This is a genomic window from Peribacillus simplex NBRC 15720 = DSM 1321, assembly GCF_002243645.1.
Classification (GTDB): Bacteria; Bacillota; Bacilli; order Bacillales; family DSM-1321; genus Peribacillus; species Peribacillus simplex.
Genome location: NZ_CP017704.1, coordinates 57,672 through 288,357, shown reverse-complemented (window position 1 = coordinate 288,357; position 230,686 = coordinate 57,672). Strand labels below are relative to the sequence as shown.

The following is a 230,686-nucleotide window of genomic DNA, read 5'->3' as shown; positions in this document are numbered from 1 at the left end:
TGATGATAATCCCCAAAATCGTTACGATTGATGTGATGAACTGCGTTAAGCTTTGCTGAAGGGTGCTCCCGATTGTATCAATATCATTTGTCATTCGGCTAAGTGTTTCTCCGTTTGGACGTCCTTCAAAATATTTGAGTGGAAGTTTCTCGAGCTTTTCGTTCACATCTTCTCGAAGATCATATACCGTGTCTTGTGCAACACTTGACATAATGTATTGTTGTACATAGTTGAAAAGGCTACTTAAGGCATACAGTCCGGCAAGGAGTAAAAGGATCTGGCCAATTTTATCAAAGTTAATAGCTGCTCCTGGTATTCCCTGGAATTTACCGTAAGCTCCTTCGAATAATTCTGTAATTGCATTTCCCATGATCTTTGGTCCAACAATCATAAAAATCGTACTCATGATTGCAGCGAAGAACACGGAAATCAATTTGTTGCGCCTCGGTTTTAAATAGGCCAATAGACGTTTTAGTGTTCCTTTAAAATCTTTTGCTTTTTGACCCATCATCATCATGTTACCGCCACCAGGACCATGCCCAACCTGACCGCCGCCTTGAGGTTTTTTTTGATTACTCATGCAATTTCCTCCTCTGTGAGCTGTGATAAGGCGATTTCACGGTAAATGTCGTTTGTACTAAGCAACTCTTGGTGTGTTCCCATACCTACAATTTTGCCTTCGTCTAACACAATGATTCGGTCAGCGTCCACGACCGTACTGACACGCTGTGCAACGAGTAATACCGTCGAATTTTTCGTTTCAGCTTTCAGGGCTGCGCGAAGGTTGGCATCCGTCTTGTAGTCAAGTGCAGAAAAACTATCATCGAATATATATATATCCGGTTTTCGAATTAGTGCCCGTGCAATCGAAAGCCGTTGTTTTTGCCCTCCTGATAGGTTTGAACCGCCTTGATCGATTTCTGCCTCATAGCCGCCTTTCATGTTGCTGATAAAATCCTCCGCTTGCGCAATCCGAGCCGCATGCTCAACTTCAACTTGTGTGGCTATTTGTTTTCCAAAGCGAATGTTTTCAGCGATAGTACCTGTAAAGAGGAAGGCCTTTTGTGGTACAAAGCCAATTTTTGAACGAACTTCATCTTGTGATGACTTACGAATATCAACACCATTGACGCGAATCATTCCACTTGAAATATCATAGAAGCGAGGGATCAAATTGACAAGCGTCGTTTTCCCTGAACCTGTTCCACCGATTATTGCGGTGATTTCACCAGGACTTGCAGTAAAACTAATATCCGATAATGCAGGTTCTTCTGCTCCTGGGTAACTGAACGTCACATGTTCAAATTCAAGAGTACCGTGTACACGATCTGCCTTTTCTGTCCCCTCATCCAGGAATGAAGGTTTCATGTCAAGGACTTCGTTTATCCTTGTTGCCGATACGGCCGCTCGTGGAACCATAACGAACATCATGGATGCCATAACGAGAGCGAACATAATTTGCATAACATATTGGATAAATGCCATTAAGTCCCCGATCTGCATACCGCCGTTATCAATACGAACTCCACCAAACCAAATGATACCAACAACCGTCAAGTTCATTACAAGCATCATTACAGGCATCATGAAGGCCATAATTTTATTGACTTTGATCGAGACATCCGTCAATTCTTTATTCGCTTTCTTAAGACGTTCTTTCTCTTGTGTTTCACGATTGAAGGCACGAATGACGCGAATACCAGTTAAATTTTCTCGTAATACAAGGTTCAACCGGTCTAATCGTTTTTGCACCGTTTGAAAGAGAGGCACACCTTTATATAGAATAAGCAAGATCGAGCCAATCAACAAAGGCATTGTGACAACAATGACAAGGGATAATTTTGCATCCATGGATACAGCCATGATCACTCCGCCAATTAACATGATAGGTGCACTGATAACCAAACGAAGCATCATGATAACCACTTGCTGGACTTGTGTTATATCATTGGTCGTTCGTGTAATCAATGACGCCGTACCGACTTCATCAAATTCTTGTAACGAAAATTTTTCAACATGATTAAAGACCCTCAGGCGGAGATCGCGTCCCATTCCCATTGCCGCTTTGGACGAATAGTAACTTGCGATTATGGATGCACAAGCGCCAAGTGCGGAAACCAACAGCATAAAACCACCGATTTTCCAAATGTAAGGAGTGTCTCCGCGAACAACGCCTTTGTCAATAATATCAGCCATTAGTGTAGGCAAAAAGAGGTCCGACATGGACTGAATAAAAACCAGACCGATAACTGCTAAAATAATCCACTTATAAACGGATAAATTTTTCAGTATTTTTATCATTTTGTACACTCTCCCTGTTCGGTTGCTTGTGCTTCTAGAAAGTTTGTAATTTGAAGATGCGTTTCTAGCAACTCTTCAAACTGTTCTTCGGAAAGCATTTCAATGGCCGTTTGAAAGACTTGGTGAATGCTTCCTTCGTGAAAATGAATCGTTTTTAATAAATTTTTCCCCTGATCGGTGATTGACAACTGAATCTCACGCCGGTTGCCCTCCACATGCTCACGACGGAGCATGCCTGCGCGAACTAGACCATCGACCGCTTGGCTCAAGGTGCTTTTTGGAAGAAATGTTTTCTCCCCGACATTTTTTTGAGTGGTCTCTTTGTAAAGGGTAATGGTCATCAAAATGGAATATTGAGGAACTGTTAATCCATTTTCTGCGGCTGTCTTTTGAACGAACCGCATTATATTTTTCTGCACGTTCCAAAATGAACGCAATAGTTGTACGGAACGCATTAATTGTTTTTCATTCTCCACTCAACATCACCATTCTTTCTGTTTTGAACTGTTCCATTTAGAACATTTAATTTTATGAATTACTTTAATTTACAGCTATTCTTCCTCTTAGTCAACAAATAAATAACTTCAATACCCCGGTGTTTATCTAGTCTTTGGTGAGTATATGGAATTGAGTTTTAAAGTCAGGTCAGGCCAAAACTGTTAAACCCATTGGTTTTTTTGTTAAAGAAAGGTTTTCGCGTGAAAACAACCATACAAAGTGAAATTAACTTGAAAATGTGAGATGAAAAGTGGTAGGATAATATTGCATTGAGTTAGTACCAGGTAATAATACTAGATGATAACGCATTTGAGGATGTACGGGTGTTAAATGACAAGCGTGTATTACATAAAAGAGCTTTTTCTTCCTTAGATACATAACAATATTTAAGTCTGCTAGACAAACAGCTAAAAAGAAAGATTAGTAAATAAGTGATACTGATACCCATTTTTAAATTGGGTGCCAGCATGAGGAAAATATCCTGGTTCAACAGGGAAAAGTTTTAATTATTAGGAGGGATGATGACATATGGTTGAAAACCGTCATCTACAGGCAGGTCTTAGTGATGAACAGGTGCTTGAGATGTATAGAATTATGTTGTTGGCAAGACGAGTGGATGAACGGATGTGGCTGTTGAACAGATCTGGAAAAATTCCATTTGTCGTTTCTTGTCAAGGGCAAGAAGCAGCTCAAGTGGGTGCAGCGTTTGCGTTGAATCGTGAAAAGGATTATGTCCTTCCCTATTATCGGGATCTCGGAGTGGTGCTCGCGTTTGGGATGACCGCCAGAGATTTAATGTTATCCAGTTTTGCCAAGGCAGAAGATCCAAATTCAGGCGGGCGTCAAATGCCTGGGCATTTTGGGCAAAAAAAGAATCGCATCGTGACGGGATCTTCGCCAGTAACCACTCAAGTGCCACATGCAGTGGGGATTGCACTCGCTGCAAAAATGGAAGGAAAAGATATTGTTTCATTCGTTACATTCGGTGAGGGTTCATCAAACCAAGGTGATTTCCATGAAGGAGCAAATTTCGCAGGTGTACATAAACTTCCGGTTATCTTGATGTGCGAGAATAATCAGTATGCCATTTCCGTACCGATTGAAAAGCAATTGGCTTGCGAGAAAGTTTCGGACCGGGCTATTGGTTACGGCATGCCAGGGGTGACGGTTGATGGAAATGATCCGATTGAAGTATATCGGGTGGTGAAAGAAGCTGCTGAGAGAGGAAGGCGCGGTGAAGGCCCAAGCTTAATCGAAACGGTTTCATACAGGCTTACACCACACTCAAGCGATGATGATGATAGTCAATACAGGTCGCCTGATGAAGTATCGGAGGCAAAAAAAATAGATTCGATCATTACTTTTGGTGCCTATTTAAAAGCAACAGGAATCATGGATGATCAAATGGAAAAACAATTGAACGAGGAAATAATGGAAGTTGTGAACGAAGCGACGGATTATGCGGAAAATGCTCCATTTGCGAATGAAGACACGCTCTCAAAATACGTTTACGCAGAAAGGTAAGGAGGAAAGAAGATGGCAGTGATATCTTATATAGATGCCGTGATAATGGCGATGCGGGAAGAAATGGAACGTGATTCCCGAGTATTTGTCTTAGGTGAGGACGTAGGGGTAAAAGGCGGCGTTTTTAAAGCGACTTCAGGCTTATACGAACAATTCGGGGAACAGCGTGTCATTGATACTCCACTTGCTGAATCCGCAATCGCAGGAGTTGGCATCGGCGCGGCCATGTATGGAATGAGGCCGATTGCGGAAATGCAATTCGCTGATTTTATCATGCCTGCAATCAACCAAATCATTTCAGAAGCTGCAAAAATTCGTTATCGCTCCAATAATGACTGGCATTGCCCGATCGTCATCAGAGCTCCATACGGTGGGGGTGTACATGGGGCGTTATACCATTCACAATCAGTTGAAGCCATTTTTGCCAATCAACCGGGACTTAAAATTGTCATGCCCTCTACACCTTATGACGTGAAAGGGTTATTGAAAGCAGCCATTCGTGATGAAGACCCGGTCCTTTTCTTTGAACATAAACGTGCCTATCGCCTTATTAAAGAAGAAGTGCCGAATGACGATTATGTTTTACCCATTGGTAAAGCGGATGTAAAACGTGAAGGCGAGGACGTTACAGTGATTACTTACGGCCTTTGTGTTCATTTTGCGCTTCAGGCAGCTGAAAGGCTGGCCAGTGATGGCATATCTGTTCATATACTTGATTTACGAACCGTTTATCCATTAGATCAAGAAGCCATTATGGAAGCTGCATCTAAAACAGGAAAAGTCCTATTGATTACTGAAGATAATAAGGAAGGGAGCATCATAAGTGAAGTATCGGCGATCATTGCAGAAAACTGCCTCTTTGATCTCGATGCCCCAATCATGAGACTTGCGGGTCCGGATGTTCCAGCAATGCCATATTCACCATCATTAGAGAAATCCTTCATGGTGAATCCTGAAAAAGTGGAAAAGGCACTGCGGGACCTGGCTGCCTATTAGATGATTGGCATGGAGGAACGAACCTTGCGCATCCGTTTAAATTGTTGTTTATAATGGGATTGATCTTAAAAATGAACTTAAGTCTAGCAACTATAAAAAAGGTTGCCAGGCTTTTTTTTTGCGCTGAATAAATCACTATAGTGAAAAAATAATTCGTTGGATTACGCTAGAGAGGAAATATAAAACTCAGTGATTTTTGGGGAATTTTCACTTCGTAAATATATATTGAATAAAATGCGTGGTATTATATGGTAAAGCATTCTAGGTAAAGGAGAACTAATGATGAATACTGGACAATTATCCAATAATAAACTATTAGATATGGTGTTTGAAAGTACATATTATGGAATTGTAATTGTCGATAGTCACGCAAAAATTCAATATATTAGCAATAAATATTGTGAATTTTTAAATGTTGAACGCAGTACAGTGATTGGTGAACATGTGACGAATATAATTGAAAATACAAGGCTACACCTAGTCGTGCAAATAGGTAAATCGGAAATCGCTGATATACATTTTCTTCGTGGTGATTTTGTTATCGCTAATCGCATTCCTATTATCGAAAATAAGGAAATAATTGGTGCGATTGGGACAATAATGTTTCGTGATCTTGATGACTGGAACAAAATGAATAGTCACATTAAGGAGATACTGACAAAACATAATTTTCACAAAAATGAAAGAGATGTTACAAATGGAGTAAAGTATTCCTTACACAATTTAATTGGAAATTCACAAGAAATACAACAGTTAAAAGAACGTGTGAAAAGGGTTGCTAGAGGTGATATCTCTGTACTAATTAGAGGAGAAAGCGGTACAGGCAAGGAAATAATAGCACATAGCATTCATCAGTTAAGTGGGAGAAGTGACAAACCACTTGTGAAAATAAATTGTACTTCAATTCCGGAACACTTGTTAGAATCTGAACTTTTCGGTTATGAAGAAGGTGCCTTTACAGGGGCAAACAAGGGAGGTAAAATAGGAAAGTTTCAATTTGCTGATGGTGGGACTGTTTTCCTTGACGAAATTGGTGATATGCCTCAGCAAATGCAAGTCAAGTTATTAAGGGTTCTTCAGGAGAAGGAATTTGAGCCTGTAGGTTCGCTTTATCCAAAAAAACTAAATGTTCGAGTGATTGCTGCAACAAATCGCCCTTTAGAAAAATTGGTTGAAGAAAAGCTATTTCGTGAAGACCTATTTTATAGAATTAATGCTGTCCAATTATTTGTACCTCCTTTAAGAGATAGAATTGAAGATATCCCTTTACTTGTAGATTATTTTTTAAATAAAGTCACATCTCGAATAGGAAAACGAGTAACCTCTGTACATCCTGAGGTGCTTTCATTAATAGAGCAATATAACTGGCCAGGGAATATCAGAGAACTAGAGAATGTGATTGATGCAGGTGTTCACCTATCAAATGACGAAGTAATCGGAAAAGATGCTTTACCTGATTATCTAAAAGGTCATAAGGTTAAAATGAAAGAAGAAAGTTTAAAGGATATTGTGGAGGAAACAGAAAAGAAGGCAATCGAAAAAGCGTTAAGGAGGTTTAAGTTTGATAAAAAACGGGTTGCGGAAACTCTTGGAATAGGGAATTCTACCCTTTACGATAAAATAAAAAAATATCGGATTTCTGACTAATAAAAATAAATCCGGGATTTCAGAATTCATTCCGAAATCCCGGATTTATATTTTAATTTCCGAATTAGTGTAGATAAAGTTCACATTAAAGGAGAAAAAAGGCTATAGAGCAGATTTAATTTTTATTTAAATTATGAAAATGAATGAATAAAAAATCAACTGATCTAACTTAAGTTGATTTTTTTTTGATTATTTTTCTGAAAAATCAGAAAATAAATAATTGAATATTTCTCGATAATTAGAAAAAGTAAGACAGAATAGGGGGTTTAGGTGTTGGAATGAATCTTGCATTCAAATTAGAAGAAAGGAGGAAAGGAATCGATAAAGACGAGTGGTCAATTTAATGGAATTTAAGAGGCAATAGTAAGAATTACTTTGAACATTATTGAATTTAGCGCTTCGATATCTGTAATTTGAATCTGCTTACATTGAAAAGGAGGAATTTCATTGGATGTCGGTTTTATAACAAGAAAAATGGCAAATGATTTAAATAATATAAATCCAAGAAAAATTGCAATAAAAGAAGAAGTAGGAAAGTCAATGACGTACATGGATCTCCACCATATATCAAATGCGTATGCAAACAAGCTTTACGAATTAGGAGTTCGAAAAGGGGATCGTGTCGGTATTTTACTTTACAACTGTCTCGAATATTTTAGTCTATATTTTGCCATTGCGAAAATCGGCGCAATTGCCGTTCGACTTAATTTTAGGCTATCAAGTGCCGAACTTGAGTATGCATTAAATGATTCACAGACAAAAATATTGTGCTTCCATTCGAACTTAGCCAGTCAGCTGGAATCAGTTTGTAATCATGTTTCTGTTGAGCGTTATTTTTGTCTTCCTCATAGAAATGGCTCAATCCCAGGTTGGTCTGAGTCTTGGAGTGTTTTAGAAAGTGGTTCGGTAGATGAGGTCAAAGTCGATAACATTAAATTAAACGATCCGGTCATGCTGATGTACACATCAGGCACAACGGGAAGACCTAAAGGTGCGATTTGGACTCATGATACAACTTTCTGGTTTTCTACGATACAAGCGCTGAAATGGAAATTTACAGGGGGAGAAGTTGCGATGACGACAGGACCACTATACCATGTTGGAGCGATGGAAGATATCGCACTTCCTATTCTTATGATGGGTGGAAGCGTAATAATTACAAAAAGCCAAGAATTCGGGATTGGAAGAATTCTTTCCGTTATTGAACAGGAAAATGTGACCGATGCTTTTTTATTCCCTTTTATGATTTATGAAATGCTAAATTTGCCTGAAATTGAAGAGTATCAGCTAAAATCTTTAAAAACTATTTATACAGGTGGTGACCCGCTAATGCCATGGGCATTAGAACAATTAAAAAAGAGGTTTCCTCAAATTGGAGTTGTTCAAGTTTACGGGTTAACTGAAGGACAACCAATTGCGGCTTCGCTTGAACCACAGGATGCTTTTACAAAAGGCCATACCGTTGGAAAGCCGATGCCACTTACAGAAATTAATATTATCGATGAGGATGGAACGCCCTTGCCTGTTGGTGAAATTGGTGAAATCGCTATTAAAAGTCCCGCGGTTTCTGAGGGTTATTGGAGGAAACCTGATGCCACAATGGAAACATTTGTGAATGGGTGGTGTAAAACAGGAGACATGGGAAAATTCGATCATGATGGGTATCTATCAATTGCAGGCAGAAAAAAGGATATGATTCGAAGTGGTGGTGAAAACATTTACTCAGCGGAAATTGAAGATGTCTTATACCGCCATGAGGAAGTGAAGGAAGTTTCTATAATTGGTATTCCTGATCCGAAATACATTGAGGCTGTATGTGCTGTTATTGTTAAAAAAGAAGGAGCCAAACTTACGGAAGAAGATGTTGTTAATTACTGTAAGGAACATCTTGCTAGCTACAAAAAACCTAGAAAGGTCACATTTGTTGATGAAATTCCACGTACCCCATCCGGTAAGGTTCAAAAGTTTATTCTTCGAAAACAGTTTAGTGGTATGGAATAAATAAGGAATTTTCCAAAGGTTAAAAAGGTACAGTTTTTTTAAATACATTATTTCAATTTGTTTTAAAAGTGCACATAACCACAAAGGATTCTATCAAGATATCTGGGTTTACCCACTGATGGACTTTTCAACAATGCAAGAACATCTGGAGCCCACAAGTACACTAAAGGTTGAGGAGGAAAGCAGATGAAGAATAAAAATCAAGTTGTTTCATGGTCAAAACAGGGTAATATTGCAACGATTATTATTGATAATCCACCTGTTAATGTATTAAGCGCAGATGTTATAGAACAATTGAATCTTGTAGTGGATGAAATTGAAAGCGATTACAATGTTAAGGTCATTATCCTTACAGGTGAAGGCGAAAGAGCTTTTGTTGCTGGTGGAGATATTAAAGAATTTCCAGGATGGGTAGGAAAAGGAGTCGAAGAAGGAAAGGGGAAATCACTTTGGCTTCAGGAACCACTTAATAAAATTGAACGTCTATCTCGACCAACCATTGCTGCAATCAACGGATTAGCATTAGGTGGAGGATGTGAACTTGCCTTAAGTTGTGATATTCGAATTGCAGAGGAACAAATTAGGATTGGGCTTCCTGAAATTAAATTGGGGTTGTTTCCAGGTGCAGGGGGAACTCAAAGACTTCCTAGACTGATAGGTAAAGCAAAAGCAAAAGAAATGATCTTTACTGGTGAGCCACTGAATGCAGAAGAGGCCAAACAAATAGGGCTTGTTAATCATGTTGTCCCAAAGGGGGGATCTTTAGAAAAAGCAATGGAAATTGCAAAATGTATTTGCAATTATTCTTTACAATCTTTAACTTTTGCAAAGCATTCTATTGATTATGGTTATGAACAAGCACTTGAAGATGGACTCGTGATTGAAGCTGAAAATTTTGGTCATGTTTTTCAGACTAAGGACGTTAAGGAAGGCGTTGAAGCATTTATTAATAAAAGAGCTCCGAACTTCGTTGATCAGTAATCCCTCATGACAAAACAAGAGTCAAGTCCAATTTTTGAAAAAAAGAAGATTCTGTTGTAACTAATTTTTGTTAATAAACTAAATAGATAAAGTTATTTTTAAAAAAACAATGGATCTATTCGGGAAATTAATTAGAGTTCTTTTCTATATGTTCACTAGAAAAGTGAACTATGATGCCCAAGAAGTCTTGGGGCAATGCATTCAAACCAGCAACAAATGATAACATATTATATTTTGAGAAAAAGGGGGAAATCAATATGGATGTAATGATTATTATTATTTCACTAGGATTACTTATGTTTCTAGCATATCGAGGATTTTCTGTTATACTTTTTGCACCATTGTGCGCTTTGTTTGCTGTATTTTTAACGGATCCTGGACATGTTTTACCTTTCTTCTCTAATATATTTATGGTTAAGTTGGTTGAATTTGTTAAATTATATTTCCCGGTTTTTCTACTAGGTGCTATTTTTGGGAAATTGGTTGAAATAAGCGGTGTTGCAAAGAGCATAGCTAAAATTATTGTCCGTTTTATCGGGGCTAAACAAGCCATTCTAGCCATTGTGATAATGGGCGCAATCCTGACTTATAGTGGAGTTAGTTTGTTTGTTGCAGTATTTGCTATCTATCCATTTGCTGCTCAGCTGTTTCGCGAAGCTAATATTCCTAAGCGTTTAATTCCTGCGACAATTGCAGTTAGTGCTTTTACCTTTTCCATGGATTCACTACCAGGGTCTCCGCAAATTCAGAATGTCATTCCAACGGGATTCTTTAAAACTGACATCTATGCTGCACCGACATTAGGAATTATTGGGGCAATATTTATCATTACCTTGAGCCTTTTATACTTAAATCATTGTCGACATAAGGCAGCTAGAAAAGGTGAAGGGTATTTTGGAATTGGGGATAAAGCTATTGATAAGGAAGCTGCTGAAGCAGAAATGGCAGCTAGTTCTGCAATATCGGTGGAAACGACTAATAAGTTGGGAATGGATTCTGAAAAAGCTATAAGTAGAAAAGACTGGCTTGCTTTTATTCCGTTGGTGTTAGTTGGAGTGATGAATAAGTTTTTTACTGAGTCTTTTCCTCTTTGGTATTCCAAAGGATTTGATTTTGCTACAATTGGGTTAAAAGATTATGGAAATGTTGATATGTCTAAAGTTATTGGTGTTTGGTCTGTAGAGATGGCTCTTATTCTCGGAATAATAGCAACCGTCTTATTAAACTTAAAAGCTATCAAATTAAATTTCAATTCGAGTATTAATATAGGGATTAGTGGGGCATTGCTTGCAACCATGAATACGGCAACCGAATATGGTTTTGGGGGTGTGATAGCTGCTTTACCAGGCTTTACTGTGATACAAGATTATCTTACTGGAATGTTTTCGAATCCTTTAATTAATGGGGCGATCATGACAAATGTTTTGTGCGGCATTACTGGTTCAGGATCTGGTGGGATGAGCATTACGTTGAGCCTATTGGCGGATACGTATATACAAACAGCTGCTCATTTTGACATTCCGTTGGAAGTTTTACATCGTGTCATTGCTATGTCAGCAGGTGGATTTGATACTTTGCCACATAACGGAGCAATAATTACTCTTCTAGCTGTTACTGGACTCACACATCGCCAGGCATATAAAGACATTTTTGTTATTACCATTATAAAGACACTTGCTGTATTCTTTGTAATTGGTATATTCAGCTTGTTTGCCATCGTTTAAATATTTGCCGGTGAGCATTGGTAATACATTTCGATTTCTAGCTTTAAACGCTATTTACATCGAATAGTACGTCTTCGAAAAACATTTTTTATAGTGTTGATTTTAAAAACTATCACTAAATTATATAGTATTTAATGTCTGAATTTTCCGCCCACTAATTTAAGCCCAAATAAAAGGAGAATGGAATAATGTTTAATAAATATTTCCATCAATATGAAATCGGAGAAACATGGGTGTCTAAAGGACGTACTATAACCGAAGCAGATCTAGTAATGTTTTCTGCATTTAGCGGTGACTGGTTTCCCCTCCATACTGATAAGGAGTATGCAGAAAATACACAATTTAAGCAAAGGATAGCCCACGGAATGCTTATACTTTCGGCTGCAACTGGCTTATTTCAATTTGAACCAGGAATCGTCGTTGCATTTTATGGTTTGGAGAAAGTTCGATTTACAAACCCTACCTTTATTGGGGACACGATACATGTAGAATTAAAGGTGATTGACTTTTTTGAAAAGGGCTATCAAGGTGTTGTAACGGTCATCCAAGAAATAAAAAAACAAAACGGAGAAACTGTAGCCATCGCCAATATGAAAATAATGGTCAATTCTGATGCCGATGTAAAAAATAAAGTAATAACCTGATTTATTAGGCGACAAACCTAAATATTTGAGCAGATAAAACGTACTTATTACTAATATCAAAATCAAATTAGCTTATGGGTATAAGAGGAAATTCGAAGGAAAAGGTATTAGGCGGTAGGCTGAAGAAACGAAATAACAAGCTGCGTTTTTTTACTTCATTTTTCAGAAGAAGGCGAGCCTGCACACTGGCTTGCCTTCTTTAATGAACTCAAGCCTCTTTAGTTTTTTAAGACATCTTTATCTTGCCTTTATAGGGTGTTGTTTTGATTTTGGCAGAAAAAAATTTCAAGTTCATCTTATATAGCACTATTTTATATGAAATCCCTAACAATTTTTGTCATAATAAGAAAGTAGGAAGGGGGAACATCATGCTTCGATTATACGGGGCTTTAATCGGCCTTAGTTTGATATGGGGTTTATCATTTGTTTTTATGAAGTGGATGCTCCCGCCAGCGGGAATTTGGGGCATTGTGTTTCTCCGCTGTTTTGCGGGTGCTGTTGTTCTGCTTCCCATTTTATGGTGGAAGCGCAGGGAAATCAACTGGAAATTACCGTGGAAAGCACTGGTCGTCGTCGGAATCTTCAATTGCGGATTAGCATGGGGATTAATACCTTTAAGTGAAACAGAGATTAACAGCAGCACGGCATCGATTCTAAATGCAACCACTCCCATCTGGACGGGGATCATCGGATTTATCATTTTTTCATATGTTCTAACCGCCCGACAATGGATGGGCATTCTAATTGGTTTTTTCGGAATTCTAGTATTGATGGATTTTCAAATCGGTCAGCTTTTCGGAAAGGAATTCATCGGGATTGGGACAATGCTGCTAGCGTCCATCTGTTATGGTTTTGCAGGTCATTTTACGAAAAGATTTCTTTCCAGTACCAGCATATTGGTCATTACGACGTTTACGCTGCTCACGGGTGCCGTTATCGGTTTGATCGGGATGCTAATAACAGAGCCGATTAAGCCAGAGATGTTGATGGAACCGCTGACGATTTTCGCCATAGTCGGTCTTGGGTGCTTTGGCTCTGGGGTCGGCCAGCTGATCTATTTCTACATCAATAAAAATGGCAGCCCTGAGTTAGCCGCATCGGTTACATACCTTATTCCTGCAACCGCTATGGTTTGGGGCTATGTCCTGCTTGGAGAAGCGATTAATCCTAATGTAATTATTGGCCTGCTGATTATTTTCGCAGGAGTTTATCTTTCTTCTAAGAAGTCAAAAGAAAATGATGGCACAAACTCTTCATCCGGAAAACAAGCGGAATTGCATCACGTAAAATAAGAAACGAAATAGCCCTCACGTAAAGATTTTGTTTTATCCTGGGGGCTTTCGTATTGAAACACAATAATAGTTTTACTTAATTCTGATTCATTTTTGCCAAAGAAGTGATTGATTGTCTTTGCCGCTATTTATAGCTATAGACTTAACCCATATACAGAATGGCATTTGCTTTAGAATGGATTTTCTTTCGAAGAATATTTAGAATCAATTTCTCCTATTATAGAAAGGAAAATTGACACTGGTGTTTTTTTGTCTGAAATTATTTTGATTTTGAGATATATTAATTTGAGATAATGTTGTTGACAGTGAATGGCATTCATGATAAATTATCCTTAAGTAAAGATAATTTAATTCGAGATAATAAAATATATGTAAAACATTAAACGCCTTTAATGAATAGCCTACTTCTTCTTGAAGGAAAATTATAGGGGATTAATGAAAAGCTGAACATCCAAAATTTGAATCGTTTTAATGGGAGGAATAATTTATGAATGGATTAAAAGGTATACACCACGTAACGGCCATAACAAGTAGTGCAGAAAAGAATTATGAATTTTTCACATATATATTAGGCATGCGTTTAGTCAAGAAAACAGTTAACCAAGATGATATCCAAACCTATCACCTGTTTTTTGCCGACGATGTTGGCGGTCCAGGTACTGACATGACATTCTTCGATTTTCCTGGTATTCCTAAAGGAGTGCATGGGACTAATGAGATTTCAAAAACATCTTTCCGTGTACCGAATGATGCGGCATTGGAGTATTGGGTTAAGCGCTTCGACCGTTTAGAAGTAAGGAATACAGGAATCCAAGAACAATTTGGTAAAAAAATCATTTCATTTGTGGATTTTGATGATCAGCAATATCAATTGATCTCAGATGAAAATAATGAAGGAGTTGCAGCTGGGATTCCTTGGCAAAAAGGACCGATTCCTCTGGAATACGCTATTACAGGATTAGGACCAATTTTCATTCGGATCGCCAACTTCGATTACTTTAAAGAAATGATGGAAAAAGTCCTATTATTTAAAGAAATAGACAAGGAAGGATCATTTCACTTATTTGAAGTAGGGGAAGGTGGGAATGGTGCACAAGTGATTGTCGAGCATAATTCGACCCTTCCTCAGGCACGGCAGGGTTTTGGGACTGTTCACCATACAGCCTTCCGTGTTGAAGACCGTTCCGTTCTTGAAGAATGGATCAAACGAATGGAAAGCTTTCAATTTCATACGTCTGGTTATGTTGATCGTCACTTTTTTGAGTCGCTTTACGTGCGAGTGGCGCCGCAAATTTTATTCGAGTTTGCCACAGATGGTCCTGGATTTATGGGGGATGAGCCGTATGAAACGCTTGGGGAAAAGTTATCTTTACCACCGTTCTTAGAACCGAAAAGGGATCAAATCGAAAAGTTGGTACGGCCCATTGATACAGAAAGAAGCACCAAGGAAATCATTAAAGAATAATTGACAATCTTTAGCGAATGATATGTTGGTTTATGCCCATACTAAAACAGGTAGAAATAAAAAATGGAATAATCATTTTAAATAGAAAAATGCTCTGGAGGAATGACTCATGACAAAAGATTTTTACACGGCCATTAAAGAGAGACGTTCATATTATGGAATCAATAAAGAAGTCCAAGTATCGGATGAGAAAATTAAAGAAATTGTTGAATTTGCGGTAAAACACACGCCATCGGCTTTTAATTCCCAATCTTCCCGCCTGGTTGTTTTGACAGGCTCGGCACATGATAAATTATGGGATATTACGACGCAGGCTTTAAGGAAAGCGGTTGGTGAGGGAGATTTCTCTGGAACTCAACAAAAAATGGATTCGTTTAAAGCTGGATATGGTTCAGTATTATTCTTTGAAGATGAATCTGTTGTGAAATCACTTCAAGAACAATTTGCAACTTATGCCGATAACTTCCCAATCTGGTCACATCAAACATCAGGCATGCACCAATTAGTTGTTTGGACTGCACTTGAAGCAGAAGGATTGGGAGCAACTTTACAGCATTATAACCCTCTAATTGATAATGATGTGAAAAAAGAATGGGATGTTCCAAGTAATTGGAAATTGATTGCGCAAATGCCATTTGGAAATCCAACAGCTCAACCGGGTGATAAAGAATTCAAACCACTTGAAGATCGTATAAAATTTTATAAATAAAGAGGACTGATAAGAGCAACTTTGTTGAGAGCCAATTCTAATTGGCTCTTTTTTGTTTGTGCTCATTTGCCTATGTTTTTTCAGTATTACAATAAGAAAAGGTGACTATACCTTATGTAAAAGTTTTATAAGTAATAATTTTCCTTTTTATTCAATTCTTTAAAAATAAGAGCTATTCCTTGGTCAAGTTTTTGTATATTTGTATTGGACACGTTTAGTTTTAATATTTTTTCCTGGTGAAAGCCATCTATATAATTTTGACCTATAGTCTCTACCAGTACTTGTTGATTTTGTAAGTTTTTGATGAGGTGAGCACTATTTAAACGATGAGGCAGTACGATATGTGCGTTCATACATATGGATGCTGGGCGATAAAAGCCTGGAGTAGAGTGCTTTTCTAGAGCATCATATAGCAAATTTGCACGCCCTAAATAGGAGAGCCGTACCTTGTTTCTATGGCGTTCAAACATACCGCTTTTTATGTAGATTTCCAAGGCTGCTTGTGAAATCATGGAACTATCAATATCAGCTGTTCTTTTATATAGTTGGAAGCTGACCGCTAATGGTTTAGGCAATACGGCAACACCTATGCGTAGTCCTGGAAACATTATTTTAGAGAAGCTTTTTAAATAAATGACCATTTGATGAGTATCCCCGGAAAAAATGGGGTCTACCTTCATATTCTCTTCGAAATCTGCTAAATAATCATCTTCTACAATATAGACACCATACTTTACAGCAAGTTTTAGTATCTCTTCTTTGTCCTTTTTAGAGTAAGAAGTCCCTAACGGATTATGGAAACGAGGCATCGTATAAAAGAATTTAATTTCCTGACTGCTAAAAATCCGCTCTAATTCCTCTAAATCAATACCTTCTGCAGTTCGTTGGATTCCTAGCACGGAAATCTTGTACGCTTTTAATTGCTCCACAAATAGATGATAACTAGGCTGTTCAACTAGTATATGGGTACGTTCATTTGGAAAAGGGATGAACGTTAATAAGGAAAGTGCTTGTTGCACGCCTGAAGTAATGAAAATCTGTTCTTCTTTGGCGAAAACCTGATACTGCTCTAATTGTTTTTGTATCACTTTTATTAAAGAGGGTAGTCCTTTTGGAGTGCCATAGATAAACAATTCTTGCTGATAGGTATCGATGGCTTTGTTGATGCAATGTTGAAAGTCATGATACGGAAATTGATGCCAAGCGGGAGCGGAAGTAACAAAGTCGATTTCCGCTGTTGGTTTTCTTTTACCATCAAATTCTTTTTGAACGACATAATATCCACTTTTAGGAACCGCGTAGATTAAATGCTTCTTTTCCAATTCTTGCAGAGCTTTCAAAACTGTACTTTTACTACATTGATGTTGTTCGCTTAATTGACGAATCGATGGGAGTTTAAAGCCCGCTTTGAGCTGTCCATTCTGGATGAGAGATTCAAATTCATTACACAAAGCTACGTATTTTAACATGAATACCTCCTAAAAACTGTACCGTTACAGATGCTTCTAATTTGTATTGTATCGTAGTGGAACTTTTAATACGATACTAACAACCGGCCGGGTGTTGAAAAGGAGGATTTACTCAATATGCCAGAACATAAAAAAGCCTATATTGCGGCGATACTATATGCCTTTATTATTGGATTTTCATTTATTTTTACAAAAATATCATTAATGGAAGCGAGTCCGCTAGATACATTGGCACATCGATTTACGATGGCTTTTTTGATCGCGATAATTTTTAAGCTGTATCGGAGGACATCAGTGAAAATGAGCGCAACCGATACTTTGAAGATTCTTCCGTTAGTGTTGCTTTATCCAATTTTTTTCTTTACATTTCAAGTGTTTGGTCTCGTATATACCTCATCTTCAGAAGCGGGTATTATCCAAGCGACCATACCAATTTTCACGTTATTATCAGCTTCATTATTTTTGAAAGAATACGCAGGTAAAGGTCAAAAAATTTCCCTTTATTTTTCTGTGATGGGGGTTATCTTTATCTTTGTCATGAATGACTTGCAACTTGCGGCTCACAGTTTGAAAGGAACGATCCTAATCTTATTATCCTCGATTGCTGCCGCTCTCTATAATGTGGTAGCGAGGAAGGTAACAAAGAAATATTCACTATTTACGTTAACTTATGTGATGACATTCTTTGGTTTTGTGACTTTTAATAGTATGGCCATCATCAACCATATAATTAACCAATCTATTAGTAGCTTTTTATTACCCTTCACAAGTAGTGCATTCCTCATTTCAATCGTATATCTTGGGGTATTATCGTCACTGCTTACCGCTTTTTTATCAAACTATGCATTATCTATATTACCAGCATCTAAAATGAGCGTTTTTAGTAATTTAGCGACATTGATTACGATTATAGCAGGGGTGCTTTTCTTACATGAATCGATTCATTATTATCATATTATAGGTGCAATGATTATTCTTGTTGGGGTAATTGGCACGAATTATTTTGGTGGAATTCAATCAAAGCATATAAGTAAGACTATTGCCGATCCATTGCTGAAAAGGGAGGTAAAGTGAATGAATAAATATGTGTTGTTACTCTTGATTAGTGGTATATGGGGATCTCAATTCTTCTTTATTGAATTAGTTATAGAAAATGTTGGGGTTATTACATTGTCAGCCATCAAAGCATGTATCGGCGGTATCTGTTTACTCTTAATTGGTTTTTTTTTATCAAAAGAAGAGCGAAGAGTACCTAGGAGTTATTATAAATGGTATATAATCATTGCTTTTTTCGAGGTTGTACTACCATTCGTGTTTATTGCACAAGGTCAGAAATCGGTGCCTAGCAGTATCGCAGCGGTGCTGATTGGGATGGTTCCTATCTTTACCATCCTCTTATTACTAGCATTTTTCAAAAGAAAAAGCACAAGGCCGGAGATTACAAGTATCCTATTCGGATTTGCAGGTATTGTCTTCCTTTCCTGGCCAACACAAGGATTCCAAGACCTTTCTAACAGTATTCAGGGTAACATCCTATTGATATTGGCTGCCATGAGTTTTGGATTATCATTGATTTTCATGGAGAAATTAAACGAGGGATCTTCCGTTATTCATATGAGAAATGTATTACTGATTGCCAGTGCATTGCTCATTCCCATGTCCCTTTTTTTTGAGCAATCTTTCAAATTGGATTTAGCACGATCTCAATCTATCTACTTAGCGATTTTAGGCATTTTCCATGCAGGTGTTGTTTATGCATTATTTAATAGGCTGATTCGGCAAGAAGGCGCATTATTTACCTCATATAGTAATTATATAGTGCCGGTCATCGGAATGATTTTAGGCTTTTTCTTTTTACATGAAGCGTTGTCTATTCATCAGTTGATTGGAATGGGTATAATTATGATGTCATTAGTTTTTTTAGACGGAAAATAATAACCAAGTTGATAAGAACGTAGTATTTTATTATATGTGCTCTGGTCCGTTATCTTTAATTGTACTAATAAACGCAGTAAGTTTAGAATTCGTATATTTAACGAAACCAAATTGAGAAAAGGGGAGCGGGTTTAATATATCTTTGTAAGATCATTTTTTGTTTTTTGATCCGCAAATGATTTATATAGTAGAAGAAGCATCTGCTGAGGTTAATGCAGATGCTTCTTCTACTAAAGGTAACTGATTTATTAGCGCTAACCAGTAATAAATGCTTATATTTATTTATTCTGCATTAGATAGTGAAGCATTTTTATCCATCTTCATTATAATAAATCCACTCCAGGCAAACATTAAGGATGCAAGGTAAAAGATGCTGCCAATCGTTAAAAAGTCGACTAAATATCCGGTTGCAATCACCGCAGCTGCAGCACCGATGGATGTCCAAACATGGTAGTTTCCAATTTCCTCACCCGCTGTTTTCTTCGTAACATATCTTGCAAGTACCGTTTTTTCAGTGTTTTTTTGTACAGCCCCAAGTACCCCCATAATGATTTGCAGGAGATATACATGCCAAATTTCATATGCGAGAGGAAAGGCAAGAAGGATAAGTGCCATCCCCCATGAATAGATAAGGAGAAATGCTTTGTCACCGGATTTGTCAGTGAATTTTCCGATTAAAGGATAGCAAAGTGCTGCAGTCAGTGAGAATATTCCATATGCCCACCCGAATTGCGAATAACTGGTGCCTACATTTTTGATTAGCAAAATATAAAAAGGGAAAATCATGCTGGCAGCCATTCCTACAGTGCCTTGGTAAAAAACAAAACGTTTATAATTCATGAATGATACTCCTCATAGAAAAGATTCATGAAGCGATTATCAGGATCATATTTCTTCTTTAATCGAAAGAATTCCTCAGTACGCGGATACGCTTCAAATAATTGTGTCTTGGTTGGATACCCATAATAGGGCAAATAGTAGCTGCCGTTATGGTCAAGCGTCACATTAATCATGTTACGGATGACCCTTCCCGTATTTTCCTTACTTTCGTTATCTGTCCCTTGATTGATGAGCATCACTAGAGCGAACATATCATCCTTGGCATAGGACATGAGTGATTCATCATTATGTTCCACATAACGAATTGTAATGTTTAATAAATTAAAATCTTTCTCATCAGATAAGGTTCTTCTTAAATCATCGATATAATCAGCAAATTGATCAATCGGAACAAAGTATTCTTGCAGCACTTCGGTTTTGGATGGGTTGCTGTAATCCATAAAGGCAGAGTCCGACCGCATCACATTATTTCTCGAAACCAAGTTACCATCAATATTGGCAGTGTAGGATTTTTGAGTTTCCCAAAACCTTTTTTTACCCCAGTCATTATAACGTGAGAGGCCAAGAAAGAATTTAGGCACGGCAATGATCGTTTCCCGTTTGAGAGAATTGTAGCTAGATAGCCTTGTTTGGTCATTTGCCCTATAATAATCCGTTACATACATTTCATCCAAATAGGAGTCAGGAGCAACAGATATTCTTGCCAGATGCATTTTAACATCATCGTTTTGAAGAACATCCCTTTTAAAGTACGACGTATATTCATCATAATGGAGTGATTTAGTTTTAATTTTATAAAGTTCGTCATCGGTAAGGTGGAGTGTTACATCGAGAATTACTCCAAACAAACCATACCCGCCAATAACCGAATGGAAGAGCTCCGAATTTTCTTCGCGGCTCACTGTTAGGATTTGTCCTTTTGCGTTAAGCAATCTAAAAGATTCCACGGTTTCTATCAAGGCATGATGACGGATATCGCGTCCATGGACATTAACGCTCAAAGAACCGCCAATGGTAAAAATGTTTTGAGATTGACTGACCTTCAGGGCAAGTCCATATGGATTGATATATTCCTGGAGAACAGCCCAGGTTGCTCCGCTTTGGACCGTGATGCGTTTTTCTTTTACATCCAAATCAAGTATTTCATCATAGTGCTTCATATCGAGCAGGATCCCGTTTGGATATAACGTTTGACCTCCTTGGCTATGCTGCATTCCGGCAATGGAAATGGGATCGTCGTTTTTTTCGGCATCCAAAACAACCTTTTTGATTGCTTCTTCACTATCTTCTGCCTTTATCGCTTTCATTTTAACTGGCATCAGCCGGCTAATATCTTCTGCAATAGGGTGGTCAAGCTTGAAATTAAAAGACTGCAGTGATAATCCAAATAATAGTGCATATAGGATGATAAAGAAAAATCGTTTCATGATATCTGGCTTTCGACTCCTTGTTTAATATGTTTGACACTCAATTGAAATAATGAAAGTATGAACTTTATAGACTAATGGAGTTACCCTTACCATTCAGTGAGATTGGGGTTAATATTGAATTAAATGTCAGTTTTTTGAAAATGAATCTTTTGATTTATGTATTAGTTCTTAGTTTTCAGCCCATTAATGATTGTTTTGGTTAGCGGTATGGAAAGTGATTCCAAGCTTTGTTCTGAGTTATTTAATCCCCAATGATAGATAATTCCCATCAGGCTTTGGGTGATAAGTTGTGAAATTTCGTTAACTGATTGGTCAGTGCCAATGTCGTTTTGTTCTTTCGCCTCTTCAATTAATGAACGGATAATTTGGAAGAGTGAGCGATTTGAATTTAAAAAGTAAGTATGTTCTTTTGAATCTAAAGCGGAACTGTAAATCACTTTCATTAAATCTTTGCCCATTTCTTCTTCCAAAAAACGCATCAATTTTCGTATGAAAATAAACAATTTCTCGGTAGCGTCCATATCGACTGGGAACGAGCGGAAGACTTCTCGATAGTAATCATCGACTTCTATGAATCTCACTAAAAAAATGTCCGATTTCGCTGAAAAGTGTTGGTAAAATGACCCTTTTGATGTGCCGCTTTTTTTCACGATTTCGTCAACGGTAACTTTATCATAACCTTTTTCGCTAAATAGCTTTAAAGATATTTTTAAAATTTTTTCACGAGTCTTTTCTCCCCTAAGCTGTTTCTTTCTGGGTTCAACCATAAAAACCTCCAAATGATAATTGACAGAATATTCCTGTATAGTTTAATATCAGACTACAGTCTAGTTAAATGAATGATGGTCTATTTAATCTAACGTAGATCATGAATAATCACAACGCTTTCTTAATTGCATTTTGTAAATTTAGAAAGCGCTTACGAGATTTTAAGACAAGTATGGGGAAGGTTAATTCAGTTTAAATAGGAGGTTTTTCAAGTAGAAGAATAAGGTGAATAGGTTGGTTAGATTTTTCTTAAGATTCCTATACAATTGGTTACTGTCTTGTAGAAAGGCTTATTCCTCTTTAGCCCTGAGTATATGGATTGTATTTAAAATATTGTTGGATTCAGTATATGTAAATGGAGGGTGGTGGTATCAGGATAAATTGAGAGTCCTAGGAATGAACCAGAGTGTCGGGAAGCAGGAAAAGAGATGTGCGGTAAACGGATTATTTTTGGGGAAATAGTAGCATGAAAAGGGAGGAAATAATCATGAATCATTCCAGTGGTGAAATAGAGAAAAGAACGATCAGTAAAACGATGAAACGGATTCTTCCATTTATCTTGATCCTGTATATCATCGCTTACTTGGACAGGGTCAATTTAGGCTATGCTGCTTTACAAATGAATGCTGAATTAGCCTTATCCGCTGAAGTTTTTGGATTGCTTTCTGGTATTTTCTTCATAGGCTATTTCTTTTTTGAAGTTCCAAGCAACATGATCATGCATAAAGTGGGAGCTCGGATATGGATTGCCCGTATAATGATTTCGTGGGGGCTCGTGGTAATATTAACAGGTTTTGCGCAAACAACGATGCATTTATATATTCTCCGTTTTTTATTAGGTGTCGCCGAAGCTGGGTTTTTCCCAGGTATAATTTTGTATTTAACTTATTGGTTCAGGGCCCGCGAAAGAGGAAGGGCAACAGCGGTTTTGCTTTTAGCCCTACCGATTGGCGGATTGATTGGTGCGCCTATGTCGACATGGATTCTTGACAATATTTCCTGGTTGGGTATGGCAGGGTGGAGATGGATGTTCATCCTTGAAGGCATTCCGGCCATTATTATTGGTGTTGTTGTTGTTTTCTATTTAACTAATAGACCGACGAACGCTAAATGGTTATCTAAGGAAGAAAGTGATTGGTTAGAAGGGGAATTGAGTGCAGAAAGGAAAGTTAGCTCGAAAATAAATAAAGTCACTAAGCTTGATATGCTGAAAGATTTGAAAATCTGGAAGTTGGCCATTTTTTATTTCGCAGGGTACACATCTATCTATGGATTGTCATTCTGGATGCCAACAATCATAAAATCTTTATCGGAAAATGCAACAACCAATTTAGAAATAGGCTGGTTAGCGATGATTCCATCGTTAGTCGGTATACCTGCCATTATGTTTGTAGGCTGGAATTCAGATCGGACCAATGAACATAAATCACACTTGCTCGTTTGTCTCATGATAGCAGTTGTCGGATTTATTGGGTGCGGATTTTCGGATAGTGTCTTTATGATGGTGCTTATGTTAACGATTACATCTTTCGGTTTATACGGATTCAGTGGATGTTTCTTTGCCTATATGACATTTTTCTTCACTGAGTCCACTGCACCAGTGGGAATAGCCATAGTCAATTCATTTGCGTCTTTAGGCGGTTTTGTAGGACCGATGATTCTCGGAACTGTTGCATTTACTCAAGGGATGTTTATTTTATCTGGATTACTTGTTATAGGAGTCATCACCCTATTATCATTAAAATTGACAAGTGCTTCAGATGAAAACATCGTAAAAGAAGTTGAAGTCAATATTAATCAATTATAACGCTTCTAAATGTACTGAAGATTAAAAGTGACTAAAAAAGAAACATCATTGGAAATCACAAGGTTTCCATGATGTTTCTTTTTATATTTTCATATAGGAAGTACATATATATGGGATGAAAATTCCAGTTAAGCATGTCAATATTTAATCTATATCGCAGGTTCTGCCCAATAAGACTTGTTTGTAGTTTTCGGCGGGATTAGAATGGAGATGAGATACAAGTGCATTCGAAAAGACCAGGGATTCCTTTCCTTTTCTTTTCAAGTGCTGACTTCATATTTATTCATTACAGGAATAACAGCAGAAATGAGGTGATGATGTGGAAATTCATTTGGTGGCAAAAGATGAGATTGAGGCTCAAGGAATTCGGTGGATAGTGGAGTCCCACCTAACGGGAGTTAAACTGATCTTATGGAAAACGATTGAAGAATTTGAAAAGGGCATGCGCAATCAGCAACCGGAATTCGTTATTTTGGATATGGATATTTGGACGGATGAAAGTGAGGCGATTGGTGTTTCTTTAAAGCGGAGGGGAATTCGATGGTTAGGCATTTCATCTGAGCGAATCTTTCAAACGGCTTACCGAGCCTTACGTTTTCGTGCTGAAGATGTTTTATTCCGTCCTTTTTCTTCGGCGGATTTGGTAAAACATATCCAACAATTGCGTTTTCAATTGAGAAATGGTCCAGGTCTACTTTCGACAAACACCATGGATGATGAGAATGCTCTGGATATTGGGTATCCTGATTTCTTCTTGACGGACCGGAGGCATGAAAGTCGAATAACCATGGTCGCTTTTTTGACACCTGATAACAAGACCCTTCCTTTAGTTTACGATGAACTGCAACGATATTCTTTTACTGGGAAGAATCAAATCTTTGCTTTATCGGATTTTATTTTATGTGTTCAGGAAACAAAGGAAATGGAGGTATATAAGGAAGAGTACCAAGCGTTCCTTGCTCACTGGAAAGAAAGAATGGATGAGCCCCTTGCCATCATAATAAAAGCGGCAACTTCAGATGAGTCTTTAAAAAGGATGTATCAGCAAACACGTGAATTTACGAGACAAATCTTTTTCGATGGATATGATATCATTTTAGCCGAAAGTCAACAGACTTCGCCTCAAGAAATGGATCCATTCCTCACTCCTCTTGAACAAAGACTTTGGATAGAAATGCTCGAAAGGCGGGATGCGAAAGCCATCAGGAACTGGATTGAACGTGAATTCCTTACTTATGAACGACCATACCCCGACCCGGAAATCGTTCGTATCCGCCTTACAAGCGTACTCGCGCAGATTCGTAGGCATATGAAATCCTACAACTTGCAAACTGCCTCTTTAGAAGCAATATACTATGATGTATTTCAGCAAATTGTACATAAACCTGTCATTCATCAAATAGTAAAAGAGCTGCATGCATTCACCACCCATATGCTTCTGCAGGATCATGGACAATTACAGGAAGGGGCACGCACACTTAGCGAAAAAGCAAGAGAGCTGATCGAGTCCAACTATTGGGACGCCCAGTGGAATCTAGCGAGTTGTGCAGATACTCTGCGTATCAATAAAAGCACACTCAGCCGTCGTTTTGCAGCTGAATCCGGCGAGTCTTTTCGAAATACGCTGCATCAAGTTCGAATTAGGGAAGCTAAACGTTTATTAAAGGAAACGGATTTATCATTGGAGGAAATCTCACAATTAGCCGGCTATTCACATCAAACTTATTTCAATGCCAAATTCAAACTGCTTGAAGCTTGTACACCATCAGCATATCGGTCTGGATTATAAAAAAGGACGATTCAATAAATGAATCGTCCTTTTTTATTTATTTCATAACAATGTAATTTGTGAAATTAATCATAAAAAAATAAAGTTAACTACAAAACATTGAAATAAATTATAAAATAATCATTAAATTATAATTAATTATTCTGAATTTTTCTTATAGAATGAAAATATAACAAAAACAAGGGGGAAATGAAAATGAACACGATTACAAACAAGGTTATCCGATATACAGGAACAGAATTGCATACAAAAGGATGGCAACAAGAAGCAGTGCTTAGAATGTTGATGAATAATTTGGATCCTGAAGTCGCTGAACGTCCAGAAGATTTGGTGGTATACGGAGGGATTGGGAAAGCAGCTCGTAACTGGGAATGCTTTGATGCAATCGTCAAATCACTAAAAGAGCTTGAAGAAGATGAAACTTTATTGGTCCAATCAGGGAAACCGGTGGCTATTTTTAAAACGCATTCGGATGCACCACGTGTCCTGCTTGCAAATTCAAATATCGTCCCTGCTTACGCGAACTGGGAAACATTCCATGAACTTGATAAAAAGGGATTGATGATGTATGGGCAGATGACAGCTGGTAGCTGGATATATATTGGTTCTCAAGGAATCGTCCAGGGTACATACGAGACCTTTGCCGAGCTTGCAAAACAACATTTCAATAACTCGTTAAAAGGCACCATTACTCTAACGGCAGGTTTAGGCGGAATGGGAGGAGCACAGCCGCTAGCAGTTACGATGAACGGTGGTGTCTGTATCGGAATCGATGTTGATGAAACAAGAATTGACAGGAGGATAGAGACTCGTTATACCGATGTGAAAACGGATTCTTTGGATGAAGCCATTCGTTTAGCCAAAGAAGCAAAACTTGCAGGAAAAGCATTATCGATTGGTTTGATTGGTAATGCTTCAGATATTCTTCCGGAAATGATCGCCAGGAACTTTATTCCGGATGTCTTGACGGATCAGACTTCCGCCCATGATCCATTAAATGGATATACTCCTTCAGGCCTGTCAATGGTGGAGGCTGCAGAATTACGGAATGCAAATCCAGAAGAGTATATTAAACTCTCTAAAGCTTCAATGGCCAAACATGTAAGAGCGATGCTTGAAATGATGGAAAAAGGAGCCGTGACGTTTGATTATGGCAACAATATCCGTCAAGTTGCGAAAGATGAAGGGGTAGAGAATGCTTTTGACTTCCCTGGCTTCGTTCCAGCTTATATCCGTCCACAATTTTGTGAAGGTAAAGGTCCATTCCGCTGGGTCGCTTTATCTGGTGATCCAGAAGACATTTATAAAACAGACCAAGCAATTTTACGCGAATTCGCTGATAATGAACATTTATGTAACTGGATCAGAATGGCTCAAGAAAAAATTCAGTTCCAAGGTCTGCCTTCCCGCATATGCTGGCTTGGTTATGGGGAGCGCGCCCGTTTTGGTAAAATCCTCAATGATATGGTTGCAAGTGGTGAATTGAAGGCACCGATAGTGATTGGGCGTGACCATTTGGATTCAGGCTCTGTCGCCTCGCCGAATCGTGAAACGGAAGCCATGAAGGATGGTTCGGATGTAGTGGCTGACTGGCCGATCTTAAATGCAATGGTGAATGCAGTGGGCGGTGCAACCTGGGTTTCCGTACATCATGGCGGCGGCGTAGGAATGGGTTACTCCATGCATGCAGGCGTTGTAATTGTGGCAGACGGCACAAAAGAAGCAGGAGCAAGGATTGAGCGAGTGCTGACAACGGACCCTGGGATGGGGGTAGTGCGTCATGTTGATGCAGGGTATGAACTGGCAGAGGAAACAGCTCGTGAAAGAGGAATTAATATCCCGATGCTTGATAAAGGAATTGATAAACAATGACAAAACCAATTTGGATAAAACATGCCACTCAACTTGCTACCCTCACCGCTGATAGGAAAGGTCCTCGTTCCAAAGAGGCAATGTCGGAGCTTGGGTTGATTGAAGATGGAAGTATATGGATGGAATCTGGTTTGATCCAAGCGATCGGTACGACCAAAGAATTGGAAGAACTCTATGCAGATAGAATGCATGAAGCTGAAGTCTTTGATGCAACTGGCCATTTGGTGACACCTGGGCTAGTTGATCCACATACGCATGTTGTATATGGCGGGAGCCGTGAGCGTGAATTTGAAATGCGTCTTGAAGGTGCAACATATATGGACATCATGAACGGAGGTGGGGGCATTCATGCAACCACCCGCATGACAAGGGAAGCAAGTGAAGAAGAGTTGATGGAACAAACCATACGACGCCTTGATTCGTTTCTCGCTCATGGCGTGACTACAGTAGAAGGTAAAAGCGGTTATGGAATGAATTTGGAAACCGAATTGAAGCAGTTGCGGGTGATGAAGAAGTTACAGGAAGAGCATCCGATTGATTTAGTTCCTACCTTTATGGGAGCCCATGCGGTCCCAAAAGATTATAAAGGCCGTGAGGATGAATTTGTTGATCATCTGATTAATGATATGCTTCCAATCGTCTCTGAAGAAAAGCTTGCTGAATTCAATGATGTATTTTGTGAAAAGGGGGTTTTTACCCCTGAACAATCAGAGCGGATTTTAAAGGCGGGGAAAAAGTACGGCTTGATCCCTAAAATTCATGCCGATGAAATTGAGCCATACGGGGGAGCAGAACTAGCTGCCAAAATAGGGGCTATTTCAGCTGAGCATTTATTAAAGGCTTCCGAAGAGGGAATTCAAGCCATGGCTAAGTCAGGAACCATTGCCTGCTTGCTTCCAGCCACAGCTTTGTATTTAAGAGAAGATGCGGCCCCAGGACGCCGAATGGTTGATGAAGGTGTAGCTGTTGCCATTTCGACCGATTGCAATCCTGGATCCTCACCGACGACTTCTATGCCACTTGTCATGAATCTGGCATGCATCTCGATGCGGCTTACTCCTGCTGAAGCGCTTACGGCGGCAACATACAATGCTGCTTGTGCAATCAACAGACAAGAGAAGATAGGTTCGCTTGAAGTAGGAAAACAAGCGGATGTCGTTTTATGGAATGTTGAAAACTACCAGGAATTGCAATATTTATTTGGGGTTAATCATGTTAAGACTGTATGGAAAAACGGTGTTCAAGTTGTGAATGACAGAGTGAAGACTGATGCCAAAAGCCTGACTGGCCTTTAAAAATCACTAAAAAAAGATACGGCCTCGATTCTCAATCAATATCTACCCATTCCATCCGCTGAAAAAATCAGGGGATGGAATGGGCTTTTAGAAGTATTTATCAAATGTAATGGTGCTGAATGGTAGGATGGTGGTTTATCATCCTACCCATTGCCAGCGTTAAATGCTTTACTGCTTTACAGTGGAATTAAATGAAAGTGTTTTAAGGAAATCGTGGAAATGAATCTTCCATGTGGAGGGAATTTTATGTGGATAATCACTATCCATTCGAAAAATGGCATAAAAATGTTTGAGTTTACCACAGAAAAGGAAGCTAGGGAAAAATTCGAGGTAATAGAAGGCTGTAAAATCCTTAGTGAAGTCATTTATTTCAATGATTTATGGTTAGTTGAATCTTAAAATTAAGAAGAGAAACTATATATTTCATAGCTTAAAAGACAAAAAAGGTAGAAAAATATGAAATAAATTATAAAAAGATTATTATTTCATAATTCATTGCTGGATTTTCTTTTTAGTATTAAGCTTAATCATAAAATGAAAAGCTAGCTGTAAATTAATTTCTAACATGCATGCAGGTGTACATTCCTTGTTTGGTAAAGTCAGTAAAATATCATTATTTAGTGGAACTGAAATCTGTTCATTTAATTTCAGGGACACTGCCAGAGTATTACAGTAATAGTTTTTTGATACATAAATCTGATAAATCAAAAAATGGAGGGGATTCTTTGAACGAACAAAAATTCACTATAGACGATGCCCCATTTAATAAGTTTCATTTTCGAATTGCTGGACTTACATTCGGTTCAAGCTTCTGTGATGGCTATTCCCTTGGGATCATTGCGATGGCATTGACAGTATTCGGGCCTCAAATGAACATGAATGCAATGTGGACAGGACTGATCGGCAGTTCCGCTTTAATCGGTCTTTTTGCCGGATCTTTAATACTTGGAAGACTTTCTGATCGTGTAGGCAGACAGAAAATCTTTCTCGTAAACTTTTTACTTATCACGGTAGCTACTATTTTACAATTTTTTGTTAGTGGTCCAGAAGAACTTTTCATTTTACGGTTACTAATTGGTTTTGGACTTGGAGGAGATTATGCCGTCGGTACGACTCTACTCGCCGAGTTTTCACCAAAAAAGTATCGTTCCTCGCTCCTCGCATCTATAAACGTAGTATGGACGCTTGGATATGTAGCATCAAACTTTGTTGGTCATTACCTGGGACAGGTTGGTTCAGACTCATGGCGTTGGATGCTTGTTAGTGCTGCGATTCCGGCTATTGTGGTTTTAATCTTAAGAATAGGAACGCCTGAATCACCAAGATGGCTTGTCAGCATGGGGCGTGTCGAAGAAGCTCGCCAGATTGTAAAAAAACACCTTGGATCAAACGTTGAAATGGGAGAAACGATTACTGGTACTGAAAATCAAAAGACTCTAGGATTTCGTGGACTTTTCAGTAAAAAGCTTCGTAAGCGTACGGCTTTTGGTGGAATATTCAAATTAACTCTTGTTATTCCGTACTTCGCAATCTACACTTTCCTTCCGTCTATACTAAGTACAATGGGTTTTGAACAAAACTTTTTTGCCGATACCATGTTAAATCTATTCTTGCTTGTTGGGGCAATTTTTGGTCTTTGGTTGCTTGCAAAATTTTCTCGTAGAGGATTTACCATCGGGGCTTTCACGATCCTTACCGTTTCATTGTTTTCACTCAGCTTCTTACACAATGGTTCTCAATTCTTAATGTTGATAGCCTTCTTGATCTTTACTTTTTTCATGTCAGCAGCATCAAACCTTACATTAGTATACCCAGCAGAGCTTTTTCCAACTGAGATCCGTGGATCTGGAATAGGTATGGTTACGGCAATTAGTCGAATTGGTTCTGCGATTGGAACATTTCTGCTGCCTGTTTCTTTAAGTTCATTTGGATTAAGTGCTTCAATGGCAGGAATGGCAGCAATTCTGCTGATTGGCTTGATCGTATCGATAGCCTGGGCACCTGAAACGAAGAATCTTTCTTTGCATGAAGCAAGTGACCCTTTGCTAGAAGCGGGAAACTTATCGAAGGGAACCGATATTCCCTTTACAGAAAATAAGAAAATAACATAAGATTAATTTCCAGTTAATAAATGAGAAGGACCAAATTTTTTTCTCCTTCTTGATGAGTCATAGGTGAGGAGATGTGTAAGGATGATAACGCCCGATTTTTTACACCCTAAAGATATTAAAGAGGTTGCACTAGGTGATGGTGCAGTCTCAATCGAAGAGATAATAGCGGTTGCAAGATATGGTGCAAAAGTTACTTTCACCGAGGCATATTGTGAAAGGGTGGATAAATCACGAAGCTTAATAGAAAAGTTTTTAGAAGATAATAGATTGATTTACGGTGTAACGACGGGTTTTGGCAGTAATATGACAGAAGTGATTTCTCCACAAGACGCAGAAACCCTTCAACGGAATATAGTTCGTTCACATGCTGTTTCAGTAGGGGAACCTCTTGAAAAAGAAGTCGTAAGAGCCATTCAATTGATGATACTCGTGAATTTAGGCCAGGGTTATTCAGGGGTCCGGTTACAAGTTTTAAAGCTTATCGCTTCACTGTTAAATCACGATATACTTCCCTATGTTCCAGGTGAGGGGTCAGTGGGGTATCTGTCTCCTGAAGCCCACATGTCCTTATTGGTGATCGGGGAGGGACGGGCGTGGTACAATGATGAGCTTCTTCCGGGAAAGGATGCGTTAGCACAATCTGGATTGAAGCCAGTTACGCTTGGGTGTAAGGAAGGACTTGCTCTTATAAGCGGAACTGCTTCCGTCACTGCGATGGCTGTCCTGGCTTTATACAATAGCATGCAAGCAGCAAAAACCGCGGACATTACGGGAGCTATGTCATTAGAAGTGCTAAAAGGTACAATAAAAGCATTTGATCCCCGTCCACATGCATTGAAAAAACATGAGGAACAGGCTAAGACAGCCAGAAATGTAACAAGGATCCTTGAAGGCAGCCAAATCATTGATACTTACAAGGAACATAGATTACAAGATGCACTTAGCTTACGATGCATTCCACAAGTCCATGGAGCCATAAAAAGAGTATTGAAAGACGCTGCTGTTTCAATCGAGAATGAAATGAACTCTGTAAGTGACAATCCTCTGATTTTTCCGGAAGAGGAAGATGGAATTGCACTAATGGCTGGGAATTTTGATGGGTCATTTGTTGGGATATACGCGGATACGATTTCCATTGCGTTAGCAAACTTAGCAAAAATAACAGAACGCAGAATAGATCGGCTTGTAAACCATCACCTTAGTGAATTACCTAATTTCTTAGTGGTTAATCCAGGTTTAAATAGTGGCTACATGATTCCACAATATACAGCTGCCGGGCTATTAAATGAAATCAGGGTGCTCTCGCACCCAGCCACAATAGATAATATCCCTACATGCGCAAACCAAGAAGACGTGATAAGTTTTGCCTATTTCGCTGCGAAGAAAGCTTATCGGATTTCGAAGAAACTTGAATATATTTTAGCCATTGAACTGATGACGGCAACGCAAGCGATGGATTTTCATCTACCATTGAAACCGTCGCCGGTTACGGAGAGGGTATATCATTTAGTTCGGACCGAAGTCCCGAAGGTTGAAGAAGATCGCTTTTTCCATCCTGACATTGAAGCGATTTATAGGCAAATTCATGAAGGTGAAATAGTGAAGCTCGTTGAAATGTCGATCGGGGAAATAGAGTTCTAAAACCATGTGGAAGTTGTTTTACTTTATTTAATAAGGTAAAATGGCTTCCTTTTTTTAAAATGAAGGATCATATTTAAAGGAGGAGGGATGTAAGATGCACTATGATGTAATTGTAATTGGAGCTGGATCTATGGGAATGTCCTCAGGTTACTATCTGGCGAAAAATGGACAAAAAGTATTGTTATTGGATTCCTTTGCTCCTCCTCATAATAAGGGCAGCCATCACGGGGAAACAAGAATTATTAGACATGCTTATGGTGAAGGTAGGGAGTATATTTCTTTGGCACTTAAATCCCAAAAGCTATGGGGTGAATTGGAAAGAAATTCGGGAAAACAATTATTTCTTCCAACGGGGGTACTGAATGCTGGAAGCGAAAATTCCACTTTCATTAAACAAGTGAAAGCGGGCTCAAAGGAGTATGGTTTACCAATGAAAATCTTGGATTCACATGAAATTCATGATAGATGGCCAGGCATAACACTGCCAGAAGACTACATTGGGTGCTATGAATCGACTTCGGGCGTGTTGAAAAGTGAGGAGTGCTTAAGAGCGTATCAACAACTTGTGAAATCCCATGGTGCTGACATCATTGTAAACAGTGAAGTAAGGAAGATAGTTGTTCATGGCAATGGGGTCACGATTAAAACGGATGAACAGACATTCCACTCAGAATCTTTAGTGGTTGCAGTTGGAGCGTGGGCCCCGAAAATATTGGCGATGTTAGATTTGAATCTGCCGCTGGAACCCATTAGAAAAACATTTGCCTGGTTTCATGCAAATGAAAAATTATATAATCATAATGATTTTCCAGCTTTTACTTTTGATACTTCAATTGGTACATACTATGGCTTTCCTAGTATAAATGGTTCTGGATTGAAAATAGGGAGACATGATGGAGGAAATCGTATAAATCCTGATGGCTGTATTGAGGGGTTTGGTGAATTGGATGAAGATGAGGGAGATTTGGTGAAATTTTTGCAGAAATATATGCCTGCTGATCAAAAAATGAAATATGGGAAAACTTGCATCTACACCATGACCCCTGATGAGCATTTTATAGTGGATAAACATCCTTATTATCCACATATTGCAATAGCAGCAGGTTTCTCTGGACACGGGTTTAAATTCAGCAGTGTCATGGGGGAAATTTTGAGTGACTTGATTATCTCCGGTACGAGCAAGGAAGATATATCATTGTTTTCTATTAATCGATTTAATTAATAATGAGAAGACTTGAAAAAAATATTTCGCCATCGAGATGAAAATACAAAATCACAAGTTTAACTTGAACCTGCATATAGAATGAAAATCAAAGTCGTTGATTCCTTGTCATAGGAATCAACGACTTTTTTAATCAGCAAAAAAAGGTTTAGTACTTGTTTTTGCCGGTCTATTTATATTACATCTATGTATTATTTTTTTACATTAATCTATGTAAATAATCTTCTGTTTAATCAAAGATAATAGTGGAAGAAAACATAAATGATATTCAAGATTAATGAAAAAATACAAAAACATATGTTAGGTTAGCTAACAATTGTATTGTCGAAATAAAAAAAACATGCTAGAATAAGAATATTCCGAAATATGAAACGTCAATTCCGAATTTCGGAATTTTATGAAATTATGAAAGTGAAATATTTTTATCTACATATTTATAGGTTTTATTGTTCGAAATTTCTGTAAATAGGAGGAGTGTACAATGAATACAGTTGATTTGAATTGTGATTTAGGAGAGAGCTTTGGCACATATCGAATTGGAAATGATGCAGAGATTTTGGATTATGTAACATCTGTCAATGTTGCTTGTGGATTTCATGCTGGCGATCCGACCGTTATGAGAAAAACGGTTCAGCTTGCTTTAGAGAAAGAAGTAAAAATCGGAGCCCACCCAGGTTTCCAGGATTTAATAGGTTTTGGCAGACGCAATATGAATATTTCACCACAGGAAGCTTGTGATATTGTTGTCTATCAAATTGGTGCATTAAATGGCTTTTTGCAATCTGAAGGCGGGAATATGCAACATGTTAAACCACATGGTGCTTTGTACAATATGGCGGCAAAGAATAAAGAGTTGTCTTTTGCCATAGCTGAAGCTGTATACAAAATTAATCCTGAGCTCATTTTATTTGGCTTGTCGGGCAGTGAATTAATACGTGCTGGACAGACCATTGGATTACAAACGGCTAGTGAAGTGTTTGCGGATCGGACATATCAACAAGATGGTTCATTGACTTCTCGTATGAAAGCGCATGCAATGATAGAAAATGATGATGATGCTGTTGCACAAGTAATTCGAATGGTTAAAGAAGGAAAGGTTTTATCACAGCAAGGAACTGATGTGGCTTTAAAGGCAGATACAATTTGTATTCATGGAGACGGAGCACATGCTTTAACCTTTGCTCGTCATGTAAAAAAATCCTTAGAAATATCTGAAATTACAGTTAAGTCTATTTCTACATAAAATCACAAACATCTAGGAGGTAGATTTCATTGGAGCCAATCAAAAATACGACAGATCAGAAAAAAAATCATTCTAAGCCAAAAAATAACCGGACATTATTGCTAGGTGCAGCATTTCTTATGGCAACATCAGCCATAGGACCAGGTTTTTTAATGCAGACAACTGTTTATACCCAAAGTCTTGCAGCAAGTTTTGGGTTTGTTATCCTTATTTCAGTTATTCTTGATATTTTTGCACAAACAAATGTATGGCGCATTATTGCTGTATCTGAAAAACGAGGACAAGAGATTGCAAACATGGTTCTTCCAGGACTAGGTTATGTTCTAGCGGCACTCATAGTTATGGGGGGGCTAGCATTTAATATAGGGAACATCGCAGGAGCTGGACTTGGTCTAAATGCGATGATTGGAATTTCCCCAACAACTGGAGCAGCAATTAGTGCAGTTATTGCAGTATTAATATTTGTAGTAAAAGAAGCGGGAAAAGCTATGGACCGCTTTACACAAATCGCAGGCTTTTTTATGATCTGTTTGATGATATATGTTGCATGGACAACTTCTCCTCCAGTTGGAGAAGCAGTAGTGAAGACATTTGCACCTGATAAGATTGATATTATCGCAATCGTTACATTAGTTGGGGGATCTGTGGGTGGCTATATTACATTTGCTGGCGGTCATCGTCTATTGGATGCAGGAGTGAAAGGTGTCGGAGCACTGCCACAAGTAACAAAGAGTTCAGTAATGGGTATTTTAATAACCACAGTTATGCGAGTTGCATTATTTTTAGCAGTTCTAGGTGTTGTATCTAAAGGCTTGCAAATTGATTCAGAAAACCCTGCGGCATCCGTTTTTCAACTTGCTGCTGGAAATGTAGGTTATAAAATGTTTGGTATTGTTATGTGGGCTGCAGCAATCACATCAGTAGTTGGTGCTGCATATACTTCTGTTTCGTTTATCAGAACATTCAGCGAAAAAATAAATAAAAAGGCTAACTGGATTATCATTGGCTTTATAGTCGTATCGACCATTTGCTTTCTATTAATTGGTCAACCGGTTAAAGTACTACTTGTAGTAGGGGCAATTAATGGTCTGATTTTACCAATTGCACTTGGTACACTTTTAATTGCGGCATATAAGAAGAATATTGTGGGTGATTATAAACATCCTTTATGGTTGACGATTTCCGGCGTATTTGTGGTAATCATCATGGCGTTAATGGGCGTATATACATTAATGAAACAACTGCCCGCTCTTTTTTAATGATACATCAATAAAACGGGGTGGAAGTGGCGTGCTAGTTTGTCACTGACTCCCAGTTCTTAATAGGAGATGAATATTAATGATCGATCTTTCTCAAGCTACCCCGGCTGAATTGCGCGCAATGATCCGCAACAATGAATTGATTAAGCCAACTGCTGGAATGGCAAACGGATATGCACAAGCAAACTTGGCCATCTTAAAAAAAGAGCATGCTTTTGATTTTTTATTGTTTTGTCAGCGTAATCCTAAGTCTTGTCCACTTCTAGACGTAACAGAAATTGGTTCTCCTATTCCTAAATTTGCTGCTCAGTCTGGTGATATACGTACAGATATTCCAAAATACCGGATATATAAATACGGTGAATTAATGGAAGAAGTAACGGATATTTCAGATTATTGGGAAGATGATATGGTTGGGTTTTTAATCGGTTGCAGCTTTACATTTGAACATGCCCTTTTAAACAACGATATTTCCATTCGTCATATTGAAGAGAACAGTAATGTACCGATGTATAAAACGAATATTTCATGTGTTGAAGCAGGGATATTTCACGGGAAAATGGTAGCGAGCATGCGTCCGATTCCTCAGAAAGATGTGGTGCGAGCGGCTCAAGTTACATCGCGTTTTCCTGCTGTTCATGGTGGTCCAATCCATATTGGAGATCCGGAGGCGATTGGTGTTTCTAACATACAGCAACCTGATTTTGGTGATGCAGTAACGATTCGTGAAGGAGAAGTGCCGGTCTTCTGGGCTTGTGGAGTAACGCCTCAATCTATCGCAATGGAAACAAAACCGGCGATTATGATTACGCATGCACCAGGACATATGTTTATAACGGATATCCGTGATGAAAAATTAGGCGTTTTATAATATTACTAACAGAAAGAGTTGAGTTCTATGCCGGAAAAGCTTTTGAATAAAACTACATGCATACTGTCTCCCTTAGGCGATTCCGCAATCGTGATTACATTTGGGAATGAAATTAAATACGACATTCACAAAAAAATTAAAATGTTTATGGATTTGCTTGAAGATGAACCTTTTGTTGGATTTATAGAATGTGTGCCGGCTTTTACAAATTTGACAGTTTTTTATGATCCTCTAGTTATCTATAAGAAACAAAAACAAAGCAATAATGATGAATTTATTTCTCCATATGAAGTGGTTCGTTCTATCATGGAAAGGAAACTACAGTGGTTAAAAGAAGATAAAAAGCTGACACACCGAACTGTTTCTATTCCTGTATGTTATGGGGGGGAATATGGCCCGGATTTGGAATATGTAGCTCGTTATAATAATTTAACTACTGATGAAGTCATCCATATTCATTCAAATGGTGAGTACTTAGCCTATATGATTGGATTTGCTCCAGGTTTTCCGTTTCTCGGTGGACTATCAGAAAAAATTGCAACACCTAGACGATCTTCTCCTAGAATGACCATACCAACAGGAGCAGTTGGAATTGCAGGTATGCAAACGGGTGTATATCCAATATCTACGCCTGGAGGGTGGCAATTAATTGGACAAACGCCAACCAAACTATTCTTACCAGATGTAAATCCTCCAAGCCTATTACAAGCAGGAGACATTGTGAAATTCCATCCAATTTCTAATCAAGAGTATAATGAAATTATTCTTAAGGAGGGGTTACAGTGAGCCTGCGTGTAATCAAACCGGGATTATTAACTAGTATTCAGGATCTTGGAAGAAAAGGGTTTCAGCAACATGGAGTGATTGTAAGCGGCGCAATGGATGCATATTCCCTACGAATTGCCAATATGTTAGTTGGCAATAAAGAAGGTGAAGCTGCCATGGAAATTACGTTAATGGGTCCGACTCTTAAAATAGAAAAAAATTGCTTGATAGCGATAACAGGTGGAAATTTATCACCTACTATTGACAGTCAAGCTGTTCCAATGTGGAAGCCTGTTTATGTAAAAAAAGGCTCTATTCTTCGATTCGCGGGATGTAAATCAGGTTGTAGGACTTATTTGTCTGTAGCGGGAGGATACGCTATTTCTACAGTTATGAATAGTAAAAGTACATATCTAAGAGGGGAAATTGGGGGATATAAGGGAAGAGCATTAAAAGTAGATGATGTTGTGGATTTTAATGAAACTTCTACGATTCTAGATAACCGGGAGTTTAAAGAAGCGTTTATCGCTCCAAAGTGGTTTGTCAATGAAAAGGAGTTTATGCCAAGTCGCATGCCAGTTATTCGTTTCATAGATGGAAGCCAGTACGATTATTTTACGGACTCTAGTAAAGTTAGTTTTGCAGAGAATTTGTTTAAAGTTTCAAACCAATCTGATCGTATGGGCTATAGAATATCAGGTCCTTTGTTAGAGTTACAGGATAAAAGGGAGCTATTGTCTGAAGCAGTAACTAACGGGTCTGTTCAAGTTCCTCCTGATGGAAACCCTATTATTCTTCTTGCGGATAGCCAAACAACGGGAGGGTATCCTAAGATAGCTCAAGTGATTACTGCAGATTTACCATTAATTGCTCAGGTCAAACCAGGGGAAGCTATTCAATTTTTACGAGTAACCTTAAAAGAAGCCGAGCAGCATTTCCTTCAAAAAGAACAACAATTAAAAGATTTAAAGGTTTCGATTTCATTAGCTCTAAAAAACAGCATGTAATATAGTAACTTCATCAAGAAGTAACAAAAGGAAGAGAGTACTCTTATTAAAAGGGTACTTTCTTTTTTTGTTAATACATAATAAGTGAAAGATGGAGCCTCTATTTATTTTCTTTATTCAAGGCAGTTTTTTAAATAAATTGTTGCTTTATTTTACCTTAATACTTGATGGCTGATGTGACTCCAACAAGTATTTTCTTTAATGACTGTATCAAGAATTACTTTATCTTGCATTTAAGCTTAGTATTAACCGTTGAATTTCTATGTGGATTTTTATCGCTCCTATCTGATTAAATGTTTCGATCTATCAGAATTCTCTATCCCATTTTACTATGTATGTGCAGTTCTTCTTTCAGTCAATAAAAATCTTGAATACTAATATCTTTTTGTGAGATTATGTCTCTATAATTTCACCTCTATATACTTATTTTCATTAAAAAACATTTGTTTTCGGTAATCGATTTTATCATATGCAAAGACTGCAAAAACAACAAACATCCCTTAAGCATACTAACATCTAGAAAAACTTCCATCAGCATTTCCTCCATTGCAAAATAAAATATAAAAACTGGAAAAGAGAAAACTTGAAAATTGAAATATAGTACAGGCAGTTCTGCACATCAGAACTGTTTTTTTATTTTAAAAGATAGGGGAATTTTCCCCTTAGGATAGGGAAGTCCCCCGATATGGAAAAAACGGGGCAGCTCTTACAATAAGGGTATGGTAATTGTTTGTAATGAGGAGGAATAGTAATGCAGGCAAAAGTCGCAGCAAATCAAAAAACAGGAAAATCGATTGATAATGCTTTTGCATCACATTTTGCTAAGTCTATGTTTCTAGCAGTTTGCGGACTTGTATTCTTATCGTTTATTGGTACGAGAATGTTTACACACGTAGATTTAAACCTTTATGGCTATATGGTGGGGACGATTATTTTTATTGGGGGGTTCTTTTACAGGTTTATCGCATGGGGAGAAAGGCCGCCAACAAAGATTTTTATAAAAAAAGGCATCAAACTTCTATTTAGAAAATCAACGCCTAAAACATCAGTTGAACATTTAGCTACATACAATTTCATCTGGAATAGGGGAATTTACCGATGGACTCAGCACGTTCTAATCGGATGGGGATGTATTCTTTCCTGCTTCGTGACATTCCCTCTAGTATTTGGATGGATGTACTTCACCATGGACGACAATGGCTACTACAACATCATCGCAATGGGGATCCAGGTAATAACAGTACCAGCTGATGGGATCATTGCGAACTTATCATATAACGCTCTGAACATTACAGCTGTGATGGTTATTACTGGAGTATGCATGGCTCTATACCGCCGCTTGAAAAATATGCAGGCAAGAGCAGAACAAAAATTCATGTATGACTTTCTTCCTTTATATATGCTGTTATTAGTCAGCATTACAGGATTGGCACTAACGTTTATGAACATCTTTTTGCACGGTGCAGGACAGCCAGCCATGTCCCTGATTCACCAGTGGTCAGTCATTATTACATTGATTTATCTTCCATTCGGAAAACTTGCTCACATACCTTTTCGCCCAATGAGTGTATTTGCAAGAAACTACAGAGAGCATTACGCGGAACAATCCATGAAAGGATGCAAAGTATGTGGTGATGAGTTTGTTTCAACAGAACAATCAAAAGATGTCGTAGAGGTTCTAAGCGTGAATAATATCGAATTTCAAACGAAGGAAGGCCACCATCTCGCTGAAATGTGCCTACCTTGCCGTAGAAAATACCGGATCGCTCAATTTTCCGGTTCCCCTATTCATGAGATAAAAGTTAAGGAGGCAAACCAGAATGCAAAGGGATAAGTTTTTTAAAGAAGTAGAGAATGTAATACACCCGAATGAATCATTGGTCAAAACGCATTGTGCATATTGTGGAATGCAGTGTGGGATGAATTTAAGGGTAAATAGAGCGACAAATAAAATCATTGGGGTTGAACCACGTTATGATTGGCCTGTAACGGTAGGGAAAATGTGTCCCAAAGGGGTTACAGCTTACCAGCAGACGAACCATGATGATCGCATTTTAAAACCGCTTATTCGTGATGATGCATCATTAAAAGGAACAAAGGAAGGCTTCCGTGAAGCAAGCTGGAATGAAGCGTATGATTTAATCGTGAAAAAGTTCAGTGAGCTTCAAAATAAATATGGAAAAGATACATTATCCGTTTTCAGCGGCGTATCAATGACAAATGAAAAATGCTATTTAACAGGGAAATTTGCACGTGTGGCACTTGGAACACGCTACATTGACTATAATGGCCGTTTCTGTATGTCAAGTGCGGCCGGGGGATTCTTTCGTTCTTTCGGTGTAGATAGAGGTTCAACATTACCCTGGACAGATATTCATGAAACAGATTGCTTATTTATTGCAGGAAGCAACACAGCAGAATGTCATCCGACTTCTATGTTCCGAGTCTGGAACGTTCAAGAAAGAGGAGGTTACATTATCGTGGTGGATCCCCGCGAAACGCCAGTTGCGAGAAGAGCAGATGTGCACCTTGACCTGAAACCGGGAACGGATCTTGCCCTTGCTAATGGAATCTTAAATTTATTAATTCAAAATGGTTATGCTGACGAAGAGTTTATTAATAATCATACAAACGGATTTGAAGAAACAAAAGAGCTTGTACAAAAATTCACACTGGAATATACGAGTGAGCTTACAGGTGTGGCACCTGAAAAAATTATTCGCGCAGCAGAGATTTATGGAAAAGCACCGAATGCAGTTGTCATGTTTGCCCGTGGAATTGAACAGCAGCATAAGGGTGTTGACAATGTATCTGGATATACAAACATGGCGCTTGTAACAGGTAAGATTGGCCGTCCGAAGTCTGGTGTAGCAACATTCACTGGTCAAGGCAACGGACAGGGTGGACGGGAACATGGCCAGAAAGCGGATTTATTGCCAGGATACCGTAAAATTACAAATCCTAAACATGTTGAAGAAGTTTGTAAAGTATGGAAAATTACTCCGGAAGAAATGCCTCAGCCGGGTGTTTCTGCTTATGAAATGTTTGAACTGATGGAACAAAAAACGATCCGCGGATTGTATCTGCTATGTTCTAATCCTGCAGTATCTGCGCCGAATCTAAATTTCGTCAGAAGTGCGATGAAAAACCTGGATTTTATGTTGTGTTCGGATTTCTATCTTTCTGAATCAGCAGAGTTTGCGGATGTGATCCTGCCGTCTGTAACGTGGTCAGAAGATGAAGGAACAGTTACAAACCTTGAAGGAAGAATTATTAAGATAAATAAGGCACAAGAACCAATCGGTGAATCTAAGCCTGATTGGCAAATACAAGTAGAACTTGCAGAACGTCTTGGAAGAGGAAAATATTTTTCCTATTTGAAAACAGCAAAAGATATAGCTGATGAATTCAGACTGGCTAGTAAAGGGGGATATGCCGATTATTACGGTGCTACATGGGATAAAATCGACAAACAGGACGGAGTATTTTGGCCTTGTAAGGATGAAAATGATAAGGGAACGCCGCATATGTTCCTGGATAAAAAATTCTATCACGCAGACGGCAAAGCGAAAATTTGTGCGCTTCCTTACCGTCCCCCTGCTGAAGAGCCAGATGAAAAATATCCGCTTCGTTTAACAACTGGACGTGTCGTTTACCACTACTTATCTGGGAACCAGACGAGAAGAATCCAGTTCTTGCGTGATATGTGTCCGGAGCCATACGTCGAAGTACATCCGGAAACAGCAAAAAAATACAATATGGAACATGAAGAAAGAGTCCGCCTACATACCCGAAGAGGCGAGGCAATCTATAAAGTGAAAATTACAGAAGCAATTCGTAAAGATACTGTATTTGTTCCGTACCACTTTGGTCACGAGCAATCTATCAATCTATTAACCATTGCAGCACTTGATCCGATCTCCCGTATGCCGGAATATAAGGCATGTGCTGCTCAATTGGAAAAAGTTGAAATAAAGAAGGTGCAATAAATGAAAAAGAGGCTGTACTTAGAACTTGAAAACTGTATAGGATGCCGTTCATGCCTTGCAGCATGTACACAATGCGGAGGGCATGAAGAACGGAATAGAAACTATGTTTATGATGTAAACCCTATGGTTAATCGGCAAACCATGCCTCTAATGTGCCTTCATTGTGTGAATCCGGCCTGTGCAAGAAGCTGTCCAGCCCAGGCAATCCAAATCCATGAAACAGGGGCCGTATTATCCGCTCTCGTTGAAAAATGTATTGGCTGCCAAAACTGTACGATTGCTTGTCCATACGGAATACCAAAATTTGACACTGAACAAAACTTAATGTACAAATGCGATTTATGTATCGACCGGACAAAAGACAGTATCCCGCCAATGTGTGCAAGTGTTTGCCCGTCTAATACACTCCAGTGGCTGACCGATAAAGAAATTGAAATTAAGAAAAAACAATTTCATCTAGATAATGGAAAATGGGTGACTAGCATGCCGTATCTTGAAGGTGAAACGAACGTTAAAGTAAATTTGCCTGGTATTTTACAGGGGATAACGAAGCTATTTTAGGAGGGATTAAGATGCCGTCAGATAAAAATAATAAAATTCCCTTTAATGAAGATAATTACACCCACAATATTGAACGGAATAATGAAAGAAAGCTCGACAGACGTGGGTTCATGAAAACATTAGTGGGAGCTGCTGGTGTATTCGCAATTTCCTCCCTTCCTTGGGGAGCGGTAGCGGCTAAAGAATTGATGGGTCTTGGGGAAAAGGAGTATCCCCACAAAAAAATCACAGATGTAAGCAAAATTGCAATTGGTGACGCAGTAGAGTTTAAATTTCCAGGTGATCATGATGATGCTATTTTGATCAGATTGTCTGAAAAGAAATACGTAGCTTACCAAAATGCATGCACACATCTTCGTTGCCCGGTTTTCTGGGTGAAGGAAGAAGGAGAGATGGTTTGTCCTTGTCATCATGGAAAATTTGATGTTGAAACAGGTGCTCCAACTGCCGGTCCGCCAAGAAGGCCGCTGCCTGAGATTCAGGTGAAAGTTGAAAATGGCGGGGTATACGCAGTAAGGGTGAAGCGTTATGAGGCTTAAGTTTATTGGTGTCGCGTTGCTTTGTGCCTTCTTTATGATGAATATTGTATTTACCCAATTTATGGTTCATCAATATTATTATGAAAATTATGTAAATGTTTTAATATTTGGGGGATTAAACATAGTGGTGTTTCCCTTAGCGTTATTTACTTATAAAAAAACGAAAAACGAAAAGGCGTGAATCAAATGAACAGTGAAACATACTTTGATTTTTGTTTTGTAAAAGAAGCATCTGGAAATTTTGCTGCTGAAATCGATAAGCTCCTTTCAGACCTTTTTAAAGATGTCCGTCTTAACTGGTATTTAGATGAAAAGTCAATAGATGGGGCCGATATTGTAGTTGCCGAAGTAAAGGGAATGAGCAATTGGGAGTCTGTAGTGGAAACAATTGAATTTATCGAGAATCATGCAGAAGATACATTCTGGGAATATTTGCAGGGTTTTCAAATGAATGTTTACACGGCAAAGAGAGGATGCAATACCTGTGGAACACATTAAAATAGAAGATATACAACCATTAATATCGGAAAAAGCAAGTGTAGCCATCTTAGATGATGATGTCCAGGGTAAAGCTCCTTTCGTTTCTAAAACGATTGTTAAGGTGGAGCTTTGTCCTGATATAACACATCTGCGTATTTACTTTGACGACATTAATTTTTTCGCTGTCCCGTTGATATCCAATGTGACTAAAAATGAAAATGAGTGGTCAGCTTTTGACGAAAATGCGAGATTACAATATGTAATTAGAAGAGAGAGTGGTCAGGATGTTTAGAAAAATTCAGCTTCCATTACAAACCTTAAACCTCGTTGTCGGATTTATGGTGTGGGTATTAATTTCGTCCCTGCTGCCTTTTATTAAAGAAGATATCGCAATACCGGATGGTCAGCTTGCACTGGTAACAGCTGTTCCAGTTATTTTAGGATCTATTCTTCGCATTCCCCTTGGCTTTTACGCCAATCAGTTCGGGGCCAGGAAAATTTTCCTGATTAGCTTTATATCGCTGTTATTCCCTGTTTATTATATCAGTATTGCGGATTCTCTTGCTGATTTGTTGATTGGAGGGCTATTTCTTGGTATTGGGGGAGCCGTATTCTCTGTTGGAGTAACCTCTTTACCGAAGTACTATCCTAAGGAACGCCATGGCTTTATAAACGGAATTTACGGTGCAGGAAACCTCGGAACGGCTATATCAGCATTTGCAGCACCTGTTGTAGCTACGAAGTTTGGCTGGTCAACAACCGTACAGCTTTATCTTGTGATTTTGGCAGTATTTATCGCAGGTAACTTCCTATTAGGGGATAAAAAGGAACTGAGAGTAAAGACACCGCTTTTAGAACAAATTAAGGGTGTCTACAAAAATGAAAAACTATGGCTTCTAAGCTTATTTTACTTTATAACATTCGGTTCTTTTGTTGCATTTACTATTTATCTGCCAAACTTTCTTGTAGCGAACTTTGGATTAGATAAAGTTGATGCAGGTGTAAGGACAGCAGGCTTTATTGTTCTTGCTACTCTTATGAGACCTATTGGCGGGTGGCTTGCCGACCGCTTCCATTCTCTTATTCTGCTCATGTTTGTTTTTGGAATTTATACGATTTCAGCAATGGTCCTATCCTTTGCTCCAACAATTGGCTGGTACACATTTGGCTGTTTAAGTATTGCTCTCTGCGCTGGAATAGGAAATGGTGTTATTTTTAAGCTTGTGCCCATGTATTTCCAAAAGCAGGCCGGTATTGTGAATGGAATTGTGTCCGCAATGGGAGGTATGGGAGGATTTTTCCCGCCGTTAATTCTATCCTTGTTATTCAATATCACAGGCCATTATGCAATCGGGTTCATGGCATTGTCAGAAGTTGCCCTTGCAAGTTTGATTTTAGTAGTCTGGATGTATTTCCAAGGTAAAATGGGGCTTGCCAACGAAGTGATTTACAATACAATAGAAGGCATTTTGATCACCGATACCAGTGGTAAAATCATTTCAGTAAACCCTTCGTTTACAAGGATTACTGGCTATCAGGAAAATGAAGTAATTGGAAAGAATCCTAGTATACTTAAGTCAGGTAAACAGCCTCAGACTTTTTATGAGGATATGTGGAAATCTATTGAAGAAAATGGTTTCTGGCAAGGTGAAATCTTGAATAGCCGAAAGGATGGACAACAATATCTACAATGGCTGACAATTAGTGCAATAAAAAATGATGCTGGGGATGTTGTTCAATATGCCGGAATGTTTAGTGACATTTCAAGTCATAAAGTGAAAAAAGCATAAAAAACTATGGGCAGTAAATCATTGAATTCCCAGTCTTGAAGCGGAGTTTTCTACGTACAAGAAGTACTAGTGCTTACTTTCCCACTGGACAAAAAAATCTACGTCAGCTTTTACATCGCTCGACCGAAAGCGTAACTTTTGGGAGGGCGTGGCGTATTTAGTCGGGCTGACCGATAATTTGCGAAAAACGAGTAAGGAGGGTGGGAATGAATACTCAGCCACTCAAAAAAAACATTAGTTCTTATATTATTCAAACTCATGAAGAAGAGATTAAACGAATTGCAATGGAGCTTCATGAAGGCGTGGGACAGTCCCTCTACAGTCTTTTTACAGGTATGCAGCTCATTGAAAAGGCAATCGAACAGCCTGCCATGAAAAGCTATGCAGGTGATATGAACCAGCTATTGGAAAAGACAATTCAAGAAATCAGGCTCTTGGCTTTAGAATTGCATCCTCCTAGCCTTACAACTTTGGGGCTGGTTTCTGCAATGAAAAGTTATATAAATTTATACACTTCAACATATGGCATTGAAGTTGGGGTAGAGAATCTAGGTGTTGAATCGCAAATTTCAGATAGAGATAGCATTACACTTTTCAGAGTCTGCCAAGAAGCATTGGTGAATATAGCAAGGTATGCTGATACAACGAAGGCAAGTATAATATTCAAATGGAAAAAAAGCAGGTTATTGATTATGATTAAAGATTCAGGGAAAGGTTTTGAGGTTGAAACCGCTATGAATAAGTTGAGCGGACTTGCTGCCATGAGTGAAAGAATGCATTTGATTGGCGGAAAATGTATCATATATTCAAAAATCGATGAGGGGACCTCTATAGAGATTTCTCTTCCATTATATTAAAATGGACTAAACAAGGGGTTTGCTAATTGAGCAATCCCCGTTGTTGTTTCATATTTATTTATAATAATACATATACAAACAAAGCTAAGGGGGAGCAGCTTTGATAAAAATTTTGCTTTGCGATGATCACGCCGTTGTAAGAATGGGCTTAAAGATGCTATTAAATAATCATGCTGATATGGAAGTGATAGGGGAGGCTTCCGAGGGGAACGAAGGAATACAGCAAGCACTAGAACTTCAGCCTAATGTGGTAGTCATGGATTTAAGCATGCCTCATGGGAAAGATGGTTTATCAGCAACTTCAGAACTGAAAAAACTAATGCCAGAAGTAGCCATATTAATACTTACTATGCATGATGATGAAGAATATTTGTTCAGAGCTATTCAAGCTGGGGCTTCAGGTTGTATTTTAAAAAGTGCACCGCATGAAGAGTTATTGGTAGCTATTCGCTCTGTATCGACCGGAAATGCTTACCTTCATCCATCTGCAACAAAAAGGTTAATGGAAGTATACATAGGTAGTGTGAAGCAGGGGATCCCTGATACTTTTAATCTTCTTTCGGACCGTGAAAAAGAGGTACTGACATTGATTGCGAAAGGATTTTCCAATAAAGAAATTGCCGGACAGCTTGTCATAAGCGTGAAAACGGTTGAAACCCATAAAGGAAACCTAATGGAGAAGCTTCAGATGAAAACAAGACCTGAACTTGTTGCATTTGCTTTAAAAAAGGGGTTATTAGGGTATGGAATTTAACGGGTGCAATAAATCGAGAAAAGATCATCCATATAAACAAGCGTGTGAACAAGTACTAGAAGAATTGAACTGTGATTTTGTTGGCCTTGCTTTACAAAACAGCAACGGACCAGACGTAAGCTGGCATTATGCCGCTGGGAACAGAAATGATAAATACAAAAGAATAACTGTTCGATATGGAAAAGGGATTGCAGGTAAGGTCATATCAACAGGCAGGTCGATGAAAATTGAAGATTTTCCTAATAATATCCTTGGCAAAGCACTAGAATATCCTATCATGCTCGCGGAAAATCTCAGCTACGCTTTCGCAGTTCCAATTCAATTAAAAGGTGTTCTCAAAGGAGTATTATTAGTAGGTAATAGAACAAATCAGCCTATTTCTGAAAGTGACCAACATACGATCCTTGATGCAGCGAAAAAATTGGAAAAGGAATTAAATAACTCAATTTAAGGGCAACAGGAGGACTATGTATGGACTGGAATAATCATTTAAAAATGGAAAAAGAGATTTCTTCTGGGTCCAGCGATGCGACAATTCTCGTCAATGAATCTGGCGTCATCTCTTTTGCGAATCAACAGGTATGTGAAAGTTTTGGTTATTTAAATCATGAATTAATAGGAGAAAAGCTTTTGAATCTTATGCCAGGAGCAAATCTTCAGGCCAGTGGTGAAGGGGAAATTATCCACCAGTTCGGAATCCACAGGGATGGTCATGCTTTTTCACTTTTTTTCAGGGTGAATGCTTTTTCGCTTGAAAAAGAGGTCTATTACTTAGTTGTGTTCCATAAAGTGAAAGACCAATCAAGGCTTAATCAACAGCTATCCTATCCCATAAATGAGCTGGTTGATTTAATGTACGCACTCGATGAATCTACGATTGTCGCTTTTACAGATGAAAAAGGCAAGATAAAATCTGTTAATAAGAAATTTTGTGAGGTATCACAATATTCAGAAGCAGAGCTTATTGGGAAGGACCACCGAATTATCAATTCAGGTTATCATTCAAAGGGATTTATGCAAGAACTTTGGCGAACAATTTCATCAGGAAGTGTATGGCGGGGTGAAATTAAGAACAAAGCGAAGGATGGAACCTATTATTGGGTGGATACCACAATTGTCCCATTCTTAAATGAAAAAGGGAACCCCTATAAATACCTGGCAGTTCGGAAGGAAATTACCGAATATAAACGAGTTGTAGAGGAATTAGGAAAATCCGTAAATAAAATGACCGATTTTCAATTTGCTTTGGATGCTTCCTCAATTATAGCAATAACCGATCATAGAGGGACCATCAAATATGTCAATGATCAATTTTGCCGGATTTCAAAGTTTTCAAAAGAAGAGTTGATTGGACAGGATCATCGAATTATTAACTCGGGATTTCATTCAAGAGAGTTTTTCAGCAGTCTTTGGAAAACAATTTCAGCAGGGGAAGTATGGAAAGGAGAGATTAAAAATAAGACCAAGGATAGTACTTATTATTGGGTGGATACGACAATAGTCCCTTTTCTTGATGAGTACAATAAACCTTACCAATATTTAGCGATTCGTTATGAAGTGACCCAGCGCAAGCTTGCGGAAGAAAAGATTCAGAAAATGACGGGGAAAATCATTGATGTGCAGGAAGAAGAAAGAAAACGCATTTCCCGAGAGCTTCATGATGATATCGGACAAAACTTATACAGCCACCTTATAACGATTAACAGGCTGCAGACAGAAATGGATCATCCCCTGTTAAATCAGATGCAGGATGAAGCGACCGAAATTATCGAAGCACTCCGGCAACTATCATGGGAATTAAGGCCATCGGTACTTGATGATCTTGGTCTGTTCCCTGCCATTCGCTCTTTATTGGTGCAATTTTCAGAACATCACCATATCAAGGTCCATTTTAAATGCTATTTGAATTGCCGTCTAAATACAAACAAAGAAATTACTATTTACCGTATTATCCAAGAAGCATTAACAAATATTCGGAAATATGCTCAAACCGAAGAAGCTACAGTGACGATCTGGGAAATAGAGAAAGAAGTTCGAGTGGAAATAGAAGATAAAGGAAAGGGCTTTGATATAGAAAAAGTTACCCGTGGAGTAGGCTTATTCAGTATGGAGGAAAGAGCCAGAGCTTCCGGTGGAAACCTTATCCTTCAATCTAGTGAAGGGAAAGGTACAAAAGTAATTTTGAAAATGCCTATGGTGAATGGATTTTTGTAATTCTCATGCAACTTAATTCGCTAACGCTTCAGCATTTCCCAATTCAGGCTCTTACTATGAGCTTGATTAGCCAATAACCCATTGGTAATTCCAATTTGCAATACAGGGAAAAAGCAAAATCTAATGATTCGATCAGAATGAAAGTCAAGTCGGAAAATCAAATGAGAATACAGGGTCAGAGCATATTCAAAAAACAACATATGGAAACAGTTATATTACATCCTTTCTTTCATGTTTTATAATAGAATGATAGTTAAGGAAAACATGTATCATGAAAGGAGACAATGTATGCAGGGACATAACAAAACGGTCGTGAAATCCATGCAAATCCTAACCCTTTTCTTAAATCATCCGAAACTGACTTTTAATGAAATGATGGAACTTTCCAATTTGCCGAAAACGTCGTTACACCGTATGGTGGGATCATTGGAGGAAATGGGGTTTTTAACAAGGGACGATGATGGCCATTATTCACTTGGACTGATATTCCTTCAGTTTGGCCAACTGGTAGGGGAGCGTTTGGATATCAGGTCAATCGCCTATCCCATCATGAAAGACCTTCGGGATGATGTTGAAGAAGCAGTGAATTTAATTGTGAGGGATAAGGATGAAGCGATGTATATTGAAAAGGTGGACACCCTGCATCCTGTTCGCCTTTATACATCCATTGGTAGACGTTCGCCATTGTACGCTGGAGATTCTCGAATCATCCTAGCGTATTTGCCGGAAGAAGAGCGGGAAAATTATTTAGGAAGCGTTCAATTAAAACCAATCGCCATTGGAACGATAACGGATAAAACTAAACTCCGTCATGCTTTGGATGAAGCGAGAGGGGATGGTTACACGATAACTTCATCAGAACTTGAGGATTATACAAAAGCGGTGAGTGCACCGATACTTAATGGTAAAGGTCAAATAGTAGCTGGTATTAGTGTAGCTGGGATTGAAGCAAGATTTCAGGAAGAGCGCTTGCCTGAATTGATTGACAAAGTAACGAAAGCCGCCAAGGCCATTTCCGTGAAACTGGGTTCTCAAACATATTAATGAAAATGGAAAAATCACGTCATTTTCGGAATATATTTTCCTGAAATAAGATAACTTACATAAGATAGTGGATTCTATATGTAAGAAACAGAGCCACCGCTTATGGTGGTTTTTTGTCATGTTGGCATGCAATACTATCTGGCCAGGACGAAAAGGTGAACCATTCGCGGTTCACCCTTTCTAATACAGTAAGACTTATACGCAAGATTGTTGGTTAGCCATTAAATATGCACAAAGTCAGATTGATTTATATTTCTCGGCACCCCGATGTCAGCCATTGTAAGTAAACCTGGTTTACGGAGGGCATCAATTTGCTTAGCGGTATTGATAATCATCGCAGCGGTTGCGGTATCTCCAAAAATTCCGTTGGGAACAATCAACCTTTGGGTTTCGTTCCCATCAATAACGATTTCATCTTCTTGTTTAATTCCTGCAGACATCGTTAAATCCAAGGAAATTTCTTTTCCGTCCACGGTCATGCCCGTGGAGATTTGATGTAGCCCATTAACATCCCCTGGTTTTATAGTAGTTAGCGGAACGGTCATATTTTCGCTTGCAATCGTTGGTTCAATGGTATTGATAACACTTGAAAGTTCCCAATTCAGCCCATAAGCGATTAACCTAACAGACTCCTCAAGACCTACATGCCCAATTTTATTCCGTTCAGCTAAAAATTCAAACTCTTCTCTGGTCATCCCGATTCCGACCTTTTTTTGTAAGGGGAGGCGCCTTTTCGAAACATCAACTTTACGATTGACCTTGATTTGGTTAACCGTGGTCAATACTGTTGTAAAAGAAATGGCCATAGTATCCATGATGTAACCTGGATTGATTCCGGTCCCAATGACACTAAGCCCTTTTGCTTTAGCATAATCATCTATTTCCTTTGCAAGTACAGGGTAGCGATGCCAAGGGAAGGAAAGCTGTTCACAGGTGGAAACCACTGAAAAGCCGTGATCTAGAAGCTCTTTGATCTGGGGCCAAACTTGTTGTGCGTTGGAACCGGTTGCATGTAATGCGATAGGGTGGTCAGCTTCAGTATTTACTTCCTGTATATGGGAGACTACACACTTGTTCGTTTCCTTTTCATTGATTAAAGAGCCAATATCCTTTCCTACCTTATCGGGATCAATATCGACAACACCGATAATCGATTGTGGATTGGTTTGGTAAGCACTGCGTAGAATTTCAATTCCGATGGGACCCAATCCGAATACTGTGAACTGAGAATATTGTATAGTCATTCATCTCTCATCCTTTCAAATGTCGTATAACAAAAGGCTAACATTGAGTGATAAATAATAAAAATAGTTAATTTTTATATATTTATAAAGAATAGTTATAAAAGAAAGACAATGAATGAGCGGATATAGTGAAGAATCATTCTTCGATTTTGGGGTTACCTATCGCAGGGATTGTGGAATTGCGGTTCAAGCCGCAACATAAGTTGGGATGTTGGACCGGGATACATGGTTATCTCCTATGGAGAAACCGCCATCCTGTCCCCGGTTAAAACCTTTTACTTGAACGGACTCTGGACCTCGTAAATCTCAGTCCGTAGCATCTCCAGTTTTTTTGCATGATGGACATTTTCTCGCTTCGGTTAATGAAGTTTCAAAAATAATTATTGAGTTGCATTACCTAAGGCTCGAGAATTTGCAGAAACGTTATCCGGTTTTATGTGATACAGGGAAAGTCAATGAAGAGAAGGTATAGTTTCGTTTTTTTATCGAAACTATACCTTGTTTTGTTTTTTATATAAAACTACTTTTTCCTGTTGGAAAAATATTAATCTAAATATTATTGACTATTATGAAAATTCAATATAACATTAAATATCGGTAACATTGTTTTTTATATAAAACAAGAGTTACTGTCATCTTTTGAAAGGAGGAGCTGGTGAAGTTTGATAGTATGATAGACATTTTCTTTATCGAAAATCATGAAAGCGCATTCAAAGAGCCTATTATAAGGGGGAAATAACATGTTACAAGGTCAAAAAAGATGGTTGTACATTGCGATTCCTATTTTTTTCTTCTGGTTTTTCGGTCAGATTGATAAAGTAGGTATCTCTGTTATCCAAACCGATCCGGGATTTTTAAGTGATCTTGGTTTAACTGGCCCGGATAAAAATGCGAAAATTGGCTTGATCTCCTTTATATTCATGATTTCATACTCCTGTTCCAACATTTTTTGGGGAGTTATTATCGACAAGTTAGGGGCACGGAAAACAGCAGTTTTAGGTTTACTGGTATGGACAGCGACAATGGTCATGGGAGGGCTGTCCACTTCATACGAAATGTTTTTAATTAGTAGAGTCATCCTCGGAATTGGGGAAGGTATGATGATCCCGATATCGGGTAAATTCATTTCGAATTGGTTTAATAAACGAGAGCTTGGCAGGGCACAGTCATTCTGGATTACTGGAAACTACCTTGGCCCGGCAGTGGGTACCGTTATGCTCATTCTAATCATTTCAACATTTCATTGGCAGGCCGCGTTCTTTGCTCTCGCCGCCTTTAACTTGTTTATAAATATTCCAATGTTCCTGTTTTTGACTCGTAATACGCCAGAAGAACATCCACGCATGAGTAAAGAAGAAGTCTCCTATATTCGCCAAAAAGAAGCGGATGATGTGCAGTCTAAGCAATTCTTCGCAAAGGATTATCGTTATTGGGTTGTCTGGTTTGGCAATTTGATGTCGTCCTTTCTTTTCTTTGGAATCAGTATTTGGCTTCCTACATATCTCGTTGAGGCCAAAGGCTTTGAAAGGGAAGCGATGACTGGTATTACTTCATTATCGTGGCTATTCGCGCTTGGATTTGTCCTGGCTGGCGGATTTCTGGCGGACAAAACGAAGCGCCCGAGTTTGCTTGCGACGATTCTTTTCATACTAACAGCTGTATTTTTGACAATCGCTGTCATTGCACCAAATCCTATTTTTGCAGGCGTTTCCATGGGGCTTGCTATGGGAACTCAGGGAGGAATGTTTCATCTAACCAATTTCTTCATCATCAAATTTTCAACACCTGAAACAGCGGGCCGCGCAGCCGGTTTAATGGGATTCACAAATATTATGGGTGGATTTTCAAGCTATATTATGGGGTGGAGCCGCGATTTATCTGGCGGTGATTTTGGTCCCTCCATTGCCATGCTGATTGTAGCAGCCACTCTTGGATTTGTTGCGTACTTGTTTATGATAAAACAAGAAGTTGCCGAATATCACCTAAGTAATATGACAGGAAACAAAGTAACTTTATAGAGCGCTAAAAAGTTAATATAATACGTTTTTTAGAAGGGTTTCTCAGTAAGAAGGGGTGCTACCTTACTGAGAAGCCACAATAAAATTTTGAATACTTATTGACGAGTACAAAGGAGTAAGGATAACCACAGATTGATATAGAACAAGTAACGTATTCCCGAACGATAGTTTCAGTTTTTTTTACAGCTAACATTGACAATAAAGCGATTACATTTTAGAATTGTTTATATAAAAAACATTGTTTTGTATAAAAAACAACATGTAGTCATTTTGAAAAAATATATGCTAGCATACAAGACCGTATACTTGATTGGAACCTAGATCTTTGTATAACCGTTCATCACGTTTGAAAGATAACAGAAGGGGTGGAGACAATGGGCATGGCCTTAAAAGATAAAGTCGTATTGATTACAGGGGGAGCTTCTGGAATTGGAGAAGCTGTCACACGCCGTTTTATACAAGAAGGGGCAAAAGTAAGCATTATCGCCCGCTCTAAAGACACGTTAGCGAAAATGAAAGAAGAATTTGGTGAAAATATCCTTACATATCAGGGAGATGTAAGCAAATACGAAGACAATGAGCAAGCGGTCCAAGCTACTGTTGAGCAATTCGGAAAGTTAGATGTTTTCGTTGCGAATGCCGGCGTGTTCGATGGATTTGCCAAATTTGCCGATGTGACTCCTGAGGCGCTTTCCGAAGCGTATGATTTTCTTCTCAATATTAACGTAAAAGGCTCTTTTTTCGGAGCGAAAGCCGCTCTTGAAGAACTGAAAAAAACAAATGGCAATATTATTTTTACCGTGTCCGGTGCAAGTTTTTATCCAGATGGCGGCGGTGTTTGGTACACAGCCAGCAAACACGCCCAAATTGGATTGATGCGCCAGCTTGCGTTCGAACTATCTCCTTCTATCCGGGTAAATGCGGTAGCACCAGGGGGTACATTGACAGCACTCACGGTGATTCCACCACTGAGTCCATTTGTGAAAATCGTCGATAATGATACTAAAGCAAGCAGCATTAAAAAACGGAATATTCTTCAACTCGCCCAGATGCCGGAAGATCACGTTGCGGCGTATGTACTGTTAGCTTCTGACGAATCACGCGCGATCACAGGTGAAGTCATTTCCAGCGACGGCGGATTGTCAGTTCGAGGACTTGGCTAGGCTGACAAAGTTTTTAAAATACTGTTTTTAGCTAAATTGTAAGACAGAAGCGGAAGTGGATTTTCCTGCTTATCTTCAGGAAAGGAAGCACTTTCTTTATCAGATCAAAACGAAAGCTATTTCCAAGCGAAATATAAATGTAGTAAATCATTCGCTATTTTAAGAAAGATATTTCAAGAATAGGTGTTTTAAGAGTTAGAGATTTGCCTTGAAAAGTTCAGCAGTCTTAAACTCTATTGTTCAAAGAATTGCCAAAATAAATAAGGAGGGACTGATATTATGCCATACGTAAAAGTAGAAGATTTAAGTATTCATTATGAAATAGAAGGTAATGGAGAACCTTTAGTATTATTACATGGTATGAGTAATAATTCACAGTCATGGAATGAGCAAATCCAGGAATTAAAGGAGCATTATACAGTAATTGCATGGGATGCTCCGGGTTATGGGAAAAGTTCAGATCCAGCAGAAGAATTTAGAAATTTTAAAGATTTTGCACGTATTCTGAACGGCATGCTAGATCAGCTAAAGTTGGAAAAAATCTATCTACTTGGCCATTCAATGGGAGCGGCAATTGCGATAGAGTACTGTAGCCTGTACCCTAATAAGGTTAATAAACTTATATTAGCCGACTCGACAAGAGGGGCTGCTGCTCTTACCCCAGAAGAGAACGAGACGAAATTGAAAAATCGATTATTTTCAATTGAAAACCTTTCTACTGAGGAGATAGCGGATAAGAGGATAAAAGCATTGCTATCTCCCCATGCTTCAGAAAAAGTCTATAAGCGAGTAAAAGAGATCATGACACAGATAAGACCGGCAGGATATCGGTCGGTAGCCAACTCACTTTATCATCTAAATCAAATGAGATTGTTATCTCATATAGAAGTTCCTGTTCTTGTAATTTGTGGTGAGTTGGATACTGTAACTCCCATAAAGGAATCGGAAGCAATTCATGAAGAACTAATAAACTCCCGGCTAGTGATAATTCCAGAAGGCGGTCATTTGTGTTACCAGGAAAATCCTGAAAAGTTTAATTCGAGCATTTTGGAATTTTTGAACGATATTGAGTAAGAAAAAAACAAATTGGAATTGCTTAAGGCTTCTACACCATATTTAGAAATGCCTTGTATAAAACAGAAGCTTAGATTATTGAAGGGAATGGATAGTAAAAATGCCTAACTATACAATCGTGGATAAAGAAACATGTATTGCTTGCGGAGCTTGTGGTGCTTCAGCTCCGGATATTTATGATTACGATGAAGAAGGTATTGCGTTTGTTATATTGGATGATAATGTTGGGGCAGCGATCATACCTGATGAACTAGAGGAAGATATGCTGGATGCTTCAGAAGGATGTCCAACCGAATCCATTAAAGTAGCTCAAGCGTCATTTGATGGCAATCCTAATAAATTTGAATAATATTTCTAGATACATGCATTAAGGCCTTATTACTATTGATAATAGATATATAGTTTTATTAATTAGGAAATTGGAAGTCTGTTTTAGAAATGGTGGATTTTCAACAGTCTTTATCCATCATTTGTTGGAACGAGAAAAAGGAAGGATTACTCGAATAATCATTAATTCTATCCCTTTATCTATGTTCAGTAGGAACAACCAACCTAGAAGTACAAGGAGTGATTACATTGACAGAAGAAAAGAAGGTCTATGACATAACAATTATTGGCGGAGGCCCAGTTGGCTTGTTTACGGCGTTTTATGGGGGAATGAGGCAGGCGAAGGTGAAAATCCTTGAAAGTCTTCCTCAATTGGGAGGACAGCTTTCGGCTCTTTATCCCGAAAAATTCATTTATGATATAGCTGGATTTCCAAAAGTAAGGGCACAGGAATTGATAGAGAATTTAAAAGAACAAATGAAAGTATTCGAACCAACAATTTGTCTTGAAGAAGCAGTTGAACAGATGGAAAAGCAAGCAGACGGAACATTTAAGATCACCACAAACCTCGATACTCATTTCTCTAAATCAGTGATCATTACTGCTGGAAATGGAGCTTTTCAGCCTCGTAAATTGGAATTGGAAGATTCAACACAGTTCGAAAATAAGAATTTGCATTATTTCGTGAATGATATGAACCGCTTTAAAGGAAGAAAAGTGGCGATTCTAGGTGGTGGAGATTCTGCTGTTGATTGGGCCCTTATGTTAGAGCCAATTGCTGAAAAGGTAACATTGATCCACCGAAGAGATAAATTCCGTGCGCATGAACATAGTGTAGAAAAATTATTGAATTCCTCTGTTGAAGTCAAAACACCTTATATTCCCTCCGAACTGGTTGGAGCAGATCAGATTAATCAAATTGTTTTAGAACACACTAAGACTCAACAAAAAGAAGTGGTTGACGTAGATGATTTAATTATTAACTACGGCTTTGTCTCTTCTCTTGGTGCGATTAAAGAATGGGGTCTAAACATCAATAAAAATGCAATTATCGTTAATTCCAAACAAGAAACAAATATTTCAGGCATTTACGCAGCCGGGGATATTTGTACATATGATGGAAAGGTTAAATTAATTGCTTCTGGATTTGGTGAAGGTCCTACGGCAGTTAATAATGCTAAAGCCTATATTGATCCTATGGCGAAAGTTCAGCCGATGCATAGTACTTCCTTATTTGGTTGAGCTATATATCTAGCAACAAGGTCTTCTGAAGAAATGAATTAAAAAGCACATAGGAGAGACCCCTAATGTAAATTGTGAGAGATAGGGGGGTCTCGATTATCCTGATTTTAATGGAAATGAAAAGTAAAGTAGATTATAATCCCTTAAAAATAAAGTGTTTCGAGGCGTAACAGGTTTTGTTCCCTAATGAAGCAATAGGTTGATAGTTCAACAAAGGGGACAGGCTAATGTGACTGCAAAAAAATAAAAGTCGAAATCCTTTACAGCTAGGAATTCGACTTTTTAGTTTGTTTAAAGTAACGCCTCTATAGCAATTCTTCACAATATTTATTCCAGGTGATCCCTAATACGGAATCTTAAACAACCCGAGACGTGAAAATTATTCGATAACGGCTATTCTGTCTAACTCATTCAAATGTTCCTTTTATCAACGGAATGCCCTTTTCTACCATAACTTGTCCTCTTGCCACTACAGTGGCGATTGCCAAAGTTTCCTTTTGCAATAATACGATATCAGCATCCTTCCCGGTTTGGATACTGCCCTTGTTTGAAAGTTTCAGCACTTGTGCGGGATTCGTGGTGATGACCTTCAGTGCCGTTTCAAGGGGGATTCCTTCTTCTAAAACAGAATCACGCACTTCCTGATATAGTGAAGATACTTTTCCTACTTGCAGGCCTGCATACTCCCCATGGGTGTTGAAAAACGGAAGGCTTGCTTGCCCGTCTGAAGAGAAGGTGATGTGTCCGACTGGAATCCCTTCTTCAAGCATAATGCGCAAGGCCATGCTGCACTTCACTTCGCCATCATCCAGAAACTGAGGTATGGTGCTTGTAGTAAAGTCTACGTACCCGCCCCGCTTAGCGTAATCAATTCCCGCCTTGAATAATTTTTCATTTCGGTTGATATGTGTCGGATGGAGCTGCCGAATCGGGATGTTGGTTTTATCAGCAATTGCATGTAACAACGAGAGCTCGCCATCTCCGTCTCCTACATGAACTTCTAATATACCTGCTTTTCCTGACAGAATACCGCCGTTGCGTGCCGCTGCGGCGATTTTTGTCAATTCCTCAAAAGTGGGTTCTGATGATCTATGGTCGGAGATGGCAATCTCCCCGACACCGATAATTTTGTCGATAAAAATAAGGTCATCTTCGATTTTTCCTGTCAATGTTTTTACTGGCACTTGGTAGGAACCTGTATGTATGAAACAGGAAATACCCTCTTCTTCAAGCGCACGGGCCTTGGCAAGCAGGCTTTCCATTCTACGCGTAGTCCCGTCCGTTCCAAGCAAGCCGACAAGCGTTGTAATACCTGAAGTCGTAATGTCCGTAAGCATCAGCTCGGGGGTGCGGGTTTTGAATCCGCCCTCGCCGCCTCCGCCAATAATATGAACATGTGAATCTATGAAACCTGGAACAACCAAAAGATTGGTCGCATCAATGATTTGAATAGGGGCAAAGTTTTCAGGAACCTCGATTCTGTCATCTATGAATGCGATTTTATCGCCTGTAATCAAAACGTCTTTCCGTCCTAAGTAATTAGGTGAGTATATCTCGCCATTTTTTATTAAAGTAAGCAATGCGTTTCTCCTCCTGTTATTAATTCGTGTTTTATATCAGAATGGACCATAACCGATGAAGTGAGCCGAGATGACAGCTATCAATCCGATGAGATATTGAATGAGTACCAGCGGCAGAATCCACTTCGCCCATTTCGTCCATGGTATGCCCGCGATTGCCAAGCCTGCCATCAAGGTGGTTGCGGTCGGGAAAATCATATTTCCAATTCCGTCCGCAAAAGAGAAAGACAACACTGCAGTTTGGCGTGTAATATCCAATAAGTCTGCGAGCGGAACCATAATTGGCATGGTCAACATCGCATGACCGGTGCCGGAAGCTAGAATAAAATGAATGAGAGTTTGGAAGCTGTACATGCCGGCAACACTTAAATAGGAGGGAATATGCTGAATAGCTTCAGATATTTGATGCAGCATAGGGTCGACGATATGTCCCTCATTCAATACGACAAGAATGGCACGTGATACGCCGATTATCAAAGCGCCGCCGAGCAAGGCTGCAGATCCATTGGTAAAGGAGCTGACGATGTGATCTGCAGACAATTTTCCGATGATTCCAATGACAATTGTCAATATAATGAATAATGCAGCGATTTCTGTCATGTACCATTGGAACTTGATGACTCCAAACGCCAAGACGATATAGTTAATTAAGAAACTGCCTAAGATGAACTTATGTCTTGCTGTTAACTTCACACTTGATTGCAGCAGTTTTTTCGATTCTTCTTTTGTATATTTTCCATAGATTCCGATGGAAGGATTTTTCTTTACCTTCATTGCGTAACGATGGATATAAAGAACGGAAACAAGGTAGACGATAATAAATAAAATCAGACGCAACCCTATTCCTGAGAACATCGGCAATTCAGCAATCCCTTGCGCAAGTCCTACTGTGAATGGATTCATGATGGCAGTCGTGAACCCTGACAATGCCCCAACAATGACGATGGCGGTTCCTGTAATTGTATCGAATCCGAGAGCCAACGCCAGCGGAATGATAAGAGGAAGATAAGCTAGTGTTTCCTCCGCCATTCCCATTAAGGAGCCGCCTACAGCAAAAAACAGCATCACGACAGGAATCAATAGCTTTTCACGTGTCGCCAACTTCCGAGCCATTGTGGCGATAAGCACATCAACCGTCCCTGTTGCTCGTAAAACACCGAAAAACCCTCCGATTATCAATAAGAAAAAGATAATATTTCCGGCTTCTACCATTCCGGTGTGAATCGCTTTTATCATATCGAAAAATTCGACCGGTGCAGATTCTATCCATTTAAAAGAACTGGCGTCAACAGTTGTCCGTCCATCTGCTTCAATCCGTGCATATTCCCCGGCCGGCAAAATGTAAGTGAATAGAGTTGCTATTGCGAGAATGCAGAGCAGCAATACAAAAACATTGATTTTTCTCTCCTTTTTTCCCGTTGTTTCAAGCGAAACAGCCTTCTCTTCTATTTGGCTCATAAGTGTCTCTCCTTTGTTTTTAAAATAAGTGCATGGAAGTAATACGCTTACAAAATATTGCCGGCCTATCGACTATCATCTGTTTATTTCCTATTCTGCTGTTTCCCTCCTTTTCAAGTACATAGGTACTTCAATGCTTTTATACATGCAAATTCTGTGCCAATATTGGGTAATTGATTTTTATGGGAACTTTAAGGTTGGATTAAAGTTTAAGGTCTTTATTGGTTCTTTTTGGTGATATAATAGTACCAATTAAAAGACAGGTAGGTGTTTTTATGTCAAAATCATCACTTACACTTATAGCGGGAAGCTCAAAAACAAAGGAAGCCTTGCAGGAGCAACTGGAACAACTGCTGGGAGACTATGTTCATGTCAAAAGCCATGCTGCCGATGAGGGAATACCACGATCTCTGGGAGATGGGCTTATCTTGTATTCATCAGATGCCGCTTATGATAAGAAAAAGGGATTGTATAGCGTAAATGCCGAGAAAATAATTGTGGGAAAGAGAACTGTTAATCATGAATACATTGACAAGCTATTAAGAATACCAGTGGGTTCGGCAGTTCTTTTGGTGAATGATGATGATGATGCAACTATAAACCTTATTGAATCCTTATATCAGCTTGGTATCGATCATGTTCAATTTATCCCTTTCAGGAAGGGGATTTTATTTTATGAGAATGTCCAAATAGCCGTTTCACCAGGAGAAACACATCTGTGCCCCTCTTACATAAAAGAAGTAATCGATATAGGCGTGCGTCTTTTTGATATAACAACAATTCTGGAAGTTGTAGAATGCTGCGGTTTACAAAAGGATATATCTTCGAAGATTTCAGAAAGGTATATTAGCAATATCATTGAATTACAACGTAAGCTGTTATATGCAGAGCGTGATGCCAAGCAGATGAGCGATCATATCCAAAATGTGTTGGGGACTGTCGATGACGGAATATTAGTAGTTAACGAGGAAGGGCTGATAACGGTATTCAATAATCAGCTTGCGGCTTTGTTCCATGTTGATGCACAAGATGTGGTTAATAAGTATCTAGAGCATGTAATGAATCGCCGGGATATTATCGATTTCATCATGGAAAGTAATGATGACAGCAAGTTCTTCAATATAGACGGCGTGGATGTCGTAATTTTCCGGTTACAAATGATTAAAGAAAATACAATCGTCGCAACCTTCAAAAGCGTTCATCAAGCCTTTGAAATAGAAAAGACCGCTCAAAGGGAAATGCGAAATAAAGGATTTTATACAAAATACTGCTTTGATGATATTATCGCCGAGGATGAAGTAATGAAAGAGCGTAAACAGATTGCCAAGAAGCTTGCCCTGTCGGAGCATCCGATTTTGATTCAGGGAGAGACAGGAACTGGGAAAGAATTGTTTGCTCATGCTATTCATGACCATTCATTGCGAAAGAACGGGCCGTTTCTGGCTGTCAACTGTAGCGCTTTAACAGAAACGTTACTTGAAAGTGAATTGTTTGGCTACGAAGAAGGGGCATTTACAGGGGCACAAAGGGGAGGCAAGAAAGGACTGTTTGAAATGGCGGATAACGGGACTATCTTTTTGGATGAAATTGGTGACATAAGTCTCACCGTTCAATCCCATCTACTTCGAGTTCTTCAGGAGGGGGAAATCCGTAGAATTGGGGGCAAAAGAATCATTCCTATTAATGTTAGGGTGATTACCGCGACGAATAAAAATCTTCATGATAAGATGCGGGACGGTTCATTCAGAACAGACTTGTTTTACCGGCTGAATGTACTCAATCTTTACATACCGTCACTCAAAGAGAGAAAAGCGGATATTCCACTTTTGATAAAGCATCTCATCACAAAAAGCGGGAAGTGGGTAAAAGTAGAGCACGACGTTTTGGAGTATTTCATGCAATATGAATGGCCCGGCAACATACGGGAACTTAAAAGCACAATCGATTACATGCTGACGGTTTGTGAGGGGAATGTCGTGACGAAAAGTGATCTTCCGTTCATGCACGGGCATGCGGAAGACAGTGTGACGGCAGATTATCCCGTCTGTAAAAGTATGCTGGAAATTCAGGAGCGCGCTTTCATCTTGGAAGTAATCAAGCAATGTAACGATAAAGGAAAAGCGGCAAGCAGAGAGCTGATTTCGAGTCAAAGTCAAGATTCGGACTTTGTCTTGTCCCCTCAGCAGATCCGACGCCGCTTGGATTTTTTAGAAATCGAAGGATTTGTCGTCAAAGGAAGAGGAAGGGCAGGAACTAAGATCACCGCTGAGGGAATAGAGTATTTATATTTTCTTAAGTCAAAGCATGCCATGCACTGATATAATTAGTCACTACCAATATGGGTGGTTCGCACATTTGAACGTTTTAATTCGTTAAGTGAAACCTAAAACTCAATACCGGGGTCCCGCCCCAGCGCCAACAAGCTATCATTTAAGGATAGTACTTAGCGAAGTTTAGGAGGCAAAATAATATAGCCCAATTTCTCAGTGTCATAAACGAGAAATTGGGCTTTTTTTTAACCTCACCCAACGTAAATAACTTTTTATTCTTTTTTGAATTATTCAGAAGGTCGATGAGCTTACCATTATTATTGAATTTACGAAAATTGGTCCTTTCTCACTAAGAGTCGTTTCGTAGCTTTTTCCAACCAAGAATCTCATATATCGCTAAAAGCATGATCATTTTTTAACGTTTTCAAAATATGCGTAGTCAGCATTGATGCATCCGTTTTTTTCCAAACTGCAGATATGGAACTTGATAATTCCGAGTTATCGATGTTCAAGGCTTTGACTTTGCTTTTTCCCAACAAACTTACCATATCTTCCGGCATGAGTGCTACGCCTAGGTTATTGGATATTAGATTGGCGATAGTCAGTAATTCAGAGCCTTTACATAATTCTTTAGGTGAAAATCCAGCAGTTAGACAAGCCTTTTCCAAAAGGAATTGAAGGGAGTGTGCTTGCACGGCATCATAATGGATAAAAGGTTCGTCTTTTGCTTCGTATAAATGTATAGCATCCTTTTGGGCTAGCGGATGGTCAATGGAAACGACCAATTGTAAAGGAAACCTCATGAATTCAATCATGCTTAATCCTTCATTGGCGATGATGTTACTGTGAATGGGCGTTCGGATGAAACCGATGTGATAATTTTGTTGGTTTACGAGTTTTACAGCCCTTGAGGATGTTGTTTCATGAACGTAAAATTCTGTTTCCGGGTATTCTCCCACAATCTTTTTCAATAGCTTCGGGATAAATATGCTAGCTGCAGAGGGGACAGTAGCAATCTTCAGTTTAGGCTTGGGGATGGTTTTATTTTCAACTATGTAATTCACTGTTTTCTCAATATCTTCAAAGGAAGGAGCTAGTTTTTTATAGATGTACTCCCCTTCTTCTGTCAATGTAATTTTTCTTGTCGTACGATTCAATAATTTAAAGCCTAATTGTTTTTCGAGGGATAAAATCTGTTGGCTAAGTCCGGGCTGGGATATATGCAGGGTTTTGGAAGCCTCACTGAAACTAAGATGGTTAGAAACCTCTATGAAATAGCGGAGGGATAGGAAATTCAAACAATCACCCATTTCAGTTGGATTTGAAAATAAAAGGAAAAAATGGCTGGTAATAGAAAGGGTGGACTTCTAATGTTCCCTCTCAAGAAAAAGCTGGAAACAACGATTAAAAGCTAGAAATATGCTAGGGAGGTCATTTTATAATATAGACTAATAAGTTTATAACAATAATATATTTCTAAAATGGAAGAGTCAATATTATCCTTAAAGAAAGGGGAAATAGGTAATAAAAGGTAAAATATTACTATTTAATAGCGTGTTTTCCTTGTTTTTAATAGGTGTTTTTACACATTTATGCTTGTTATTTCGATTTATATAAAAGTTTTTAATCAAATACTAGTTCCTTTGGTTTATATGTCTGTTTTTGTAAAAAAAGGTAAAGTGAGGTGGTCGGTAGAATAATAAAACTATCATCTTTTGCGGATGAAGAAAATAAATGAGGGGGGAGTTTTATGAAAAAATTTCATAAGTGCTTTTTATTGGTTTTGATTTTGACGGTAACCGGTATTATCGCGGCTTGCGGAGACAGTAAAGCAGGTGTCTCGGGCGGCGGAAACCAAAACCTGAGTCTGTTGACTGGTGGAACGGGAGGTACATACTATCCACTTGGAGGACAAATTGGAAAAATCATTTCCGATAAAACAAAAGCGAATATAACACCTCAGACATCTGGTGCCTCCGCTGAAAACATGGAAACTTTAAGAGCTGGAGAAGCTGAAATCGCTTTTTCGCAAACGGATATCGCGGCATATGCACTTGAAGGAAAAGAAATGTTCGATGGGAAACCCATAGATAATATACAAGCGATCAGCTCATTATATCCTGAAACGGTACAAATTGTAGCGACTGCAAAGAGTGGAATTAAATCAATTGAGGATTTGAAAGGTAAAAAGGTATCAGTTGGCGCACCAGGTTCTGGTGCTTACATCAATGCCATGCAAATCCTGGAGATACATGGGTTGTCTGAAAAAGATATTAAAGGACAAAATCTATCATTCGATGAGTCGGCTGAAGGAATCCAAGCAGGCAATATTGACGCAGCTTTCATTACGGCAGGCACGCCGACTGGTGCAGTTGAGGCGCTATCCGTCCAAAATGATATTTTTATCCTGCCTATTGCAGAGGACAAGATTCAAGCATTGGTTAAAAAGTACCCATACTATGCTGCAGAAACAATTCCAAGTGGTACGTACAAAATCAAATCCGAGGTGAAAACAGTTGCTGTTAAAGCGATGTTAGTGGTTACAAAGGATCTTGATGAAGATTTAGTTTATGAAATGACTAAAGCTGTTTATGACAACACAGATAAAATCACACATGCTAAAGGCAAGTTCATTACAGCAAAGACTGCACTTGAAGGGTTAGGGGATATGGAAGTTCATCCTGGAGCAGCAAGATACTTTAAAGAAAAAGGTGTTTCCAAGTAATGTGATTGGGTCGGTAGCTCGCTTAATGTGACCTATCGGCTTCGTTTTTTTCTGAATCGGATATCTGGTTTTGAAAGGGGTACCTATGAAATTCCCGAGATTCATGGCTTTTGGTATACCTCTGTTCATCGCTTTTTTATTATTTATTCCTTATAAGCATGTAATTATCTTTTCCTTCGAGGACCAAGGGAAATTAGTCGCATACTTTCCATTGAAAAAAGAAAAAGAATTCAAGATTAAGTATACACACTCCATCCACCTCACGGATGTTTTGGAATCATATCGGTTATCGGATAAGCAAATCGAACAAACCGAACTTGCTTATAATGATTTTGCAGTCGGTATGCCTTCTAATGCAGAGGGGGAGGAAGTATTCGTAGAGAAAGACGGTACCTATTTCATAAAAAATATGAATCGCAATTTCGCCTATATAGATTTACGAGTAGGACAAGTCAGAGCTAACCATCGTTTAATATACGATGAAAAAACTTATACATTGGCAGACTATATTAAACCAGGGACATGGGTCAGGATTTCATCGGAAAGAATTTCTTTATGGGAACAGTTGAAGGGAGTGAAGATTAGTGGCTGATCAAGAAAAAACGAAGTATTTAACCGAAGCAGAACAACAGGAGTTATTGGCAAAATATGATCCTGAAGCCGGGACAAGGAAATTAACTGGTGTCTTGGGACACATTGCGTTTTTTGGACTCTTGGCTTTTTCGTTATTCCAATTATATACTGCTATTTTTGGCGTTTTTACAGCACAAATCCAACGGACGATACATTTAGGGTTTGCGCTCTCCTTGATTTTTTTACTATTTCCTGCAAACAGGAAGAAGCGTCAAAAAGGAAAGTTTCAAATTGCCTGGTACGATATCATTTTAGCGATCGTTAGTATCGGGATAGGTGCATATTGGCCCTTATTTTTCGAAGATATCGTCATGAATGTAGGACGTTTGGGCGCATTGGATTTTGCGGTTGGCCTAATGGCCATTCTGCTGGTTTTGGAGGCAACCAGGCGTGCAGTGGGTCTTCCTATTATGGTCATTGCTTCATTATTCATTTTCTATGGAATTTTTGGACAGTATATGCCTGGGTTCCTTGCTCATCGCGGTTTAACTCTGGAACGTTTGGTGCAAACGATGTTCTTCTCGACAGAGGGCATTTTAGGTACTCCGTTAGCGGTGTCATCGACATTCATCTTCCTATTTTTACTGTTTGGATCCTTTCTAGTCCGGACAGGTGTCGGTCAATACTTCAATGATCTTTCAACCGCCATTGCAGGCAGAAGGATAGGGGGACCTGCAAAGGTTGCGATTTTTTCCAGTGCTCTTCAAGGAACGATTAGCGGAAGCTCTGTAGCTAATGTTGTCACTTCAGGAGCATTTACGATACCGATGATGAAAAATCTTGGTTATAAGAAGGAATTCGCAGGGGCAGTGGAGGCGGCCGCTTCGACAGGCGGTCAATTGATGCCTCCGGTAATGGGGGCAGCGGCATTCTTAATGGTTGAGTTCATTGGGAATGGAATAACGTATTGGGATATAGCAAAGGCGGCTGCGATTCCAGCTATCCTTTACTTTTCAGGAATTTGGATCATGACCCATTTTGAAGCGAAACGACTTGGGCTTCGTGGATTAACGAAAGAAGAGATGCCAAGTAAGAAGGAAGTGTTCGGCAAATTTTATTTACTAATACCGATCCTTGCCATTATCTTCTTACTCATGCTGAATATCACGGTTACACATGCAGCACTGTATTCCATTGCAATCTCTGTTCTTGTAGGATTCATAAACAAGGATGTCCGCATGAAATTCATCGATATCATTTATGCATTGGTGGATGGAGCTCGAACGGCACTTGCGGTTGCAGCCGCAACCGCAGCAGCCGGCATTATTGTAGGAATCGTTACGAAAACTGGATTAGGGCTGAAGCTGGCTAATGGTTTGATCGATTTGTCTGGCGGATATTTGATTCCAACATTGATGCTGACAATGGTAGCGGCACTTATTTTAGGAATGGGTTCACCTACGACCGCCAATTATGTAATCACATCGACGATTGCAGCACCTGCGATCATATTGCTTGGTGTTCCTGATTTATCTGCACATTTATTTGTCTTCTATTTTGGCATTATAGCTGATATAACTCCTCCAGTTGCTTTAGCGGCATTTGCAGCGGCAGGGGTGGCAGGCGGTGAACCGATAAAAACGGGGATTGAGTCATCAAAACTTGCCATCGCTGCATTTATCATTCCATATATATTTGTTCTTTCCCCACAAATGTTGATGATCGATACAACTTGGATGGAGGTTGTCTGGGTCGTACTTACAGCAATGTCAGGCATGATCGCAATTGGTGCGGGTGTTATAGGCTACTGGATGAGGGGGATGCACTGGTTGGAAAGAGTACTCGCTATAATCGTTGGTTTACTATTAATCTATCCTGAAACGATATCGGACATCATTGGGGTATCTGCATTTATTGTATTGTTGGCTTTGCAATATCTTTGGAAGGGTGACAATCACGATAGCCCCAATATCTTGAAACATAAGCAAAGTATAGAGAAAAATTGAGTCTTCGAATATCAAACCAGAAGTAAAGGGTAGAGCTGAACCATTTGGGGGGTGATTTTTTGAAGTGAAACATCATTGAGAATGTGCAGACTGCTTTTATATCGAGCTCAACCAGCATATTCCTACTAAAGTCATCTGTTCGTACTTCCTGTTGCCTTATGGTAAAACCCTAATTTGTTTTATTTTGAAAGGAGACTAAGTCATGAAATTTTTAAAAAGTTTTATTTTAGTTACTTTCAGTTTCTTTTGTATGATCACACCAGCTTTTGCAAGTGTCCCTGGAATAGACGAGTCAATGGGAAAGGGGGCTACAAAAGGAATCGTATCAGTTTCCCACCCTTTAGCAGCTGAAGCGGGTATAAAGATATTAAAACAAGGTGGAAACGCAGTCGATGCAGCAGCAGCCATTCAATTATCGTTAAATGTAGTTGAACCGATGATGTCTGGAATTGGCGGCGGTGGTTTTATCATGATTTATAATAAGAAAGAAAATAAAATAACGATGATCGATAGCCGCGAAATGGCACCGCAAAATGTTACGCCTGAACTATTTTTAGATGAAAAGGGAAAACCTGTTCCTTTTAGTAAACGGCACACAACTGGTAAAGCTGTTGCAGTCCCTGGAACCCTTAAGGGGATGGAAGCTGCACTTGAGAAATATGGAACATTGAAATTATCACAAGTTATGGACCCGGCCATTAAACAAGCTGAAAAAGGGGTTAAAGTCAATTGGATAACAGCACAATATATCGATGAAAATGTAAAAAAACTAGAAAATAACCAAGCGGCTGCAAAAGTTTTTGTGCCAAACGGAAAACAATTGGAAGAGGGAGACACCCTCGTTCAGCCAGATCTGGCAAAGACTCTTAAGTTAATAAAAAAACAAGGTTCTAATGTTTTTTATAAAGGTGAAATCGGGGAAGCACTTACCAAAGAAGTTCAAAAACGAGAAGGAACGATGACAACCGAGGATTTGGAAAACTATGTAGTGAAAGAGAGGAAGCCAATTAAATCGGAATATAGGGGCTTTGAAGTGGTGGGGGCAGCTTCACCAAGTTCAGGCAGCTTGACTGTCCAACAAATCCTGGAGCTAATGGAAGGATTCGATGTACAAAAGATGGGGGCGAACTCCCCTGAGTATCTACATTATCTAACCGAAGCCATGCATCTCGCTTTTGCCGATCGCGCTGCCTATATGGCAGATGAAGATTTTTATGATGTACCAACAAAAGGACTATTGGATGAAGATTATATAAAAGAAAGAAGAAAACTCATTAATCCAAATAGATCAACAGCTGATGTCAAAGCAGGCGATCCATGGAAGTATGAGGGCAAAGAACCCATTTCAATGGAGAAGGTAAAAGAAGAGAAAACCCCGATCGGACAAACGACTCACTTTTCTGTAATGGATAAGTGGGGAAATATGGTTGCTTATACGACTACAATCGAGCAAGTATTCGGATCAGGTATCATGGTACCTGATTATGGATTCATGCTTAATAATGAAATGACGGATTTTGATGCCACACCGGGTGGAGTTAACCAGGTGGAACCAGGAAAAAGACCAAGAAGCAGTATGTCCCCGACCTTCGTATTAAAAGATGGCAACCCCTTCATGGCCATTGGTTCACCAGGCGGGGCGACGATAATCGCATCGGTATCTGAAACGATTATGAATGTACTTGATCATCAAATGCTAATTCAAGATGCGATACTTGCGCCACGCATTTATTCTGCTGGTTATCCGACAGTTAGATGGGAACCGGGAATTGAACAAAATACAAGGTTGGAGTTAATGGCAAAAGGCCATGTTTATGAAGAAAAACCCCAACATATCGGAAATGTGCAAGCTGTTATTTTTGATTATGAAAAGGGGAAAATGTATGGAGGAGCCGATAATACGAGAGAAGGAACTGTTCAAGGAGTTTATAATGTTTCTTATAAATCGAAAAAGCCAAAAGAAATAAAAGAAGAAAAAAAGGGACCGTTTACCTTAAAAGTGAATGGAGCCGTTTATCCTTATACAGCTGAACAAATGAAACTGATAGATGAAAAACCCTATATTCAATCAGACAAATTGCTACTTGGTTTGGGTGTAATCCAATCAGGGGACTTAGAAACATTTAAACCAGATAAAAAATCGTATCTACCGGTGTTAAGAGTAGCGAAATCATTAGGATATAAAGCAAAATGGAACGAAAAAGACAAAGAGGCACTATTGGAAAAAGATCCGGCTGATATTGAAGATCCAGACGAAGATGGTAGTGTCACGAATTAATTTTATCCTGATGAATATAGACTGAAATTCCTTTAGCAAGATGTAAATAAGGAAATCAAGGAAAATGGCCAGAGCAATGGAATGAAACATTCCCCTTGTGCAATGTGCATAAGGGGATGTTTTTCGTTGGGTTCTTTTTTAGTCATCGAACCTAACATCACTCTTAAAAAAGCTATGTATGTCCTCTATTAACCTATATACCGCAGGAGATAGATAACGATCTTTCAAATAAGCAATGTAAACAGTCCTTTCCAAAAAGTTCGAATCGATTGCGCGAATTGCAGTATTTGGTATAGCAGCGGATTTAATATAGCTTTCCGGTAAAATTGTAACCCCAAGCCCTTCTTCTACCAAACTGCAAGCTGTTTCAAGCCTTTCTATTTCGTATAGGATATTGGGAATTGCATTTTCACCTTTAAATGCTCTTAAGATATCATCTCTTGTTTGAAATCCAGTTGTACTGATGATCAATTCTTTCTTTGCAATGTCTTGGAAAGTGATGGATTCTTTTTCGTTTAACTCGTCATCTTTATGGATCAAAAGCATGAATTTTTCATTATAAAGGGGAGTGGACAGAATTTCATCGTTGTTGATGGGCTGGTTCGTGATGGTGAAATGAACATTATACCGGTTTAACGAATCGAAAACCTTCTCTTCCCCTAATATTTCCCTGACTTTTATATGAATATTAGGATAATTGATTTTAAAATTCCTGATTATCTTCGGGAACCAAAATTTGAATGACTCTATGGAACCTATAGATACTGTTCCGCTTCCAACATCCTTCATTTCCTTAAGCTCCACTTGCATATTATCGAATCTTCTTAACAGATCAACAGATCTAGTATAAAAAATCCCCCCTGCTTCCGTAAGCTCAAGCCCCCTTGTATTACGTTCCAAAAGCTGAAAACTAACTTCATTTTCTATTTTCATTATGGCATTACTTAGGGAAGGTTGAGATATATGCAGTATTTTTGACGCTTTTGAGAAATTCTTTTCCTGGACAATGGTAGTGAAATACCGAAGTTGACGAAGGTCCATATATTCTCCTTTCTATAGCTTTAAACTATAGATTTATTGAATTTTTGTATTGGTAATTATATATTATCTCATTTATAATTTTAAAAAAAGATATTTCGGAATTTTTTAAATAAAGGAGAAATTATGTATACTAATCCGACTTTAAAATATTGGAATGGAAGAATTGATTCCCAATCTGACATGGACAGCTTCAGATACCACCAAAGAGTACGTTTGGCACCGATTTCGGAATTAGCCATCTCTTCCAATGCATCAAGGACCTTTGGATTGATTGGCTTCAAATGTGATGAAGGCGTAAAAAGGAATAAGGGCAGGATTGGTGCTGCAGAGGGTCCCGATCATATTAGGCAGTCATTGGCAAAATTACCCTGTCATTTACCTTCCCAAATCGAGCTGGTGGATGCTGGAAATGTAATATGTGAAAGTACAGAGATGGAGGCCGCCCAATCCCAATTGGGATCAGCTGTTGCCGGGATATTGGAGACTAAAGCGATTCCTATCATACTTGGGGGAGGACACGAGACCCTGTATGGCCATTATCTTGGGATTAGGAAATCCATTGGACCAAAAGCTAGATTAGGGATTATTAATATTGACGCTCACTTTGATATGAGGCCATATGAAAAAGAAAGTTCATCAGGAACGATGTTTAAGCAGATTTTGGACGAAGATCAAAGTTGTGGATATTTATGTGTCGGAATTCAGAAGCAGGGGAATACGAAGGCACTGTTTGAAACTGCTGAGAGAAGTAAGGTCGACTACATATTGGAAGAAGATTTGTCATTGAACGAAATGGATGAAACTAAGCGGCGGATAAATGAATTCGTTAAGGAAAATGACTACATTATTCTTACATTATGTACGGACGTTATTGATTCAGCCTACGCACCTGGGGTAAGTGCTCCATCGCCGTTTGGACTGAATCCGAAATTGGTCCGTGCCATTATTAGGCATATCGTATCGAATGAAAAGATCCTCTCCTTTGATATCTCGGAAGTGAATCCTTCGTTGGACGAAAATAATAAAACCGTTACATTGGCAGCACATTTAATAAATGAGGTTTTGCTGCATTTTAAATAATGAATGGACTTGGAATAGGGGCAACTCCAATTTGGTTCTTCTAGAAGAGCGTGCCTTTTCGTACCGACTGTTGGGGCTTGCCTCAATGCTATCTCCATAATCAAATTATCAGTATTGAATCGAATAACCTTTGACAGTGCCCAGATTGTCCATGAATCATTCATGGACAGTCTTTTTTACGCCTCCTTTACAAGGAGTTATGGTCTCAGGCATTGCCTCGTTCGACTAACCCTTAGAAGTATAAAGGAACCTCCATGCGGCCTCTCCATTAGAAGATTGACCATGACTCTTCCAAAGTTCAATACTGATACTTGGGGGTTTTTGGTTTATAATAACAACCATCTAGCCTTTTGAGGGGGGATTACATGAATGAATATAAAGTAACGGTCAGGAATGGCAGTACCTTAATTTTGTCGGAAATCATTAAAGCTGAAGATGAAAGAGAAGTCCTTGGCACTCTTTTGATTTCCAGCGAATTATTTAATCAACCATTTACCGACATCAGGATTTTAGAACGCTGATTTGTGCCTGCCTGTTCCATTTGTTACACTGTAATAAATCTTAATACGGTAGGCGATATTATGTGTGGACGTTACACCCTTTTTACTGACATTGAAGAAATAAAAGAACGGTTTGATATTCAAGGATCATTTGATGGGGAATACCAATTCAGCTACAATATTGCTCCCTCCCAATCCGTGCTCTCCGTCATTAATGACGGGGCAAGGAATCGACTTGGATATCTTAGGTGGGGACTCATTCCTTTCTGGGCAAAAGACGAAAAAGTGGGCTATAAAATGATCAATGCCAGAGCGGAAACCATTGCAGAGAAAGCAAGCTACAAGAATGCGTATAAGAAGAAGAGATGCTTGATAATTGCTGACTCTTTTTATGAATGGAAGAAGACACCAGAGAGAAAAATACCGATGCGAATAAAACTGAAGAACCATGCTCCATTTGGAATGGCCGGTCTCTGGGAATCCTGGAAATCTCCTGAAGGCATCAGCATCTATTCGTGCTCCGTTATAACAACCGTTCCTAATGAGATAATGACCAGCATTCATGATCGTATGCCTGTTATCCTTAAACCAGAAGATGAAAAAGATTGGTTGAATCCATCCATTAATGATCCTGCATATCTGCAACAGTATTTAAAGTCATTCGATTCGGAACAGATGGAAGCATTTGAAGTATCGACTGATGTGAACTCGACTAAAAATAACTCACCTAACCTAATACAACAAATTTGCTGAGAGGTCATTAGACCTCTTTTTTATATTAGTTCCGTCCCAAAATGGCTATATTTAGGTTTTATTCAAATATTACAAGAGTTTCATTATTGAAATAAACTGATTAACTGCACATGTCAAGATCTCTTTATAATCATTAAGGAGTGTATGTGAAATACTATAAAACTAAACCTTGCGAAAATAGACAAAATGCTGTACTCTTATATTTGCTTTTCAATACGACTTTCGATGTCACTTTCACAAACTCAGATGGTTTCGGCAAGTTTCCAGCCTGGTACTTTTTTGGTAGACATCGTAATATTTGATAAATTATATAATTTAGATCTTCTTATCAAGAGAGACGGAGGGACTGGCCCGAAGATGTCTCGGCAGCAGACTTAATAGGAGTGCTGTGCCAAATCCAGCAGGCAGATTTTCGCCTGAAAGATAAGGAGGGTGTTTTTTATAAATTAAAAGACCTCTTCTTGTTGTTTAATAGAAGGGGTCTTTTTTATGCCGACAGTTTTTTAGCTATAGCTCCATGACTGGATAATCAAGTTCAAATTGGTGTTATTTGCGAAAACCATTAACAGAATAATAGCTGTGACACAAGTCATGGGAAAAATAAAAAGAGGTGTTCATCATGAGTGCAAACAATAAAGGGAATCCATGGGCATTGATCCCATTTGTCGTTTTTTTAATTTTATTTATAGGGTCCGGAATCATCACTAAAGATTTTTATTCATTTCCGGTGATTGTAGCGATTTCAATTGCATCAGCAGCTGCATTGGCAATGAATCGGAAAGAGACATTCAATCATAAGGTTGATATCTTCTGTAAAGGTGCCGGGGACGCCAATATTATGTTAATGGTTATCATTTTCCTTTTAGCAGGCGCTTTTGCCGAAGTTGCAAATGGCATGGGGGCAGTTGAGTCAACGGTTAATCTTGCCTTAGCTGTTTTTCCGCAAAATCTATTAATGGTAGGGATTTTCATTATTGCTTGTTTTATTTCTTTATCTATGGGGACAAGCATGGGAACGATTGTTGCCCTAGCACCTATTGGGGTTGGAATTAGTGAGCAAACCGATATTTCGCTTGCCCTTTCAATGGCGGCCGTTATTGGTGGTGCGATGTTTGGGGATAACCTTTCCTTCATTTCGGATACGACAATCGCTGCAGTTCGAACTCAGGGAACGAAAATGAAGGATAAGTTTAAAGTGAATTTTTTCATCGTTTTACCTGCGGCCATCATCACATGTGCCATCCTTGGAATTTTAACGATGGGTGAACAAGCCGACATCTCCCAGCATTCTTATAATTGGGTGAAGATTCTTCCATATCTTTGCGTATTGATCACTGCATTGGCAGGAGTCAATGTGTTCCTGGTCCTTTCCATCGGAATCGTATTTGCCGGAATTATCGGCTTGGCGGATGGAAGTTATCAACCGTTGGGTGTTATTCAAAAAATCGGAGAAGGGATGGCGGGAATGTATGAAATCTCTTTCCTAGCCATTTTAATTGCAGGCATGGTAGCTGTAATCAAGCATAATGGCGGAATCGATTATCTTCTCCACCTCGTGACCCGAAACAGCAAAACAAAAAAAGGGGCGGAATTCAGCATTGCCGGGCTTGTTGGTTTGACGAACCTTTCCACGGCAAATAACACAATTTCCATTATCATTGCCGGGCCACTTGCCAAAAATATTGCTGAAAAGTATGGGATTGATCCACGTAAATCGGCGAGCTTGCTTGACGTTTTTGCCTGTTGCATCCAGGGGTTGATTCCATATGGGGCACAACTGCTTGTTGCAGCAGGGGTAGCAAAGATTTCTCCGATAAGCATCTTGCCGTATTCATATTACCCAATACTAATTGGACTTTGTGGAGTCGTTGCCATCTTGATTGGCTATCCGCGATTTCAGCCGGTAGATGATGAAATGAAGAAACGTACTTCTTAAAATGAGAATAATAATGAAAAAACACCCTGAATCATTGGATGCAGGGTGTTTTCTGTATGGGTGACAAAACATAAGCAAAAAAATTATTCAAAAGTCATCCTCGCTCTTATGTCAGTATAAGGGTTCCTCAGTGTTCAGAAACTAATCAAGGCCGTCTTCATCTAAACTGGAAATTCCAATTCATCTGCTTGGTATTTCTTTAATTTATGGTAAACAATTTTTTTCATTACCAAAATAACTGCTTAATTCCGGTCCATATTGATAATGGTTGTGTGTGCGACATTTGTCATGAATAGAGGACTACACCAACTAAACCAGAAAGAATAATTACATAGGCTGGGTGCCAGCGTAATTTCATTAGGGCAAATAACGATAATCCAAAAACGAGTAATAAGCTTATCGTATGCCATGAAAAGTACGGTGCTATCATATGATTGGAAAGTGCTAAACTGATCGCTGCAAAGAGGATTAAACTAGTGACAATGGGTCTTAATCCATAAAACATGGATTGAATAACTGGATAATGATTCAATTTGCTGAAGAAGGTGGCTATAACGGTTACGAATATAATAGCAGGTAGCAAGATTCCGAGAGCAGATGATATGGCTCCTGCTAATCCAGCAGTCGAATAGCCAACGAGAATGGCACTATTGGCGGTGACAGGTCCTGGGGACATACCGGAAATGGCGATTATATCGGTAAATTGTTGTGTCGTCATCCATCCATGCTGTGAGACTTCCGATTCTATTATGGGAATCATGGCGTATCCGCCTCCAAACGATACAAAGCCGATAATAAAGAAGGTGCTAAACAACTCCCACAATTCCATCATTCCATCACACGCTTTCTTTAAAATTAGTTAGACCCTGTTTTGATTTACCTATATGCCAGCACCCATAAAAGTTTCGAAATCATTTTCTTCTTTTCTCATATCTTTTCTGTCAATCTTGACATCGTAACCTAATTTTTTCTTAATGGAGATTGTCACAATACCCGCTACAGCTCCTGCTAATATAACCATCACAGGGTGAAGAAAGAAAAGGGCTGGAATTCCTACTATTAAAATACAGAAAGTTGATTTGTCTACAATAGACGTTTTTCCTATCTTGATAGCCGCATAGGCGATGATAGCTACTATGGAAGCTCTGATCGATATGAATGCGGATTCTATCTTCGGATTATCCTGAATGAAAAAATACAAAATGCCTAGGAGCAGAACAATTAAAAAGGTAGGTAATGAAACACCGATCATGGCTGCGCATGCACCCTTCATTCCGGCAATTCGATGGCCGATAAAGGTGGCGGAGTTAATAGCTACAGCTCCTGGTACGGACTGAGATAACGCAAAAACATCCGTAACTTCTTCGCTTTTCATCCATTTTCTCTTTTCGACCACTTCCTTTTCGATTAAAGGGATCATCGCAAACCCGCCTCCGAATGTGACAGGTGCTATTTTAAAAAATGTCCAAAATAATTGGAATTGAGTTTTCCATTGTCCTTTCATTGACATCATTCACTTCCTTTGCAGCTATGTTTAAAACTTATTATTAACATATCAAAGAAAATGGAATGGGTAAATTGCAACAAAATCATCGGGTATAACAAAACGTTATACCCAGAAGATTTATCCGTTTTATAAAGAATGTCGCCCATAATTGAATAGGCTCACTTATTCAGGGAATGTTACACTCTATTTTCATTTCACCATTTACCAATATGATGCTATCATTTTAATAAACTATCTAGAAACATGGAGGTCGTTTTCTTGAAATTAGAAAATCTAAAAATGTTTTGTTTAGTGGTTGATGAAGGAAGTATAAGCCAGGCAGCGAGGTTAAGTTTCCTATCTCAGCCCGCTGTAACAAGACAAATCCATCAACTGGAAAATTTTTATAACACTTTGTTATTCGACCGTGAGGAAGGAAGGCTGAGAGTTACAGAAGCAGGTAAGTTGTTATACCCTTTCGCAAAAGCTATTGTAAATGACTTCAACCATTCAAAAGTAGTGATTCAGCAATCAACGGGCGAGTACAATGCAAACCTCATAGTAGGGGCATCCTTGACTATCGGTGAGTATTTGTTGCCGAGCTTGCTTGGGAGATTTAAAAAACAACAGCCTGAAATAAAAGTGACATTAACGATAAAAAATACCCCCCGGGTTCTGGAGGATTTATCAAATGATGTCATTGATTTGGCCTTGGTGGAAGGACTTGTGGAAAATACCGATTTTATTGTAGACAAGTTCGCCGAAGACGAATTGATATTGGTATGTCCATCCGACCACCCATGGAAAGACAGAAAAGTAATTCAGCTAGAGGAATTGGGAAATGAAAGGATGATTTGGCGTGAATCCATTTCAGGAACACGGCTTATCGTAGAAAACATGTTAAGGGAGCATGGGGTTTTAGAAAAAATAGAAAGCTACATGGAGATCGGTAGTACACAAGCGATAAAAAGTGCGGTTGAAGCTGGACTTGGAATCAGCATTTTGCCAAGGTTGACAGTGGCCAGGGAATTGGAGCAAGGCTTTTTGCGGGAAGTGGGTATTTCCAGAATAGATATAAAAAGAAATTTATGGCTAGTCAGGAAAAACAAGCGTTTTAATAAAATTGGGGTGTCTAAATTTGTTAATTTTCTTCAATAAGTAATGAAAGCTACCTTGGTTTACTATTACAATATTGGCAAAGTTTTCAGTTTTGTGGTTAAGGGTGTGGCCCCGGCCACCTTACTTTGCAAAAGTAATAGCAAATTGAATATACCGCATGCATAAAAGCTCTTCTCTATCGAGAGGGGCATTTTGTATTTGGTTGTTCAGCCTACGGTTAGCCTAACAAACGAATTACCATTATGGAAACAAGTAGTTTTTTATATAAATAAAATTGAAGTTACTATTAGAAATAGGAAATATACTTAATGGTAAATTAATTATAAAATAAATTCATATTATTCTAAAAATTTCTAAAAAAAGAGAAAGTTTACTGCTTCAACATTCGGAATATAGACATGATATCGACTTAGGAAGGGGTATGAAATGTCCAAAGTATCTTTTATAAAAGGAATGGTTTCCGTTCCCATTGTTTTTGTTTTACTAGCAGGGTCTTCTGTTACAAATGCTGCATCAGATGAGCCAATGCCGGCAACAGATGCAACAATTTCAGCAAATAAAGCTTTTTATGAAAAGCTGAATTTTACAGATAAGGAAGATTTCAAGAATGCACATAAAGGATTTATTGCGCCTTTGAATATGAATCCAATTAAAAATTCAAAAGGTGACGTAGTATGGGATAGTAATCGATATTCATTCATAAAAGAAGATCGGTCGGCAAGTTTTACTGTAAACCCTAGCTTGTGGAGACAGGCACAATTACAAAATATAACAGGCTTATTTAAAGTGGTAGATGGCGTTTATCAAGTTCGGGGCCAGGATTTATCAGTGCTTACCATTGTGGAAGGAAAAACAGGATTAATAGTTTTGGATACACTTTCTACAATTGAAACGGCCAAAGCAGCGATGGAGCTGTATTTTGAACATCGACCCCAAAAACCGGTAAGTGCCATTGTTATCAGTCATAGTCATGCGGATCACTTTGGTGGTATAAAAGGCATTGCTCAGTACGCTGAAAATCCAGCTAATGTGCCCATTATTGTTCCCGCAGGTTTTAACGATGAAGCGCTAAGTGAAAACATTCTTTTAGGTAATATAATGTCTCGCCGTGCAGGTTATATGTTTGGAAATCTTTTACCCGCAAATGAAAGAGGGTTTGTTACTTCTGGTATTGGCCCGGGATTAAGTAACGGAACTTTTAGCTATTTACCTCCAACAATGGAAGTAAAGGATGATATTCAAACGGTGGAAATAGACGGAATAACATTTAAGTTTTTATTGACGCCGGATTCAGAAGCTCCATCTGAGATGCATTATTATATCAATGATTACAAAACTTTAGTGGTAGCCGAAAACACCGGACACACGTTACATAACATTTATACATTAAGGGGAGCTAAAACCAGAGATACCTTAAAATGGGTGAAAGCACTTGATGAAACAGTGGATCTGTTTGGAAATGAAGATATAGATGCTATGGTTACCGCCCATACATGGCCCATATGGGGAAAAGACCATGTTCTAGAGCAGTTGGAAAGTCAGCGTGATTTGTATAAATATATTCATGATCAAACCATACGATTAGCTAATTTAGGTCTCACACCTGATGAAATCGCGGAAAAGTTAAAGCTTCCTGAAAAGTTGGATAAAGTTTGGGCCAATCGGGGGTATTACGGAACATTGAAACACAACGTAAAAGCGGTGTACAACTTTTACTTAGGATATTTTAACGGTAATCCATCCGACTTGGATCCATTACCACAAGAGGAATCGGGAGCTAAATATATAGAATATATGGGTGGGGAAAAGAAGGTCATTAAACGGGCAAAACTTGATTATAGAAAAGGGGAATATCGCTGGGTGGCTCAAGTCTTAAAGCATGTAGTCATGGCTAACCCCCAAAATACAGAAGCAAAAAACATACTAGCTAAAGCTTATGAGCAATTAGGATACACAGCTGAATCTTCTGTGTGGCGTAATTTCTATCTTACCGGCGCAGATGAGTTAAGGAATGGTGTGGCAGACTCGAAGGGAACAGGCGGAATGATGAATCTCGATACGCTGCTCAATATGCCAATGGATGATTTCCTGAAATTCTTGTCCATTAAATTAAACGGAACAAAAGCGGAAAATAAAAAAATGGCATTCAATGTGACATTTACAGATTCGAAAACCAATTACATGATTAATGTGGATAATTCTGTACTGAATTTCAAAAAGGGGAAAATGGCCTCCAACCCTGATGCAACGTTAACATTAGATAGAATAACCTTCTATCAGATTGCTCTAGGACGTGAAGATTTAACCAAAATGGAGGCGGCCGGTAAAGTTTCCATTTCCGGTGATAAAGAGCAGTTTGAAGATTTCCTGTCTTTGCTGGATCAATTTCAACCAAAGGTTAATATCGTTACTCCGTGATAATCAACTACTTTATATTCGGAAAGCAGGATCGATTGGTGACCAATATCCGTACCCACGAGTCTAATTTTTAGTCTCGTGGGTTTGAATGTATCAATTAATCTTGTATGCATCCAGTTTCGTTTTAATAAATTCATTCATTGTTTTTTAAGATTGAAACGCTCCTAAAAGTCACAGAACAAAAATCAATAAGAGAAAAGTGAAATTTCAATCTTTGGCATTTTAAAAGGAATTGTAAGCGCTTCCCTAAGAAAATTAGTTTTGTGAAAATATAAAAAAATGGAGTGATCAGGAATGCAGCTGTATGCAAGTAAGAAACGAAAATTAATGATCAGCGGCCTTTTATTTGTTGGAATGATATTAAGCTTTTTTGATCGCGTTGCCATAAATGTCGGGATTATTCCAATTGCAGATGAGTTTCATCTCAATACGTCCCAGACAGGTTTTTTAATTAGTATATTTTTTGTTAGTTACTCACTCATGCAACCGCTTGGTGGATGGATGACCGATAAGTATGGAGCCAGAGTCATGGTTACTGTTTCTTTGTTTAGTTGGTCTTTGTTCACTGTAATGTCTGGGTTTGCATGGTCATTTATGTCTTTATTATTCATTCGTTTTCTGTTCGGGTTAGGTGAAGGGCCTTTCTATCCTGCCAGTATGTCCACTATAAGAGATAACTTCCCGGAAGAAGAACGGGGCCGGGCAAATTCGTTTTTCTTGTCTGCCCAAAATATTGGGGGGATATTAGGTACTGCACTAGCCGCTTCCATGGTGGTAGCTTTCGGTTGGCGGGGCATGTTTACCATTGCCGGGATTCTAGGGATATTAATTTCTTTCGGAATTTGGTTCATTCTAAAGCCTCAAGAAACTCAAGAGGTTAAAAAAGACAAACCGAAACAAAAAAAGGTTGCTCTGAAACTATTATTTAAAATCGAAAACATTTGGAAACTCATAACTTTCAAGTTTATATCAAATATTATCAACTATGGTCTGATCACTTGGATGCCTATATATTTAGTTAAGGAAAAAGGGGTTGATTTAATAGCCGCCGGGGGTTTATTGGCAATCCCCTATATTTTTGGTTTCTTGATGTTTAATGTAAGCGGATGGCTTCTGGATAAGCATATGGCTAACCGGGAGAAGTATCTTGCCGCTGCAGGCGCTTTATTATCGGCAATTTTTCTCTTTTTAATGTCTAACGCCACATCTCTAACACTTATCATCACTTATCTCACTCTCAACTCCGTAGCGCTGTCTTTCTTTGGAACCGTTCTATATACGATCATCATAAAATACTCACCAAAGGAACTTACGGGATCTGCCTCCGGACTCGTAACTTTTGCTGGTCAAATTGCAGGTGCGGTTTCTCCTTTAGCCCTCGGTTTGATTATCAGTATTTTTAATGACTCCTATAATGCAGCTTTTCTGTTTTTGGTAATAATAGCGCTATTGGGAACGGTTGTTGCCGTATCTATTAAAAATAATCAGGCACAACCCGCTAAAGAATACGAAAAAACAACTACCATTGTATAAAACTGGCATTCTGCTTTTGAGGAGACAGGTTTAGATGTACCGCTTCCACTTCTCTAAAATTGAAAGGGCTTTCTGTTCGAGGTATGATATTAGTAATAGGCTAGAAGGAGAATCAACCATGAATATTGAACAATTGGAATATATCATAAAGGTAGCCGAGGTTAACTCGATTTCCACGGCTTCAGAAAGCCTCCATATCTCTCAATCTGGAATCAGCATGGCCATTACGAGTTTGGAGAAGGAATTAGGTATAAAAATCTTCAAGCGGTCAAGGTTAGGAACCATACCTACAGAAGACGGAAAGGAAATCATCCAGAAAGCTCTTGAAGTATTAAGTAAATTGGAAGAAATAAGAGACAGTGCCCAAATACATTCAGATACGATGGAAAAAGAGTTACGCCTATCATCTACACAAGGTTTATTTCTTACGGTTTTACCTAAATCGTTGGCCTTATTTAAGAAGAAGTATCCCGAGGTGAAAATCGTGATTGAAGAGAAAGGGGGACAGGAGATAACCGATGAAGTACTGAATGATAAGATTGACATCGGGCTATTAAATATTCCAAAGGTTAAACCAAAAGAAAATGAGTTGGAGTTTCAACCCTTGATGGAAGCAAAAGTGATTGTGTCGGTCAGTAAGAACTCACCTTTAGCCAACCGTAAAAGCATAACCCCACAAGAGCTAATGGACCAAAATTTGGTCGTTTACAATGGACCAAGAATGAAGGCGTTCATTAAAGGTTTTTTTGATCAGTACGGTGAGATGAAAATTTTGTTTTTCACTAATAATACAGAGATCATCAAAAAAACCGTCGCTGAGGGATTAGCGATTGCCTTTTCTTATGATATTGGGGTTAACAGCGACCCTTATTTCCTAAGCGGGGAACTTGTGGGCATTCCTTTGGTGGAGCTAGAAAATAATTCAATGGAATTCGGTTATGTTCGCTCTAAGAAGCAGCATTTTTCAAAAGCTGCCAGGGAGTTTATTAAATGTCTTGAATTCTACACCACTCTTAAATATTAGTTTCCTATGATGAAAGGGAACTAATATTTTTTTGTGTTTACATCAATTTTTTTTATATTTACATCATATATACTTATTTTACTTAAATATTATTTACATTTAAAATTAATTTTATAAGATTTTAAATATTTAAATAGTTTAACAAAAAATTAAATCCGAAAGGGGAAACATATGGTAACGACGCAGGAAGAGAAATTAGAGGTACTTCAAATAAAGTTGCAGGATTTCATCCAAAATGAATTGCTTCCATATGAAAGGGAGCATGGATTGAACGCTGAAGAGGATATACCGAGGGAAGCCATACAATGGGCAAGGAAACGATCCAGGGAATTGGGCTTTTACGGAATTAACCTCCCTGAAAAATATGGTGGACAGGATGTCAGCTTAAAAGGATTATGTATGTTCAAGGAAGAATTGGCCCGTTCCGGAGCGGTGTTATGGGGGCAGGTTATAGGCGAGATTGGCGGGCCGCTAAGAATTGGTCAGATGTTGGAAAGTTTTACACAGGGGCAAATAGAAAAATATGTGATGCCCGTTGTGACTGGAGAAGCGAGCTGCTGCTTTGCACTTACAGAACCAAATGCTGGATCGGATGCCTTTGCTATCGAAACAACAGCCGTCAAAGACGGAAATGATTATATATTGAATGGAAAAAAACACTTTATCAGTGCTGCACCCTATGCTGATTTCGCCATTGTCATAGCGAAAGAATCTCAGGAAGGAGAAAAAGGAAGAATCACTGCTTTCCTAGTAGATAAAAAAACACCCGAACATTCGGGGTTTGAACTGGGAGACATTCAAGTTCCCCTATCTGGAGAGCGCATACATGCTGAATTGAATTTCAATCAATGTCGAGTGCCTGCCGCCAATATAATCGGAGAACCAGGAAAAGGGTTGCTGCTCGGATTGAAGAGAATAAACACAAATCGCGCTTCCCATGCGGCCGGATTTATCGGAATGGCTCAACACCTTCTCACTTTATCTATTGAGCATGCTAAAACGCGAGTCCAACATGGCCGGCCCATTGGTGACTTCCAGGCAATTCAGCATATGCTCGCAGAAATGGCGACGGAAATCTATGCAGCAAGGTGCATGGTCTATGATGTGGTTGAAAAAATTGATCATGGAAAAGAGGATCGAGCCGGCACGTCTATGGCTAAGCTGTTTGCTTCGGAAGTAAATAGCCGTGTGGCTGATAAAGCTATCCAAATCTTTGGCTCCAAAGGCTTGGTAAAAGGGCATCCAGTAGAAAAAATGTACAGGAGTGCACGGATGTATCGGATTCTGAGCGGTACCTCAGAAATTCAAAAAAATACAATTGCCAAAGCATTATTAAAAGGGTAAAACCTTTTTCAAGGGAGGAAAAAATACATGCTGCATAATTTGACATTTCAGTCATTGTTGAATAAAGGAATGAAACGATTCGGCGAACTGCCCGCTATAACCTTGTTGCCAACCGGAGAAACGATAACCTACGACGAGTTATGGAAAAAAACAGAACTTATCTCTTCTTATTTACTTCGTTTAGGTGCAGGCAGGGGTGTCCGCATAGCGTCCATCATTCCAAACAGTTTGGAGAGTGTGATGTTTGGTTTGGCCATCCAGCAATGTGGAGCTACCTTAGTGCCATTAAGTGAAAAACTGGGAAAAAGAGAATTAAAATTCATTTTAAAGGAAGCAAAACCAGAAGTGGTCATAATAGCTACACAGACACACTTTGACACTATTTTTGAGTATTTAGAAGAAATGAAGAAGGAAGATGTGCATGTTATTGGGCTCCCAGGCTTTAATATTAATTATCCGGAGGAGTTTGAACAGTTTCAATGGCGGGGTGAAATAAAAAATTTAGACTTGCCATTAGCTGAAGCGGAAGACATTGCCCTTCTGTCATATACAGGCGGGACAACTGGTACACCCAAAGGGGTCATGCATTCCCAGAAAGGACTCGGCGCCGCCATGCTTTCTGCGGCTATCGAAGACCCGCTAGACGACCGAGACCGGGTGTTGCTAAGTACGCCTATTGTGCATTCTGCCGGCTCATTACTTTGGAGATCCCTTGTTTCGGGCGTCCATGTCTATGTGATGGGCTCATTCGACGCTGCAGCATTCATACAGGCGATAAAAGAACATAAAATTACGACGACATTCATGGTACCGACCATGTTATACAGACTCCTTGATCAGACAAAGAAGATGGAATACGATATGAGCTCCATGCGCAATATCTTTTACGGAGCGTCACCAATTTCACAAAAGCGCCTTAAAGAAGCTTTTGAAGTATTCGGGCCAATTATGCGCCAGCAATACGGCATGACAGAATGTAATATTGTCATTACCAGACTATCGAAAAGCGCTCATTTATGGGCTTATCATAATAATTCGGAAATTTTGAAAAGTTGTGGAAAACCGTGCATTTTTACCGAAGTTCGACTGATTGATGAAGATGGAAATGATGTAAAACCATCCGAGCTTGGAGAAATTATCGTAAAATCACCAGCAATGATGGTAGGTTATTATCAAAGACCTGATCTTACCCAAGAATACATCCGTGATGGCTGGTTCTACACTGGTGATATTGGTAAATGGGATGAAAGCGGTTACCTCTATATAGTAGATAGGAAGAAAGACATGATCATCACAGGCGGGATGAACGTATATTCTTCAGAAGTGGAGCGAGTGGTGAACCAGCACCCTTCTGTTGCATTAAGTGCTTGCATAGGCGTTCCCCATCCAGATTGGGGAGAAGTTGTGTGTGTCGTGATAACTCTGCGAGAAGGATTGAACTGTACTAGTGAGGAATTAATTGATTTCTGCAAACAAAGAACCTCCAAGTATATGGTTCCTAAAGTAGCTTATTTTCTTGATAGGTTTCCATTAACGCCGATTGGAAAAATTGATAAGAAAGAATTAAGAAAGATGTTTGCACAAGGTATTCTAACCATATAGGAGAGGCAGAACAAGGATATCATTAAAGAGCTAATTTCAACCTTGAGACCTACAGCAATCCAGAATATAAGATAGAGCAGATGAATGCAAAATAAGCCTCGCACGTTAATCTGGAATCAGGACGTGTGAGGCTTTTATGTACTATATCTAAGTTGTTTTTGAATAGAAATTTAATTAACGTTGTAGTGAATGTTAAATGAAGTGAGGAAGAAAGATTATTATCTAAGGAAATGATACTGAAATATTATATTTATCGATTAATTCCACCAATTCATGAAGAAAAAAATTGTGTATTAGGATATAATATATTTTTGTATTGGAGATTCATTCTGGGATTTCCTTTTTTTTATGGGCTTCATTTGTTTATTTCCCCAATGGATTGGGAAATAAATTATAGTTGTATATGTTTTTATAATAATAATAATAGTTAAGTAGAGGGGTTTGTTTTAATGGAGATGTTAGAAAAATTTATTAGTGAGACAAATGATGTCTTATGGTCTTCCGTATTGATCATCATGTTGATTGGATTGGGTCTTTATTTTTCCGTCCGCACGAAGTTTGTTCAATTCAGAATGGTAGGGGAAATGTTCAGGCTTTTGGGAGAAGGGGCCACTGCGGATAAAAAAGGTGTAACATCGTTTCAGGCATTTTGCATAAGCACGGCATCGCGGGTAGGAACTGGTAACCTTGCAGGTGTTGCCATCGCGATCACGATGGGCGGACCTGGAGCCGTTTTCTGGATGTGGTTAATAGCACTGATCGGGTCTGCTTCCGCATTCATTGAAAGTACACTTGCTCAAATTTATAAGGTCAAGGATGGGGATACATTCCGCGGCGGTCCTGCGTATTATATGGAAAAAGCATTGAATGCCCGCTGGATGGGCATCACTTTCGCAGTGTTGATTTCGCTTACATTTGGACTAGCTTTCAACTCGGTACAAGCCAATACGATTACAAGCGCATTTAACGAATCGTTTGGGATTGAAAAGTGGGTTACGGCAATCATCTTGGCTATCGTCACGGCTGTCATCATTTTTGGCGGGATCAAAATGGTTGCAAAGGTATCTGAAGTAATCGTCCCAATCATGGCAGGAGCCTATGTGATAGTGGCTTTGATTATAATCATCATGAACATTACCGAGTTACCGAGTGTCTTTGTTCTGATTTTTGAAAGTGCATTCGATGGAATAAAAGAAGTGGCTGGCGGAGTACTGGGAGCAGCCATGATGCAGGGAATTAAGCGCGGCTTGTTTTCAAATGAAGCCGGTATGGGTAGTGCACCTAATGCTGGTGCGACTGCTGATGTCAGTCATCCTGTCAAGCAAGGGCTCATTCAGTCCCTAGGTGTTTTTGTCGATACGCTCATCATTTGCAGTTCGACTGCCTTCATCATTTTGTTCTCAGGTCTTTATACATCGAAGGAAACGGATGGAATCGTCCTTACCCAAAATGCCCTTGGAACGGCATTGGGATCTTGGGCGGGTATTTTCCTTGCCATTATTGTACTGTTATTCGCTTTTAGTTCCATTGTGGGCAACTATTATTATGGAGAGTCGAACATTGGATTCATCAATGAAAATAAGGTTTGGTTAAACATCTATCGTGTTGCTGTCGTAGGGATGGTGATATTCGGTTCGCTTGCCTCACTTGATTTTGTTTGGGGAATGGCTGACTTGCTGATGGCCCTTATGGCCATTATCAACCTGATCGCGATAGCATTACTAGGGAAGATTGCATTTGCTGCACTGGCGGATTATCAAAAGCAAAAGAAAAGTGGGAAAAATCCTGTCTTCCATGTGAACAATATTAAAGGTTTGAAGAATGTGGAATGTTGGGGTGACCCAAACGATAATGTGGATATGAAGAAGGAGGCCTAGGCTCTCATTAAGCTTACATGTAAAGTCCTTGAAAGGGGATTTTACTTGTAAGCTTTTTTTGCTTTTCCCTCCTTTTTTTATCATTATTGAATATTGCTTCGTTTTTTACACAAAATACCTTTGTCTATAATACTGCTGTCAATCGATGATTTGATAATTTAAAAACTAGGAGTGAAAAAAATGGATAGCAAGCAATCAAAAAATGAATCTTCAGAAATTGCCGGAAGAATATATGATGTTAGTGATTATAAACGGGAAGATACTTTATCTTCTGGATTGGCTAGAACCCACGAACAAGTCTCGGATACTTATGCGGAAGGCGAAATAAAAGCAGTTGTAGATGATGTAAAGGGAAGAGATATTGAGCTTGCAAAAGAAAGATCTGAGGAAGAAAAGTAATAATAGGATTTTTGTTTTTTAAGGAACAAGAATTATCGCCTGCTATTCGGTTTGAACCCCTAGCTTTTGGAAAGATGAAACAAGAGCTAGGGGATAAATAATTAATAAATTCGTTCTGTCACCAACTTTTGAAGCAATTCTTCCTTCGTTCTTGGGAAAAGGTCCTTTTCTGTAGGTTTCCTTGATTGATGGAGGGCTTGAAACATTTCAAAAACCCACGGCTTCTCCAGATGTGCCTGCAGCAAAACGTCTTCATCATGGAAAACGGATATAGGATCCCCTTGGTATATGACCTTACCATCGTTCATGACAACGACTTCATCAGCCCATTGATAAGCTAAATTAACATCATGAGTTGATAGGATTATCGTTTTGTCAGGGTGGTGGATACTGTCCAGCAGAGCCATGATCTGTCTTGAGAAATAAGGATCCAATCCAGCGGTAGGCTCGTCCAAGAGCCAGACATCGGGTTCCATGGCGAGTACCCCTGCAATGGCGACACGTTTTTTTTGCCCAAGGCTCAAAAAATGGGTAGGTTTGTCTTTCAGTTCCGTTACTTCTGTTTCAGCCATTGCCCAATTTACTTTCTCCTGGACTGCATTTCTATCCCATCCTAAATTCATTGGTCCAAACGATATATCCTGTTGTACATTAGCGGAAAAGAGCTGCGAGTCAGGATCTTGAAAAACGATCCCGACTTGCTTTCGTAGTGATAATAATGCTTTACGGTCATATTTAATTTTTTTGCCATTGAATCTGACAGTTCCTGCTGTAGGTTGTAAAAGACCATTTAAATGGAGGAATAAAGTCGATTTGCCAGCACCATTATTGCCTAATAATGCAATTTTTTTACCTTGTTGGACCGTTAGCGAAAGATCGTTTAAAGCGAACGTTCCATCTGCGAATTGATGGGTGAGGCCTTCTATATGAAAAATATGCTCGTCCATTCTTGGGTTGCCTCCAATTTACAAAAATCCATTAATAAAGATTAAGCTTCCTAGTATTACAATCGCGACCAGGCAATTGCGTGAGGAATAGGTGTAAGTATCCTCGATATAGGAAAGGTTCTCCTGATAGCCTCTTGCGTTCATGGCCATCGTCAAATGTCCAGAGCGCTGCAATACTCCTAAAAATAATGATGAGATTAGTAATCCGAGAGATCGAATGCCTTTCCTTAACGAACCATACCCCAGCCGTGAAGCTTGTGATTGGTGAATGGCCAAAGCTGTTTCTAAAAAAATAAAGATGAAGCGATAGGTCAATTCTATTAAATCGACCAATAAGGAAGGCACTTTAAGTTTTCGCATCACGGATAGGATGACGGTAATGGGTGTAGTTAAGGTAAGGAAATATAAACAGCTGATGCTGCCTAATACGACAGTGATCAAATTGATCACTGTACCTACGCTATCATCGCTGATGAATATTTGCCAGTTCCCGACCTCCCAGGACCACCATATATTCGAAATCGAAGTAAATTTGCTTGTAAAAGAAAAAAGGATAGTAATTGTACCTGATATTATAAAAAATCCTGGTAATAGAAGTAATTTAAGATAATAGGAAAGCGGGATTTTTGCCGCAAAAATGATTAAAGCGCTCATCACCGTAAAAGTGATGAGCGAAACGGTCATATCCCTTACCGTTAACGAAAATAGCAAAAGGGAGAGTGCAAAAACCATTTTTTCCAACGGATGTACATCCTTTAGCCCATTGAAATAGGCATATTTATCAATGAGTAACATGCTTCGATTTTTCGGGAATTTCTTGTTTGGTTAGCTTATTCCTTTGCTTCGTTACACCTATGAAATAACCAATGAAACCAGCTCCGATTGCAGCTTGCAACGCAAATAATAAGCTTTCGGTTTCTGCACCTGGCGGTTCCCAAATATTGTTGAACCATGGCTTGTATTCCGGCTGGATTTTAGTGATGGCTTCTTCAGCTTCGCCGTCGGCACCGCCAAATTCCGTACCTTGTTGGGTGATTAATGGTATGGTAGCAAGAATGACGACCAGGAAAAGCAGCAGTAAACTTTTTTTCATGTTAACGGGCCTCCTTAGATAAAACTCGCAGCAATTTCAACTCGCCTAGATTGTATTTTTTCAAGAAATTCATCACGACGACTGTCAATAACCCCTCACTAATTGCCAAGGGAATTTGGGTCAGGGCAAAAATCCCTGCAAATTTACTGAAAGAGGCCATGAATCCTCCTACCTCGGATGGAAAAGCAAGAGCAAGTTGAACGGAAGTTACCACATAGGTTCCTAAATCTCCAAAAGCAGCTGCCAAGAAAACGGCAAGAGAGAAAGACCACCCCAATTTAGTAGCGCCCTTGAAGACAAAGTAAGCAATGAAAGGGCCGCAAACCGCCATGGAAAATGCATTGGCCCCTAATGTCGTCAATCCTCCGTGAGCCAGTAAAACAGCTTGAAATAACAGAACGATGGAGCCAACGACACTCATGGCCAATGGTCCGAATAAAATGGAACCCAATCCAACTCCGGTAGGGTGTGAAGAACTTCCCGTAACGGAAGGAATCTTAAGGGCAGATAAGATAAATACAAATGCGCCCGATAGGCCAAGTATCATTTTTGTTTCTGGGTTTTCCCTTACTTTGGACCTAATGGACCGGTAACCCAAGATTAAAAATGGAAGCGTCACGGCCCACCAGAATATAGCCCATTCAATGGGTAAAAAGCCCTCCATGATATGCATGGCCATTGCCCGTTTTGGGACAAAAAGCAGTAAAATGACAAAATAAAGAATTTTCCAATTGGTTCTTTTCATTCTTTCTCCTTTCAACACTTTTAATTTTTCTGATCAATCTTTAGAAGAAAAGCGGCGCCCAACATAAAAAGCACTTCTCTCAAGGGAAAGAAGTGCGTAATGAACAGGAATTTTGCAGCATAAACCAACAATGGGCCTTTCTGCCTGATCCGCACACCCATCCTCGTAGGCTGAAACAGTTTCACACTTCATGGCAGGTCTCCTGGCTTAGGTTCATCATCCCGTTACATCCTTCCCATCTCATTTGACAGTGGATTAAAGTTAAAGTAATAGGACTTCCCTTTACAGTGGCGGGACCGCTCCGGATTTTCACCGGCTTCCCTTTTAAGCTGAATTCCGAGGAATTCAACACCATAAAACTTATGTAATTATTTGAAAATTCTCGTATAGTGTACCATAAAGAAATAATTCCAGCTACACTATCTTTTTTTTCGGGACGAAGTTTGTTGCGAGGAAAGGATTGTAACTGGTTTTACACTATTAAACTTTTCTAAACAGTCGGAATAAACTATTGAATTTTGATAAAGTTGTTATATGATAGATAAAGTTAGTTAGAATGTATAATAAAACCAAATATTTCATTTTTAAAAGTGCTCTTGTCTGAATAAGCAAGGGATAATAGGGAAAACGGTGAAAATCCGATGCAGCCCCCGCTACTGTAAACGCTGATGAAATTGTCGATAGCCACTGGCATGATGCCGGGAAGGGACAAAGTAAAATGAAGCGTAAGCCAGGAAACCTGCTTTTAAAATTGCATGATACTTTTCGGAGGGAAAGGTAGAAGGACTATGACGATTTTAGGAGATTGGGCATGCTTGCCTGGGGCTCCTCATTCATATAGTTTTTTTAAACCTTGACTCTAATGTTAAGGTTTTTTATTTTGCCTTTTCCCTGAATTCAGGAGGAAAAAGATGACTACTTGGAACTTGACGGGTACAAATACGCATCTGTTGATTTGTAATGGGAGCAGCTGCATGAAAAAGGGCGGGGAAGAAGTAACCCAAGCGATTCGCGATGAAATTACTTCCAAAGGACTGGATTTGAAAATCCATACAACCAGGACACGCTGTAACGGAAGATGTAAGGATGCCTGTGTTGTGATTGCCTATCCCCAAGGAAACTGGTATCGAGTGGAAACGCCTGATTTCGGTCGGCAGATTGTCAGCCATATTGATGATGGGGAGTTTGTTCCACAAATGATCTACCAATTCAATGATGGGGAAATGACACCAAATCCAGATTTTCCTGCTCATACGGGTATTTCAAAGAACAAAGCGTAAAAGGAGATGTCTTAATGAGTACAAACGGTAAATTATTCGTCGTGGGCTTTGGGCCAGGGAATTTTGAACACATTACCAAACGTGCTGTCGAAGCCCTTCAAGAAAGTGACTACATCATTGGTTATAAAACTTATGTTGAGCTCATTCAGGGACTGCTTACAGATCAAACGATTATTAGTACGGGGATGACTGAAGAAGTATCACGTGCACAGGAAGCAGTGAAACAAGCGGAGCTGGGAAAGAAAGTGGCGGTAATTTCCAGCGGAGATGCCGGAGTTTACGGGATGGCAGGGTTGGTTTATGAAGTATTGATTGAAAAAGGCTGGAAAGAAGAAACTGGAGTGGGCATTGAAGTCATTCCTGGCATTTCTGCAATCAACTCTTGTGCATCTTTACTTGGGGCACCAGTCATGCACGACTCGTGTACGATTAGCCTCAGTGATCATTTAACTCCTTGGGAACTGATCGCTAAAAGGGTTGAGGCAGCTGCAATGGCAGACTTTGTCATTGCACTTTATAATCCGCGCAGCGGCAGGCGGACCAGGCAAATTGTTGAAACACAGAAAATTCTCCTCCGCTACCGTTCGCCAGATACACCTGTTGGGTTGGTGAAAAGTGCTTATCGCGATAGGCAGGATATTGTCATAACCAATTTGAAAGATATGTTGAATCACGATATTGGAATGTTGACCACCGTCATTATTGGTAATTCATCCACCTTTTTATATGATGACAAAATCATCACACCAAGAGGCTATCAGAGGAAATATACTTTGAATTCGGAAAAGCAAACATTGAAGCCGCATCAGCGTCTGCAAAAAGAAGCGGAACCGTGGGCGTTAGATCAAGAAGCCTTTACCGAGTCTGCTGGAGGAGTTGGATTACTTACAAAAGCACCAGAAAAGAAGCCAGCTTCCTTTGAAATGGCAATGGAAGCCCTGTCGAGAGTCAAAGGCCAAACCATTCAGCAATCCATTAAGCCGATTGTTCAGCAAAAAATAGAGTCGGTATTCGAGCTTGCCGTTAGTCCAGGTGTGGCGAATAAACAATTCACTCCCAAACAAATGATGACACTTGCGGAGGTTGTCGGGGAAAAGGGAACGATGGAATACACGCCAAATCATAAAATTGTATTAAAGATTCCGACAACTGATCCGGAAGTCATTACGGGGAAGTTGCAATCAGCAAACTTTCTATTATCGCCGATTGGAGATGTACTGACATTAAAAGCCTGTGATTTCTGTGATGGTGAAAAAGCGGAATCCATTCCTTATGCAGATGAAATACACCGGGTGCTTGGCGGAATGAAAATGCCCAAGGAATTGAACATCGGATTTAATGGGTGTGGGATGGCTTGTTATAGTGCTGTGATGGATGATATTGGGATTGTCTTCCGAAAAGGGAAGTTCGACTTATTTCTTGGAGCTAAACCGGTTGGAAGAACAGCCCATCCAGGTCAGCCGGTTGCGGAAGGCATTGAACCGGAACAGCTAGTTGAGCTGATTACGGACATTGTCGGGGAGTATAAGCAAAATGCCCATCCAAATGAGCGGCTTTTTAAATACTTCAAACGTTCGAAAAAGATACAGAATTTTTCTTATCAGGACATCGCTCCCAAAATAAACATTGAGCCTGCGCCTTGTGAAGACTAATCAAGAGGGGGAAAGTAAATGAAAGCAGTTTTGTTCGTAGGACACGGAAGCCGCTTGGCTTCGGGAAATGAGGAAGTCCTTCATTTTATTGAAAATATGATTCCGGCAATGGACGAGCGCTTCCTAGTAGAAACGTGCTTCTTAGAATTTGCGGTACCGAATATATCTAAAGGCATTGATAATTGTGTAAAACGAGGAGCTACTGAAGTTATCGTCATACCGATCATTTTGTTGCATGCAGGACATTCGAAATTACATATCCCAGCTGAAATAGAGGATGGGAAAACCAAGTATCCAGAAGTGAAATTCACATATGGCCAAACGATCGGGGTTCACCATGATGTATTGACAATCCTGACAGACCGTCTTGAGGAAGCGGGATTCGATACAACCGCTGAACATGCTGAGACAGCAATATTGCTAATTGGCCGAGGTGGCAGTGATGCTGATGCAAATAGTGATATATATAAAATTTCACGATTATTATGGGAAAAATTAAACGTTAAATGGGTCGAAACAGCTTTCATGGGTGTAACGGACCCGCACGTTGATGAAGGTATTGAACGATGCATCCGGTTAGGGGCAAAAAAAGTAGTGATGCTGCCATATTTCCTCTTCACAGGCGTGTTGATGGAAAGAATGGAGGATATGCTTATAGGCTATCAAGAGCATTATCATGATCGAGAATTCATTTTGGCGAAGTATTTTGGGTATCATCCAACATTACAGAACATTCTCCAAGAGCGAGTAATTGAAGCTAGTGAAGGCAGGTCAAGTGGGGCACGTGATTTGGAAAACTATCGTAAACATGTCGAGGAACATGGACATGCCCACCATCATCACCATCACGACCACGACCACCACCATGATCACGATCACGATCATGACCATCATCACGATCACGATCATGACCACGATCATGATGGGCAAGTGGTGGGGACGTCAAAATGATTTTGTTCTTGGCGGGTACAAGTGATGCAAGGGAATTAGCGATTGAGATGCAGCAGGTGGGATTCAAGGTTTTGGCAACTGTTGTAACTGGGTCGGCGGCTAAGAGTTTGCAAGATGCAGGGATATCTACCCGGATTGGCCGATTAACTGCAGAGGATATGACATCTTTAATCTCTGAAAAAGGTTTTCATGCTGTAGTTGATGCAAGTCATCCATTTGCGGAAGAAGCATCCAAAAACGCCCTTAACGGAGCAAAGGCAGCCAATGTTCCTTATATTCGTTATGAGCGTGAAAGCCAACGGTTTCAGAATGATAAATTGATAGTTGTCCGTGATTATGAGGAAGCTGCCAAACTTGCCGCTTCAAAACGGGGAGTCATTATGCTCACGACCGGAAGTAAAACCCTAGCCGTGTTCGCAAAAGAATTGGTTGGGCTCGAGAATACCAGAGTCATAGCGAGAATGCTGCCACGCATGGACAATATGGAAAAATGTGCGCAGCTGGGCATTGAACAAAAAAATATCGTTGCGATTCAAGGTCCATTTTCCAAAGAATTAAATAAAGCTCTATATGAACAGTATGGCGTCACATTGATGATAACCAAAGAAAGTGGCAAGGTCGGTGCGGTTGACGAGAAATTGGAAGCCGCGTTGGAATGTGGAATAGAGACGATTATGATATCGCGACCGGATGTGGACTATCAAAATGTACATTCCAGTTTTGATCATGTCATTGCCGAGTTGAATAAACAGCTAAATGAAAATTAGGAGGAATGCAAGATGGATTTTAAAACGGATTTTAAACCACTAACTGTAGACCCGGACAAAATATATGATTATAGCTTTTCAATCATTGCTGAAGAAATGGGCAATCATGATTTTTCTGAGGATGAATGGAAGATCGTCCGCCGGGTCATTCATGCTTCAGCGGATTTTGAATTGGGAAGAAGTGTCATCATTCATCCAAATGCCATTCAAGCTGGTGTGGAAGCCATTCGCAAAGGTAGACATGTCATTGCTGATGTGCAAATGATCGAGAGCGGTACAGGCAAAAAAAGATTTCAAAAACACGGCGGGGACGTTCATTGCTATATTTCAGATCCAGATGTGATGGTCGAAGCAAAACGTTTGAATACGACAAGGGCGATCATTTCGATGCAAAAAGCCGTTAATGAAAATGAAGGGGGCATTTATGCCATTGGCAATGCACCTACCGCTTTACTTGAGCTCATTCGCCTTATTAAAGAAGGGATTGCAAAACCGGACTTAATCATTGGAATGCCTGTTGGGTTTGTTTCTGCAGCGGAATCTAAAGAGGAACTGGCTAAGATCACAGAAGTGCCATTCATTACGAATATTGGCCGAAAAGGTGGAAGTACTGTCACTGTTGCAGCATTGAACGCGATTTCCCTTTTAGCTGATAGTTAAAAAACATGGAAAAGAAAGTGAAAAAAGACCCCTCACAAATGCGTCATGGGTATACGACGGGAGCATGTTCGACAGCCGTGACCAAAGCGGCATTGACCGCTTTGATCACGGGGGATGCACTTGAGGAAGCAACGATTTCCTTGCCCATCGGCCGAGATGCCACTTTCACTATTGAGAAATATGATATATCGGAAAATGCAGTTAGTGCGGAAACCATTAAAGATGCCGGAGATGATCCCGATGCCACCCATCTGGCACATATTATCTCTACTGTCAGCTGGTCGGATGCACCTGGGATTATCCTGGATGGAGGGACCGGTGTGGGCCGTGTGACCAAACCCGGTCTTCCCGTTCCAGTAGGAGAAGCTGCCATTAATCCTGTACCGCGCAAAATGATTTTAACCACTGTGCAACAAACATTGGAAGAATTTAAGATCAATAGAGGAGTGAAAGTCGTCATCTCCGTGCCCGCAGGTGAAGAAATAGCGAAAAAAACATTAAATGGCCGCTTGGGGATTGTGGGAGGCATTTCCATTTTGGGAACAAGGGGCACTGTCGTCCCTTTTTCCAGTTCCGCCTATATGGCAAGTATCGTCCAGGCTATCAGTGTCGCCAAAGCGAGTGGGTGTGAGCACCTTGTCCTAACCACTGGCGGGCGCAGTGAAAAGTATGCAATGGGCCTTCTCCAGGATTTACCTGAGGAAGCCTTTATTGAAATGGGTGACTTTGTAGGCTTCTCACTTAAGCAATGTAAGAGGCAGGGAATTAAAAAGGTCTCACTGGTCGGTATGATGGGTAAATTCTCCAAAGTGGCCCAAGGTGTGATGATGGTTCATTCAAAAAGTGCCCCGGTCGACTTCGGTTTTCTATCGGAAATAGCTCAAAGTGTCGGAGCTGAAGATGATCTTGTACTTGAAATCAAGAATGCAAACACAGCATCACAAGTCGGGGATATGATGTCAGCGATCAATAATTTTGATTTTTTTAATAAACTATGTGAATCTTGCTGTCACTCTGCCATAAACCAAGTGAAGGGCGGCATTGAAATGGAAACGGCGATTTATTCGTTGAAAGGACAATTACTGGGAAGGGCTGTTGGAATTGAGTCAATCGATTAAATTAATCGGGATAGGGGATAACGGTCAGGAAAGCTTACTGCCCCAATATGCCCAATGGATAGAAGAAAGTGAAGTGCTGGTCGGAGGTGAACGGGTCTTATCCTTCTTTCCGAACTATTCTGGCAAGAAGATTGTCATAAAGGGCGGTTTGAAAAAGGTCGTGGAACAACTTCAGGATGAAACTCGTCCAACAGTTGTCTTAGCTTCCGGTGACCCATTGTTTTATGGAATGGGAGGCTATCTTTCCAGCAAAATCAACATGGAGGTTTACCCATATTTCAGTTCAATTCAGCTTGCTTTTGCAAAAATGGGGGAAAGCTGGCAAGACGCCTTCCTAGTTAGTATTCATGGCCGCAGTATGAAAGGGCTGGCCCAGAGGATTGATGGGAAAGCGAAAGTTGCCTTGCTTACAGACATCGAAAATAGTCCAAATCAACTGGCTAAATATCTCCTTTCATTCGGAATGACTGAATACCGGGCATTTGTGGCTGAAAATCTTCAAGGAGAAACCGAAGACTCTGGCTGGTATGAACTTGATGAAATGATGGAGCGGGAATTCTCCCCGTTGAATGTCGTCATTTTGAAAAGAAAATCAGATGGTCCAAGCTGGTCCTTAGGGATAGAAGATGAGGAATTTTCCCAGCGTAAGCCGGATAAGGGACTCATAACCAAAAAGGAAATTCGGGTATTAAGCCTGCATGCGTTGAAGCTCAGGAAAAACAGCATAGTTTGGGATGTTGGAACGTGTACGGGATCAATGGCAATTGAAGCGGCTAAGCTTGCTTCAGAAGGCCAAATCTTCGCAATTGAAAAAAATGAGCCTGATTTAGAAAACTGTTATCAAAACCAACGTAAATTCCGTACCGATATAACGGCTATTCATGGAAAAGCTCCGCAGGGATTAGAAACTTTTCCGGATCCTGATGCGATTTTCATTGGCGGGACTGGCGGCGAAATGGTAGATCTAATCAGTACATGCTGCAAACGGCTTAACGAAGGCGGCAGGATCGTTCTAAATGCTGCGACGATTGAGAATCTTTACCGGGCTAATGAGGCATTTGCGGACGCTGGTTTTCACACTTCCATCATGCATGCGCAAATCTCCAGAAGTAAGCCAATATTGGGAATGAACAGATTTGTACCGCTTAATCCGGTTTATATCATTACGGCACAACGAAAGGAAGACATGAATGAGTAATCTTGGTACATTATATGGCCTAGGCGTGGGCCCAGGCGATCCAGAGCTTATTACAGTAAAGGCATTTCGCGTGATTCAGGAATCTCCGGTCATTGCGTATCCCAAAAAAAGAAAAGGAAGTAAAAGCTACGCCCATCGCATCGTTGAAGTTTACATTCGTCCTGAAGAGAAGGAGATGCTGGGCCTTGTTTTTCCGATGACGAAAGATCAATCGATTTTGGATCGGGAATGGAACGGAACGGTTGAAAAAGTTTGGCAAAAATTATATGAAGGAAAAGATGTTGCTTTCGTTACGGAAGGCGATCCGCTTTTATATAGTACGTTCATACATATGATGAAATTGATGCAGGAGTTGCATCCCGAAGTCGAAATCAAGACAGTCCCGGGCATTTCTTCTTTTAATGGATCAGCGTCAAGGCTGGGCATCGCTTTGGCTGATGGTGATGATCATGTTGCTATAGTTCCTGCAAGGGATGATTATGAAGCGATGAAGAAGGCGATCGAAGATCATGATGCCGTGGTGTTCATCAAAGTGGCAAAGGTCATCGATTTAATGATTACCGTTTTAAAAGATTTGGACTTGCTTGAAAAGGCCTCGGTCGTAACCAAAGTCACTTCCGATGAAGAAGTGATTTGGAAAGTGAGTGAATTGGAAGGACTTGAACTGGAATACTTAACATTGATGGTGGTGAGAAAATGAAGATATATATTGTAGGTGCTGGCCCAGGTGACCCGGATTTGATTACTGTAAAAGGATTGAACATTCTTCAAACGGCTGATGTTATTTTATATACGGATTCATTAGTGAATGAAGAATTGATTGCTAAGGCAAAACCCGATGCCGAGGTGCTAAAAACAGCTGGAATGCATTTGGAAGAAATTGTTGGCATCATGGTTGAGCGTGTTAAAGAAGGAAAGATGGTTGCAAGAATCCATACAGGGGATCCTGCCATGTACGGCGCAATCATGGAACAAATTGTCTTATTGAAGAAAGAGGGTATTGGTTATGAGGTGATACCTGGCGTAAGTTCGGTATTTGCCTCAGCAGCGGCAATAGGAGCAGAGTTGACCATCCCTGATTTAACTCAGACACTCATATTAACGAGGGCTGAAGGACGTACGCCTGTTCCGGAATTTGAGAAGTTACGTGATTTGGCAAGTCATCACTGTACGATTGCCCTATTCTTGAGTGCGACCTTGACCAAAAAAATCGTTAAAGAACTCCAGGAAGCCGGTTGGAAGGATGATACTCCGGTAGCAGTCATTCAACGGGCAACATGGCCGGACCAAAAAATTGTCCGAACCACGTTAGTGAACTTAGATGATGATATGCGTCAAAATGGTATCCGCAAGCATGCGATGATTTTGGCTGGATGGGCGTTAGACCCTACCATTCATGATAAAGATGAATACCGTTCCAAACTTTATGATGCGAGTTTTACCCACGGTTTCAGAAAAGGTGTTAAGCCATGATCATTGAATTGAAAGAAGCGGAACTTGCTCCCATTAAACGGTCTCATACTTATGCAATCGTGGCGATTACAAAGCATGGTGTCGAGCTGGCACGAAAATTACATACCGTTTTTTCGAATTCCGATCTATATTACATGAGCAAGTTTGAAAAAGGGGACGAAGAGCATAAACAGATCCAGCTTTTTTCGGGCAGTGTCCGTATGCTATTACCAGCTTTATTCAAGGAATATAAAGGAATCATTTTAATTATTTCACTCGGGGCAGTAGTCAGGATGATTGCACCAATTTTGAAGGATAAGAAAACGGATCCAGGTGTGGTTGTCATTGATGATAAAGGGGAAAATGTCATCAGTGTACTGTCAGGACATCTGGGAGGAGCAAATGAACTGACTAAGGAAGTGGCTGCAGCACTTGATGCAAAAGCTATAATCACCACGGCTTCGGATGTACAAAAAACGATTCCTGTCGACTTATTCGGCCAGCGCTTCGGTTGGATTTGGGATTCCGCAGAAAAATTGACGCCAGTAAGTGCGTCCGTTGTAAATGAAGAGCATGTTGCCGTTGTACAGGAGTCAGGTGAACGGAACTGGTGGCATTATGAAACGGCATTACCTGAACGAATAATCGTATACCCATCCATTGAAGAAGCGCTTCAAGCAAAGCCGCAAGCAGCTCTGGTCGTGACTCACCGCATGCTTAGCCAATCAGAAAAGAGGATCCTGGAAAATGGGATCGTATATCGTCCAAAAGTCATTGCTCTCGGTATCGGGTGCAATAGGGGAACAGCGGCTGCTGAAATTGAGCAGGTGATTGCAGAAACACTAGCCGAATTATCGTTTTCCTTAAAAAGCGTTAAAGCGCTCTGTACAATTTCCATAAAGAAAGACGAAATCGGCTTGATTGAAGTAGTTGAAAAATATGGCTGGGAATTCGTGCATTATGAACCGGAAGAGCTTAATCAAGCCAAAATCGAAGCGCCATCCGATACTGTATTTAAATACACAGGTGCATATGGTGTGAGTGAACCGGCTGTGAGGATTTATACTAAAGCTGATCAATTGGAGCTAGTTAAGAAAAAATCGGGGAACGTAACCATATCAGTTGGGATCATTCCTTTTTAAGGAGGGAGAAACAAATATGAACGATAGAAGATTGGTAATTGCGGGTACCGGAAGCGGTGTCGGTAAAACGACATTGACCATCGGCATCATGGCAGCCCTCCAGAAGAAAGGCTATACTGTTCAGGGGTTCAAATGTGGTCCTGACTATATTGATCCTACTTATCATACCGCAGTTACAGGACGGATTTCACGCAATCTTGACAGTTGGATGTTCGAACATGACACTGTCCTGGAAATCCTTAACAAAGCAGGTACCGGAGCTGATATATCGATCATCGAAGGAGTCATGGGCTTCTTCGACGGCAAAAGTCCTTTATCCAATACAGGATCGACGGCTGAAATCAGCATCATCACGCAAAGCCCTGTCCTATTGGTAGTCAATTGTGCCAGCATGGCACGGAGTGCAGCTGCCATTGTAAAAGGCTTTCAGGATTTTTCGACCGGTCCGAACATCATAGGGGTCATTGCCAATCAAGTGGGAAGTGCAGGCCATTACAAAATTGTCAAAGAAGCCATTGAGCAAGAATGCAATGTACCGGTGCTGGGTTATATGAAGCGGGAAATGGATATTGATATTCCTAGCCGTCATTTGGGTTTAATTCCTGCTATTGAACGCGGGGAACTAAACCCGTTTTTCGATAAGCTGGCACAATTAGTCATGGAAACGATCGATATCGATCAGTTGTACCGGTTGTCCAAGACAAGCGCCGTTTCCAGTGGAAACTCAAATATATTTCAACCCCAAAATGAAAAGGACGTGTGCATTGCCGTCGCAAAAGATGCAGCCTTCAATTTTTATTATCAGGAAAACCTTGAGTTGCTTGAAGCAAATGGGGCGAACATCAAATATTTTTCACCATTAAAAGGAGAAGAAGTTCCATCGGATGCAGATGGTTTATACCTTGGAGGCGGTTTTCCTGAGGAATTTGCAGATGAACTTTCCCGTAACGTGGGTGCTATCAGATCCATAAGAAGCTCCATTGAAATGGGGATGCCGACTCTAGCGGAATGTGGCGGTTTCATGTTTTTGAGCAAATCGATTGAAACAACTTCAGGAGAAACACATCAGATGGCAGGAATGATACCAGGCAGGATTAAAATGCAGAAAAAGCTTGCGGCACTTGGGTATCGTGAAATTACAGGAACTTCAAGCAATTTTTTGATCAATGAAATTGAACAGGCAAAAGGTCATGAGTTCCACTACTCGACATTTGAAGCGGATGATGATCTTACACATGCTTATGAAGCCAAAGGCAGATTTGGTTCGAAACAAGAGGGGTGTGTTTTAGGTAACCTTGTTGCTGGGTATACTCACTTTCATTTTGCTTCTAATCCAACACTTGCAAAGAACTGGATCGATGCTTGCTTAAAACAAAAAAACAGATCAACCCATGAAACTATCAACAAGGAAAAGGTATTTTTTGAAGATTAAGAGGAGGAGCTAGCATGAAACCGGGAAAAGTTCATCTGGTCGGTGCGGGTCCCGGAGATCCGAAACTGATTACGGTATATGGACTGGAATGTATCCAAAAGGCGGATGTCATTGCATATGACAGGCTTGTCAATCCAGAACTATTAACCTATGCAAAAGAAGATGCAGAACTGGTGTATTGCGGGAAATCACCAGGGAAACATCATCTCATTCAAAATGAAATACATGAACTTTTAGTGGAAAAAGCCTTACAGGGTAAAAACGTCACCCGTCTTAAGGGGGGAGATCCATTTGTCTTTGGGCGGGGCGGTGAGGAAGCAGAGATACTGGCTGCTAATGGGATTGAATATGATATCGTCCCAGGAATCACAGCTGGAATCGCAGCACCGGCTTATGCAGGCATCCCGGTAACACACCGTGAACATGCCTCAAGTTATGCCATTGTGACAGGCCATGGCCGTGATTACAAGGGGCAGGATAACCTGAATTGGCAGGCATTGGCTCAAGGCATTGATACTATCGCCTTTTATATGGGGATAGGTAATATGCCGTTTATCTGTGAAAAGTTGATGGAGCATGGCAGGGATGGTAAAACGCCAGTGGCCGTCATTGAATGGGGCACGACAGATAAACAAAGGACAATCACCGGTACTTTGAGTTCGATTTCTTTGAAGGCTGTAAAAGAAGAAATTCAAAATCCGTCAATCTTTCTAGTAGGGGATGTCGTCCAATTAAGAGAAAAAATCCAATGGTTTGAAAGAGTGATTGAATCAGAGTCCATTATTGAAGGGAATGAATCGGAATGTCCATCATTCAAGAATTGAAGGAACGCCGGGCAATAAGGAATTACGAAGAAAAAGAAGTGGAAGACCAAAAAATCAGGCAGTTATTGGAAGCGGCTACCTATGCTCCTAACGACCGATTGCGTGAACCTTGGAGTTTTTATGTAATCAAAGGAGAAGCGAAGCACCGTTATGAAAGATTGGCAGAAAGGTATTTACTTGAACGCTTCCCGACCAAACCAAAATTGATGGAAAGTTCACTTGAAGTTGTAAAGACGACACCACTTATCATTGTCGTGACTTCTGATATTTTGCCTGAGGATCCAGATTCATCCGAAGACAATGTATTCGCTTCTTGTTGTGCCGTCCATTCGATGTGGCTTGCGGCAAAAGAACTTGGTCTTGGATTCGTTTGGCGCACTAGAGGAGTGGGTCTTGTCAGGGATGAACGCCTGCACGAATTTATCGGTTCACCGGAAAATAAAAAAGTGATCGGCACCATTTTTGTCGGATACCCTAAAGGAGATCAACCGGTTCCTGCTACTAAAAGGACTTCATACATAGAAAAAACAGTTTGGCTATGAAGGTAGGTGAGTGAGTGGCACGCAGAGGATTAATGCTTATTTATACAGGGAACGGGAAAGGGAAAACGACTGCCTCATTAGGGGTGACTTTAAGGGCCATCGGCAGAGGAATGAATGTCAAATACCTTCAGTTCATAAAATCTCCTGAGCGTACATATGGGGAAGCATTGGCTTTGAGAAAATTAGGAGTTGAAATGGAACAGCTAGGTATTGGTTTTACGTGGACCAAAACTCCAGAAGAGCATCGCAGAGCATTAGCGTTAGCATGGGAAAAGGCGAAACTGGCCCTTAGTGATCCAGGCATTGATTTACTTGTTTTGGATGAGTTGAACAATGCGTTAGCGATCTCCAAATTTCCGATTGAAGATGTCTTGCCATTGGCTGAAGTCATCGATGCCATTCGAAATCGTCCCGCCCATATGCATATAGTCATTACCGGTAGGGATGCCAAACCAGGGCTGATGGAAATGGCGGATTTGGTTTCATCGATTGAGGCGACCAAACATTATTATGACGAGGGTATCGGCGCTGTCAAAGGATTAGAGTTTTAGGGGGTGAGCGTAATGAAGGCACGATCCATTATGATACAAGGGACGTCATCTGATGTAGGGAAAAGCTTGATTTGTACGGCATTTTGCCGGGTCTTTTCCAATAAAGGATTACGTGTTGTCCCATTCAAATCACAAAACATGGCTTTGAATTCTTATGTAACCTTGGATGGCGGTGAAATCGGACGGGCTCAGGGAGTACAGGCGGAAGCAGCACGGATCACAGCAACGACCGATATGAATCCGATATTACTGAAACCGAAGCAGGATATGGTTTCGGAAGTCATCGTGCACGGAAAGCATTTTCTTGATATGAATGCAAAAAGCTATCGGTCTCAATTTGTCCAGGAGGCCATGCCCATTATCCGTAAATCGGTGGAAAAACTTCAAGATGAATATGACATCATCGTACTCGAAGGGGCAGGAAGTCCGGCTGAAATTAACCTTAAGGACCGGGATATTGCGAATATGCGAATGGCTAAACTTACGGATGCGGCTGTCATTTTAGTGGCTGATATTGATCGTGGTGGAGTATTTGCGTCCATCATCGGGACACTTGCCTTATTGGATCAAGATGAACGAGATCGTGTAAAGGGGATCATCATCAATAAATTTCGTGGCATGCGTGAATTGTTGGACGATGGCATTGAATGGGTGGAAAAGGAAACCGGGATTCCGGTTCTCGGGGTGCTGCCCTATCTAGACGTGAATATTGAAGCTGAAGATTCACTAGCACTCTCTTCCTTACGTTTTAAAAAACCTAAAAAGGCTGAGTTTCCGATCGATGTAGCCGTCTTGAGATTTCCGCGGATCTCCAATTTTACAGATGTGGATCCTTTTTTCGATGAACCCGGAGTAGGTGTCCGCCTAGTAAGCAGTGTCCATGAGTTAGGTAATCCCGATCTTCTTATTTTGCCGGGTACAAAAAACACGATGGAAGATTTAGAGTGGTTGAATCGTATGGGGTTGGGTAGGGCCATCAATGAACTGCGGAAACAAGGAACGTTGATATTCGGTATATGCGGCGGTTTTCAAATGCTAGGGACCAAACTTTTCGATCCTGACGCGGTCGAAGGTGACGGTGAGAACGCAGAAGGGCTCTCGCTTCTTCCGGTGGAAACCGTATTTCAAGCAGAAAAGAAAACGGTACAAATGGAAGGTGTTCTTTCTGCTGGGATAATGGAAGGTCAAATGAATCTTAACGGTTTCGAAATACATTTAGGCAGAACGACATTGAAGTCACAAGTAAGGCCCTTTCTTTTATTGAAGGATGGAAGAGAGGATGGAGCCATTTCCAATGACAACAAAGTAATGGGAACATATCTTCATGGGATATTCCATAATCGCTTGTTCACTAGATTACTAGTTAACCAAATTCGACGGAACAAGGGGTTGGATGAAGTGAAGGAAAACGTTCAAAGCGACTCGGAGCGTAGGGAGGAAGCGTATAATCTCTTGGCTTCCCATTTAGAAGAAAACATTGATATGGATACCATCTATCAATGGCTGCAGCTGGAAACTACAGAAAGTTGAACAAGAGTCAGACAGTGCTTAGGTTAATGCTAATCAAAGCCCTTTTATCTTCAAAAAAGATCAATTTAGAGCTACAATTCCTTTTATTTGGCCATATTAAGTGACAGAGGCATACAAGATATGTTATGTTGTCTTCTCTACATACTTTATACAAAATAAAAGGATGAGGTGTTCATATGAATAAAACAGAATTAGTGAGCAGTGTTGCAGCACAAGCTGAACTGACAAAAGACGACGCAAAAAAAGTAGTGGACGCATTGTTTGAAACAATCACGGCTACACTTGCTAAAGAAGAAAAAATCCAATTAGTTGGTTTTGGTACATTTGAAGTGCGTGACCGAGCTGCTCGTACAGGAAGAAACCCGCAAACTGGCGAAGAAATACAAATTGCAGCTAGTAAAGTACCCGCTTTTAAAGCAGGTAAGGAATTAAAAGAAGCTGTAAAATAAAAATGAACGAAGAAAAACCTGGCGATGAAATATTCGCCAGGTTTTTTTGTTTACTGCCTGATTTTCATTTTTGAGCAGGGGGATTCGTAAAACGGCAGATTATTTTCAATTAACCCGGATTATGCTATTCTATAATTACAATTATTAACTGAAATGGTAAATATCGATAAGTAATTTGCTGTTTTGGTGAGGCGGGATATATTTATGAAAAGGCCATTAGGAGTTTCTTTAATTGGTTATTTTTATATATTTGGTGCGGTCATTTTACTGTTTACATCAATTTTCTATGATTCTAATGCCAATCAAATAGGGTTGGTGACAAGGTTTGGATTAGCTGATATACCAGAGCGCTTATTTAGAGTATTAGTGGCCCTTATATCCATCGTGATGGTCTATGGATATATGAGGTTAGAAATGTGGGGATTAAGGCTGATTCCTGTTCGGAGTGATTAGTTTGACTTTGTTTTTTTTACACAATCAACAGCCTTTTATTGGAAATGTGATTTGGTCAATAATTGTTTTGATATATTCCATTTATGTAGAACCTTCCTTCAAAATGAAACAGCAAGGCATACCTAATGACTCCACCAAGTAGAAGAGGACCACTGTTCAATTTAACGGTGGTTCTTCTCTTTAATATAGTCATTTTCAATGGAAGGAATCATTTGACCAACAATGAAATAAACCCACTCCATGAAAAAAGTAAGCAGTAATGGAATGTAACATAAATGAAAAAAAATTATAGTACTTATTAATAAGGTTTATACTGTGACTATGTTAGGCTAAATGAATAACAAGCTTTAAAACCAAAATAAAAGAGGTGAAAGATATGCTGAAAAAAATTATGAAAAAAATCAAACAGCTTTCCCAAGGCAGCAGTGAGCGAAGACATGGTCATTATCGCCGAGGCAGCAGTAGCAGCAGCCGCGGGTATAAAAGATATCCCATGAGTGGAAGTGATCGCTACAAGAGAAAGGGGCGTGGCAGTAGCAGCTAATTCCGTTTCATTGACTTCAATGCAGCCTGCAGGTCCATTGAAATTTCTTTGATATCTGAATAGGGTTCTTGGATGGTTAATAACCTTTTCAGTATATGCACGGTTTCTTTTTCTAACGAAAGCTCTTCTGTCCAAGGAAGAGCCTTTTTATTTTTGGAAGCGTACGTCGTATAAAGTACATATAAGAGCATTTCACCCAAGTCGTAAAAATCCTGCCTTTTCATCTGCATAATGGAATCTTTTGCGAGATCGGCTGAATCGATCATTTTAGACAAACCAAAGTCTATCAAAATGGGCTGATGGTTCTTAAGTAAAATATTTGGTATACGTAAATCTTGATGGAAAATGTCATGGTCATGTAGATAAGATACTAATCCGACCAACTCATCAAGAAATAATAGAGACTCTTTCTCATTGAACGTTATATGATTCAAGAAAATATGGTCTTCTAAATTATCTCCTTCAATGAAATCCATCACAAAATAAACATTTCCGTCTTGTGAAAATTTCTCGTGAAATTTGGGGATGTTTTTGTGGTTTAACTTTTGCAATATGGAGATTTCATTTTCAAACTGTTTCAGCTCTTTTTTGCTGCGGCGTTTACTTTTCCGTAGCTGCTTGATCACTATATTTTCATTCATTTTCAAATCATTGCAAAGATAAATGATACCGTAGCTTCCTGTTCCGATTACAGCTTTTACCTCGTAGCGGTAATTCAAAACCACTCCTTTTTTTAAAGGAATATCCGCAAAAAATTGGTAGATCTTTCTAAATGAACGCAAAATTGAAACTTCCCTCACCACTTTCATATATTCGAGTCAACCCAAAAGATCATTATTAATTAAGCTGGAAATATGAATGATCATGGATAGTTTAACACTGATTTTTGATAATGCGGTAATGAAAGTCTTTTCTTGGGGGCGTTCTTTTATACGATAGTTCACAATTAATAAGAGCTATTAAAAATTTTTCTTAAATTTCATATTATGAAATTATATGGATTTTTAAGTTTATTAAGTTTACTATAATGAATTCATAATAAAAGAGTAGGAGGTGATAAGATGAATGGGCGCGAGTTGAGAAATTGCTTTGGTAAATTCCCAACCGGAGTTACGATTGTGAGCTGGTTTGATGGGAAAGTTCAAAAGGGCATTACTGTGAATTCATTTACCTCGGTTTCCTTGGATCCCCCGCTTGCTTTAGTATCAATTCATAAAGAAGCAAAAGCCTGCACTAGCATGAAAGATAAATCTTTTACCATTAATATTTTGTCGGATGAACAAGAATCCATTGCATGGAAATTTGCTGGAAGTAAACAGGAAACACTTGAGATTGACTGGGATAACAAGGGGATTTCGCCAAAAATAAATGGAAGTGTTGCCTGGATGGAATGCAAACCATGGAAAGAGTATGATGCTGGTGATCATGTATTGTTCATCGGTGAGATCCAGGAGTTACATTTTGAAGATTTGGAAGCGCTTACTTTTTATCAAGGGAAAATGGGGTCTGCTAAACAACTTGTAAATTAAGGGGGATTCTTATTCTTATGGGCATTAAAACCGGCGAAGAATATATTAATAGAATTAAATCCAGAAAGCCAGAAGTCTGGCTTGGTGGAAGAGTGGTTGAGGATATTTATAATGAGCCAACTTTTAAACAGCCGATACAAGAAATTGCGAAGTTGTATGACATTCAACATGACCCGGAATATCAAGATGAAATCACCCACATTTGCAAAGAAACAGGTGAACGTGTTAACAATGCTTTCTTATTCCCGAAGACATCGGAGGATCTGCAAAAAAGAAGTAAATTATTTGAAGTGTATGCAAGGATGACATATGGACTAATGGGGAGAACGCCGGACTTTTTAAATGTCGTGGTCACTTCCATGGCACATAATTCCTGGTTTCTTGATAAATACAACACAGACTGGTCTAAGAACATCCAGGATTATTATACCTATATTCGTGACAATGATTTATTCTTAACGCATGCGATCATTAATCCTCAAAATGATCGAAGCAAGCAATCTCATGAACAAAAAGAAACATATACCCACTTAGGGACCGTTGAGGAAAAAGAAGAAGGAATACTGGTACGCGGTGCAAAAATGTTAGCAACCCTTGCACCCATTACAGATGAGGTGATTATCTATTCTTTCCCAGGATTCACACCAGGGGATGAACGTCACGCGGTAGCATTTGCACTGCCGATCGATACGCCTGGACTGCGAATAATCTGCCGGGAACCAATGCAGGACGGAACACGCTCGATGTTTGACCATCCACTGGCTTCCCGCTATGAGGAAATGGATGCCCTGCTTGTATTTAATGATGTACTGGTTCCTTGGAATCGCGTCTTCCTATACAACAATGTTGAGGCGGCAAACCGTTTGTATCCAATGACGGGGATCGCTGAACAGCCTGCTCACCAATCAGGAGTGCGTGGATATATTAAACTGGCATTTGCCGTTGAAGTTGCTTGTAAAGTGGCAGACTCGATCGGAGTTGATGGATTCCTGCATGTACAGCGTGATTTGGGTGAACTTGTTCAATCCGTCGAAGTAATCCGTTCACTGCTTCGGGTAGCAGAATATGAGTATACGATTAATGACTACGGTGAGGCCCGGCCAAATCCGGATGCATTGGAAACGATTCGCGGTTTCCTTCCAGAGATGTATCCCCGTGCCATAGAGGTTATACAGACCATTGGAGCTGGCGGGCTGTTGATGTCTCCGACAGGGGCCGACTTTGATAATCCGGAATTACGCAGTGATATCGATAAATATTATGGAGGCCGAAGCGGAGTTTCAGCGGAAGAGCGGGTAAGGGTGTTTAAACTTGCTTGGGATTTATGCGGGGAAGCATTTGGGCAGCGCCTCCTTCAATACGAGCGTTATTACACGGGTGATCCAGTTCGGAAAAGAGCTATTTTTTATAATAAATATAAGAAAAACAAGAACTTTAGTATGGTCGATGAAGTGCTTAACAAACCGATGAAAGTAGCCATCGATGCGGTTAACCAGTAATTTTAATAGTTGAATAGGCAGGGGGGCCGTCATGATTTCTTCCGTTGAGAAGCTAATAAAGATACTTGATTTATTCACTAATGAAGAACCCTCACTTGGAAATAAGGAAATAGCTGAAAAATTGAATATGAGTCCAAGCTCATCTCATCATCTAGTGAAAACGATGTGCAAGGAAGGGATGCTGATCCAAGGAAAAGATCGAAAATACCGGCTTGGGTGGAAGTTACTTGAGTGGAGCAGTAAAGTCATGTATCAGCAGGATATTCATTATGAGGCAGGTCCAATTATCAGTAATCTTGTCCTGCAATTTAGGGGAAATTCTCACATCGGTATGTTTCACGAAGGCGAAGTCAGGTTTGTGATGAAAATGTCGTCCCCTCATGCCGAGCATATGACCACATATATAGGCGCAAGAAAACCAGCTCATTGTACGAGCAGCGGGAAAGTATTACTTGCCTTTAACCCATCCTTTATTCAGCCTACGCTTGCAAAAGGGCTATTGAAGCACTCAACTAACACGATTACTTGCATTAACCAATTGAATGAAGAATTAAAGGACATCCGCAAACAAGGATTTGCGATTAGTGATGACGAAAATGATTTTGGGTTATATGGCGTTGCAGCACCCATTAAATCCTATAATGGCCAAGTTATTGCAGCACTTAACCTTGTCGGGGATCGACATTATATGATTGGGAAAGAAAAAACGAGAATTATTCAGTCTGTGATACGATCGGCACAAATGATTTCAAAACAGGTTGGTTATATGTCGTTAATGTAAATTTTCGGACTATTAAGAAAACTGGAGGTAGTTTATTTATGAAAGGATATGCTCAATCTTCAAAATTACAGGCTAGATCATTAAATCTAATAAAAGTTATTGAAGACAATAAAAATTTATTGAAACCGCCGGTTAATAACAAAGTGCTTTGGGAAGATTCCGAATTCATTGTCATGCTTCTGGGTGGTCCAAATTATCGGCGGGATTTTCATGTAGACCCTTCTGACGAGTTGTTTTATCAGATAAAAGGCTCCTGCTATGTAGAATGCATCAATCAAAACGGTGAGCGTGAAGTAGTGGAGGTAAAGGAGGGGGAAATGTTTATGCTGCCAGCTGGTGTACCTCATTCTCCTCATCGTGTATCTGATACTTACGGCATTGTCATAGAGCGCAAGCGTGCTAAAGATGAACTTGAAGATTTTGTTTGGTTCTGTGGGAATTGTAATCATGAGATGCACAAAGTTACGATCCAATTGACGAATATTGAGGTCCAGGTGAAAGAAGCCATTGAAGCCTTCAATGGAAGTAAGGAACTTCGCACTTGCCATGTATGCGGTCATGTCATGTCAGAAAACGTTGAGGCCTGGAAATGCGAATAGATTTTCATACACATATTCTTCCGTTGGACCTGCCAGACTTAACCGGTAAATTTGGTCAGGGACGCTGGCCAGTCCTAGAGCAGAAATGTTCTTGCGGGGCGGATATCATGGTAAGCGGAAAGCTGTTCAGGAAAGTGACTGACCAGGTATGGGACCCTGAAAAACGCATTCAGGATATGGATGCGGAAGGAGTCGATATGCAGGTGCTCTCACCGGTGCCAGTGACATTTTCATACTGGGCGCCAATTGACCAGGCGCTATACATGTCCCAGTTCCAGAATGATTTCATTGCTGAGACTGTGAACAGGCATCCTGACAGGTTCATCGGTCTCGGTACTGTACCGCTTCAGGATTTGAAAGTGGCAATTGGGGAAATGGAACGCTGTAAATTTGAGCTGGGCCTGGCGGGGATCGAAATTGGTACTAACGTAAATGGAGAAAATCTGGATTCACCCGTATTATTGGAGTTCTTCCAGATGGCCGAAAAATGGAAAGTCCCTCTGTTTATTCATCCATGGGAAACAATGGCAAAAGACCGAACGGAAAGGCATAACCTCATGTATACAGTGGCGATGCCGAGTGAAACGGCATTGGCGGCAGCAAGCATTGCATGGAGTGGCGTCATGGAAAAGTTCCCGGATCTGAAAATCTGTTTTGCACATGGCGGGGGCTCACTTCCATATATTTTACCTCGGATCGATCAGGGATGGGAAGTATGGCCTGATTTAAGAAAAACATCAATGCCACCAAGCCATTATGCACAAAAGTTTTATTTTGATTCCCTGAACTATGATACCCGGAATATTCAGTATCTGATTGACCGTTTTGGATATAAGAAAGTGCTGATGGGTTCCGACTATCCATTTTTATTGAGAGAAAAGCCTCCAGGTCAAGTAATTAATGACACTCTGAATCTATCAGATGAAGTGAAAGCGAATCTTTTAGGGGGAAATGCATTGAGGTTTTTAAATTTGGAATCACGAGGGGAGAAGCATGGAAAAACAGATTAAAGCGCCAGAACAAGTCCTTGAAGAGCTTGGAATCATGCTTGAGCCGCCAAGGGAAGCGGTCGGCAACTACGTTAGCCACGTTCGGGTGGGGAATTTGATCTTCACATCCGGACAAGGTGTTGATGAATATCACGGCAAGGTTGGCAAAGAGCTGACGGAAGAGGAAGGGTATCAGGCAGCGAGGCAGTCAATGATTAATCTTCTGAGGGTGCTGAAGGATGAGCTTGGAGAGCTATCCAGAGTGAAGAAGGTAATCAAAATTCTCGGAATGGTTAATTCAGCCGAAAATTTCACAGGTCAGCCCAAAGTATTGAATGGCGCATCAGACCTGCTTGTGGCCGTATTTGGAGAGAGGGGTAGACATGCTCGGTCAGCAGTGGGAATGGCCCAGCTTCCAAATAACACTGCAATTGAAATTGAAATGATTGTGGAAATACAAGATTGAGGCATTTGACTAAGCCAGTGTCTCAATAAAGGGAGAGGGATGTTTCATGCAAGCAGCAAAAGATAGTATAAATACAACTAAATCAATAGATTGCCGGCACTTTATTAACGGGGAATTCCTGAATCCAAATCAATCCAAGACTTTTGATAATATCAATCCCGCAACGGAAGAAATACTTGGATGGGTTGCGGAAGGAGGAAAAGAGGAGGTGAATCAGGCTGTTTCTGCAGCAAGACATGCCCTTAAAGGTCCTTGGAAATCTTTTACCGATAATGAACGCTCTGCGGTTCTAAGACGAATCGGAGATCTCATTTTGGAAAAGAAAGAAGAACTGACAATTTTGGAAACCCTTGATACAGGGAAACCATATAGCCTTGCACTGGAAATGGACATCAAGCGTTCAGCTCACAATTTCCACTTTTTTGCGGACTATATCACTACACTCGGTAATGAATCATTCAACCAGAACAACATTGCACTTCATTATTCGATTAGGCGGCCCGTAGGGGTGGTAGGGATGATTAATCCTTGGAATTTACCTCTGCTATTGTTGACATGGAAATTGGCACCATGCCTGGCAGCTGGCAATACAGCGGTTATGAAACCAGCTGAACTGACACCGATGACAGCGACAAAGTTAATGGAGATTTGTAAGGAAGCGGGAGTTCCTGATGGAGTCGTCAACCTTGTGCATGGATATGGTGGAAATTCAGCTGGAGCTGCTCTAAGTGAACATCCTGACGTCGATGCGATAACATTCACTGGGGAAACAAGAACGGGAACAGCGATTATGAAAGCTGCCGCCCCCACGTTGAAAAAAATCTCTTTTGAACTGGGCGGGAAAAATCCGAATATTGTGTTTGCAGACTCGAATCTTGATGAAGTAATCGAAACGACATTGAAATCAAGCTTCATGAACCAAGGTGAAGTTTGTTTATGTGGATCACGAATCTATGTTCAGCAAGAATTGTATGACGAATTCCTTGAAAAGATGGTCGCGCGAACAAAAAAATTAAAAGTCGGGGATCCGTTTGATTCCGAAACGGAAGTAGGAGCTGTAATAGGAAAAGAACATTATAAAAAAGTGATGAGTTACATTGACCTGGCGAAAGAAGAAGGAGCGAAAATATTAACTGGAGGAAGAAGAGCCGGACAGTTTGACAAAGGTTTTTTCATTGAGCCGACAATTATTGCCGGAGTTACGCGTGAATCCCGTTGTGTACGGGAAGAAATTTTTGGTCCTGTGGTAACGGTCATGCCTTTCGAAACGGAAGAAGAAGTACTGGAGCACGCTAATGATACTCATTACGGACTGGGGGCAACGATTTGGACCAATGATTTAAGGAGAGCGCATCGTGTCGCTTCTAAAATAGAGGCGGGCATTATCTGGGTGAATACTTGGTATTTGCGTGATTTGCGCACACCTTTTGGTGGTATGAAGCACAGTGGCATCGGCCGTGAAGGCGGGTCTCATAGTTTCGAATTTTACAGTGAACTGTCTAACGTCACGATTAAATTATAAAGGAGGGGGGAAGCAACATGAACGTTAGTTTAACAGAATGGTCTGCCAGGTTTTTGATAGCGGAAAAAACAGGAATTGGGATTACGGCCCCCACCAGTGAAATTCCGGATTTGGACGTGGAGGATGCCTACCAAATTCAGCTTGAAACCATTCGAAGGAAAACCCAGTCCGGTCTGGAAGTATCAGGTAAGAAAATAGGCTTGACTTCAAAGGCTATGCAGGAAGTTCTGGGAGTGAATGAACCAGATTACGGACATTTACTTGATGGGATGAAAATAGAAAATAATGGCAGTGTTTCGAGTCTGCGGTTGATCCAACCGAAAGTGGAGGCAGAAGTAGCTTTTATTTTAAAGAAAGATCTACATGGTCCCGATATTACGGTTGCTGATGTAATCGAAGCCACTGATTATGTGGTTGCTTCGATCGAAGTGGTTGATAGCCGGGTGATGGATTGGAAGATTAAACTTCCGGACACTGTGGCGGATAATGCATCATCGGGTCTATATATTCTGGGAGATCGCAAAATTCACTTGAGTGATATCGACCTCCCTTCCATTCGAATGAGCCTATATAAAAATGGCGAATTCATGAACCAAGGAACAGGTGAAGCAGTACTTGGAAATCCAGCAAATTGCGTGGCCTGGCTAGCAAATAAACTGTATGGGTTTAAAGGTTCATTGGATGCGGGCGAAGTAATTTTGTCCGGTGCGTTATCCGCAGCAATCGAAGCGAAACCAGGTGACCGTTTTTCTGCTGACTTTGGAGAAAAGCTTGGAAAGGTCTCGGTTAATTTTGAGTGAAAGGAGCCCAGCTACCTTGAAAAAACTAAAAGTAGGCATTATTGGATCAGGGAATATCGGCACGGACTTAATGATGAAAATTCATCGGTCGGATGTTCTCGAAATGTCGGTAATGATTGGTATCGACACGGAATCAGAGGGTTTGAAGAAGGCTAGGATGCACGGACATCATGTCATAGCAAATGGCATGGATGGATTTTTGGAAAGGCCGGCGCTTGCAGACATTTTATTCGATGCAACATCTGCGAAGGCACATGTTTTTCACTGCGAAGCCTTGAAAAAGATGAACAAGAAGTTGATAGACTTGACTCCTGCCGCGATCGGACCGTTTATCGTTCCTTCCGTGAATTTAAAAGAAAATTTGAATGAAGCGGTTGTTAACATGATTACATGCGGCGGTCAGGCGACAATCCCCATCGTTCATGCGATCAGTCAAGTGGCCCAGGTCGAATATGCCGAAATAATAGCCACAATTTCCAGCAGGAGTGCCGGTCCCGGAACCCGGGCTAATATTGATGAGTTCACCCAAACGACGGCAAGGGCCCTGGAACAGGTAGGTGGAGCGAAAAAGGGGAAGGCTATCATTCTGCTGAATCCTGCCGAACCGCCACTCATCATGAGGGATACCATTCATTGTCTGCTTCAATCGGATTCTTTTGATGTGAAAGCAATAACAACGTCCATAAATAAGATGGCGGAAAAAGTTTCTGAATATGTTCCAGGGTACCGCCTGAAGACAGAGCCGATATTTGATGGGAAACAAATAACAGTCCTTCTGGAAGTGAAAGGGTTAGGGGATTTTCTTCCCGTATATGCAGGTAATTTGGATATAATGACGGCTTCAGCTGTAAAAGTAGGGGAAGAGATCGCTAAAAGCCAATTCGAACATTATGTTTGAAAAAGGTAATCGGAACTGTAAAGGTGGGGTTCATTTGCGTAAAGATGTATTGGTGACTGAAGTTGCATTGCGGGATGGGAGCCATGTAGTGGCGCATCAATTCACCGTCGATCAAGTAAAGAACATGACTGGGAAACTTAGTGCTGCTGGTGTCCCTTATATTGAAGTGTCGCATGGAGATGGTCTGGGCGGATCATCCTTACAATATGGTTTTTCAAAAGTGAATGATATTGAATTGGTGGAAGCCGCTGTTGAAGCTGCAGGCCAATCGGTTATATCAGTACTTTTAATCCCTGGTATAGGGACAATCGACCAATTAAGAGAAGCCGCTCTCGTTGGGGCGAAAATGGCGCGGATTGCAACCCACGTAACGGAAGCGGATGTCTCAAAGCAACATCTGGAAGCTGCGAAACATCTCGGTATGGAAGCAATCGGGTTTTTAATGATGTCTCACATGGCATCACCGGAAAAACTTCTTGAACAAGCCATTTTAATGGAATCCTATGGAGCGGATGCTGTGTATGTTGTTGATTCAGCAGGATCATTTTTGCCCCAAGATGTGAAGACGCGGATCCGGTTATTAAGATCAAATCTGAATATCGATATTGGTTTTCATGCTCACAATAACCTATCGCTCGCTGTGGCAAATTCACTTATGGCAATTGAAGAAGGGGCGAATAGAATCGATGGCAGCATCCGCTGTCTCGGTGCAGGTGCTGGTAATACCCAGACGGAAGTGCTTGTTGCCGTTCTGGATAGGATGGGTATCCGTACCGAAATTGACTTATATAAAATGCTAGATCTTTCGGAGGAAGTTGGAAATACAATCATGCCCAAGCCCCAGGAAATAACAGACTCGAGTTTAATCATGGGTTATAGTGGCGTGTACTCCAGCTTCTTATTACATGCAAATAAAGCGGCGAAAAAGTATGGAGTTAACGCCCGGGATATTTTGATGGAGCTGGGTCGACAAAAAGTGGTTGGTGGTCAGGAAGATACCATAATTGAAGTAGCTGAGCAAATGGCGTTTCAGAAAGAAGGGACTTTAAGATGAAACTAGATCAACTAGCAAAACGGGTAGCCGAATCACAAAAAAATGGTCGTGAAATGGATAAGCTTACATTATCCAATCCTGAACTAACAGTAAATCAAGCATATGAAATTCAGAAGTTGAGCATAAATGAGACGATCACTGGTGATAACAGATTCATCGGGTGGAAGATGGGCTTGACCAGCAAAGCCAAACAACAGCAAGTAGGGGTAGAAGAAGCGATCTATGGCAGGTTGACATCTGCAATGGAACTAACAAAACCAGTATTAAAAGTTGGGGAATTCATTCATCCGAGAGTGGAACCCGAATTTGCTTTTTTGTTCAAGGACGAACTGAAAGGTGCAAATATAACGGCAAAAGATGTCTGGCCGGCTGTAGAATGTGTATTTCTAGCATTAGAAGTTATTGACAGCCGTTATAAAAATTTTTCTTTTACACTTACCGATGTAGTAGCGGATAACGCATCCTCAGCCAAAATCCTGCTTAGCAATCAAGCTTATTCTCCATATCACACGGACTGGGCTCAAGCAGAAGTTAAGCTTTATCAAAATGGTGAAATGCAAAAGAGGGGTCTTGGTGAAGCTGTACTCGATCATCCGATTCATTCGATAGTGGAACTTGTAAAAATGATTAGCCGTGAAGGACTTTCCATTCAGGCAGGAATGATTGTTTTAGTAGGCGGAATTACTGATGCCGTTTCCATACAGGCAAACGATGAAATAATAGCAGATTACGGTGAACTAGGGAAACTGACATTACATGTTATATCGTGAAATATTGCAAAGAGGAGGGAATTAATTGCGTGAAGTTAATGCTTCGGAAGTGGTAGGTAATAGTAAATTTGGCCGTTTTCATATAATGGTCTTTATGTGGTGTTTGTTTGCAATTACCTTCGATGGATTTGATATAGCCATGTACGGAGTAGGTTTGCCTCTGATGATGGAGGAATGGAACTTGACGCCAGTCGAAGCTGGCGGAATAGCAAGTTATTCATTGTTCGGAATGATGGTAGGAGCCCTCATTTTTGCACCTCTGGCGGATAAAATAGGGCGAAAAAAAGTGCTTGCCATTTGTATATGTATATTCAGTGTTTTTACATTACTTTCAAGTTTTGCCCCGAATCCTGCCTTTTTCTCGGTTATGCGATTTATAGCAGCCTTGGGAATGGGAGGATTAATGCCAAACGTTATCTCCTTAATGGCGGAATACTCACCCAAAAAGAATAAGGTTCTCATTGTGACCACGATGTACTGTGGTTATTCTATCGGAAGCATACTTGCTTCATTAATTGGAATGTATGTGATGGAACAAATGAGTTGGAGGGTTTTGTATTGGATAGGGGCGCTTCCCTTACTGGCACTGCCATTCTTCATGAAGCAATTTCCTGAATCGCTTTCCTATTATGTTATTCGAAAACAAGGAGCAAAGCTTGCTGGAATTCTGAATCGCATTGATCCAGACGGCGACTATAAAGAGTCGGACGATTATGAGTTTGCCAAAGTCCAAGAAAGGGCAAAGGGCTTTCCAGTCAAGAAACTCTTTGAAAATAAGCGTACTCTTAGCACATTTGCGTTTTGGGTAGCTGCCTTTAATTGCTTACTTATGGTATATGGACTCAATACATGGTTACCCAAAATCATGCAGCAGTCCGGATACGGCCTTTCATCCAGTTTATCTTTCAATCTTATATCGGGAATAGGACAAATTGGCGGATCGATAATTGGAGGATACTTAGTTGGGAAAATAGGCCATAGAAGAGTACTTGTATCCCTCTGTGCCATAGGTACGGTCTGTTTTGTAATATTAGGATTGACCTCAAATGTCGTAGCATTATATATTCTGATCGCTTTTGGAGGTGCCTGTACAGTTGGCACGATGAATTTGGCCAATACGTATATATCCGAGTATTATCCGCGGGAGATAAGGTCCACCGGGATAGGTTGGGCCTTGGCTTTTGGTAGAATTGGAGCGATTGTTGCCCCAACATTAATAGGATTATTGCTGGCTGCAAACTATTCACCACAAAATGCATTCATGGCCTTCACAGTTCCGAGCATAATGGCTGCCTTGGCGTTACTCGTTGTGAAAGAGAGGTATGGCAGCTATGATAAACCACAGATTGAGGAAAAAATAAAACTAAAAGCAACATCGAATGTATAATATTGTTCTTTAGTAGATTGCCTATATGTCAGCGGACGGTCATGCAGACTATTCCCTGACATATAGGCAATTTTTTAGTAAATAAAAGAATTCACGAGTAAACATGCTGAATTCACGAGTAAAACGGCTAAACTCACGAGTAAAGCAGCTGAATTCACTAGTAAACTGGCGAAACTCGAGAGTAAACTGGCCGATCTCACGAGTAAAGCAGCTAAATTCACTAGTAAAACAATTAATGAACTCCCATTTTATAGTATTTGATTGGAAAGTTATGTATAGTTAGTAATATATTAAAATTGAATATTCTAAAAAAACAAGGAGCGGTGTTATGAGTTTAACAATCAATGATTTGTTCATCGGACAGGTTGCTAGTATGCAAAGGACATTTAATGAATCTGACGTAAAATTATGTAATGAATTAACAAAAGATTACAGTCCGATTTATCAAGTGAATAAAGAAGCATGGAAAAGTAATTTCAGCAAGCCGATTGTACCTGGTTTGTTAACGGAAGGCCTTATCACTCAAGTGATCAGTGAAAAACTCCCTGGTAGTGCGTTGTATACTTTTACAAAACATCAATTGTATTGCGCCAGGTCCTGCTGATACGCCCCTATTTCAAGAAATAGGCTCTTATAATGAAGGTATAGCAGGCGCCTTGGAAAAAGCGATTCCATTCCGCCGGCTAGCACAACCAGAGGATATTGCCAGTGCTGTTGCCTATTTCGTTTCGGAAGATGCAGGGTATATTACGGGGCAAACTCTTTCCGTAAATGGTGGATTAACAATGGTTTAAGCGATCATGGTAAGGTGGTAATGCAAGATTGAAAGGCTAGTAAACCTAAAGCATTAGGTCGAAAACTTTTTCTAATACGTTTGACAATTGGATTTATCGTGTTAATATAAAGGCAAATGAAATTTAATATACAATTTGTACCACTAGGGGTGCTTTATAGGTAAAAGTTGATTTTGCCGCAGAAGCTGAGATTAGAGTAAGACTTTAAGACCCTTAGAACCTGATCTGGTTTATACCAGCGTAGGGAAGTGGGGTCTGGAACAATACGTTTCTGTATTATTTCAAGTACAACCACTTTCTTTACGTTTAAGAAAGTGGTTTTTTGTTTGCAAAAAAAGGGGTGATAAAAGTTTTTTTCCGTAACATTCATTGAAAAATAGAATTTGGAGGTAATGGGCATGAAGTTTTCAGAGGAAATTCGTCAGGAAGTTGATCACATTTGGGAAGCTAGTTTTAATCACCCGTTTGTTGCAGGTATAGGAGATGGCACATTGCCATTGGAGTGTTTTCGTTTTTATGTCATGCAAGATGCCTATTATTTATCTCATTTTGCTAGAGTTCAAGCCTTAGGGGCAGTCAAAGCTACAGATTTACATACAACAAGCAGGCTTGCCGGCCATGCACAAGGAACATATGAAGCGGAGTTGAAGCTTCATGAGAATTTTTCTGAGAGATTAGGCATCACAAAAGAAGAAAGGGAAAATTTCAAACCTGCCCCGACCGCTTATGCCTATACTTCCCATATGTATCGTGCGGCTTATTCGGGACATTTAGGAGATGTTATTGCAGCTATCTTGCCGTGTTACTGGCTCTATTATGAAATAGGTGAAAAGCTGCAAGGGTGCTTACCCGATGAGCCGATTTATCAAGAATGGATAGCGGCTTACGGAGGAGAGTGGTTCCGCACTTTGGTGGAAGAACAAATTGCGAGGCTTGATGAGATTGCTGAAAAAGTAACAGACGAAGATAAGGAGAGAATGAAAGAGCATTTTATCCTTAGCAGCCAATATGAATACTCATTTTGGGAAATGGCTTATCGTTTAGAGACATGGCCTGTGCATAAGGAAACACTAGAAGTATAAAGGAGAATGAAACAATGAAAAAAGGATTGAAATTAACGGATATATTAGTCACGATCGTGATTGCGGTAGCATTTGGAATCGTTTATATCCTTTGGGGTTCGATTTATTATTCCGTTAAACCATTAGGATTACATCTGGATCAACTTATTTATGGAATGTGGTTTATAGCTGGCCCCGTCGCCTTTTTAATTTTACGGAAACCAGGTGTGGCACTTTTGGCAGAGATAGCTGCAGCTTCCGGAGAATTCTTTCTAGGTTCACCATGGGGGCTGACCGTATTGTTATATGGGGTGGTCCAAGGTTTGTTCGCGGAACTGGTGTTCATGGCGTTCAAATATAAAAAATTCAATTTGTCGGTGGCCGTTTTAGCTGCGATAGCTTCCTGCCTGGCATCAGTCATCATGGATTTTGCTTATGGGGAAATAGGTGCTCTCTCTCTTTGGAATTTATCGTTATTCATGATAGCGAGGTTTGTGGGTTCCATATTCTTTGCAGGTGTGACTGCCTATTATTTAGTTAAAGTACTGGAAGCAACAGGAGTAACTAATCTTGTTCGTCCGGTTTCAAGTAAAGATTATGCAGAACTGGATCAAAAGTAGAGGTTGAAGGCCATGGAGCGAATCGTTTCTGTTGAGAAGTTAAGAATGAAATTTCCCGGTGATGAATCTTTGATATTCAAGGACCTATCCATATCGTTTGATAAAGGAGAAAAAGTGCTATTGTTGGGACCATCAGGATGTGGTAAGTCCACTCTTTTGCAAGTGTTAAGCGGATTGATTCCGAATTCCTTCGAAGTCCCGATGAAAGCGGAGGAATTGAAATGCCCTTCTTCATGGGGATATGTTTTTCAAGACCCTGATAGTCAGTTTTGCATGCCATTTGCCGATGAGGAAATTGCCTTCGTCCTTGAGAATCTTTCCGTCCCTAAAGAAGAAATGAAAGAGAAGATCCAAAATCATATCCGTAATGTAGGATTGAACCTAGGTCATACAAGTATAGAAACATTATCAGGCGGGATGAAACAGCGTCTAGCAATCGCTTCAGTATTAGCCCTTGAACCAGAAGTACTATTTTTAGATGAACCAACTGCCATGCTTGATCCGGAAGGGACAAAAGCAATCTGGGACTTGTTGAAGGAAGTCGGACGAGACAAAACGGTTATTATCGTCGAGCATAAAATTGACCATGTTTTAGAATTCATTGAACGAATCGTGCTTTTTAACGGTGAAGGTCAAATCATAGCTGATGGTGCAAGAGACACCATTCTTTCACTATATAAAAATGAAATGAAAGAACATGGAATTTGGTTCCCTGGTGTTTGGGATGAATATATACATGAGAATGCACCCATTCGGGAACACCAATTTACAGATGGTTTACCCCTTATGCATGTGCAAGGATTTAGCGGTTTTCGGAATAAAGAGGAAAAAATCAAGGTTGAAGAGCTGAAGGTCCATTCAGGGGAATGGATTGTAATAAGGGGAGAAAATGGCGCGGGGAAGAGTACACTTTTGCATGCACTGATGCAGTTCATAAAAACGAATGGTAAGTATGAATTAATGGGGACCCCCATTAAAAGGGTGAAAAATCCAACGGATCATATGACGTTTGTCTTTCAAAATCCTGAGTTTCAGTTCGTTGCAAATACTGTATATGAAGAGATTGCTTATTCATTGCGAATTGACAAAAGGCCGCAACAAGAAATAGATGAAAGAGTCCGCTCATTGCTTAAAGTGTTCCGCCTGGAGGCACATCGGGATAAACATCCATTTCAATTATCAATGGGTCAAAAGCGTCGCTTAAGCGTAGCCGCCTCAATCGTAATAGAAAAAAAAATCATTCTCCTGGATGAGCCAACCTTTGGCCAAGATTCGAAAAATACCTTTGCATTACTGGAATGGTTTGAGGAATATCGAAGGCGCGGAATAACAGTGATCATGGTAACTCATGACGATCATATTTCAAAAAACTTTGCAACCAGGATCTGGACGGTTAAGGACGGAAACGTAATAAGTGATGAAAACATCGAGCAAGCCGGATTTTTGGAGACCAAAGTTTTATCACTATAAAAGGAGTGTCATGTAGATGAATGTTTCAAATGCAGAAACATGGCTCCATAGAATTAATCCAAGCCTTAAACTTGGTGTACTGATTGTATTATGCATCGTGGCGTTATTCATTCATGACCTGAATTATATGATGAATATCACTATTGGCGTATTACTTTTATTTTTGTTTTTTACCGGGCATTCGATAAAACGCATCTTACTTTTGTCGATTCCCTTTTGCTTCATTTTTATATCGACCTCTTCCGCAATGATTTTATTCGGGCAAGGTGAGACGCTTTGGTTTGAGTGGGGCCTAATATCGATTACGGAGGAAAGTTTCATGAGGGGATTACTGGTAGGCTTTCGAGCTTTGTTCTTTGCGGCCCTTGGTTTAACTTTTTCCTTAACGACTAGACCAGTGAACTTGTTTTATTCCTTAATGCAGCAAGTAAAGCTTAAACCGAAATATGCCTATAGTTTCATGGCGGCATTAAGGCTGATTCCCATCATGATGGAGGAGTTCCAAACGATACGAAACGCGATGAAGGTACGCGGTTTCGAAAGGGGAAAAGGGATAAGATCGGTATATTTTAAAATGAAAGCCTATTCCATCCCATTGTTATCCGGAAGCATCAGACGTGCTCACCGAATCGCGGTTGCGATGGAGGCAAAGCGATTTACAGACACTCGGGATCGAACATACTATTATGAATTTGGTTTTTCTAAAATGGACCATGGTTTCATTCTGTATTTTATCATCCTGCTGTTGGCCGGCTTTTATCTATCGATTCAATTCCCGTTAGTATCTATTTGATTTTATGAGATTGTAACTTTACTAGTTAGGGGTTCTTAGTATGAATGCACATGAATTGCATATTATTTCTACTGGGAAACAGCCAATTGAAAAGTTTGTGGAAATTGCTTCAAACATTCAGGAATATGTTGATTTCTTTTATCTAAGGGAAAAGCATATGAGTGCATCGGAACTCTATCAAGCAGTGACCCTATTACATGATAAAAAGATTCCGCTTTCTAAGATCATCATTAATGACCGGGTGGATGTAGCCTGGGTACACAAAGTATTTGGTGTGCAATTGGCTTTTCATAGTTTAGAAGCGGGAGTCGTAAAAGGAGCTTTTCCAGGGATGAATGTTGGCTGTTCGATCCATTCCATGGATGAAGCGAAAACCGCATTCAGCAAAGGAGCCAATTACGCGATTTATGGACATGTTTTTGAAACGGATTCAAAAATCGGCCTTCCTCCTAAGGGAGTTGAGGAGCTTCATGCAATTACAAGAAATGTCAATCTTCCGATAATTGCGATAGGCGGAATAACACCTTTCAATTGCCAAGTCGTGCTGGATGCGGGGGCACGTGGAATTGCCGTCATGTCAGGTGTGCTTGAAGCTGAAAATCCGATTAGAGCTGTTAAAGAATATTCGAAGTCTTTGGGAAAGGAGACATAAGATGAATTCCATATATGATGCAATCATTGTTGGGGGAGGAGTAATAGGTGGATCCATTGCTTTTCAATTAGCCAAACGAGGTAAAAAGGTCCTTTTGTTGGAAAAAGATAGACTTGCCAGTAAAGCATCCAGTGCTGCAGCCGGGATGTTAGGGGCTCAAGCCGAGTTAGATGCTGATAACCCGCTTTTTACATTGGCAAGCCGAAGCAGGGGGATGTTTCCTGCACTGTCGGAAGAATTAAAAGACATAAGTGGAATAGACATCGAATTAGTGAACAAGGGCATGTTTAAGGTGGCGCTAACGAATGATCAGGTAGCCGAGCTGAAGAACAAGATCAGAGTCCAGCAAGATGCGGGACTTGAGGCTGAATGGCTATCCACTTCCGAAATAAGGAAAACGGAACCGCTTCTATCGGATGAGATTATGGGAGCCATGTTCATTCCGAAGGATGGACAAGTTTCAGCCACTAGGCTTTCGCTCGCTTTTACTGAATCTGCAGCTGCCCTTGGTGTAGATATAAAGGAATTTGTTCATGTCTCCGATTTAGTTACGGAAAACGGATGTATAACGGGAGTGGTCACGAACATTGGTGGATTTTCAAGTGAAAATGTCATCGTAGCAGGTGGGGCATGGAGTGCTTTCCTCCTTGAAAAATCAGGGATGAAACTCGACAGTTATCCTGTAAAGGGAGAGTGCTTTTCCGTCCTGACCGATCGTCCATTGCTTGAAAAGACAATCTTCTCACATGGCTGCTATCTTGTGCCCAAAGTTGGCGGAAGAATCATTGTCGGGGCAACGGTTAAAGCGAACACTTTCGATCAAAAGGTAAGTCTTGACGGGATTTCTACGTTAATAGAAAAGGCAACGCAATTGCTACCGGCGATTAAAGGAACCGAATTGGAAAAGACATGGGCAGGTATACGCCCCCAAACTGGGGACGGCTTGCCGTACTTTGGTGAACATCCAGCATGCAAAGGACTTTTCGTTGCAACGGGGCACTTCAGGAATGGTATCCTGCTTTCACCAATTACAGGTGTACTTATAGCGGATATTGTAGAAAGGAAGACAGATCCCGAATGGTCCGCTTTTCGATTGGATCGTTCGATACATACCCTTTTTTCTTAATGGAGGTGGATGAATTGGAATTGATTATTAACGGGGAAAAAATACGGATTCCTGCTGATGAATCAACAGTTACAGGGCTTTTGCAACACTTTAATTTACATCAAAAAGTAGTGATTGTTGAATTGAATGATGAAATATTAGCAAAAGAAAGTCTAAGTGAAACACTTTTGTCAAATGGAGACAAGGTAGAGATTGTACATTTTGTAGGAGGCGGATGATATGTTAAAGATTGGTTCTTATGAATTTTCTTCAAGATTATTATTAGGTACTGGAAAATATCCAAACTTCGATGTTCAAAAGCAATCAGTGGAGGTTTCGGAGACGGAAATATTAACATTTGCGGTCCGGAGAATGAACATTTTTGAAGCCAGTCAGCCCAATTTTTTAGAAAAGCTTGATTTGAAAAAATACACACTCCTTCCCAATACAGCAGGAGCTAAAACAGCCAAAGAAGCAGTGCGCATAGCCCATCTTGCAAAGGCATCTGGCTTATGTGACATGATTAAGGTAGAAGTCATTGGCTGTCAAAAAACACTGCTGCCTGATCCGATTGAAACATTGAAAGCTGCTGAAGAATTAGTGAAACTGGGATTCACCGTATTACCCTATACTTCGGATGATGTGTTGCTCGCTAAACGCCTGGAAGAAGTGGGGTGCCATGCAATAATGCCTGGAGCTTCACCAATTGGCTCTGGTCAAGGCATTATAAACCCACTGAACTTACGATTCATCATGGAACAATCAGAGGTTCCAGTAATTGTTGATGCAGGGATTGGAACGCCCTCTGATGCGGCAATCGCCATGGAATTAGGGGCGGATGGCGTATTGCTTAACACTGCTGTTTCCGGAGCAAAAGACCCCGTCAAAATGGCGAAAGCAATGAAACTTGCCATTGAGGCAGGTCGATTAGGGTATGAAGCAGGAAGAATCGAAAAAAATGATTACGCGATAGCAAGCAGCCCAGTTGAAGGATTGAGCATTGGATGAATGAACGTTATTCACGTCAAGAACTTTTTGGCCCTATAGGGGAAGAAGGGCAATTGAAAATTCGCAAAAAACATGTTTTGGTGATTGGAGCGGGTGCTCTTGGTACGGGAAGTGCGGAAGGCCTTGTACGAGCAGGAATTGGGAAACTCACCATTGTGGACAGAGATTATGTAGAGTGGAGCAACCTTCAAAGACAACAGCTTTATTGTGAAGAAGATGCACTAAAAAGAATACCGAAAGCAGTAGCAGCTAAGAATCGTTTGAATGCGCTAAATTCGGACGTTATCGTAAAATCGCATGTGGCGGATGTTTCGGTTGATGAACTGGCGAGGCTTGTTGAAGGCGTGGATTTAATATTGGATGCCACTGATAACTTCGATACCAGGATGCTTATTAATGATACTGCGCAAAAATATAACATACCCTGGATTTATGGGGCCTGTGTTGGGAGTTATGGGATAAGTTACACGGTGATCCCAGAGGTGACACCATGTTTGAATTGTTTGCTGGAAACGGTTCCAATGGGAGGATTGACATGTGATACGGCGGGAATCATCAGCCCTGCTGTTCAAACGGTCGTTGCCCATCAAATGGCGGAAGCATTAAAAATCCTTGTAGAAGATTATGAATCACTAAGAAACAAAATCGTTTCATTTGATCTTTGGAAAAATGAACATTCATCCATAAATGTAGCTCAATTAAAAAAAGATACTTGTTTGTCATGTGGGTCAAATCGAACGTATCCCCACCTCTCCTATTCAAATCGAACAAAGACAGCCGTTTTGTGCGGAAGGGATTCTGTCCAGATTCGGCCAGCGTGGAATCTTGAAAGAGACTTAGCGGAACTCGAAAACAATCTTCTCGCACAAGGTGGTAAGATTGTTAGGAATCCTTATTTACTTTCATTTACTATCGGAACCCATCGGTTGGTCGTTTTTAAAGATGGGCGGGCGTTGATTCATGGAACAAAAGATATTGCAGAAGCAAAAACGTTATATCATCGTTATTTTGGCTGAACTGTATTGAAAAAGGGAATGGCACGGACTTGAAACGTTTAAACCCGTGAAAGGCTGCCAAAAAATATGCCCATATAATAGGAAGGTATCGAATATCCTTCATGTGACTTATTTGCTTCACAAATATAAAACGAAAGCGGTGTCTGCCTTTTCAGGGCGGCACCGCTTTGTTATGGAACGATTATTTAAGCAGCTTACATATCATGACTGCTATTATGCTTCTGACGGGTGTGCTGTCTGTTTTTCACCTTATGAGAACCGCTTAACGGTGCAGGTTGACCTGGGTTATTTCCTTTAGGAGCATTTTTTCGAATATCTTTACCATCGTTTTTGTTCATGTGCTATCCCTCCTATCTCTTAAGATAATCAGTCCGAGAAATTTTATTCACATACATATATTTGCAAACCTCGTACATGCTATTGATGGACACTAATTAAGGAGCTGAACCCAAATGCAGGATAAACAAGATAAGCGAAGGACTTTCCAGGAAGCCCAGCAAAGTTATCAACAGGTATTTGATGTATACTCATCCATTGAGAAGAACGCACCGAATTACGGAACAGAATTGAAACATGTGAAGCAGGAAGTGAACGAGGCCTATCAGCAAATACAGTCTGCTTTAATCACCGCTTCCGAACATCAGAAAGAACAATTGAAAAAATTCGAACAGGATATTCAGGCAATCGTCAATGAGGTCAATTCAGAGGACTATTGAGTGACAGTTCTATCGTCGTTAATTCATGCGCTTTACTCGTGAGTTTTTGCGCGTTTTACTTGTGCGTTTCCTGATTTTTAGAATGGAATAGGCTTTTTGAAAAATGCAGTACAACTGCCATTTCAAAAAGCCTATCCTATTTAACGCCTAGAAATGAGGGAAATCATTGGTTTTTCTTTCTTTTTTTATTATTTTGCCTTTGCATTTCGGATAATGGCGGTTCATTTCCCAGTTCATCATTGTATCCAGCTCCATTACCTTGCGCTTTTGCAGCATTCATACCTGGTATAACATGATTTGCCTTTTGTTTTGTCATTTCGACACCTCCACCCATAGAATGCGATAATGTCGAATGATTATGTATGAAGTTCTAATATGTTTTGCTGGAATAATTTATCAGGACACAAATAGGGGGATTTTCAATAAAATGCATATCATCAAGGCTTCCTAAATGCACTTTAATATGTGGGGGATTTTTTTCTATAAGAGAAACTTATCAAAAACAATAACTTTCTTGTTATTTACTTATACTCATTTCTATATTAGTATTAAGTTGAAGGAAGAGTTAGGGTGGGAGAAGAGAGAGAAAATTCGACAAACTAACTTTTTTACTTATATCTATGGTAAACATGGTTTCAGTGAACCAGGTTTTACTTTTATGTGCAGAATACGTTCTGACAGTTTAATAGGGGGTAATATTCATGACGAAAAATGACGTATACCAAGCGCGTAAGTCCTTTGAAATTGAAGGGGAACGCTACAACTACTACAGCCTAGACGCTATTGAAAAAGCAGGGGACGGCCAAGTATCTCGCCTTCCATATTCCATTAAAGTTTTACTTGAAGCGGTACTTCGCCAAGTAGACGGAAGAGTAATCACAAAAGAACATGTTGCGAACCTTGCTAAATGGGGAACAAGCGAGCAACAAGATATAGATGTTCCTTTCAAGCCATCTCGTGTTATCCTACAAGATTTCACTGGTGTTCCAGTTGTTGTTGATTTAGCTTCTCTACGTAATGCATTCGCTGCACTTGGTGGAGATCCTGATAAAATCAACCCGGAAATCCCGGTTGACCTTGTAATTGACCACTCTGTACAAGTTGATAAAGCAGGTACTATTGATTCCCTTGATGCCAATATGGATCTTGAATTCGAACGTAATGCAGAGCGTTACCAGTTCCTAAGCTGGGCTCAAAAATCATTCAATAACTACCGTGCGGTTCCACCAGCAACTGGTATCGTTCACCAAGTTAACCTTGAGTACCTTGCGAACGTAGTGCATGCAGTTGAAACTCCAAACGGCGATTTTGAAGTATTCCCTGACTCTGTTTTTGGTACAGATTCACATACTACAATGATCAACGGTATTGGTGTTCTTGGTTGGGGTGTCGGCGGTATCGAAGCAGAAGCAGGCATGCTTGGACAGCCTTCTTACTTCCCAGTTCCAAAAGTGGTTGGTGTTAAACTAACTGGCCAACTTCCTAAAGGTACAACAGCTACTGACCTTGCATTGAAAGTAACACAAGTTCTTCGTGCACACGGCGTAGTTGGTAAATTTGTTGAGTTCTACGGCCCAGGAGTAGGATACCTTCCACTTGCTGACCGTGCAACAATCGCTAACATGGCTCCTGAATACGGTGCTACAGTTGGTTTCTTCCCTGTTGATGCAGAAGCGATCGATTACATGCGCTTAACAGGCCGTGATGAAAAACAAATTAAAGTGGTTGAATCTTACTGCAAAGAAAATGGATTGTTCTACTCTCCTGAAAACGAAGATCCAGCATACAATGATGTTGTGGAAATCGACCTTTCAGCAATTGAACCAAACCTTTCAGGCCCTAAACGCCCGCAAGATTTGATTCCACTTTCTCAAATGAAACAATCTTTCCATGATGCTATCAATGCACCAATGGGTAACCAAGGTTTCGGCATGGACAATTCTGAATTGGATAAAGAAGTGACTGTTAAATTTGCCGATGGTAAAGAAACGGTAATGAAAACAGGTGCGATCGCAATTGCTGCAATCACAAGCTGTACAAATACTTCTAACCCATACGTAATGCTTGGGGCAGGTCTTATTGCTAAAAAAGCAGTTGAAAAAGGCTTGACTGTTCCTGATTATGTAAAAACATCATTGGCACCAGGTTCTAAAGTTGTTACTGGTTACCTTCGTGATGCAGGTCTTCAACCATTCCTTGATCAATTAGGATTCAACGTAGTTGGTTACGGTTGTACAACATGTATCGGTAACTCAGGTCCATTAGCGGACGAAATCGAAGCAGCAGTTGCTGAAGCAGATCTTCTAGTAACTTCAGTACTTTCTGGTAACCGTAACTTTGAAGGTCGTATTCATCCACTAGTGAAAGCAAACTATCTTGCTTCTCCAACTTTGGTTGTTGCATATGCACTTGCTGGTACTGTGGACTTCGATCTTAACAATGATTCACTTGGTAAAGACAAAGATGGTAACGATGTATATCTTGCTGATATCTGGCCATCACAAGAAGAAGTTAACGCTGCTGTTAAAGCAACAGTTACACCAGAATTATTCCGTAAAGAATATGAAACAGTATTCAACGATAACAAACGTTGGAATGAAATCCAAACAAGTAACGAAGCAATTTACGCTTTCGATTCTAAATCAACATATATTCAAAATCCTCCATTCTTTGAAGGATTATCACCAGAACCAGGTTCAGTTAACCCACTTTCTGGCTTGCGCGTAGTAGGTAAATTCGGTGACTCAGTAACAACTGACCACATTTCTCCTGCAGGTGCAATCGGTAAAGATACACCAGCTGGTATCTATCTTCGTGAAAACGGTGTGAAACCGCGTGACTTTAACTCTTACGGTTCTCGTCGTGGTAACCATGAAGCAATGATGCGTGGAACATTCGCAAACATTCGTATCCGTAACCAAGTTGCTCCAGGTACAGAAGGTGGTTACACTACTTACTGGCCAACAGGCGATGTAATGGCTATCTATGATGCTTGTATGAAATACAAAGCTGATGGAACAGGTCTTGCAGTCATCGCTGGTAAAGACTATGGTATGGGAAGCTCTCGTGACTGGGCTGCAAAAGGTACTAACCTTCTTGGCATCAAAACAGTCATCGCTGAAAGCTTTGAACGTATTCACCGTTCTAACCTTGCATTAATGGGTGTTCTTCCACTTCAATTCAAAGAAGGCGAAAACGCTGAAACGCTTGGATTGACTGGTAAAGAAGCGATTGCAGTTAAAATCGACGAAACAGTTAAACCGCGTGATATCGTAACAGTTACAGCTACTGATGAAGCTGGAAACGTAAAAGAATTTGATGTACTTGTTCGTTTCGATTCCGAAATCGAAATCGACTACTACCGTCACGGTGGTATCCTTCAAATGGTATTACGTAATAAATTAAAAGGCTAATTTCAGCTTTTAGGAAGCGGTAAACCTACTTGTCAGGTTTACCGCTTTTTTTTGTGTCAAGTTTATGAAACAAAGTGATATCATGATATGATTTAAAGGAAATACACTTTTCCGGAGGTCCTTTTATTGTTAAGATGGAATAGGGAAGTTGTTCTATTTCTGGAAATGGACTAATATTTTTATTGTAATGGGACTAGGGGGACGAGTATGCTTAAAAAAATTATTGCTTCGGTGGCCTTACTGTCACTTATTACAGTAGCGATCGTGCAGGCTATGGATAATGAATCAAAGGAAAATGACGAAAAAGATGCTTTGGGAGGATTGAAAATTGGAGCTAAAGCACCGAATTTCTCCCTGAAAACTTTGGATGGGAAACAAGTTGAATTATCTGATTATAAGGGTAAAAAGGTAATGCTGAATTTTTGGGCAACGTGGTGTCCGCCTTGCAAGAAGGAAATGCCGGATATGGAGAAATATACACAGCAAGCGGGTGATGATGTCGTCGTACTTGCTGTCAATATTGACCCGGAAAATGATGTACAATCCTTTGTAGACGATAATGGAATTACTTTTACCATTCCGCTGGACAGTCAAAGTGCAAAAAATCCAGTGAATGAGCGCTACAAGATTCTTAGCATACCAACAACTTACTTCATCGACAAAGAAGGCATTATCAGGAATAAGGTAATTTCAGCCATGCAACTAAAAGATATGGAACGAAATATAAATAGTATGCAGTAGGGGAACCTTTATGAATTTCCATCAGTATTGACGAAATTAGCGACACTCCTGCCGAATAACTGGCTAGTCAAGACTCCGGAGACGCTTGCGGCGAGGAGGCTTGGCAGACAGTCGGCGGAAAGGGAGCGGATTTCAGGACAAAACTGTAGGTAAATTGACTTTTCTCAGAAATTTGACTACAGTCTGGCGGAACCTTTATGAGGTTCCGTTTTATTATTTGTTAACAAAGTTGTCAAAATTTAATGTAAAAATCAAAAAATTTAAAAAATTATGGTTAATGTTCATGAAAATAGGGTTAAAGTATAGAGAGTGGAGAAATGTAATTTTATCAGGTTAAAAATCTGATAATTATGACAATTTTAGGGATGGACACCATATAGTCATAATTTTACGTTAATTTGGCAATACTGAATAGTATATTAAAAATAAGTAGGTGAAAAGGATGAAAAAAAGAAAAAGGACATTTGAAGAATTAATTAAAGAAAACAAAAAGGAATTATTGATGGACGTTAAACAAATGGAAAGACTTGAGGAACGTCTTGAAAAAAAACATATGCAAAAGGCTGAATAGGTTTTGCAAAAGTTTTTTTCAAAAGAGCCAGTGCCATGAAGGTCCCTTCAAAGCGCTGGCTCTTTTTTCATGACTTTTTCAAAAACTGGCATTCATGAATTTCGTCTTTTATATCCATGATAAGAGGAGGAGGCGATAAAATGGGTAATCCAAAAAAAGATTCCAAACACTTTAGACCGAGCCATCTAGGGACACAACCAATAGCAGCGGGTGGCAATAACGGGAAGAAAATGCAGGACAAATCAGGGAAACATCCTCAAGTCATTCAAACTAAAGGTGAGTAATCAAGGGTAAAGTAATCGTAATAATATTATGTAAACAAAATAACATGAGGTGAAATTAATGGGCTCATATAAACACAATCAGGATAACCGTTTGGATAATGTTGAAAAAATTCAGGATGCGATTCAAAATACAGAAGAAAACATAATCGCGGCAAATGAAACGTTGTCATTCTCTTCAGGGGAGGAAAAAGAGGCAATTAAGGCCAAAAATGACCGAAGAAGAAAGAGCATTGATGGAATGAAGGAAGAAATGCAAGATGAGCAAGAAGCACGGGAAAGCGGTTATAGTAACGATAATATTTAACCAACAAGGTAAAGGGGAGAAAGAGGCAAGAAACTCTTTCTCCTCTTTTATTTAAGGTTCATGGCAGGGAAGCAGTCAATTAAGACAGTCTAAATGAAATTTGCACAATTGTTATGGTAAAATGTTTATTGCAATAGAAATGAAAGTGGGGAAACAAAATGTTCATAGCTGAAAATGAAATTGAAGTGCGGTATGCAGAGACAGATCAAATGGGAGTTGTATACCATGCGAATTATTTTATATGGATGGAACTAGGCAGGACAAAATTGATAAATGATTTAGGATTTTATTATGCTGATATGGAAGCGGATGGCATCCTTTCACCTGTTATGGATATTCAGGCTTCGTATAAAACCCCTGTTAGATATGGTGATAAGGTAAAAGTTAAAACCTGGATTGAAAAATATGACGGCTTACGAGTCGTTTATGGGTATGAAATCGTTAATGGAAAAAATGAAGTGGCTGCTACAGGTTATTCTTCCCATGTTTGCGTTAAAAAGGAGAGCTTCCGCCCGATATCCATTAAGCGCATGTATCCTGAATGGCATGAGGCCTATGAGAAAAATAAAAAGCATGATGAATTGGTTTAATTACAATCATTGAGGTGAATAAGAAATGGCTTTTGGGATTAAACGGGTAGATGTAGTAGCCTGGAAGCAGAAAATCGATCAAGGCCAAATAGCTTTTTTAACTCATTATTGGCTGGATGACCGATTTCCTGGTTGCAAGACGGTTACAAAAGTGGGGTGTAATGATTTACGGCGTTTATCGGAGTGGGGTAAGAAATACGGGCTGAAAAAAGAGTGGATTCATCATAGAAAGGATGGCTATTCTCATTTCGATCTTTTAGGGGATAAGCAAGCGGAAATTCTTAGGGCGGAAGATATTAAAGAGCGCCTGCTCGATTGAACAAGAAAAAACAGCAGTTTACACCGCTGCTGCATGGGTCAAGCACTCTTTTCGTAGTGAAATTCAGGTTCAGTCAGTTTTTCATTAAAAGTAATAAGTAAATCGTGACCATCAAAGTACCATAAATCCTTTTCTTCTACATAAAAATTTATCTCATTCATAGTGGTTACGACTGCTGCAGTTTCAGGTTCTTCTGGCATGATACCTAGTGAAAAGCCGCTTTGGACGGTACTATGCCCGCCATATCTTACGTAAAAGCGCAAATGAGTGCCTTCTTGAAGCCCCAGCTCATCAATATACCACTTAGCTGCTTGATCGGAAATGGTCAGTTTCATACTAATTCTCCTTCCTAGAGGTTCGTTATTTAAGTATAAAGTAATTATGAAGTAGATGCGAATAATGTGCGTTTAAGAAAGGAAACAACCATGGATATTATATATAATATTTGTTTCATAACTCGAAAAAGATTCAACGAAAATGAAGTGTTGATGCTATTTCGCCAAAAGAATCCCAATAGGCATAAATGGAATGGTATAGGCGGGAAAATAGAACAAGGTGAAACCATCGATGAATCGATGGAACGCGAAATTCTTGAAGAAACTGGATTGAAGGTAAAGGGGATGGCCTTTCGAGGGATTGTGACATGGAATCAAACGGGTGGAATGTATGTTTACCGAGCTGAAGAGGCAGGTGGCGGGCTATCAGCCTGTGATGAAGGGGAACTTGCCTGGAAGCCATATCAATGGGTTATGGAGGCAAATGAAGTTGTGTCCAACATAAAGTATTATCTAAAAGATATATTACAGGATGAACCACCACTAGAATTTGCCTTTACATATGAAAATGAACATTTAATATCAGTCAAAAAGAAGCCGTTGCCTGATTTTGCAAAAGAATTGACTTTCACCAATTGAAAACCGCCCATGTGCGGTTTTTTTGCCTATTTTGATTTCTAAGCTAAATATTACAAAGTGATAGAAGAATATTCGGAATATTTGTATATTTTATGGGGTAAGCAAGATTCTGAAAAATAATATATTGTGATGATAAAACGAAATGCCATCTAATTAATTTCCTTATAAAGAGGGGGCTGCTGATTTGCGGAAAACGGAGCTGTTAAAAGGTAGTACGGAAATGGTGTTGCTTTCATTATTGGCTCAAAAGGATATGTATGGGTATGAGATGATCGAACAGCTCAAACAGTTAAGTGATGGTTATTTACATTATAAAGAAGGCATGTTATATCCAGCTTTAAAAAGGCTGGAAGAGAAAGAGTATTTAAATAGTTACTGGCAGGATTCCATAGAAGGACCGAAAAGGAAATATTATTATGCGACGAAAGTGGGTATTGCTCAGTTTCAAGATCAATGGGAAGAATGGAACGCCTTTCAAGAAGTAATCCGTAAGGTCGTTTCGCACACATATGAGCACACACAAAAATAGCTGCAGATTCCTGCAGCTATTTTGTATTTTCTTTTTCTTTTGCTTCAGCCTCGGCAAGCTTTCTCAGCAAGACGGGGGTTGGCATATGCATGATTTGCTCTAAAGGCAAGTTTAGAGACTTGGATAACTTTAATGCGGTTTCCGGTGATATTTGCAATGGCTTCATGGCACTTTCTCCTATCGATATTTAATAGCTAGTTCCAGTGTAGCCTCTGTTCTCCAATTATTCAATCCTTACTTGACCATTTCTCCATTAGACGAAATCCATAATTTTCTTTTGATTGGAAGTTAATGTAGACATACTCTAGTGCCTTTTACCTTGACAAAAGAATTAAAATGAGGCCAAAATAAAAATATGAGTAGTCTGAAAGGATCATTTTTTATATTAGATCTTATTTATTTTAAATTAAGTGGATATAAAGAATCATATCGGATTGGTGGTAAATCTTGGGTTAGCTTTAACGTTAATTACAAAATTAGGGGGAGTGGGATATGGGGATTTTCATAAAAGGAAGGCCGGAAAAAGCAATCTGGTTTCAAAAAGCTAAAGTAACAGATGGCATATTGGACGTAAGCAGTGAACAGGTGAAACTTCAGGTGAATATCATCGATTTAACCGAATTCGATTTAAAGCTGATCCATGCTTTTAGAGAGGCAATCGAACCCCAGGTTGAGAGAGTTGTTGATACCTTTTATCAAACGATTCTGCAGGTACCTGAATTGAAAGGGATAATCACGGAGCACAGCACAGTGGGAAAATTGAGGAAAACGTTAATTACTCATATGCTATCTTTATTCAATGGTGTGATTGACGATGATTTTGTTGAATTGCGGACGAAGGTGGCGAAGACCCATTATCGAATTGGATTACAGCCCCGGTGGTATTCATCCGGTTTTCAAAATGTACAGAATTACATGCAAAGAATTGTCTTTGAACAAAGCAGAAATGAAGAAGAGCAGATGGCATTAATATCAGCGATAGGAAAAATACTCAATCTCGAACAGCAGTTAGTCCTTGAGGCATATGAAGTGGAAAATTTAAAAGCTAGGGAAAATCATTATAAGGAAATAAAAGAGGAAGTGAGAAGGAAAATCTCGTTAGTTAGTGAAGAAGTCCTGAATTTAAGTGAAGAAACGGAGGCTTCCGTTAAGCAATTGATAGTAAACGGGCAATATGTCAAAACGCAGATCGCAACGCGCGCTGAACTATCACTTCGTTCAAAAACATTGGCTGAAGAGGGGCAGAATCGTATGCAGATCTTAACGGAAAAGATACAAAACCTTGTTATTTTCATGAAAAATGTTGATGAAAAGATCGTTTTATTAAACCAATCCTTCTTAAGCATTACCGAGTTTGTTAAGCTTGTACAAGGAATAGCCGACCAGACAAATTTACTATCATTGAACTCAGCCATCGAGGCTGCACGTGCAGGTGAACATGGTAATGGATTTGCAGTTGTTTCGAATGAGGTCAGGAAACTTGCTGAACAGACTAAAAAGTCGATAGCTGAAATAGATGCAATCGTGCAAACATCAAATGAATATATGAAAGATGTTGTTGATTCTGTCCTAAGGGTCAAGGAAGTGGTTCAAGCAGGCGAGAAAGAATCGGAGTTAACAGAAAATTCCTTTAATGAAATAATCGGAGTTATCAAAGGGAATATAACGGATTCTACAGAAATGGAAATGACTATTCAAGGATTAGTGTCAATCATCCAGGAAATCGGAAACGCTACTGAAAAGGTTTCGAGGCATGCAGGTATCCTGAATAACACGGCAAATGAATTGTAGAATGGAAAATAGGCCCATGCATACGGGCCTATTTTCACTTGGATATGCGCATGTTCTTACAACCACTTTACCTTCGGTTCAGTTTTATCGATAATCCGCTTAATGTTTGCGCGATGCCGGTAAAAAATGAAGATCGTTATTATACTGATTACAATAATGAGCGGCGGGTCATCAATATGAAAAACTAAACTGTATATGAGAGCAAGCAGACAAGCAATCATGGATGAAAGCGAGACATATTTGGATATGTATAAGGATATAAAGAAAATGATGACGGCAAAGACAAAAAACCATGGTTCATAAGCAAGAATGACACCAGCAGAAGTTGCCACCGCTTTTCCGCCCCGAAAGTTTGCAAAAATGGGAAACATATGACCGACTACCGCAATAACTCCGGCTAGCAATAAATGCATGTCCACGCCTAGCATATACGGCAGAAAAGTTGCTAGGGTACCCTTAAGTATATCCATGATAGTAACGGTTAGACCTGCCTTGACACCAAGTGTCCTGAAGGTATTTGTCCCGCCCAGATTTTTACTGCCATGCTCCCGAATGTCGATTTTGTAAAAGGTTTTACCAATTATTAAACCGGAAGGAATCGAACCGATCAGGTAGGCAGCCAGTATAGTGATAAATGTAAGCATTCTATTACCCTTTCTTTAAAGAAAAATCTTCTTTTTTTAACACGTTTTAGGGACGATTATTCCCTTTTTCAAAAATAAACGAGTAGAAATAGCTTAAAACAGCCTTAAAATACCTGTTAAGCTTCTCTTATTGTAACATTTTCGTGACAAAATGGTACGGCTGTCCAAAAAAAAATCCACTGAAAAAATGAATTTTCCTTGATGAACTTACATCTTTTGATATACGTTAAGTTCATAGAGGATAAAAGGTTTAGGCTTCCTTATTTTCGTAAATATAAAAATGAAGGATGCCTCCTTGTATAAATTGTTACAATACGTGGTAGTCTGTATGAACATAAAGGCAGTTAAGTGAGTCATGTCTTTTCGAAACTTATTCTTTCTTGTATAATGGTTTTTCTTAATAATGGTAATAACCAGCTTAAGGAATACTCTATATTCAAATATTACATTTTATTATAAAGGGGATGGAAAAGAATGATAGAAAATCCAAGCAGAGAAGAAATGGGAAAGATGTTGAAAAAATCGAAGCGCATCGCTATCGTTGGTTTATCTAACAACCCTGAACGCACTTCTTATATGGTATCTAAGGCCATGCAGGAAAGCGGTTATGAAATCATCCCGGTAAACCCTGCTGTATCTGAAGTGCTGGGTGTCAAGGCAGTTAAAGCCCTGAAAGATATTGAAGGGCACGTCGATATCGTCAATGTTTTTCGCCGTTCAGAGTTCCTTCCCGAGATAGCCAAGGAATTTGCAGAAATCGATGCAGATATCTTTTGGGCGCAGCTAGGGGTGGAAAATGAAGAAGCCTATAATTTTTTGAAAGAAAAAGGATATACTGTCATCATGAATCGATGCATAAAAGTCGAACACGCCCTTACTAAGTAAAATGAAGAGCGGAACTCCCGCTCTTTTTTTAAGGTATCGCTGTATCTCCCCGGAGAAAAACTAAAATGCAGCCATAGCGGGCATTGAGCGATCGGGCAAATTTATGCCATTAAGGCTTAATTTGATTAAAATAATAAAAGTATATTTGCCAAATGAAAATTTACCGCTACAATTAGAATGGTAGCTATGATACGTTTTCATGTTCCAATCAAAGATGCTAACGCTAATAAAAGGGACGAAAAAAATAGAACACTTGTTCTTTGTTCGTGAAAGTATTATACTTTTTATATGATATTAACGTATGAATGTATTTGTTAAGCTAGTGAGTCATTTCATTGCAGTATGATTTGGCCCGGAAATTGTGTTTAGTAAGGAAAGGGGAATTTCTGTGGCAAAGAAAGTAAAAACAATCGAGTACAATGATGATGCAATTCAGGTACTGGAAGGACTCGAAGCGGTCAGAAAACGTCCCGGTATGTATATCGGCAGTACTGATGCACGCGGACTTCATCATTTAGTGTACGAGATTGTAGATAACTCCGTAGATGAGGCTTTAGCTGGATATGGAGACCAAATAAGTGTGAAAATACATAAAGATAACAGTGTAAGTGTGTCAGATAAAGGGCGTGGAATGCCTATTGGCATGCATAAATTGGGTAAACCGACGCCTGAAGTCATTTTGACGATTCTTCATGCTGGAGGTAAATTTGGACAAGGCGGATATAAAACGAGTGGAGGCCTACATGGAGTCGGTGCTTCGGTCGTTAACGCGTTGTCTGAATGGCTTGTCGTGACGATCAAAAGGGACGGATTCATTTACGAACAACGTTTTTTCAATGGCGGAAAGCCAGAAACCACTCTGGAGAAAATCGGTAAAACCAATCAAGCTGGGACCAAAATCCACTTCAAGCCTGACCCGAAAATATTTTCGGTGACGACTTTTAATTATGATATCTTATGTGAGCGTCTTCGCGAATCGGCTTTTCTTTTAAAAGGCATGAAGATAGAATTGACGGATGAACGTAACGACCATAACGAAACTTTTCATTATGAAAATGGAATTGAGGCGTTTGTGGATTACTTAAATGAAGAAAAAGAGACCCTTCATAGTGTAGTCAGCTTGGAAGGGGAACAAAATGGGATAGAAGTAGATCTCGCTTTTCAATTCAATGATGGTTATTCAGAAAATATTTTAAGCTTTGTAAATAACGTTAGAACGAAAGACGGAGGCACCCATGAGATTGGCGCAAAAACGGCCATGACACGGGCATTTAATGATTATGCCAGAAAAATGGGGCTATTGAAGGAAAAAGATAAAAACCTCGAAGGTACCGATATACGTGAAGGCTTGTCTTCAATCATTTCTGTACGTATCCCTGAAGAACTTCTTCAATTCGAAGGACAAACCAAGAGCAAGCTTGGAACCAGTGAAGCCCGTTCTGCAGTCGATTCCATCGTATCAGAGCACTTAGCCTACTTTTTTGAAGAAGATCCGACCACCAGTACATTATTGGTTAAAAAAGCGATTAAAGCTTTCCAAGCAAGGGAAGCGGCGCGCAAAGCTCGTGAAGACGCAAGAAGCGGGAAGAAACGGAAAAAATCCGATGCCATCCTTTCTGGGAAATTAACACCGGCTCAATCGAAAAATCCCGAACGGAATGAATTGTATCTTGTAGAAGGGGACTCTGCTGGGGGATCCGCTAAACAAGGGCGCGATCGCCGTTTCCAAGCAGTCCTGCCATTACGTGGTAAAGTTATCAATACGGAAAAGGCAAAACTAGCGGATATTTTTAAAAACGAGGAAATAAATACGATCATCCATGCCATCGGCGGGGGTGTCGGGGCGGAGTTCAATACGCCGGACACCAACTATGATAAAGTTATCATCATGACTGATGCCGATACGGATGGGGCCCATATCCAAGTGCTGCTGCTGACTTTCTTTTATCGCTATATGAAGCCGTTAATAGAGTCAGGAAAGGTTTACATTGCCTTGCCCCCTTTATATAAAGTGAGTAAAGGGACCGGGAAGAAAGAAGTTATTGAATATGCTTGGAGCGACGAGGAACTTCAGGGAGCGATAGACAAGGTGGGGAAAGGCTATATGATTCAGCGCTATAAAGGGCTGGGTGAGATGAATGCCGATCAATTATGGGATACCACCATGAACCCGGAAACAAGGACATTGATACGTGTGAAGATCGATGACGGTGCCCGTGCGGAAAGACGTGTGACAACGTTGATGGGAGATAAGGTTGAACCGCGTCGTAAGTGGATTGAAGCCAATGTCGCTTTTGGTCTCGAAGAGGAATCGAATATTTTAGATAATGAAAATATGTCGATTGAAGAGGAGGTCAATAACGATGGTATTTGAAGAAACATTTCGTGATTTGCCGCTTGAAGAGGTAATTGGTGACCGTTTCGGGCGTTATAGTAAATATATTATCCAAGATCGGGCACTACCTGATGCAAGGGACGGTTTAAAACCGGTACAGCGCAGGATATTGTATGCGATGCATGTCGAAGGAAATACTCAGGAAAAAGGATTTAGGAAATCCGCAAAAACGGTCGGTAATGTAATTGGTAACTATCACCCTCACGGAGATTCATCCGTTTATGAGGCAATGGTTAGAATGAGCCAAGACTGGAAGCTGCGGAAGGTCATGGTCCAAATGCACGGAAACAATGGTAGTATTGATGGTGATCCGCCTGCTGCGATGCGTTATACGGAAGCAAGGCTTTCATCAATTGCCTCCGAGATGCTGCGGGATATTGAAAAAAGGACGGTCGATTTTGTACCGAACTTTGATGATACTTCAGAAGAACCCATTGTATTGCCTGCAATGTTCCCTAACCTGCTTGTAAACGGCTCTACAGGAATTTCAGCCGGCTATGCTACTGAAATCCCGCCACATCAACTAGGTGAAGTCATTGATGCTGCCATTATGCGAATCGATAAGCCGGAAGCGACAGTAGCTGATTTAATGACGGTCATTAAAGGGCCGGATTTTCCTACTGGCGGTATAATTCAAGGAATTGAAGGCATTCGTAAGGCCTATGAAACAGGTAAAGGGAAAATAATCATTCGCGGGTTGGCGGAAGTGGAAACGATTCGGGGCGGCAAACAGCAAATCGTCATCACTGAAATCCCATATGAAGTCAATAAAGCCAACCTTGTTAAGAAAATGGATGAGTTCCGTCTAGACAGGAAAGTGGAAGGTATCGCCGAAGTAAGGGATGAAACCGACCGTACAGGACTGCGCATTGTCATCGAACTGAAAAAAGAAGCAGATGCAAATGGAGTCCTGCATTATTTATACAAAAATTCCGATCTCCAAATTGCATACAATTTCAATATGGTCGCGATTTATAAAAAACGGCCAACATTGATGAGCCTGCCAAAAATGCTCGATGCATATATCGAACACCGTAAAGAGGTAATCGTGAATCGTTCACGTTATGAGTTGCAAAAAGCTCATGACAGGGCACATATCGTCGATGGTTTAGTGAAGGCTTTATCCATATTAGATGAAGTCATCGCTGTTATCCGGGCATCTAAAGACAAACGGAATGCTAAAGATAACCTCATTGCTAAATTCGCTTTTACAGAAGCGCAAGCTGAAGCCATTGTCTCCTTGCAGTTATATAGGCTGACGAATACGGATATAACAGCACTTGAAGCAGAGGCAGCGGAATTGAAGAACAAAATTGAGGAATTGACAAAGATTCTTGGCAGTGAAAAAGTTCTTCTTCAAGTAATTAAAAAAGAACTTCGATTCATTAAAAAGGGCTTTGATGACGGACGGCGTTCCAAAATCGAAAAAGAAATTGAAGAAATCAAAATCAATCTTGAAGTCTTGATTGCAAGTGAAGACGTGATGGTTACCGTGACGAAAGAAGGCTATGTCAAACGGACATCGTTACGATCTTATGCAGCATCAGGCGGTCTTGATTTTGGCATGAAGGATTCCGATCGCATGCTCCAGAGACTGGAGATGAATACAACAGATGTCCTGTTGCTGTTCACATCCAAAGGGAACTACCTCTATTGTCCAGTTCATCAGCTTCCTGATATTCGCTGGAAGGAAACCGGTCAGCATATCGCGAACATCATTCCAATAGACAGGGAAGAACAAATCATAAAAGCGATTCCAATCAAAGATTTTACCCTGCCGGAATTCTTAGTGTTCATCACGAAAAATGGTATGGTGAAAAAGACAGAATTAGCTTCCTATAAAGCCCAGCGTCATTCAAAACCGCTGGTTGGTGTTAATTTAAAAGGTGACGATGAATTGGTCGATGTCCATCATACCGATGGACAGGCTGACCTTTTCCTAGTCACTCATAACGGATATGGTTTATGGTTTGATGAAGAAGAAGTAAGTGTTGTCGGTGTCCGGGCAGCAGGAGTCAAAGGGATTAATTTGAAAGAAAATGACTATGTCATTGGCGGAAAGGTTTTGGCCAAGGATAGTAAAGAATCGATCTTTATCGTTACACAGCGTGGGGCCATAAAGAAAATGAAATTAACCGAGTTTGAAAAAACGAGCCGGGCAAAACGCGGTGTCGTGGTCTTGAGGGAATTGAAATCGAATCCTCATAGGGTCATTGGTTTCGATATTATTAACAAAACCGACAGTTTATTCATTCTTTCTGAAAAGGGAACCATTGAAACGATTCATGCCGCTTCATTAAAAAATCATGATCGATATACGAATGGTTCATTTGTTTTTGATGAAACGGTTAGTGGAAAAGCGAAAGAATTATGGAAAATATCATTGGAAGATGACTCTGCCATAGAGCAGTGAATCATTTTTTGAACGGGATGCTGATCTTAATCAGCATCCCGTTTTATTTTCCTATAAATGACCAGTTATATCCTTCAAGAAAATAATCCCCACATGCCCCGAACTAAAAGTTGAGTTGTTTTACGAAAGCAATTTCTCAATTCAAAAATGACTTATTGAGTCAAATTTAAATCCTAGTATTATGAACCTAATATCATCAAGAGCGCAGCAAATAATTCAATTTTGAATTTCACCATTAATTGATTCAACGTAATATAACGATTTGTTTTTGGCACACTCCTTGCATGTTGTTAGTATGACTTCTTTATTTTTTTGAATGAAGAAAGGGGAGGGCCAATGGATAGACCTTGGAAAAAGCATATCCCGAAAGGAAATCCAATAGAGATTGATATTCCTGAAATGTCTTTGACAGAACTATTTTATCAATCAGTCGAACAATATTCGGATAAAACAGCGGTTACGTTCATGGAGCAAAGGTATACATATTCAGAGCTGGGGAAGTTAGTGAAAAGATGTGCCCGCTTGCTTGCTGATGAAGGTATTAGAAAGGGAGATCGTGTGGCTCTTATGCTTCCTAATTGTCCCCAATATCCAATTGGGTTTTTTGGAACTCTTTTGAATGGAGCCATTGTTGTCCAAATCAATCCAATGTATAAGGCGAACGAATTAATACATGTCTTGAAAGATTCAGGTGCAAGGCACATCATTGTGCTCGACGATTTATTGCCAATAGTTGAAGCCGTTATAGCTGAAACCGATGTTGAAAAGGTGTTGAGCGTGTCGCTGGAAAAGGGCAAATGTGAAATGACAAAAAAGCTACTATCAGTAACAGAGGCGGATTTCACAGTGGAGATTGAACCTGCCGAAGATGTTGCCGTCCTCCAATATACAGGAGGAACGACAGGACGTTCTAAAGGGGCGATGCTAACCCATCGTAATATCGTAGCCAATACGCTGCAAAGTGCAGCCACTTCAAGAATCAATACTCAAAAGGGGAAGGAAAGGGTACTTGGCGTTTCCCCATTATTTCATGTTTACGGTATGACTTCAGGGATGAACCTGACGTTTTATAATGGCGGGGAATTAATTCTTGTATCCCGGTTTGAGGTGACGGAGATCGTCGATTTAATCAATAATATTAAACCGACTATTTTTCCGGGGGTCCCGACGATGTATATTGCTTTATTACAATATTACCAGTCCCATCCATTTGATTTGCATACATTGAAATCTTGCGTTTCGGGTTCGTCACCATTGCCATTGAATGTATTGTCAAGGTTTAACGAATTGAGTGGAACAAAGATTGCAGAGGGCTATGGTCTGTCCGAGGCGTCACCAGTCACGCACCGGAATCCAGTTAGCGGCCTGCAAAAACCAGGAAGTATCGGGGTTCCTATACAAAATACTGATGCCGCCATAATTGACAGTATTACAGGAGAGCCAGCCCTCTTGGTTGATACACCAGGTGAATTGGTCATAAAGGGACCACAGGTAATGAAAGGTTATTGGGGCATGCCTGAAGAGACGCAGCAGACGATTCAAAACGGATGGCTGCATACTGGTGATATTGCCAAGATGGATGAAGATGGCTTCTTTTACATTGTGGGACGGAAGAAAGAGATGATCATCGCAGGCGGATTCAATATTTATCCAATTGAAATTGAAGATATTCTATACAGCCATCCTAAGGTTCTGGAAGCTGCCGTCTTTGGCGTTCCCGATCAATATCGCGGTGAAACGGTACATGCTGCGGTAGTTCTAAAACCAAGTGAAAGGATAACTGAAAACGAATTGAAGGATTATTGCCGAAGGCAGCTCGCTGCATTTAAAGTTCCAAAAGCAATCACATTTGAAAGTGAACTTCCGAAGACGGCGGTCGGTAAAATCTTAAAACGCAAACTTCAAGAAAAACATATCGCTTATTCGGATAAAATATGAAAGCGTTAACAACTAATTCGCAGATAAAGGGTGAATGCAAATGGACTTTCGCTTAGATGAAGACATCCTGCTATTAAAAGAAAATATACGCCAGTTTATCGAAGAGCAAATCGATCCATTTTCCATGCAGATAGAGGATGAAGATCATATCCCAGAATCCATTATAAATTTATCGAAGGAAATCGGGCTATTCGGACTTAGTATCCCGGAAAGGTATGGAGGGCTCGGAATCGGGATGGTGGGAAAATGTGCTTTATATGAGGAAATAGGCAAAACACATAATGGATATACCACTCTGATTGGGGCTCACACCGGTATAGGGACGGTAGGGATAGTTGAAATGGGCAATGAAATGCAAAAGGAAAAGTATCTACCAGATATGGCAAGCGGTAATAGAATTGGCGCTTTTGCTTTAACTGAGCCTGCTGCGGGATCCCATGCTACGAATCTCAAAATGACCGCTGTCAAAAATGGCGATAAATATATTCTAAATGGAACTAAGCATTATATAACGAATGCAGATGTAGCAGATATTTTTACAGTTATGGCCGTAACGGACAAAGATAAAGGGGCAAAAGGAATCACCTCATTCATAGTAGAAAAAGATTTTCCAGGTTTTAGAGTTGGTAGCCTGGAAAGGAAGATGGGTCTTCGAGGCTCACATTCGGCCGAATTGGTTTTTGAAGATTGCGAAGTTCCGGCTGAAAATGTACTGGGGGACGTCGGCCAAGGGTATGTAAATGCATTGAAAATCCTTGCAAATGGCCGGGCAGGCCTTGCTGCACGTAATTTGGGTTCCTGTCAATACCTGCTCGATCTATCTACTAAATATGCCACAGAACGTGAACAATTCAATGTCCCGATCATTGATCATCAAGCCGTATCCCATATGATTGCCGAGATGGCAATGGAAATAGAAGCACTTCGCTCATTCACATACCGGGTTGCATGGATGGTCGATCAGAAAGAAAAAATCATTAAAGAAGCGGCAATGCTTAAGTTGTATGGTTCGGAAGTATATAATCGTGTCGCTGATAAGGCCGTTCAGATTCATGGCGGGATGGGATACATGAAGGATTATCCAGTTGAACGTTTCTATCGGGATGCTCGAATCACTAGAATATATGAAGGCACGTCCGAAATCCAAAAAAATATCATTACCGGACAATTGAAGAGAAAATATCAAAACTAGTCTAATTGGAAAGCGGAGGGATTAAAATGGATTTACGACTATCAGATGAACAAAAAATGGTACAAAAAACAATACGCAAATTCGTGGAAAATGAATTGATTCCCTTAGAAAATGAAGTGCTTCGCAATGAAATGGCAGGAAAACCTAGTTTGCCAGAGGGGACATTGAAAGATTTACAGGAAAAAGCAAAAAATGCTGGGTTTTGGGGCATCAATACTCCGGAGGAATTTGGCGGGGCAGACTTAGGGCAGCTTATGATGGCAATTGTCTTGATGGAAGTATCAAAAACGTTTGTACCATTCAGTTTTGGAGGTTCGGCTGATAACATACTTTATTATGCAAATGAAGAACAGAAACAGAAATATCTGATCCCTACGATTAATGGTGAGAAAAAGTCCTGTTTTGCCATGACGGAGCCGGGGGCTGGGTCAGATACGCGAAATATTAAAATGACGGCAGTAAAAGAAGGGAACGAATGGGTGCTTAACGGTGAAAAAACTTTCATTACAGGAGGAAATGATGCCGATTTCGTCATGGTCATTGCTGTAACCGACAAAGAACGTCATCAAGCAACCGGAACGGAAGGGGTAACCTGTTTCATTGTAGACCGTGATATGGGCTGGAGATCAGAGTATATCAATACGATGGGAGAATGGGGACCGGCCGGTTTAGTTTTTGATAATGTCCGGGTACCCGAAGAAAACATCTTAGGGGAAGTGCATGGCGGTTATAAACTAGGCTTGGAATGGATTGGTTTTGCAAGATGGATCGTGGGCGCACGCGCTGTCGGTTCTGCAGAAAGATTGCTGCAAATGGCTATAGAATACGCTAAAGAACGAGTCACATTCGGTAAACCGATCGCTGAGCGCCAGGCCATTCAATGGCAGATAGCTGATTCGGCTGTAGAGATCGAAGCTGCAAGATGGCTTGTATTGAATGCGGCTTTTACACTTGATAATGGAGAAGACAATCGCCATTTAGCTTCAATGGCTAAACTCTATGGAGCCAATATGGGGAATAGGGTCGTTGATCGCGTATTGCAGATACACGGTGGCATGGGCTATACGAAGGAGCTTCCAATCGAACGTTGGTACCGCGAGGCTAGGCTTTGGAGGATTTATGATGGTACGGATGAAATACAGCGTATGATCATTTCCCGAAATTTGATTAAGGGGCATGTTAAATTAGGACAATTCTTATAATAGATTAGGAGGAAACGATTATGACAGGGAGATTTTCAGGGAAAACGGCTTTAGTTACAGGTGGAAGCAGAGGGATTGGCCGGGCGATCGTCGAACTATTTGCCAGTGAAGGCGCAAACGTAGCGATTATCGATATCAACGAAGAGGTTTTGACATCAACTGGAAATGAATTAAGGGATAAGGGTTATACCATTTTCACCAAAGTGGCGAATGTGGTCAATTCCGAAGAGGTGGAAGCATCCATAAAAGAAATAGCCGACACATTCGGATCGCTCGATATTCTCGTGAATAATGCTGGGGTCATCCGAGATAATCTACTTTTTAAAATGACCGATTCAGATTGGCAGACGGTAATGGATGTGCATTTAAAAGGTACTTTCAATGCAGTACGTGCTGCCCAGAAGCATATGGTGGCAAATAAATACGGAAGAATCATCAATATATCATCCACTTCGGCTCTCGGGAACCGCGGGCAGGCTAATTATTCAGCCGCTAAAGCTGGGCTTCAAGGGTTAACCAAAACACTAGCGATTGAACTTGGAAAATATGGGATAACGGCTAATTCGGTAGCACCAGGTTTTATCGAAACCGAAATGACGAAAGAAACAGCTAGGCGGGTGGGAGTGAGTTTTGAGCAATTCATCCAGGATAGGGCAAACAGTATTCCTGTTGCCAGAAGCGGTTTGCCAAGTGATATTGCTCATGCTGTTGCATTCTTTGCCGATGAAGCTTCCTCATTCATTAGTGGGCAGGTTTTATATGTTGCGGGCGGTCCAAAAAATTAAGGGAAAAGGCGGGATGTTATGTTCAACGAAAGTATTGGAAAACGATCCACCCCCGTTAAAAATATAGTTGAACGCGGAGCCGTTAAAAAATTCGCATTATCGATTGGTGATCCCCACCCGATTTTCATTGATGAAGAAATAGGCAGGCAATCAAGGTACGGAACGAATATCGCTCCACCAACTTTCCCAAGGGTCTTTGATTTTGGGACGATTGAAAGCTTACATCTCCCGAATAAAGGGTTGATTCACGGTGAGCAGATATATCGCTATAACAGGCCGATGAAGGTAGGGGAAGAAATCACCTGTTATACGGAAGTGAAAGACTATTATGAGAAAAAAGGGAAACAAGGGGAAATGGGATTTTTAGCCTTTAAAAATTATGGGACGGATGCGAATGGGGAAATTGTCTTCACTGCTGAACAGCTTGTCATTATAAATGAAACGATCAGAAGGATGGTGATGAGTAAGTGACGACATTAACCGAACTTCATATTGGTGACTCGTTACATTCAATCGAGCTTGCACCTGTAACGCGATTGGACCTCATTAAATATGCCGGCGCATCAGGTGATTTCAATCCCATTCATACGATTGATGAGGAAGCAAAAAATGCTGGTCTTCCCGGTATCATCGCACATGGAATGTGGACGATGGGAAACCTCGCAAAGCTTTTCAGTAATCTTTATGAAATTGGATTTATCGAAGAATACAAGATTCGTTTCAAAGGTATGGTTTTCTTGAATGATGTCATAACTCTTCAAGCGGATCTAAAAGAAAAAACTGGGAATAGATATTTTTTCAATGTAGCGGCCACTAACCAGTCAGGTAAGGAAGCGATCAGTGGAGAGGTTATTTTTAAGACTTACTGATGGTCTCATCCCGAACCATGAATTTAAAACAAGGTTTTTTCTGTTCTGAAACCCTCTCTAGATTGAACAAATTCGCGACACTCCTGCCGAATAACTGGCTAGCCAAGACCCCACAGACGCTTGCTTTGATGCGGCTTGGCAGACAGTCGGCGGAAAGGGAGTGGATTTCTAAAATCCATTCGAATTTTTTAAGGGAAAAAACTGTAGGCAAACTGATCTTCTTTTAATTTGATTAAAGTCTGTAGTGATGAAAATTATTTCATCACTACTTTTTTTAGGAGCGAAATTCGACAATTTTAAAGGAGTTTCGAAATTTATCCAGAATTGTACTTAAAAAGAATTCTTTTTGCGGCGGTGAATAGTATTGAATCAAGTGAAACAGGATTCTCAGATTAATTTGCTCAAAGAGTGGACCTTTCCTGCACTGGTCGTGGATTCTGCAAATCGGATAAAGGATTGGGGCAACTATTTTAATCAATCGTTAAGTCAGAATGGTAATAATACACTAACCGAACAATTCGATGAGTGGCAATTTCTCGATAATAAAAGGCTTGCAGCTGCAAGGCTGCATGATAAACGGTATTTATTTCTATTAATGAAACAAATGGATACTGACAATATTCTATATATAGGCAGTGAAACACAATTTTTGGACGATTTATTGATTGATGCTCATGAAACGGATAAATTGAATCGCGCACTGGATGCCATTATCGAAAATTCCTATGATGGGATATACATCACCGATCAAGATGGAATCACGCTTTATACCAATTCGGCAATTGAACGGATCACTGGCATACCAAAAGAGTATTATATCGGCAAATCGGTGGACCAATTGATTAAACGCGGCATCTTGAATGCTTCGGTGACGCATAAGGTAGTGAAGCTGAGACGAACGGTATCAGTCGTACAGGATAATTTTGCTGGAAAGGAAACATTGATTACAGGAAGTCCCGTTTTTAATGCAAAAGGGGAAATAGAGCAAGTCGTTACGAATATAAGGGATTTATCTGATTTAAATGAACTGATGCATGAGTTGACGAAAGTTAATGAACTGAATAATCAATATAAGCAGGAAATAGAAAAACTGCGGAAGATAACAAGCAAGGATGGAGTCGTATTTGTCAGTGATAAAATGAAAATGATTTATGAGATTGCTGAAAGAATATCGGATATTGATGCGACCGTACTCATTCTGGGAGAAACGGGTGTTGGAAAGGATGTCCTTGCCCGCAATATTTATAATCGGAGCATCAGATCTAAAAAAGGAGATTTCATCAAAATAAATTGTGGGGCAATTCCCGCTGATTTATTGGAATCCGAGCTCTTTGGATATGAAGGAGGGGCATTTACCGGAGCCAATCAAAAAGGCAAACCAGGGATGTTTGAACTCGCAGAGAGTGGTATCTTATTCTTGGATGAAGTCGGTGAGCTTCCCCTGCAACTTCAAGTGAAGCTGCTTCGGGCCCTTCAGGAAAGGGAGATTCAAAGAATCGGAGGTACAAAGCCAAAGAAAATAGATGTTCGCATAATAGCAGCCACGAACCGAAATCTATCGGAAATGGTCAAATCGGGTGATTTTCGTGAAGACCTCTTTTATAGGCTGAATGTCATTCCGATTACGATTCCTCCTCTAAGGGAAAGAAGAGAGGATATCTTGGCATTGACTGACTTATTTTTAACAAAGGCAAATGAACAATATAAATTTTCAAAAGAAATAGATTCGAGGTTAAAAGAATATTTTTATCAACATGATTGGCCAGGAAATGTCCGTGAATTGATTAATATAGTGGAAAGGCTCGTCGTGCTGACGGATAATCAAATATTATCGATTAATGACCTTCCGGAAGAATATCAGCCGGAAAATCGGAATCAGCCGAACCTCAATGCTACCCAAACTTTAAAAGAAGCGGTGGAAAGAGCCGAAAAGGAAATCTTGACGAAAGCGGCTCAAACCTACCACACTACATATGAAATCGCAGAAGCCCTTGATTCCAGTCAGGCAACAATAGTGAGGAAACTTAAAAAATATCGATTAAAGGTCAGTGGAAAAGAATAGGTAAGTAAGGGGATTACCATTTATTGGTAATCTTCTTACTTTTGCTTATGTCTTAATTAGTCCATTGTAACTTTATGTTAAATCAAATTCTTTATTAATTCAGAAATGATTTTTTCAGTCAATAGTGAATGAAGGACATCCCGTATGGAACCGATGCTTTTGTTTTTTATAATTCATTAATGAATTCCCAGACTGGTGAATAGCCTTATTGACGGTGATTTAATGTTTGGCACGGCACTTGCATTTATAAACAGGAAATTAATCTACGGAATAAACCTCCTATAGAAGGTGCGAGGTGAAAGGGGTGAACGAACCAGAAGATTACCATAGGTAAACCGTTACAAAGAGAAGATGAATCATTGGCTATCCCTAAAAACAGCATATGCTTGTCAACACACCACTTAATCCTTAATTAGAGTCAATGAAACTATGATGATATCCAATTGAATTAAGTGGTCATTGAAATGAAAGCGCTAACAACAAACCGAGGGTTTATCAGCTCCTCCTTTGGTATCTCTGTGAAGAGAATATAGGGACATAAAACAAACAATTCCTATTTAATTGATCGTCTAAATTACTGTTCCTCCCGAGAGGTTGAGCCTGTGAGGAAATAATTGAAAATGTTTTTCGTCGCAGTTTCAAATATGGACAGGATTGTAGGCCAGGGAAAGAAAAGCAAAGTGAAATTCAATAATTTTCAAGGAGGAAGTAAATGGAAATTTTGATCCAGCAGCTTTTTAATGGTTTGACGATTGGCAGCGTATATAGTCTTGTTGCCCTGGGATTGACGCTAGTATATGGAATTTTGCATATCCCGAACTTTGCCCACGGTGCCCTATATATGTTGGGTGGATATATCACGTTGTCAATGATGACATTATATGGGGTCAATTACTGGATTGCCATGTTCGTATCCATTATCGTTGTTGGTTTGTTGGGAGTCCTTTTGGAACGTTTCGTGTTCCGCCTGTTAAGGGAGGCACCTCCATTGCATGATAAGATCGCCGCAATCGGAATTCTCCTTTTTCTTGAAGCTTTTGCCCAATTTGTCTGGGGTGCCGACTTCCATACAATGACTTCTCCATACGGCCAAGTGGTCAATATCATGGGCCTGACGTTCACACTTCAGCGATTATTGATCATCGTGTCAGCTATCGCAGTGATGGTTTTACTTTACCTTTTCCTAAAGAAAACTTATACCGGTTCAACGATAATAGCGATGTCCCAAAGCCGTGAAGGTGCGTCATTAGTGGGAATCAACATTAATAAAGTAGCAATGCTTACCTTCATGATATCGGGTGGATTAGCAGCCATCGCTTCATCCCTTGCATCACCGATTAACCTTGTTTTTCCCGGCATGGGGCATTTAGTCATCCTAAAAGCATTCGTCATTATCATATTGGGCGGGATGGGGAGCATCCCGGGGGCGATCGTAGGCGGATATATCCTAGGTTTCAGTGAGAGCCTGGGCGCAACTTATATTTCAAATGATTATAAAGACATCATTGCATTCATTCTATTAGTCGTAATTTTAACAGTGAAACCAACAGGTCTTTTTGCCAAGGGGGAGAGGTAGCGTGAGGATATTAACGAAAAGAAATGCGATTATTGCTCTTATCATCTTTGCTTTTTCATTCCCCTTTATCGCGCAAAACGACTATTATCTCCATATGCTGACACTTTCGTTCATCTGGGCGATAGCTGTTTATGGAATCAATTTATTATCAGGGTATACCGGATATCTCTCGCTTGCACATGCTGGATTTTTTGCCATTGGAGCATATTCACTTGGGCTGCTGACGGTAAAAGCAGGAATGAACTTTTGGCTGGCACTTGTATGTGCATGTTTAATCACATGTGCAATTGGATTTTTAATCGGATTGATCGCGCTGAGGACAAAGGAACACTTTTTCGCGATTTATACTCTATGTGTGGGTTACATCATATATCTGGTCATCGATAAATGGGAGGGTCTTACAGAGGGGGTTAGGGGATTGATCGGTATCCCTGCTCCTGGGAATATAGGCCCGATTACTTTCGATACGGCAGCATCCCAATATTATCTAGTCCTCATTTTCCTGCTTGCAGTGATTTTAATCGTGTATCGAATTATCCGCTCATTGACCGGCAGAACGTATATGGCTATCAGAAACAGCGAGGACCTTGCACAAACGATAGGTATATCCACAATGAAGAATAAGTTAACAGCATTTGTCCTATCTACATTTTTTGCAGGTCTGGCAGGTGCCTTGTATGCGTCATTCATACGGTTCATTGGACCTGATATCGGATCAACAGCCATAATGTTTGATCTATTAATGTATTTATTGGTTGGTGGAATCGGGACACTTTCGGGTCCGTTGGTAGGAACATTACTGTTAGTAATCCTTTCGCAGAATCTGCAATTCCTTCAAGAATACCGAATGTTGATATTCGGGCCATTGCTTACGGTGATCATCATCTTTTATCCGCGAGGAATCGCAGGGGCCTTCTTTGATTGGCAAAGAAAGCGAAAAGATAATAAGCTGCCCGGGGTGAGAAATGAAATGCACATAAAAGCGGAGGAGGGATGAATTTGCTTATCGAAACAAAGAATTTGACAAAACGGTTTGGTGGATTGGCGGCCGTCAATAATGTGGATTTTACGATTGAAAAAGGTAGAATCAATGCAATTATCGGACCAAATGGTGCAGGGAAATCCACTTTTTTCAACTTGATCAGTGGCTTTCATCGACCAACTTCAGGGACGGTCCTTTTTAAAGGGATTGATATCACAAAACTGCCTGCCAATGAAATAGCGGGGCTTGGAATTTCAAGAACCTTTCAAACGACAAGCCTTTTTGATCAATCGACCGTGTTGGATAATGTCATTGTCGGACATAGACTGCGAACCAAATCCAATTTGGTGGATGCGATTCTAAGGACAAAACGTTTAAAACGGGAGGAAGCGGCATGCAGGGATAAGGCAATGGAGGTGCTTGAAATAGTTGGATTGACGGAATCGGCTGACAGAATGGTCTCCAGCATCTCGCAGGAGGAAAAGAAAAGGACAGCCATTGCCCTTGCCCTTGCGACGGAACCGGAAATTATCTTTCTTGATGAACCTGCGGCAGGAATCAACCCGGATGAAACGGAAGGCTTGACAGAACTGATTAAAAAATTAAATCGATTGGGACTGACCGTTTGTTTAATCGAACACAAAATGCATATGATCATGAACTTGGCGGATCACATCATGGTCCTTAATTACGGAGAAAAAATTGCCGAGGGCACACCTAAGGAAATCCGCGGAAATGAAGCGGTGATTAAAGCCTATTTGGGAGGTAGTGCCAGTGCTTAAGTTAACCGATGTCGCCGTAAAATATGGGAGTTTCACTGCGATAAAACATGTGAATATCGAAGTTGCTAAGGGAGAGATCGTTGTTTTGTTAGGAGCTAATGGGGCAGGAAAAAGCACGACTTTTCGTTCCATAAGCGGAATCAGTAAGCTGTCCAAGGGGGAAATTCATTTTCTGGGCATGCCCATAGGCGGCCGTGCCCCGGATAAGAATGTTCAGGAGGGAATAGTTCAGTGTGCCGAAGGACGTAAACTGTTTCCACAGATGACCGTCCAGGAAAATCTGAGGATGGGTGCTTATGTGCATCGAAAGAAGAAAGCGGAGATCAAGGATTCCTTGGAGTACGTCTATCACTTATTCCCGATTTTAAAAGAAAAGCATCATGATGAAGCGGGAAGCCTGAGCGGCGGCCAACAGCAAATGCTCGCAATTGGAAGGGCTTTGATGTCGAAACCGAAATTGTTAATGCTTGATGAGCCTTCTGTGGGACTTGCTCCACTTATTGTCGAACAAATGTTTCAAGTCATTGAAGAAATAAACCGCGAAGGAATCACGGTCCTGCTTGCTGAACAAAACGCGAATGCTGCCCTCAGCATTGCAGATAAAGGATATGTTTTTGAAAATGGGGAAATTGTCGTTCAAGGAACAGCAAGTGAGTTATTAGCCAATGATGAAGTAAGGAAAGCGTATATTGGGGCCTGAAAAAATTGAATGGGGGATTTTTATGAAAAAACTGAAAGTATTATTTGTCTTTCTCCTGCTAATCATCACTGTTTTGACCGGGTGCAATAAAGGGGATAGCCCTGTGTCAAGCAGTGGCAGTAAAGGAAAAAGTGAAAATGTCGTTAACATCGGTTTTAGCGGTCCTTTAAGCGGGGCAGCAGCGTTATATGGGAAACGGACATTGAATGGTGTCGAAATGGCCGTCAATGAAATTAACGATGCTGGTGGGTTTGAAGTAGATGGTAAGAATTACACGCTGAATTTAGTCTCGTTGGATGATAAATACTTACCTAATGAAACAGGCTCGAATGCTAAACGATTAATTCAGGAATATGATACGCCGATCATTTTCACGCCTCATAGCGGAGGTGTGCTGGCACTTCAGGTTTTTAATGAACAAGAGGAATTCATCATTGGTGCATATACAAGTGAACCGGCAGTGACCAAGAGCGGAAATTCATTAACCGTTCGAATTCCACCGAATTACGAGGGGTATATCGAACCTTTTACAACATATGCAATGGAACATTTCGGCAAGAAAATTGCCGCTTTGCCAACATCTTCGCAATACGGTAAAGACTGGACGGAAGCGGTGCTCCCAAATTGGGAAAAACAAGGCGGAAAAGTCGTTTATAATTCCTCGATTGATTTCGCCAAAGAAACCGATTTCTTTACGATTGTAACAAATGCCTTGAAAAAAGATCCTGATGTGCTATTTATCGGTGGTGCTTCGGAACCTACGGCAAAAGTAGCGAAGCAAGCTCGGGAGCTAGGATTTAAAGGCGGTTTCATCATCATGGATCAAGCAAAGCTGGATCAAATGAAGCGTATTGCAGGGTCATATGAAACATTGGAAGGCTCGATTGGCGTTCTGCCACTGATGGACTCAGATGAAGAAGCAGTGCCTGCTTTCGTTGAGAAGTATCAAAAAAATTATAAAGAAGATCCAAGCTCCGAAGTAGGTTTGAATTATATCGCCATGTATGCGTTTGTGGAAGCGATGAAATCTGCAGGCAGCGTTGATGATGCCAAGGCCATCCGTAAACATATGCAAGATGGACTTTCAAATATAGGGCCAGACCAAAAAATATACGATATTCCCTCGATTGATGAAAATGGAGGATTTGCATCAAGTATTGTAGTCGGTGCAGTAGAAAACGGGAAAGTAGTCCCTGTCCGTTAACTGGGTAAAGGGTTGCAGGTGTTCCATTTCTGGCGTAGTATACTAGTTTAGCATTTTGTTAAATTACTTGTTCGTGTATCGTTCCTAATCATAGGTGACGGTACACGTTTTTTATTGTTGAGTAAATCTTGGGGTGTAAATTCACCAAAATTAGTAGGCTCCTTTGGGTAAAATATTGGCACACGCAGAAAGCGGCTATGGATGCAAATTTAATTTAAATCCGGCATTGGGGTTTTGAGGAAAGAAAAATGCTAATTAACAAATCTTACAAAAATATCTTGTATCCGAGTAATGAAAACGCTATCATTGAATATAATATGAAATATAATTTCATTAATTTCTATTAAAAAATGAAATTATATTTAAGTGATTGATATAGGAGGATTTAATTGTCTATGGAAGAACATTTGCGTTCATTAACGACTGAATTACGGAACGAAAAGACGATGAATATCGACAGTGTAAATACGATGGAAATCATTTCTGCAATCAATAAGGAAGATTTTAAAGTGGCAGCAGCGGTTCAGGAGGTATTGCCAGAGATTGAAACGGTAGTTGAATGGGCTTGCGAATCGTTAAAAAAAGGAGGGAGACTCATATACATCGGAGCAGGAACGAGCGGAAGACTCGGTGTTCTGGATGCAGTGGAATGTCCCCCGACTTTCAGCACACCACCTGATAGGGTGCTGGGAATAATCGCAGGAGGGGAAAAGGCGTTTGTTCGGGCTGTTGAAGGAGCAGAGGATAAAGAAGAGTATGGGGAATGTGATTTAATTGACGTGGACCTTACAGCAAATGATACGGTAATAGGCATTGCGGCAAGCGGCCGCACCCCTTATGTGAGGGGCGCTTTACGTTATGCCAGAAAAGTTGGGGCTAAAGCGGTGGCTTTATCATGCAATAAAAACGCGAGCATCACGGAAGCAGCTGATATAGGGATTGAAGTGGTGGTCGGACCGGAAGTGTTAACAGGATCCACGAGAATGAAAGCGGCAACCGCACATAAAATGGTACTCAATATGATCTCAACGGCAACCATGATCCGGTTGGGAAAAGTCTATGAAAATCTGATGGTTGATGTAAATGTAAGTAATCAAAAACTGAAGGACCGTGCAATTAGCATCATAGAAACTGTAACGAATGCTGACTATGATCAAGCTTTGAATACGCTTGAAAAGGCAAATAATCAAGTTAAACCAGCGATTGTCATGATCTCAACGGCAACAGATTATGAAAAAGCAATTGAGTTATTGGAAAATACGGATGGAGATGTCAGAAAAGCCATCTCGATCTATGAAGATTAAGGAGGGAAGCAATGGCTACAGGAGGATTATCCATCATACAGACGATGTTGAGCAAGCTGCCGCAATCAGAACAAAAACTAGCAGAATATATTCTTCAGAATCCTCATGAAGTTGTGAACAGCACTGTACAGGAATTAAGTACGTCTGCCCAAACAAGCGGGGCTGCTGTTATTAGGTTGTGTAAATCGCTTGGAATAAAAGGTTTTCAAGATCTGAAAATAAGGATTGCTGGAGATTTGATGAAGACCGTTGAACAGGGCTACCGGGATATCGAGCCGTCCGAATCACTGTATCGGATTGTGGAGAAAACAACGAGTAATTCGATTCAGACCATCCGGGACACATCTGAAATCATCGATCACGATAATCTCAAACATGCAATAACGCTGATGCTGGAAGCTAAAACCGTCCACTTTTGCGGTGTGGGTGCTTCGAATATAGTTGCTGCTGACGCTCAGCAAAAATTACTTCGCATCAATAAAGGGGCAACGGCTTTTACAGATATGCATTTAGTTGCAACCCTGATTGCAAATGCAGATGAAAATGACATCGTTTTTGCCATTTCATTCTCAGGGGAAACACCAGAAGTTGTCAATATACTGAAGCTGGCAAAAGAACGTGGGGTAAAAACGATCGGGCTGACTCATTTTGGTCAAACAACGGTATCCTCTTTGTGTGATGCCACACTGTATACATCCTTTTCGAACGAAGCACCGTTTCGAAGTGCAGCAACATCTTCACGATTGGCGCAATTATATATGATTGACATTTTGTTTTTGGGGATGGCTTCAGAGCAATATGAAGAGACTGTCCAATATATTGATAACACCAGGTCTGCCATTAAATCGATGACAGATCGATATAAATGACTAATACGAGATTTGACAAAGGGGGCTTTTGAATGAGTAAGGGGGATAAGTACGCCAGTTTAGCAGAAGAGTTATTGGGGAAATTGGGTGGGGCATCCAATGTTGCCGATGCTGCACATTGTATGACCAGACTAAGGGTACTGCCAATCGATCGTTCGAAAGTAAAAATTGAAGATATAAAAAATACGGAAGGCGTTTTTGGCGTCATTGAAGAGGAAACGATACAAATCGTCCTCGGGCCAGGCGTGGTGAACAAGGTTCATACAGAATTTGAAAAGCTTCTGGAGGAAGCTTCTGGCGATTTGAACTTAAAAGAAGTAGCCTCGAAGAATAAATCAGAGATTGATAGGAAAAACGCAAAACCGTTTAAACTTTTTTTACGCAGGATTGCAAGTATTTTCATCCCTTTAATTCCCGCCTTAGTGGCATCAGGTTTGATTACCGGTATTACAAAAGCAATCGTTCAAGCGGGCTGGCTTGCAGCAGAATCGCAATTAGCCATCATTTTAACCGTTATCGGATCGGGGCTGTTTGCCTACTTGGGGATTTTGGTTGGTACCAATGCAGCAAAAGAATACGGTGGATCACCTGCACTTGGTGCACTGGCAGGTATCTTGGTCATTAACCCTGCCGTCGGCGACATTTCATTGTTCGGTGAAAATTTGCTCCCTGGCCGCGGTGGGTTGATAGGAGTCCTCTTTGCCGCTATTTTCATAGCCTTGGTGGAAAAACAGGTCAGGAAATTCATTCCTCAATCACTGGATATCATTTTGACGCCAACCATCGCTTTACTCATTACTGGAATTGTCACTTACATTGTATTTATGCCGGTAGGAGGGTTTTTATCGGATGCCATTACTACTGGGTTATTGAATGTATTGGATTTCGGTGGTGTTGTAGCGGGATTCGTGCTTGGTGCGGCCTTCCTCCCTCTAGTCATTACTGGTTTACATCAAGGTTTAACGCCTGTCCATCTAGAATTGATCAATTCGATTGGCGATGATCCACTGCTTCCCATTTTGGCAATGGGTGGCGCGGGCCAAGTGGGAGCGGCATTTGCCATCTATATGAAAACGAAGAAAGCAAGTTTGAAGAGAGCTATCGGAGGAGGCCTTCCTTCCGGGATGCTTGGTATCGGTGAACCCCTTATATTTGGAGTGACCCTGCCATTGGGCCGGCCTTTCTTAACTGCATGCTTAGGTGCAGGAGTAGGTGGAGCATTCCAAGCTCAATTCGGAATTGCAACGTCGTCCATCGGTGTGTCCGGACTGCCGCTTACCTTTTTAGTTCATCCAAACCAAATCGGACTGTTCCTAGCTGGGTTGTTCATTTCCTATATAGCAGGATTTATTTTTACGTATCTGTTTGGATTCAAAGATGAAATGGCGGTTGAATTCAAGTGATCGGAATCTCTTTTTATCTACAAGATCCGCATGCAGAAACACAAATCATCCATGCAGCTAACCTGGGAGTGAAGAAAGCATTTACCTCGCTGCATATTCCTGAAGAAAAGGGTGATCTCGTGAAGAGGATGATCAAGCTTTTAAAGCTTTCAGAGGCCTATGGAATGGAAATCCATGCAGATGTCTCATTAAATACGCTTGATCATTTGGGGATTAGCAAATTTACGGATTTATGGCCATTAGGTATTAAAGGTATTCGCCTTGATGATGGGTTTGATAACGAAATGATCATATCTTTATCGAAGGTGTTTTCACTCTCACTAAATGCAAGTACGTTGAATGAAGATGAACTTTTAGCCGTGCTTGAGGGAGGTGTGGAACCGGAAAGGTTGATAGCTTGGCACAACTTTTATCCAAGGCTTGAAACGGGACTTGAGGAAGAATTCTTTCATGATCAAAATCGAATGTTCAAGAAATACGGCATACCGATCTTTGCTTTCATCCCGGGTGCAGGAAGTAAACGCGGTCCTCTTCATGAAGGCCTTCCCACGCTTGAAAAACACAGGTTGATGAATCCTTACGCTGCCGGTATTGAGCTATTTCAGCATGTGGAAGGAGTTTACGTTGGAGATCAAGGAACGGAGAATAATCTGCTTGAGAATCTGACTGCTTATAAAAATCTAAATATTCTAACTGTTCGAATGGAATCCAACCTCTTACAAAGCGGTCAGTATAAATTGAGGCCAGATGTTTCTCAAGATGTTTTCCGGCTGCAGAATACACGGGTTACAGAAAATGTTGAGCCGAGTAATACAGTTGCACGCAGCCTTGGATCCATAACGATGGACAATGATGCTTACGGAAGATATCGGGGAGAGGTTCAAATTTGCAAGAGAGACCTAGGTGCAAATCACCGAGTTAATGTGATAGGGCGAGTTATAGAAGAAGATATTCCCTTGCTGTCCCTTCTAAAGCCTGGTCAAACGATAAAACTTATAAATGAGTGACCAATTGGGCTCTATGAATCAATTATAAATGGATATATTTCATGAAGGCTTGTAAAAAGAGGCGGCTGCTGGGATTCCCAATGCTGCCTTGATTTCTTTATAGGATCTATATAGTTCATTTCCATTCATTTTTACCCCTTCATGGAAGCGGATATGGAATTGTTGCTAGCAGAACTAAAAAGTATACAAGGGAGGAAGCCTAAATGATAAAAAGGATATGTGCCCCTGCTGGAATCGCATTATTCTTAGTTTTATCTATTCTGGGAGGGAATGCGACAGCAAAGGGATCAGAGAAAGAAAAATCAGAATCGGATATTCCGGAAATCGTAGAGAACATGACAATCGATGAAAAGGTCGGTCAAATGCTCATGCCGGATTTTCGTAATTGGCAAAAACAAGGAGAAGTGAAGGCAACCGGTTTTATTGAAATGAACTCAGAAGTTGCAAGCATCATTAAAAAATATCATCTTGGCGGTGTGATTCTGTTTGCTGAGAATGTAGTCGATACCGAACAAACGGTTCGGCTCACCGATGGTTTGCAGATGGCAAGCCCGGATCTTCCGCTGTTCATAACGATTGATCAGGAAGGAGGAATCGTGACTCGCCTTCAAACTGGAACGAACCTTCCTGGTAATATGGCACTTGGTGCAGCCAGAAATGAGAGTTACGCTTATCAATCTGGAGAAATCATTGGCAAGGAACTGTCGTCACTTGGCATAAATGTCAATTTCGGGCCGTCTGTCGATGTCAATAATAATCCCGGAAATCCTGTCATTGGTGTTCGTTCCTTCAGTTCTGATCCGGAACTTGTATCAAAGCTTGGCATTCAGACGATAAAAGGATTGCAAAATCAGAACATGATAGCTACGACCAAGCATTTCCCCGGTCACGGAGATACAGCAGTCGATAGTCATTATGGTCTCCCCCTTGTTTCTCATGATAAAGAACGTTTGCGTTCCATCGAGTTGGTTCCTTTCCAAAGAGCCATCGATGCTGGAGTTGATATGATGATGACTGCACATGTTCAATTTCCTGCATTCGATGACACTACGTATATCAGTAAAAAAGACGGTCAAGAAATTATGGTTCCTGCAACGTTGTCACATAAGGTCATCACGGGTCTATTACGTGAAGAAATGGGTTTTGACGGTGTTGTGGTTACAGATGCTTTGAATATGAAAGCAATAGCGGACAACTTCGGACAGGAAGAAGCTGTGGTCCTTGCTCTGAAATCTGGTGTTGATATTGCATTGATGCCTGCACAGGTTAATTCGCTTCAAATGGAAAAGAATATAACCTCTGTATTCAATGCAGTGAAGGCAGCAGTGGAAAGCGGGGAAATTCCTCTAGGTCAAGTCAATCAATCTGTAACGAGGATACTTGAACTGAAAGTGAAAAGAGGGATATTAAACCCTGATGATACTCCGATCGATAAAAAAATCGAAACCGCGCTTCAAGTGGTCGGGAATGAAGATCATTTGAAAAAAGAAAAGAAAATCGCGGAGGATGCCATCACTCTATTGAAAAATGAAGACAAAACATTGCCTTTCAAACCTAAGAAAAATGATAAAGTTTTAATTATTGCTCCTTTTGATGACCAAGTTGAATCCATGTCCAGGAGCATCAGCGAATTAGCTGATAAAAAGAAAATAAAGAAAGTCCAAATAACGGGTATGAGTTTTTCAGGAAAGTCATTTACAGATCAAGTGGCCAGACTCATTGATGAAACGGACTTTGTCATAACTGGTTCCTATATTGTCAAAAACGATCCGGCTGTCAATGATGGAGTGATAGATGATAGCATTCAAGATTCGTCGAAGTGGGCAACAGCCTTCCCTAGAGCGGTCATGAATCATGCTAAGAAGAAAGATAAAGAATTTGTTTTAATGAGTTTAAGAAACCCTTATGATGTTGCAAACTTTGAAGAAGCGAAAGCGGTTCTTGCTGTTTACGGGTTCAAAGGGTATTCGAATGGGCGTTATAGACAGCCAAATATCCCGGCAGGCATCTCGACCATTTTTGGAGAATCAAAACCTAAAGGCACGTTGCCGGTCGATATACCATCAGTAACTAAGCCCAATGAAAGCCTTTATAAATTTGGATATGGAATAGATATTAAATCAGGAAGACCCTTTAAAAAATAGGGAGGGAAGCAATTTGAAAAGAATGATAATCCTATTTACCATTTGTTTGTTGACTTTCGGAATCGTTTTCTCAAAAAGTGTAACCGCTGTTAAAGAGAAGAAAAAACAAAAGGTCAGTCCCGGTATTGAAGTTCTATTAAAAGATGAAAAGAACGTGTTAAGCGGAAAGAAAGTCGGCTTGATTACGAATCCAACTGGCATAGATTCAAAATTAACCAGCATCGTCGATCTACTTAATGATGATCCGGATATTAATTTGACAGCGTTATTCGGTCCTGAACATGGAGTGCGCGGAGATGCGCAAGCTGGTGCAAGCGTTGAATATTATATTGATGAAAAAACAGGGTTGCCCGTTTATAGCTTATATGGCAAAACGAAAAAACCGACGCCAGAAATGTTAAAGGATGTTGAGGTCCTTGTTTTTGATATCCAGGATGTCGGAACACGCTATTACACTTATATCTACACGATGGCTTATGCAATGGAAGCAGCCAAAGAAAATGATATCCCCTTTATCGTGCTGGACCGGCCGAATCCACAAGGCGGGGAGTCGGTAGATGGGCCGGTACTTGAACCTGAATTCTCATCATTTGTTGGTTTGTACCCAATACCGCTTAAGCATGGGATGACTGTTGGGGAACTCGCGACTTTGTTCAATAAGGAATTTAAAATTGGTGCTGATCTAAGAGTCATCAAGATGAAAGGCTGGAAGCGAGATATGGATTATGACGATACTGGTCTCCCGTTTGTCTTGCCGTCACCGAATATGCCGACAGTTTCCACTACGTTCGTATATCCGGCTACAGGTTTGATCGAGGGAACGAATGTCTCGGAAGGCAGAGGAACGACTAAACCATTCGAGTTGATTGGTGCTCCTTATATAAACAGTGATGAGCTTGCTGGGAAATTAAATGCATTAAGGTTACCTGGTGTAAAGTTCAGGGCAGCCTCCTTTACACCTACATTTTCAAAACATGCAGGTAAACTTAGCCACGGAGTGGAAATTTATATAACTGATAGAGAGGAGTTCAAGGCTGTCCCAACTGGACTTCACATCATCAAGACCATTCAGGACCTATATCCTGGTGATTTCGAATTCCTTGCAGCCAATAATTTCAATTTATTGATTGGCAATGGCTGGGTAATGTCAAGAATTGAAGAAGGTTCATCTGTAAATGAAATCATGAAAGAATATCAAGTAAAGCAGGATGCTTTTAAAAAGGTTCGCAAAAATTACCTACTCTATAAATAAGTGGAAAAAGAAAAGTCCGGATGGACTTTTCTTTTTTTTATGAACCTTCGAAGGAGGAGTAAATCGCTAAGACTTTATTCCTGAATATAGCCAAATTTATAAATGAAATGAAGTTCTAAAATGGAAGGAACCGTTGTCTAATAGAATATGGGGTTTGCCCTAAATCAGTAATTGTCAGGAGGAAAGCGGAATGAAAAAATATCTTCAAAAAATTGGACGTTCCTTAATGCTGCCAGTAGCCGTATTGCCGGCAGCCGCCATTTTAATGGGGATCGGTTATTGGATAGATCCAGCAGGATGGGGAGCGGGAAGTCCGTTAGCAGCTTTCTTAATAAAAGCAGGTTCTTCGATCATTGACAATATGGCTATCTTGTTTGCTGTTGGAGTGGCGTTGGGGATGTCGAAAGGAAAAGATGGAGCCGCCGCTTTGAGCGGGCTGGTAGCCTATCTAGTCGTAACGACATTGCTTTCCACGGACTCGGTAGCGATGCTGCAGGGAATTGATGCAAAAGATGTAAATCCAGCATTTGAGAAAATAGAAAATGCATTTGTCGGCATCCTCTCGGGTCTTATAGCGGCAGCTATGTATAATCGGTTCAGTAAGGTCGTACTGCCGGATGCATTCGCTTTCTTTAGCGGTAAACGCCTTGTCCCGATCCTTACTGCGGTAGTCATGTTACTGGTTTCTCTTATATTATTCTTCGTATGGCCACTCATCTACTCCTGGTTAGTTATATTTGGGGAAGGAATAAGTGAATTAGGTGCTGTTGGAGCAGGACTCTATGGATTCTTCAATCGGCTTTTGATACCAACAGGATTACATCATGCGTTAAACTCTGTATTCTGGTTCGATGTAATAGGACTTAACGATATCGGTAAATTCTGGGCTGGAACAGGAATAAAAGGAACCACAGGCATGTATCAAGCCGGATTCTTTCCCGTCATGATGTTCGGTTTACCGGCTGCGGCTCTTGCCATGTACCATTCGGCAAAATCACGGAAGAAAAAACAAGTGGCCTCATTAATGCTCGCAGCCGGTTTCGCTTCATTTTTCACAGGCGTTACTGAACCGTTGGAATTTGCTTTCATGTTTGTTGCACCAGCCCTATTTGTTGTGCATGCTTTATTAACAGGAATATCGTTAGCTATAGCTGCGACTTTCCAATGGACAGCTGGGTTTGGTTTTAGTGCAGGATTCATTGACTTTGTTTTAAGTTCAAGATTGCCATTGGCAAATGAACCTTATATGCTACTTCTTCAAGGACTGGCTTTTGCTGTCATCTACTATTTCTTATTCCGATTCTTGATAACAAGGTTCAATTTAATGACTCCCGGCAGAGAAGATGATACAGAAGATGAGCTTGATGGTGGAGGAGCGATTTCGGAAGCAGACAAAAGTCAAGGCGGGAATAATGAGAGTAAATTCTTTGGAATGGCTTCCGCTATTTATGAGGGATTAGGCGGAGACGCTAACGTAACTTCTGTAGATAACTGCGTTACCCGATTAAGGGTTGAGGTGGAGAATATGGGAGCTGTCGATCAGAATAAAATCAAATCAACAGGGGTTGCTGGAATCAATATCGTGGGTCCCCAAAGCATTCAAGTCATCGTAGGGACACAGGTACAATTCATAGCTGATGAAATTGAAAAGATTCGGCGGCAATAGGTCTTGATAAACAGCATTTTGCCTTTTTAAAGCAACTGATACACTAAAAATCTACGATCAGAATTATATTTTCTGATCGTAGAGATTTTTATGATAAAGTACTGATTTTAAACGCGCAAAAGATTTATCTTTATAAACTCTGCTCTTAAAATAGAATAAAACGAATCAATGTTCTATAATATATAAGGGTATTGAATGAAGGATTTGCCATGAAGCTTGGAGAATTAGTAATGGAGCTCGTCCGCCAATCATTTGAATAGTTAGGAATTCAGCGGTAATGAAGGCTGTATACATACACGTCAATCTAAAAGAACATCATAAAGTGTACTAAGTTTTGAGCAAGGGATAGCTTTTGCATTTTTCAAACTTTTAGTATGGGAGGTTTCGGTCATGTATAAACAAAAAACCAAAGAAACTGACAGTAGTGTCATTGAGTTCATTGAGAACGTCGATAATCAAAAAAAGCGTGAAGATGCATATGAATTGTTGGATGTTTTTACCAAAACGACAGGTTATGAGGCAAAGATGTGGGGACCGAGCATTATTGGGTTCGGTATCTATCATTATAAATATGAATCAGGTCACGAAGGCGATGCCCCTTTGGTAGGCTTTTCCCCTCGAAAAGCTAAAATCAGTTTATATTTCACTCCAGGGGATAAAAAAAGGGAAGAATTGTTACAGGCATTTGGAAAACACACTTCCGGAAAAGGGTGTGTGTACATCAATAAAGTGGCAGATATCGATATTAATGTATTAAAAGAATTGATTAATCAGTCTGTCAAGTTTTTGAGAGATACGTACCCGGACAATGAAATATAATAGAACGTATGATCAGTTTATAATTGTTTAAGAGGAACAAGAAAGCGAGTGGGAACGAAAATGAGAAAAATTAAAGTGGGCATAGTTGGGTACGGATTGTCAGGAGCTACTTTTCACGCGCCATTACTAAGTGTTTTAGGGCAGTTTCAAATAGCGAAAGTTGTCAGCTCCAATAAAGAAAAAGTCCAAAAAGATTTGAAAGATGTAGAAGTGGTAAGCAGTTTAGAGGAAATTCTAGAAGACGCGTCCATTGATTTGGCTGTTATTACGACACCGAGTGGTTTGCATTATGAAATGGCCAAGCAAAGCTTGTTAGCTGGGAAGCATGTCATCCTCGAAAAGCCGATGGTAGTGGAAGCTTGGGAGGCAGAGGAGCTCATTAAGATTGCCGAGGAAAAGAATCTGCTATTAAGTGTCTATCATAACCGGAGATGGGATAATGACTTTTTGACTGTGAAAAAACTTATGGATGATGGAGTGCTTGGGGAAATCAATACATACCAGGTCCATTATGATCGATACAGGCCTGTGGTCAGGGATAGATGGAGGGAAAAACCAGGCCCGGGATCAGGCATGCTTTATGATTTAGGATCACATCTCATCGATCAAGCACTGCATTTGTTTGGATTGCCGCAATTCGTTTGGGCAGATGTATTTTCCCAAAAAATAAATGCAGAAACGGATGATTATTTCCATGTGATATTAGGATATGAAAAGCTAAGAGTTATCTTGCATTCAGGCTCAATCGTTCCGTATAATGGACCGCGGTATCAGGTGCATGGAAGTAAAGGATCATTTATCAAGTACGGTCTTGATTGCCAAGAGGCGGCCCTAAGTGATGGGAAAAAACCGATGAATGACTCTTGGGGTGCAGATGATCCCGAATTCTATGGTAAGCTGGTTACGGTTGAAGGAGAAAATGAGATACATGAAACCATTGAAACACTGCATGGATCTTATTTAACGTATTACCAGGCAGTTGCCGATAGTATATTGAGCGGGAAAAAAGCTCCAGTCACTGCCCAAGAGGGGTTATCGGTCATTAAAATCATTGATGCGGCTTTTGAAAGTAGTAAAGGGAAAAAAGCCGTATATATTAAATGAAATTAATTTTCCCCTTATAACAATATGAAATGAGAAAAACTGAATGGTAAGCGGCCTTATTCTCAGAAATAAGGCCGCTTTTTATTTTGGTCAAATAAAATCATTAACTTAAGGAACAAATGGAGCAAATACTCATGAATTCGAGCGTTGCGCTTGAGTTTTTAGCAGTTTACTCGTGAAAGCATAAACTCGAGAGATTGAAGCATTACTCTTGAATTCGAGCCATTTACTCGTGAAATTGGAGCAAATACTCGTGAGAATCGTACATTTACTCGTGAATTTGAAGCAAATACTCGTAAGGTTCGTACATTTACTCGAATATACTGTTTTGAAGAATCTCGACTACAAGAAGAAAGGAAATAAAAATCATAATGAAACCCCCGAATAGCGGCTGCTACTCGGGGGTTTCATTAAGGTAAAAACTTGAAATGCCTCTTTAAGCTCTAGGATAATGCCTTTGCATGAAGAGATCGCTTTTGCCAAGCCATGGTAATCATCAAAGTAATGAATAAGAGGATAAGGCCCAACATGAACGGGTAGGTAATGTGGACATCATACATCATTCCGGCAAGTGTGGGTCCGAGCACATTTCCGATGCTCATATACGCATTATTCATACCCATTGCAAAGCCCTGCTCATTGCCTGCCATCTTGGAAATCAGTGTGTTAAGAACTGGACGTAAGATGGAAGTGGAAAGGAAGATGATAAGTGAAATTAAAAAGAAAATCAGGTAACTTGTAGCAAAAAGTGATAGGAGGAAACCGATTGCTGCAACACTGATAAAGATATTCAGCACATTCACTTCCCCGAAACGCCGTACAATCCGGTCGACGACAAACAGTTGTACTATTACACTGACGATACCGGTGGCTGTAACCATGACGGCGATGTCCTTAGGACTTGAATTGAATTGATTATCAAGATAAAGACCAATTACAGATTCATATGCCATTAAGCCAAAGCTCATTACAAGAGTAATGATGAGTGGGATGAAATAGGGCATTTTCACGGATAAGGCAATCTTCCGAACCATCGTTTCTGTTTTTGCATCCATGGTTTGAGTAGCCTGTGCCGTTTCGCTTTCTTTTAAAACAAAAATCGAAAATACCACTGCTGATAGGGATACCAGCGCAGAAATCAAAAATGGAAACTTCAAGCCAAAGTCAGCTAAAAAACCTCCAATTCCTGGACCGACTACAATTCCCAGGGACATGGCGGCAGATACTAAACTATTGCCTTTAGCGCGTTGATCAAATGTGGTGATATCGGCTACATAAGCAAAAATTGCGGGTATAAGCAAAGCTGCTCCGATCCCGCCAATGATACGTGAAGCATACAATAACCAAATGGAATTTACTGCATAAAAAATAAACATGGATAATGTCAAACCGACCAATCCATAAATAATCATTTTTCTGCGCCCGTATTGGTCAGTCCATTTTCCTGCAATTGGCGAAAAAATAAGTTGTGCACCTGCGAAAATGGCAATCATTAGGCCAGCGGCGGTTCCGCCTTGATTAATGGAAGCCAGGTATGCTGGTAAAATGGGAATGATGATACCGAAACTTCCTATTGCTATAAACATATTGATCATGAGGATAATGATCTTTTTGCGTTGTTCTGCTGACATGGACAGCCTCTCTCTCTCTTTAAAAATCAATAACCAATTTAATTCGCATGGTTAATTTTTTGATACGCTAATTATGTTATAGTTTTAGATAGATAGTGTCAATAAGAAAGGATTGTCAAACATGAATTCAAGTGAATTGTATAATTTACATCTAGAAATCAAGGAACTAAGCAGCCTCTCACAGGAATTGGTGGAACCGTTATTGGTTAAATATGATTTAACTTCTGTACAGTATCGCGCATTGCAATTAATAGTCTTGAATGAATCCATAGCTGTTAAAGATGTTTCGAATCATTTGAAGATTAAACCTGCAGCAGGAACTGCACTAATTGACCGGCTTGAACGGAAGAAAATGATTAAGAGGGTACACAGTGAGGATGATCGGCGGGTCGTTTTTATCCAATCCACCGAAAGTGGAATGGAAGCCTACCATTCCATCAATAAGAGTCTTGCAAAAATCTTTCGTGACTATTATAGCGTCCTAAATGAAGAGGAAACGGAACGGCTTAAACAAATCGTTGGGAAACTGACCGAACATGTGTCGTCACGTATAGAGAATAAAATATAGTCTTCCTGACGTTTACAATTTCCATTATAATAGAAAGAAGAAGCTCTATATATTTATTAAAGCAGTGAATTCCACTGTTTTTAGGGGGGGGATTATCAGAATAATTAAAAAAATATTCGAATATGCATTTCCTTGAGTATAAAGGTTAGGTCATTCAATGATTCTTTAAATGATGTGAGAAATCCATTAAAGAAGATATGATGTTTGGAAAATGAATATGTATTAAAAGGGTTAAGAAATTTTTTTCTCAATGACTCATCATGACGAACCAGGCAGGGTGCTGTAAGCAGAGAATCTCAAAAGAAGGAGATGGTAAAAATGTTTTCCCCATTAACCCCAATGGATTGGAAGCGCAGGGCCGTAAAATATTATCCTCATAAAGTGGCAGTCATCGATGAAGAGAAAGAGTTTACATACAAGGAATTCGGACAGCGGGCCGATCAACTTTCCAAAGCACTGTATTCTTCGGGAATTGAAAAAGGCGACCATATTGCAGTGATGTTGCCTAATACGCATTATATGTTGGAATGTTTTTATGGCATTTGTCAAATGGGAGCGGTAATGGTTCCTTTGAATTATAGGCTTGCTGCAGAGGATTTGGAATATATCATCAAGCATAGCGATTCAAAAATGTTGATAGTCGATGAAGAATTCACCGCTCCGATCGAAAAGATCATTACTAGACTTTCATTGGAAAAAATCATTATCGTGCCTGTTGAAGGACATGAAACCATTTTACCTGGAATAGACTATGAGAATTTCATTTTGCATGCAATTGATGAAGGTATGCCAGAGGTTACAATCGATGAAAATCAACTTTTGACTATAAATTATACGAGTGGAACGACTTCAAAACCAAAAGGGGTAATGTTAACCCATCGCGGGAATTACATGAACGCCGCTAATTTCATTTATCACCTTGGAGTGAATCATGACGATGTATACTTGCATACCCTGCCAATGTTTCACGCTAATGGCTGGGGAGGTGTATGGTCGGTAACGGCTACTGGCGGGACACATGTATGTTTAAGGAAAGTTGATCCCCCTCTTATCCTCAAATTATTTGCCGAACATAATATTACCTTGTTATGTGGAGCACCTACTGTAGTAAATATGCTAGTGAATGATCCTAAAGCAAAAGAAACAAATATCAAAGTGCGTCCAAGGATGGCAACAGCAGGTGCTCCTCCAGCAGCAGCGCTTATACAAAAGGCCCAAGAAATCCTTGGTTTGAATATGATTCACGTATATGGATTAACAGAAACTTCCCCTTTCATCCTATATAACGAGTGGAAGGATGAGTTTGAAGCTAAATCGGCGGACGAACAAGCAATAATAAAGGCAAGACAAGGTATTGAATTGGTTTTCAATGGGGAAACGATGGTAGTCAATCAAGATGGGAAAGCAGTCGCTTGGGATGGAAAGGAACTGGGAGAAATCATTACTCGCGGCAATGTTGTTATGGAAGGATATTATAAGGATCCGGAAAAGACGGCCGAAGCAATTAGGGATGGCTGGTTTCATACTGGGGATCTGGCAGTGACCTATCCTGATGGTTATATAGAAATACAGGACAGGGCTAAGGATTTAATCATTTCCGGGGGAGAAAATATTTCTTCAACAGAGGTGGAAGGGATATTGTATAAACATCCAGATGTTTTGGAGGCGGCGGTCATTGCCATCCCAGACGATAAATGGGGAGAAACGCCTAAGGCAATCATTGTGCTGCACCCCAAAGCGGAAGTGACAGAAAATGAGATCATCACCTTTTGCCGCTCAAAAATGGCCCACTTTAAAGCACCGACAAAAGTTGAATTCGTAGATTCTTTACCGAAAACGGCAACAGGTAAGCTACAAAAATACCGTTTGAGGGAAATCCATTGGAAAGGATCGAAAAAGGTAAATTAAAATCTTTCATTATAGGAACGGGACATATATTACGGGGTTGTCATAAAAAGGTAAATCAAAGTGCGGCAAATAACAAGACCAAGAATGCTTTTAAATAAGCATTCTTGGTTTTTATTATTATGGAAAGCACCATTTCCTCTGTAATACTAGGAGCGGGTTAGATTAATTAACGAGGGCTTCTAAATGAAAGATTTGACTTAGTGTAATATATATACGTTATTTTAGATAAACTTGGTTTTTTACCGCTAGCAAAGACTGATACATGATAAGCGTGCTTTCCGGAATACTGCCAGCGAGTGCTGATGCCAGTGCAGTAGCTACTCCTGCTGGTGCGGTTGGGCCACCTGCAAACACAAGAGTACTTACGATGCTTAACCATGTTGTTCCCTTTTGATGAGCCTTTACCATCTTTCCTAATTGGGTATTTGTTAGTTTAGCTTGATGAGCAATAGGTTTGCTCATTTCAATGATGCTTGCTGTTGGTTGTATTTGTATATAATCATCACTTATTAAATTGACTTCCACAATAGGGTTGACTGTTGTTGATGAAGGTATTGTTTCATTTTTCTCTTTTGCCAATGTATTGGGGACATGTGAGACTACTAATAAACTTATTATTAGTATTGAAAATAAGGACTTTTTATTCATTTTCATAACACTACCTTATATTTTTTTTGAATATTTGGTATAATCTCATACTATATAACTATATACGGGAGGTCAAGATAAATATGGAAACTGAGGAAAAAAGTTTTAAAACAGTAATTATTGTACTTATTTCTATATGTCTAGGTTTTATAATCAGGATGTCCTCAGTAATAATAGCTGATCGAAATTTATTTTCTATGTACAACATAGACATATTAATTTTATTTATAGCAATAATTGGATTAATCATATGGTTGAATAAAAAGAAAAAAAGGATATAAATCAGTTTGTAGACAAAAGGGGTTCTATTTAAATTTTGAAACAAAGTTGATTGGAGCGGGTGTGCGAGACTCCTGCGGGAAAAGTGTGTCTAGGGGAGACCCCGCAGGCGGAAAGCGAGTGCCCAGAAGAAACTTTCAAATTGTTCAAACTGTTCAAACCCTTAAAATCTCTTCGAATTTGTTTTTAAAAGCATTATTTCTGGATAATTAGAGTAGGAACTTACAGCATTGGTTATTTGTAACAATTCGTAAAAAAATAAAAGGCGGGAAGAAAAACACATTGTTTTTCTTCCCGCCTTTTATTTTAAGAATAGCCGAGTAAAATTTTAAAAACCTAAATGAGATCACGCTATATGGAAGAAACTAATGAGCACATAGAAAAATAAGCGATGATCTATTAAAAATTCTGTAAATTTAATCAAACATTATAACGTTATATTGATTAGTTCGACAAAATATGATAATCTATTTTTGTAAAGAGAAATGAAATGAATTCTCACACAATTCAGTGTAACCGTATACAAAGTACTTGCAATCGATAGGATGTACCGAAAAGGATGAGGGAAATGACAGATACGTTAGTTCTGAAGAATGTAAAGATGTTAGAGGGAACTGCAGCGGATATCATACTGGAAAATGGGATGATTAAAGAAATCGCACTTCCCGGAACTGCAATAGGAGATAAGATAATAGATTATGATCAAAAAGTTTTTGTTTCGAGCGGATGGATTGATATGCATGTACATGCTTTCCCGGAATTCGATCCTTATGGTGATGAGGTTGATGAGATTGGATATAAAACTGGTGTAACGACGGTCATTGATGCGGGAAGCACGGGTGCAGATAGGATATCTGATCTGGTTAGCAGTTGTGAAAATTCCAAAACGAATGTTTTCGCCTTTCTGAATATTTCGCGGATTGGATTGAAAAGGATTGATGAGTTATCGGATATTTCATGGCTGGACGAAGGGGAATTAAGGAAGGCAATTTCCAAGTACGGGGATTTTGTCGTTGGACTTAAAGCGAGAATAAGTAAAAGTGTGGTTGGTCCAAATGGTGTCGAGCCATTAAAAATCGCTAGGAAGTTCTCGGCTGAAACTGGTTTACCATTAATGGTTCATATCGGTTCAGGGCCGCCTGATATTAAGGAAGTCCTTGATTTACTTGAGGAAAAGGACATTATTACACATTTCTTAAATGGTAAAGCGAATAATTTATTTGATGAAAGAGAAGAGCCACTGCCTGAGTTATGTAAGGCGATTGAACGTGGTGTTCATTTGGATGTAGGTCATGGAACGGCAAGCTTTTCTTTTAAAACTGCAGAAATAGCGAAAAAGAGGGGAATCCGCTTCAATACGATCAGTACGGATATATATCGTAAAAACAGAGAGAATGGGCCAGTTTTTAATATGGCAAATGTGCTTACAAAATTTTTGTACCTCGGTTATCCATTAAAAGAAGTAATAGATGCCGTTACGGTCAATGCAGCAGCTTGGTTGCATAAACCAGAGCTAGGCAGGATTTCAGCTGGGGATATTGCGAACTTAACCTTATTCTCGATTGAGAATGAGCAGACCCTTTTATTGGATTCCGATGGCGAAAAAAGGATGGCAGAAAAAAGAGTTGTTGTTAAAGGAGTGGTTATAAATGGAGAATTCATTGAATGCTAAATACGGTTTGAAAAGAGTCATCAATGCAAGTGGAAGAATGAGCATATTAGGGGTTTCTGCACCTACTGACACAGTGATGGACGCGATGAAAAAAGGTGGGCAAAATTATGTGGAAATTTCTGATTTAGCCGATAAGGCAGGACAGCATATAGCGAATTTGCTTCATTCTGAAGCAGCGGTCGTCGTAAACTCAGCATCAAGTGGAATTGCGCTTTCAGTAGCGGCGATCGTTACTGAAGGAAACAGAAGGAAAAGCGAAAGGCTTCATCAAGATCTCATTCAAAAGAATGAAATCATCATGTTGAAAGGCCATAACGTTCAGTACGGTGCACCGGTTGAAACCATGATTTACCTTGGTGGCGGAAAATTGGTTGAAGTTGGGTATGCAAACGAAGGGAAGGCGGAACATATTGCGGATGCCATAAATGAAAATACTTCTGCCATTTTATATGTAAAATCGCATCATGCTGTTCAGAAAAATATGATATCGGTCGAGGAAGCATGGGAAGTGGCCAAAACGAATAATATCCCTCTGATTGTCGATGCAGCGGCGGAGGAGGACTTGGAAAAATATATACAATTTTCTGACCTGGCGATTTATAGTGGATCAAAAGCCATTGAAGGACCCACATCTGGTATCGTTGCTGGCAGAAAGAAATATATCGAATGGTTAAAGGTTCAATTGCACTGTATCGGAAGGAGCATGAAGGTCGGTAAGGAAACTACCTTTGGGCTGCTTCAGGCATTGGATGAGTATTTTGTTAAGATGGATAATAGCGAAAAAGAAAAAGCTAGTTTACAAGTTCTCACATCACTTGACTCCATTGATGGCGTAAAAGTAACGATAGTTCAGGATGAAGCAGGTCGTGCCATATATAGAGCACGTATTTCCATTGATCCCTTGATAACGGAAACAACGGCGAAAGAAGTGAACGAGCAGCTCAGAAATGGGGATATTGCCATTTATACACGTGATTATGGGATACGGCAAGGCTTTTTCGATATAGATCCGCGTCCATTGCAAGGTGATGATATAAATGTCATTGAAGCTCAATTAAGAACCATATTAGGAGGAAAACAAGGATGACAAACATAAACAAACGGTTATTGAATGATCGTGTAGCCTTAAATGTACTTGCAAATAGTGTAGAAAATGCAGTGGAAGTCTTTGAAGCAGCTGAAGGACATGTATTGGTTGGTGTACTTTCAAAGGATTATCCAACAGTGGAAGCTGGTGTTACAGCAATGAAAGAGTACGGGGATGCCATTGATGAGGCCGTTTCAATAGGATTGGGCGCGGGCGATAATAGACAGGCAGCAGTTGTAGCAGAAATAGCAAAATACTATCCAGGCAGTCATATTAACCAGGTTTTTCCGGCTGTTGGTGCTACGAGGGCCAATTTAGGTGAGAAGGATAGCTGGATAAATTCACTTGTTTCTCCAACTGGTAAAGTCGGTTATGTGAATATCTCCACTGGTCCAGTAAGTGCAGGTGCAAGTGAAACTGCCATTGTGCCTATCAAAGCTGCCATTGCACTAGTTCGTGATATGGGAGGAAATGCATTGAAATACTTCCCGATGAAAGGCCTGAAGCATGAAGATGAATATCGTGCTGTAGCAAAAGCTTGTGGTGAAGAGGGATTTGCTTTGGAACCAACAGGTGGAATCGATTTAAATAATTTCGAGAACATACTAGAAATAGCATTACAAGCAAAAGTGCCTAAAGTCATTCCCCATGTTTATTCTTCCATCATTGATGAAGAGACTGGAAAAACGAATGGGGAGGATGTCCGGAAATTATTAGCCATAACAAAAAAATTGGTTGAAAAATATGCCTAAAAGAATTGTGGCATTCGGGGAAGTAATGATGCGTTTGCAGGTACCAGGGTATGAATTGCTATCACAGGCTAACACTCTGCAATACTCCTTTTCAGGCACGGGGGTAAACGTTGCTTCTGCGATGACAAAACTTGGACATGATGGGTATCTTGTGACAAAGTTACCGGATAACCCGCTTGGGGATTCTGCGATTTCATCTTTGCAACGATTAGGAATTGGAAGGAACTTCATCTCTAGAGGTGGCAAATACATGGGGATGTACTTTTTGGAAAATGGTTTTGGACAGCGGGCGAGCCGTGTCACATATTCCAATCGACTGGAAAGCAGTTTTAATACAGCCTCCTTATCCGATTATGATCTGGATATGATTTCGGATAATACGGATATCATCCATTTTTGCGGGATCACGCTTGCAATGGCGGAAAATGTCCGGGAAAGTATGAAGGTCCTGGCTAGAAAAGTCAAAGAAAAAGGCGGTACAGTCTGTTTCGATTGCAATTACCGCCCCTCCTTATGGGAGGGAGGTTACGCTGACGCAAAACCTCATTATGAAGAAATGCTTTCTTTGGCTGATATCGTCATGATGAATGAGAAAGACGCCATATATATTTTAGGAATGGAGTCAGAAGGCTCCACAAGGGAAGAGCAGCTTATTGAGTTGATCCCTGAAGTGGCCAAGAAATTCAATATTCAATCAATAGCAGGGACACATCGTTCAATTAACAGTGATAATAGCCATACGTTGAGGGGGTATATGTACAAGGAAGAAACATTTTACTTTTCCGATATCCTATCATTTTCCGTATATGATAGAATAGGTTCAGGCGATGCTTACACCAGCGGAATTTTACATGGCGAATTGCGGGGATATTCCCCTGAAAAGACAGTTCGGTTTGCGGCTGTATCAGGAATGCTGGCATGTACTGTCGTTGGAGATACTCCTTTGGCAACCGAAAAGGAGATACTCTCGGCAATGGAAGGTAAAATGGAAGATATTAAGAGATAAAAGGCAGGAGATTAGGAATGAATGTGAACAGAAAAAATGGACCGATGTATTTACAGATAAAAGAAATATTGAAGGATCGTATTTTACATGGGGTTTATGCCATCGACACAAACATTCCCTCTGAGCCTCTTTTGGAAGAAGAATTTAACGTAAGTAAGGTCACTGTCCGTAATGCAATCAAAGAACTCGTGCAAGAGGGGTATGTTGAAAAGAAAAGCGGCAAAGGCACTAGAGTCATAGCTAATGGTTCGATTGTCAAACTTTCCAAAGGAAAGCGTTTCACAGAGCTGTTGGTGGAGGAAGGGCACTCCATTTTAAAAAAGGTGTTAAACATAAGTCATGTTGACCTTTCTTCAGACTCTAAGCTGCAACCTTTATTTGGTGACCATTGCATAAGTATTGAACGGATATATTTATTGGACAATGAACCTTATATTTACTTTACACATTATGTTTCACTTGATATAAACCAAGAAGAGATAAAAGAGGTCCAAATCAATTCTTTGTACCGCTTTTTGGAAGATCAAAACCTTAAACTTGAAACATTCAGAGATGAGTTTGCCGTTGCTATCGCTCCGGATCACATTTGCGAAACACTGAAAATCGAAAACAATAGTCCAGTACTAAAAAGAATTCGGATTTCCAGTGATGGGGACGGAAATGTTATGGAATACAGTGAAGGGTATTACAATACGGCTAAACAGAACTACATTGTGACATATAACGAGCCGGTACAATAATCCCATTTATTGTATTGGTTTGAATGTAAGCGATTTCTTAGGGGTGGGGAGAACATATGGATCTATATTTATTAGGAATCACGCTGATAGCAATCGTAATTGTTATTTTGGGGGTATCATGGTGGAAATGGCATGCATTCATTAGCTTGACTGTAGCCAGTTTATTTTTAGCGGTTTTTTCTGGACTGCCAATGGACAAGATTGTTGGAGCTTATGAAACGGGTGTCGGAGCGGTCCTTGGTCACCTTATTGGAATATTGGCCTTAGGGACCATCTTAGGAAAGATGATGTCCGACTCTGGAGCTGGTATGCAGGTTGCTGACTTTTTCATTAATAAATTCGGCGTGAAAAACCTGCCATGGGCCATGCTTTTATCTGGTTTCATCATCGGCATTCCGGTATTTTTCGAGGTTGGTCTAGTAATATTGCTGCCTTTGGTCATTTCCATTCGGAAATCAACCAAAGTGAATATCTTGTTAATTGGTATTCCAGTACTTGCTGGTTTATCGATCGTACATGGGCTGGTACCTCCGCATCCGGGAGCCATGACAGCTATAGGAATCTATAATGCTAATATGGGACACGTACTTCTGTACTCATTGATCATCGCATTCCCGACTGCTGTAATTGCGGGACCACTATTCGCAAAATGGATTCATAAACGGGTTATTCCTGTTGGAGAACCGGAATTGATCCGGGTGGAAACAAAATCAAGTGGCTTACCAGGCACTGGAGTTTCGTTCTTCATCATCCTTTTGCCTGTATTGTTGATGGTTTTAACTGTTGTGGCGCCTTATCTGCCGATACCGGGTTCCATTGAAAAATTCTTATTATTTATCGGAAGTCCAGTGATCGCTCTATTAATCTCCTGTTTTGCAGCTTACTATTTCTTGGGCTACAGACAGGGAATGGATAAATCACTAATTAAAAAGTTGACGGAAGAATGCTTATTGCCATTAGCTTCCATAATCCTTATTATCGGTGCTGGCGGAGGATTCAAGCAAATTTTAATTGATAGTGGCGTTGGCACTGCAATTGCTTCAATGTCTGAAGAAATTTCTTTATCACCAATCGTTCTTGCATTCCTTGTTGCAGGATTGATTCGGATTGCCACAGGTTCTGCAACCGTCGCTTTGACCACAGCAGCAGGTATTGTTTCACCGGTCGTTGCCAATATGACGGGTGTTAATCTAGAATTGCTCGTTATTGCCACGGGCGCAGGGTCACTTATGTTTTCCCATGTTAATGATGCCGGTTTCTGGTTAGTAAAGGAATATATGGGATTAACCGTTAAAGAAACATTCAAAACATGGACAGTCATGGAAACCTTACTATCCTTCGTGGCATTCGGTTTGGTTTTAATTTTGGATATATTCATTTAGTAAAAAATAAAGGTCTGAATAAGTGGCATTTACCTCCTTGGTCTGTCTTGGGGTGAGACAGATCAAGGAGGCTTTTATTTAGTTATGAACATACTGGGGAGGGATTTATTCTCTAAGTAAATGACTGGCTGGCTTAGCTCTTAAAGATAGGCCGATTGCGGAAATCAGAAACAAAAGTCATTCAGAATTGGAAGTAGGTTGACTGTGACAAGGGTGTAGTTTCATCCAGAAGATGTTTGTTTTGCTCCTCGAAGATATAAGTCCTGACAGAGACTTCTATATTGAAAGATCGACAGCTTTCCGTTTACATATTCATTCTGAATATAATCCAGCAATTCATTGGCATGGTTAGGCTTTTGACGTTTTTCCTGAATATAATGGAGGATTAAAACTTCTATATTCACACACTCACCTTACTTGACAAGTATTTTTTTCCTTTAACAATATAACATGGGTATTCAAAAAAATATCATTTTTTGAATATTTTAACTATCGACATATTTATACAAATAAAGGAATGATTCGGGCTAAAGATGGAGAATTGAAAAAAAAATTATCGGGATATGCAAAAAAAGAGCGATACCTACTGGTATGGGCTCTTTCTAACTTTTATTCTACCGTTTTGCTTTTAAGTGAGCTCAAGAAAAAACCCTTGAAAATTCAAGGGTTGGATAGTTCATCAAAGTGATAAAAAAAATGTTGGTCCTGATTTTACAAGGGGCTTAAGCTTCATACTTGTATCTTTTGTACAGGTATAGGTGATAAGCGCAGCTCTGCGGCTTCTCTCTTAATGGAGAATAAATAAGCTCCCAAACCTAAGATGGCTGCAAAAATCAGCATGGCGATCGACGTACTGAAGTCCCCGCCAGACAAGTCACGAAGCCATCCCATGATATAGCTCGAAAAGCCGCCCATGATATTCGTGAATCCAATTAGACCAGCGGCTCGTCCTGCCGTTTCAGGTGTTGAGTATTTTACCATGAGCATATTACTTAGATGGAACACACCGCCTTGACAGCCCATAGCCAGTCCCATACATAGTCCTGCCAAAATAGGATTGGGGATGAAGATCGCTACAGCTAGAAAGACAGCCGTCAATGAAAATAGAATCGTGGCCATCAAACTTGGACGTCTGGTTTTGTCAGCCAGAAAACCGCATGCCAAGACAAATCCTAAAGCGAATAGCCAGGAAATTGAAGTAATGCTCGACATTCCTTCCTTTTCGAATCCTTTTGCCTCAATGAGGTAGGTAGGAAGCCAAATGCTGATTCCGAAAAATAAGAAAGAGCATACGAGCATGCCGAACCAAACAATCCAGAAACGATAATCTTGGGCGAAACTCTTATTCTCGGAGGTGGCGGTTTCTTTCACTTCATCATCCGTTTGGCGAATGAAAGCCAATTCCTCCTTACTTATACGGGGGTGCTCTTCTGGTGTATTCCGCGTCAAGAAGATGAACATCGGGATATTTATAAATAAGTTGAATGCCGCAAGCATAAAGAAAGCTGCTTGCCAGTGGAGTAAAGATATTACGAGCACCAAAACAACGGCTCCCATTGCCGGACCTAAATAGTTTCCGGTAAGCCATGATGCCTGGGCCCTGCCCAATTCGCGTTTATTAAACCAGTTAGAAATGAATTTTCCGGAAACTGGAATCATCATCCCTTCACCAAAACCAAGAATTACCCTGCTGATTAAAAACATTTCATATGAATTTGCCATGCCTGACATAATCATCGTGAGTGTCCAAACGAATAAACCAGCGATGGCTGTTTTTCGGGCACCTAATTTATCAATGATGAAGCCCCAAAAAAGGTTTGAAACTCCATAAGCAATGGTGAATACAAAAGATAGAAGACCGATCTTTGCATTTTTGTCATCGCCTGTCATACCGAGTGCATGTAAGAATTCTGGATCTGTTTGAATGATGGAAATGCCAACCTTATCAATTTGTCCAAAAAACCAAAAGAAAAAAATTGGAACGGCAATATACAACCATCTTTTTTGCCCATTTAACATAATACCATCTCCTTGTCGCTTTTTAGCATTCCTAAAAACGCTTACCCTTGAGTATAAGTGTTTTAAGGTTATCTCTTTAGAAAGGTACTAGTTTAGATTTTTCATTTAAGAACTTTATCCCGCCTTTCTTTAAAGTATTGAAAGATAAAAAAACAACGGTAATGTTTTGTAAGGAAAACAAAGTTTCACTTTCTTAACGATAAATTAAAATAATTTGATTGTCAATTTAATATTTTGATAATTTTCTATTTTAGGAATAAACAATTTATAAGCGCTTTCAATTTGAAAATCGAACTCCGTTGCATCCTTTTGTACTTTTTTTGAGAAACATTTAATCAAATGAGTGGGTGGACCTCTAACGGACTTAAAATGGAAGTAGATTTAATCTTTTGTGTCAAAAAAACTAATTATTATCAAATTATTAAAAATTCTGACTTGTTGATATTGAATTTAAAATCAGGAAAATCTATAATTCATTTATATTGTTTTATATATGAAATACTTAATATGGAAAAAAACATGATTTGGCAGAAAATATCGATGTAGTAAAATTCTTTATTTGTTTTTACTTGTAAAATTGGTTATCTTTGGTTATGTTGGGCTTTTCTATCGATACGTCAATTAAGCTAGGTCTTCCAAATAGTTTTATATATGTAAATATGCTTTAATTGACACATATACACTATTCTATTTAAACATGAAGAGTAAAGGGTAGAAAGGGATGCCAATTAGCCAATTAGTAGAATGCCCGATTCATTATCTGGAATAGGGATAAGGAAAAGCGCTTGTTATCCTGCATGGTTTGGAAAACAAGGAGATACCAGCTCGGTCAGATGAATGAAGAATTTAGAGTAATTGCATAGGGATGCACCAGGGTTCGGTGAAAGTTCTGATCCAAAAGAAGAATTTCAGGATTTTTCTCAGTTTGCAGATATATTGAAAGAATTCCGTGAAAGTTTAGTCTGCAGTCGGTATACCTGCTCGGCAATTGCTCGATTCTACTAGCCGTATTCCGGAAGTTGTGAAGGCGTTGATCATATCTGATGCGACACGTGGGGCAGCTGTTGTTAGTATGGAAGAAAGTAAACGGAAACATCTGTATAGATTACAATCCATCGAAACGTGAATCAGAAGAACATGCATAGCAGAGGGCAGTGCGCTACCGACGCCAAATGTTTCTGTCTAGAAGGAAGCGAAACAATATTGCCGCAAGTGCTTCCCTCAGGATACCGGTCATTTTCCTTCTCTTTATCAAATTTAAACCAAATGGACATCCTATCTTCAATATCTGTCCCGATGTTATCAGCAGGATCCAGGGATGTTACGGATGCTAAAGACAACAGGTTTGCAACTATTGAAGTATGCATCAAAAACATTCACCAAATGAACTTCCAGAAAAAAATGTACATATACTGCAAGTTCTTCTTTCAAGGTATGAAGAAAGCTTTACTGAATGGGTTATAGTCAGGAGAAAATGAGATTTATTCACAACGGGGGGAATACTCAAATGGCAAGCGAAGAAAAAGAGAAAGAGAAATATAGTGCTAATTCATTGGTTAGAGGGTTGGAAATCATTAAGCTCTTTAATGAAGTACAGCCAAGTTTATCTCTTTCAGAAATTGCAAAACAACTGGGAGTAAGCAGAACGGTACCGTATCGTTTATTATTCACATTACAAAATATTGGTTATTTGTCTCAGGATGAACATACCAAACGTTATAGTTTAACGCCAAAGGTTCTTGAATTGGGATTCAGCTATTTGAATAGCTTGAAATTCCAGGAAATTGTCCAACCTTATATGGAGACCTTGCGTGATGAAATCGGAGCCTCCTGCCATCTGTCCATTTTGGATGGACAGGAAGTTGTTTATGTTGGAAGTGCCCCAATAAGAGGTGTATCCGCTGTCAATGTGAACATAGGTTTGCGGCTGCCGGCACATGCTTTGGCCAATGGGAAATTACTATTGGCATATCAACCGAAAGAAATGCTAATGCAAATGTTCAAAATCTCAAACCTAACTCCTTATACAGACAAAACACTCACCGCGCCGGGTGAATTTCAAAAACAGCTGGAATTGATTCGGCAAAATGGTTATTCGATGACAAGCGGGGAATTCCACCCTGGCATCCGTTCTGTTGCCGCTCCGATTTTTGACAGGACTGGGAAAGTATTGGCTGCCTTGAATGTCGTGGCAACAGAGTCTGCTTACCAGGAAGATTTCATCGATAAAATTGCCTTGCCGAAACTTTTGGAAGTTTCTCGGCAGTTATCCGTTTATATGGGATATAGTGGGGTAAAGCTGTATCAACACGAAGATGTCTGAACATGCTTGAGTGCCAATCTATTAATAATTGAATATCTTTCGAAAGTGTGGATCTCCCATTAGGGTATCCACACTTTTTTTCGTTAGGGAAATCTAATCGTTACAAGATTATCCCAAAGCGGTGAGCGTTCGGATTATAAAAATAGTTTTAAATATTCTAAAAACTCATTGACAATGAAGCGGTTTCATTTTAGACTTAATTCATAGACAAAACACTGTTTTGCTTATAAAACATAAAGTGGTTTAGAAACAACAAATAGGGGAGGAATTTTAAAATGACAAAAGAAGCTTTTTCAGTGAAGGAATTTGAAAAAAAATATGTTGCCCGATTGAAAGACCGTTCGCTTGATTGGAATGTCTTGAAGTTCCAAGAAGAAATCGATCCCGCTTATAGACGTGCACAGATGAGATATATCGGACGTGGTGCCACTGCCAATAACGATACGAATGTAATTGCAGGTGAACATTTCACTTTAAGTACAATGGTGCTTCCTCCAGGATGTATTGGTCCTTTACACCTTCACGACGATGTTGAAGAAGTGTTTTTCATTCTTGAGGGAGAAGTCACTGCATTAATTCAAGAGGATAGCTACAGTGAAGTGCATGAAATTAAATTAAGTGCGAGAGACTGTATCAGCAGCCCACCAGGTGTTTATCGGGGAATTAGGAATGACGGGGATGTGGAGGCGCGCATGCTCGTGATGTTAGGGGCAGTGAAGCCTAACTTACCGACATATCCTGAAGGCAGTGACCTGGAAGAACTGCGTAAACAACGCTCTAAAGAAAGAGAAGCCATCATTAAAGACTGATCATTTAGCCGAAAAGGGCACCTGCATTATGAAAATTAATGAGGCGCCCTTTTCGATTAGATTGTTAAATATGGCCCAATGCAAATTATCTAAAGGGCTAAATTATGGGAGGTATAAAAAATGCTTGGGATTACTCATTTACGACATATAAGCATGATAACTCCGAATTTCGACGATCAAGCAGAGTTTTATGAAAAGGTTTGGGGATTGGATAGAGTGGATGTTCCGGAAGAGGAGAATACGGTTTATTTCCGCGGGGCTGGACCGGAACATCATATTTTAAGCCTTCACAAGGGAGAAAAACGAGGTTTGCATCATATAGCTTTTGGCATGGTCGATAAAAATGCGGTGGATCGTGCAGCTGGGATATTACAATCGAAGGGCGTTCGAATTATTGAACCACCTGGATATTTGGATGAAGCAGGTGCCGGTTATGGCCTGCGGTTTATTGATCCGGAAAACCGCGTAATTGAGCTCTCGGCTTGGGTGGAAGTACAAACGAGTATTTGGAGCAAGAAAAATGTTGATCCAGTGAAACTGAATCATGTTGTAATGAACACGAAGAACTTAGATATGATCGTTGAGTTTTATACGAATGTACTTGGTTTTAAAGTTACTGATTGGAGTGAGCACCAAATGTCATTCCTGCGGTGCAACAGGAAGCATCACTCCATTGCCTTCAATCAAGATGAGCATGCGTCAGTCAATCATATCGCATACGAAGTCGATTCGGTGGATGAACTGATGCGAGGAATAAGCAATGTGCGAAAAGCGGGCTTGTCAGAACTTTGGGGACCTGGACGTCATGGGCCTGGAGACAATATTTTCTGTTATTTTCAAGACCCAGGCGGTTTTGTAATGGAGTATACATGTTACCTGGAAACGATCGAAGATGAATCTGAGTGGAGAGCACGTGTATGGAAACGGGTCCCGCATTTAATGGATCAGTGGGGGATTGCAGGGCCGCCGAAACCTGAAGCCCGCAAAGCAATGGGAGGAGATCCTGATCCGGGCTGGGTTGATTCTCATATAGATGATTCAGTCATGGCGGAAAAATGAGGAGGATTTTTATTTCCTCCCATTATTCTTGCGCGTAGTTAGCTTCTTCTATATTAAAGGACAGCGTTTAAGGAAAAGCTTTGAAAAGGAGTGATGAGAGTGGATTTAGGATTGCAAGGAAAAGTTGCTGTCATTATGGGCGGCACGTCGGGCGTGGGATTAAAAACAGCAGAAATGTTTTTAGCTGAAGGAGCGAAAGTGGCTATATGCGGCAGAAGTACAGAGCGTATGGAAAGTGCACAAAGTCAATTGCTCTCATTTGGTGATAAGGCAGATATTTTTGCATCAACATGTGATGTCACCTCAAAATCGGATGTGGATTCTTTCATTAATGGTACCGCTGAGAGGTTTGGTGGAATCGATATATTAGTGAATGCAGCCGGTCAAAGCGTGATGGGTCACTTTTTTGACATAACGGATGAGCAGTGGGAAGAACAGATTCAGTTAAAGTTCTTTGCCATTATATATGCCGTTCGTGCTTCACATCCTCATTTAGTGAAAAGGGGAGGAGGGCGGATTATTAATATTAATGCAACGCTTGCTAAAGAACCTGAACGTCATATGGTAGCGACTGCAGCAGCAAGGGCTGGTCTCCTTAATTTAAGCAAAACCTTGTCCCAGGAATTGGCCTTTGACAATATATTGGTTAATTCAGTGAGTCTTGGATTGATCCGGACCGATCAATGGGAGCGAAGAAGATTGAAAAATGCGCCTGATATGGACCCTGAAGAGTATTACGGAGACCTTGCGAAAAAACGGAATATCCCTCTCGGCCGCGTAGGGGAAGCGGAAGAAGTGGCCAGTGTCATTGTTTTCCTTGCTTCAGACAAAGCAAGTTATGTAGCGGGTTCGACGATTGAGACGGCAGGAGCGATCGGAAAGGCACTTTAAATTTATTAAAAAGGTAGGATTATGCGATGAAAATACATGAAGAAATAGAGTTTACGACCGCCGATTCCATCGTAAAGGAGCTGGTTCAAGCAGGAGTGGAAGCTGCTTTCGGGATTGTCAGTATTCACAATATGCCCATCTATGATGCAATTCTTAGAGAAGGTAGCATCAAACTCATTTGTTCACGCGGTGAAAGCGGTGCCGTCAATATGGCTGATGGATATGCCCGCGCCACTGGGAAATTGGGTGTAGTGATTACCAGTACCGGAACAGGGGCAGGTAATGCTGCTGGTTCACTAGTGGAAGCTTGGGCAGCAGGTGTCCCCCTTCTGCATCTTACCGGTGAGGTGGCTTCTTCTTACCTTGGTACAGGCAAAGGGTACATACATGAGTGTAAAGACCAGCTTTCAATGATGAGCGGAGCTTGTAAAAATGCAGTGAGGCTTAGAAACCCTGAGCAATCTGCAGCAGTAGTAAGGAAGGCGATCCAAGAAGCGTTAACTGCACCAACGGGACCGGTTACACTGGAAATTCCCATTGATTATCAATCGGCGATCATAGAAGATCTTTCACTTGAAGGGCTGCCGGCTTCAACATCTGCAACAAATCCAACGCCATTTATTCCCGAACAAGCTGTGCAAAAAATGGTTGGCGCACGCCGTCCTGTAATATGGGCAGGAGGCGGAGTCATCAGTGCCAATGCTTCGCAAGAGCTGCAAAAATTGGCGGAAATCCTTGGTGCAGCGGTTATAACCAGTCAGTCAGGAAAAGGTTCGATCCCAGAAAACCATGAACAATGCATAGGTCATTTTGCGGCATATGAAACAACAAAAGAGTTTTTAAGAAATGCAGATTTATTGATTAGCGTAGGTGTAAGGTTTAGAGGGAATGAAACATCCAACTGGAAAGTGCCGGTGCCGGAAGAACATATAGCGATCGATGCGGATTGGCAGGCCATTAACCGGAACTATAAAGCCACAATAGGTTTGGTTGGCGATGCAAAAGATATGCTAGCTGCCATCATTCAAAAGCTCGAAGGAAATTCAGTTCATGCGGAGCCTTCTTATTTACAAGAAGTCCTTTCGCTTAGAAATGAAGTGCGCACTCAACTCAGGGAAACGCTTGGACCTTTTGAGCAATTTGTAGATGGCATGAGGGAGATATTGCCTGACGATACCATTCTAGTTCGTGACGTAACCGTACAGGCAAACGTTTGGGGCAGCCGTTTATTTGAAATCTATGAACCGAGAACATCCATTCATGCTTCAGGCGGCGGAATTGGTCAAGGTCTTCCAACTGCGATCGGTGCCCAAATGGGATGTCAAGATAAAACCGTCGTTCTTATGGCTGGAGACGGTGGGTTTATGGTGAATGTCGGGGAAATGGTCACAGCAGCCGAAGAAAACTTACCAGTGATCATCGTATTGTTCGATGACTCAGGCTATGGGGTCCTTCGCAATATTCAAACAGCCGCATATGGCCGGCAGGTAGCCGTGGATTTATTGAGTCCTGATTTTGTGAAACTGGCTGAGTCCATGCATTTTGATGCAGTCCGTATTGGTTCTGGAGATGAATTCATATCCGAACTGAAAAAGGCAAAGGAAAGACGTAAACCTTCAATGATCGTTGTTGATATGGAAACTGTGGGGCCAATGGCCAAGCCATTTGGCGGACCGCCAGGAGCTGCAGAAGCATTCAAGCCTAAAAAACTATAAGGAGGATTGAGAATGATTTCGACATACCCATTGGTTTCAGGAAAATACCTAGTTAATGGAGAATGGATAGAATCGACGGAAAAAGTCGATGTAGTAAATCCGGCAAATACATCGGAAGTAGTTGGACAGGTGGCAAAATGCTCTGAAGAAATCGTGAATGACGCGATTGAAGCGGCAGAAAATGCTTTTGAAACGTGGTCTCGCTCTGATATCGAGGAACGGGCTAATCGAATGAACACTGCGGCAGAAGAACTTTCAAAAGTAATCGAGGAAAATGTTACAGTGTTTGTACGTGAAAATGGCAAAACACTTGTGGAAGCTAAAAAGGATTTACTGCGCTGTGTTGAAGTCATGAAGGGCTGTGCAGCAGAGTTACTTGATTGGTGGAAGCCTGAAGTGCTCCCAGGAAATCAAAAAGTCCAAATCCGAAGAAGGGCAAGAGGTGTCACGGCAATAATCACACCGTGGAATTCTCCGATGATATTAACATTTAAAAGAGTCATACCTGCTGTTTTGGCAGGCAATGCCGTTGTCGTAAAACCTGCAACGAATTGTCCTTTAACGATAATGACCTGTTTAAAAGTAGTTGCTGAACATTTTCCTCCTGGAGTCATCAATATAGTCTCTGGATCAGGAAAAGCAATCGGCGACACGCTATGTTCCGATTCACGCGTACGGACATTGGCGTTTGTCGGAAGTACGGAAACCGGAAAAGATATCATGCAGAAATCAGCTGGAAATCTACAAAAAGTATATATGGAACTTGGCGGCAATGATCCTGCCATCATTTTGGAAGATGCCAATATGGATGAAGCGGCTATCAAACGTTTGAGGATGGGGATTTTACGAGCAGCGGGTCAGGTCTGTTCTGCTGTAAAACGAGTGTACGTCCAAGAATCACGTTTTGATGAGGTTGTGGAAAAGCTGACCAAAGAGTTTAGCCGGATGGTAATCGGTGATGGCATACAGCCTGATGTTACTATGGGTCCATTGAATAATAAAGCACAATATGACTTTGTGAATGGCTTGATCGAACGTACCGCTAAGTCAGGAGGAAATATAATCACAACTGGAATTCAGCTGAATCCTGAAACTTGGGATAAAGGTTATTATATGCTTCCTTCCATTATTACTGGCGTCGATCAGCAGAGCGAATTGGTTCGGGTAGAACAATTCGGACCCATCATTCCAATTTTACCTTTCAATGATATTGATGAAGCTGTAAAATTAGCGAATGATAGTGAGTTTGCCCTGCGTGCATCTGTTTGGACCGAGAATGAAGATATCGCTGTCGAAATGGCAGATCGCCTTGAAGCTGGTGCGGTTTTCCATAATAATCATACCGTTTTCAGCGACTTGGCTCTGGATTTCCCTGGCTTAAAAGAAAGTGGTGTTTCTCGGGAAACAAGGCATTGCGGGCTGGAATTCTTTGCGGACTCATACGGGTTTGCTGATTGAGGAAGGATGAAACTACATGAAGTTAGGTTTAATCGGATGCGGTAATATCGGTAAGTTTCTGCTTCAGGCAATTAATAACGACGGGCTTCTTCCAGGTGGGAAAATCGTTGCGATTTATGCCCGCCGTGAAGAAGTCGCGGCACAACTAGCTGAAGAATTCAGGACACAGTCATATAGTGATGTCGACGAACTCCTTAAATCCGATGTGGATTTAGTCATAGAGGCTGCAACGATTGAAGCAGCTGAAGAGTATGCATTAAAAGTGCTTAAAAGCGGGAAGGATCTCTTGCTAAGCAGCATAGGCGTGATGGCGAATTCTGCCTTTGAAGAACATTCAAACCAGATTTGCAAAATTAATAACGTGAATATTCTCCTTCCGTCTGGTGCGATTGGAGGTCTCGATGTACTTAAATCGGCAAAAGCGGTGAATGGCCTTGAATCTGTTTGCATCACCACAAGAAAACCGCCAAATGCATTGCCAGCAGGTTCTTCAGTGACAGAAGAAACGGTATTATTTGAAGGATCTGCTGCAGAAGCGATCAAACAGTTTCCGAGAAACATTAATGTTGCGATTGTACTGTCTATGGCTGGTCTTGGATCTGAAAAGACGAAAGTGAAAATCATTGCCGATCCAAAAGTGTTAAAAAACATTCACCTGATAGAAGCGTCAGGTTCGTTCGGGAAACTAAAACTGGAAGTGGAAAATGATCCGATGCCAAATAATCCGAAAACGAGTTATCTAGCGGCATTAAGTGTTTTGGCTACTCTGCAAAATAAGGAAAAGAGCGTTCAAATCGGTTAAAGAATTATGATGTAAAGCTTGGAAGGGAGAGAAAAAGTATGCTTAAAACTGAAAAATCCTTAGAAGAAATGTCGAAACAGCAAGTTGTTAACTATTTGAACGAAACGGTTAAACCAGAGGAAGGCGTTATACCTGCATACCTCCTTGGTGACCCAAAGGTTTATGATATAGAACATGAAAAAGTGTTTTTGAAAACATGGGTTTTTATCGGTCATGATTCTGAGGTACCCAACAAAGGAGACTTCATAACCCGTGAACTAGCTGGCTACTCGCTCATCATTACTCGTGATGGTGAAGGGGAAATCAGGGCGTTTTATAATATGTGCACCCATCGCGGAATGAAACTATGCCGTGCAGATAAAGGGAACAAGTCATTATTTACGTGTCCCTACCATGGATTTAATTTTAAAAACACTGGTGAGCTCGTGGGGGTTCCATTACAAAAGGATATATATGGGGGCACCCTTGACCGGTCGGAAATGGGCCTTCACAAAGTGAAGCTTGAATCCTATAAAGGTCTTTTATTTGGAACTTGGAATGAAGATGCAGAGCCACTTGAAGAGTTTCTTGGAGACATTAAATGGTATTTGGATATACTCGTAGGACGTGCAGAAATGGAAGTTATCGGGGTCCCGCAAAGATTCATTGTTAATTCGAACTGGAAAGTTGGTTCCGATAACTTTGTTGGTGATTCCTATCACACGATGGTCACACACGGTTCCATTGCAAAACTGGGCATGGTGCCCAATGCTACCTATTCAAAGCGTGGTTTTCAAATCCATACGGAAAACGGGCATGGACTAAACTTAGGGACACCTAACCCTGACTTCGCTTTCCCGGAAGAATTGAAAGATGAATTTAAAAATAATTTGTCTGAAGAACAATATGAAGTGTTATCAAACTTAAAGAATATGATTGGGAATGTTTTCCCTAACTTATCATTTTTAATATCCCATACTAAAATCAAAGACCAATTCATCTCCAACACTTCAATTAGAATGTGGCGGCCAATCGGTCACAATAAAATGGAAGTGATCGCTTGGATGCTCGTGGAAAAGAACGCCTCCCAAGATTGGAAAGATAGATCAAGAGATTCATTTATCTTGACATTTAGCCCATCCGGTATTTTCGAACAGGATGATACGGAAGTGTTTACGGATATTACTGAAGCAGCCCAAGGCCCAATGCCTTTCCTAAAGAATCTAACCTACAATTATACAATGGGTCTTCATCGTGAACCAGTTGATTTTATAGGACCTGGTGTTGCTTACGATGATAAATTCACTGAAGCGAGCCAGCGGAATTTTTACAAGTACTGGCTGGAATTAATGACGAAATGATAAGCGGGAGGGGGAACGGAAATGAATGTGGAGAAAATGTTGCTCAAATGTGAATTTGAACAGTGGCTGTATGATGAAGCTCAATTACTGGATGATATTGAATTTGATGATTGGTTCGATCTAATGCACCCGAGCTTGCGTTATCAAATGCCTGTACGTGTTAATAAAGAAGGGGTGGAACGCCCGGATTATTCAACGGACATGTTTACATTTAATGATGATATTGAGCTGCTGAGACTGCGCGTGGATCGTTTGAAAACGGATTATGCTTGGGCGGAAATACCGCCATCAAGAACACGGCGTTTTGTCTCTAATGTACGCGTTAAAGACTATGTTGAAGGTGAAAAGGCTGTCGTTAAGAGCTATCTGCTTATCTATCGAAGCCGCAGCACGGATATTCAACATGATTTGATTTCGGGGGAACGAAATGATGAATTCATTTTCGAAGAAGGTAAATGGAAACTTTCCAAACGGATATTCATTGTTGATCAATCAACGATAAATACCAGAAATCTTGCTATCTTCGTATAATATTGACTTGGATAAAAAGAGATAACAAGGAGGCTGGTTACAATGGCAATGGCGTTAAAGGATAAAGTAGTGTTGATTACCGGAGGCAATTCAGGTATCGGAGAGGCTGTCACTAGACGTTTTATACAAGAAGGGGCAAAAGTCAGCATTATCGGCCGCTCGATAGAAACGCTAAAGAAAATGAAAGAGGAATTTGGTGAAGAGATTCTCATTAACCAAGGCGATGTAAGCAAATATGAAGACAATGAGAGGGCTGTCCAGGCCACTGTCAAGCAATTTGGAAAGCTGGATGTTTTCGTTGCTAATGCAGGAGTCTTTGATGGGTTTGCTAAATTTGCCGAAGTAACTCCCGATGCACTTTCCGAAGCATATGATTTTCTGATCGATATTAACGTTAAAGGATCTTTCTTCGGTGCTAAAGCCGCTCTTAAAGAACTGCAAAAATCAAATGGCAATATTATTTTCACCGTATCCGGTGCTAGTTTTTATCCGGATGGCGGCGGGGTTTGGTACACAGCAAGCAAGCATGCCCAAATAGGGTTGATGCGCCAACTTGCCTTTGAACTTGCTCCTAACATTAGGGTGAATGCTGTAGCGCCTGGTGGCACTCTGACAGCTTTATCGGTCATTCCTCCCCTACGTCCATTCGTTAAAATCGTGGATAATGAAACGAAGGCAAATAGCATAAAAAAAAGAAACCCTCTTCAGCTTGCACAGATGCCCGAAGATCATGTAGCTGCATATGTCCTGTTAGCATCGGACGCGGCGCGTGCAATTACCGGCGAAGTCATCTCCAGTGATGGAGGATTGTCAGTTCGCGGACTGGGTTGAGTTCATAACAAAATAAACTATGGGAAGAAGGTTTATAAGTATGGCTGAATCGCTATTGGGAAATAGGAATATTAATCAACTCGCATTTGTTGTAAAAGATATTGAAGCTGCTAATCTAGCTTTCACAAGACTGCTAGGCATTAAGAAGGCAGAACCATTTCTAACTGGTGACAGTGCTGTTTCGAAAGTCACTTTTAGAGGTGTACCAACGGAATCCCAATCCAAACTGGCTTTTCTGAATACACCAACTGTCCAATTTGAACTAATAGAACCCGATAAAAATCCAGGAACGATGCGTGAGTTCCTGGATGAAGTAGGTGAAGGGATCCACCATATAGCTTTTGATGTAGACTCTATCCAAAAGAGGCTGCCAATCATGGAGAAAAGTGGATACCCGGCTCTGCAAACGGGTGAATTCACTTCAAGTGACGGTCGATATGTATATGTGGATACACTAGATAATCACAAAACGTTAGTTGAACTGCTTGAAAGTGTAGAGCCAAGAAAAACGGAATGGGAAAGTCCAGAAGATGCAAGCGTTCAGCCGCTATTAGGGACTAACAAAGTGGAACAACTTGCGTTAGTTGTAAAAGACCTGGATGCGGCTGCAGATGCATATTGTAAGTTGTTGGGTATTGAAAAACCTCCCATCATACATTCTGGTTCAACCGAAATCACAAACGTGATTTACAAAGGGAAGCCCACCGAAGGAAACTCGAAATATATGTTCATCGATACTCCGTTAATTCAAATTGAATTGATCGAGCCGGGCGAATCACCCAGTACGTGGAAAGATCATCTTGAAACATATGGTGAGGGTGTTCACCATATCTCTTTTGTCATTAAAGACATGGAGGCTAAAATGAAGATGTTAGAAGAAATGGGCTATCCGGTGATACAGACAGGAAACTTTTTTAACGGAAAAGGCCGATATGCCTATATGGATACAACATCGACCTATAAAGTGATTATTGAATTGCTAGAACGTTTTGATGAGTAAACCTATACCAATTGATCATCAAGAAGTGTTCCTGATGCAATTGTGTGAGCACTAGGCACGTACATAATGGGGAATAATGCACCCCTGCAGTCATAAATCGGAACCTATCCATTTTCTCACCGAATCAGTGGATTAACTTCCTGGATAAGTGAAAACCGTAAATGCATATACAAGGCAATGGGCAGGAAGGAGACTTCAACCATGGCCTTGTACAGTGAATGAAAGTGAAATAGTTAGAAACAAACGAAAAACTTATTGACAAATAATTCAGAATATTAATATTATTGAAAGTAGTTAGCAGCTTGGAAAATTTTTTAAACTAAGGTGTATACATGTATGCAGGTGGATATATTATTTTGGAGCAAAAAAGGTTTTAAAAAATTTTACAATCGGGGGCGAAGAGAATTGGAGATATCCGGAAAAATAAACTTTGATTATAGTGCAGAAGTGATTTGGGAAGCCATGCATAATCCGGAATTACTCAAGAATGCTATTCCAGGATGTAAAGACCTTTCATTAGTTGCTGATGGCGAATATGATGTTGAACTTAAGCTTGGTGTTGCAGCTGTAAAAGGTGACTATATGGGAAAGGTGAAATTGAAGGATTTAGAAGTGCCTTATCAGTATATTTTAAATGCTGAAGGCAGCGGGAAGCCAGGTTTTGTTTCTGCTGAAATGGACTGCAAAATAATTCCAGATAGTGATGGTTGTCAATTAATTTGGGAATGTAAGGCGGATATAGGTGGAATGATCGCTGGTGTGGGTAGCAGGGTCATTGGTGGTATTGCAAAATTCATGGCAGGTAAATTCTTTAAAGATATGGAGAAACAGTTAAAAACTCATCAAAGGATTTGAAGTCGGTCATTCAAACCCATTTAAAAGGTGAATTACGAATGGAGGGGTTCCTATCAAACCAGCTACGTTTAATTACCTTCGGCCTTCGAGTTTGGAGGAAGCGGTGCACTATTTATCAGAATACGGGGAAGATGCGAAAGTGTTATCCGGAGGACAAAGTTTGATTCCATTATTGAATATGAGACTTTCAACGCCAAAATACCTGATTGATATAGGCAGGACTGGAGGGTTGAACTATATACAAGAAGATGGTGAATCACTGGTCATCGGTGCTTTGACGAAACATAGGGATATAGAAAAATCCGAGTTGGTTAAGGAAAAGTGTCCATTGCTATCGGAAGCGATCCGGTGGGTAGGCCATGAACAAATACGTAATCGGGGAACTGTTGGTGGCAGCATCGCCCATGGTGATCCATCTGCGGAGTTACCATGCGTTTTAACGGCCTTAAGAGGAGAAATAGTCATTGCTGATGTAAACGGCGAAGAAATAGTAAGCCCTGAAGAGTTCTTCCTTACCTATATGCTTACATCCTTACAGCCGGATCAATTGGTTAAAGAGATTCGGTTCCCGATAATAAAGCCGACTAGTGGATCGGCATTTGTTGAAGTGGCTAGAAGGCATGGGGATTTTGGTCTGGTTGAGGTGGCTGCAGTAGTGGAGTTAAATGAAGCTGGAGGTTTTTCTGAGGTTAAATTAGCCATTGGTGGCGTGAATTCCGTTCCAACACCTTTAGTGGATGTGGAGAGGCTTTTGGTTGGAAAGGAGCCGACTGAAGAAATTTATAAGGAGGCAAGTGATTTAACAATGAAGATGGTCGAACCTGAATCCGATCTCCATGGTACTGCTGAATATAGAAGGGAACTATCTGGTACGATGGTCATCCGTGCCTTAAAGCAAGCGACCATTCGTGCACAAGGGGGCAGGGTGATGTGATGGATGGAGTTAAGATAAATCTAAAAGTAAACGGACAAGTTATATCGAAGGAAGTAGACGCTAGATTGCTATTATCGGATTTTATCAGGGAGAACTTGTTACTTACTGGAACACATATTGGCTGTGAACATGGAGTTTGCGGAGCTTGTACAATCCATGTTAACGGTGATGCAGTCCGCTCATGTTTAATGCTTGCAGTCCAAGCGGATGGATGTGAAGTCAAGACTGTGGAGTCACTTATCCAGGAGAGTGGGGAACTTAATCACCTACAGCAAGCTTTTTCTGATAATCATGCCCTGCAATGCGGATTTTGTACACCGGGATTTTTGATGACGGTTTCAAGTTTTCTGGAAGAAAATTCGAATCCAAGTGAAGAAGAAATAAGAAAATGCATTTCAGGAAATTTATGTCGATGCACCGGTTACTCCAACATTATTAAAGCTGTGAAGCAGGCTGCCCAAACTGTGTCCAATTAAGGAGGGAACAGGTATGACAAAATACGTTGGTCAAAGTGTTAAGCGGAAGGAAGATTATCGTTTGGTTACAGGTACAGGGCAATTCGTGGGAGATATCCGAATGGCAAATATGGTTGAAGCAGTCTTTGTCCGCAGCACACATGCACATGCCACAATCAAAGAGATTGATATCTCCGAAGCTCAGGCATTGGAAGGAGTGCATGCCATTCTCACCGGAATGGATATAGATGGGATAATAAAGCCTCTTGTCCAATTTGAATCACATTGTGCTTTGCCTCCCAATCTAGAGGAAGCGATCAATCCCACTATCCATTATTGTTATGAAGATGTCCTGGCCAAGAATAAGGTGATGTATGTAGGGCAACCCCTTGCAGTCGTCGTTGCAGAAAACAGGTATTTGGCCGAAGATGCAGCAGATTTGATAAAAGTGGAATATGAAACGTTACCAGTAGTTGTCGATCCATTCAAGTCATTGGAAAAAGGCGCACCATTGATTCAAGAGCACTTACAGAATAACGTCCAGTCAGATTTCCATGTTACGACAGGGAATGTTGTACAGTCGCTTAAAGATGCAGATCATATTCTAAAGGCAAGAATCCAAACGCCTAGAGTTTCTTCCAACCCGCTCGAAACGAGGGGTGTCGTTTCCATCTATGAAAACCGTACCGATCAATTGCATGTTTATTCTTCCACTCAACTTCCTTTTGAAATTAGAACTTATATTGCTAGATTATTGGATTTGGTTGAACAGCAAATCAGGGTGACTGCACCAGACGTAGGTGGTGGTTTCGGACCAAAAGGTGGGGTTCACCCAGAAGAAATTATAATCCCATATCTATCCAAGTTATTGAAGAGACCTGTCAAGTGGATTGAAGACCGTCTAGAACATTTGACCAGTGCCCGCCATTCACGGGATCAAACCCATGATGTTGAGGTTGCTTATAACCGGGACGGCACTATTTTGGGAATTAAAGATCACTTTATAATAGATAGTGGCGCCGTCAATTATTTCGGATTAACATGTGCCTACAATAGTGCCTACCATCTAAGGGGAGCATATAAGATTCCAAACTATGATGTTACTTGCCAGATTGTCTTAACGAATAAAACACCAAATGTTCCATTTCGGGGAGCAGGGAGACCAGAGGTAGTTTTCGTAATGGATAGAATTATCGATATGGTCGCTAGAAGGTTGAAAAAAGATCCAGTGGAAGTAATGCGGAAGAACATGATCCAAGCGGAGGATATGCCTTATGACCAAGGGATTTTGGTTAAAGATGGTGCAAAGCTGATTTATGATAGCGGGGACTATCCCGCTGCACTGGATCAAGGTTTGAAAATGGTCGATTATGAAGGATTTAGAGAGCAGCAAAAAGAGTTGAAGAAGCAAGGAAAACTAGTCGGTGTCGGCATTTCCACTTATGTAGAAGGAACCGGTGCAGGTCCATTCGAAAGTGCCTATGTCACCATTGATGGTTCCGGTCAGGTTGTGGCATACCTTGGAGCATCCCCACAGGGGCAGGGTCACGAAACGGTATTCTCCCAAATCTGTGCGGATGAATTAATGCTTAGCCCAAATGAAATTACAATAAGGGTCGGGGATACAACAAACTTGGCCTTTGGTGCCGGAACGTACGCAAGCCGGAGTGCAGTAAATGCTGGATCGGCCATTCAAGTTGCTTCAGCGAAATTAAGGGAAAAAGTATTGGCGGTCGCAGCTGCCATGCTTGAAGTTGAAACCGCAGATTTACAAATGGAAAAAGGTAAAGTCTTTGGTAAGACCGAACCTGAAAAATGTGTGACCTATAAGGAAATTTCGGAAGCGGCACGTCCAGGAAACAGATGCAAGGTGCCTGTTGGAATGGAACCTGGCCTGCAAGTCACACATTACTTCGTTCCGCCCACTGTTACTTTTTCTTCGTCCGTCCACATTGCCATGGTGGAAGTGGATAAGGAAACAGGTTTTGTCGAGTTGAAGGGTTATAGTGTGGTTCATGACGCAGGAAAGGTCATCAATCCAATGATCGTAGATGGTCAAGTGCAGGGTGGCATAGCCCAGGGAATTGGGGCAGCTTTATATGAAGAAGTCGTTTACGATGAGAAAGGTCAACTTTTGACCGGTTCTTATATGGATTATTTATTGCCGACTTCCATGGAGATACCGTCTGTTGAAAAGTCCCATCAAGAATTCCTCTCTACCAGAAATCCACTCGGTATCAAGGGAGTAGGCGAAGGCGGAGCCATTTCCCCTCCTGCAGCCATAGCGAATGCTGTCGTTGATGCGCTCGATCCATTAGAAATCACGATCAATCAATTGCCCATTAGTCCAAGTAAACTTCGTAATTGGATTAAGGAAGCTGAAACGAAAAAGTACAAAATCGAAATAAGTTAAAGAATTCATTAGCGGTTCAGAATTCATTTGTTGGTGGATTATACCCTATGCCATTACAGAAGAAAAGACGAGCATGAAAATGGAAGGTGTAAATAGGGGATTACACTCGTTACGACATTTCATGATAATAGGGGCTGATTTTTTTGAATAATTTAAATCCACAACTGCATGATCCATCGAGCAAAATGACGAATACGCGTTGGTTCTTCACGGCCTTTCCTTTGCTTGTTCTTTTCACTGTTTCCATGATGGATAAGGCGAATATTAACGTTTTACTTGCAAACAAGCCCTTTCTAACTGATTTGGGCATTGATGGTAACTTAGTGAAAGGAACACTTAGCAGCATATTTTTAGTGACTTATGCTTTTGGTCAATTAGCTTGGGGTTTCATCGTTGATAAGATAGGTGCACTGCGCAGCGGATTCATTGGGATCGCTCTATGGGCATTTGCGATGGTTTTAGGTGGAATGGCCGATTCCATTAGTGCGATTTTATGGTCCAGGGCCATATTGGGAATCGGTGAAGGTGTCCTTTATCCAATGGCATTGAAATTAACCTCAAGCTGGTTCCCGCAAAATGAACAAGCAAAGGCACAGACAACTTGGTATAACGGAAATGCGATAGGACCAGTTCTAGGGCTTCCGCTAATAGCAATCATAGCGTCCACATATGGTTGGAGGGAAAGTTACTTTATACTTGCGGCATTATCTGTCGTATGTTTGATTTTATTTGTGATCATGACAAGAGATAATCCGGCTAAGCATTATGCGGTAAATTCAATGGAATTAAACTATATTCAAAGTAATCAAAAAGTGGGGAAAACTCCAACCGCAAGTAAAGATAATGTTAAAGCGGTTCTTACGAGTCAGATGTTCTGGATCTTAACGATTGTTTATTCTTGCATTTCCATAGCCTATTATGGAATTTCCACCTTTTTACCAAGTTATTTGACAGAGGAAAAAGGGATTGCTTTTGTAAATTCCGCTGTTATAAATGCCGGTGGATTCGCATTAGCCATTGTTGTACAAATGGTGGCTGGGTTTCTCTCTGATCGATTCATGAAGAGAGCGATTTTTGTAGGCGGGGCATGCGGGCTTATCATCGTTTTCATGCTTTTCTCGCTTTTCACTACTAACAGCACAGTTGCGGCCGTTTTGAGCATTTTATTGATAGGTCTTTTGTTTATGCCAGCTGCCCTGACCATGACCATGCTTCACCGTGTCGCTTCGTCCGAGGTAATGGGGAGCATCAGTGGGGTTTTCGGCTGTGTATCTTACCTAATTGCAGCTCTTGGACCAATGGTTGTCGGTTTATTCAGTCAAATGAGCGGTTCATATAATGGCGGGTTTATTGCCCTTTTATGTTTTGTTGCCCTCTCCCTTTTCTTAAGTGTTTTCTTAGTCAGAAAAGGATATTAGTGCTTTGATTTAAATCATTGAAATGAATAATGGGGGAGAGAGACAAATAGGGTATTTTCTATTTGTCTCCCTTTTTCTGTTTCCAAATATGTGAATGCCAGATTTAGAGGAGGGTGTTAAGGATGTCAAGGTTACAAGAATTAAAAGATGTATTGAAAAATATATGTTCCGCATGGGAGCGGCACGAAAAAGCAGCCATGGTCATGCAAATAGGTGTAAAGGGTTCAGCATACAGACTTCCAGGTGCAAAAATGATGATGGCATCGGACAGTCGTATGTTTGGCACGATAAGTGGCGGATGTTTGGAAAGCGATTTATATGGCTGGGCGGAAAAAGCTATGGAAACCAATACCTGCGTTACTCACCAATATGACTTAAGCGAGAATGAAATTTGGGGGTTGGGAATAGGATGCAAAGGTATATTGGATATATTTATCCTCCCTATTGAGCCAAATGACGAATTCTGGATGATGACAAATCAAGTTGTCCAGAAAGGGCAGAAATTCACCATGATATTGGATGTATCCTCTGGTAAAGGTTTAATCGTCGATAAATATGGTAACCTCATTGGGAATCCTGAAAGTGTGCCTTCTGAGGTAGTTGAAAAAGCAAGGCTGGTAATGGATACACAAACTCGAGCGGAATTGATGAATCTGGAGGGAAAACGATATCTAATTGATGCTATAAAGCCCAGTGAGCACTTGATTATTGCTGGGGCTGGCAAGGATGCTGTTCCAGTTGTCGAATTGGCAGCAAAAGCTGGTTTTTCCGTAACGGTATTGGATTCACGTAAGAATTTCAATAATGATCGCTTGTTTCCTTTGGCTTCGAATTTGCAAAAATGCCCAGATGAAATAGACCCTTCTGACTTTACTGGATCATGGTGGGTAGTCATGAATCATATCCAGTCCTTAGATGAGAAAACCTTACAAGTGGCTTTGAAAAGTGACCCACGATATATTGGGGTGCTTGGTCCAATCTCCCGTACAACGGAAATGCTCAATACAATTGGAGAAGACTTCAACAGCGGTCCAATCCACTCACCAATTGGTTTGGATATCGGTGCAGAAACGATGGAGGAAGTTGCACTAAGTATTGTGTCGGAATTGATGTCGGTTAGAAATGGAAGAATTCCTGCACCCTTGCATGGCAAAGTGAAAATTCATGCCTAAAATAGGCGCGATCATACTTGCGGCAGGCATGTCGATTCGAATGGGCGAACCTAAACTGTTACTTCCTTTACGGGGACAACCTCTATTTCGGCATGCCATTGATTCTATCCTTGGCAGTTCCATGCAGCCCCTTTATTTGGTTGCCGGTAAATATATAGAAGAAATCCGTCAACATAGTGAAGATTATCCAGGATTGAAGATTATTCATAATCCGAATTATGCAGATGGAATGTCCACTTCTCTAAAACTTGGAATTCAATCCATCAAAGAACATGTGGATGCAGTCATGATTTTTCTTGCGGATCAGCCCCTTATTTCCCGTGACGTCATACAAGCTTTAATAGAAAAATATATAGAGTGTAAAGATGATGGAGTACGGATCGTTCGACCCAAATATAAAGGAGAGGCAGGACATCCGATACTAGTGGATGCAGTAATACTCAAAGAATTTCATTCAATAGAAGGTGATCAAGGGGGTAAAAGCATCATCCAAAAATATGATGCGATGACTGAGACCGTTTCTTTTGACAATTCGATGTGGGGATTTGACATTGACACGCCTGAAGACTACCTTAAAGTGAAATTACATTTAAAATCATAATGGAAACATTGAAATAACATGATTAATCCTGGAAAAATATCCTGCGGAACGGCCGGAAAAAGAGAGAGAAGGACGAATTATTCCCCGAATCGTCCTAAATGCTACCTGAAATCCGTAATATATACCTAATATAAAAGGGTTCCTCCATTGCGGACTGAATACTCGCAAATAGGCACCCTTTATTTTAATTTTATTGTGATACACGTTTTATGTAATCAAGGTAATAATCATAGTTTTTTTGGATATGGATCGTATTGATCTTTATTGCTTTTTCTACATCTTTGTCACGAATGGCATGGATTACCTGTAAGTGCTCGTTGTTTCGTTCCTCATACCAAGATTTATCAACCATTGTAACATCTTCATTACGGGCCGATAAAAAGGAAATTCGAAAAGAAAGCCATAATGAATCCGTAGTCTTTTGGAGAAAGGTATTTCTCGAGTAGGAATATAATAAGCGGTGAAATTCAATGTTTGCTCGACTTGCCGCTATTCGGTCATTATTATTTATGGCCTGTTGCAGTTTATCCGTTGCCCATTCCAGTTTTTTTAATTCCTCTTCCGTAATTCCTTCACAAGCTTTTTGTAAAGAATAGTTTTCGAGCATTTTCCTGATTTCCAATTCTTGCTGCAAAAGTTCAATATCCACATTGGATATGACCATCCCTATACCAGGTTTTACCTGAAGCAAATTTTCCTGTTCTAATTTCCTCAAAGCTTCACGAACCGGTGTACGGCTACAATTGAATTGTTGGGCGATATCATCTTCCGTTAAACGGTCTCCGGGCAAAAATATCCCTTCAATGATCGCATTTTTAATAACAAAAAATATAGCTTCCCTTAAGGGCTTAGAAGAATAATGTTCTATTTGTTCTGTAATATATTGATAGTGATTGGTTTCCATGGTGCTCCTTTCTAAAATCCAATTATATACAAGTATATTTATTTTATCTTAAAAAACGATTGAAGTCATTCTCTGCTTCAGACTTTTGATTGTTTATATATTTCAAAGGGTCGAGTCTGTATATGTTTCGGCACAACTAATTTAACTTTTAGATCATATAAAAAAGTTAGTTTACATGATCTATGAAACAATTATAACCAAATATGCTTACAAGGCTATTTATCCTTATTGGCAAGGTATAAAATTCAGGGAAGCCCCAACCATCCTGAAACTGGGGAACTGCCTGATAATATTGGGGAAAACAAGCGTGTCATAAAATAAGCGGAAGCAAACTAACAGTAAACATCGATTTTGAAGTGAGTCACTTTGCCTCGATGAATGATGTATGCTATCCTGCTAGAAGTGCAATGAAGTTGCTCGTTTACCTAAACATGCTAAGATGGAAATAGAGGCGTTTGCTATTATTTATTTTCTAAAGTAACGAGAACGTCAGATTGATATTTTTTTCTTTAATTTACAACAGAGGATACAGGAGGAGTTTTAAAATGAATTTAGCACGATTTCCCAGAAAGCGATATACACCAACATATACACCCATTGAGAGATTAGAGCATTTTTCTGAAGTTCTTGGGGGCCCATCCATCTATGTTAAACGAGATGATATGCTTGGTCTGACGGCTGGAGGAAATAAAACAAGAAAACTGGAATTCCTTGTTGCCGATGCGTTGGAAAAAGGCGCAGATACGTTGATCACATGTGGAGGCATTCAATCAAATCATTGTCGCTTGACACTAGCTGCTGCCGTTAAAGAGAAAATGAAATGCATCCTTGTATTGGAAGAGGGACTTTCAAAGGATTCAGAGCCGGATTTTAACGGTAACTATTTTCTCTATCATTTATTGGGGGCTGACCAAATTATAGTTGTACCTAATGGATCGGACTTAATGCAAGAAATGCAGAAAGTGGCTAAAGAGGTGACGGAGAAAGGACACCGACCTTACATCATTCCCGTTGGGGGATCCAATGTCATTGGTGCAACGGGATATGTTGCATGCGCTCAGGAGATTTTAGCACAGTCCTTTGAGCAAGGGATTGATTTGAAAGCAGTTATTTGTGTAAGCGGCAGTGGGGGAATGCATGCTGGTTTGGTTGCAGGATTTCATGGAAATCAAAGTGGAATATCAGTAATTGGCATAAATGTAAGCAGAGGAAAAGCTGAACAAGAAGAGAAAGTTTTTCAGCTTGTTAGAGAAACTTCAACACACATCGGCATACAAAATTCAATCCCTCGTGAGGCTGTTACGTGTTTGGATGAGTATGTCGGACCGGGTTATGCTTTGCCTACACCTGAAATGGTGGAAGCAGTCAAGCTAATGGCAAGAACAGAAGGGATTTTGTTGGATCCGGTATATACGGGTAAAGCGGCAGCGGGACTCATTGATTTAATTCAAAAAGGCACCTTTAAGCCGGAGGATAACATCCTATTTGTTCACTCTGGTGGTGCTTCATCGTTATATGCCAATACTTCGCTCTTTAATTGAAATGTCATTATATAATAAATTCTAATGTTAAAGTGGAGAAAAGCTGGCTCATTTGCATAGCCCAAATGCCAAGACAACAGAAGCAGTGAGAGTATTCTAAACGATTCATTCTATACATAATATGCATGTTGCCTAATCCCACTTTATTTAATTTATTAATCCAAACAAGCTTTCATGCTGAATTTTAATAACTTTATGCTCTGAGTATATAAGCGTCTTGGTGGAATTTAATTGAAAAGTTCCTGTAATTGTCAAGAGGAGAGCACGAAAACCATATGAAAACTGATCATAGAAATAACAATCAAGGCTTAAAATGAAGAACAATTTTATTTTAAAGAAGTAACAGGAAATGATTCAGCAATGGATGGACGTAGAACATTATGGAGCCTGTTCCCCAATGTGCTAAATGGTAGCGGAATAGACTATTATCCATGTACAACAGAGGATTCTACAGTTGTAGAATCCTTTTTAGTTTCAAAATCAAATGGTTAAAACGGATATCATTTATTTCAACTAAAGTTGCATTGCATGTTTAATAAGGAATTCGTAATGAGGGAACATATGTTTTATAATGGTTTTTGAGTAAGTAATTATCTATCGAAATAGGGGAGGTATTATATGTATATTAAAATTTCAGATTTTATTAAAGAATGGAATAAAGAAGCCACACTGACTCAAAATGTTTTGGATAGTTTGACTGATGATTCATTAGAACAACAAGTTTATCCTGAAGGCCGCACTTTAGGAAGAATTGCGTGGCATTTCACCACGAATATTCCAGATTATCTAGCTCATTTCGGGTTAAAGATAGACCGGATAGAAAGTTCAGAAAACGTTCCATCTTCAGCCCAGGAAATTGCTATCACTTTTAAAAATGTAAGTTCTCACGCAGCCCAAATTATTGAACAACAATGGACAGACGAATACCTAGAGCAAATACAAGAAGCGTTTGGAAGACAGGAAACAAATGCTTCCATCCTTATGGGACTAATCAAGCATATTGTTCATCATCGCGGACAAGTTACGGTTCTGATGCGTCAAGCAGGAATAAAACCTTCTGGGGTTTATGGACCGCCAAAAGAAGATTGGATTCATTTAGGTGTGGAAAATCCACCACTTTAATACTATGTTATTTAAATGAAGTTGAAGAGGAGACGGGCGCTAAGTTTAATAAATATATCCCAATTTCTCAATTTAATCACTGTTAATAAAATGTTAAAGCATCCTTTGAAGGGTGCCTTTTTATTTTTCCAAGGAAAGTGTTTAAATGAAACCAGCTAATTTGGAGACGATGTTTCAACTGGCATTCTCCTTGTTTTTCCTATTAAAGCTAATGAAGTAAAACTAAAAATGCGATAGATCAACATGCCTTGCATACAATGAACGTTTATTCCGCCTTTTCCTTTTGATTAGGCTATGTTAAACCATTAGTGCAGAACAGTTTATTAGGCCGCAATATCCTGGACCCCCACCCTAATCGTCACCCCCACCGGTACAACTAAATCCGTCAATGATTAGGAGTTAAACAAAACGACTTTAAAGACGAGACCTTCACCAAATTAATTAAAGCTGACTGAAAGTGTATAGTTATAGAGCAGGACTTATAAATATCAGTATTTTGTAGAAAAATGTCGTTATTTGCGAATATCATTATCGTCATTTCTGAGATATTATAATATTGAATGTACTTCAATACATTGAAGTGGTAATGCAACCTTTATGTCGGGGCTCAACTTAGTGAGTGGGGGAAAATAAATGAGTGTAATCATCGAGAAGAAACGAGTGGAAAACTATACTCATATGGAAGATTTAATGTTGGTTGGGAAAATCCATAATGGTGATGAAGATGCACTGGACTTTTTAATCAAAAAATACAGATGTGTCGTTCAATCAAATGCTTTGAAGTATTTTTTAACGGGTGGAGATAAGGAAGATGTATTACAGGAAGGGATGATTGGACTATATAAGGCCATTCGAGACTACAAGAATTGCAAAAAGTCGTCTTTCAGATCATTTGCGGAACTGTGCATTACAAGACAAATCATAACCGCTGTTAAAGCGGCTATTTGCCAAAAGCATTCTCCCTTAAATAATTATGTTTCATTGTATACGCCTATCTATCAAGGGGAATCGGAACAGGCTCTAATTGATCTAATCCCTGAACTGAGACAAAATGACCCAGTCACGATCTTAATAAAATCAGAAGAAATTTGCGATATTGAGCTAATTTTAACGGAAGTCCTTAGTGAGTTGGAAAGTAGTGTTGTGGACTTGTACCTGGAAGGAAAAACTTATATTGAAATATCAAAGGAACTGAATGTTCAAAAAAAGACGATCGATAATGCACTTCAGCGGGTAAAAAGGAAGGTGGAGCGGTACTTCGAGTCAAGGAAGTTGGAAGAATAATAACTATAATTATTAAACATAAAGAATCTATTCAATTCTGAATGGGTTCTTTTATTTTTTCTTTCTACTTAAATTTTCAAATCTATTCTTATCAATGCATCAACAATAAATTTTATTCAAGAAAAAGGCGCGATTCATGAATAAGATTCGCTACTTAATTATCTGGTAAAGGGGAATAGAATTTATCAGTCAGTATAGTAAGTAAAGTGTTTAATAACATTGATTTTCGAGATAGAGAGTCCTAGTTTTAAAAAAGTAATACTTGGCCTACCATGGTTTGGAAATTACACCCTCAAATGATAAAATTTAGTAAGGGGATTCCCTTTTTCATATTATTAATGAGATCTCGGATAACAAGCGAAGCTAGGACATTACTTGGAGGAATAGGGGTTCAGACGGGATGTACAAATGCTCCAACGGAAAGTAATTATTCACAAACGGAAAAGTTATAACTATTATAAAAGATTTTAACGAGGGAAAAGAAGGTAAGGGGAGGTCACTGTTAATGTTGTGTAACTTGTTCGACAGGCCCGTGAATGAATTTGTCGATGATTTGTATGATTTTGTATAAGTAAAAAATGATTTGATATTACAAAAAGATGCAAACAACATAATGGTCAGATTGATAGAAATGAAGCAGCCTGATCAAATGGAGCTGCTTCATTTATTTGTGTTTTTTCGATGGATAATAAGTCCACACCCAGCACAAATGACATAATATTTTTAAAATTTGCACAAGTGGTATTTTTTTGTTGACGTAGCTATTTTTGTAAGCGTATACTAAACTCAACAAAGCACAAATGATTACAGTTGCACAAATGTGCATATCGAAAAAGGGTGAGGGACTAAATGGATAAAAGAGAAGAAAAAAGACTCTTGGTTAAAATTGCGCAAATGTATTATGAAGAAGATATGACTCAAGGTGCCATTTCAAAAGAATTAGGTATATACCGAACTTCCGTCAGCAGACTTTTAAAAAAAGCAAGGGAAGATGGAGTAGTTAAAATTACTGTTAGTAGCGATATTGATGGAGCTTTTGAATTGGAACGTCGAATGGAAAAATTGTTTGGCTTAAAAGAAGTAATTATTCTTCCTGAAAAGAGAGACAGTACAGAACTGGATAAAAAGAAAGTGGTAGCAGTAGCAGGGGCTGAATTACTAAAACGAATTATTAAAGACGGCGATGTCGTAGGCTGTGCCTGGGGAAGTACAATGGCCAGTATGATCGGTGAATTTACCAATGCCGGAAAAAAAGACGCTCATTTTGTCCCTTTAGTAGGTGGGCCTGGACCAATGGATACGAAGCATCACGTCAATAGAATTGTTTATAATATTGCAGAAGATTTTGGAGGAACTTCTTATTTTATTGATGCTGCGGCAGTAGTAGAAAAAAAAGAGACAAAGGATGACATTGTTCAATCACACTATTTCACTAAAATAACTGAGCTTTGGGACAACTTAACAATTGCAGTAGTAGGGATCGGGAACCCAAACCAATCATCTAATTTAGTCTGGGCTGGCTTTTGTGGCAATAGAGAAATTGAAGATTTAAATCAACAAGGTGCCATTGGTGATATATGCTCACGATTTTATGATATAGATGGAAACCTGATTCAATCTGACTTAACTGATCGAACAATAGCCATTGAGCTGGAAAAACTAAAAAATATTCCTTACTCAATCGGTATTGCAGAGTCTGTTGAAAAAGCTCCTTCTATTATTGGCGGATTAAGAGGAGGATACATTAACACTCTGATCACCACTGAGGAAACGGCAAATGCAATTATTGAAATTATAGAAAAAGGAACTGCCTTATATTAGGAAGTAGGGATTAATTTTAAACCTGATCTTTTTATCTGATTGTAAGCGGAAACAAGATGTAAGATTCAGTTCATATGAAAAGAGGAAATGAAAATGCTATGGTATGTCGTTATATTAATTGGTTTTTCTTGGCTCCTTCAAAGCATTTTTGGATTTTTGCAAATCAAGCATTTCAATAAAAAGTATGCAGAGTTGAGAAAGCTTGGAAGGGTCGCGATTGGGAAAAAAACGGGACTTATTAAATCAGGCACTGTCGTAATGTTTGCAATTGACCGAAAAAACAACATTTTGAAAGCCACCAAAATGCAGGGAGTGACCGTGCTTTCAAGAGTAAGGAACTTAAAAGGATTTGAGGGGAAAAATCTCTTACACCTCGGTGAAGAAGATTTATATAAAGTAAATAAGTTAACAAGGTTAGCCATTGAGGATGCACTGAACAGCTATCATGTTATCTCTAAAGGGGGTGAATTGAAGGTTAAGAAAGGCTGGATTGATTTACTCTTATCAAAAAAATAGGAATTATATGAGGTGAATTGAATGGATTGGCTTACAAATGCAGCAGATGGGTTTATGAATTTATTTAGAGCAGGGGCCGAAACTTTTGTCGATTTAGTAACAGGTATTGTTCCACTTCTTATCATGCTTTTAGTTGCAATGAATGCCCTTATACGGTTGGTTGGAGAAGAAAGAGTGGAACGAATCGCAAAGAAATCGAGTAAGAACCCACTTACAAGATATTTTGTTCTTCCGGTAATTGGAACGTTCGCTTTGGCAAATCCAATGACATTGTCACTCGGGAAATTTTTGCCAGAAAAATACAAACCAAGCTATTATGCTGCTGCTTCTTATTCCTGCCACACGCATAACGGACTTTTTCCACACGTTAATCCAGGAGAGTTGTTCGTATTCTTGGGAATTGCTGCAGGAATTACAACGCTGGGATTTGAAACTACAGAACTAGCCCTTCGTTACTTCTTGGTGGGTATTTTTACAAACTTTTTAAGAGGCTGGGTAACAGATTTAACAACTTATTATGTATCTAAACAGCAAGGCGTTAAATTGAAGGAAACAGTGGATCTCTAAGGAGGGGAAAGCGATGACTCAAACGGTTACGCAGTACAAGTCAATTATCGTCAATGCAGGGCAAGGAGGATTTGGTGGGCCATTAGTGATTTCACCGACAGAAGAAAAAAATAAAGTGGTTTATGTAACGGGCGGAACAAGACCGGATATTGCAGACACCATTGCAGAATTAACAGGCTGTGAATTAGTCGACGGTTTTAAAACGAGCGTACCTGAGAATGAAATGGCGTGTGTCATTATTGATTGTGGCGGAACGCTCCGATGTGGCTTATACCCAAAAAAAAGAATCATGACGATCAATATTATGCCTACTGGACAAAGTGGCCCGTTAGCAATGCACATTACCGAGGACATTTACGTTTCTGGAGTAAAGTCTCAAAACATTGAATTGTATGAAGGTGCTGCAACACCTCCAATACCCAATGTGAACAATGCTAACGGACAAGTTGAGAAAACAATATCTAAACCTAAGTATAGCGCAGATAAAAAAATTAGTGAACAAAGAAAGCCTAAAGGAGTCATAGCACGCATTGGGATGGCGATGGGTTCCATCGTCAATGTGTTTTATCAGGCTGGCCGTGACACGATAGATACTGTCATTAAAACCATTTTACCGTTTATGGCTTTTGTGGCCATGTTAATCGGAGTGATTAAAGCATCTGGAATTGGTGATGTATTCGCACAATATTTATCACCATTTGCAGGCTCTTTGCCGGGCTTGCTCTTAATCTCTTTAATATGCTCATTCCCATTATTATCACCATTCTTAGGACCGGGAGCTGTTATTTCACAGGTCATTGGGACATTAATTGGAGTGGAAATTGGAAAAGGAAATATCCCTCCGCACCTTGCATTGCCAGCTCTTTTCGCGATTAACTCTCAGGCTGCAGCTGATTTTGTTCCAGTTGGGCTAGGATTGGCAGAGGCAGAAGTGGAAACCATTGAAGTCGGAGTTCCTTCCGTATTGTACGGACGTTTTTTAACCGGAGCACCTACCGTTTTTATTGCTTGGCTTGCAAGCTTCGGTTTATATGAATAATTACTAGAATAGATTCTGAATAGATTATTTAAAGCAAAGAATTGGAGGAGTTTCTTGTGCAGACAGTTTATCAAACTCAAATTAACCAACTTGGTCCATCTGTCTCTGATTTTCTTGGAGAAAAAATGTTCATCCTATTCGGAGCTGATGCTCCGAGTGAATTAGCGGATTATTGCCTATTAATTGATGTAAATGAAATTAATGGTGAAATCGAAAAGGGTGACATTCTCGTCTTAGGCAATCTTCAATATACCATTACCTCTGTAGGTGACGTGGTAAAAAAGAATTTAGGTTCACTTGGACATATCACGTTAAAATTTAATGGCTCTGAAACGCCAGAATTACCTGGCACTTTACATCTTGAAGAAAGAGATATACAAATGCCGCCAGCAGGAACAACTCTTCGAATCTTGAAAAAATAAACTTGTCAAAGGTTTAAATAGAATTAAATGCAAGAAGAGGGATGTTTCCTCGAAGGAGAAAAACTCTCCATGAAAATTGCATCAGTTAGAGTTAACACAGCTAATACAAGAAAAAAATTATTTAGAGTTTGTTACTTATTTTTAAATTTCACCTATGATCCTCGACTCTATATTTAATAAGGAGGAAAAAGAATGAATGAATCATGGCATCAATTAGAAAATAAAGTGGCAATTGTTACGGGTGGTGCATCTGGAATTGGCTCGAAAATAACAGCACATTTAGTAAAGAACGGTACAAAGGTGTTTGTTTCCGATCTAAATGTAAATACTGGCGAACAAGCTGATGGAACTTATCATATCCAATGCGACGTTACCAATAAAGAAAGCGTTGAAAATATGGTCACCAAAGCCACAGAGCTATTTGGAACTGTAGATATTTTAGTTAATAATGCAGGTGTAAACTTACCACGTTTACTCGTTGATTTCCGGGGAGAAAAGCCAGAGTATGAGTTAAGTGAAAAGGATTTTGATTTCATGGTTGCCGTCAATCAAAAAGGACCTTACCTTTGTGCTCAGGCAGTTGCGAGAGTAATGGTGAAAAATAATAAAGGCGTTATCATTAATATTTCTTCTGAGGCAGGTATGGAAGGATCTTCTGGACAAAGTGTTTATTCGGCAACAAAAGGTGCTGTCAATGGCTTTACCCGTTCTTGGGCAAAAGAACTAGGGAAATTCAACATCCGCGTAGTTGGTGTTGCGCCAGGGATTAATGAGCAAACAGGTTTAACAACAGATGCTTATAATGAAGCATTAGCATACACACGTGGAGTGACAGTAGAGGGTCTTGGATCAGATTACAGCAAAACGATACCACTTGGACGACCTGGTAAATTGGATGAAATTGGTGAATTGGTCACTTATCTAGCTTCAGACCGTTCTAGCTATATTACAGGTACAACCGTTAATATTTCAGGTGGAAAATCCCGCGGATAAATAATGGCATCAACCATAAGAACTTATTCATATTATGAATAAATAGAAGGATGCTGGGTGTTTTTAAAATTCAACATAGAAGCGTTGTATGTTCTATCATTTAACTTTTAAGTAAGTGTTTAATTAACAAACAGGTGCTTTAGTTCATTAACAGGGGTTGCTGCGGCAGCCTTTTTTTTATGGAACTAACGGGGCAGGTAGTTTAAGTACATTTCTTCACAAACTCCATTTTATATGTTTATACTCCTGGTTAAATCTTCTTTGCCCTATGTCATTCTCTTCTTCTTCAATTTATTGACGCTATTTTTCATAGGGGATAACAATAGACTCTTCACCAATAATATCTCACTGGTATCGTTATGACTTATAACAGTTAAGTCATTTCATTCTATTAAATAATTCTATACGAAGATATTTGTGATTTTGTCAAAATAACATGCGTATAACTTTAATTTTTATTGTGGTAGGAATAGGCAACCATTTGATAGGAATAGGATATCGGTCGTTTTTTCATTTGCTGCATAATAAAAAAGCCTCTACTTTTTCTAAAACAATTATTCTGTTGAAATAAAATCCAAAGTTTCTAAACAGAGTAGTGAAAAGAAACATAAGCAGCTAGTCCCCAATAATAATAGTCATTACCTTTGGTATTCAGAATTCAGAATTTTTAACCATAAAACAGCACCACATCCCAGAATCTTATACTATTTTGACTCCAACGAATCAATACAAATACTAAAAATTGTAGGAGGAAAACAATATGAAAAAACTATTATTTACGTTCCTTGCATTGGTGATGTCCCTCACTCTTACTGCTTGCAACAACAATAATGACACAAATGGGATTTCTCAAAAGGATCCATCGGGTGATACCTCACAGCAGGAGATGGCTGAGTTCAGTCGTGAACTTGTTAAATTCCCTGAGAACTACGATAAGGGTGTGAACTACACGACTGTAAATCGAGGAAATGTCAGAGAGGAGCTCTACACGAGCCAGGAAGCAATAGAAGCGGTACAGAACGGTCAGCCAATCCCTGACGACACCGTAATCACTCTCGAAATCTATAGGGATGAAAAGCTTGATGAAATCTTCGTGATGGAAAAGCGCGATGGCTGGGTAGACCAGAATCCCCCTGAGATGCGTAACGGCGATTGGCTATACCAGGAATTCAATGGAGACAAGTCAGTGGATTACGAGGAAGACATCGGTCGCTGCTTTTCTTGTCACGCCAATCAGGAGCGTGATGACTTCGTGAACACGTTGGATGAAATGAAGAAATATGATCTTGAAGATTTTACAGGATCAAAGGACAGCAGTACAGAATCCAAGATTGCAGGTATTCCTACAAATCACTGGGAGGTAAAAGCGTTAGACGATAATCTGGAGGCCTCGCAGGATATTTTGAATGGAAATAGCTTAATGGAAGATGAAGAAAAAGTGGGGATTATCCAGAAGGTTCTTTTGATGATCCATTTTAATCAAGAGACATAGGGGATTTTCTAGCATTTAAACGAAATTTGAATGATATCATCAATAATACTTCCCTACGAGGAACCGACCCAATTATTAAATAAAGTTGAAAGAGGAGAGCCTTTTGAATCGAAATATGTTAATTAGGCTGGTTATTGACCTTTCAATGACCTTTCTGATGTTAGTTGCTATGGCTTACCATATTACCGGAAATACAATCCACGAACTGGTAGGAGTTTTATTGTTTTTGTTGTTTATTGCCCACAATATTTTAAATCGAAGATGGTATAAGACGATTTTTAAGGGAAAGCACAATGTACGACGTATTCTGAGTATTGCGGTCAATTTGCTTTTTCTCGTATCTATGGCTGTAGTGATACTAAGTTCTGTACCAATTTCCCATGACATATTTGCCTTTATTCCTATAAACAATGACATGATTCTATTACAGATACATGTTATGACTTCATATTGGGGATTTATCTTCATGGCTGTGCATATAGGAATATCCTGGGGAACAATTATCAATGCAGTACGAAAGATGACGGGAATTACTAGCACCAGTCGTATCCACACAATTGTGTTTCGTGTCATAGCGGTGATGATTGTTGTTTATGGTGTGCAGGCTTCTTTCGAGAGAGATATGTTTTACAAGTTAACGGTATATAATCCATTTGGTTGGAACATTGATAAGTCCTCCATGGGATTTTTAATAGATCATCTATCCATCATGGGAATATATATTTGTGGGACTCATTATGCTCTGAAATTTGTTCGGAAGCAGGATAAAGCTTTGGCATACAAAGACAGGTAAATTGCAGAATGAAAAAGTGCATTAATCCGGGATTAGATTAATGCACTTTTCTATATTATTTAAAGTGTAGGTGCCACTAAATTAATACATAGAATGAACCTATGTGAAGGGGAATCAAGCTTTTACCCTTTGTTCATATTGCTCCTTCAGGTGCTTTATATCTTCTATTGGTGGTAAACCAAACATGCGCGAATATTCACGGCTGAATTGTGATGGACTTTCATAGCCTACCTGGAATGCAACATCTGCTGCATCTGCTGATTCGGATAATAACAGGCTTCGGGCTTCTTGAAGTCTCAGTTGTTTTTGGAATTGAATTGGGCTCATCGCGGTTATCTCTTTAAAGTGCCGATGAAGTGAAGAAACACTCATATTTGCTATTTCCGCAAGTTCCTCAATCTTAAAAGACTTTTCATAGTTATTCATAATATGTTCAATCACGTCACTGATTTGATGGGTAGAACTTCCTTCTATTGCTATTTGTTTTAGCATATTCCCATGTTCTCCTTGCAGAACCCTATAGATGATTTCTTTCACGATTAAAGGAGCAAGTACCTTGATGTCTTTTGGAGTATCTAGCAAACGAACTAATCTTGTTACCGCGTCTAGCAAAGATGGCTCTGTTTTGCTGACATACATACCTCGTTTTGCATTTTCACTTTTGTCAACTCCCATTTGGAATTCACGTAACACCTCTAATATTTCACTCGGTGTAAATTCAAGTTTGAGAGCAAGATAAGGCACTTCGGAAGAGGCTTCCATGACTTGTCCGGTAATTGGCAGCTTAACGGATGCAACAAGGTAATCGGCAGGACCGTACCTAAAGAGCTCCTGTGACAACAATACCTCCTTCATCCCTTGAACCACAATGCATAATGAGGGCTTGTGAACTCCGTAATTTGGTCCAGTATCATTAGAATAACGGGAGAAAAATAAAGACGGAATAGCAGTCATTTGAGTACCGTCACGTCCTGTGTGATCCTCTATGATTTTGGCGAGCTCAACTCTTTGTCTATATAATTGTTCAAACATAAAATCCTCCTTTGTTTTCTTCATCCGTGTTGGTCCCATTATAAGGCTAATTCACTTTCTGCGTAAATGGTCGTGAGAGGATTGGGCAATCATTTGAGAAGAATGGGATACCGGATGCTTTCTCCCTTGTAGCATAATAAGGATGCGGTTAAATAATATAACCGTTTAAAGCGATAATAATGCAAATAATGAAAGATAAATCATGCAAAGCGTAGAGTAGAACGAAATGATCCAGAAGTTTCTTCTAATGGGCTGATTGTATGGAAATAAGCTGTTGTTATGCTGTGACTTCCAAGTGTAGAAGTTCGAGGGGGATTTTTACTGGTAACTAAACAAGATACAAAAAGTCTAAAATGCAAAACTTGATATATCACATCATAGATAAAGGAGTAGATAGAACAGAATGAAAAATACTTGGAAAATTTACATGCTGACCCTTATTAGCTTAGTGGTCGGCACTTCACAATTCGTCATCGTAGGTACGTTGGATCAAGTGGCTGCTTCCGTCGATGTATCGGTAGCAACCGCAGGTCAGCTTATTACCGTATTCGCTCTCGGTAACGCAATCGGAACGCCCCTTGTTATGGCAGCAACCTCTAAGATGGATCAGCGTAAGCAATTGTTACTGGCTCTGGCCATCATACTACTCGGCGTCATTGGGGTAATCACTCTTCCAGGCTTTGGATTGTTGATGGTCTCTCGCGTTTTACTGGGGGTAGGAACAGGGGTCTTCGTTGTCACTGCCTATGGTATAGCTGCAAAACTGGCGGCTCCTGGACGTCAGGGTGGAGCGATGGCTAACATCGCAATGGGGTATAGTTCTTCACTTGTCTTCGGTGTTCCCCTTGGTCGGATGATTGCTTCGTCTTATGATTGGAGGGGCATCTTCTGGGGCATTGGCCTCTTCAGCCTAGTGGCTATCTTTGCTGTTGCACGGACGATTCCGGTCATGGAGGGCGAAGAGTCTGTTTCTCTGGGCAAACGTCTTGCCCTCTTGAAGAATCCGAGGATCGCACTCACTCTTGGTGTAACCTTCTTTGTATTTATTAGCTATTCGATGCTCAATACGTATATCACTCCCTTTCTGACCGCCGTTATGCCAACCATGAAAGGAAAATTAAGTATCATTCTCTTAGCTATGGGGATAGCAAGCTTGATTGGCTCTAAGGTTGGTGGCTTATTGGCAGACCGGATCGGCATCGTTCGCACGCTGGTCGGCTCCATGGTTGTCCACATCATCTCGCTATTGTTGCTGTCAACTGTCTCTGGATTTGGATGGGGAATGGTTACCCTCCCATTGCTTATGATTTGGGAGATCGCTGCTTGGACGTTCGGGCCTACCCAAAACTTTAACCTAGTCTCGTTGACTCCAGAAGCCTCTGGTATCGTGCTTAGCCTGAATAGTTCCTTTGTACAACTTGGATTTGCCGCTGGTGCTGGAATTGGAGGTATTGTTGCGGGAAGGTCATCAATACTAGAAATCAGTTGGGTTGGAGCTACATCAGTCGTGATTGCTCTACTGATTGGAGTGTTTTCATTTAGACGCGGCCGTGAGCTCTCAAGTGCACAGCAGTGAAGTTTTAGAAAATAGATTATGCAGATGCTTTGCTTTTAGATGGCAAATCATCTGGATTAATAAATTTACTTTTTATTTAAGAAAGGATAGATATAAATGATATCAAACAAAAAAGATAAAGTTGTGATTATTACAGGTGCTTCTAGTGGAATTGGAGAGGCAACTGCTAAAAAACTTGCGTCTAAAGGTGCGAAGTTGGTCTTGGCAGCTCGTCGTGAAGATCGTTTACAACAGTTACAGAAAGAAATCGAAAAAAATGGTGGAAAAGCTATTTATAAAGTAACCGATGTAACGTCACATGAACAAATGGAAGAGCTTGCTGAGTACGCGCTTCAAGAGTTTGGAAAAATTGATGTATTAGTGAATAATGCTGGCGTTATGCCACATTCATTTCTTTATAAGAAAAGAATCGAAGACTGGAATAAAATGATTGACGTAAATATTAAAGGCGTACTTTATGGGATTGCGGCTGTGCTTCCGTCCATGAGAGAACAAAAATCAGGACATGTCATTAATTTGTCTTCAGTAGCTGGACATGTTGTTGGAGCTGGAAGTACGGTCTATGCAGGAACAAAGTTTGCTGTACGTGCAATTACAGAAGGTCTTCGCAAAGAAGAGTTAGGTAACAATATTCGTACAACCATTATCTCACCAGGAGCTGTTACGAGCGAATTAATAAATTCCATTACAGATATGGATCTTAAACCAGGAATCGATAAAGCTTATGAAGGTGCGATAGACGCTGAGAGTATTGCTGGTGCGATAGCTTTTGCCATTGAACAACCATCAGATGTAGCAATTAATGAAATGCTTATTCGTCCTACACATCAAGAGAGATAATTTAACACCAATAAATTTTGTTTATTGTAAGTAGTATGTTCCGATTTGTTAAAAAACAGGAGGTTTTTATATGCAAAAAGTAATTTTGAACAATGGTGTTGAGATGCCTATACTAGGCTTTGGTGTTTTTCAGATTCAAGATGAAAATGAGTGTGAACAAGTCGTTTATGACGCTATAATGGCAGGCTATCGTCTGATCGATACTGCTGCCTCTTATCTAAATGAAGAAGCAGTCGGCAGAGCAATCAAACGGAGTGGTGTGCCAAGAGAGGAATTGTTTATTACCACAAAACTCTGGGTTCAGGATGCTGGTTATGAGAGCACAAAGAAAGCATTCGGTAGTTCACTTGAAAGACTGCAATTGGATTATTTGGATTTGTATTTAATTCATCAGCCATTCGGAGATGTATATGGTTCTTGGCGCGCTATGGAGGAATTGTACCGCGAAGGTAAAGTCCAGGCTATCGGAGTTAGTAACTTCCAAATGGACCGTCTGATGGATTTGATGACTCATAATGAAGTAATTCCTGCTGTAAACCAGGTTGAGACACATCCTTTCTGCCAGCAAATAGAAAGTGCTAAATTTATGAAAGAGAACAATGTTCAAATAGAGTCTTGGGGACCATTTGCTGAAGGAAAAAATAACATGTTCCAGAACGAAATTTTAGTATCAATAGCCGAAAAGCATAATAAATCCGTTGCCCAGATTATTCTACGATGGTTGACACAAAGAGGAGTCGTCGCGATTCCGAAGTCTGTTCGTAAGGAAAGAATGATTGAAAATTTCAATATCTTTGACTTTGAATTAGGCCAAGAGGATATGGAAAGAATCGCTACTTTAGATACGAAAGAAAGCTTGTTCTTTTCACATCGCGATCCTGAAATTGTGAAATGGATTGGTACCCGTAAACTTGATATTTAATGCTATCATTCAACTTGCGTTAATTCTGTGGTAGTTCATGTGTATTTTCATTTCAAAAACAGCCAGTTTACCTAACTGGCTGTTTTTATTAAATTATTACGTTCTTATTGAACTCCTTCAGTTTAATAGACAATGCTCACGAATACTCGCTCAATTTTCCCTTCCTTTTCCTTTACCTACTTAGAAAAAACAAATTGTAAGAGCAGATAACGCCTCTTTCCAGAATGGGGAGGGATATGCTGTTTTGATACTCACACAGATAATGTCGCTGAATAATTTGTTTTTTTGTTCAGAAACTAAGACTGGTAATAATATGAAAAATCTCGCAATGGTACTTTCCATTTATTTTTTTAAACTTTCATTGTATTTGTACCATAACTGTTTTCCATATACCTTCAGATCCTTTTGGACTGAAAAATTTGTCACCCTTACGCTGCTTTTTTAAAAGGATGTCTTTAAAGTGTAAAAACATGTCTTCAAAACCCAATTACTTTTATTATATGTTTTTATATAATCAGCTATATTAATAGGAAAAATCATCAATCATTAAATTTATAAAAAAGAAACCGGTTACATAAGGGTGTTTTGCATCAAAAAGAAAAATTAGCGGAGCCCTGCGTATCTTAAAATAGATAAAGTGAACCTTGCTCAGCATGTAATGAAAAAAGTTTTTTACTTCAAAACCTTCGGTTACCGATGTTTCTTAGAAAAAAGCAGAAATGATAAGGGGGATATCTCAGCTTTTTTTGGTTAAATACTCCTGTTCAAGCTAGTGAAACTTTAGTTTGGAGAAGAAGAAAGACCAGATGGGTTCAGCGGATTATGCTTGATAAATCCCTCCTATTCGCAAAACAAAAACATTTAATTAAATAAATAGCTTTTTTAATCGTATAAATAAAAATGATTTATTTATACAGATACCATTTTAAAAAGCTAATTAAAGGAGTTGGAAGAATGGCTACAAAAGTTCGTTGGGGAATTTTAAGTACTGCGTACATTGCTCAAGATGAATTACTTCCAGCATTTACGGATGCATTTAATGCAGAAGTAGTTGCAATCGCTAGTTCAAATAATAAAGTATACGAAATTGCTTCAAATTTTAGGATTCCTAAGATTTACGGGACTTATGAGGAGTTGTTAGATGATCCAGATATCGATGCAGTTTACATTCCTTTGCCAAATGCATTCCATTCAACCTGGGTAAAGAAAACAGCTGAGAAAGGGAAGCATGTCTTTTGTGAGAAACCTGCAGCCTTGACTGTAATAGAAGCAAAAGAAATGATCGAAGTATGTAAGAAAAATAGCGTTATGTTTATGGAAGGTTTTATGTATCAATTTCACCCACAACATAAAAGAGTAAAAGAAATTATTGCTTCCGGTGAAATTGGTGAAGTAAAAATTATGAGGGTGAGCCTTTCTTTTTTCCTTGAGGATCAAATTGGAAATATTCGAATGAATCAAAAATTAGGCGGAGGCAGTATCTATGATGTCGGTTGTTACTGTATACATTCAATTAGAAATATTTTAAATACCGAACCTAAACGGGTTTTTGCTTCAACTCAAAATGACATATCTAATCAAGTAGATATGTCAGTAACGGGAATAATTGAGCTTGAAAATGGGATTATTGCTGAGTTTGATGCTGCAATGGACCGAACAAGAGTGGGTCAATATGAAATTATTGGGACAAAAGGCACCGTTCAAGCGCCAAGAGCCTTTATACCTCAAAATGGAAATGCGCATATTGTTATAGTTGGTGAAAGTGGAAATTATAGGGTAGAAGATTTATACGGACAGCAATACACGTTAGAAGTAGAGTATTTCTCTCAATTAATATTAGAAGGGAAAATGCAAGAGGATCTTTTAGAAGATACCATTCAAAATATGAATGTTATTGAGGCGTGTTTTAAGTCTATTGAAAAAGAAACATTTGTAAATTTATCATTAGGGGGCCAGTCCCATGCCCGTCAAACTCAGGAGCAGTTCTTTTAAAAAAAATGATGAGCTGACAAAAGAAATGAAGCATTTGAGAAGGGGAAGTTATCTAATCTAAAAATTAACATATGTAACTATTCAGGCTGCCTAAAGATATACAAGACAAATAGAGACTATCAAGCGACAGTCCCTATCTTCCAGGGAGTAAAATACCAAGCAATCGTTCCTGTCTCGCTGTATTCTTTGAGGGTTTGGAAAATGGATTTACCTTGTTTCCGTAAGGTGCCAATCACACTTTGAGTTGAAGGCAGGGACTTTCCTAAATAGGTAAATGTATATACTAAATAAATTCTCAGGAGGTTATTTTATGAATAAACTAAATGTTGGTTTAATTGGTGCTGGAAGAATGGGAGCTTTTCATGGGGAGACGCTTGCCTATCGCTTACCACAAGCTAAATTATATGCGGTTGCAGCTCCTGCACCTGGTGCTGCAGAAAAATTTATAAATCAATTAGACATAAATGCAAAAGCATACACAGATCCGATGGAATTAATTCAAGATCCTGAAATAGACGCCGTGGTGATTACTTCACCAGCACGTACACATGCTAGTCATGTCCTTGCTGCTTTTAAACAAGGTAAAGCGGTATTTTGTGAAAAACCTATGGCTGTTAATTTAAAAGAAGCAAACGAAATTGTTCAAGAGAGTGAAAAAAGTAATATTTTGGTTCAAGTTGGTTTTAATAGAAGGTTTGAAAAAGGCTTTAAAGCTGCCCATGAAGAAATTGTATCTGGTAAAATTGGTATGCCACAATTGTTAAAATCAACAACAAGAGATCCAATGCTAAATAGAGCGGAATCAATTCCAGAATGGGCGATCTTTTTAGAAACCTTAATCCATGACTTTGATGCATTAATGTATTTGAATCCTGGTGCAAAGCCTGTTGAGGTGTATGCGGTGGCAGATGCGTTAATTCGTCCGGATTTAAAGTGTAATGGATTACTAGATACTGCTGTTGTTACGATAAAATTTGATAATGGTGCGATAGCAACTGCAGAAGCGAATTTCCAGGCAGTATATGGTTATGATGTGAGGGCAGAGGTTTTCGGATCTGAAGGTATGCTTACTGCAGGGGGAATCCGTGAATCTAGCATGACGAGATATAATCATAACGGGGTAAGTTTTAATACATGTCGATATGATCAAGATTTATTGTTTGATGCTTACATTGCGGAATTGAGAGGTTTCGTAGTATGTGTGATTCATAATAAACCAGCATTAGTAACTGCGGAAGATGCTCGATGGTCTTTGAAAATTGCACTAGCTAGTATTGAATCTGTGAAAAGAAACAGTCCTATTAAACTTGATCAGCATGTTATGATTTGATTCATTAGTAGAAGTGATTGAAGGGGGATTCCCGCATTCACCACCACCTTCATTTGCAGGCGTAGGGATGCTTTGTGTCCCAAAATAAAATCCTTCTTAAACTATCCTGCCCCTTTAGTTCCTTAAGGGGTACTGCCACATACCCATCAAGCTAAGACAAAACATTACCCCAAAAACGAAAAAAACGCTATTCTTTCTGTAATATGCTTCGTAAAAAGTTTAAGAGCATTCAGCTACTGTTTAAAACTTTTTGACATACAAAACAAATGAGGCATGAGTCCGATTGAATACCGAACTCATGCCTCATAAAGGCAGTCTTTTATAACTGTATACTTGACAGGTACATGTTGATTAATCATATTTTAGTTCTGTATAGTGCAAGATTTTTGGATAACTCATCAAAGAAGTATCTGAGCATAGAGTCCCATTTCTTGAATTTAGCACTCCCTACAAAGCCATCAATATGGTCTTCTAAACTATTCCAATTAACAACAAGTATAAAAAGAGTTGGATTCTCTTTATTTCGAAGCAGTTTGTGAGATAAGTACCCCTCAGAATTGCTTAAAATAGGGAATGCTTCGTTAATTGTCTGTATAAATTCCTCCACTAGCTCTTCTTTGATGATTAACATGGCATGTTCGACAACCATTTGTTTATAAACTCCTTATTTTTTTAAGAAATGTTTTACTCCCTCGACAGCATAATCGTGATCAAGTTGAGGTGTAAGCCCTGCTACTGTTACACTCCCAATTACGCCTATGTTTTTAATACGTATAGGAAAAGAGCCGCCTATAGCTTGATAATCAGATGATTGAAGAAGAGAGCTTTCATTATGGGTCGTTCCTTGCTTTTCGAATCTCGCTCCAATATAATGTGAGCTTCGGTTGTAATGATCCACTACGCGTTTTTTTCGATATAGCCAAAATACATTTTCTTCAGAAGTACCATCCATTAGATAGGTGAATAAAGGTACTCGATTACGCTCAATATGAATAGCTACTGCTTTGTTATTTTCTTTTGCATAATTAATTAATGTCATACCAAGATTTAGAGCATCTTCATTTGTAAATGTTTCAAATTGTAATTCCTTTTCTACGTTTTCTAGTTGTTGTAAGTTCATAAATAAACTCTCCCTTAAAATAATTTTTGTTTTTTATCTAATTTATAATTCAGTACGGATAGAAGATATGCGAATGCCACCATAATCGCACCAATCCATGCCGTATCTAAATACGTTAAATAGTCTACTGCTAATCCACCTAAGGTAGATCCTGCAGCGATCCCTACATTAAAGGCTGATATATTTAGTGCAGATGCAATATCTTTTGCAGAAGGAACCAATTTTTCAGCAAGCGTTACAATGTACGCTTGAACTCCTGGAGACATCATAAATGCAAATAAACCTAACAAAATAATAGATAAAATACTTAATCCTTTACTAGGTAGTAGTATCATTTGTAATAAAAGTACGATACCTTGGAGTAAAAAGACGAAGCGTAATGATTTAACTGGATGCTGATTGGCCATTTTCCCACCTACTATATTTCCAATGGCAACGGCAACTCCATAAACTAAAAGCAGCAATGAAATAGATCCAGCTGAGTACCCACTGATTTTTTCCAGTATAGGAGCGAGGTAGGTAAATAACGAAAAAGTTCCACCAAAACCTAATGCGGTCATTAATAGTGCCAGTAGAATTCGTTCATTTTTCACAAGTTGCCCTACATCTTTAAGAGTAGGAGGATTTGATTGTCTGTCCACTTTATCAACGGCAAATACATTTACGATTAGCCCAATAATGCCGAGTACAGCTACCGCACCGAATGTAGCGCGCCAACCAAACTGTTGTCCAATATAAGTCCCCATTGGAACACCAGCTATGGTTGCTACTGTTAATCCGGTAAACATAATTGAAATAGCTGTTCCTTTTTTGTTTTCTGGTACGATATCGGCAGCAACTGTAGCTGCAATTGCAAAAAATACACCATGTGCGATAGCAGTAATAACTCGTGAGATCATTAATACTTCATATGTTTCTGAAATGGCCGAAACTGCGTTACCTAAAATGAAAACAATCATCAAGATTAGTAAAAATCCTTTTTTTGGAATACGCCCTGTAATAGCTGTTACAATTGGAGTTCCAACAGCTATTGCTACTGCATAACCAGAAATTAAAGCGCCAGCTTTTGACACCGAAATAGATAGATCATCAGCAACTGTTTGAAGTAAGCCTACAATGACGAACTCAGTTGTTCCAATGGCAAAAGCACTAGTGGCCAAAGAAAATAATGCAATGTATACTTTTGTTGACATCTCTTTAATCTATTCCCCCTTCAAATTTTAGGGTGTTTTCCATCAAAGCATTTTCGATATACGCGAACTACATTGAATAAGTTTTTTACTTAAATCTTTATCTAATTTTTTATTCAACCGAAGGGCTGGACCAGCTATCGCAACTGCTGAAATCATATTTCCCTCAAAGATGACAGGAGCAGCAATACAGCGTAAACCTATTTCTGTCTCTTCGTCATCTACTGCGTATCCTTGCTTACGAATGACCTTTAGGTGTTCTTTTAATAAGTGTAAGTCTACAAATGTATTTTTTGTATTTTGTACTAATGTCAATTCTTTAAGGATTCCATCGAGCTTGGTTTTGTCTAAAAAAGCTAATATGACTTTTCCTAGAGCGCTTAAATGTACAGGAGACCTGTCGCCAACCTCTGAGTGTGCCCTCATTGAATGAGTGCCATCAACAACTTGTGCGGTGACTACTTCCGTACCATAAAGGATTCCAACATAGGTTGTTTCTCCAACTTCTCTACTCAATTCATATAAAGGTGGAACCGATAACCAATTTGCTTTTGAGTTAAAGGAAGTAGATAAAAATCCCATCTTATTAGTAAGACTATAGGAATTATCAATCTTTTTAACATAGCCCATTATTTCAAGGGTATATAACAAACGAAAAGCTGTTGATTTATTAAATGAGAATGTTTGTATAACTTCTCGAAGTGTCATATCCTTTTCTTGCAAAGCATCTAAAATTAGAAGTCCTTTTTTCAGTGTAGCTACTTCGTATTGCTTCAATGGATTCACCTCTCTTTCGTACGTTGTTCATAATATATTATTGAGAAATAAGATTCAAAAAAAGAGAAAAAGTTTCTATATTTGAAACAGAACCTTTGAATAACGTTAGTATTAAGTAACATTTTCCTTCATTAGATTTAGCATTCAAAATATAAAATGAATTATTCACCCTTGATGGAATATGAATAGTGGGAGTTCCGGTAGATATTGGATATATTATATAGAGTTCGACAAGGAAGTAAAAAGGAGAATAAAGAGAAGGGAAGATAACTGAAGATAATGGTTAATATAGTAGTGAAAAAATGATAATTAATAAAAAGATATACACACAGTTTAATTCAGTTGTATCAAATGTTAGAAAGACGTCTGAATTAGTTGACTGTTCAGGTGCATCTGTTTATATAATTCATAACGATAATATTATTACAGAGGAATATTGGGGTAAACATTCTAAGGATCCTAATTTGAGGAAAATCCAAGAAGATACCCAATTTCATGTTGCCTCAGTTAGAAAAAGTTACATAGGCTTTGCAGTGGCCTGTGCGGTTTATAAAGGATACATAGACTCAATAGATGATATATCTTCCACCGAATAGTATGCCAATATTTAATGGAACTACAATAAGACACTTACTAACACATACGCATGGTTTAAAGAGTATTAATGGGGAGATACATCGAGAATTTTCACCTGGAGTTAATTGGTCATATCGAGGTATTGGAATTGAAATGTTGACGCAATCGTTAAAAATACAACTGGTAAATCGGTTGCTGTGATAGTTGCTAATAACGTATTTACACCTCTAAATTTTACGGAGACTGGCTGATATGGAGAAATAAATGAAAACCTTGTTGCTGTAATACGGAAGCCTAATGAACCAAACTGGACTACAAGTAAGAGTACAGACGGGTGATAAGATGAATATGTATGTATCATCAAGAGAGTTGGCTAAATGGGGATACTTCCATCTTAAAAAGGGAAATGTAAATGGAAAACAAATTGTATCAAATGAAATTATAGATATTGCTACAACCGTTCAAAGCCCAAATTCATTAGATGTGGAACTTCCCCAAAACGGTTACTTATGGTTCGTAAAAGATTTACCTGCAAGAAAATCAGAAATTGGTGAACTTGTATCTAAAGGCTCCTTTCAAATTTTAGGCTATACAGGAGTAACTCTTTTGGTTATACCTCAAAATAATCTTGTTGCAGTGCGTGCGTTTAATAGTTTTGGTTCTCCTAATGGATTTGATTACTTAGCTGATGTCCGAGAATTTGGTAATACTAAAATGACCTGCTTAATGAACTAACGGGTGCTTTAGCGCCATAAGAAGGCCACCAATTGGTGGCCAAAAGAAGGGAGTTATTCGATAGGTCAACTTTCGCATAAAGAAAATTTATTTGAGAAGTTTTTCAGCCTTACAGGGAGTTGCTTAGACAGCTCATTTTTCCTACGGACTAACGGGGCAGTATAGCGAAATAAGCCAAGACGTAAATTAATCATGAGATGATCCCATATGTGGTACAAAATTCTGTTTTTACTGGTCATGACGTTTTCTAACCATTTCAGCAACTTTACGACTATCTACTAGCAATTATCCATTTTGATTTATAACCTTTAATTTATTTACTATTACCATTTCCCTTTTTCGTAAATCCGAAATCTTCAGCTTTACATCTCCTCCGGTTTTCTTAGGCGGTCTTTTTTGTTGAGCAAAAAAATGATGTATAATGAAAGCGTTTTAACACTTTGAAAGTGGGTATAGAAAGCATGGAAACTATTTCTAATATCTTACATAAACCGGAAACGAATAATGAAATACTCTTTATAGGAAATACCAAAGATGAGATTTCGTTTGTGAATAGTAAAATCAAATTTTTGGGTGAAGGAAATCGGTTAATTATTGAACGTGGAGCCGAATTTAAAAATGCAACCCTAAATTTTAATGGCAACTACTCGCTCATAATTATTGGGAAATCAAATCACGGTGCAACGATGAGCGTCAATGTTTGGAATGATAATACATTTTTCCTTGGTCGCAACTATTCATTTAATGGTTTAGCGAGATTTATTCTCTCTGAGCAAAAGAATCTATTCATCGGTCATGATAATATGTTTTCAAGTGGTATAGTCGTTCGTTTGGCAGATCCACATTTGATCTACGATGGAACAACTCGAAAACGGATTAACTCAACA

Annotated in this window: 214 protein-coding genes and 4 riboswitches (2 of these 218 only partly in view); of the genes, 179 read left to right on the top strand and 35 right to left on the bottom strand. The window is 39.9% G+C overall.

All coding sequences use genetic code 11. From position 1 onward, the window contains the following. The 3 genes in view from BS1321_RS01355 to BS1321_RS01345 are tightly spaced (each overlapping or abutting the next) and all read right to left on the bottom strand, a layout consistent with a single transcriptional unit that may run on beyond the window. Positions 1-580, bottom strand: partial view of an ABC transporter ATP-binding protein gene (locus BS1321_RS01355; protein ID WP_063233437.1) — the 5' portion only. Its footprint begins 1,280 nt before the window's first position; only the first 580 of its 1,860 coding nucleotides appear in the window; the start codon lies at positions 578-580; its stop codon lies beyond the left edge, outside the window. Beyond that, entirely contained in the window at positions 577-2,301 is a 1,725-nt protein-coding gene (locus tag BS1321_RS01350) for an ABC transporter ATP-binding protein (RefSeq protein WP_063233438.1), read from the bottom strand. The genes BS1321_RS01355 and BS1321_RS01350 overlap by 4 nt, the downstream gene beginning before the upstream one ends. Continuing rightward, entirely contained in the window at positions 2,298-2,777 is a 480-nt protein-coding gene (locus tag BS1321_RS01345; RefSeq protein ID WP_063233439.1) for a MarR family winged helix-turn-helix transcriptional regulator, read from the bottom strand. Before BS1321_RS01345 ends, BS1321_RS01350 begins: the two co-directional genes overlap by 4 nt. Before the next feature lie 550 nt (positions 2,778-3,327). On the opposite strand from BS1321_RS01345, the gene BS1321_RS01340 reads away from it, so the two are divergent. From BS1321_RS01340 to BS1321_RS01295, 10 genes are all read left to right on the top strand, one after another. Next, a complete protein-coding gene (locus BS1321_RS01340; protein ID WP_063233440.1) occupies positions 3,328-4,323 on the top strand; it encodes a thiamine pyrophosphate-dependent dehydrogenase E1 component subunit alpha in 996 nt (331 codons plus the stop codon). A gap of 12 nt (positions 4,324-4,335) precedes the next feature. Then, positions 4,336-5,319, top strand: a complete 984-nt coding sequence (locus BS1321_RS01335) for an alpha-ketoacid dehydrogenase subunit beta (protein ID WP_063233441.1) — start codon at positions 4,336-4,338, stop codon at positions 5,317-5,319. A gap of 279 nt (positions 5,320-5,598) precedes the next feature. Further along, the gene (locus BS1321_RS01330; RefSeq protein WP_063233442.1) at positions 5,599-6,966 is read left to right on the top strand and encodes a sigma-54 interaction domain-containing protein; all 1,368 of its coding nucleotides are present in this window, start codon (positions 5,599-5,601) and stop codon (positions 6,964-6,966) included. A gap of 447 nt (positions 6,967-7,413) precedes the next feature. After that, positions 7,414-8,967, top strand: a complete 1,554-nt coding sequence (locus tag BS1321_RS01325; protein ID WP_063233443.1) for an acyl-CoA synthetase — start codon at positions 7,414-7,416, stop codon at positions 8,965-8,967. Between the two features lie 186 nt (positions 8,968-9,153). After that, entirely contained in the window at positions 9,154-9,948 is a 795-nt protein-coding gene (locus BS1321_RS01320) for an enoyl-CoA hydratase/isomerase family protein (protein ID WP_063233444.1), read from the top strand. A 257-nt stretch (positions 9,949-10,205) separates the two neighbouring features. Further along, entirely contained in the window at positions 10,206-11,672 is a 1,467-nt protein-coding gene (locus tag BS1321_RS01315) for a GntP family permease (protein WP_063233445.1), read from the top strand. Positions 11,673-11,860: 188 nt separating this feature from the next. Beyond that, positions 11,861-12,316: a MaoC/PaaZ C-terminal domain-containing protein gene (locus BS1321_RS01310; protein ID WP_063233446.1), complete on the top strand. Its 456-nt coding sequence runs from the start codon at positions 11,861-11,863 to the stop codon at positions 12,314-12,316. A 368-nt stretch (positions 12,317-12,684) separates the two neighbouring features. After that, positions 12,685-13,608, top strand: coding sequence for a DMT family transporter (locus BS1321_RS01305; RefSeq protein ID WP_063233447.1), 924 nt, complete (start codon positions 12,685-12,687; stop codon positions 13,606-13,608). A 487-nt stretch (positions 13,609-14,095) separates the two neighbouring features. Then, entirely contained in the window at positions 14,096-15,073 is a 978-nt protein-coding gene (locus tag BS1321_RS01300) for a ring-cleaving dioxygenase (protein ID WP_063233448.1), read from the top strand. Positions 15,074-15,182: 109 nt separating this feature from the next. Then, positions 15,183-15,782, top strand: a complete 600-nt coding sequence (locus BS1321_RS01295; RefSeq protein WP_063233449.1) for a nitroreductase family protein — start codon at positions 15,183-15,185, stop codon at positions 15,780-15,782. A 125-nt stretch (positions 15,783-15,907) separates the two neighbouring features. On the opposite strand, the gene BS1321_RS01290 is transcribed toward BS1321_RS01295, so the two are convergent. Beyond that, a complete protein-coding gene (locus tag BS1321_RS01290; protein ID WP_063233450.1) occupies positions 15,908-17,251 on the bottom strand; it encodes an aminotransferase-like domain-containing protein in 1,344 nt (447 codons plus the stop codon). A 117-nt stretch (positions 17,252-17,368) separates the two neighbouring features. Between BS1321_RS01290 and BS1321_RS01285 the strand changes: the two genes are divergently transcribed. Continuing rightward, positions 17,369-18,325, top strand: coding sequence for a DMT family transporter (locus BS1321_RS01285; RefSeq protein ID WP_063233451.1), 957 nt, complete (start codon positions 17,369-17,371; stop codon positions 18,323-18,325). Continuing rightward, positions 18,326-19,186: a DMT family transporter gene (locus BS1321_RS01280; RefSeq protein ID WP_063233452.1), complete on the top strand. Its 861-nt coding sequence runs from the start codon at positions 18,326-18,328 to the stop codon at positions 19,184-19,186. It begins immediately after the preceding gene. A gap of 282 nt (positions 19,187-19,468) precedes the next feature. On the opposite strand, the gene BS1321_RS01275 is transcribed toward BS1321_RS01280, so the two are convergent. From BS1321_RS01275 to BS1321_RS01265, 3 genes are all read right to left on the bottom strand, one after another. Next, positions 19,469-20,026, bottom strand: a complete 558-nt coding sequence (locus BS1321_RS01275) for an MFS transporter (protein WP_063233453.1) — start codon at positions 20,024-20,026, stop codon at positions 19,469-19,471. After that, complete coding sequence (locus BS1321_RS01270) at positions 20,023-21,453, bottom strand: FAD-binding oxidoreductase (protein ID WP_063233454.1); 1,431 nt, start codon at positions 21,451-21,453, stop codon at positions 20,023-20,025. Before BS1321_RS01270 ends, BS1321_RS01275 begins: the two co-directional genes overlap by 4 nt. A gap of 164 nt (positions 21,454-21,617) precedes the next feature. Beyond that, positions 21,618-22,223, bottom strand: a complete 606-nt coding sequence (locus tag BS1321_RS01265; RefSeq protein WP_063233455.1) for a TetR/AcrR family transcriptional regulator — start codon at positions 22,221-22,223, stop codon at positions 21,618-21,620. Between the two features lie 488 nt (positions 22,224-22,711). Here BS1321_RS01265 and BS1321_RS01255 point away from each other — a divergent pair, with 488 nt between their 5' ends. From BS1321_RS01255 to BS1321_RS01135, 25 genes are all read left to right on the top strand, one after another. Continuing rightward, the gene (locus tag BS1321_RS01255) at positions 22,712-24,031 is read left to right on the top strand and encodes an MFS transporter (protein ID WP_063233634.1); all 1,320 of its coding nucleotides are present in this window, start codon (positions 22,712-22,714) and stop codon (positions 24,029-24,031) included. A gap of 319 nt (positions 24,032-24,350) precedes the next feature. After that, positions 24,351-25,820, top strand: a complete 1,470-nt coding sequence (locus BS1321_RS01250; RefSeq protein ID WP_063233457.1) for a helix-turn-helix transcriptional regulator — start codon at positions 24,351-24,353, stop codon at positions 25,818-25,820. Positions 25,821-26,015: 195 nt separating this feature from the next. Next, entirely contained in the window at positions 26,016-27,692 is a 1,677-nt protein-coding gene (gene hutU, locus BS1321_RS01245; RefSeq protein ID WP_063233458.1) for a urocanate hydratase, read from the top strand. Further along, positions 27,689-28,987, top strand: a complete 1,299-nt coding sequence (gene hutI / locus BS1321_RS01240) for an imidazolonepropionase (RefSeq protein WP_063233459.1) — start codon at positions 27,689-27,691, stop codon at positions 28,985-28,987. Before hutU ends, hutI begins: the two co-directional genes overlap by 4 nt. 246 nt (positions 28,988-29,233) lie before the next feature. After that, entirely contained in the window at positions 29,234-29,386 is a 153-nt protein-coding gene (locus BS1321_RS27745; RefSeq protein ID WP_169803980.1) for a hypothetical protein, read from the top strand. A 326-nt stretch (positions 29,387-29,712) separates the two neighbouring features. Further along, positions 29,713-31,098, top strand: coding sequence for an MFS transporter (locus BS1321_RS01235; protein ID WP_063233635.1), 1,386 nt, complete (start codon positions 29,713-29,715; stop codon positions 31,096-31,098). 81 nt (positions 31,099-31,179) lie between these two features. Then, positions 31,180-32,739 (top strand): histidine ammonia-lyase, encoded by a 1,560-nt coding sequence (gene hutH / locus BS1321_RS01230; protein ID WP_063233460.1) that lies wholly within the window; start codon positions 31,180-31,182, stop codon positions 32,737-32,739. A gap of 94 nt (positions 32,740-32,833) precedes the next feature. Further along, positions 32,834-33,961, top strand: a complete 1,128-nt coding sequence (gene solA / locus BS1321_RS01225; RefSeq protein ID WP_063233461.1) for an N-methyl-L-tryptophan oxidase — start codon at positions 32,834-32,836, stop codon at positions 33,959-33,961. Positions 33,962-34,442: 481 nt separating this feature from the next. Beyond that, positions 34,443-35,204, top strand: a complete 762-nt coding sequence (locus BS1321_RS01220; protein WP_063233462.1) for a 5-oxoprolinase subunit PxpA — start codon at positions 34,443-34,445, stop codon at positions 35,202-35,204. 119 nt (positions 35,205-35,323) lie between these two features. Beyond that, the gene (locus BS1321_RS01215; RefSeq protein ID WP_094246674.1) at positions 35,324-36,463 is read left to right on the top strand and encodes an NRAMP family divalent metal transporter; all 1,140 of its coding nucleotides are present in this window, start codon (positions 35,324-35,326) and stop codon (positions 36,461-36,463) included. Positions 36,464-36,542: 79 nt separating this feature from the next. Next, positions 36,543-37,334 carry a putative hydro-lyase gene (locus tag BS1321_RS01210; RefSeq protein ID WP_063233464.1) on the top strand — a complete coding sequence of 264 codons (792 nt, stop codon included), beginning with the start codon at positions 36,543-36,545 and terminating at the stop codon, positions 37,332-37,334. Positions 37,335-37,361: 27 nt separating this feature from the next. Next, a complete protein-coding gene (gene pxpB / locus BS1321_RS01205; protein ID WP_063233465.1) occupies positions 37,362-38,120 on the top strand; it encodes a 5-oxoprolinase subunit PxpB in 759 nt (252 codons plus the stop codon). After that, positions 38,117-39,106, top strand: a complete 990-nt coding sequence (locus BS1321_RS01200) for a 5-oxoprolinase subunit C family protein (protein WP_063233466.1) — start codon at positions 38,117-38,119, stop codon at positions 39,104-39,106. The genes pxpB and BS1321_RS01200 overlap by 4 nt, the downstream gene beginning before the upstream one ends. Before the next feature lie 751 nt (positions 39,107-39,857). After that, positions 39,858-40,940 carry a hypothetical protein gene (locus BS1321_RS01195; protein ID WP_063233467.1) on the top strand — a complete coding sequence of 361 codons (1,083 nt, stop codon included), beginning with the start codon at positions 39,858-39,860 and terminating at the stop codon, positions 40,938-40,940. Continuing rightward, entirely contained in the window at positions 40,927-43,095 is a 2,169-nt protein-coding gene (locus BS1321_RS01190; RefSeq protein ID WP_063233468.1) for a molybdopterin oxidoreductase family protein, read from the top strand. Before BS1321_RS01195 ends, BS1321_RS01190 begins: the two co-directional genes overlap by 14 nt. Further along, complete coding sequence (locus tag BS1321_RS01185) at positions 43,096-43,656, top strand: 4Fe-4S dicluster domain-containing protein (RefSeq protein WP_063233469.1); 561 nt, start codon at positions 43,096-43,098, stop codon at positions 43,654-43,656. An 11-nt stretch (positions 43,657-43,667) separates the two neighbouring features. After that, positions 43,668-44,195 carry a Rieske (2Fe-2S) protein gene (locus BS1321_RS01180; RefSeq protein WP_063233470.1) on the top strand — a complete coding sequence of 176 codons (528 nt, stop codon included), beginning with the start codon at positions 43,668-43,670 and terminating at the stop codon, positions 44,193-44,195. Between the two features lie 186 nt (positions 44,196-44,381). Next, entirely contained in the window at positions 44,382-44,693 is a 312-nt protein-coding gene (locus tag BS1321_RS01170; RefSeq protein WP_063233471.1) for a hypothetical protein, read from the top strand. Beyond that, the gene (locus BS1321_RS01165; RefSeq protein ID WP_063233472.1) at positions 44,680-44,967 is read left to right on the top strand and encodes a hypothetical protein; all 288 of its coding nucleotides are present in this window, start codon (positions 44,680-44,682) and stop codon (positions 44,965-44,967) included. Before BS1321_RS01170 ends, BS1321_RS01165 begins: the two co-directional genes overlap by 14 nt. Then, positions 44,960-46,465 (top strand): nitrate/nitrite transporter, encoded by a 1,506-nt coding sequence (locus BS1321_RS01160; RefSeq protein ID WP_063233473.1) that lies wholly within the window; start codon positions 44,960-44,962, stop codon positions 46,463-46,465. Before BS1321_RS01165 ends, BS1321_RS01160 begins: the two co-directional genes overlap by 8 nt. Before the next feature lie 206 nt (positions 46,466-46,671). Then, positions 46,672-47,322: a sensor histidine kinase gene (locus BS1321_RS01155; RefSeq protein ID WP_063233474.1), complete on the top strand. Its 651-nt coding sequence runs from the start codon at positions 46,672-46,674 to the stop codon at positions 47,320-47,322. 100 nt (positions 47,323-47,422) lie between these two features. Continuing rightward, positions 47,423-48,076 carry a response regulator gene (locus tag BS1321_RS01150; RefSeq protein WP_063233475.1) on the top strand — a complete coding sequence of 218 codons (654 nt, stop codon included), beginning with the start codon at positions 47,423-47,425 and terminating at the stop codon, positions 48,074-48,076. Beyond that, positions 48,066-48,527 (top strand): GAF domain-containing protein, encoded by a 462-nt coding sequence (locus BS1321_RS01145; protein ID WP_063233476.1) that lies wholly within the window; start codon positions 48,066-48,068, stop codon positions 48,525-48,527. The genes BS1321_RS01150 and BS1321_RS01145 overlap by 11 nt, the downstream gene beginning before the upstream one ends. A gap of 20 nt (positions 48,528-48,547) precedes the next feature. Beyond that, positions 48,548-50,290, top strand: a complete 1,743-nt coding sequence (locus tag BS1321_RS01140) for a sensor histidine kinase (protein ID WP_063233477.1) — start codon at positions 48,548-48,550, stop codon at positions 50,288-50,290. Between the two features lie 288 nt (positions 50,291-50,578). Next, a complete protein-coding gene (locus tag BS1321_RS01135; RefSeq protein ID WP_063233478.1) occupies positions 50,579-51,334 on the top strand; it encodes an IclR family transcriptional regulator in 756 nt (251 codons plus the stop codon). A gap of 221 nt (positions 51,335-51,555) precedes the next feature. Here the strand turns inward: BS1321_RS01135 and BS1321_RS01130 are convergent, their stop codons facing one another. After that, positions 51,556-52,578 carry an NAD(P)H-dependent amine dehydrogenase family protein gene (locus tag BS1321_RS01130; protein ID WP_063233479.1) on the bottom strand — a complete coding sequence of 341 codons (1,023 nt, stop codon included), beginning with the start codon at positions 52,576-52,578 and terminating at the stop codon, positions 51,556-51,558. 740 nt (positions 52,579-53,318) lie between these two features. Between BS1321_RS01130 and BS1321_RS01125 the strand changes: the two genes are divergently transcribed. The 5 genes from BS1321_RS01125 to BS1321_RS01105 all read left to right on the top strand — a co-directional run bounded on the left by BS1321_RS01125 (position 53,319) and on the right by BS1321_RS01105 (position 58,402). Next, the gene (locus tag BS1321_RS01125; RefSeq protein ID WP_063233480.1) at positions 53,319-54,596 is read left to right on the top strand and encodes an MFS transporter; all 1,278 of its coding nucleotides are present in this window, start codon (positions 53,319-53,321) and stop codon (positions 54,594-54,596) included. A gap of 374 nt (positions 54,597-54,970) precedes the next feature. Further along, positions 54,971-55,759, top strand: a complete 789-nt coding sequence (locus tag BS1321_RS01120) for an SDR family NAD(P)-dependent oxidoreductase (RefSeq protein WP_230162656.1) — start codon at positions 54,971-54,973, stop codon at positions 55,757-55,759. A 279-nt stretch (positions 55,760-56,038) separates the two neighbouring features. After that, on the top strand, positions 56,039-56,833 hold the full coding sequence (locus tag BS1321_RS01115) for an alpha/beta fold hydrolase (protein WP_063233481.1): 795 nt from the start codon (positions 56,039-56,041) through the stop codon (positions 56,831-56,833). Positions 56,834-56,933: 100 nt separating this feature from the next. After that, positions 56,934-57,182, top strand: coding sequence for a ferredoxin (locus tag BS1321_RS01110; protein ID WP_063233482.1), 249 nt, complete (start codon positions 56,934-56,936; stop codon positions 57,180-57,182). Positions 57,183-57,409: 227 nt separating this feature from the next. Then, on the top strand, positions 57,410-58,402 hold the full coding sequence (locus tag BS1321_RS01105) for an NAD(P)/FAD-dependent oxidoreductase (protein WP_063233483.1): 993 nt from the start codon (positions 57,410-57,412) through the stop codon (positions 58,400-58,402). Positions 58,403-58,809: 407 nt separating this feature from the next. Here the strand turns inward: BS1321_RS01105 and iadA are convergent, their stop codons facing one another. Together iadA and BS1321_RS01095 are read right to left on the bottom strand one after the other, a co-directional pair. Next, complete coding sequence (gene iadA, locus BS1321_RS01100; protein WP_063233484.1) at positions 58,810-59,982, bottom strand: beta-aspartyl-peptidase; 1,173 nt, start codon at positions 59,980-59,982, stop codon at positions 58,810-58,812. A 36-nt stretch (positions 59,983-60,018) separates the two neighbouring features. Further along, the gene (locus tag BS1321_RS01095) at positions 60,019-61,440 is read right to left on the bottom strand and encodes a YfcC family protein (RefSeq protein WP_063233485.1); all 1,422 of its coding nucleotides are present in this window, start codon (positions 61,438-61,440) and stop codon (positions 60,019-60,021) included. A gap of 275 nt (positions 61,441-61,715) precedes the next feature. Between BS1321_RS01095 and BS1321_RS01090 the strand changes: the two genes are divergently transcribed. Continuing rightward, positions 61,716-63,758, top strand: a complete 2,043-nt coding sequence (locus BS1321_RS01090) for a sigma-54 interaction domain-containing protein (protein WP_063233486.1) — start codon at positions 61,716-61,718, stop codon at positions 63,756-63,758. 338 nt (positions 63,759-64,096) lie between these two features. Here the strand turns inward: BS1321_RS01090 and BS1321_RS01085 are convergent, their stop codons facing one another. Further along, a complete protein-coding gene (locus BS1321_RS01085) occupies positions 64,097-65,008 on the bottom strand; it encodes a LysR family transcriptional regulator (RefSeq protein ID WP_063233487.1) in 912 nt (303 codons plus the stop codon). 452 nt (positions 65,009-65,460) lie between these two features. On the opposite strand from BS1321_RS01085, the gene BS1321_RS01080 reads away from it, so the two are divergent. The 4 genes from BS1321_RS01080 (at position 65,461) to ggt (ending at position 71,292) form a co-directional block, all read left to right on the top strand. Further along, the gene (locus BS1321_RS01080; RefSeq protein WP_063233488.1) at positions 65,461-66,435 is read left to right on the top strand and encodes a TAXI family TRAP transporter solute-binding subunit; all 975 of its coding nucleotides are present in this window, start codon (positions 65,461-65,463) and stop codon (positions 66,433-66,435) included. A gap of 85 nt (positions 66,436-66,520) precedes the next feature. Further along, positions 66,521-67,027, top strand: coding sequence for a DUF1850 domain-containing protein (locus BS1321_RS01075; protein WP_063233489.1), 507 nt, complete (start codon positions 66,521-66,523; stop codon positions 67,025-67,027). Continuing rightward, entirely contained in the window at positions 67,020-69,014 is a 1,995-nt protein-coding gene (locus BS1321_RS01070; protein WP_063233490.1) for a TRAP transporter permease, read from the top strand. The genes BS1321_RS01075 and BS1321_RS01070 overlap by 8 nt, the downstream gene beginning before the upstream one ends. A 202-nt stretch (positions 69,015-69,216) precedes the next feature. Then, a complete protein-coding gene (ggt, locus tag BS1321_RS01065) occupies positions 69,217-71,292 on the top strand; it encodes a gamma-glutamyltransferase (RefSeq protein WP_063233491.1) in 2,076 nt (691 codons plus the stop codon). Positions 71,293-71,430: 138 nt separating this feature from the next. Here ggt and BS1321_RS01060 read toward each other — a convergent pair whose 3' ends face one another. Further along, positions 71,431-72,333 carry a LysR family transcriptional regulator gene (locus tag BS1321_RS01060; protein WP_063233492.1) on the bottom strand — a complete coding sequence of 301 codons (903 nt, stop codon included), beginning with the start codon at positions 72,331-72,333 and terminating at the stop codon, positions 71,431-71,433. Between the two features lie 123 nt (positions 72,334-72,456). Here BS1321_RS01060 and hutG point away from each other — a divergent pair, with 123 nt between their 5' ends. The 4 genes from hutG to BS1321_RS01045 all read left to right on the top strand — a co-directional run bounded on the left by hutG (position 72,457) and on the right by BS1321_RS01045 (position 76,602). Beyond that, positions 72,457-73,413, top strand: a complete 957-nt coding sequence (hutG, locus tag BS1321_RS01055) for a formimidoylglutamase (protein WP_063233493.1) — start codon at positions 72,457-72,459, stop codon at positions 73,411-73,413. A gap of 365 nt (positions 73,414-73,778) precedes the next feature. Then, positions 73,779-73,934: a hypothetical protein gene (locus BS1321_RS27245; RefSeq protein ID WP_153246094.1), complete on the top strand. Its 156-nt coding sequence runs from the start codon at positions 73,779-73,781 to the stop codon at positions 73,932-73,934. A 60-nt stretch (positions 73,935-73,994) separates the two neighbouring features. After that, positions 73,995-74,666, top strand: a complete 672-nt coding sequence (locus BS1321_RS01050; protein ID WP_063233494.1) for an SOS response-associated peptidase — start codon at positions 73,995-73,997, stop codon at positions 74,664-74,666. A 322-nt stretch (positions 74,667-74,988) separates the two neighbouring features. Next, positions 74,989-75,096: riboswitch (SAM riboswitch) on the top strand. A gap of 189 nt (positions 75,097-75,285) precedes the next feature. Next, positions 75,286-76,602 carry a Na+/H+ antiporter NhaC family protein gene (locus tag BS1321_RS01045; RefSeq protein WP_063233495.1) on the top strand — a complete coding sequence of 439 codons (1,317 nt, stop codon included), beginning with the start codon at positions 75,286-75,288 and terminating at the stop codon, positions 76,600-76,602. A 286-nt stretch (positions 76,603-76,888) separates the two neighbouring features. Here the strand turns inward: BS1321_RS01045 and BS1321_RS01040 are convergent, their stop codons facing one another. Both BS1321_RS01040 and BS1321_RS01035 read right to left on the bottom strand, forming a co-directional pair. Beyond that, positions 76,889-77,434 (bottom strand): chromate transporter, encoded by a 546-nt coding sequence (locus tag BS1321_RS01040; protein ID WP_230163300.1) that lies wholly within the window; start codon positions 77,432-77,434, stop codon positions 76,889-76,891. Between the two features lie 48 nt (positions 77,435-77,482). Continuing rightward, complete coding sequence (locus tag BS1321_RS01035; protein ID WP_230163301.1) at positions 77,483-78,112, bottom strand: chromate transporter; 630 nt, start codon at positions 78,110-78,112, stop codon at positions 77,483-77,485. Positions 78,113-78,367: 255 nt separating this feature from the next. Between BS1321_RS01035 and BS1321_RS01030 the strand changes: the two genes are divergently transcribed. The 8 genes from BS1321_RS01030 (at position 78,368) to BS1321_RS00995 (ending at position 89,404) form a co-directional block, all read left to right on the top strand. Next, positions 78,368-79,246 (top strand): LysR family transcriptional regulator, encoded by an 879-nt coding sequence (locus tag BS1321_RS01030; protein WP_063233496.1) that lies wholly within the window; start codon positions 78,368-78,370, stop codon positions 79,244-79,246. A gap of 387 nt (positions 79,247-79,633) precedes the next feature. Then, entirely contained in the window at positions 79,634-81,625 is a 1,992-nt protein-coding gene (locus tag BS1321_RS01025) for an alkyl/aryl-sulfatase (protein WP_063233497.1), read from the top strand. 294 nt (positions 81,626-81,919) lie between these two features. Continuing rightward, positions 81,920-83,158 (top strand): MFS transporter, encoded by a 1,239-nt coding sequence (locus tag BS1321_RS01020; protein ID WP_063233498.1) that lies wholly within the window; start codon positions 81,920-81,922, stop codon positions 83,156-83,158. A 118-nt stretch (positions 83,159-83,276) separates the two neighbouring features. After that, the gene (locus tag BS1321_RS01015) at positions 83,277-84,182 is read left to right on the top strand and encodes a LysR family transcriptional regulator (protein ID WP_063233499.1); all 906 of its coding nucleotides are present in this window, start codon (positions 83,277-83,279) and stop codon (positions 84,180-84,182) included. 171 nt (positions 84,183-84,353) lie between these two features. Next, positions 84,354-85,526, top strand: a complete 1,173-nt coding sequence (locus BS1321_RS01010; RefSeq protein ID WP_063233500.1) for an acyl-CoA dehydrogenase family protein — start codon at positions 84,354-84,356, stop codon at positions 85,524-85,526. 27 nt (positions 85,527-85,553) lie between these two features. After that, entirely contained in the window at positions 85,554-87,128 is a 1,575-nt protein-coding gene (locus BS1321_RS01005; RefSeq protein WP_063233501.1) for a class I adenylate-forming enzyme family protein, read from the top strand. A 449-nt stretch (positions 87,129-87,577) separates the two neighbouring features. Next, entirely contained in the window at positions 87,578-89,005 is a 1,428-nt protein-coding gene (locus BS1321_RS01000; RefSeq protein ID WP_063233502.1) for an alanine/glycine:cation symporter family protein, read from the top strand. Positions 89,006-89,185: 180 nt separating this feature from the next. Then, positions 89,186-89,404, top strand: coding sequence for a YozQ family protein (locus tag BS1321_RS00995; RefSeq protein WP_063233503.1), 219 nt, complete (start codon positions 89,186-89,188; stop codon positions 89,402-89,404). Positions 89,405-89,505: 101 nt separating this feature from the next. Here the strand turns inward: BS1321_RS00995 and BS1321_RS00990 are convergent, their stop codons facing one another. From BS1321_RS00990 to BS1321_RS00975, 4 genes are read right to left on the bottom strand one after another with little or no spacing between them, the layout of a single operon-like run. Beyond that, positions 89,506-90,351, bottom strand: coding sequence for an energy-coupling factor ABC transporter ATP-binding protein (locus tag BS1321_RS00990; protein WP_063233504.1), 846 nt, complete (start codon positions 90,349-90,351; stop codon positions 89,506-89,508). Between the two features lie 18 nt (positions 90,352-90,369). Continuing rightward, a complete protein-coding gene (gene cbiQ / locus BS1321_RS00985) occupies positions 90,370-91,083 on the bottom strand; it encodes a cobalt ECF transporter T component CbiQ (protein ID WP_232522790.1) in 714 nt (237 codons plus the stop codon). A 49-nt stretch (positions 91,084-91,132) separates the two neighbouring features. Beyond that, complete coding sequence (locus BS1321_RS00980) at positions 91,133-91,444, bottom strand: energy-coupling factor ABC transporter substrate-binding protein (RefSeq protein WP_063233506.1); 312 nt, start codon at positions 91,442-91,444, stop codon at positions 91,133-91,135. Position 91,445: 1 nt separating this feature from the next. Next, positions 91,446-92,189, bottom strand: a complete 744-nt coding sequence (locus tag BS1321_RS00975; protein WP_063233507.1) for an energy-coupling factor ABC transporter permease — start codon at positions 92,187-92,189, stop codon at positions 91,446-91,448. A 175-nt stretch (positions 92,190-92,364) separates the two neighbouring features. Beyond that, a riboswitch (cobalamin riboswitch) is annotated at positions 92,365-92,560 on the bottom strand. Between the two features lie 200 nt (positions 92,561-92,760). Next, positions 92,761-92,950, top strand: a riboswitch (cobalamin riboswitch). Between the two features lie 150 nt (positions 92,951-93,100). Between BS1321_RS00975 and BS1321_RS00970 the strand changes: the two genes are divergently transcribed. The 17 genes from BS1321_RS00970 (at position 93,101) to BS1321_RS00890 (ending at position 108,190) form a co-directional block, all read left to right on the top strand. Then, on the top strand, positions 93,101-93,469 hold the full coding sequence (locus tag BS1321_RS00970) for a (2Fe-2S) ferredoxin domain-containing protein (RefSeq protein ID WP_063233508.1): 369 nt from the start codon (positions 93,101-93,103) through the stop codon (positions 93,467-93,469). Positions 93,470-93,483: 14 nt separating this feature from the next. Beyond that, complete coding sequence (gene cobJ / locus BS1321_RS00965) at positions 93,484-95,121, top strand: precorrin-3B C(17)-methyltransferase (protein WP_063233509.1); 1,638 nt, start codon at positions 93,484-93,486, stop codon at positions 95,119-95,121. 18 nt (positions 95,122-95,139) lie between these two features. Next, the gene (locus BS1321_RS00960) at positions 95,140-96,072 is read left to right on the top strand and encodes a sirohydrochlorin chelatase (protein WP_063233510.1); all 933 of its coding nucleotides are present in this window, start codon (positions 95,140-95,142) and stop codon (positions 96,070-96,072) included. Further along, entirely contained in the window at positions 96,069-96,839 is a 771-nt protein-coding gene (gene cobK, locus BS1321_RS00955) for a precorrin-6A reductase (RefSeq protein WP_063233511.1), read from the top strand. The genes BS1321_RS00960 and cobK overlap by 4 nt, the downstream gene beginning before the upstream one ends. A gap of 12 nt (positions 96,840-96,851) precedes the next feature. After that, positions 96,852-97,499 (top strand): precorrin-8X methylmutase, encoded by a 648-nt coding sequence (locus tag BS1321_RS00950; protein WP_063233512.1) that lies wholly within the window; start codon positions 96,852-96,854, stop codon positions 97,497-97,499. Between the two features lie 5 nt (positions 97,500-97,504). After that, positions 97,505-98,617: a cobalt-precorrin-5B (C(1))-methyltransferase gene (locus tag BS1321_RS00945; RefSeq protein WP_063233513.1), complete on the top strand. Its 1,113-nt coding sequence runs from the start codon at positions 97,505-97,507 to the stop codon at positions 98,615-98,617. Further along, positions 98,601-99,815 (top strand): bifunctional cobalt-precorrin-7 (C(5))-methyltransferase/cobalt-precorrin-6B (C(15))-methyltransferase, encoded by a 1,215-nt coding sequence (locus tag BS1321_RS00940; RefSeq protein WP_063233639.1) that lies wholly within the window; start codon positions 98,601-98,603, stop codon positions 99,813-99,815. The genes BS1321_RS00945 and BS1321_RS00940 overlap by 17 nt, the downstream gene beginning before the upstream one ends. Next, complete coding sequence (gene cobI / locus BS1321_RS00935; RefSeq protein ID WP_063233514.1) at positions 99,808-100,515, top strand: precorrin-2 C(20)-methyltransferase; 708 nt, start codon at positions 99,808-99,810, stop codon at positions 100,513-100,515. Before BS1321_RS00940 ends, cobI begins: the two co-directional genes overlap by 8 nt. Beyond that, on the top strand, positions 100,512-101,288 hold the full coding sequence (gene cobM, locus BS1321_RS00930; protein ID WP_063233515.1) for a precorrin-4 C(11)-methyltransferase: 777 nt from the start codon (positions 100,512-100,514) through the stop codon (positions 101,286-101,288). The genes cobI and cobM overlap by 4 nt, the downstream gene beginning before the upstream one ends. Next, complete coding sequence (locus tag BS1321_RS00925) at positions 101,285-102,409, top strand: cobalt-precorrin 5A hydrolase (protein WP_063233516.1); 1,125 nt, start codon at positions 101,285-101,287, stop codon at positions 102,407-102,409. The genes cobM and BS1321_RS00925 overlap by 4 nt, the downstream gene beginning before the upstream one ends. Positions 102,410-102,425: 16 nt before the next feature. After that, positions 102,426-103,841, top strand: a complete 1,416-nt coding sequence (locus BS1321_RS00920; RefSeq protein ID WP_063233517.1) for a cobyrinic acid a,c-diamide synthase CobB — start codon at positions 102,426-102,428, stop codon at positions 103,839-103,841. A 14-nt stretch (positions 103,842-103,855) separates the two neighbouring features. Continuing rightward, complete coding sequence (gene cobA, locus BS1321_RS00915; protein WP_063233518.1) at positions 103,856-104,665, top strand: uroporphyrinogen-III C-methyltransferase; 810 nt, start codon at positions 103,856-103,858, stop codon at positions 104,663-104,665. Continuing rightward, the gene (locus BS1321_RS00910) at positions 104,644-105,207 is read left to right on the top strand and encodes a nitroreductase family protein (protein WP_063233519.1); all 564 of its coding nucleotides are present in this window, start codon (positions 104,644-104,646) and stop codon (positions 105,205-105,207) included. The genes cobA and BS1321_RS00910 overlap by 22 nt, the downstream gene beginning before the upstream one ends. Before the next feature lie 14 nt (positions 105,208-105,221). Further along, positions 105,222-105,758, top strand: coding sequence for a cob(I)yrinic acid a,c-diamide adenosyltransferase (locus BS1321_RS00905; protein WP_063233520.1), 537 nt, complete (start codon positions 105,222-105,224; stop codon positions 105,756-105,758). A gap of 12 nt (positions 105,759-105,770) precedes the next feature. Next, positions 105,771-107,288 carry a cobyric acid synthase gene (locus BS1321_RS00900; RefSeq protein ID WP_063233521.1) on the top strand — a complete coding sequence of 506 codons (1,518 nt, stop codon included), beginning with the start codon at positions 105,771-105,773 and terminating at the stop codon, positions 107,286-107,288. 176 nt (positions 107,289-107,464) lie between these two features. After that, positions 107,465-107,737, top strand: a complete 273-nt coding sequence (locus BS1321_RS00895) for an HU family DNA-binding protein (RefSeq protein ID WP_063233522.1) — start codon at positions 107,465-107,467, stop codon at positions 107,735-107,737. Positions 107,738-107,941: 204 nt separating this feature from the next. Continuing rightward, positions 107,942-108,190 (top strand): hypothetical protein, encoded by a 249-nt coding sequence (locus BS1321_RS00890; protein ID WP_063233523.1) that lies wholly within the window; start codon positions 107,942-107,944, stop codon positions 108,188-108,190. Positions 108,191-108,730: 540 nt separating this feature from the next. Here BS1321_RS00890 and BS1321_RS00885 read toward each other — a convergent pair. Then, positions 108,731-109,516 (bottom strand): serine/threonine protein kinase, encoded by a 786-nt coding sequence (locus BS1321_RS00885; RefSeq protein ID WP_326151716.1) that lies wholly within the window; start codon positions 109,514-109,516, stop codon positions 108,731-108,733. A gap of 279 nt (positions 109,517-109,795) precedes the next feature. Here BS1321_RS00885 and BS1321_RS00880 point away from each other — a divergent pair, with 279 nt between their 5' ends. The 23 genes from BS1321_RS00880 (at position 109,796) to BS1321_RS00775 (ending at position 129,547) form a co-directional block, all read left to right on the top strand. After that, complete coding sequence (locus BS1321_RS00880; RefSeq protein ID WP_063233524.1) at positions 109,796-110,263, top strand: flavin reductase family protein; 468 nt, start codon at positions 109,796-109,798, stop codon at positions 110,261-110,263. A gap of 17 nt (positions 110,264-110,280) precedes the next feature. Further along, on the top strand, positions 110,281-111,762 hold the full coding sequence (locus BS1321_RS00875; protein ID WP_063233525.1) for a 4-hydroxyphenylacetate 3-hydroxylase family protein: 1,482 nt from the start codon (positions 110,281-110,283) through the stop codon (positions 111,760-111,762). A 31-nt stretch (positions 111,763-111,793) separates the two neighbouring features. Further along, positions 111,794-112,543 (top strand): IclR family transcriptional regulator, encoded by a 750-nt coding sequence (locus tag BS1321_RS00870; protein WP_063233526.1) that lies wholly within the window; start codon positions 111,794-111,796, stop codon positions 112,541-112,543. 38 nt (positions 112,544-112,581) lie between these two features. Next, positions 112,582-113,142: a 3-hydroxyanthranilate 3,4-dioxygenase gene (locus BS1321_RS00865; RefSeq protein WP_063233527.1), complete on the top strand. Its 561-nt coding sequence runs from the start codon at positions 112,582-112,584 to the stop codon at positions 113,140-113,142. Then, complete coding sequence (locus tag BS1321_RS00860; protein WP_174524167.1) at positions 113,127-114,152, top strand: amidohydrolase family protein; 1,026 nt, start codon at positions 113,127-113,129, stop codon at positions 114,150-114,152. Before BS1321_RS00865 ends, BS1321_RS00860 begins: the two co-directional genes overlap by 16 nt. Beyond that, positions 114,136-114,597, top strand: coding sequence for a RidA family protein (locus tag BS1321_RS00855; protein ID WP_063233529.1), 462 nt, complete (start codon positions 114,136-114,138; stop codon positions 114,595-114,597). The genes BS1321_RS00860 and BS1321_RS00855 overlap by 17 nt, the downstream gene beginning before the upstream one ends. 46 nt (positions 114,598-114,643) lie before the next feature. Beyond that, on the top strand, positions 114,644-116,119 hold the full coding sequence (locus BS1321_RS00850; protein ID WP_063233530.1) for an aldehyde dehydrogenase: 1,476 nt from the start codon (positions 114,644-114,646) through the stop codon (positions 116,117-116,119). A gap of 17 nt (positions 116,120-116,136) precedes the next feature. After that, positions 116,137-116,919 (top strand): 2-keto-4-pentenoate hydratase, encoded by a 783-nt coding sequence (locus tag BS1321_RS00845; RefSeq protein WP_063233531.1) that lies wholly within the window; start codon positions 116,137-116,139, stop codon positions 116,917-116,919. A 16-nt stretch (positions 116,920-116,935) separates the two neighbouring features. Further along, on the top strand, positions 116,936-117,817 hold the full coding sequence (locus tag BS1321_RS00840) for an acetaldehyde dehydrogenase (acetylating) (RefSeq protein WP_081112927.1): 882 nt from the start codon (positions 116,936-116,938) through the stop codon (positions 117,815-117,817). 34 nt (positions 117,818-117,851) lie between these two features. Further along, entirely contained in the window at positions 117,852-118,871 is a 1,020-nt protein-coding gene (dmpG, locus tag BS1321_RS00835; RefSeq protein ID WP_063233642.1) for a 4-hydroxy-2-oxovalerate aldolase, read from the top strand. After that, positions 118,868-119,641 carry a 2-keto-4-pentenoate hydratase gene (locus tag BS1321_RS00830; RefSeq protein ID WP_063233532.1) on the top strand — a complete coding sequence of 258 codons (774 nt, stop codon included), beginning with the start codon at positions 118,868-118,870 and terminating at the stop codon, positions 119,639-119,641. Before dmpG ends, BS1321_RS00830 begins: the two co-directional genes overlap by 4 nt. Positions 119,642-119,666: 25 nt before the next feature. Next, entirely contained in the window at positions 119,667-121,028 is a 1,362-nt protein-coding gene (locus BS1321_RS00825) for an MFS transporter (protein WP_063233533.1), read from the top strand. A 328-nt stretch (positions 121,029-121,356) separates the two neighbouring features. After that, positions 121,357-121,632, top strand: coding sequence for a hotdog family protein (locus tag BS1321_RS27240; RefSeq protein WP_063233534.1), 276 nt, complete (start codon positions 121,357-121,359; stop codon positions 121,630-121,632). Continuing rightward, entirely contained in the window at positions 121,562-121,822 is a 261-nt protein-coding gene (locus BS1321_RS00820; protein ID WP_328104228.1) for an SDR family NAD(P)-dependent oxidoreductase, read from the top strand. Before BS1321_RS27240 ends, BS1321_RS00820 begins: the two co-directional genes overlap by 71 nt. Positions 121,823-121,957: 135 nt before the next feature. Next, positions 121,958-122,086, top strand: a riboswitch (TPP riboswitch). 134 nt (positions 122,087-122,220) lie between these two features. Further along, on the top strand, positions 122,221-122,904 hold the full coding sequence (gene tenA, locus BS1321_RS00815) for a thiaminase II (RefSeq protein WP_063233535.1): 684 nt from the start codon (positions 122,221-122,223) through the stop codon (positions 122,902-122,904). 14 nt (positions 122,905-122,918) lie between these two features. After that, the gene (locus BS1321_RS00810) at positions 122,919-123,503 is read left to right on the top strand and encodes an ECF transporter S component (RefSeq protein ID WP_063233536.1); all 585 of its coding nucleotides are present in this window, start codon (positions 122,919-122,921) and stop codon (positions 123,501-123,503) included. Positions 123,504-123,515: 12 nt separating this feature from the next. Then, positions 123,516-124,973, top strand: coding sequence for an ABC transporter ATP-binding protein (locus BS1321_RS00805; protein WP_063233537.1), 1,458 nt, complete (start codon positions 123,516-123,518; stop codon positions 124,971-124,973). A gap of 16 nt (positions 124,974-124,989) precedes the next feature. Beyond that, a complete protein-coding gene (locus BS1321_RS00800) occupies positions 124,990-125,766 on the top strand; it encodes an energy-coupling factor transporter transmembrane component T family protein (protein WP_063233538.1) in 777 nt (258 codons plus the stop codon). Positions 125,767-125,806: 40 nt separating this feature from the next. Next, the gene (locus tag BS1321_RS00795; protein WP_063233539.1) at positions 125,807-126,418 is read left to right on the top strand and encodes a thiamine phosphate synthase; all 612 of its coding nucleotides are present in this window, start codon (positions 125,807-125,809) and stop codon (positions 126,416-126,418) included. Between the two features lies 1 nt (position 126,419). Next, positions 126,420-127,544 (top strand): glycine oxidase ThiO, encoded by a 1,125-nt coding sequence (gene thiO / locus BS1321_RS00790; protein WP_063233540.1) that lies wholly within the window; start codon positions 126,420-126,422, stop codon positions 127,542-127,544. Between the two features lie 14 nt (positions 127,545-127,558). After that, positions 127,559-127,762, top strand: a complete 204-nt coding sequence (gene thiS, locus BS1321_RS00785) for a sulfur carrier protein ThiS (protein WP_063233541.1) — start codon at positions 127,559-127,561, stop codon at positions 127,760-127,762. Position 127,763: 1 nt separating this feature from the next. Continuing rightward, entirely contained in the window at positions 127,764-128,531 is a 768-nt protein-coding gene (locus tag BS1321_RS00780) for a thiazole synthase (protein ID WP_063233542.1), read from the top strand. Beyond that, a complete protein-coding gene (locus BS1321_RS00775; RefSeq protein ID WP_063233543.1) occupies positions 128,528-129,547 on the top strand; it encodes a thiazole biosynthesis adenylyltransferase ThiF in 1,020 nt (339 codons plus the stop codon). Before BS1321_RS00780 ends, BS1321_RS00775 begins: the two co-directional genes overlap by 4 nt. Before the next feature lie 194 nt (positions 129,548-129,741). Here the strand turns inward: BS1321_RS00775 and BS1321_RS00770 are convergent, their stop codons facing one another. Continuing rightward, a complete protein-coding gene (locus BS1321_RS00770; protein ID WP_063233544.1) occupies positions 129,742-129,885 on the bottom strand; it encodes a small acid-soluble spore protein P in 144 nt (47 codons plus the stop codon). A 114-nt stretch (positions 129,886-129,999) separates the two neighbouring features. Here BS1321_RS00770 and BS1321_RS00765 point away from each other — a divergent pair, with 114 nt between their 5' ends. Further along, entirely contained in the window at positions 130,000-130,263 is a 264-nt protein-coding gene (locus tag BS1321_RS00765; protein ID WP_063233545.1) for a hypothetical protein, read from the top strand. Between the two features lie 163 nt (positions 130,264-130,426). Here the strand turns inward: BS1321_RS00765 and sspO are convergent, their stop codons facing one another. Further along, positions 130,427-130,579, bottom strand: coding sequence for a small acid-soluble spore protein SspO (sspO, locus tag BS1321_RS00760; RefSeq protein WP_034312428.1), 153 nt, complete (start codon positions 130,577-130,579; stop codon positions 130,427-130,429). 385 nt (positions 130,580-130,964) lie between these two features. On the opposite strand from sspO, the gene acnA reads away from it, so the two are divergent. From acnA to BS1321_RS00720, 7 genes are all read left to right on the top strand, one after another. Next, positions 130,965-133,676: an aconitate hydratase AcnA gene (acnA, locus tag BS1321_RS00755; protein WP_063233546.1), complete on the top strand. Its 2,712-nt coding sequence runs from the start codon at positions 130,965-130,967 to the stop codon at positions 133,674-133,676. A gap of 207 nt (positions 133,677-133,883) precedes the next feature. Then, positions 133,884-134,417 (top strand): redoxin domain-containing protein, encoded by a 534-nt coding sequence (locus BS1321_RS00750; protein ID WP_063233547.1) that lies wholly within the window; start codon positions 133,884-133,886, stop codon positions 134,415-134,417. Between the two features lie 442 nt (positions 134,418-134,859). After that, positions 134,860-134,988 (top strand): FbpB family small basic protein, encoded by a 129-nt coding sequence (locus BS1321_RS00740; protein WP_081108788.1) that lies wholly within the window; start codon positions 134,860-134,862, stop codon positions 134,986-134,988. A 140-nt stretch (positions 134,989-135,128) separates the two neighbouring features. After that, positions 135,129-135,272, top strand: a complete 144-nt coding sequence (locus tag BS1321_RS00735; protein ID WP_057275900.1) for an acid-soluble spore protein N — start codon at positions 135,129-135,131, stop codon at positions 135,270-135,272. A 58-nt stretch (positions 135,273-135,330) separates the two neighbouring features. Then, positions 135,331-135,576 carry a small acid-soluble spore protein Tlp gene (gene tlp, locus BS1321_RS00730; protein WP_063233549.1) on the top strand — a complete coding sequence of 82 codons (246 nt, stop codon included), beginning with the start codon at positions 135,331-135,333 and terminating at the stop codon, positions 135,574-135,576. 158 nt (positions 135,577-135,734) lie between these two features. Next, a complete protein-coding gene (locus BS1321_RS00725; RefSeq protein WP_063233550.1) occupies positions 135,735-136,166 on the top strand; it encodes an acyl-CoA thioesterase in 432 nt (143 codons plus the stop codon). A 25-nt stretch (positions 136,167-136,191) separates the two neighbouring features. Beyond that, on the top strand, positions 136,192-136,485 hold the full coding sequence (locus BS1321_RS00720) for a hypothetical protein (RefSeq protein WP_063233551.1): 294 nt from the start codon (positions 136,192-136,194) through the stop codon (positions 136,483-136,485). 38 nt (positions 136,486-136,523) lie between these two features. Here BS1321_RS00720 and BS1321_RS00715 read toward each other — a convergent pair whose 3' ends face one another. Next, complete coding sequence (locus tag BS1321_RS00715; RefSeq protein ID WP_063233552.1) at positions 136,524-136,820, bottom strand: HesB/YadR/YfhF family protein; 297 nt, start codon at positions 136,818-136,820, stop codon at positions 136,524-136,526. 90 nt (positions 136,821-136,910) lie between these two features. On the opposite strand from BS1321_RS00715, the gene BS1321_RS00710 reads away from it, so the two are divergent. Both BS1321_RS00710 and BS1321_RS00705 read left to right on the top strand, forming a co-directional pair. Then, positions 136,911-137,399 carry an NUDIX hydrolase gene (locus BS1321_RS00710; RefSeq protein ID WP_063233553.1) on the top strand — a complete coding sequence of 163 codons (489 nt, stop codon included), beginning with the start codon at positions 136,911-136,913 and terminating at the stop codon, positions 137,397-137,399. 184 nt (positions 137,400-137,583) lie between these two features. Continuing rightward, complete coding sequence (locus BS1321_RS00705) at positions 137,584-137,928, top strand: PadR family transcriptional regulator (protein ID WP_230160709.1); 345 nt, start codon at positions 137,584-137,586, stop codon at positions 137,926-137,928. Positions 137,929-137,944: 16 nt separating this feature from the next. On the opposite strand, the gene BS1321_RS00700 is transcribed toward BS1321_RS00705, so the two are convergent. Then, positions 137,945-138,094 (bottom strand): YycC family protein, encoded by a 150-nt coding sequence (locus BS1321_RS00700; protein WP_069981711.1) that lies wholly within the window; start codon positions 138,092-138,094, stop codon positions 137,945-137,947. A 326-nt stretch (positions 138,095-138,420) separates the two neighbouring features. Between BS1321_RS00700 and BS1321_RS28550 the strand changes: the two genes are divergently transcribed. Next, a complete protein-coding gene (locus BS1321_RS28550; protein WP_063233554.1) occupies positions 138,421-139,719 on the top strand; it encodes a globin-coupled sensor protein in 1,299 nt (432 codons plus the stop codon). A gap of 56 nt (positions 139,720-139,775) precedes the next feature. On the opposite strand, the gene plsY is transcribed toward BS1321_RS28550, so the two are convergent. After that, positions 139,776-140,363, bottom strand: coding sequence for a glycerol-3-phosphate 1-O-acyltransferase PlsY (gene plsY / locus BS1321_RS00690; RefSeq protein ID WP_063233555.1), 588 nt, complete (start codon positions 140,361-140,363; stop codon positions 139,776-139,778). A 474-nt stretch (positions 140,364-140,837) separates the two neighbouring features. On the opposite strand from plsY, the gene BS1321_RS00685 reads away from it, so the two are divergent. The 24 genes from BS1321_RS00685 to BS1321_RS00565 all read left to right on the top strand — a co-directional run bounded on the left by BS1321_RS00685 (position 140,838) and on the right by BS1321_RS00565 (position 170,916). After that, a complete protein-coding gene (locus tag BS1321_RS00685) occupies positions 140,838-141,248 on the top strand; it encodes a CoA-binding protein (RefSeq protein WP_063233556.1) in 411 nt (136 codons plus the stop codon). Between the two features lie 388 nt (positions 141,249-141,636). After that, a complete protein-coding gene (gene parE, locus BS1321_RS00680; protein WP_063233557.1) occupies positions 141,637-143,622 on the top strand; it encodes a DNA topoisomerase IV subunit B in 1,986 nt (661 codons plus the stop codon). Next, a complete protein-coding gene (gene parC / locus BS1321_RS00675) occupies positions 143,612-146,056 on the top strand; it encodes a DNA topoisomerase IV subunit A (RefSeq protein WP_063233558.1) in 2,445 nt (814 codons plus the stop codon). Before parE ends, parC begins: the two co-directional genes overlap by 11 nt. A 336-nt stretch (positions 146,057-146,392) precedes the next feature. Then, positions 146,393-147,994, top strand: a complete 1,602-nt coding sequence (locus tag BS1321_RS00670) for a long-chain-fatty-acid--CoA ligase (RefSeq protein WP_063233559.1) — start codon at positions 146,393-146,395, stop codon at positions 147,992-147,994. A 40-nt stretch (positions 147,995-148,034) separates the two neighbouring features. After that, entirely contained in the window at positions 148,035-149,186 is a 1,152-nt protein-coding gene (locus BS1321_RS00665; RefSeq protein WP_063233560.1) for an acyl-CoA dehydrogenase family protein, read from the top strand. A 26-nt stretch (positions 149,187-149,212) separates the two neighbouring features. Further along, on the top strand, positions 149,213-150,388 hold the full coding sequence (locus BS1321_RS00660; protein ID WP_063233561.1) for an acyl-CoA dehydrogenase family protein: 1,176 nt from the start codon (positions 149,213-149,215) through the stop codon (positions 150,386-150,388). Between the two features lie 20 nt (positions 150,389-150,408). Then, a complete protein-coding gene (locus tag BS1321_RS00655; RefSeq protein ID WP_063233562.1) occupies positions 150,409-151,173 on the top strand; it encodes an SDR family oxidoreductase in 765 nt (254 codons plus the stop codon). 18 nt (positions 151,174-151,191) lie between these two features. Next, positions 151,192-151,644 carry a MaoC family dehydratase N-terminal domain-containing protein gene (locus BS1321_RS00650; protein ID WP_063233563.1) on the top strand — a complete coding sequence of 151 codons (453 nt, stop codon included), beginning with the start codon at positions 151,192-151,194 and terminating at the stop codon, positions 151,642-151,644. Next, positions 151,641-152,042, top strand: a complete 402-nt coding sequence (locus tag BS1321_RS00645) for a MaoC/PaaZ C-terminal domain-containing protein (protein WP_063233564.1) — start codon at positions 151,641-151,643, stop codon at positions 152,040-152,042. The genes BS1321_RS00650 and BS1321_RS00645 overlap by 4 nt, the downstream gene beginning before the upstream one ends. A gap of 373 nt (positions 152,043-152,415) precedes the next feature. Continuing rightward, positions 152,416-154,104 carry a sigma-54 interaction domain-containing protein gene (locus tag BS1321_RS00635; protein WP_232522839.1) on the top strand — a complete coding sequence of 563 codons (1,689 nt, stop codon included), beginning with the start codon at positions 152,416-152,418 and terminating at the stop codon, positions 154,102-154,104. A 712-nt stretch (positions 154,105-154,816) separates the two neighbouring features. Next, positions 154,817-155,680: a branched-chain amino acid ABC transporter permease gene (locus BS1321_RS00630; protein ID WP_063233567.1), complete on the top strand. Its 864-nt coding sequence runs from the start codon at positions 154,817-154,819 to the stop codon at positions 155,678-155,680. Between the two features lies 1 nt (position 155,681). Next, positions 155,682-156,677: a branched-chain amino acid ABC transporter permease gene (locus BS1321_RS00625; protein ID WP_063233568.1), complete on the top strand. Its 996-nt coding sequence runs from the start codon at positions 155,682-155,684 to the stop codon at positions 156,675-156,677. Positions 156,678-156,679: 2 nt separating this feature from the next. Next, on the top strand, positions 156,680-157,444 hold the full coding sequence (locus BS1321_RS00620) for an ABC transporter ATP-binding protein (protein ID WP_063233569.1): 765 nt from the start codon (positions 156,680-156,682) through the stop codon (positions 157,442-157,444). Then, positions 157,437-158,144 carry an ABC transporter ATP-binding protein gene (locus BS1321_RS00615; protein ID WP_063233570.1) on the top strand — a complete coding sequence of 236 codons (708 nt, stop codon included), beginning with the start codon at positions 157,437-157,439 and terminating at the stop codon, positions 158,142-158,144. The genes BS1321_RS00620 and BS1321_RS00615 overlap by 8 nt, the downstream gene beginning before the upstream one ends. Positions 158,145-158,166: 22 nt before the next feature. Continuing rightward, a complete protein-coding gene (locus BS1321_RS00610) occupies positions 158,167-159,348 on the top strand; it encodes an ABC transporter substrate-binding protein (RefSeq protein ID WP_063233644.1) in 1,182 nt (393 codons plus the stop codon). Between the two features lie 395 nt (positions 159,349-159,743). After that, a complete protein-coding gene (gene murQ, locus BS1321_RS00605) occupies positions 159,744-160,652 on the top strand; it encodes an N-acetylmuramic acid 6-phosphate etherase (protein WP_063233571.1) in 909 nt (302 codons plus the stop codon). 11 nt (positions 160,653-160,663) lie between these two features. Beyond that, positions 160,664-161,521 carry a MurR/RpiR family transcriptional regulator gene (locus BS1321_RS00600; protein ID WP_063233572.1) on the top strand — a complete coding sequence of 286 codons (858 nt, stop codon included), beginning with the start codon at positions 160,664-160,666 and terminating at the stop codon, positions 161,519-161,521. Between the two features lie 32 nt (positions 161,522-161,553). After that, positions 161,554-162,924: a PTS transporter subunit EIIC gene (locus tag BS1321_RS00595; RefSeq protein WP_063233573.1), complete on the top strand. Its 1,371-nt coding sequence runs from the start codon at positions 161,554-161,556 to the stop codon at positions 162,922-162,924. Further along, positions 162,921-163,931, top strand: a complete 1,011-nt coding sequence (locus tag BS1321_RS00590; RefSeq protein ID WP_063233574.1) for a MupG family TIM beta-alpha barrel fold protein — start codon at positions 162,921-162,923, stop codon at positions 163,929-163,931. The genes BS1321_RS00595 and BS1321_RS00590 overlap by 4 nt, the downstream gene beginning before the upstream one ends. Before the next feature lie 203 nt (positions 163,932-164,134). After that, entirely contained in the window at positions 164,135-166,075 is a 1,941-nt protein-coding gene (locus BS1321_RS00585) for a glycoside hydrolase family 3 protein (RefSeq protein WP_063233575.1), read from the top strand. 13 nt (positions 166,076-166,088) lie between these two features. Next, complete coding sequence (locus BS1321_RS00580) at positions 166,089-167,327, top strand: exo-beta-N-acetylmuramidase NamZ family protein (RefSeq protein WP_063233576.1); 1,239 nt, start codon at positions 166,089-166,091, stop codon at positions 167,325-167,327. Positions 167,328-167,517: 190 nt separating this feature from the next. After that, entirely contained in the window at positions 167,518-168,993 is a 1,476-nt protein-coding gene (gene nagE / locus BS1321_RS00575; RefSeq protein ID WP_063233577.1) for an N-acetylglucosamine-specific PTS transporter subunit IIBC, read from the top strand. Positions 168,994-169,383: 390 nt separating this feature from the next. After that, positions 169,384-169,812, top strand: a complete 429-nt coding sequence (locus BS1321_RS00570; RefSeq protein WP_063233578.1) for a DUF1801 domain-containing protein — start codon at positions 169,384-169,386, stop codon at positions 169,810-169,812. A 60-nt stretch (positions 169,813-169,872) separates the two neighbouring features. Beyond that, on the top strand, positions 169,873-170,916 hold the full coding sequence (locus BS1321_RS00565) for an oxidoreductase (RefSeq protein ID WP_063233645.1): 1,044 nt from the start codon (positions 169,873-169,875) through the stop codon (positions 170,914-170,916). Between the two features lie 443 nt (positions 170,917-171,359). On the opposite strand, the gene BS1321_RS00560 is transcribed toward BS1321_RS00565, so the two are convergent. Further along, positions 171,360-172,547: an MFS transporter gene (locus tag BS1321_RS00560; RefSeq protein ID WP_063233579.1), complete on the bottom strand. Its 1,188-nt coding sequence runs from the start codon at positions 172,545-172,547 to the stop codon at positions 171,360-171,362. 121 nt (positions 172,548-172,668) lie between these two features. On the opposite strand from BS1321_RS00560, the gene BS1321_RS00555 reads away from it, so the two are divergent. Both BS1321_RS00555 and BS1321_RS00550 read left to right on the top strand, forming a co-directional pair. Further along, entirely contained in the window at positions 172,669-173,115 is a 447-nt protein-coding gene (locus BS1321_RS00555) for a MarR family winged helix-turn-helix transcriptional regulator (RefSeq protein WP_063233580.1), read from the top strand. 318 nt (positions 173,116-173,433) lie between these two features. Next, positions 173,434-175,023: a long-chain-fatty-acid--CoA ligase gene (locus BS1321_RS00550; RefSeq protein ID WP_063233581.1), complete on the top strand. Its 1,590-nt coding sequence runs from the start codon at positions 173,434-173,436 to the stop codon at positions 175,021-175,023. A gap of 216 nt (positions 175,024-175,239) precedes the next feature. On the opposite strand, the gene BS1321_RS00545 is transcribed toward BS1321_RS00550, so the two are convergent. After that, the gene (locus tag BS1321_RS00545) at positions 175,240-175,677 is read right to left on the bottom strand and encodes a hypothetical protein (protein ID WP_063233582.1); all 438 of its coding nucleotides are present in this window, start codon (positions 175,675-175,677) and stop codon (positions 175,240-175,242) included. An 841-nt stretch (positions 175,678-176,518) separates the two neighbouring features. Between BS1321_RS00545 and BS1321_RS00535 the strand changes: the two genes are divergently transcribed. The 6 genes from BS1321_RS00535 to BS1321_RS00510 are packed head-to-tail and all read left to right on the top strand — an operon-like array spanning position 176,519 to position 182,589. Next, entirely contained in the window at positions 176,519-177,622 is a 1,104-nt protein-coding gene (locus BS1321_RS00535) for an amidohydrolase/deacetylase family metallohydrolase (protein WP_063233646.1), read from the top strand. Beyond that, positions 177,600-178,709: a DgaE family pyridoxal phosphate-dependent ammonia lyase gene (locus BS1321_RS00530; RefSeq protein ID WP_063233584.1), complete on the top strand. Its 1,110-nt coding sequence runs from the start codon at positions 177,600-177,602 to the stop codon at positions 178,707-178,709. The genes BS1321_RS00535 and BS1321_RS00530 overlap by 23 nt, the downstream gene beginning before the upstream one ends. Next, on the top strand, positions 178,706-179,461 hold the full coding sequence (dagF, locus tag BS1321_RS00525; protein ID WP_063233585.1) for a 2-dehydro-3-deoxy-phosphogluconate aldolase: 756 nt from the start codon (positions 178,706-178,708) through the stop codon (positions 179,459-179,461). Before BS1321_RS00530 ends, dagF begins: the two co-directional genes overlap by 4 nt. Then, a complete protein-coding gene (locus BS1321_RS00520) occupies positions 179,454-180,467 on the top strand; it encodes a sugar kinase (RefSeq protein WP_063233647.1) in 1,014 nt (337 codons plus the stop codon). The genes dagF and BS1321_RS00520 overlap by 8 nt, the downstream gene beginning before the upstream one ends. A gap of 17 nt (positions 180,468-180,484) precedes the next feature. Next, a complete protein-coding gene (locus BS1321_RS00515) occupies positions 180,485-181,207 on the top strand; it encodes a GntR family transcriptional regulator (protein WP_063233586.1) in 723 nt (240 codons plus the stop codon). Positions 181,208-181,263: 56 nt separating this feature from the next. After that, entirely contained in the window at positions 181,264-182,589 is a 1,326-nt protein-coding gene (locus BS1321_RS00510) for a GntT/GntP/DsdX family permease (protein ID WP_063233587.1), read from the top strand. A gap of 221 nt (positions 182,590-182,810) precedes the next feature. Here the strand turns inward: BS1321_RS00510 and yppF are convergent, their stop codons facing one another. From yppF to BS1321_RS27230, 3 genes are all read right to left on the bottom strand, one after another. Then, entirely contained in the window at positions 182,811-182,993 is a 183-nt protein-coding gene (gene yppF, locus BS1321_RS00505) for a YppF family protein (RefSeq protein WP_081112928.1), read from the bottom strand. A gap of 325 nt (positions 182,994-183,318) precedes the next feature. Continuing rightward, positions 183,319-184,608: an MFS transporter gene (locus tag BS1321_RS00500; RefSeq protein WP_063233588.1), complete on the bottom strand. Its 1,290-nt coding sequence runs from the start codon at positions 184,606-184,608 to the stop codon at positions 183,319-183,321. 1,127 nt (positions 184,609-185,735) lie between these two features. Next, on the bottom strand, positions 185,736-185,975 hold the full coding sequence (locus tag BS1321_RS27230) for a hypothetical protein (protein WP_144480028.1): 240 nt from the start codon (positions 185,973-185,975) through the stop codon (positions 185,736-185,738). A gap of 140 nt (positions 185,976-186,115) precedes the next feature. Here BS1321_RS27230 and BS1321_RS00490 point away from each other — a divergent pair, with 140 nt between their 5' ends. The 18 genes from BS1321_RS00490 (at position 186,116) to BS1321_RS00405 (ending at position 205,215) form a co-directional block, all read left to right on the top strand. After that, positions 186,116-186,931 carry an IclR family transcriptional regulator gene (locus tag BS1321_RS00490; protein WP_063233590.1) on the top strand — a complete coding sequence of 272 codons (816 nt, stop codon included), beginning with the start codon at positions 186,116-186,118 and terminating at the stop codon, positions 186,929-186,931. Between the two features lie 275 nt (positions 186,932-187,206). Beyond that, positions 187,207-187,740: a cupin domain-containing protein gene (locus BS1321_RS00485; protein ID WP_063233591.1), complete on the top strand. Its 534-nt coding sequence runs from the start codon at positions 187,207-187,209 to the stop codon at positions 187,738-187,740. Positions 187,741-187,860: 120 nt separating this feature from the next. Next, positions 187,861-188,799, top strand: a complete 939-nt coding sequence (locus BS1321_RS00480) for a VOC family protein (RefSeq protein WP_063233592.1) — start codon at positions 187,861-187,863, stop codon at positions 188,797-188,799. 99 nt (positions 188,800-188,898) lie between these two features. Further along, entirely contained in the window at positions 188,899-189,690 is a 792-nt protein-coding gene (locus tag BS1321_RS00475) for an SDR family oxidoreductase (protein WP_063233593.1), read from the top strand. Positions 189,691-189,716: 26 nt separating this feature from the next. Beyond that, positions 189,717-191,405, top strand: a complete 1,689-nt coding sequence (locus tag BS1321_RS00470) for a thiamine pyrophosphate-binding protein (RefSeq protein WP_063233594.1) — start codon at positions 189,717-189,719, stop codon at positions 191,403-191,405. A 12-nt stretch (positions 191,406-191,417) separates the two neighbouring features. Continuing rightward, a complete protein-coding gene (locus tag BS1321_RS00465; RefSeq protein WP_063233595.1) occupies positions 191,418-192,863 on the top strand; it encodes an aldehyde dehydrogenase family protein in 1,446 nt (481 codons plus the stop codon). A gap of 16 nt (positions 192,864-192,879) precedes the next feature. Next, the gene (gene nadX, locus BS1321_RS00460) at positions 192,880-193,665 is read left to right on the top strand and encodes an aspartate dehydrogenase (RefSeq protein WP_063233596.1); all 786 of its coding nucleotides are present in this window, start codon (positions 192,880-192,882) and stop codon (positions 193,663-193,665) included. A 38-nt stretch (positions 193,666-193,703) separates the two neighbouring features. After that, complete coding sequence (locus tag BS1321_RS00455; RefSeq protein ID WP_063233597.1) at positions 193,704-195,005, top strand: aromatic ring-hydroxylating oxygenase subunit alpha; 1,302 nt, start codon at positions 193,704-193,706, stop codon at positions 195,003-195,005. A gap of 21 nt (positions 195,006-195,026) precedes the next feature. Then, positions 195,027-195,536, top strand: a complete 510-nt coding sequence (locus tag BS1321_RS00450) for an aromatic-ring-hydroxylating dioxygenase subunit beta (RefSeq protein ID WP_063233598.1) — start codon at positions 195,027-195,029, stop codon at positions 195,534-195,536. A 42-nt stretch (positions 195,537-195,578) separates the two neighbouring features. Continuing rightward, positions 195,579-196,367 carry an SDR family NAD(P)-dependent oxidoreductase gene (locus tag BS1321_RS00445; protein WP_230162429.1) on the top strand — a complete coding sequence of 263 codons (789 nt, stop codon included), beginning with the start codon at positions 195,579-195,581 and terminating at the stop codon, positions 196,365-196,367. 40 nt (positions 196,368-196,407) lie between these two features. Further along, positions 196,408-197,367 carry a VOC family protein gene (locus tag BS1321_RS00440; RefSeq protein WP_063233599.1) on the top strand — a complete coding sequence of 320 codons (960 nt, stop codon included), beginning with the start codon at positions 196,408-196,410 and terminating at the stop codon, positions 197,365-197,367. 342 nt (positions 197,368-197,709) lie between these two features. Beyond that, on the top strand, positions 197,710-198,222 hold the full coding sequence (locus BS1321_RS00435) for an SRPBCC family protein (RefSeq protein ID WP_157732787.1): 513 nt from the start codon (positions 197,710-197,712) through the stop codon (positions 198,220-198,222). A 103-nt stretch (positions 198,223-198,325) separates the two neighbouring features. Then, entirely contained in the window at positions 198,326-199,156 is an 831-nt protein-coding gene (locus BS1321_RS00430; protein ID WP_198319685.1) for an FAD binding domain-containing protein, read from the top strand. Continuing rightward, positions 199,156-199,632, top strand: a complete 477-nt coding sequence (locus BS1321_RS00425) for a (2Fe-2S)-binding protein (RefSeq protein ID WP_063233602.1) — start codon at positions 199,156-199,158, stop codon at positions 199,630-199,632. The genes BS1321_RS00430 and BS1321_RS00425 overlap by 1 nt, the downstream gene beginning before the upstream one ends. Before the next feature lie 13 nt (positions 199,633-199,645). Next, complete coding sequence (locus BS1321_RS00420; RefSeq protein WP_063233603.1) at positions 199,646-202,024, top strand: xanthine dehydrogenase family protein molybdopterin-binding subunit; 2,379 nt, start codon at positions 199,646-199,648, stop codon at positions 202,022-202,024. A 143-nt stretch (positions 202,025-202,167) separates the two neighbouring features. After that, on the top strand, positions 202,168-203,442 hold the full coding sequence (locus BS1321_RS00415; protein WP_063233604.1) for an MFS transporter: 1,275 nt from the start codon (positions 202,168-202,170) through the stop codon (positions 203,440-203,442). 122 nt (positions 203,443-203,564) lie between these two features. Beyond that, positions 203,565-204,614 (top strand): XdhC family protein, encoded by a 1,050-nt coding sequence (locus BS1321_RS00410; protein WP_063233605.1) that lies wholly within the window; start codon positions 203,565-203,567, stop codon positions 204,612-204,614. Further along, positions 204,607-205,215: a nucleotidyltransferase family protein gene (locus tag BS1321_RS00405; protein WP_063233606.1), complete on the top strand. Its 609-nt coding sequence runs from the start codon at positions 204,607-204,609 to the stop codon at positions 205,213-205,215. The genes BS1321_RS00410 and BS1321_RS00405 overlap by 8 nt, the downstream gene beginning before the upstream one ends. 190 nt (positions 205,216-205,405) lie before the next feature. On the opposite strand, the gene BS1321_RS00400 is transcribed toward BS1321_RS00405, so the two are convergent. Further along, the gene (locus tag BS1321_RS00400; RefSeq protein ID WP_063233607.1) at positions 205,406-206,119 is read right to left on the bottom strand and encodes a GntR family transcriptional regulator; all 714 of its coding nucleotides are present in this window, start codon (positions 206,117-206,119) and stop codon (positions 205,406-205,408) included. Between the two features lie 545 nt (positions 206,120-206,664). On the opposite strand from BS1321_RS00400, the gene cuyA reads away from it, so the two are divergent. The 11 genes from cuyA (at position 206,665) to BS1321_RS00345 (ending at position 217,709) form a co-directional block, all read left to right on the top strand. Further along, the gene (gene cuyA, locus BS1321_RS00395) at positions 206,665-207,660 is read left to right on the top strand and encodes a D-cysteate sulfo-lyase (protein WP_063233608.1); all 996 of its coding nucleotides are present in this window, start codon (positions 206,665-206,667) and stop codon (positions 207,658-207,660) included. Between the two features lie 618 nt (positions 207,661-208,278). After that, positions 208,279-208,782 carry a DinB family protein gene (locus BS1321_RS00390; protein WP_063233609.1) on the top strand — a complete coding sequence of 168 codons (504 nt, stop codon included), beginning with the start codon at positions 208,279-208,281 and terminating at the stop codon, positions 208,780-208,782. Between the two features lie 633 nt (positions 208,783-209,415). Continuing rightward, positions 209,416-210,066, top strand: coding sequence for an RNA polymerase sporulation sigma factor SigH (gene sigH / locus BS1321_RS00385; protein ID WP_063233610.1), 651 nt, complete (start codon positions 209,416-209,418; stop codon positions 210,064-210,066). 849 nt (positions 210,067-210,915) lie between these two features. Next, the gene (locus BS1321_RS00380; protein ID WP_063233611.1) at positions 210,916-211,887 is read left to right on the top strand and encodes a sugar-binding transcriptional regulator; all 972 of its coding nucleotides are present in this window, start codon (positions 210,916-210,918) and stop codon (positions 211,885-211,887) included. Between the two features lie 93 nt (positions 211,888-211,980). Further along, positions 211,981-212,403 (top strand): transcriptional regulator GutM, encoded by a 423-nt coding sequence (locus BS1321_RS00375; protein WP_063233612.1) that lies wholly within the window; start codon positions 211,981-211,983, stop codon positions 212,401-212,403. Positions 212,404-212,424: 21 nt separating this feature from the next. Continuing rightward, on the top strand, positions 212,425-212,970 hold the full coding sequence (gene srlA, locus BS1321_RS00370) for a PTS glucitol/sorbitol transporter subunit IIC (protein WP_063233613.1): 546 nt from the start codon (positions 212,425-212,427) through the stop codon (positions 212,968-212,970). A gap of 13 nt (positions 212,971-212,983) precedes the next feature. After that, entirely contained in the window at positions 212,984-214,009 is a 1,026-nt protein-coding gene (srlE, locus tag BS1321_RS00365) for a PTS glucitol/sorbitol transporter subunit IIB (protein WP_063233614.1), read from the top strand. A gap of 56 nt (positions 214,010-214,065) precedes the next feature. Continuing rightward, complete coding sequence (locus BS1321_RS00360) at positions 214,066-214,431, top strand: PTS glucitol/sorbitol transporter subunit IIA (RefSeq protein ID WP_063233615.1); 366 nt, start codon at positions 214,066-214,068, stop codon at positions 214,429-214,431. A 192-nt stretch (positions 214,432-214,623) separates the two neighbouring features. Next, positions 214,624-215,424, top strand: coding sequence for an SDR family oxidoreductase (locus BS1321_RS00355; protein ID WP_063233616.1), 801 nt, complete (start codon positions 214,624-214,626; stop codon positions 215,422-215,424). A 760-nt stretch (positions 215,425-216,184) separates the two neighbouring features. Beyond that, positions 216,185-216,916 (top strand): cytochrome P460 family protein, encoded by a 732-nt coding sequence (locus BS1321_RS00350; RefSeq protein ID WP_063233617.1) that lies wholly within the window; start codon positions 216,185-216,187, stop codon positions 216,914-216,916. Between the two features lie 103 nt (positions 216,917-217,019). Beyond that, positions 217,020-217,709, top strand: a complete 690-nt coding sequence (locus tag BS1321_RS00345; RefSeq protein WP_063233618.1) for a DUF4405 domain-containing protein — start codon at positions 217,020-217,022, stop codon at positions 217,707-217,709. Between the two features lie 114 nt (positions 217,710-217,823). On the opposite strand, the gene BS1321_RS00340 is transcribed toward BS1321_RS00345, so the two are convergent. Then, positions 217,824-218,741, bottom strand: a complete 918-nt coding sequence (locus BS1321_RS00340; RefSeq protein WP_063233619.1) for an AraC family transcriptional regulator — start codon at positions 218,739-218,741, stop codon at positions 217,824-217,826. Positions 218,742-219,144: 403 nt separating this feature from the next. On the opposite strand from BS1321_RS00340, the gene BS1321_RS00335 reads away from it, so the two are divergent. From BS1321_RS00335 to BS1321_RS00315, 5 genes are all read left to right on the top strand, one after another. After that, positions 219,145-220,317 carry an MFS transporter gene (locus tag BS1321_RS00335; protein ID WP_063233620.1) on the top strand — a complete coding sequence of 391 codons (1,173 nt, stop codon included), beginning with the start codon at positions 219,145-219,147 and terminating at the stop codon, positions 220,315-220,317. A gap of 99 nt (positions 220,318-220,416) precedes the next feature. Beyond that, the gene (locus BS1321_RS00330) at positions 220,417-221,157 is read left to right on the top strand and encodes an SDR family oxidoreductase (protein WP_174524169.1); all 741 of its coding nucleotides are present in this window, start codon (positions 220,417-220,419) and stop codon (positions 221,155-221,157) included. Between the two features lie 70 nt (positions 221,158-221,227). Then, positions 221,228-222,079, top strand: coding sequence for an aldo/keto reductase (locus BS1321_RS00325; protein WP_063233622.1), 852 nt, complete (start codon positions 221,228-221,230; stop codon positions 222,077-222,079). Between the two features lie 954 nt (positions 222,080-223,033). Further along, complete coding sequence (locus BS1321_RS00320) at positions 223,034-224,071, top strand: Gfo/Idh/MocA family protein (protein WP_063233623.1); 1,038 nt, start codon at positions 223,034-223,036, stop codon at positions 224,069-224,071. A gap of 310 nt (positions 224,072-224,381) precedes the next feature. Next, a complete protein-coding gene (locus BS1321_RS00315) occupies positions 224,382-225,401 on the top strand; it encodes a Gfo/Idh/MocA family oxidoreductase (protein WP_063233624.1) in 1,020 nt (339 codons plus the stop codon). A 355-nt stretch (positions 225,402-225,756) separates the two neighbouring features. Here BS1321_RS00315 and BS1321_RS00310 read toward each other — a convergent pair whose 3' ends face one another. Genes BS1321_RS00310 through BS1321_RS00295 form a run of 4 tightly spaced genes read right to left on the bottom strand, consistent with a single transcriptional unit; the run spans position 225,757 to position 228,488 of the window. Continuing rightward, positions 225,757-226,050 carry an antibiotic biosynthesis monooxygenase family protein gene (locus BS1321_RS00310; RefSeq protein WP_063233625.1) on the bottom strand — a complete coding sequence of 98 codons (294 nt, stop codon included), beginning with the start codon at positions 226,048-226,050 and terminating at the stop codon, positions 225,757-225,759. 15 nt (positions 226,051-226,065) lie between these two features. Then, positions 226,066-226,521, bottom strand: coding sequence for a heme-degrading domain-containing protein (locus BS1321_RS00305; RefSeq protein ID WP_063233626.1), 456 nt, complete (start codon positions 226,519-226,521; stop codon positions 226,066-226,068). A 14-nt stretch (positions 226,522-226,535) separates the two neighbouring features. After that, positions 226,536-227,714, bottom strand: a complete 1,179-nt coding sequence (locus BS1321_RS00300) for an MFS transporter (RefSeq protein ID WP_063233627.1) — start codon at positions 227,712-227,714, stop codon at positions 226,536-226,538. A 42-nt stretch (positions 227,715-227,756) separates the two neighbouring features. Then, on the bottom strand, positions 227,757-228,488 hold the full coding sequence (locus BS1321_RS00295) for an IclR family transcriptional regulator (protein WP_063233628.1): 732 nt from the start codon (positions 228,486-228,488) through the stop codon (positions 227,757-227,759). A gap of 302 nt (positions 228,489-228,790) precedes the next feature. On the opposite strand from BS1321_RS00295, the gene BS1321_RS27980 reads away from it, so the two are divergent. The 3 genes from BS1321_RS27980 to BS1321_RS00285 all read left to right on the top strand — a co-directional run. After that, entirely contained in the window at positions 228,791-229,084 is a 294-nt protein-coding gene (locus BS1321_RS27980) for a beta-lactamase family protein (RefSeq protein ID WP_232522752.1), read from the top strand. A 277-nt stretch (positions 229,085-229,361) separates the two neighbouring features. After that, positions 229,362-229,799: a serine hydrolase gene (locus tag BS1321_RS27975; RefSeq protein WP_232522751.1), complete on the top strand. Its 438-nt coding sequence runs from the start codon at positions 229,362-229,364 to the stop codon at positions 229,797-229,799. A 461-nt stretch (positions 229,800-230,260) separates the two neighbouring features. Then, on the top strand, positions 230,261-230,686 hold the 5' portion of the coding sequence (locus BS1321_RS00285; protein ID WP_063233629.1) for an acyltransferase. The gene runs 453 nt beyond the window's last position; only the first 426 of its 879 coding nucleotides appear in the window; the start codon lies at positions 230,261-230,263; its stop codon lies off the right edge, out of view.

Excerpts from the sequence above, each read along its gene's own strand:
- BS1321_RS01350 (WP_063233438.1), bottom strand. The coding sequence starts at position 2,301 with ATGATAAAAATACTGAAAAATTTATCCGTTTATAAGTGGATTATTTTA.
- BS1321_RS01340 (WP_063233440.1), top strand. The coding sequence starts at position 3,328 with ATGGTTGAAAACCGTCATCTACAGGCAGGTCTTAGTGATGAACAGGTG.
- BS1321_RS01335 (WP_063233441.1), top strand. The coding sequence starts at position 4,336 with ATGGCAGTGATATCTTATATAGATGCCGTGATAATGGCGATGCGGGAA.
- BS1321_RS01330 (WP_063233442.1), top strand. The coding sequence starts at position 5,599 with ATGATGAATACTGGACAATTATCCAATAATAAACTATTAGATATGGTG.
- BS1321_RS01320 (WP_063233444.1), top strand. The coding sequence starts at position 9,154 with ATGAAGAATAAAAATCAAGTTGTTTCATGGTCAAAACAGGGTAATATT.
- BS1321_RS01315 (WP_063233445.1), top strand. The coding sequence starts at position 10,206 with ATGGATGTAATGATTATTATTATTTCACTAGGATTACTTATGTTTCTA.
- BS1321_RS01310 (WP_063233446.1), top strand. The coding sequence starts at position 11,861 with ATGTTTAATAAATATTTCCATCAATATGAAATCGGAGAAACATGGGTG.
- BS1321_RS01305 (WP_063233447.1), top strand. The coding sequence starts at position 12,685 with ATGCTTCGATTATACGGGGCTTTAATCGGCCTTAGTTTGATATGGGGT.
- BS1321_RS01300 (WP_063233448.1), top strand. The coding sequence starts at position 14,096 with ATGAATGGATTAAAAGGTATACACCACGTAACGGCCATAACAAGTAGT.
- BS1321_RS01295 (WP_063233449.1), top strand. The coding sequence starts at position 15,183 with ATGACAAAAGATTTTTACACGGCCATTAAAGAGAGACGTTCATATTAT.
- BS1321_RS01290 (WP_063233450.1), bottom strand. The coding sequence starts at position 17,251 with ATGTTAAAATACGTAGCTTTGTGTAATGAATTTGAATCTCTCATCCAG.
- BS1321_RS01285 (WP_063233451.1), top strand. The coding sequence starts at position 17,369 with ATGCCAGAACATAAAAAAGCCTATATTGCGGCGATACTATATGCCTTT.
- BS1321_RS01280 (WP_063233452.1), top strand. The coding sequence starts at position 18,326 with ATGAATAAATATGTGTTGTTACTCTTGATTAGTGGTATATGGGGATCT.
- BS1321_RS01275 (WP_063233453.1), bottom strand. The coding sequence starts at position 20,026 with ATGAATTATAAACGTTTTGTTTTTTACCAAGGCACTGTAGGAATGGCT.
- BS1321_RS01270 (WP_063233454.1), bottom strand. The coding sequence starts at position 21,453 with ATGAAACGATTTTTCTTTATCATCCTATATGCACTATTATTTGGATTA.
- BS1321_RS01265 (WP_063233455.1), bottom strand. The coding sequence starts at position 22,223 with ATGGTTGAACCCAGAAAGAAACAGCTTAGGGGAGAAAAGACTCGTGAA.
- BS1321_RS01255 (WP_063233634.1), top strand. The coding sequence starts at position 22,712 with ATGAATCATTCCAGTGGTGAAATAGAGAAAAGAACGATCAGTAAAACG.
- hutU (WP_063233458.1), top strand. The coding sequence starts at position 26,016 with ATGAACACGATTACAAACAAGGTTATCCGATATACAGGAACAGAATTG.
- hutI (WP_063233459.1), top strand. The coding sequence starts at position 27,689 with ATGACAAAACCAATTTGGATAAAACATGCCACTCAACTTGCTACCCTC.
- BS1321_RS27745 (WP_169803980.1), top strand. The coding sequence starts at position 29,234 with ATGTGGATAATCACTATCCATTCGAAAAATGGCATAAAAATGTTTGAG.
- hutH (WP_063233460.1), top strand. The coding sequence starts at position 31,180 with ATGATAACGCCCGATTTTTTACACCCTAAAGATATTAAAGAGGTTGCA.
- solA (WP_063233461.1), top strand. The coding sequence starts at position 32,834 with ATGCACTATGATGTAATTGTAATTGGAGCTGGATCTATGGGAATGTCC.
- BS1321_RS01220 (WP_063233462.1), top strand. The coding sequence starts at position 34,443 with ATGAATACAGTTGATTTGAATTGTGATTTAGGAGAGAGCTTTGGCACA.
- BS1321_RS01215 (WP_094246674.1), top strand. The coding sequence starts at position 35,324 with ATGGCAACATCAGCCATAGGACCAGGTTTTTTAATGCAGACAACTGTT.
- BS1321_RS01210 (WP_063233464.1), top strand. The coding sequence starts at position 36,543 with ATGATCGATCTTTCTCAAGCTACCCCGGCTGAATTGCGCGCAATGATC.
- pxpB (WP_063233465.1), top strand. The coding sequence starts at position 37,362 with ATGCCGGAAAAGCTTTTGAATAAAACTACATGCATACTGTCTCCCTTA.
- BS1321_RS01195 (WP_063233467.1), top strand. The coding sequence starts at position 39,858 with ATGCAGGCAAAAGTCGCAGCAAATCAAAAAACAGGAAAATCGATTGAT.
- BS1321_RS01190 (WP_063233468.1), top strand. The coding sequence starts at position 40,927 with ATGCAAAGGGATAAGTTTTTTAAAGAAGTAGAGAATGTAATACACCCG.
- BS1321_RS01185 (WP_063233469.1), top strand. The coding sequence starts at position 43,096 with ATGAAAAAGAGGCTGTACTTAGAACTTGAAAACTGTATAGGATGCCGT.
- BS1321_RS01180 (WP_063233470.1), top strand. The coding sequence starts at position 43,668 with ATGCCGTCAGATAAAAATAATAAAATTCCCTTTAATGAAGATAATTAC.
- BS1321_RS01170 (WP_063233471.1), top strand. The coding sequence starts at position 44,382 with ATGAACAGTGAAACATACTTTGATTTTTGTTTTGTAAAAGAAGCATCT.
- BS1321_RS01160 (WP_063233473.1), top strand. The coding sequence starts at position 44,960 with ATGTTTAGAAAAATTCAGCTTCCATTACAAACCTTAAACCTCGTTGTC.
- BS1321_RS01155 (WP_063233474.1), top strand. The coding sequence starts at position 46,672 with ATGAATACTCAGCCACTCAAAAAAAACATTAGTTCTTATATTATTCAA.
- BS1321_RS01145 (WP_063233476.1), top strand. The coding sequence starts at position 48,066 with ATGGAATTTAACGGGTGCAATAAATCGAGAAAAGATCATCCATATAAA.
- BS1321_RS01140 (WP_063233477.1), top strand. The coding sequence starts at position 48,548 with ATGGACTGGAATAATCATTTAAAAATGGAAAAAGAGATTTCTTCTGGG.
- BS1321_RS01135 (WP_063233478.1), top strand. The coding sequence starts at position 50,579 with ATGCAGGGACATAACAAAACGGTCGTGAAATCCATGCAAATCCTAACC.
- BS1321_RS01130 (WP_063233479.1), bottom strand. The coding sequence starts at position 52,578 with ATGACTATACAATATTCTCAGTTCACAGTATTCGGATTGGGTCCCATC.
- BS1321_RS01125 (WP_063233480.1), top strand. The coding sequence starts at position 53,319 with ATGTTACAAGGTCAAAAAAGATGGTTGTACATTGCGATTCCTATTTTT.
- BS1321_RS01120 (WP_230162656.1), top strand. The coding sequence starts at position 54,971 with ATGGGCATGGCCTTAAAAGATAAAGTCGTATTGATTACAGGGGGAGCT.
- BS1321_RS01115 (WP_063233481.1), top strand. The coding sequence starts at position 56,039 with ATGCCATACGTAAAAGTAGAAGATTTAAGTATTCATTATGAAATAGAA.
- BS1321_RS01110 (WP_063233482.1), top strand. The coding sequence starts at position 56,934 with ATGCCTAACTATACAATCGTGGATAAAGAAACATGTATTGCTTGCGGA.
- BS1321_RS01095 (WP_063233485.1), bottom strand. The coding sequence starts at position 61,440 with ATGAGCCAAATAGAAGAGAAGGCTGTTTCGCTTGAAACAACGGGAAAA.
- BS1321_RS01090 (WP_063233486.1), top strand. The coding sequence starts at position 61,716 with ATGTCAAAATCATCACTTACACTTATAGCGGGAAGCTCAAAAACAAAG.
- BS1321_RS01080 (WP_063233488.1), top strand. The coding sequence starts at position 65,461 with ATGAAAAAATTTCATAAGTGCTTTTTATTGGTTTTGATTTTGACGGTA.
- BS1321_RS01075 (WP_063233489.1), top strand. The coding sequence starts at position 66,521 with ATGAAATTCCCGAGATTCATGGCTTTTGGTATACCTCTGTTCATCGCT.
- ggt (WP_063233491.1), top strand. The coding sequence starts at position 69,217 with ATGAAATTTTTAAAAAGTTTTATTTTAGTTACTTTCAGTTTCTTTTGT.
- BS1321_RS01060 (WP_063233492.1), bottom strand. The coding sequence starts at position 72,333 with ATGGACCTTCGTCAACTTCGGTATTTCACTACCATTGTCCAGGAAAAG.
- hutG (WP_063233493.1), top strand. The coding sequence starts at position 72,457 with ATGTATACTAATCCGACTTTAAAATATTGGAATGGAAGAATTGATTCC.
- BS1321_RS27245 (WP_153246094.1), top strand. The coding sequence starts at position 73,779 with ATGAATGAATATAAAGTAACGGTCAGGAATGGCAGTACCTTAATTTTG.
- BS1321_RS01050 (WP_063233494.1), top strand. The coding sequence starts at position 73,995 with ATGTGTGGACGTTACACCCTTTTTACTGACATTGAAGAAATAAAAGAA.
- BS1321_RS01045 (WP_063233495.1), top strand. The coding sequence starts at position 75,286 with ATGAGTGCAAACAATAAAGGGAATCCATGGGCATTGATCCCATTTGTC.
- BS1321_RS01040 (WP_230163300.1), bottom strand. The coding sequence starts at position 77,434 with ATGATGGAATTGTGGGAGTTGTTTAGCACCTTCTTTATTATCGGCTTT.
- BS1321_RS01035 (WP_230163301.1), bottom strand. The coding sequence starts at position 78,112 with ATGTCAATGAAAGGACAATGGAAAACTCAATTCCAATTATTTTGGACA.
- BS1321_RS01025 (WP_063233497.1), top strand. The coding sequence starts at position 79,634 with ATGTCCAAAGTATCTTTTATAAAAGGAATGGTTTCCGTTCCCATTGTT.
- BS1321_RS01020 (WP_063233498.1), top strand. The coding sequence starts at position 81,920 with ATGCAGCTGTATGCAAGTAAGAAACGAAAATTAATGATCAGCGGCCTT.
- BS1321_RS01015 (WP_063233499.1), top strand. The coding sequence starts at position 83,277 with ATGAATATTGAACAATTGGAATATATCATAAAGGTAGCCGAGGTTAAC.
- BS1321_RS01010 (WP_063233500.1), top strand. The coding sequence starts at position 84,354 with ATGGTAACGACGCAGGAAGAGAAATTAGAGGTACTTCAAATAAAGTTG.
- BS1321_RS01005 (WP_063233501.1), top strand. The coding sequence starts at position 85,554 with ATGCTGCATAATTTGACATTTCAGTCATTGTTGAATAAAGGAATGAAA.
- BS1321_RS01000 (WP_063233502.1), top strand. The coding sequence starts at position 87,578 with ATGGAGATGTTAGAAAAATTTATTAGTGAGACAAATGATGTCTTATGG.
- BS1321_RS00995 (WP_063233503.1), top strand. The coding sequence starts at position 89,186 with ATGGATAGCAAGCAATCAAAAAATGAATCTTCAGAAATTGCCGGAAGA.
- BS1321_RS00990 (WP_063233504.1), bottom strand. The coding sequence starts at position 90,351 with ATGGACGAGCATATTTTTCATATAGAAGGCCTCACCCATCAATTCGCA.
- cbiQ (WP_232522790.1), bottom strand. The coding sequence starts at position 91,083 with ATGGTTTTTGCACTCTCCCTTTTGCTATTTTCGTTAACGGTAAGGGAT.
- BS1321_RS00980 (WP_063233506.1), bottom strand. The coding sequence starts at position 91,444 with ATGAAAAAAAGTTTACTGCTGCTTTTCCTGGTCGTCATTCTTGCTACC.
- BS1321_RS00975 (WP_063233507.1), bottom strand. The coding sequence starts at position 92,189 with ATGAAAAGAACCAATTGGAAAATTCTTTATTTTGTCATTTTACTGCTT.
- BS1321_RS00970 (WP_063233508.1), top strand. The coding sequence starts at position 93,101 with ATGACTACTTGGAACTTGACGGGTACAAATACGCATCTGTTGATTTGT.
- cobJ (WP_063233509.1), top strand. The coding sequence starts at position 93,484 with ATGAGTACAAACGGTAAATTATTCGTCGTGGGCTTTGGGCCAGGGAAT.
- BS1321_RS00960 (WP_063233510.1), top strand. The coding sequence starts at position 95,140 with ATGAAAGCAGTTTTGTTCGTAGGACACGGAAGCCGCTTGGCTTCGGGA.
- cobK (WP_063233511.1), top strand. The coding sequence starts at position 96,069 with ATGATTTTGTTCTTGGCGGGTACAAGTGATGCAAGGGAATTAGCGATT.
- BS1321_RS00950 (WP_063233512.1), top strand. The coding sequence starts at position 96,852 with ATGGATTTTAAAACGGATTTTAAACCACTAACTGTAGACCCGGACAAA.
- BS1321_RS00945 (WP_063233513.1), top strand. The coding sequence starts at position 97,505 with ATGGAAAAGAAAGTGAAAAAAGACCCCTCACAAATGCGTCATGGGTAT.
- cobI (WP_063233514.1), top strand. The coding sequence starts at position 99,808 with ATGAGTAATCTTGGTACATTATATGGCCTAGGCGTGGGCCCAGGCGAT.
- cobM (WP_063233515.1), top strand. The coding sequence starts at position 100,512 with ATGAAGATATATATTGTAGGTGCTGGCCCAGGTGACCCGGATTTGATT.
- BS1321_RS00925 (WP_063233516.1), top strand. The coding sequence starts at position 101,285 with ATGATCATTGAATTGAAAGAAGCGGAACTTGCTCCCATTAAACGGTCT.
- BS1321_RS00920 (WP_063233517.1), top strand. The coding sequence starts at position 102,426 with ATGAACGATAGAAGATTGGTAATTGCGGGTACCGGAAGCGGTGTCGGT.
- cobA (WP_063233518.1), top strand. The coding sequence starts at position 103,856 with ATGAAACCGGGAAAAGTTCATCTGGTCGGTGCGGGTCCCGGAGATCCG.
- BS1321_RS00910 (WP_063233519.1), top strand. The coding sequence starts at position 104,644 with ATGTCCATCATTCAAGAATTGAAGGAACGCCGGGCAATAAGGAATTAC.
- BS1321_RS00900 (WP_063233521.1), top strand. The coding sequence starts at position 105,771 with ATGAAGGCACGATCCATTATGATACAAGGGACGTCATCTGATGTAGGG.
- BS1321_RS00895 (WP_063233522.1), top strand. The coding sequence starts at position 107,465 with ATGAATAAAACAGAATTAGTGAGCAGTGTTGCAGCACAAGCTGAACTG.
- BS1321_RS00890 (WP_063233523.1), top strand. The coding sequence starts at position 107,942 with ATGAAAAGGCCATTAGGAGTTTCTTTAATTGGTTATTTTTATATATTT.
- BS1321_RS00880 (WP_063233524.1), top strand. The coding sequence starts at position 109,796 with ATGAATGGGCGCGAGTTGAGAAATTGCTTTGGTAAATTCCCAACCGGA.
- BS1321_RS00875 (WP_063233525.1), top strand. The coding sequence starts at position 110,281 with ATGGGCATTAAAACCGGCGAAGAATATATTAATAGAATTAAATCCAGA.
- BS1321_RS00870 (WP_063233526.1), top strand. The coding sequence starts at position 111,794 with ATGATTTCTTCCGTTGAGAAGCTAATAAAGATACTTGATTTATTCACT.
- BS1321_RS00865 (WP_063233527.1), top strand. The coding sequence starts at position 112,582 with ATGAAAGGATATGCTCAATCTTCAAAATTACAGGCTAGATCATTAAAT.
- BS1321_RS00855 (WP_063233529.1), top strand. The coding sequence starts at position 114,136 with ATGGAAAAACAGATTAAAGCGCCAGAACAAGTCCTTGAAGAGCTTGGA.
- BS1321_RS00850 (WP_063233530.1), top strand. The coding sequence starts at position 114,644 with ATGCAAGCAGCAAAAGATAGTATAAATACAACTAAATCAATAGATTGC.
- BS1321_RS00845 (WP_063233531.1), top strand. The coding sequence starts at position 116,137 with ATGAACGTTAGTTTAACAGAATGGTCTGCCAGGTTTTTGATAGCGGAA.
- BS1321_RS00830 (WP_063233532.1), top strand. The coding sequence starts at position 118,868 with ATGAAACTAGATCAACTAGCAAAACGGGTAGCCGAATCACAAAAAAAT.
- BS1321_RS27240 (WP_063233534.1), top strand. The coding sequence starts at position 121,357 with ATGAGTTTAACAATCAATGATTTGTTCATCGGACAGGTTGCTAGTATG.
- tenA (WP_063233535.1), top strand. The coding sequence starts at position 122,221 with ATGAAGTTTTCAGAGGAAATTCGTCAGGAAGTTGATCACATTTGGGAA.
- BS1321_RS00810 (WP_063233536.1), top strand. The coding sequence starts at position 122,919 with ATGAAAAAAGGATTGAAATTAACGGATATATTAGTCACGATCGTGATT.
- BS1321_RS00805 (WP_063233537.1), top strand. The coding sequence starts at position 123,516 with ATGGAGCGAATCGTTTCTGTTGAGAAGTTAAGAATGAAATTTCCCGGT.
- BS1321_RS00800 (WP_063233538.1), top strand. The coding sequence starts at position 124,990 with ATGAATGTTTCAAATGCAGAAACATGGCTCCATAGAATTAATCCAAGC.
- BS1321_RS00795 (WP_063233539.1), top strand. The coding sequence starts at position 125,807 with ATGAATGCACATGAATTGCATATTATTTCTACTGGGAAACAGCCAATT.
- thiO (WP_063233540.1), top strand. The coding sequence starts at position 126,420 with ATGAATTCCATATATGATGCAATCATTGTTGGGGGAGGAGTAATAGGT.
- BS1321_RS00780 (WP_063233542.1), top strand. The coding sequence starts at position 127,764 with ATGTTAAAGATTGGTTCTTATGAATTTTCTTCAAGATTATTATTAGGT.
- BS1321_RS00775 (WP_063233543.1), top strand. The coding sequence starts at position 128,528 with ATGAATGAACGTTATTCACGTCAAGAACTTTTTGGCCCTATAGGGGAA.
- BS1321_RS00770 (WP_063233544.1), bottom strand. The coding sequence starts at position 129,885 with ATGAACAAAAACGATGGTAAAGATATTCGAAAAAATGCTCCTAAAGGA.
- BS1321_RS00765 (WP_063233545.1), top strand. The coding sequence starts at position 130,000 with ATGCAGGATAAACAAGATAAGCGAAGGACTTTCCAGGAAGCCCAGCAA.
- sspO (WP_034312428.1), bottom strand. The coding sequence starts at position 130,579 with ATGACAAAACAAAAGGCAAATCATGTTATACCAGGTATGAATGCTGCA.
- acnA (WP_063233546.1), top strand. The coding sequence starts at position 130,965 with ATGACGAAAAATGACGTATACCAAGCGCGTAAGTCCTTTGAAATTGAA.
- BS1321_RS00750 (WP_063233547.1), top strand. The coding sequence starts at position 133,884 with ATGCTTAAAAAAATTATTGCTTCGGTGGCCTTACTGTCACTTATTACA.
- BS1321_RS00740 (WP_081108788.1), top strand. The coding sequence starts at position 134,860 with ATGAAAAAAAGAAAAAGGACATTTGAAGAATTAATTAAAGAAAACAAA.
- BS1321_RS00735 (WP_057275900.1), top strand. The coding sequence starts at position 135,129 with ATGGGTAATCCAAAAAAAGATTCCAAACACTTTAGACCGAGCCATCTA.
- tlp (WP_063233549.1), top strand. The coding sequence starts at position 135,331 with ATGGGCTCATATAAACACAATCAGGATAACCGTTTGGATAATGTTGAA.
- BS1321_RS00725 (WP_063233550.1), top strand. The coding sequence starts at position 135,735 with ATGTTCATAGCTGAAAATGAAATTGAAGTGCGGTATGCAGAGACAGAT.
- BS1321_RS00720 (WP_063233551.1), top strand. The coding sequence starts at position 136,192 with ATGGCTTTTGGGATTAAACGGGTAGATGTAGTAGCCTGGAAGCAGAAA.
- BS1321_RS00715 (WP_063233552.1), bottom strand. The coding sequence starts at position 136,820 with ATGAAACTGACCATTTCCGATCAAGCAGCTAAGTGGTATATTGATGAG.
- BS1321_RS00710 (WP_063233553.1), top strand. The coding sequence starts at position 136,911 with ATGGATATTATATATAATATTTGTTTCATAACTCGAAAAAGATTCAAC.
- BS1321_RS00700 (WP_069981711.1), bottom strand. The coding sequence starts at position 138,094 with ATGAAGCCATTGCAAATATCACCGGAAACCGCATTAAAGTTATCCAAG.
- BS1321_RS28550 (WP_063233554.1), top strand. The coding sequence starts at position 138,421 with ATGGGGATTTTCATAAAAGGAAGGCCGGAAAAAGCAATCTGGTTTCAA.
- plsY (WP_063233555.1), bottom strand. The coding sequence starts at position 140,363 with ATGCTTACATTTATCACTATACTGGCTGCCTACCTGATCGGTTCGATT.
- BS1321_RS00685 (WP_063233556.1), top strand. The coding sequence starts at position 140,838 with ATGATAGAAAATCCAAGCAGAGAAGAAATGGGAAAGATGTTGAAAAAA.
- parC (WP_063233558.1), top strand. The coding sequence starts at position 143,612 with ATGGTATTTGAAGAAACATTTCGTGATTTGCCGCTTGAAGAGGTAATT.
- BS1321_RS00670 (WP_063233559.1), top strand. The coding sequence starts at position 146,393 with ATGGATAGACCTTGGAAAAAGCATATCCCGAAAGGAAATCCAATAGAG.
- BS1321_RS00665 (WP_063233560.1), top strand. The coding sequence starts at position 148,035 with ATGGACTTTCGCTTAGATGAAGACATCCTGCTATTAAAAGAAAATATA.
- BS1321_RS00660 (WP_063233561.1), top strand. The coding sequence starts at position 149,213 with ATGGATTTACGACTATCAGATGAACAAAAAATGGTACAAAAAACAATA.
- BS1321_RS00655 (WP_063233562.1), top strand. The coding sequence starts at position 150,409 with ATGACAGGGAGATTTTCAGGGAAAACGGCTTTAGTTACAGGTGGAAGC.
- BS1321_RS00650 (WP_063233563.1), top strand. The coding sequence starts at position 151,192 with ATGTTCAACGAAAGTATTGGAAAACGATCCACCCCCGTTAAAAATATA.
- BS1321_RS00630 (WP_063233567.1), top strand. The coding sequence starts at position 154,817 with ATGGAAATTTTGATCCAGCAGCTTTTTAATGGTTTGACGATTGGCAGC.
- BS1321_RS00610 (WP_063233644.1), top strand. The coding sequence starts at position 158,167 with ATGAAAAAACTGAAAGTATTATTTGTCTTTCTCCTGCTAATCATCACT.
- murQ (WP_063233571.1), top strand. The coding sequence starts at position 159,744 with ATGGAAGAACATTTGCGTTCATTAACGACTGAATTACGGAACGAAAAG.
- BS1321_RS00600 (WP_063233572.1), top strand. The coding sequence starts at position 160,664 with ATGGCTACAGGAGGATTATCCATCATACAGACGATGTTGAGCAAGCTG.
- BS1321_RS00595 (WP_063233573.1), top strand. The coding sequence starts at position 161,554 with ATGAGTAAGGGGGATAAGTACGCCAGTTTAGCAGAAGAGTTATTGGGG.
- BS1321_RS00585 (WP_063233575.1), top strand. The coding sequence starts at position 164,135 with ATGATAAAAAGGATATGTGCCCCTGCTGGAATCGCATTATTCTTAGTT.
- nagE (WP_063233577.1), top strand. The coding sequence starts at position 167,518 with ATGAAAAAATATCTTCAAAAAATTGGACGTTCCTTAATGCTGCCAGTA.
- BS1321_RS00570 (WP_063233578.1), top strand. The coding sequence starts at position 169,384 with ATGTATAAACAAAAAACCAAAGAAACTGACAGTAGTGTCATTGAGTTC.
- BS1321_RS00565 (WP_063233645.1), top strand. The coding sequence starts at position 169,873 with ATGAGAAAAATTAAAGTGGGCATAGTTGGGTACGGATTGTCAGGAGCT.
- BS1321_RS00560 (WP_063233579.1), bottom strand. The coding sequence starts at position 172,547 with ATGTCAGCAGAACAACGCAAAAAGATCATTATCCTCATGATCAATATG.
- BS1321_RS00555 (WP_063233580.1), top strand. The coding sequence starts at position 172,669 with ATGAATTCAAGTGAATTGTATAATTTACATCTAGAAATCAAGGAACTA.
- BS1321_RS00550 (WP_063233581.1), top strand. The coding sequence starts at position 173,434 with ATGTTTTCCCCATTAACCCCAATGGATTGGAAGCGCAGGGCCGTAAAA.
- BS1321_RS00545 (WP_063233582.1), bottom strand. The coding sequence starts at position 175,677 with ATGAAAATGAATAAAAAGTCCTTATTTTCAATACTAATAATAAGTTTA.
- BS1321_RS00535 (WP_063233646.1), top strand. The coding sequence starts at position 176,519 with ATGACAGATACGTTAGTTCTGAAGAATGTAAAGATGTTAGAGGGAACT.
- BS1321_RS00530 (WP_063233584.1), top strand. The coding sequence starts at position 177,600 with ATGGAGAATTCATTGAATGCTAAATACGGTTTGAAAAGAGTCATCAAT.
- dagF (WP_063233585.1), top strand. The coding sequence starts at position 178,706 with ATGACAAACATAAACAAACGGTTATTGAATGATCGTGTAGCCTTAAAT.
- BS1321_RS00520 (WP_063233647.1), top strand. The coding sequence starts at position 179,454 with ATGCCTAAAAGAATTGTGGCATTCGGGGAAGTAATGATGCGTTTGCAG.
- BS1321_RS00515 (WP_063233586.1), top strand. The coding sequence starts at position 180,485 with ATGAATGTGAACAGAAAAAATGGACCGATGTATTTACAGATAAAAGAA.
- BS1321_RS00510 (WP_063233587.1), top strand. The coding sequence starts at position 181,264 with ATGGATCTATATTTATTAGGAATCACGCTGATAGCAATCGTAATTGTT.
- BS1321_RS00500 (WP_063233588.1), bottom strand. The coding sequence starts at position 184,608 with ATGTTAAATGGGCAAAAAAGATGGTTGTATATTGCCGTTCCAATTTTT.
- BS1321_RS27230 (WP_144480028.1), bottom strand. The coding sequence starts at position 185,975 with ATGCATACTTCAATAGTTGCAAACCTGTTGTCTTTAGCATCCGTAACA.
- BS1321_RS00490 (WP_063233590.1), top strand. The coding sequence starts at position 186,116 with ATGGCAAGCGAAGAAAAAGAGAAAGAGAAATATAGTGCTAATTCATTG.
- BS1321_RS00485 (WP_063233591.1), top strand. The coding sequence starts at position 187,207 with ATGACAAAAGAAGCTTTTTCAGTGAAGGAATTTGAAAAAAAATATGTT.
- BS1321_RS00480 (WP_063233592.1), top strand. The coding sequence starts at position 187,861 with ATGCTTGGGATTACTCATTTACGACATATAAGCATGATAACTCCGAAT.
- BS1321_RS00470 (WP_063233594.1), top strand. The coding sequence starts at position 189,717 with ATGAAAATACATGAAGAAATAGAGTTTACGACCGCCGATTCCATCGTA.
- BS1321_RS00465 (WP_063233595.1), top strand. The coding sequence starts at position 191,418 with ATGATTTCGACATACCCATTGGTTTCAGGAAAATACCTAGTTAATGGA.
- nadX (WP_063233596.1), top strand. The coding sequence starts at position 192,880 with ATGAAGTTAGGTTTAATCGGATGCGGTAATATCGGTAAGTTTCTGCTT.
- BS1321_RS00455 (WP_063233597.1), top strand. The coding sequence starts at position 193,704 with ATGCTTAAAACTGAAAAATCCTTAGAAGAAATGTCGAAACAGCAAGTT.
- BS1321_RS00450 (WP_063233598.1), top strand. The coding sequence starts at position 195,027 with ATGAATGTGGAGAAAATGTTGCTCAAATGTGAATTTGAACAGTGGCTG.
- BS1321_RS00445 (WP_230162429.1), top strand. The coding sequence starts at position 195,579 with ATGGCAATGGCGTTAAAGGATAAAGTAGTGTTGATTACCGGAGGCAAT.
- BS1321_RS00440 (WP_063233599.1), top strand. The coding sequence starts at position 196,408 with ATGGCTGAATCGCTATTGGGAAATAGGAATATTAATCAACTCGCATTT.
- BS1321_RS00425 (WP_063233602.1), top strand. The coding sequence starts at position 199,156 with ATGGATGGAGTTAAGATAAATCTAAAAGTAAACGGACAAGTTATATCG.
- BS1321_RS00420 (WP_063233603.1), top strand. The coding sequence starts at position 199,646 with ATGACAAAATACGTTGGTCAAAGTGTTAAGCGGAAGGAAGATTATCGT.
- BS1321_RS00410 (WP_063233605.1), top strand. The coding sequence starts at position 203,565 with ATGTCAAGGTTACAAGAATTAAAAGATGTATTGAAAAATATATGTTCC.
- BS1321_RS00405 (WP_063233606.1), top strand. The coding sequence starts at position 204,607 with ATGCCTAAAATAGGCGCGATCATACTTGCGGCAGGCATGTCGATTCGA.
- BS1321_RS00400 (WP_063233607.1), bottom strand. The coding sequence starts at position 206,119 with ATGGAAACCAATCACTATCAATATATTACAGAACAAATAGAACATTAT.
- cuyA (WP_063233608.1), top strand. The coding sequence starts at position 206,665 with ATGAATTTAGCACGATTTCCCAGAAAGCGATATACACCAACATATACA.
- BS1321_RS00390 (WP_063233609.1), top strand. The coding sequence starts at position 208,279 with ATGTATATTAAAATTTCAGATTTTATTAAAGAATGGAATAAAGAAGCC.
- sigH (WP_063233610.1), top strand. The coding sequence starts at position 209,416 with ATGAGTGTAATCATCGAGAAGAAACGAGTGGAAAACTATACTCATATG.
- BS1321_RS00380 (WP_063233611.1), top strand. The coding sequence starts at position 210,916 with ATGGATAAAAGAGAAGAAAAAAGACTCTTGGTTAAAATTGCGCAAATG.
- BS1321_RS00375 (WP_063233612.1), top strand. The coding sequence starts at position 211,981 with ATGCTATGGTATGTCGTTATATTAATTGGTTTTTCTTGGCTCCTTCAA.
- srlA (WP_063233613.1), top strand. The coding sequence starts at position 212,425 with ATGGATTGGCTTACAAATGCAGCAGATGGGTTTATGAATTTATTTAGA.
- srlE (WP_063233614.1), top strand. The coding sequence starts at position 212,984 with ATGACTCAAACGGTTACGCAGTACAAGTCAATTATCGTCAATGCAGGG.
- BS1321_RS00355 (WP_063233616.1), top strand. The coding sequence starts at position 214,624 with ATGAATGAATCATGGCATCAATTAGAAAATAAAGTGGCAATTGTTACG.
- BS1321_RS00350 (WP_063233617.1), top strand. The coding sequence starts at position 216,185 with ATGAAAAAACTATTATTTACGTTCCTTGCATTGGTGATGTCCCTCACT.
- BS1321_RS00340 (WP_063233619.1), bottom strand. The coding sequence starts at position 218,741 with ATGTTTGAACAATTATATAGACAAAGAGTTGAGCTCGCCAAAATCATA.
- BS1321_RS00335 (WP_063233620.1), top strand. The coding sequence starts at position 219,145 with ATGAAAAATACTTGGAAAATTTACATGCTGACCCTTATTAGCTTAGTG.
- BS1321_RS00325 (WP_063233622.1), top strand. The coding sequence starts at position 221,228 with ATGCAAAAAGTAATTTTGAACAATGGTGTTGAGATGCCTATACTAGGC.
- BS1321_RS00320 (WP_063233623.1), top strand. The coding sequence starts at position 223,034 with ATGGCTACAAAAGTTCGTTGGGGAATTTTAAGTACTGCGTACATTGCT.
- BS1321_RS00315 (WP_063233624.1), top strand. The coding sequence starts at position 224,382 with ATGAATAAACTAAATGTTGGTTTAATTGGTGCTGGAAGAATGGGAGCT.
- BS1321_RS00310 (WP_063233625.1), bottom strand. The coding sequence starts at position 226,050 with ATGGTTGTCGAACATGCCATGTTAATCATCAAAGAAGAGCTAGTGGAG.
- BS1321_RS00305 (WP_063233626.1), bottom strand. The coding sequence starts at position 226,521 with ATGAACTTACAACAACTAGAAAACGTAGAAAAGGAATTACAATTTGAA.
- BS1321_RS00300 (WP_063233627.1), bottom strand. The coding sequence starts at position 227,714 with ATGTCAACAAAAGTATACATTGCATTATTTTCTTTGGCCACTAGTGCT.
- BS1321_RS27980 (WP_232522752.1), top strand. The coding sequence starts at position 228,791 with ATGATAATTAATAAAAAGATATACACACAGTTTAATTCAGTTGTATCA.
- BS1321_RS27975 (WP_232522751.1), top strand. The coding sequence starts at position 229,362 with ATGAACCAAACTGGACTACAAGTAAGAGTACAGACGGGTGATAAGATG.